The organism is Amycolatopsis methanolica 239 (assembly GCF_000739085.1).
Taxonomy (GTDB): domain Bacteria; phylum Actinomycetota; class Actinomycetes; order Mycobacteriales; family Pseudonocardiaceae; genus Amycolatopsis_E; species Amycolatopsis_E methanolica.
In genome coordinates this window covers 2,077,604-2,308,289 of the sequence record NZ_CP009110.1, presented here as the reverse complement: position 1 = coordinate 2,308,289, position 230,686 = coordinate 2,077,604, and the positions used below count along the sequence as shown (strand labels likewise).

Here is a 230,686-nt window from a genome sequence, read left to right as displayed (position 1 = left end):
GCGCGGCGAGCGCGCCGCAGAGCCCGGCTACGCCCCGCAGCACCTGCCGCATCCGCCACGGGTCGACGGTCTCGCCGACCGCCGGGATGTCGGTGGCGAGCGTCTCGCCCGGACCGCCGAGGCTCCGCGACGACGGCCAGCGGGTGGCGAGTGTCGCGAGGTGACCGTCGCGGAAGAAACCCAGAGGCCGCGGCAGTTCCGGCGCCCGGCCGTCCAGCGCGGTCAGGATTTCGTGCTCCCGGGCCAGTGCGGCGACGGCCGCGTCCGCCGCTCCCGTCGGCTGCCGCACCTCCACCTGCCGGAGCCAGGCGCTGCCGTCGTCCGGCGGCAACGCCGAGGCCCGTGCCTGGCGGCAGACGGCCGCGTGGTCCCGGTTCGGGTGTTCCGACCAGTGCTGCCCGTCCACGAGCCGTCGAACCCCGCCGAGGTCGACGACCGCTCCCACGGCCAGGACCCGGTCGGTCGGCGGAGCCGCGGCGCGGTGCACCACGACGACCGGGTCGACACCGGGCATGGGAGGGGTGAACGTCCCGAGCGGGGGCTTCTCGTGCAGCGGCGCGCCGCTCAGGACGCGCAGGAGGTCCTCGGCTGCGTCGCGGGTGAATCGCGGGATCGTGTAGTAGCCCTGGGACGACGGGCACAGGCAGTCCGGGATGTCCTCGGGACGGCCGCCCGGCAGGACGACAGGCAGCACTCGCCGGGTCGACTCCGGGATGTTGCGGGCGAGGTTGTCGCGGAGCATCGCCGCTTCGAGCTCACGCGTGCGCCCCTCGGTGCGCTGCCGCCCGCCGTCGGCCACGCGCTTGTACTCCGGCGAGGCGATGGCCAGCACGAACTCGGCTGTCCGCAACTGGTCGACGGTCCACGCGATCCAGTCGCGGCGCTCGGTGGCGTGCCACTCGTCGTGTTCGGCATCCACACCCAGCCCGGTGCGCAGGAATGCCGCGAACTCCCGCACCGACCTGACGTGTTCCGGCGAATCCCGCGTGTAGGAGACGTACACCCGCGGTGAAATACCGACGGTACCCGGATTCCGCACGTTGGCCATCCTTTCCCGGATCCCGACCGCCCGTACGTTCTCACGGGAAACGCCGCCCGCGCAGGCGAATGGGCAAGCTGTCCACTATTTGTCCAGCGCGACTTCCGGACCGCCCCGGGAACGGTGCTCTATCGTTTCCCGGTGGGTTCGACCGTGACCGTCTTCATTTCCTACGCGCATGACGACGAACAGCACCGCGCGACGGTGCGCGAATTCGCTGCCTCCTTGCGCGCACAGGGCATCGACGCGGACATCGACAGCTGGGCGGACACCGACCGCCGCGACTGGCAGGCCTGGGCCACGGAGCACATCCTGAGCGCCGACTTCGTGCTCGTCGTGGCGTCCAAGGTCTACCGCGAGATGGGCGACGGCCTCGGGCCCGCCGACCGCCACCGCGGCGTCCAGGCCGAAGCGGCGCTGCTGCGGGACCTGCTCTCGGAGGACCGGGAAAAATGGACCAGGAAGGTCCTGCCCGTGATCCTGCCCGGGCACCGCATCGACGAGATCCCGCTCTTCCTGCAGCCGTACAACGTGGACCGCTACGACGTCAGCTCCCCCGGAGGCGTGGAGTACCTCCTCCGCACGCTGACCAGGCAACCCGAACACGTCCGCCCGCCCCTTGGCCCGCCTGTTGTCCTGCCACCGAAATCGGGTCCCGGCGCGGTTCCGGCCGGTCGGTCACCACAGTGGCGGCGGCTCGCCCGGCCCGCAACGGTGGTCTGGGTAGCGGATCTCCTCGGCCGCTACCGCCCGCAGCGGGCCACGGTCGAACTGCACCTCGCTCCCGTCGAAGACGGCGACCGGCTCAGGATCCGACGGCTCCAGCAGCTCGCCGATGAGCTGGCCGGCACCGGTCGCGCCCGGGACCTGTTCACGCACGCCCAGGCTCTGGACACCGGCTTCTCGGACGAACTCGCCTGGGCCTGCACCCGTGACGGCGACGCAGGGCTGGCCGTGCACCGGGACGGTCAGCGGTCGTGCTGGTTCGGCTTGCCGGCGAGGTCGATCGGCTCGGTGCTCGACGAGAACGACCTGACCGGCCGGCTCGCGGACATCCTCGACCTACTCCTCCGCGTCGACGTCCCGCTGCCGCGCGACCTGGCTCCGGCGATCGGACTCGACCACGCCATGTTGGTCTACCTCGGACGGCTGGACGAACCCTCGCGCAACTCGGTCACCGTGCACGGGCACGACCGGGTTCGCGTGGATGCGGAGGAGGCGCTGGCCGTTGCGGACCTGCGCTCGTCGGCTCACGACATCGCCGACGAGCTGGTCGCCCGGCTCGTTCACCGGCTCCGCTCCTGACCGGACTCCTCCGCGATCATCCGCCGCAACCTCGTCAGCGCGCGGTGCTGGCTGATCCGGACGTTGCCGGGCGTGATGCCCATCGACTGGGCGGTCTCGGCCGTGGACAACCCGGCGACGACGCGCAGGCCCAGGACCTCCCGCTGCGCCGGCGGGAGTTGCGCCAGCAGGCCGTTCAGACGTCGTCCGAGGTCGAGGGTGAGCACGTGCTCCTCGGGGTCGCGCCAGACCGTCCCGTCTTCCGGCAGCTGCGCCACCGGCTCCGAACGGTCGCGCGACACCAGGCGGTAGGCGTCGGCCACCTTGTTCGCCGCGATCGCCCGCACCAGGAACAGGAACGAGCCGCCCCGGTCCTCGTAGCCGGGCAGCGCTTTCACGACGGCCAGGCACACCTCCTGCGCGACGTCGTCGGCGGAGAGGTAGGACAGGTCACGGCCGCCCATCCGCGCCCGGCAGTACCGGGCCACCACCGGTTTGACGAGTGTCATCAACGTGTGAACCGCGCGTTCGTCGCCCCGCCGGGCGGCCGCGACTACCGGGTCGAGCACGTCCTTTTCGAGCCGCCCCTCCGGCCTCGGGAGATCCGCGAGAACCGCGTACTCCCCGGTGGGGCCGGACGGCGGCGGATCGACGGCGGTCACCGGCGGCGAAACACTGGCGGTCACGGCTCGGCCCACCACGACGCCACGGCGAGTCCGCTTCCCGGGCCAGCCGCGGTACCACTGGCGATGTCCATCTCTGTCTCCCTGGTAACGAGGACGGGTACCCGGTTGATCGGGGTGGCGCGGTTCGCCGTTGCGGTGGCGCGGTTGTTGTCCTGGATTTGTCCGTTCGGCGGCTGACCGGCCGCGGCGGGACAGGTCAATTACCGGACACTTCCGGAAAGGTGTAGCGGACGGGCCGCGGATGCCGATCCCAGCGCCGTGGTTCTCCCGGATAAGTCAGTGCGGCGCCCGAGGGTCCCGCCCCGCTGCGACGTCTTCCTGACCTTCCCCCACGCCGTCGCCGGGGCGGGCGGGCTCGAGCGCGAGTTGCGCGAGCACGGGTTGACCGTGCGGTTCGACGACGATCCGGACGGTCCCGACGTCGTCACCGCCGCGACCGCGGAAGCGCTGGCGGGCGCTCACCTGTTGCTCGCCGTGCATTCGCGGTCGCGGCCGTTGAGCGGGCCCCGCCAGTGGGCGCTGATCACGACCTTCCTGGCCGCGTCCGGTGGCGGCTCGAGCCGGGTGCTGGCGCTGTCGGCGGATCGGGACGTCGCGCACCTGGTTCCGGCGGAACTCGCCCAGTGCGTCGTCCCCATGCCCGGGAGCGCGGCCGAACTGGCCGAGATGGTGCGGGAACGATGGCCCGTGGAAAGCCCCGTGACCGATCAGTTCGCAGGCCGCCACGAGGTGTTCTGGAGCATCCACAAAGCCCTCTGCGGCGCCAGGTTCGCCGTCGGCGGGGCGCCGGCCGCACCGGCCGCGGTGATCTGCGGGGCGCCCGGATCAGGCAAGACCGCAACGGCCGGGCGGTACGCGACGCTCTTCCGGGGCGCCTACCCCGGTGGGACCGTCCGCACCGGACCGTTCGGTCACCTCGATCCGGCGGACTTCCTGTCGCTGTTCCACCTCACCCTGTCGGCCGCGCTGTCCCGGCGGCTCGCGGTGGACACGACCGGGCTCACGCTCCCCCAGCTGCGACGGCTCGCCGCCGAACGGATCGACGAGCCCACTTTGGTGCTCGTCGACGACGTCCCCGCCGGGTTGCCGCCCGCCGTCCTGGACCAGATCGTGCTGCCCACAGCGCAGGTGGCGACCCTGGTGACGGCACGCGTGGCGCAGCCGGCCTGGCCCGCCCCGGCGATCGGCCTCGCCGGCCTGCCGCCATCGGACGGACTCCGCCTGTTCGACGGCATCCGCCCGCTGCGCGAGGACGAGCGTGATGCCGTCCGCGGTCTGGTCGAACGCTGCGACGGGCACCCCTTCGCGATCCGCGCCAACGCCCACCTCCTCCGCAGCAGGCCGGACACGCTCGACGCGGAAGTGCTGGCGGCACGGCCGAGCACCGCTCCGCAGGCGATCCTCGACCTGATCAGCGAGCTTCCGGCGGTCGCGCGGAAGCTCGTGCTGCTGGGCACCGTGCTCGCTCCGGTCCCGATCCCCACCGGCTTCGCCGCCGAAGCGCTCGGACTGTCCACTGACGCCGTGACCGCGGCGGCCGGTGAACTCGTGGCACGCGGCCTCGCCCGGCCCGCCCCCGGCTGCATCCGGCTGCACACACTGGTTCTCGAAGTCGCCCGCAGCGCGTTCCCGCACGCCGAACCTGACGCCAGAGTCACCGGCACCACACTTCGCCTGCTGGCGGACGACCCCCGGCATCGGGTACTGCTGCTCCAGCACGCCAGGGCACTCGCGGAGCGGGCGACCGGGCCCAGGGCGGCCCTGTTGCGTCCCGTCGCAGCCGCCTACTCCACCCTCGGAGATCACGCGGCGGCGGGCGAAGTGCGGGCCGCCATCCTGGCAGGCAACGCCACCGCCGCCGACTACGCCGACGCCGCCCGCGTGGAGATCGACTGCGGCCTGTACGCCCAGGCGGTCCGGCACGCTCGGCACGCGGTGGCGGCCGCCACCGACGAGACGGTCCGGTACGAAGCCGGCCTGACCGCCGCCGAGGCCCTGGACTGCCAGGGTGACTACGCCGCGGCGGACGAGGTGTTCTGGCGGCACGACGCGATCCGGTGGCCGCGCCGGCCGGAGCTGCGGCTCCGCGCGATCACGGCGCTCGCCAGGGCCCGGCGGTTCCGGGGCCGCCCGGACCGCGCCCTGCCGTTGTTCGACGGGGCGCACGGGCTCCCCGCGGACGCCGACCGCACGGCGGCGATGGAACTCGAGCACGCGCGGAACCTGCTCCTGATGGGCAGCTTCCGTCCCGCCCGTGACCTGGCGGCCGACGTGGCCGGCGCGTACCGACGACGGGGCCGCCACCACCACAGCGGTCACGCCGAAGCGATGCTGCTGTGGGCGGACGCGGCGCTGGCGCTGGACATGGAGCACCTGCACACACCGGACGAGCCGGCCGTGCTGTGGGACCTCACGGCGAAGTACCGCGAGCAGGAGGGCGCCCGCAGCCCGCTGACCCTGGCCGCGTCGGTGCCGGTGGCTCGCGCGCTGACCGCCGCCGGGCGCGTGCAGGAGGCGCTCGAAGTCCTGTCCGGAACCGAAACGGTCCTCCTCGGCGAGTTCGGTGACGACAACCCGCTGCGGTACCGGGTTCGCCACGCGATCGCCTCGAGCCACGGGCGGCTGGGCGACTTCGGCCGTCAGGCCCGGGTTCTGGACGACATCGTCGCCGGACAGGCGAGGGTTCTCGGCTTGCGGCACCCCGAGACCCTGGCGACCCGCCTCGACCTCGGCATGGCACTTGCCTTGGCGGACCCCGCGTCGCGGAACCGCGCCACCAGGATCGTCGACGAGGCGGCCGCCGACGTGCGCCGCACCTTCCGAGCGCCTCGCGCACTGTCCGCAAAGGCCAGTGCGGCGCGGGCCACGGTACGGACACCGTGAACCCGGTCAGCCCCCGGCGGCGGGGCGCCAGCGCACGCCGTAGGCGAACCCGGGTACCAGGTGGCGGAACTGCTCGTGGACCTCGCCGGCCTCGTCGGGCTCGATCGGCGTGCCGCGAGCGGAGTGGTCGCGGGCGTCGTCCTGGAACGCCTTGTCCAGTCGCACGACCTCGGCCGGCAACGGCCGGGCGAAGCGGATGTGCAGGTCGAACAGGTCGCAGGGGTGCCGCGGCACGCACACGTAGTGGGGCTGGCGCAAGCCCGCGCGGAACCGCAGCGCGATGTCGTGCCGATCGCCGCGCCGGAGGCGGCCGGGCGGCCGGAGCGCGAGACCGATCCGGTCGCTCGACTCCATGCGCCGCCCGGTCAGCACACCACCGTAGAACACGTCGACCTGCAGGTCCGTCTCCTGCAGTGGCGTGCTGTTCGGCCCCGCCGAGGTCAGGGTCAGCGCCAGGTCCAGCTCGTCGATCTCGTCCGCGTCGACGACCACTCGCCGGAACTCGAACGCCTCCGGCACCGGCTGGTCGAGCGCGAGCGCCACGCGGAGCTCCTCGGTGTGCCAGCTCCGGCTGGGTGCCGGCGCCTCCGCGGGCTCGGCGCCGGCCACCGCGAGTTCGGCGAGCCGGTCGATGCCCTCGTCGATGCGCCGCCGGACCGTGCGGGCGTCCCGGTCCAGCGTCTGCGCGGCCCAGTGCACGCGTTCCTGGTAGAAGGGGTGCTGCGCCTGCTCGTGCAACCCGAACGCGGCCAGCAGCGACGTCCGCAGGTCGTCCGGCAGCGCCTCGATGAGCGCCCCCAACCGGTCTGACACCTTCTGCCGGATGACCGCGGCATTGTCCGCGGCGGAAATGCCGCACACCGCGTGCAATGCCGGTCCGACGCGTTCCACCAGCCGGTTCGCGGACACCCCTCGCCCCTTTCGCAGAATCTTCAGCTCCGCAGCCACGTCCGTCGTGCTGACGCTCACCCGTCCTCCCGCAGTTTCCGGCGCGATTCCACATCCTGGCCACCCCTGCGCGCCTTGTCCAGCAGCGGCGCGACGGACCGCGCGATCGTCACCGCCCGGTTTCCGTTTCCCACCGGAGCCGGAAACAGGAAACTCCTTGTCGGGCGCACCCCGGGAATCGCATTCTTGGTGAGCCGCCGGAAATCCGCGGAAAACCCTTCGAACCACGGAATTCCCGTGTTCTCGAGTGCCGCCCCGGCACGTCCCGCAAAAGGAGACGAAAATGAAAGTCGTCTGCTCGTTTTCGCTGCTCCTGCGAATCGCCTTCTGGTTGACGGTGCTGGCCGTCGTGCTGGGCGTCTCGCTGGGACACCGGCCCGCGGCGGCGCCCGTGAGCCACCCGGTCTCCGTGGTCGGCGAGGCCGGGGAGGAGGTACCGCAATGCAGACCCACGCCGTCGAACTGATCGTGACCCTGCTGACCATCGTCTTCGGCTGAGGCCCCGATGTGGCGTGAAGACCGGCTGTGCGCGCAGCTGCCGGCCGGGTCCGCGGACCCGGCCGGCCACCCGGGCGGACGCTGTGCGCGGCGCCTCCGCCGGGCCATACTGATCGTCCGACAAGGGTGGAGCCTGATGACCGAGCGAGCGACATTCGGCGCCGAATTGCGCAGGCTCCGCCGAGCGGCGGGAATCTCGCTGACCGAACTCGCGGACCGCGTGCATTACAGCAAGGGCTACCTCAGCAAGGTCGAAACCGGCCGGACCGCCCCGAATCCCTCGCTCGCCGCGCTGTGCGAGGCCGAACTCGGCGCGCCGGGAGCGCTGACCCCGCTGCTGCCCGGTGCGGCGGCCCCTCGGCGCCGCACCCGGCCCGAGCCTCGTCCCTCGGGCCTGCCGCCTGCGGTGAGCACCTTCGTCGGCCGGGACGAGGAACTTTCCAGGGTGCGCGAGGCGCTGGAGGCCGACGGCGGCGTGTGCGTGATCTCGGGCCTGGCCGGTGTCGGCAAGACGGAACTCGCGGTGCGGTGCGCGCACCGGTTCGAGGCCTCGTTCGCCGACGGCTGCCTGTTCGTCGACCTCCGCGGGCCCGGCGGAAGGGCGGCGGAGCCCCCCGAGGTGCACGACCGCCTGCTCCGGGCCCTCGGTGTGCCGCCCGAAACGATCCCGGCCGCCCCGGACGACCGCGCCACCCTGTACCGCGCCGGGCTGCGGGGCCGCAGTGTCCTCCTCGTCCTGGACAACGCGGTGAGCTCTGCTCAGGTCAGGCCCCTGCTGCCGGCCGAGCCGAAATGCCGGGTGCTGATCACCAGCCGGTCCCGGCTCGCCCCGCTGGACGAGGCGGCGCAGGTTCCGCTGGACGTGTTGTCCCCCGCCGCCGCGGCAGAGCTCTTCTCCTCGCTCGCCCGCTGCGGGCCCGGTGACGCGGTGACGCGGATCGTGAGCCGCTGCGGACATCTGCCGCTGGCCGTGCGCATCGCCGCCGCGCGGCTGCGTACGCGTCCGGCGTGGGACGTGCGGGAACTGGATCGCAGGCTCGCCGACGCGAACGCCCGCCTGCGCGAGCTCGACGACGGCGAACGCAGTGTGCGCGCGGTGTTCGAACTGTCGGCACAGCACCTTCCCGCCGACGAAGCCCGGCTGCTCGGCCTGCTGGCCCTGCACCCCGGACTCGAATTCGACCTCGGATCGGCGAGCGCGCTCGGCGGCCACGAGGACCACGAGACCGACCGGCTGCTCGATCGCCTCTACGACGCCCACCTCCTCAGCCAGCCGTCCGCGGGCCGCTACGCGTTCCACGACCTGGTGAAGTCCTTCGCCCGAGAGCACATCCTCGCCACTCTCGACCGGCCGGACGTGGCACAGGCTCAGCGGCGCTTGCTCGACTTCGCGGTCCGGACCGCGCAACTCGCCGATCGCCTCATCGCGCCGCTGCGGTTCCGGCCCACCGTCGAGATGGCCGGTGACGCACCCGCGCCCGCGGATCCGGCGACGGAACAACAGGCGCTGGACTGGTTTCGGCTCGAATGGCGCGCCCTCGCCACGCTGTGCCGCGCGGCCGGGGAAGACGGTCACCACGCGCGGTGCTGGCAGCTCGCGTACTTCCTGCGAAACTACTTCTTCCGGATCAAGGCCTGGGACACCTGGTGCGACACGCACCGCGCCGCCCGCGCCGCCGCGGAGGCGGCCGGTGACCAATGGGCCCAGGCTGCCACCACCGCGAACCTCGGGGTCGGCCTGATCGACCGCGGTGACATCCGGGGCGCGTCGGAGTGCTACCGGGAGGCGCTGGCGCTCTACCGCGAGATCGGCGACGAACACGGGGAGAGCACCGTGCTCGCCCACCAGGCGTGGGCCAGGCACTACCTGGGAGATCACCGGGGAGCACTCGCGGACCTGCGCGAGGCCCTGAAGTTCTACGAACGGGTGGGCAACTCACGCAATGCCGCTATCACCCGCCGCGGCATGGCGCTGGTCCTGACCGCGCTGGGGCGGGCCGCCGAAGCGGCCGAGCTCGCCGCCGCCACGCTCGACGTGTTCGACCGGCTCGACCTCGGCTTCGACGCCGCGATGACCCTGAACTGCCTGGGGTGGGCGTACTTCCACCTCGCCGACCACACGCGCGCCGGTGCCGCCTACCAGGAAGCGGTCGCGCGGGCGGAGGCCTGCGGAAGTCCCCACGAGGCCGCGCGCGCCTACACCGGTCTCGGCAACATCGCCATGGCACGCGGTGACGAGGAGCAGGCAGTCGCATGGTGGGAACTGGCCGACGAAGCACATCCGGCCCTCGACCCGCTCATCCTCGGCGAGGCGCGGGTGCGTGGGGCGTGACCTCCGCGCCGTTACAGGAAGAGGGGTGCGGCGCGTCGCGGCGCACCCCTCTTGCTGGGGCGTTCGTCAGTTCTCGGCTGCCGCGGCGGCGGCTTTTTCCTGCTTCGCCTGGCGGCGGGCCTTCGCCGCGAGGATCGCGGGGCTGATCTTGCCCGTTTCGGCCGGCTTACGGGGCTCCGGCGCGTCCGGGATCTCGTCCGCGGGGGTCTCGTCCACATCGGACTCCGGTGCCTCGACAGGCTCAGCTTCCACGATCCCCGCGACGGGAGCGTCCTCATCGGACACCGTGGTCGACGCTTCGTCGTCCGCTCCGGTCGACAGCAACGGCATCGCGGGCGGTTGGAGCTCCGGGGTGCGTGCGGCCTGCTCGGCCGCCGAATCGATGATCTCGCCGATCCGCACCAGCTGCGCGAGCAGCGTCTTCCGGGTGCCGCGCAGGCATTCGACCTCCTGCTCGGCCCGGTGGATCATCGCCAGCGCCTCCTCGTTCGCCTGCTTCGCCAGGTCTTCACGCTGACGGCGGGCCTCGTCGGCCTGGTCCTCGTACGCCTTGCGGATCTCCGCGGCGTCCTTTTCGGCCTGTTCGCGGATCTCCCGCGCTTCCAGCTCGGCCTGGGCGATGATCCGCTCGACCCGGGCGCCGATGTTGCCGGAGCCCACCACCTGCAGCGGGACCAACGTGTCACCGCCCAGTTCGGACAGGCGCCGCTCCTTCTCCTCCAGCTCGCTCGCCAGGTGCCCGGCCCGCGCGCGCAGCCGGCGGATGTAGGCGTCGACCTCCCGGCGGTCGTAACCACGCAGAGCCGCCGAGAAGTTGATCTCGCGCTCGGCCAGGATGTCATTGCCACCGCTGTTGACCATGTCCCCGAGTCTCGATCGCGCCACCCGGCCCCGCAAACGGCTGTTCCCCGTTCGGCTGAAGATCGACGAGTGCCGGCTACCCTCGCGGCGCCGCCACCGGCCATCGCACCGTGACGACCGGGCGTTCCGCGCACTCCGTTCGTGCGGACGGCGGCCTGAAACGCCCGGAAGCGACTGCCCGCCGTGAGCAGCAGGTCCGCGTCGGTCACCGGTACGGGTGGTATCACGCTTCCGGCGAGACCGGGGCCGGCCGGCCGGGCACCGCTCGCCCCCCGGCCCTACCGCGCCGGCGCGAGCCGGAGGACAGTGGGGCCAGGTCTCGTCATTGCCCGGGCAGCGACGCCGACCAGGTCCCCGGTGGTTCAACCCGAGTGCCCCGGGGCCGCCGGCCCGGCTCGCCACGGCCACTGGGACGCCGCCCAGCCACGTGCACCACGTTGAACTTGCCACGCGGCGCACGATCATGCACACAAGATTGTTGACAATTTTGGCCGCAAAAAGCATGCTGACTTGAGCACGACCCGAAGCGAGGAGAGGAAGCCATGCCACAGCCGGCCACCGGCGCCGAGGAGGTCCCCGCGTGAACAAGGTGATCGTCACCGACCCGCCCCGCGCCGACGGCGACGACGTCGCCGCACTCGCGGAGTTCGGCGTCGCGACCGTGCACGAGGCGCTGGGCCGCACCGGCCTGCTCGGCCCGGACCTGCGGCCGATCCAGGACGGCGCCCGCATCGGCGGCACCGCCGTGACGGCCCTGTGCTGGCCGGGCGACAACCTGATGATCCACGCCGCCGTCGAGCAGTGCCGCCCCGGCGACGTCCTGGTCGTCACGACCACGTCGCCCTCGCGGGACGGGCTGTTCGGCGAGCTGTTCGCCACCGCCCTGCAGCACCGCGGGGTGCGCGGGCTCGTGATCAACACCGGGGTGCGGGACGTCGCGGACCTGCGCGCGATGGGGTTCCCGGTGTGGTCGGCCGCGGTGAGCGCGCAGGGCACCGTCAAGGCGACCGCGGGCTCGGTCAACATGCCGGTCGTGATCGGCGGGCAGGCCATCCGCCCTGGCGACGCGATCCTGGCCGACGACGACGGCGTGCTGTGCGTGCCACGTGAACTCGTCGGCGAGGGGCTGCGCGCGTCGCGGGCCCGCGCGGACAAGGAAGAGGCCACGCGGCAGGCGTTCCGCGCCGGCGAGCTGGGCCTGGACCGCTACGGGCTGCGCGAGAAGCTCGCCGACCTCGGCGTCCGGTACCTGACGGCCGAGGAGTACACGAAGCTGGAGCGCGAATGAGCGTGCGGTGCATGCTGATGCGGGGCGGCACGTCCAAGGGCGCGTACTTCGTGGCCTCGGACCTGCCCGCGAACCCCGCCGAGCGCGACGACCTGCTGCTGCGGATCATGGGCACGCCCGACCCGCGGCAGCTCGACGGGCTCGGCGGCGCGCAGCCGGTCACCAGCAAGGTCGCGATCGTCTCCCCCGCCGAGGGCGACCGGGACGTCGACTACCTGTTCCTGCAGGTCGGCATCGAGGATGCGACGGTTTCGGACCGGCAGACTTGCGGCAACCTGCTCGCCGGCGTCGGCCAGTTCGCCGTCGAGCGCGGCCTGGTGCCCGCCCGTGGCGAGCGCACCACCGTGCGCGTGCGGATGGTCAACACCGACTCGATCGCGGTGGCCACGTTCGCCACCCCCGGCGGCCGGGTCGACTACCACGGCACGACGGCGATCTCCGGCGTGCCCGGCACCGCCGCGCCGGTCGAGCTGGAGTTCACCGGCACCGAGGGATCGGTGTGCGGCAGCCTGCTGCCCACCGGGAACGTCGTCGACGAGATCGGCGGCATCCCGGTGACCTGCGTGGACAACGGGATGCCCGTCGTCGTGGCGCGCGCCGCCGACTTCGGGATCACCGGCTACGAGCCGGCGGAGGAGCTGACCGGCCTGGCCGGCCGGATCCAGGACCTGCGGCTGGAAGCCGGGAAGCTGATGGGGCTCGGCGACGTCAGCGGCGCGTCGGTGCCGAAGACCACGCTGGTGGCCGCGCCGCGGGACGGCGGCGCCATCAGCACCCGGACGTTCATCCCGCTGCGCCCGCACCCGTCGATCGGTGTGCTGGGCGCGGTGAGCGTGGTGACCGCGCTGATGCTGGAGGGCGCGGCCGGTCACGAGCTGTTCGCCGCGCCGCCGCCCGGTTCGCCGGTCGGCGTCGAGCACCCGAGCGGCACGCTGGAGGTCGGGGTCGAACTGGCCCCCGGGCCCCGTGTGGCGCGCTCCACCGTCATCCGCACCGCGCGGAAGTTGTTCGACGGCACCGTTTTCCCCCGTCCCTGACCATCCGGAAGGCGCCGATGCCCCACCTCGAACCCTCGCCCCGGCACGAGATCGCGCACCTCGGTCACGTCGAGCTGCTCACCCCGGAACCGGAGAAGAGCCTGGAGTTCTTCGTCGACGTCCTCGGCCTGACCGAGAACGGCTCGCGGGGCGATTCCGTCTACCTGCGCACGTGGGACGACCACGAGCACCACAGCGTCAAGCTGACCGCCGCGAAGACCTCGGGCATGGGGCGGACCGCGCTGCGCGCGTCGAGCGAGGACGCGCTGAAGCGGCGCGTCGCGGCGATCGAGGCGCGCGGGCTGGGCATCGGCTGGGAGGACGGCGACACCGGGATCGGGCCGACGTACGTGTTCCGGGACCCGGACGGGCACGAGATGGAGATCTACTGGGAGACCCAGAAGTACGACCCGCCCAAGCACCTGCCGCCGTCGCTGAAGAACCAGGCCCAGGCGTACCCGGCGCGCGGGGTGTGCGTGCGGCGGCTCGCCACGTCAACTACCTGGCCCAGGACGCGGCGGCGAACGGCGGCTTCATCTGCGACGCGCTCGGCGGGCGGGTGACCGAGCAGATCCGGCTGGACAACGGCGTGATCTCCGGGCAGTGGACGCACTTCGCGCAGAAGTCCTACGATTTGGTCTACACCAATGACTGGACGCGCTCGTCCGGGCGGCTGCACCACATCGCGTTCGCGACGGATACGCGGGAGGACATCCTGCGGGCCGCGGACATCGCGCTGGACAAGGGCGTGTTCATCGAGACGGGGCCGCACAAGCACGCGATCCAGCAGACGTTCTTCCTGTACGTCTACGAGCCCGGCGGCAACCGGATCGAGCGGTGCAACCCGACCGCGCGGCTGCCCATAGCCGGCGCACAGGTTGTTCTGCGGGTGCTCTCAGGCCGGCCGGTCACGATGTGAGCCCGGACAGGAGGACGCCCCGTGCACGACGACGAGAAGCCCCGCGACGAACCGGCGGCCAGGCCATCGGCCGACGACGTGACCACGCACGCGCAGACGCCGCACGCGGCTGCGGCCGGCGATGCTGCGGCGGCTCCTGCCGCACCCGCTGGCGGGGCCGCGCCGACGCAGGCACCCCACGCCACCCCAGCCGGGAACGCGGCCGCAGCGGCGCTTCCCGCCGGGGCGGCCGCCGTTCCCGGCGTGCCGTCCGGCGCTCCCCCGCGGCCCGCCAAGCCGGGGCGGCGGCTGGGGATCGGCGTCGTGGCCGGGATTGCCGCGGCTGTGCTCGCCGTCGGGGGCGTGGGTGGCTTCGCGATCGGACGGGCGACCGCGGGTTCCAATGACGGCGGGCGCCCCGGCTACGGGCAGTTCGACCGGATGCCCCGCGGCTACGGCCAGCCGCCGGGCTTCGGGGAGCGCGGGCAGTACGGGCGCGGGTCGGACAACGGCGGGTCCAGCACTCGATCGGGTACGGGCTCAACATCGTGTTGATGGGCGAGGTCTGGCAGCTGCTGATCGCCTCGTGCGTCATCGGCGCCGGGATCGGCCTGTCCTACGGCGCCATGCCCTCGCTGATCATGTCCGCGGTGCCGGTGTCGGAAACCGCGTCGGCGAACAGCCTGAACACGCTGATGCGCTCGATCGGCACGTCCACCTCCAGCGCGGTGGCGGGTGTGGTGCTGGCGCAGATGACCGTCTCGCTGGGCCCGGTCACCGTGCCGTCGCAGGACGGGTTCCGGGTGGTGCTGGCGATCGGCGCGGGCGCGGCGCTGGTGGCATTGTTCGTCGCCGCGTTCCTGCCCGCGCGGCGGCGGGCCGCGGCCGGGCGGAGCGTGTCGGGCACTGTGCGTGGCGCGCGTGGCGCGGCGGTGGTCACGGTGACCGCGCACCGCGCCGACGGGAGCGTCGCGGCGAGCACGGCGGCCGGTTCGGACGGCGGGTTCGCGCTGGCGGCGCTGCCCGCGGAGCCGCTGACGCTGGTGGCGGTGGAGCACCCGGCTGTGCACGAGACGGTTTCGGTCGGCGCCGGGGTCACGCAGCGGCACGACATCGACTTGGTAGTGCGAGAGGAGCGGGCATGACCACGACGGCAGAGGTGACGCTCAGCGGACGGGTGCGCAGCGGGCGGCGCGCGCTGCCGGACGTGACCCTGACGTTGACCGACCGGGTCGGCGCGCAGGTGTCCCGCGCTCGCACCGGCGCGGACGGGTCGTTCCGGCTCGGCGGGCTCGCGCCCGGCAACTACGTGCTGATCGTGTCGCGCGCGGGGTTCCAGCCGCAGGCGACGGTCGTCACGCTCGAGGCCGGGGCCGTGCCGTTGGACGTGACGCTCGAACCCGCGACCAGCGTGCGCGGCGTGGTGCGGGACCGGCACAGCGGGCGGCCGATCGCGACGGCGGCGGTGACGGCCGTCGGGGCGGGCGGGGAGGTCATCGCCAGCACGGTGTCCGATCCGGACGGTGGCTACCGGATCACCGGTATCGACGCCGGTGAGATCACGCTGGTGGCGGCCGCGCCGGGCGCCGATCCGGTGGCCACGGTGGTGCCGCTGGGCGGCGGGCGGGAGCACGAGGTCGACCTGGAGCTGGACACGCACAGCACCCTGACCGGCACGGTGACCGCAGGCGGCCGCCCGGTCGCCGGACTGGCGCTGGAGCTGCGGGACGCGTCCGGCCGCGCGGTGGCCACGGCGGTGACGGACGCGGACGGAACCTACCGGTTCGAGCGGGTGCATGCCGGGCAGTACACGCTGACGAGCGCGGCGGGGCGCCCGGTGGTGACGACGATCCCGCCCGATGCGGTGACCGCGGAGCTGGTGCTGGAACGTGCTTAGTGGCGGGCCGCGACCGGGCTCGCGTAGCCGGATCGCGGCGTTTGGCGCCTTTTGGTAACAGCGATGGCGCAAGGTGGGCGGCCACCGACCGGTGACCGCCCCCGCTGTCAGTGCCACGTCGTGCTGCACGAGGTCACCGCGGGCGGCGTCGAGCGCCCCGCCGGTCCGTGGCTCTGGTGGTGCAGCACGACGCGGTGCCGGCGCTGCTGCCGGTCACCGTGCGGGAGATGATTTCCCGAAAACCGTCCTCAGCCGGGACAATCTGCTCGACGCGTGGCACTGACGACCAGGATGGAGCAGCCATGAATCCGGAGACGGCGGCCGGGGTGTTCACCGCGGCCAGATCGGAGTTCGCCGCCTGGTCGGGCCGCCTGTGGCGGCCGCTCGGCGAGATCCTCACCTCGGTGGCGCGGCCGCGGCCGCGCGAGCGCGTCCTCGACGCCTGCTGCGGCACCGGCGCCTCCGCCATCCCGGCCGCCCGCGCGGTGGGGCCGGACGGCGCGGTCGACGCGATCGACGTGGCCGAGGGACTGCTCGACGAGGGGCGCCGGGAGGCGGCCGCACTCGGGCTGGGCAACCTGCGCTTCGCGGCCGCCGACGTCCTCACCTGGCCGCACGACGGCTACGACGTCGTGCAGAGCTCGTTCGGGGTGTTCTTCTTCCCGGACATGGACGCGGGCAGCCGACGCCTCGCCGGGCTGCTGAAGCCCGGCGGCCGGTTCGCGGTGAGCACCTGGCGGGGCGACGGCATGTCCCGCATCGTCCCGATCGGACGCGCCGCCGCGCTGCCCGACCGCCCGGAACTGGAGGACGCGCCGCCGCGGCCCAACCACAGCGCCCGCGTCGACACGGCGGGCAAGCTCGCGGACTGGCTGTCGTGGATCGGCCTGCGGGACGTCGAGGTGCGGGAGGTCGCCTACGTGCAGCCGCTGCACCTGGAGGACGCCTGGACGTTCTACCTCGGCTCGTCGATGCGCGGCTTCGTCGGCGGCCTGTCCGCCGACGCGCTCGACCGGGTCCGCGCCCGCTTCTTCGACGGGCTGCGCGAGGCCGGGCTCGACACGCTCGACGCAGGCGCTCTGATCGGTGTCGGACGACGGCCCTGAAACCACTTCGCCGTCACCCCATCCGGTGAATCCGCGCCGAGACACCTCCCCGGAGGTTGAACCCTGTTCAGACTGTCCGCGGAGGTGATGGCGTGGCGGACCGGGCTGAGGTGGACATCCGGACGGCGGTGGTGGACGACGAGGTCGTGCGCGTGCACGTCGCCGGGGAGGTGGACCTGCTGACCGTCCCGTCGCTGGCCGAGGCGCTCGCCGCGGCCGGGCGGCTCTCGCCCCGGCTCATCCAGGTCGACCTGTCCGCTGTTGACTTCCTGTCGGTGTCCGGCGCCGCCGAGCTGGCCGAGGCGGCAGCGCGGATCCCGGTCCAGGTCGGACCGGCCAGCCACGCGTCCAGGGTGGCGCTCGCCGCCGCGGGACTGGACCACCTGCTCGCCTGACCGGACAGTGCCGGCCCTCCGAAGAGAGCCGGCACTCGACGTGTGGTCCGGATCAGTACCAGTGTGCCCTGCCGCCGACCTTCCGGCCGGTGCCACCGAGGATCGCCAGTGCCGCACCCACGACCAGGAGCACGATCCCGATCGTGCAGATGATGTTGATGCCGGTCAGCAGACCGACGATGAGCAGGATGACGCCAAGAACGATCATGGCAACTCTTTCTGCCTGCAGGACGGGCCGCGCCGCCGGTCGTGCTCCGATGGGGACCGGCCAGCGATACCCGGACGGGTGATCGGGCAACCCGGTACGTCCCGGTACGAGGCGAAGTTGCTGCGTCGCGATCACAACGTTGCGCCACGTAGACCAAGAGCGTTTGCGAACCGGTCAGTACCCTTCCGCTCCGCCGTTGCGGCGGGGGTCCGCACAGGACCGCAGCAACCCGCCGTGCAACGTGATGCCCTCGAAGTTGCCGGTCAGCGAATGCCACGGCCCGAGATCATGCAGCCACAACCCGCGTTCGGCGCAGCGCCGGCGGAACTCGCGGTCCACGCCCGGAGCGAACCCGTGCTCCAGCGTGACGCCCGGCAACCACCCGGCGGCCGGTTCGTGCGGCCGCACCCCGAAGCGCGGCGCCGCCACCGACTCCTCGATGGACATCCCGAAGTCCACAAGGTTCACCAGGTTCTGCAGCACGCACGCCACCAGCGACACCGACGGCGACCCGGACGCGATGACCGGCACGCCGTCACGCAGCACCAGGTTGGGCGCCAGGTAGACGGTGGCCCGCTCCCCCGGCCACGGCACGCAGCGCTGGAAGAACGACCCGCCACCGGAGAGCTGGAACCCCTCCGCGAACAGCCCGTTCACCCACGGCGAGGCCATGTGGGAGTGCGTGACCGAGGCGATGTCGCGCCGCTCGTCCACCACGGTGATGTGGATCGTGCCGGGCACCGGCGTCGGCACGGCGCGCGGCAGCGCGCCGAGCCGGTCCATCCGCCGGGCCGCGAAGTCCTTGGACAGCAGCGTTTCCAGGTCGGCGGCGGCCGTGCGCGGTGGCGCGTAGTACACCTCGTTGTGCACGGCGACCAGCAGGTCCAGCGTGTCCACGCAATCGTGCGCCGGGCCCGGCAGGTCCACCAGCTCCAGCATGTTGAGCGCCTCGATGAGCTGGCACCCGCCGTCGTCCGGTGGCGCGGAGGCCACGACCTCCACGTCCCGGTAGGTGCCACGCAGCGGCTCGGACCACTGCGCCTCGTACGCGGCGAAGTCCTCGGTCGTGATGACCCCGCCGACGCGGGCGCACTCGGCGGCGAACGCCCGCGCGAAGTCGCCCAGGTAGTAGTCCAGGTCCTCGTCCCGCAGCCGTTCCAGCGTGCGCGCCACCCGGTCCTGCCGCAGGGTGCCGCCCGGCGCGACCAGGGTGCCGCCCGGCAGGAACGCCTCCCGGGCCTGCTCGTGGCACCCGAGTTCGGCCCGGTGCGCGTACATCTCGCCGAACAGGTAGGGGTTGACCGCGAACCCGTCCCGCGCGACCTGGATCGCGTCCCGCAGCAACCGGTCGCGGGACAGCCTGCCGAACCGTTCGTGCGCGGCGCGGAAGGCCGGCCACCAGCCGGGGACGGGGACGCCCCGGCCGGTGGTCAGGTCGGCCCCGGTGAACCCGGGCAGCGGCGCGAGCGGGGCGGCGACGTTGCCGTTGAGGTAGCTCGCCTCGCCGCTCGCGCCGTCCCAGTGCAGCATCTCCAGTCCGCCGGTCAGCGCCGTCATGTGTGGTTCGACCACCAGCTGGGCCGCCGCTGCCGCGAGCGCCGCGTCGGCGGCCGTGCCGCCGTCGCGGAGCACGTCGAGCCCGGCCCGCACCGCGAGCGGGTGCGAGGTGACCACCATGCCGCGCTCGGCCTCGACCGGCTCCTTCGGGCCGTAGGCGGCCGAGCGGGCCAGCTCGTCCGCGGTGCGGGCGTCCATCAGGACTCCGCCAGCGACTTGCGGCGCTGCTCGTCGACCGCGGCGGGCATCGCGAACAGGGCGACCAGGATCGAAACGGCGCAGATCGCCGTCATGTACCAGCCGAACGCGGCGTTGGTGCCGGTGAGGTCGAACAGCCACACCGCGATGAGGCCCGCGGTCGAGCCCAGCGCGGTGGTGCCGATGTTGTAGTTCAGCGCCGACGCGCTGGCGCGCACCTCGGCCGGGAAGCTCATCACGTAGGCCGTGGTCAGCGGCGCACCGACGAAGTTGTTGATGAAGGTGAACGCGACCACCGCGACGACCGCCAGCCACAGCGAGCCGGACCCGATGGCGAGGAACGTCGGCACGGTCAGCACGACGAACAGGCCGTAGCCGACCACGAGCGGGATCCGCGCGCCGTGCTTGTCGGCGAGCTTGCCACCCCAGATCGCTGGGATCGGACCGATCGCGTAGGTCAGCAGGGAGGCGAGCAGCGCGTTGTTCTCGGCGAACCCCGCCTTGACCATCGCGGTGACGAAGTAGGCCTGGATGACGAACGAGCCGACGCGCTGCCCGGCGCCGAGGCCGATCGCGCGCAGCATCGCGCCCCAGTGCTCGCGCACGGCGGTGCGGAACGGGGTCTGCTTGACCTTGCTGCGCTCGGCCAGTTCGGCCATTTCCTTGAACTGCGGGGTTTCCTCGACGTGACGGCGGATGTAGATGCCGACCAGCGCCATCGGGATCGACAGCAGGAACGGGATGCGCCAGCCCCAGTCGTTGAACGCCTGCGCCGGCATCACGGAGATCACCAGGTAGGACACCAGGGTGGCGAGCAGCGGACCGACCGAAGTGGACGCCACGGACAGCCCGGCGAGGTAGTTGCGCCGGTTGCCGCGCTCGTGCTCGAAGATGAAGTTGGCGGCCGTGGTGTACTCCACGCTGGCCCCGATGCCCTGCAGGACCCGGCAGAACAACAGGATCATCGGCGCCGCGATCCCGATCGCCGCGTAGGTCGGCAGCAGCCCGATGCCGGCGGTGCCGACGCTCATCACCGCGATCGTCAGCAGCAGCACGAACCGGCGGCCCTTGAGGTCGGCCAGCGGTCCCAGCACGATCGCCGCCAGCGGCCGCAGCGCGTAGGACAGCACCACGCCCGCGTAGGTCGACAGCAGCGCGGCGGTCGCGTTGCCCTCCGGGAAGAACTGCCGGGAGATGATCACGGCCAGAGTGCCGTAGAGGCCGAAGTCGTAGTACTCGACGACGTTGCCGAGCATCGCGGACATGAGCACTTTGCGCCGCGAGCGCAGGTCCGTCGAGGCGGGCGCGGACGCCCGCGTGTCGTGGTCGGTCAACGGATCTCCTTGCGGGTTTCAGGGCCGGAAGCGGTCCGGCCGGAAGGGCTCCAGCATCGGGTGGGGCTCGCCGGTGCGGATCTCGCCTGCCAGCAGCTCGCCGGCGATCAGGCCGAGCGTCGCGCCGGAGTGGGTGAAGGCGACGTGGCACCGCTGCACGGCGGACAGCTCGCCGAACACCGGCTCGCCGTCGCCGGGAATGGGCTTGCGGCCGAGCTTCCAGGACGCGGCGGTCAGCGTGACCCCGCCGTCCAGCAGCGCGGAGGCCTCGGCGGCGAGCTCCTTGACCACCGACTCGTCGATCGAGCACGTGCCGTCGGCCGCCTCGGTGATCCGGTCCTCGTACCAGTGGTGGTCCAGCGCGAACGTGCCACCCGGGTTGGGCCGCAGCGCAACGCGCGGAGTGTTCAGCACAGCCTTGACGCCGGCCTCGGCGGGTTGGGTGAGCACGAGCATCGACAGCGGGGACGCGTCCGGGATGGTCACGCCCAGCTCCGCGACGACGCCCGGGGTGGCGGCGCCGCAGGCCACCACGACGGCGTCGCCCTCGAACCGCTGTCCGCCCTCGGTGGTCACCCCGGTGGCCACTCCCCCGGCGGTCGTGACGCTCGCGCGCCCGGTCCCGGTGACGATCTCACCGCCGAGCGCGGTGAACTCCGCGGCCAGGTGCTCGATCAGGTGCGGCAGGGACACCCAGCCCTCGCCCGGGTTGTGCACGGCCACCTCGGGGAACGCGGCCGGGTCGAGACCGGGGTGGTCCGAGACCAGCTTCGAGTCGTAGCCGTGCGCGACCTCGGCGCGGTGCCGCTCCCGCATCGAGTCCTCGTCGAGGCTCCAGTGCAGGGCGCCGTCGAAGCGGAGCCACTCGCGGCCGGGGTCCTGCGCGAAGAGGGTGCGGTAGCGATCGATGCCTGCCATCCGCAGCGCGTGGTAGGCCGCCGAGCGGGTCCCGGCGGAGTTGAGCCAGGACAGCGACCGGCCGGAGGCGCCGTCGGCCAGCTCGCCCTCGGTCACCAGTGTCACCGCCACGCCGTCGCGCTGCAGATGCGTGGCCGTGGAGACGCCGAGAACGCCCCCGCCCACCACGACGACGTACTTGCCTGCGGTCATCGGGAAAGATCCCCCTTCTGGGCGTGTGCCCGTTCGATGATGCGAAGGACGTCCACCGCGTCGCGCGGATCGACCGGCGGTGCGCCGCCGGTGGCGATCGCGGTGGCGAGCAGCCGGTAGAACTCGCCGTAATCCCCGGGTTCCGGCTCGACGCGGCGGGTGTCGCCGGGGACGCCGAGCGTGCCCCAGTTGTCCCGCGGTTCGTGACCGAACCCGTCGTCGCCGGGCCGGGCGCCGTTCTTCAGCGCGTCCTCCTGCGGGTCCAGGCCGTGTTTCGTGTAGCCGGCCCGGTCGCCGAGAACGTGGAACCGCGGGCCGGGCAGCGCGGCGAGACCGGTCATGAACAGCCGGGACCGGGTGCCGTTTTCGTGGGCCAGCACGAGGAACGTGTCGTCGTCGCCGTCACCCGCGCCGCGGCGGAGGACGTCGGCGTGCACGTGCGCGACCGGGCCGAACAGCTGGATCGCCTGGTCGATCAGGTGGGTGCCGAGGTCGTACAGGATGCCGCCGCCGTCGGCCGCGCCCGCGCGCGCCTTCCAGTCACGTGGCCCCTGTGGCTTCCACCACTCGAACCGGGACTCGAAGGTGTGCACCCGTCCCAGCTCACCGTCGTCGAGCAGGCGCCGCAGGGTCCGGAAGTCGCCGTCCCAGCGCCGGTTCTGGAACACCGTGAGCATGCGGCCGGCGAGGTCGGCCTGCTCGATCAGCGCCTCAGCCTGCGCGCTGGTCACCGCGAACGGCTTGTCCACCACCACGTGCAGGCCGTGGTGGAGCGCCTCCGCGGCGAGGCCCGCGTGCGTGGGCGGCGGCGTGCCGATGACGGCCAGATCGAGTTCGCGGGCGAACAGCTCGTCGGGGGTCGCCACGACCGTCGCGTGTGGATACTCGGCACGGGCTTGCGCTGCCCGCTCCGCGTTCCCGGTGACGATGTAGTCGAGCGAGTAGTTCTCGTCGGCGGCGAGGAACGGGGCGTGGAAGATCCGCCCGGCCACCCCGAAACCGATCACCGCGGTGCGGATCACGACTCCACCCCATACACGGTCCGGGCGCGCTCGGCGGAGATCCGACCTTCGGCGACGTCCCGGCGCACCTGGTCCGGGTCACGGTCGGACGGCGGCCCGTAGCCGCCCGCCCCGGCGGTCCGGATCGACACCCGGTCGCCGGGCTGCAGGCGCGTGTAGCCGTGCTCGACCGGTTGCGCCCCTTCGGCAAGCTCGACGCTGGCGCTCGCGCCGGGCCCGCCGCCGAACAGCCCCCACGGCTGCGAGCGCTGCCGCGAGGTGTCCAGCCAGAAGTGCACGTCGGACTCCTCGACGCGGACCGTGCGCAAGATGCCCATGCCGCCGCGGGTGCGGCCGTCGCCGCCGGAGTCGTCGACGAGCGCGTACTCCTCGACCACCAGCGGGTACTCGGTCTCCAGCGCCTCGACCGGCAGGTTGCTGGTGTTGGTCATGTGCACCTGCACGCCGTCCATGCCGTCCTTGCCCAGCCGCGCGCCGCAGCCGCCGCCGATCGTCTCCAGGTAGACGAAGTAGCGGCCGGTGCGGCTGTCCACACCGGAGAAGTGCACGCCGGTGTTGGCGCCGTTGCTCGCCGCGGTCACGGTTTCCGGCACCGCGGTGGCGAGGGCACCGTGGATCAGGTCGACCACGCGCTGGCAGGTCTCGCTGCGGCCGTTGACCGCGGCGGGTTCGGCGCAGTTGAGCACCGACCCGCGCGGGGCGTTGATCGTGACCGGCCGGTGCAGGCCCGCGTTCGGGATGATGTCCGGGTCCACCAGGGTCTTGAGCGAGTAGTAGACCGCCGCGTGCAGCGCGGTCCACACGACGTTGACGCTGGCGCGGACCTGCGGCGGCGCGGTGAAGTCGAACGTGACCTCGTCGCCGTGCACGGTGACGGTGACGCCGAGGTCGAGTTCGTCGTCCAGCTCGGGGCAGTCGAAGCGGTCCGCGAAGGTGTACGTGCCGTTGGGGACCTTCGCGATGGCCGCGCGGGTGCGCCGCTCGGTGTAGTCGAGCAGCGCCGCGGCCGCCGCCACCAGCGTGTCGCGGCCGTACCGCGAGGCCAGCTCGGTGTAGCGGGTGACGGCGAGCCGGTTCGCCGCGATCTGGGCACGCAGGTCCGCGCGGCGCTCGTGCGGCACCTGGCAGTTGAGCAGGATCAGCTCGAACAGGTCGGTCTGCAGCTCGCCCCGGCGCATCAGCCGCACCGGCGGGATGCGCAGGCCCTCCTGGAAGATGTGCGCGTGGCCGCGGTCCCCGAAGTCGGCGTGGTGGGCCAGGTTCGCCACCCACGCGGTGATCTCGCCGTCCAGGAACACCGGCGACACCAGCACGATGTCCGGCAGGTGCGAACCGCCGCCGGTGAACGGGTCGTTGCCGATGAACGTGTCGCCGTCCTCGATGGTCCCGGCCGGGTAGCGGCGGGTGATCTCGTCGACGATGCCCATCAGCGAGCCCAGGTGCAGCGGCGAGCCGCCCTCGTCCTGGGCGAGCATCCGGCCCGCGGCGTCGAACAGCGACGCGGTGCAGTCGCGGCGTTCCTTGATGTTGGTCGAGTAGGCCGCGCGCACCAGCGTCTCGCCCATCTCCTCCACGATGGACGACAGCGCGGAGCCGATCACCTCGACCAGCACGGGGTCCTGCATGGTCTTCCCTTCCGTGTGGGTCATCGGCCCACCGTCACGACGAGGTTGCGCAGCTCGTCGACGACGGCGACGTCGCCGGGGAGCAGCAGCGTGGTGGTGTCCATCTGCTCGACGACCGCGGGGCCGTCGACGCGGTGGCCGGGTTCCAGGAGCCTGCGGTCGTACACCGGGCATTCGGTGAACCCGCCGCTTTCGGGCAGGTAGACCTCACGGGTGGCGCGGATCGCGGCGCTCGCGTCGGCGTCGCCGAGCGGGGCGCGGTGCAACTCGGCGCGGGCCACCTCGCCGATCGCGCGCAGGCGGAAGGTGACCACCTGGACCTCGTCCTCGGCCGAGGAGTACCCGTACATCCGCTCGTGCTCGGCGGCGAACCGCTTGGTCAGCTGGGCGACGGTGTCCGCCGTGATCCCGCCCTCCGGGACCGCCACCGGCAGCTCGTGGTTCTGGCCCGCGTACCGCATTTCGGCGAACCGCTCGACACGGCGGCGCTCGGCCGGGACGTTCTCCTCCACCAGCCACGCCGTCGCTTCGGCCTCCAGCTCCGCGAACACGCCGGCGACGGTGGTTTCGTCGGGCGGCGAGATGTGGGTGCGCAGGAAGTCGGCGCGGATGTCGGTCATCAGCAGGCCCGCGGCGCACTGAGCGCCCGGTGTCTCCGGCACCAGCACGGTGCGCATGCCCAGCTCGCGCGCCAGGCGCACCGCGTGCAGCGGGCCGGCGCCGCCGAAGGGCACCAGGACGTAGTCGCGGGGGTCGTAGCCGCGCTGGACCGAGATGACGCGGATGGCGCGTGCCATGTTGGCGGTGATGACCCGCACGATCCCCTGCGCAGCGTCGAGCACGTCCATCCCCAGTGGACCGGCCACTGTGGACACCGCCCGGCGGGCCGCCTCGGCGTCGATCTTCATCTGCCCGTCCAGCAGGTACTCCGGGTTGAGGACGCGCAGCACCACGTTGGCGTCGGTGACCGTCGGTTCCGTGCCGCGTCCGTAACACGCCGGGCCCGGATCGGCGCCCGCGCTGCCCGGGCCGACCTTCAGCGCGCCGCCCGCGTCGATCCACGCGATCGAACCACCACCGGCGCCGACGGTATGAATGTCCAGCATCGGCGCGCGCACCGGCCTGCCGTCGATCTCGGTGCCGCTGGAGGACTTGGGCACGCCGTCCTGGACGAGCGAGACGTCGGAGGACGTGCCGCCCACATCGAAGGTGATGATGTCCGGGTAGCCGGCCGCGCGCGCGATCTCGGCCGCGCCGACCACGCCGGTGCTGGGTCCGGAGAGGACCATGCGGGAGGGCATCCGCTCGGCCGTCTCGAACGGGATGATGCCGCCGTTGGACTGGGTGACATGCGGGGTCGCCCGCAGGCCGAGCTCGCCCAGCCTGGTGCGCAGTTTCGCGAGGTAGCGCGCGACCACCGGGCCGAGGTAGGCGTTGACGACCACTGTGGACAGACGCTCGTACTCGCGGAACTCCGGCAGCACGGCCGAGGACACCGAGACGTGCACGCCGGGCAGTTCCTCGGCGAGGATGCGTTCCGCGGTCCGCTCGTGGGCGGGGTCGACGAAGCTGTAGAGGAAGCAGACGGCGACGGCTTCGACATTCTGCTCGCGCAGCTCGCGGGCGAGCGCGCGGACCTGGTCCTGGTCGAGGGCGCGCTCCACCCGGCCGTCGTGGCGGACCCGCTCGTCCACCTCGAGCCGCTGGTCGCGCGGCACCAGGGCGGCGGGCTTGTCGGCCTGCAGGTCGTAGAGCGACGGGCGGCGGCCGCGCCCCAGTTCGAGCAGGTCGCGGAAGCCGGCGGTGGTGAGCAGGCCGGTGCGCCCGCCGCGTTCGGTGAGCAGCGCGTTGGTGCCGACCGTGGTGCCGTGGGCGAAGTAGCCGACGTCGCCGAGGTCGCGTCCGCCGATCTCGGCGAGCAGCTGGGACACGCCCGTCACGATCGCCCGGCCGGGGTCGTCCGGGGTGCTGGACACCTTGCGCACGTAGAGGCGCCCGGTCTGCTCGTCGAAGGCGCAGACGTCGGTGAACGTGCCACCGGTGTCGACGCCGATCCTAAGTGTCATGTGCTGGGCCTCGCTTGAGTGAGAACCTTCTCAGTACCTGTTGGGTGAGAACCTTCTCAGTCGGTAGTAGTCTCAGTCAAGACTTGGTTTGCAAACGGCTTGTTACCGGGGGAGGCACGCAGGTGACCACGCACGGAGCCTCGCTGATCGACGTGGCCCGCGCGGCCGGGGTCTCGACGGCGACCGCGGGGCGCGCGCTCGGCGGGTACGGACAGGTCAGCGAACGGACCAGGGAGCGGGTGCTGGCCGCGGCGGCCGAGCTGGGGTACCGGCCGAACGGGCTGGCGCGCAGCATGGTCACCGGCAGCACGCAGACGATCGGCGTGGTGGTGACGGACGTGGCGAACCCGTTCTTCGCCACCGCGTTGCGCGGGATCACCGACGTGACGTCGCCTGCCGGGTTCGAGGTGCTGCTGGCCAACACCGGCGGCGTGCTGGAAGCCGAGCAGCGGGCGGTCAGCGTGATGTCGGAGAAGCGGGTGGACGGTGTCATCGTCGCGGCGGCGCGCCCGGGCGAGGGGGCGCACCTGCGGCGGGCGATGGACGCCGGGGTGCCGGTCGTGCTCATCGACCGGCAGGTCAGCGGGGTGCCGGAGGCCGACAGCATCACCGTGGACAACGACCACGCGGCGGCGGAGGCCGTCGGCCACCTGACGGAGCTGGGACACCGGCGGATCGGGGTGATCACGGAGGCCGGTGACCAGCTGGCGCGCGTGCGCACGGGCAACCGGCGGCGCGGGCTTTTCCCGAGCGCGGTGCGGCTGCGGGGGTACGTGAGCGCGCTGGAGGCGGCGGGGTTGCCGGTCGACGCCGGGCTGGTGGCGTCGGCGCGGTACGACCGCGAATCGGCCTACGACGCGATGAACCGGCTGCTGGACCTCCCGGAACCGCCGACGGCCGTGCTGTGCACCGACAACGTGCTCGCGTCGGGCGCCTACCGGGCGGCGCAGGACCGCGGCCTGCGGATGCCGACGCAGCTGTCGCTGATCGGCTTCGACGACGAGCCGTGGACGACGCTCGTGCGGCCCGAGCTGACGATCGTGGAGCAGCCGACCTACGACCTGGGCGCCCGCGCCGGACGGCAACTGCTGGACCGCATCGCGGACGGCGCCGCGCCCCGGCGGCCGCAGCACATCCAGCTCCGGGCGAAGCTGGTCGCGCGGGGCTCGACCGTGCCGCGGTAGCCTTTCGCCGATGCGGCGCCCCCGGGACCGCGCACAGCTCCCGCGCGGGCGTCGCCCAGCAACGCGGGGGCCGGCCTCGATCAGGCTTCCTCGCCGGGGCCGCTGGGCGTGCGGTCCTCGGGCAGGGAGTTGTCCTCCTCACCGAGGCCCTCGTCCTGTTCGGTGGCCGGGCGGGCTTCCTCGTCCAGGTCTTCGCGGCGGGGGTCGGTCATCGTGGTCTCCTAGCGGCTAGCCGACCGCAAACCCGCGCGACCGGCGCCGGTCACCCTCTGGAGAAAACTGCGTGGGCTGGTCAGTTGCGGTCCCGGCCGTGTCCGCGGCCGGGCTTGTGGTCGTCGCGGTCGTCGCGGTCGTCGCGGTCTCCCGTGTCGCCGCCGCGTGGTGGTTCGGCGGCGGTTGCCGGGGTGGGTGACGGCGGTGGGGGCGGCGGTGTGCTCGTCTCGCTGGTCAACACGGCGTCGCTGTCGATCAGGGGGGCCGGGGCGGCCGGGATCAGCCCCAGGTGGTGCGTCTCGGTGACCACGCGGCCGTCCTCGAAGGTGTACGCGATGGTCACCGACACGGTGTTGTCGGCGACGACGGCGGGCGGGGTGGTGACCGTCAGTGCCGTGATGCCCGCCCACTGGGCGCGGTAGGCGTCCTGGCCCTGCGCCTGCATCTTCGGGCCGAGGTGGGTCCACGCGTTGTCCGGCCGCGCGGGCAAGAGGGCGTAGTACTCGCGCACCGTCCCGGTGATCGCGGCGGCGTCGAGCGCCACGGGCGGCGGGGCCGGAGCCGGGGCCGGCGGATCGGGCGTGAGCTGGGTGAACAGGATGACGACCGCCAGCACGGCGAGCACGGCGCCCGCGATGGGCAGCAAGAACCGGCGCTTCGACGCGACGAGCCCGGCGACCCGCTTGTCCAGCCGCGTCCCGGCACCGCCCGGCTCGGCCACCGGAGTGTTCAGCCGCGTCGCAGCGCCAACCGGCTCGGCCACCGGCATGTCCAGGCGCGTCCCAGCTCCGACCGGCGCGTTCACCCGCGTCCCGGCACCGCCCAGCCCAGCAGCCGGCGCGTTCACCCGCGTCCCACTGTCAACCGGCCCGGCGACCGGCGCGACGGGCACGGTCGGTGAGGCCGGTGTCACAACGGGTTGCGTCCGGGCGCGCGCGGGGTTCAGCGTGCGCGGCGGCACCGGCTGCCCGTCGGCGACCGCCTGCAGCGCGGTCACCACCTGCACGGTGCTGGGCCGCTGGGCGGGGTCGGGCCGCAGCATCGCCATCAGGACCGGGGCGAGCGGGCCCGCGTGCTCCGGTTCCGGGACCTCCCCGGCGGCGACGCGGTGCAGCAGCGCGATCGGGTTCTCGTCGTCGCCGAACGGCGGCGCGCCCTCGACCGCGTCGTAAAGCGTGGCGCCGAGCGAGAACACGTCGGAGTCGGGCGTCGGCTCTTCGCCGCGCGCGATCTCCGGCGCGAGGAACATGGGTGTCCCGGAGACCAGGCCACCCTGCGTCAACGCCGAATCACCGGTCGCGCGGGAGATGCCGAAGTCCGCGATCTTCACCGTGCCGTCGTCGGCGACAAGCAGGTTACCCGGTTTGACGTCGCGGTGCACGATCCCGGCCGCATGTGCGGCGGCCAGCGCGGCGGCGGCCTGCAGCCCGATCCGCGCGACGGCCTCTGGTGTGAGCAGCCCCTGCTCGGCGACGACTTCGGCGAGGCTGCGGGACGGCACGTATTCCATCACCAGCACGGGCTGGCCGTTGTGCTCGGCGACGTCGTGCACGGTGACCACGTTCGGGTGGCGCAGCCGGGCAGCGTTGCGCCCTTCGCGCAGGATCCGCTGCCGCGCCTGCTCGCTCTGCGCCGGGCCCGGCCACAGCTGCTTGACCGCGACCTGGCGCTCCAGACGCTCGTCGCGGGCCAGCCAGACGACGCCCGTGCCGCCGGCTCCGACGCGGCTCTCCAGCCGGTACCGCCCGGCGAGGAGGTTGCCGGCGCCGTCCACGGTCAGTCCGTCCGTAGTCGTCACCCGATCAGGTTACGGACCGGCCTTCTCCGGGACGAGAGCGGGCAGCCGCCACACCATCAACGCAGACCACACCACGTGCGTGACCACCGGCGCCAGCACCCCGCCACCCGACCGCCGCTGCCACGCGAACACCGTCCCCATCACGGCGGACGCGGCAACCAGCGCGGGATTGCGGGTGGCCGTGGTGGTCAGGACGTACACGGCAGTCGACCCGGTCGCGCCCAGCGTGTTGTAGACCGGGCCGCGGAAGAAGAGCTCCTCTGCCGCGCCGTTGGCCAGCGTGGTGAGCAGCACGGCGCCACCGTTGCCCGCGGTCGCGTAGCGGAGCACGCCCTGCAGCGCCCGGCGCAGCACCGGGATCCGCCGGGCCACCCCGGCACCGGCACGGAACACCGCAAACGCGCCGACGCCGGCGGCCACCGGGCCCGCGCCGATCCGGCCTGCCGGCGTCCGGTCGAGCAGGCTCCCGGCGGCCCACACCCCCGCCACCGCCGCCGTCGAGCCCACGAATTCGGTCGAACCCGGCTTCCGCGACAGGGAGTACCCCAGCAGCCCGGCCCCTGCCGCGGTGACCAGCCCCAGCGCGGTCTTCACGACCCGGCTCGCTCCCGCAACGCGGCCACCACCGCGGCATCGAAGCCCATCGGCTCGAACGGCACGACCTCGCGCAGGCTGTGGTCCCGCACGACGACCTCGTTGGTCATGGAGTCGACCAGCGACCGGCCGGTGCGGGCGTCCACGTCGGTGACCAGCGCCAACCACAGCGACGACAGCTTCGGCGACAGCAGCGGCACCGGCACGATGACCCGGAACCGGCCCTCGATCCGGGCCACACGCTTCAGCATGTCGCCGTAGGCCAGGACGTCCGGGCCGCCTGCCTCGAACACCCGCCCCGGCGGCACGTCCAGCAGCGCGACCAGGTACCGGACGACGTCGGCCAGCGCGATCGGCTGGGTGCGGGTGCTGACCCACCGCGGGGTGACCATCGCGGGCAGGTGCTCGACCAGCTGGCGCGTGATCTCCCAGGAGATCCCGCCGTGGCCGATGACGATCCCGGCGCGCAGCACGGTCACCGGCACGCCCGCCTCTCCCAGCAGGCCCTCCACCTGACGGCGGCTGCGCAGATGCGGGGACAGGTCGTCGGCGTCGTCGCCGAGCCCGCCGAGGTAGACGATGCGGGACAGGCCGGCGTCCGCGGCGGCGCGGGCGAAGTTGCGCGCGGCACGGGCGTCGCGGCGTTCGAAGTCCGGCTCGCCCAGCGAGTGGACCAGGTAGTAGGCCGCGTCGGCGCCGGTCAGCGCCTCACTCAGGGATCCAGCGTCGTGCACATCCCCGTGGACGGGTTCACCCGCGCCGGCGTAGTCGTCCGGGCGCCGGGTCATCGCGACGACGTCGTGACCGGCCTCGGCGAGCGCCGGGCACAGGCGCCGCCCCACGAATCCGGACGAACCCGCGACCACGACCCGCACCAGGACGGGAGAACCGTTGCAAAATCGCGGCATGATGCGACGGTAGTCCACGGTGGCCCCGCCCGCAGCGGGGAGCGGGAACCGCCCGGGCCCGCGGCGAGTCGGAACCGGGAACGATCATCCTCCCCGGAAGGCTGCCTGATGACCGACCCCGTGCCGAACCTCGGCAACGACGCCACGGCGACCCTGTTCGACGCGATCGACTTCGCGGTCGAAAACGCGGAAACGACCGAGTCCGGGTTCGTGCCCTTCGTGCTCGCCGTCCTGCCCGACGGCGAGAAGGTCGCGACGCGCTACGTCGACTCCGAGGAGAATTTCACCGTCGAGGGCAGCGTCGCGCTGGCCCGGCAGGACCTCGCCGCGGCCGACCCGCTGCCGCGTCACGTCGCGCTGGCCTGGGACGGCTTCCTGACCCTGGACGAGGACCGGACCGAGGCCGTGTTCGTCGACGCCTACGAGCAGGGCAGGCCGGAAGGCGTGCGGTTCGCGCAGCGCTACTACCGCACGAGCGACGGCCTGGAGATGATCGGGAACCCGTTGCTGCTCAGTCACCGCCCCGAGCCGATGCTGCCGCGACCCGCCGGGCCCGGAGGTACCGGGCGCATGGCCGCCTTCGCCCGGATCCAGGAGATGGTCGACCGGCGGCGGCAGGAGGAGCCGCACTGATCCTGCTCCCCTGGCTCCGATGGCGTGCCGGGTTAGCCCGGCACCCCGCCGCGGCGCGGATTTCACGCTAGGTTCGGCCCATGGCCAAGGGCGAGGCGGTGGAGCTGGAGGTCGGGAACCACACGGTGCGGATCTCGAACCCGCAGCGGGTCTACTTCCCGGCGCGGGGCGAGACGAAGCTGGACCTGGCGCGGTACTACCTGTCCGTCGGCGACGGCATTGTGCGGGCGCTGCGGGAGCGGCCGTGCATGCTGCACCGGTTCCCGTCCGGGGTGAGCGGCGACAAGGTGCACCAGAAGCGCGTGCCCGCCGGGGCGCCGCCGTGGCTGGAGACGGTGCGCGTGCATTTCCCGCGCTACAACCGGCATGCCGACGAGCTGTGCGTGACCGAGCTGGCGCACGTGATCTGGGCGGTGCAGATGAGCACCGTGGAGTTCCACCCGTGGAACTCGCGGCGGGCGGACACCGAGAAGCCCGATGAGTGGCGCATCGACCTCGATCCCGGCCCGGAGGCCCACTTCGCCCGGGTGCGGCGGGTGGCGCACGTCGCGCACGAGGTGCTCGACGAGCTGGGCGCGCCGGGGTGGCCCAAGACGTCCGGTGGCAGCGGCCTGCACATCTACGTGCGGATCGAGCCGCGGTGGGGGTTCAGCGAGGTGCGGCGGGCGGCGCTGGCGTTCGCGCACGAGCTGGAGCGCCGCGCCCCGGACGACGTCACCACGACGTGGTGGCGCAAGGACCGCGACCCGGCGCTGGTGTTCGTCGACTACAACCAGAACGCGCGCGACCACACGATCGCGAGCGCGTACTCGGTGCGGGGCGTGCCCGAGGCGACGGTATCGACGCCGATCGCGTGGGACGAGGTGGACAACGTCGAACCAGGCGACTGCACGATCGCGACGGTCCCCGCCCGGTTCGCGAAGCTCGGCGACCTGCACGCGGGCATCGACGACACGGTCTACTCGCTGGAGACGCTGCTGGAGTGGGCGGACCGCGACGGGCTGGATTGACCCGCGGCGCGGAACTCGCGGTCTCGCGACGGCCGCGGGATGCCTCACCCTTGTCCTCGCCACGCACCTGACTTCCCCGATGGCCGTCGAATAAGGACCATCCGGCCGGGTAATCCCAAGGCTCACCGACCGGAAGGACCGGAGATGAGCACCGACGACAAGGCCCAGAACAAGGCCGAAGAACTCAAGGGCAAGGCGAAGGAAGGCCTCGGCAAGGCCACCGGCAACGAGCAGTGGGAGGCCGAGGGCAAGGGCGACCAGGGCAAGGCCGACGTCAAGCAGGCGGGCGAGAAGATCAAGGACGCGGCGAAGGACGTGTTCGACCGCTGACCCCGGTGGCACACGCCACAACAGGGTGTACGCATGGCGTTCGGTAAGTTCAGCATGCGTACATGAGAGTCGACGAGGAGATCAGCGCGCCGCGGTTCGAGCGTCCGCCGGCACCGGTCGCCGGGCCGCGGCGGGTGCGCCGGGACCTCACCGGCGCCACCCTGACCAACGGCGTGATCGGCCTGGTGTTCTCCGCGACCGGGCCGATCGCGGTCATCCTCGCCGTCGGGGTGCAGGGCGGCCTGAGCCCGGCGCAGCTCGCGTCGTGGATCTTCGGGGTCTTCTTCCTCAACGGCATCCTCACGGTGCTCGCGTCGTGGCTGTACCGGCGGCCGCTGGCGTTCTTCTGGACGATCCCCGGCACGGTCGTCGTCGGCGGGTCGCTGACCCACCTGACCTGGCCCGAGGTGCTGGGCGCGTTCGTGGTCACCGCGCTGCTGATCCTGCTGATCGGCCTTACCGGCTGGGTGCGCGCGGTGATGGCCGCGCTGCCGATGCCGATCGTCATGGCCATGGTCGCCGGGGTGTTCCTGAAGTTCGGGCTGGACCTGGTGACCGCGCTCGGCGCGGACCCGGGCGTCGCGGTCCCGATGGTGGTGGTGTTCGTGCTGCTCAGCGCCCTGCCAGCGGCCGGGAGACGGCTGCCGCCGATCCTCGGCGCGCTGCTGGCCGGCGCGGTCGCCGTGGCGGTTTCCGGCCGTTTCTCCCCTGCCGGTTCCGGCTGGCTCGCCGAGCCGTTGCTGCAGGCACCCCGGTTCACCTGGCCCGCGTTGCTGGAACTGGTCGTGCCGCTGGCCGTGACCGTGCTGGTGGTGCAGAACGGCCAGGGCGTCGCCGTCCTGAAACAGGCCGGGCACGAGCCGCCCACGAACGTCGTGACCATCCTGTGCGGACTGTGGTCGCTGCCAGCCGCGGCGGTGGGCGCGGTCTCCACGTGCCTGACCGGGCCGACGAACGCGCTGCTGGTCGCCTCGGGCGAGCGGGACCGCCAGTACACGGCGGCCGTCGTGTGCGGGGCCGGCGCGGTGGTGGCCGGCCTGTTCGCGCCGGCATTCGTGCGCCTGATGCTCGCGACGCCGCCCGCGTTCATCGCGGTCCTGGGCGGGCTGGCGATGCTGCGGGCGCTGCAGAGCGCCTTCGCCACCGCCTTCCGCACCCGCTTCACCCTCGGCGCGCTGGTGGCGTTCCTGGTGACCGTGTCCGGCGTGCAGCCGTTGCACATCAGCTCCGCGTTCTGGGGCCTGGTCGCGGGGCTGGCGGTGTCGTTCTTGCTGGAGCGCGGCGACTTCCGCTCATGACCGCCGCCGGGCGGCCAGCTCCGCGCGCGAGCGGATGCCGAGCTTGGCGTAGATCCGGGTCAGGTGGTACTGCACCGTCTTGGTGGACAGGAACAGCTCCGCCGCCACCTCCCGGTTGGACAGTCCACTCGCGACCAGCTGGGACACCGCCTCCTCCTGCGGGGTGAGCTCGCCGAACCCGCGGCCCCGCGGGACGTGCACGCCGCCCGCCTTCAGCTCGCGGTCGCAGCGCGCGACGTACGTCGCGGCGCCCAGCGCGGCGAACACGTCCCGCGCGGCGCTGATCACCGCGTCGGCCTCGCGGCGCTTGCCTGCCCGGCGCAGGATCTGCCCGTAGGCGAAGTTCACCCGCGCCAGGTCGTACCGCAACGGCAGGTCCTCCAGCAGTTCCAGCGCCTCGTCGAACGCCGCCCGCGCCCCGTCGACGTCGCCCTGCGTGCCGAGCAGCCGTCCCCGCGCCGCGCCCAGCCTGGCCCGCGCCGAGACGCGCCCGCGCCGCGCGGCGAGGCGTTCGTGCGGCGCCAGGAACGCGTCGGCGTCCGCGGTCTTGCCCTCCAGCACCAGCGCGTGCGCGTACATGTCCGCCCACGGCCACAACCCCGGCTCGTCGATGCTGCCGCCCGCCCACGGCATCGTCAGCGGCCGCAACGCCCGCAGCACCCCGGCGGCGTCCGCGCGCGCCTCCGCGACCTGCGCCCGCGCCAGGCACGACGGGACCCGCATGATCTCGTAGTCCTGCGGCCCGGCGTCGGCGCGGCGCAAGGCCTCCTCGGCACGCTCCCAGTCGCCCCGGAGCGCGTGCACCGCCACCGCCGTCCACGCCAGCAGCGGCCCGGCCAGCACGATCCCCGAGCGGTCCAGCAACGGCTCCGCCTCCGCGACGGTGCGCAGCGCGCCGTCCCACTCCCCCGCCAGGAACTGCGCCCGCGCCAGCCAGCCGCGTGCCCACAAGGAAATCCGGGTCGAACCGCCGAGGAACGTCGTGGGCACCGCGATCTCCAGGTCCACTCGCGCCTCGTCGATCGCGTCGACCATCAGGTTCAGCCAGCCGCGGCCCATCTGGATCCGTTGCGCCTGCGCGCCGTGCTGCACCCGTTCGGCCAGCTCCGCGTACCCGGCGAGTGCCTCGTCCGGACGGCCGCTGCCGGCCAGGCCCAGCCCGCGGATCGCTGCCGCCTCCACCGCCGCCGGGGCGTCGGCGGGCACCAGCGAGATCGCCCGGTCCGCCCACCGCACCAGGTCCTCGGCGCGGCACCGCGACAGCGAATGCAGCACATAGCGCTGGCAGATCAACGCCGCGACGTCCGGCTCCCGGCCGGTGTTGACCAGCCCCCAGGCGCGGCCCAGCCGGGTTTCCGCTTCGGCGGCGCGACCACGCACGATCGCCAGGTAGCCCAGCACGGCGTTGCGCAGCGGTGTTTCCCGCAGGCTCTCCACCTCCGGCACCAGCGCCGCGGCGGCGAACGCGTCCCCGGCGCCGATCAACGCGTCCACCGCGCGGGTCAGGCGGCTTTCCCGCTTCAGCCGGTCGTCGGTGAGACGGCTGGCGTCGGACAGCAGTGACGCCGCCACACCCCACGCGCCCTCCGCGGCCCGTTCCGCGGCCAGCTCGTCGAGCCGGTCGGCGACGGCCGCGTCCGGCACCGGGGAGGCGGCGACCAGCAGGTGCATGCGGCGCACCGGGTCCTCGATGAGGTCCGCGGCCCGGCGGTGGGCGTCCGCGGCGGCGGCCGGGCCCATCGCGGCGAGCACCGCGGCCCGCACCATCGCGTCCGGGGGCCCGGCTTCGGTGAGGCCGTGCGGGGCGAACTCGGCGAGCCCCGCGGCGCAGGCCTCGTCGAGCAGGGGCAGCACGTCGCCGTCGACCCCGGCCAGCGACGCCGCGTCCCGCACAGCGGTGCCCGGGCCGAGCACTGCGACGGCCTCGACGAGCCGGCGCGCCTCGGGCGAGCAGGACGCCAGGCCCTCGCGCACGCGCGCGGCGACGGCGGCGGGCGCGGGCAGGTCCGGGTCGAACCGCGCCCACGTCGACCGCGGCACCTCGGCGAGCAACTGCACGACGTGGCGCGGGATGCCGCCGGTGTGCCGCCAGAGCCGCTCGGCCATCGACGGGTGCAGCAGGACGCCGTGCGCGGCGGCCAGTTCGCCGGTCTCCGGCGCGGTGAGCGGTTCCAGGCGCACCGTGGTAGTGGCGGCCCGGTGCAGCAGTTCGAGCGCGGCCGCGGGCACCCGGTGGTCGCCGCTCACGCAGGTGGCGACGACGAGCGACCGGGCGTCGCGGTCGTGCCGGACCGTGGACACCAGAGTGCGCAACGACTCCAGGTCCGCCCACTGCGCATCGTCCACAATGACCACACCGTCGGCACCGCCGAGCTGGGCGAGCACACCACCGGCGCGGCCGGTCTCCCACGGCGCCCCGGCCGCGCGCCGCGCGCCCTCGCAGCGGGCGGCGAACTCGTCGGCCAGCGCCGTCCTTCCCACCCCGGCCGGGCCGGTGACGAGCACGAACGCCGGCGCCGCCACGCTCTCCAATGCGGCGAGCGCGGCGGCGCGGGCGATCAGCTGCGGGCGACGGTGGACCACATGGTCACTCTAGGCGGGCTCCGGCGCGACGGCGGGCACCGGAACGTCGGCGTGCTGTGCCCGCGGCACCAGCGCGGTGACCAGCGCCGCGGCGAGCGCCACCCCGGCGAAGATGTAGAACGCCGTGGTGCCGCCCAGGCCGGCGCCGACCAGCAGGCCGCCGATCACCGGCCCCACGATCCCGCCGAGCCTGCCGAAGCCCGCGCACCACGCCACACCCGCGGCCCGCGCCCGCGTCGGGTAGTAGTTGGACACCAGCCCGTAGATCAGCACCTGGGTGCCGATCGTGCCGACCCCGGCCACGGCTACCGCGAGCAGCAGCGCGGCCAGCGGCAGGTCCAGCGGCAGCAGCGCGAGCGTGAGCGCGGCGAGCATGAACGTGGTGACCACGACCCGCTTCGCGCCGGCCCGGTCCGCCCACAGCGACGCGAGCATGCCACCGACGATCGCGCCGAGGTTGAGGACCAGCAGGAAGGTCAGCGAGTAGCTCTTGCCGTACCCGTTGTCCGCCATGATCTTCGGCAGCCACGTGTTCAGCCCGTAGGTCAGCAGCAGCCCGGCGAAGCTCATCAGCCCGAGCAGCGCGGTCGGCCAGGCCAGTGCGCGGGTCGCCAGCGCCGGGAAGCCCAGGCGGTCGGTCACCGGCGGCTCGGCGACCAGCGGCACGCCGGTCCGCTCCGACACCGCGCGCGCCTCGTCCACCCGGCCGCGGGCGGCGAGCCACTTCGCCGACTCCGGCAGCTTGACGACCGCCAGCGGCAGGACCAGCACGATCGGCAGCGCGCCCACCCAGAACAGCCCGCGCCACCCGACGGCGTCGGCGAGCGCGATCGCCAGCAGCGACGCGAGCACGCCACCGGCGGGGACTCCGCTGTAGACGATCGCGTTGAGCCGGTTGCGCCGCCCCGCGGGCGCGAATTCGGCCACCAGGGCGCCGACCGTCGCGACGAGTGCGCCGACGCCGATGCCGGTGAAGAACCGGCCGAAGCCGAACGCCGTGACGTTCTGGGTCAGGGCGGTCAGCCCCATGCCGGCCGAGAACCAGGCCAGGTTGACCAGCATGATCTTGCGGCGGCCGATCCAGTCACCGAGGCTGCCGGCGGCCAGCGCCCCGACGAGCACGCCGATCAGGGCGTAGCTGCCCAGCGCCCCGGCCTGGCCCGCGCTGATGTGGCCGAGATGCGCGGGATCGGCGAGCAGGGTGGGCAGGACGGTGCCGTAGACGACCAGGTCGTACCCGTCGAAGACGAGGGCGATCGTCGACAGGGCGACCACCCAGGACACGGTGCGCCGCGCAACGTTCGCGTCGGTGTCGGACATGATGGCTCCCGGTGTGGGGTGGGGAGGGGAGGGGAGGGGAACGGCGGCCCCGGGCGGGGCGGCCGGGTTCAGCCGAGGTCGCCCCCGGCCACCGGCAGGACGGTGCCGGTGATGTAGGAGGCCTCGTCGGAGGCCAGGAACGTGATCGCGGCGGCCTGCTCGTCGAGCGTGCCGTAGCGCTTCATCAGCGAGGAGTTCACGGTCTGGTCGATGTGCGCCTGGAACCAGGCGCGCTCCTGCTCGGTCTCCAGTGCCGATCCGCCGCGGCTGATGCGGCGGGGCGGCGCCTCGGTGCCGCCGGGCGCGGTCGCGACCACCCGGATCCCGGTGTCGGCGTACTCCAGCGCGAGCGACGCCGTGATGGCGTTGATGCCGCCCTTCGCCGCCGAGTACGGGATGCGGTGGATGCCGCGGGTGGCGGCCGAGGAGACGTTGACGATCACGCCCCGCCCCCGCGCGGCCATCGACGGCAGCGCGGCGCGGCACGAGTACAGCGTGGTCATCAGCGACCGGCGGATCTCGGCGTCGATCTGGTCCGGGGTGAACTCGGTGAACGGCTTGAACCAGATCGCGCCGCCGACGTTGTTGACCAGCACGTCGATGCGGCCGTACCGGGCCAGCGCCGCCTCGGCCACCGCCTGCGCGCCGGCCCAGGTCTCCAGGTCGGCCAGCACCGGCAGGGCCTCGCCGGTCAGCTCGTCCGCCACGTCCTTGACCAGGGCGGCGCGGTCGGCGAGGACGACCGTGCCGCCCTCCGCGCTGATCCGCCGCGCCACCCGCTCGCCGATGCCCTGCGCGGCGCCGGTGACCACGACGACCTTGCCGTCGAACCGGCCGGGGCTGATGAACCGCGGCCGCCGCGCGGCCTTCTTATCGTCCATCGCCCGGCGCATGGTGGTCTTCGAGCGTTCGGCGTGCTCGGCGACCAGGCGGCGCGCGGCCGCCCGGTCCCCCGCCTCGAACGCGGCCACGATGTCCAGGTGGTCCTGCGTGCAGCGGGGGTGGCACCAGGTGGCGTCGCGGAGCGTTTCGGTCATGTGGCCCTTCACACCGAGCGCGTGGTAGGCCTGCAGGAGGTGCTCGTTGCCGGTCAGGGTGAACAGGTAGTCGTGGAAGGCCGCGTTGGTTTCGGTGTAGGCGGCCGCGTCGAGGAACCTGTCACCGTCCACATAGGGCAGAGTGGCCTCGGCGAGCAAGCGGTACCCGGCCAGCTGCTGGGAGGACAGCCGGCCGATCGTGATCTCCACCGCGCCCAGCTCCAGGGCCTGGCGTGCCTCGAACACGGCGTCCGACTCGTGCACCGACGGGTGCTCCTCGCCGATCTCGTACCGCCCGGGCTCGGTGAGCGGGGCGATTTCGGCTCGGGGCAACATCTCCTGCCCCGCGATGGCGCGTGCCTGCGCGGGAAGCGGGGTGTCACCTGGATCGAGGGCGCCGCCGGCGCCGCCCGGCCAGATGAGCTGCCCGGCGATGGCGCGCCTGGTCTGGCCTTCGTCGGGGACCGCCCCGCCGCGCAGCGGCGCGAGCTCGGCGGGCGGGAAGATCGCCTGCCCGGCGACGGTCCGGCTCGCCCCCGCGCGCTCCGGCGAAGGGGACGCGGAAACCGGAGCGGCGGGGGCCTCCGGCGCCGGGGGCGCCGGAGTCTGGACGGCCGGAGCGGATTCGGGTTCGGCCTTCGTCTCCACCACCGTGGGTTCGGCCGTCGTGGCGGCGAGCGCGAACTTCTCGTAGTAGAAGCCCGTCGGCTGCAGGCCGGCGTCGGTGAAGTGCTTGCGCACCGCCTCGACCATCGGCGGCGGGCCGCACAGGTACACGGCCACGTCGCCGCCGTGCAGGTGCTCGTCGCGGATCAGGCTGGTCACGTAGCCCTTGTTGGGGGCGCTGGAGTCCGGGGCGGCGACGCAGTAGTCCCACGTCAGCCCGTCCACCTCGGCGGCCAGCGAGGCGAGCGTGTCCAGTTCGACCAGGTCGTCGTCGGTGCTGACGCCGTAGACGAGGTGCGCCGGGCGCGACGCCCCGCAGGCCCGCATCGCGCGCAGGATCGACAGGATCGGCGCCAGCCCGGTCCCGCCGGCCAGCAGCAGCACCGGATGGTCGGTCTCGCGCAGGAAGAAGCTGCCGTTCGGGCCAGTGAAGCGCAGCTCGTCGCCGGGCGCGGCCCGCTCGGTCAGGTAGTCCGACATGACGCCGCCCGGCGTGAGCTTCACCAGGAACGTCAGTTCCTTGTCGTCCGGCGCGTTGCTGAACGAGTAGGAGCGGGTCTGCCCGGTGCCGGGGACCTCGATGTTGACGTACTGGCCGGGCAGGAACGCGAGCTTGTCGCGGTCCGGCGTCTCCAGCGTGAGGGCGAACGTGGTGGGCGACAGCCGGTCCAACCCGGTCAGCGTGGCCGAATAGGTCGCCGCCTGGGTCTTCGCGACGGCCGAGGTGCTGGCGATCTGCAGCACCAGGTCGGAGCGCGGCTTCATGCTGCACGGCAGCACGTAACCCCGGGACGCCTCGTCCGGGGACAACGCGTCGTCGATGTAGGTGCCGCCGTCGTAGTCGCCGGACTCGCAGAACGCCTTGCACGTCCCGCACGCCCCGTCGCGGCAGTCCAGCGGGATGTTGATGCGCTGCCGGTAGGACGCGTCGGCGACCGTCTGGTCCGGCTCGCACTTGATGAAGCGGGTGACACCGTCCTCGAAGGACAGTGCGACCTGGAAAGCCATGACGCCTCCCTCAGATGTGGTAGACGTCGACGACGTGGTGGATGTAGTCGTTCTTCAAGATGACGGTCTTGCGGCGGATCAGCGGTGACTCGCCGGAGAAGTCGATCGTGTAGAACGACGTGCCGTAGTACGGGTCGACGGTCTTGTAGCGGAAGTACATGGTGTGCCAGTTGAACCGCACGTCCACGATGTCGCCGCGGCGCTCGATCAGCTCCACGTTCGTGATGTTGTGGCTGGTGCGCGGCTCCGGGATCGACGTGGCGCTGGAGCGCTCGGTGCGGATCCGGAACACCCGGTCCTCCAGCCCGCCCTTGTTCGGGTAGTAAATGAGCGAGACCTGGCTCTGCGGGTCCTCGGTCAGCAGGTCGTCGTCGCCCCAGGAGGGCATCCAGAACACCACGTCGTCGGCGTAGCAGTCGAGCCACTTCTCGAACTCGCGGTCGTCGAGGTAACGCGCCTCGCGGTAGAGGAACTGCTCGATGTCGGTCTGCGTGATGGTCTTGGTCGCGCTGGTCATTCCGCCGCTCCGATCGCCTTGCGGAGGGTGTCCCGCCAGTAGCCGTGCTGCACCGGGTACAGGCCCTCGTCCTCGTTCTTCTGTCCCGCCGAGATGACGCCCTTCATGTCCAGCGCCAGCGCGACCTCGTCCGGGCCGGTGAGCCAGTGCTCGGCGCCGCGGCTCATGTCGTTCCACGGCGCGGCGGTGGCGCGGAAGGTGAGCTGGCAGGAGCGGAACTCCTCCAGGTCGTCCGGGGTGGCCATGCCGGAGGCGTTGAAGAAGTCCTCGTACTGCCGGATGCGCCAGGCGCGGGCCTCGGCGCTCTCCCCCTTCGGCGCGATGCAGTAGATCGTCACCTCGGTTTTGTCCGGCGCGATCGGCCGGAAGTGCCGGATCTGGGTGGAGAACTGGTCCATCAGGTACACGTTGGGGTACAGGCACAGGTTGCGCGACCCCTTGACCATGAACTCGCCCTTGGCGTCGCCGAACTGTTCCTTCAGCTCGTCCATTCGGTTCCACAGTGGACGGTCCTGCGGGTTGGCGGCCCACGTCCACAGGCACAGGTGCCCGTGCGGGAACGACCAATAGCCGCCGCCGGACTTGCCCCAGCTGCCCGCGTCGAGGGTCTTGGTGTCGTTCTTGGACTCGCCGGTGTTGCGCCGTGCGGTGGTGGCCGCGTAGTTCCAGTGCGTCGCGGTGACGTGGTAGCCGTCCGCGCCGTTTTCGGCCTGCACCTTCCAGTTGCCGTCGTAGGTGTAGGTGGACGAGCCGCGCAGCACCTCCAGCCCCTCCGGGGACTGGTCCACCAGCATATCGATGATCTTGGTGGTGTCGCCGAGGTGCTCCTCCAGCGGCAGCACGTCGGCGTTGAGGCTGCCGAACAGGAACCCGCGGTAGCTGTCGAACCGGGCGACGCGGGTCATGTCGTGCGAGCCACCGGTGTTGAACGAGGGCGGGTAGCCGGCGCCGTCGGGATCCTTGACCTTGAGCAGCTTGCCGTCGTTGCGGAAGGTCCAGCCGTGGAACGGGCAGGTCAGGGTCATCCGGTTGTCGGTCTTGCGGCGGCAGACCATCGCGCCCCGGTGCGCGCACGCGTTGATCAGGCAGTGCAGCTCGCCGCCGGAGTCACGTGTGATCACCACCGGCTGGCGTCCGATGTAGGTGGTGAAGTAGTCGCCCGGGTTCGGGACCTGGCTCTCGTGGGCGAGGTAGATCCAGTTGCCCTCGAAGATGTGCTTCATCTCGAGTTCGAAGATCTCCTCGTCGGTGAAGATCCGGCGGTTCGCCCGGTAGATCCCGGCGTCGCGGTCCTCCACGACGGCGTCGGCGAGGACCTCCGACACGTGGTCCAGGGTCTCGGTCATGGAAACCTCCAACGGCCTCAGCGGCACTGCTCGGCTTCGGTGTTCCCCTGACCTTGACAAGTGGTGGCCCCAGTCACACCGGGCGATTACCTAGTCCTGACCCAGGGTGCTATTAATCGACAGCATCGATCAATCGAGACTGAATCGCTCCTTGTCTTGACTCAATATCCGTACCTACGGTGAATGAATCCACGACGAGGAGCGGGAAGGAGGCCGGCGATGGAGTTGCGTCACCTGCGGTACTTCACCGCTGTGGCCGACACCTGCCACTTCGGGAAAGCCGCCGAGCGCCTGCACATGGCGCAGCCTGCCCTGTCGCACGCGATCCGGCAGCTGGAGGCCGAACTGGGCGCGCCCCTGTTCACGCGCACGACCCGGCAGGTCCGGCTCACCCCGGCGGGTGAGTTCCTGCTGGGCGAGGCGCAGCGGGTGCTGGACACGGTCGAGGACAGCGTCCGCGGGGTGCGCCGCATCGCCGACGGCCGCCTCGGCCTGGTGCGGGTGGGGTTCACCGGCACCTCGGCGTTCTCGCACCTGCCGCGTATCGCCCGCGCGGTCAAGCGGGACCTGCCCGGCGTCGCCGTCGAGGTGCACGCCGACCTGCTCACCCCGGCCCAGTGCGACGGGCTGCGCAACGGCGACCTCGACTTGGCCGTGCTGCGCCCGCCCGCACGGGGCGAGGACATCGATCTGCACACGCTGGAGGTCGAGCCCCTGATCCTCGCCGTGCCCGCCGACCACCGGCTCGCGGTCGAGCCCGTCGTGTCGATGGCCGACCTGCGCACCGAGGGGTTCATCAGCTACGCCGCCAAGGACTCCGTGGTCAACGACGCCGTCATGCGCAGCTGCCAGGCCGCCGGGTTCAGCCCGCACCGCGAGCACGAAGCGGCTGGCACGGCGGTGCTGCTCGCGCTGGTCGCCGGCGGGCTCGGCATCGCGGTGCTGCCCGCGTCGGCCCGGGCACTGCCGCTGGCCGGGGTCGTGTTCCGCGACCTCGCCGACGCCGGCGCCGTCGAGCTCGCGCTCGCCTGGCGCCGCGACAACGACTCCCCGCTCGTCCGGTCGGTCCTCGAGGTGCTCGAGGCCGCACTCGCCCCGCAACCACACGAGGTCACTCGATGAAGATCACGCGCGTGGAGGCGATCCCGTTCGCCATCCCGTACCGCAAACCGCTCAAGTTCGCCTCTGGCGAGGTGCACGTGGCCGAGCACGTGCTGGTGCGAGTGCACACCGACGACGGGGTCGTGGGTGTGGCGGAGGCGCCGCCGCGGCCGTTCACCTACGGCGAGACGCAGGCCGGGATCATCGCGGTGATCGAGAAGATCTTCGCGCCGCAGGTGGTCGGCCTGACCCTGCTCGAACGCGAGACGATGGCGTCCCGGCTGGGCCGCACCGTGGGCAACCCGGCCGCGAAGGCCGCCATCGACATGGCCGTGTGGGACGCGCTGGGCCGCACGCTGGACGTGCAGGTCACCGAGCTGCTCGGCGGCTACACCGACCGGATGCGCGTGTCGCACATGCTCGGGTTCGACGAGCCGGCGGCGATGGTCGCCGAGGCGCAGCGCATGCGTGATGTGCACGGCATCACCACGTTCAAGGTCAAGGTGGGGCGCCGCCCGGTCTCGCTGGACACCGCCGTCGTGCGGGCCCTGCGCGAGGGCATGGGCGACGACGTCGAGTTGTACGTCGACGGCAACCGGGGCTGGACAGCCTCGGAGTCGGCGGTCGCGATGAAGGAGATGTCCGACCTCGGCCTGCTGTTCGCCGAGGAGCTGTGCCCCGCCGACGACGTGCTGGGCAGGCGCTGGCTGGTGTCGCAGCTGGATGTGCCGTTCATCGCCGACGAGTCGGCCGTCACCCCGGCCGATGTGACGCGCGAGATCCTGGCCGGCTCGGCGACCGCGATCAGCATCAAGACCGCGCGGACCGGCTTCACCCACTCGCAGCGCGTGCACCACCTCGCCGAGGGGCTCGGGCTGGAAGTCGTGATGGGCAACCAGATCGACGGCCAGATCGGTTCCGCGTGCACTGTCGCGTTCGGAGCGTCCTACGCGCTCACCTCGCGGCGGGCCGGGGAGCTGTCGAACTTCCTCGACATGAGCGACGACCTGCTCACCGAACCCCTGGAGATCCACGACGGCGAGCTGCACATCCGTCCCGGCGCCGGGCTCGGCATCGAGATCGACCCGGCCAAGCTCGACCGATACCGCCAGGACCACTGAACTCCCCCGGATATCAAGGAATCAAGGAGGATCCCATGACCGCCACCCACCACGCTCCCGCCGCGGCGGAGTCCGGCGCGAGCGCCACGGCCCGGTTCAAGAGCGACAAGTTCGCCGCCGTCGCCGACACCCCGAAGGAGCGGGTGTCGCTGCTGGCCCGCGAGGTGCTCTCGGCCGTGCACGAGACCATCCGCAAGCACAAGGTCACCTACGACGAGTACAACGCGCTGAAGGCGTGGCTGATCCAGGTCGGCGAGGACGGCGAGTGGCCGCTGTTCCTGGACGTGTGGGTCGAGCACGTGGTCGAGGAGGTCGCCACCTCGCACCGCAAGGGCAACAAGGGCACCATCGAGGGCCCGTACTACGTGCCCGGCGCGCCCGAGCAGGGCTCGCGCGGCTCGGTGCCGATGCGTGAGGGCGAGGGCGGCACGCCGCTGGTGTGGACGGGCCGTGTCACGTCCGTCGACGGCACGCCGCTGAAGGACGCGAAGGTCGAGCTGTGGCACGCCGACGCCGACGGCCTGTACTCGCAGTTCGCGCCCGGCATCCCGGAGTGGAACCTGCGCGGCACCTTCTCCGTCGAGGAGGACGGCTCGTTCGAGATCCACACCGTGCGGCCCGCGCCGTACCAGATCCCGACCGACGGCGCGTGCGGCAAGCTGATCGCGGCGGCGGGCTGGCACGCGTGGCGCCCGGCGCACCTGCACGTCAAGGTGTCCGCCCCGGGCCACGAGCTGCTCACCGCGCAGCTGTACTTCCCCGGCGACGAGCACAACGACGACGACATCGCCTCGGCGGTCAAGCCGGAGCTGCTGCTGGACCCGAAGCCGGCCGAGCGCGGCGAGACGGTGACCTACGACTTCGTGCTCGACCCGGCTTGATACTTTCTGGAGGACTCACCCATGTTGTTCCACGTCCGGATGGATGTGCGGCTGCCGTCCGATATGGACCCGTCGGTGCGGGCCGACATCGTGGCCCGGGAGAAGGCGTACAGCCAGAAGCTGCAGCGGGAAGGGAAGTGGCCGCACCTGTGGCGCATCGTGGGTGAGTACTCGAACATTTCGATCTTCGACGTGTCGTCGAACGATGAGCTGCACGAGTTGCTATCGGGGTTGCCGTTGTTCCCATACATGGACATTCGGGTGATGCCGTTGGCTACGCATCCTTCGAAGGTTTCCTGACCGGTTCCAAGCAGCCGGCCGGCCACCGCCGGCCGGCAACGAGAGCAGCAACCCCACTGACCAGTCCCCTCCCGCAACCCGATCCCCAGCCAGATCGGTTGCCGAGCAGTCGGGTCAAGGTACTCTTTCCCGCCTTGACGCGACTTCTCGGCGACCGAACACTGAGAGATCGGGTTCGGGAGGGGCTTCTTTGCATCCGGGCGTGGCGAAGCGAAGCCCGGCGCCCTAGAACCCGCCTAGCGCCCCAGCCACCTGGGAAGCCGCCGCGAGCACCGCACCGTATTGGGTCGCCACCAGCTGCCGGATCGGAATCGTCCGGTACTCGCCGATCAGCGCGTCCCCGGCGATCCACTCCGCGTGCCGCGCCGCGACCCGCTCCCTGGCCGCCCGCACGACCGGCCGCGTGTTGCCCACCGCCAGCTCACCGTCCAGGGCCCGCAACAAAACCCCGCCGTAGCGCAACCGGAAACTGTGCGTCGCCTCCGTCAAGGACGACACCTCGGCCACCGTGGCCGGCCGGTCGGCCTCCGGGGACGTGCTGCGCGACCGGGCACTACGCGCCCCCGACGCCATCATCGTCGCGAAGGACCGGCTCGCCCGCCAGAACGGCGAGTCCGGCACCATCAGCGCCCCGGACACCGCCTCGATCGTGTCCGCCATCAGCGACGACAGGTCCGCCAGCGCCCGGGCGTGCGCGGCCAGCGCCGACGCGTACCCGGTGCCCGCCGGGCCGTCGTCGTCCGCCGTGTCCGACGTCCAGTACGGCAGCTCGGTGACCAGCGTGAGCGCGCCGTACCGGCCGGCGTACGACGCCGTGTTGTCGCCCGCCGAGTTCGTCCACGGTTCGCCCAGCCCGGTCAGGTAGTCGTAGGCCCGGCTGATCGACGTGCCCTGGAAGATCGCGTCGTCGAGCCGCGTGATGTAGGGCGCCTCCGGCTCGCCGCGGTCCAGCGGCAACCCGACGTGCCCGGGCAGCGCCTGCAGCGCCCGGTGCAGCGGGGGCTCGGCGCGGCTGAGGTAGTAGTAGACGCCGCCCAGCTCGCTGTTGTGCAGCGAGCACACCAGGTCCGGCCGGTCGGAGTCGATGAGCCGCATCAGCGCCTGCGTCTCCGGCAACGCCGCGTCGAAGTAAGCGTCCTTGTAGTCCAGCGGGAACGTCCACTCCACCTGGTCCGGCCCGGCCGGGCGGTAGAAGTGCCGCGCGTAGTGCTCCCGCGTGAACGGGCCGGCCAGCCAGCCCTCGTTGAGCCGCAGCCCGTCCGGGTCGATGCACGCGATGATCCGCCACCGGTGCCGCAACCGCCCCCGCAGCCCCGGGTCGGCGCATAGCCGCGCGGCCAGGTGCAGCGCGGTGAGGCCGCCGATGGGCTCGTTGGGGTGCGACAGCCCGAACACCAGCGCAGTCGGATCACCGGGCTCGCCGTCGATCGTCAGGCACAGCAACGGCTCGCCGTGCCGGGACGTGCCGACGCGCTGCAGCGCCGTGATCTCCGGGTAGCCCGCCGCGAGTGTGCGCAACCCGCGTTCCAGTTCGTCGACGCCCGCGAACGCCGAGTGGTCCCCGACCCCGTCGATCTCCTTGACCAGCCACTCCGGCAGCGTCACGGGTCTCTCCTCGTCCTCGGTCCGCCTGCTCGGTCCAGTTCACCCACGAAGGTGCTGCCGCAGGCGAGGGCCGAGCAGGCGAACGTTCCCCTCGTCCGGCCCCGCCGAGGACCGTAACAGGGGCCGGGCGGGTCACCGGGGCAGGTCGCCGGCCGCGCGCATCACCGGCAGCACGGCGCGCTTCCGCCGGACGCGCCCGTGATCAGCCAGGTCTTCGCCGTCCGGCGACAGGGCGATGCCCACCGGCGCGGCCTGCGCGGGCACGGCGCTAACCCCGCTCCGCCTCCGCGATGCGACGCGCGGCGGCCGCCTGCTCGAACGGCGTGTCGCCGTGCGCATGGCGGTCCCTGAGGGTGGCGAACAGCTCCGCGACCGTCGCCGAGTCGTGGTGCGACGCGTGCTCGGCCAGTTCCGGCGCCACCGACCCGAGGATCTGCCGGAACCGGATCTCCGCGAGCGGGCCGAGCCGGTCGTAGATCTGCACGAACACCCGATGCGCCCGCGCCCGGTCCCAGCCCGCGCGCAGCAGTTCGGCGGGCAGGTCCGGGTCCGTCTCCGGGAAGTGCCGCCAGTCCACGCGCAGCTCGGTCCGCATCCGCAGCGCCTGCTTCGGCCCGATGAGCCCGTCGTCGAGGCTCTGCAACATCGGCTCGTACCGGTCGGCGAACTCGCGGTACTCCCGCGCCAGCGGGTCCAGGTCGAACGCGGCGACCGGGCTGACCGGCCCGCCCGGCACCTCGGTCGACCGCAGCACGGTCGCCGTCGTGATGCCCAGCTCGCCCAGCAGCTCCAAGGCCTCCTCGCCCAGGTCGTGCGGCGACACCCACACCCCGTCGTACAACGCGGCGAAACGCAGGACCCGCAGCCGGGACCGCAGGTTGTTGCGCAGCGTCCGGTCCTGTTCGGGGACGGAGAACGCGACGACCGTCCAGCGGCCGTCCCATTTCGGGGCGGTCGAGCCGAACGTCAGCATGCGGTGCGTGCGCTCGACGATCACCTCCGACGTGCGCGGCGGGATCCCGTACGCCGTCGTCCGGCCCTGGCGGGACACCGTCGGCAGCCAACCAGCGTGCAGAACGTGATGCCGAAGTTCGCGTTCACCGGGCGGCGCCCGCCACTGCACCTCGACCCGCCCGAGCACACCGACTACCGCCGCGTGGTCAACCGGTTCTTCACCCGCGGGAAGATGGCCGAGCTGGAACCGCCGTGCGGGCGCACGCCCGGAAGCCGCTGACCGGGCTGGTCGCGCGTGGCGAAGCAGAAGTGGCGGCCGAGTACGCACGCGTCGTCCCGGCGCACGTGTTCGCCGAGTTCTTCCACCTGCCCGTTGAGCTGGCCGAGCGGATCGAGCAGATCAGCGCCGAGTACGTGCGCGCGATCCAGGTGGTGGACGACGAGGAGGTCAAGCGCGGCAGCCGGGTGCTCCACGGCATCGCGGCGGAGGTCATCGAGCAGCGCCGGGCGGAGAGCCGTTCCCGGACGAGATGGTGCTCGGCTGCGTGCGGCAGCTGCTGGTCACCCGGATGGTGGCGCCGAGCGTGTTCATCGGCACGATGCTGGCGCACCTGGCGTCGGACAAGGACCTGCGGACGATGGTGCGGGCGGCGCCGTCGCGGATCCCGGCCGCCGCCGAGGAGTACCTCCGGCTCTACACCCCCTACCGCGGCATGTCGCGCACGCCGACGCGGGACGTGGTCATCGGCGGGCGGCTCATCCGCAAGGACGAGCCGCCCGCGCTCGTCTACACCTCCGCGAACCGGGACGAGAGAGTGTTCCCGGACGGCGAGAACTTCGTGCTGGACCGCCCGAACCTGCGCGAGGCGATCCAGTTCGGGGCCGGGATCCACGCCTGTCCCGGCGCGCCGCTGGCCCGCATGATGCTGGTGCTCACGCTCGAGGAACTCCTCGCGGCCACCACAAACTTCTCGGTCGCCGGGGAGATCCTGACGGCCCGTTGGGCGGAGTGGGGCACCCGGTCGGTGCCGCTGGCGTTCACCGGGCGGGAGTGATCCGGGTCACGCGTTGTCACACTCCCGGGAGCCGCTTTGTCAGATGGTCGACCCTCTGCGAAGGAGACACCATGAGCGGCAACACCGATGTGATCGTGATCGGCGGCGGTTACGCCGGAGTCATGGCGGCGAACCGGCTGACGCAGCGCGGCGACGTGACCGTCACCCTGGTCAACTCGCGCCCGGAGTTCGTCGACCGGATCCGCCTGCACCAGCTGGCCGGCGGCACCGGCCCGGCGGTCGTGGACTACCGGAAAGTGCTGGCCCCGGGCGTCCGGCTGGTCGTGGACACCGCGACCCGGATCGACGCGGCCACGCGGCGCGTGACGCTGGCCGGCGGCGACACCCTCGGCTACGACTACCTGGTCTACGCCGTCGGCAGCGGCAGCGCCGACCCGGGTGTGCCCGGCGCGGCCGAATTCGCGCACCCGATCGCCTCCCTGGAAGAAGCCGAGCGCGTGCGGCCGCTGCTCGACGCTGCGTCGACCGTGACCGTCGTGGGAGGCGGGCCGACCGGCATCGAGACCGCCGCCGAGCTGGCCGGGCAGGGTCGCGCCGTGACGCTGGTCTGCGGTGGCGAGCTCGGCCCGTACCTGCACCCGAAGGGGCGGCGCTCGGTCGCCCGGCGCCTGGAAAAGCTGGGGGTGACCGTGCTCGAAGGGCTCGCGGTGACGGCCGTGACGCGCGACGCCGTCGAGCTCAGCGACGGCCGCGCGCTGCTGTCGGGGGTGACCATCTGGACCGCCGGGTTCGGCGTGCCCGACCTCGCCGCCCGCAGCGGCCTGACCACCGACGCGCTGGGCCGCCTGCTCACCGGCGAGACCCTGACCAGCGTGGACGACGAGCGCATCGTCGCGGCCGGGGACTCGGCGGCGCCGTCGGGGCTGCCGGTGCGGATGAGCTGCCAGGCCGCGGTCCAGGTCGGTCCGCAGGCCGCGCGGACGGTACTGGCCCGGATCGCGGGCGAGGAGCCCGCGCCGGTCGACGTCGGGTTCGCCGGGATGTGCATCAGCCTGGGCCGCCGCCACGGCATCTTCCAGTTCTCGACGAAGGACGACACCGCGAAGTCGAACTTCATCTGCGGCTGGTTCGGCGCGCTGGTGAAGGAGGTCATCTGCCGGAGCATCGTGTGGCAGCTGGGCTACGAGGCGCGCCACCCGGGCAAGCGGCAATGGTGGGCCAAGGACGAGAAGCGCCGCGAACTGGTGCGGAACCACGCGCCGGCCGTCACGGACCAGGCGGCTTGACGCGGGAAGTGGTGCCCGGCTCAGGCGACGCGGACGACGTCCCGTCCCACGGCCGGGTACCGCTCCAGTACCGCCGGGTCGTGGCCGGGCAGCACGATGCCGCCCAGCTCGCGGATGCGGTCGAACGCGCCGTAGACGCCGGGCATCGAGTGCGGCAGCGGCGACGGGCGGTCGTCGTCGAGGTTCTCGTAGAAGTGGCTGGCGTCCGAGGCCACCACGACCGGCCCCGCGGCGGTCGCGACGCGGACGATCTGCGTCCCGGCCGTGTGCCCGCCCACGAGGTGGACGCTCAGCCCGGGCAGAACCTCCGCATCGCCGTCCACTTCGGACAGCCGGTCGCCGCGGACGTGGGCGAGCGCGTCCTCGTCGAGCAGCCAGTGCTCGCGCCGGATGCGCTTCGCCCACGACCCCGTCCAGTAGGCCAGTTCCCCGCGCTGCACGAGGTAGCGGGCGCCGGGGAAGTCGGCGACCGTGCCGGCGTGGTCGTAGTGCAGGTGCGTGAGCACCACGAGGTCCACGTCCCCGGCCGCGACGCCGATCGAGTCCAGCAGCTCGGCGGGCCGCCGGTACTCCAGCCCGGCCGGCACCCGCGACGGGTGGATCCCGGCGTCGATCAGGACGGTGTGCTGGGCCGATCGCGCCAGCCACACGTAGTACGCGGTCGGGTGCGGCTGGTCGGCCTCACCCGCGGCGCACCCGAGGAAGTGCTGTCCCCGGGTGCCCTCGCGGCGGCCGTAGCAGAGGGCGTGGACCTCGTACCGGCTCACCGCGCGGCGCCCACCGGTTCCGGTGCGGCGGTTTCCTTGAGGCCGAGCCGCGCGGTCGGCACGCGGTAGGTCTCGCGTGCGGTGGCCACGGCGATCACGTTGACCAGGCACAGCGCCGCGGTGAAGATCGACACGCCGAGCCACGCGCCTGCCCCGTCGCCGGCGACCGCGGCGGCGACCGTCGGCAGGAACCCGCTGATGGCGAAGCCGATCTGGGTGCCGATCGCGGTGCCGGACAGCCGCACCCGGGCCGGGAACATCTCGCCGTAGAAGGCGGGCCAGACGGCGCTGGTGGCGGTGTAGACGACGCCGAACAGGACGACGCCGACGGCGAAGATCAGCACCCAGCTGCCCGCCGCGATCGCGCCGAGGTAGGCGAAGATCAGCACCGCGCAGCCGAGCGACCCGGCGATGAACAGCGGTTTGCGCCCGACGCGGTCGGCGAGCTTGGCCCACAGCGGGATCGAGACGACGGCGGCGATGTTGGCGAGGACCCCCACCCACAGCATCGGCGTCTTGCTCAGGCCGACGGTGTTGACCGCGTAGGAGAGGGCGTAGACGGTGAAAATGGTGCTGACGGAGGCGATCAGCGCGGCGACGATCACCCGGAGCACGTCGGCCCAGTGTTCGCGGAGCAGCACGACCAGCGGCAGCTTGGTGACCTCGCCGGTGCGGACCTCCTGCTCGAACACCGGGGTCTCCTCGACCGTGCGGCGCACCAGGTAGCCGACGAGGACCATCAGCGCGCTGCCCCAGAACGGCACGCGCCAGCCCCAGGACAGGAGTGCGTCCTGCGGCAGCGCGGCGACCGGGAGGAACACGGCGGTGGCGACGATCTGCCCGGCCTGGGTGCCGCTGAGGGTGAAGCTGGTGTAGTAGGCGCGCTGGTTCTCCGGCGCGTGCTCCAGCGACATCGAGTTGGCGCTCGCCTGCTCCCCGCCCGCGGACAACCCCTGCAGCAACCGGAGCGCGACGAGCATGACCGGCGCGGCGACCCCCGCGGTCTGGTAGCTGGGCAGACAGCCGACGAGCACTGTCGAGACGCCCATCATGAGCAGGGTGAGGACGAGCACCCGCTTGCGCCCGAACCGGTCGCCGAGGTGGCCGAGCAGGACGGCGCCGAGCGGCCGCGACACGTAGCCGACGCCGAACGTGGACAGGGCCAGCAGCGTGCCGGTCGCTGGGTCCGAGGCGGGGAAGAAGATCTTGCCGAACACCAGCGCAGCCGCCGTGCCGTAGATGAAGAAGTCGTAGTACTCGAGGGCGCTGCCGACCCAGGCGGCGAGCGCCGCCTTCCTCGAGCGCGCCCTGTCGGCACCCGGCTGAGCCACCACGTCGTGCTCCTTCTCAATGGACCAGATGGTTAATTGCAGATACTCAGCCAGCCGCAGCGAGCTTGTCAAAGTGGCTCCGGTCACAGATGCGCGCCCGCAACTTCAGATCCGACGACCGAGGTGACCTACCGCGCGTGCGGTGCTCCAACAGTTCCTGCGCGTCGCGCGATTGCCTGTTCGATTGGACGACATCTACGTCCCGCGGCCGGCCGGGCTCGCCGGAACCCCGCTGGCCGTGTTCGCCAACTGGGCGGCGCCTGGGTGGCTGCGCTGTTCCCGCGCGACGGTGGGAAGCACCCGTACGCCGTCCCGGCACGGGCGGACACCTCACTCGACAACGCCGATTCACCCGAAGGAACTAGCGAACTGCTGTATCAGGTGGCGCTCCGTGCGCGTCCTGTAAGCAAGAACTCCCTCCTGGAGGGTGAACCATGCGGAGGTACTACGCAGCGTTGCTGATCGGCGCGGCCCTCACGGGGTGCGCGGGCGGTTCGCCGATCCCCGGCGAGCAGACCGGGGACAGCCCGGCCGACACCGCCGCCACCACCACGGCGACCGGTGAGACCACGGGCACGACGCCCACGAGCGGGCACACGCGCACGTCGAAGAACGAACCGCCCGGGGTGCCGGGCAGCCCCATCAACTACGACAGCACGGTCCGCGCGGCGGGACCGACCAGCGCGCAGGGCGCGATCCTCCGCGAGCTCGCGGAGTTCTGCGGCCCGGACCGTTGTGGCGTGCGGGTGCGGATCGTCGGCTCCGGCGAGTGCGTGCCGGACATCTCGCCGGACCCGGTGTACCCGGGCGGGACGATCACCATCACGGCTGCCCCGTGCGAGACCACGGACGAGACGACCACGGAAGAGTCCACATCGGAGGAATCCACTTCCGTCACCACCGGGTCCGGTGGCTAGGACCCGGCTGTCGCCACCCCGGCCCCGGACGCCGCCGCAGACCGGACCGGCCAGAGCGCTGCGGGTGGTCGGCACCCTGGCCGCGAACGCGACGCTGCTTACCGGCCTGCTGTACTACTTCGGTTTCCTGACCACGCAAGTGTTCTTCAGCTACTTCCGCGTGCACTACACGCTGCTCGGCCAGACCACGCCGGAGATACTGGCGCGCGGGGTGGACGGGCTGCTGCTACCGATCGCCGAGATCTCCGCGGCGGTGTTCCTGGTGCTCGGGGTGATCCGCTTCCTGCGTTTCCGGCTGTCGCGGCGGGCCTGGCAGACCCTCCTGCGCCGGGCGACGCCGGTGGCGGCGGTGCTGGGGGCGGCGCTGCTCGCGGTGACGTTCGCGATCGCGCTGAACCCGGTGCCCTACCGGCGGTTCACCGCATTGCCCGGCCTGGGTTTCGCGCTCGCCGTGGTGCTGCTGATCTTCGCGTGGCGCCGGTGGACCGCGCCCGCCGGCAGCGCACTCGGGGTGGCGGAGTGGCTGGTGGCGTACGCGCTGGTGACGTTCGGCCTGTTCTGGGCGGTCGCCGACTACGCGGGCCAGGTCGGCGTCCGGCGCGCGTTCGAGACGGAGCAGGCGTTGCCCGCCCGCCCCGCGGTGGTCCTCTACAGCACCCAGAAGCTCAACCTCCCGGGCGAGGTGCACTGCCCGGCCCCGGACGGCGCGTTCCAGTACCGCTACCCCGGGCTGAAGCTGCTGCTCCAGTCGGGCGGCCAGTACGTCCTGGTCCCGGACGGCTGGCGCCGCCCCGAGGACGCCACGTACCTACTCCCCCGCACGAACACGATCTGGCTGGAGTTCAGCCCGCCGGGCACCCCCGCCGCCGGGTGCTGACGGAACCGCGCTGAGGTGACGGCCATGTTCTACGGCACCAAGCGCCTCGAACTGGAACACCGCGACTCGACGTCGATGATGCGCGAGGAGGACGCCCAGGGCGCTCCCCGGCCCTCGACCTCGAGCGGGGCGGGGCGTCATCCGCCTGCGGCGGGAGTAGGGCGCGCGAGGTCACGCCTCGGCCAGGGCCTCCTCGCGCGTGGTGCACAGGCGCACGACCTCGCCGGCCCCGGCGATCTCCAGCGGCCGCCGCATGAAGCCGGATCCGACCACCACGTGCACTTTCCCCGGCGCCTCGGCCCCCGCGGCCAGCACGACCGCGATCCCGGCCGACGCCAGGAAACTCACCTCGGTCAGGTCGATCACCAGCCGCTGCGGGTAGGCACGCGCCGCGGGCAGTGCGACGGCCTCGAACGCGGGCGCGGTCAGGTGGTCGAGTTCGCCCGCAACCCGCACGAGCGTCGCGCCGGGCAGGTGCTCCACGTGCACGTCCACGTGCGCGACGGGCTCGTTCGGCTGGAAGGTGGACACCGTTCGATCTAACCGCGAGGAGCTGACCGCGGAAAGCCCGGTCTTGCGTCCGGCGAACCCGTGTGGCCTAATATGGCATCAAGTGCCAAAATGGTGTCCCTCATCGGCGAGGCGGAGTGGCGAGATGTCCAACGGTTGGTTCGAGACGGTGGCCGAAGCTCAGCGGCGGGCCAGGAAACGGCTGCCGAAGTCGGTCTACGGCGCATTGGTGGCGGGTTCCGAACGCGGGATCACGGTCGACGACAACATCGCCGCGTTCGCCGAACTCGGCTTCGCCCCGCACGTCGCCGGGCTGTCCGACAAGCGTGAGCTGGGCACGACCGTGATGGGCCAGCCGATTTCGCTGCCGGTCGTCATCTCCCCCACCGGCGTCCAGGCCGTGCACCCCGACGGCGAGGTGGCCGTGGCCCGCGCCGCAGCCGCGCGCGGCACCGCAATGGGGCTGAGCTCGTTCGCCAGCAAGTCCATCGAGGAGGTCGCGGCAGCCAACCCGCAGACCTTCTTCCAGATGTACTGGGTCGGCAGCCGGGACGTGCTCGTGCAGCGCATGGAGCGCGCCAGGGCCGCCGGCGCGGTCGGGCTGATCATGACGCTGGACTGGTCGTTCTCCACCGGCCGCGACTGGGGCAGCCCGGTCATCCCGGAGAAGCTGGACCTGAAGGCGATGGCGCGGTTCGCGCCGGAGGGCATCACGCGGCCGAAGTGGCTGTGGGACTTCGCGAAGACGCGCAAGCTGCCCGACCTGACGACCCCGAACCTGACCCCGCCCGGCGGCACGGCCCCGACGTTCTTCGGCGCGTACGGCGAGTGGATGCAGACGCCGCTGCCGACGTGGGAGGACGTCGCGTGGCTGCGGGAGCAGTGGGGCGGGCCGTTCATGCTCAAGGGCGTCATGCGGGTGGACGACGCCAAGCGGGCCGTGGACGCCGGCGTCACCGCGATCTCGGTGTCCAACCACGGCGGCAACAACCTGGACGGCACACCGGCCCCGATCCGCGCGCTGCCCGCGATCGCGGACGCGGTCGGTGGCGATGTCGAGGTGCTGCTGGACGGCGGCATCCGGCGCGGCAGCGACGTCGTCAAGGCGATCGCCCTCGGCGCGAAGGCCGTGCTCATCGGCCGCGCGTACCTGTGGGGCCTGGCGGCCAACGGGCAGGCCGGGGTGGAGAACGTGCTGGACATCCTCCGCGGCGGCATCGACTCGGCCGTACTGGGCCTCGGCAAGACCTCGATCCACGAGCTCACCCGCGACGACGTGGTGATCCCGCCTGGCTTCGAACGCGCCCTCGGGGTGCCGAAGAGCTGAGCCACCCCGGCGGCGGGCTTCGAGCGGACGAGCCCGCCGCCGGGGTTTCCAACGGTGCCGGCCGGCGCCGGAACGGGTGCGCCCGCGACTACCGGACGTACCCATTCAACCGCATCGCCCGGAAGAACCCCGGGCTTAGCCCGGATCCGCGACACACCGCCGGGCCACTCGCGGTTCCCCGACGCGTTGCCGGTACCTCCACCGGCCAGCACCGCCAGTCACTTCTTCCACCGGTCCCGCGGGCTGTTCGGCCCGAACCGCAGGTGCACCACACCGTTGCAGAAGCTCGGACGCGAGGAGTATCCGGTCCAGAGCGCGTTCGAGCTCGGCGTGATCCTTCCGCTGGGCCTGCACGGTCGGCTCACCGGCGCCGTTGCGCGTAGATGAGGTCGTCACAGGGCCCGCCTCCGTCCGGAGGTAGTCCACCTCGTCGAGCACGATGTCTGCGGTGATCCGCGCTCGCAGGATCACGCCGTGCACGTGCGCGACAGGCAGGGCGCCGCGGATCTCGTCGGGTCGGACCGCTCGCCCAGCTCCCCGAAGAGGAGCCTGGCCAGGCTGCTCCAGCTGTGGCCGGCTCTCGGTGATCGTTACACCGCGTCCGAACGCAGTGAGCTTCGGGACAACTCACTCGGCACGGGACGTTCCGGAAGGTACTTTCACAAGGCAACCATCCGTGCACGAACTCCGGAGCCGCATGTCCTCGTCTCCCGGCCGCCTCACGGCGGTTCTCGCGCTGGCCGGTGTCGTCGTCGCCGTCATGCAGACCCTCATGGTGCCGCTGCTGGCCGACCTGCCGTCGCTGCTGCACAGCGACAGCTCCGACACCGCCTGGGTCATCACGATCACCCTGCTCACCGGCGCGGTCGCCACCCCGGTGCTGGGCCGCCTCGGCGACATGTACGGCAAGCGCCGCATGATGCTCGTCGCGCTGACGTTGCAGGTCGTGGGCTCCCTGGTGTGCGGCCTGACGACCGCGCTGCTGCCCATGATGATCGGCCGCGGGCTGCAGGGCTTCGCCATCGGCGCGATCCCGCTGGGCATCAGCATCATGCGCGACGAGCTGCCGCCGGAACGCCTCGGCGGCGCGGTCGGCCTGATGAGCTCGTCGCTGGGCATCGGCGGCGCCTTCGCGCTCCCGGTCGCCGCGCTGGTGGCCGAGCACTTCAACTGGCACATCCTGTTCCTCGGCGCGGCCGCGCTCGGGCTCGTCAGCCTGGTGCTGATCGTGCTCGTGGTGCCGGAGTCCGCGGTCCGCTCCCCCGGCCGCTTCGACCTGCCCGGCGCGATCGGGCTGTCCGCGGCGCTGGTGTGCCTGCTGCTGGCGATCTCGAAGGGCGGCGACTGGGGCTGGGGCAGCACCCGCACCCTCGGCTTCGGCGGCGCGGCGGTGGTGCTGTTCGTGGCGTGGGGGTTCCGGCAGCTGCGCACCGCCGAACCGCTGGTCGACCTGCGCACCACCGCGCGACGGCCGGTCCTGCTCACCAACCTGACCTCGATCATGGTCGGCTTCGCGCTGTACGCGACGCAGCTGGTGCCGCCGCAGCTGCTGCAGCTGCCGTCCGCGACCGGCTACGGGCTGGGGCTGTCGATGGTCGTCGCCGGGTTGTGCGTCGCGCCGTCGGGCCTGCTGATGATGGCGATGTCGCCGCTCGCGGCCCGGCTGATCGCCGCGCGCGGCCCGAAGGTTTCGCTGCTGTGCGGCATCACCGTGCTCGGCGCCGGCTACGGGCTCGGCCTGACGCTGATGGGCGCGGGCTGGCAGATGGCGATCTTCTCGGCGATGGCGGGCGCGGGCGTCGGACTCGCCTACGCCGCCATGCCCAGCCTGATCATGAGCGCGGTCCCGGCCACCGAGACCGCCACGGCCAACGGTCTCAACACGCTGATGCGCTCGATCGGCACGTCGTCGTCGAGCGCCGTGGTCGGCATGGTGCTCGCCGGCATGACGATCGACTTCGGCGGCACGCCGGTGCCCAGCCTCGACGGGTTCCGCACGACGTTCCTGATCGGCTGCGCCGCGTGCGTGGCCGCGCTGCTGATCGCGTTCTTGATCCCCGGCCGCGCCCGCCCGGCGGAGACGCTGCTGCTGGGCGTCGTGCGCTCGCCGCGCGGTGTCCTCGAAGGCGCGGCGGTGACCCTGATCAGCAAGGGCGGGCAACAGACCGGCACCACCGCGACCGACCCGAGCGGCCGGTACTCGCTGAATATCCCGGACGGCGAGCACGTCCTCGTCTGCTCGGCCGACGGCTTCCAGCCGGAGGCGGCGCCGGTGAGCGGACCGGGCGAGGTGGACTTCACGCTGTCGGCCACCGGCGCCATCACCGGCACCGTCGGGGTGGGCGGCGCGCTGCTGATCGCCACCGACGAGCGCGGCGAGGTCGCCGGAAGCGTCACCTCCCGCGCGGACGGCTCGTTCCAGCTGCCCGGCCTGCTGCCCGGCCGCTACGCGCTCGCCGTGGCCAGGCGCGGGTACCGGACCGCCGCCGTTCCGGTGCGGGTCGGCGACGACCCGGTGCGCTGCGAGCTCGTCCTCGTGCCCGAGGACGTAACGGTCACGAACTGACCGGGAAGCCATGCCGCCGTGCGCCGAGCACGACGGCCAGCACCGGCACGAGCAGCACCAGCACGGTCCACGGGAACACGCCGGGCCTGAACGCGTCGAGCAGAATCCCGCCGACCACGCCGCCGCCCGCCATCGCCGCGTTCCACAACGTCACCAGCGCGGCCTGCGCGGTGTCCGCCGCCTCGCCGCCCGCGTTCCCGGCGGCCGTCTGCAGCAGCGTCGGCACCCCGCCCCAGCCGAGCCCCCACAGCGCGGCCCCGGCGTAGACGAGCACCGCGTTGCCGGACAGCACGGCCAGGATCACCGCGGCGACGGCGACCAGCAGGGTCGCGGCGACGGTCAGCGCCCGCAGCTGCCGGTCGATGCGCGCGCCGACGATCGCGATGCTCAGCACCGACGCCACGCCGAACACCAGCAGCACCACGTCGATCCGGACGCCGTGCAGGAACGTCGCCAGGTAGGTGTAGAGGATATTGTGGGCCAGCACGAACACGAGCGTGACGACCAGGACCGGCGCGACGCCCGGGACAGCGACCGCGCGCCGCACCGGGATCCGGCCGCCGTCACGCTGCCCCGGCTGGTCCGGCACGGTCGCGACAGTCCAGGCGATCAGCACGACGGCGATCACCGACATCACGCCGAACGTCACGCGCCATCCGACGACCTCGCCGAGGAACGTGCCCGCCGGAACGCCAAGCGACAACGCGAGCGGGATCCCGGCCATCACGACCGCGATCGCCTTGCCCTGCAGGTGTTCCGGCGCCAGCCGCCGCGCGTATCCGGCGAGCAGCGCCCACACCACGCCGGCGGCCACCCCGGCGGCGAACCGGCCCGCCATGGTCAGCACGTAGGCGCCGGACACCGCGGTGACGGTGTTGGCGACGGCGAACCCGGCCACCCCGGCGAGCAGCAGTCGCTTGCGGCGCCAGCCCGCCGTCGCCGCGGACAGCGGGATCGCCGCGAGCGCGGTGCCGATCGCGTAGATCGTGACGGCCTGCCCCATCGCGGACTCGCCGACGCGCAGGTCCGCGCTCATCGCGGGCAGCACGCCGGCGGGCAGGGCTTCGGTGAGGACGGTGATGAACGCCGCGGTCGTCAACGCGAGCAGGGACCGCAGCCGGAGTCGGGAAGGGGTCAGCACATCGATCACGGCGTTATGCTGAAACCATCACACAGATGTGAAGGTCAAATCGCTGTGAGGGGGACCACATGCGCATCGGGGAGCTGTCGGAACGCACCGAAACGCCCCGCCGCCTGCTGCGTTACTACGAGGAGCAGGGGCTCATCGTGTCCCGGCGCCTGCCCAACGGCTACCGCGACTACGACGAGTACAACGTCGACCGGGTGCTGCAGATCCGCGGCCTGCTCGACGCCGGCCTGCCCACGCGCATCATCAAGCAGATTCTGCCGTGCCTGGACAAGCCGCGCACGATCTACTTCCCGGACGCCACTCCGGAGATGCTGGCGACGCTGGAACAGGAGCGGGACCGGATGACGCGGCGCATCGAGTGCCTCACCCGCAACCGGGACGCCATCAGCGAGTACCTGGACATCGTGCGGAAGGGCCTTCAGCCCGACGTGGCCTGAGCCGCCCGCGGCAGGCGCAGCTGCCCGATCTCGGCGGCGTTCTTCATCAGCTCCGCGTTCACCCACGCGGCCTGGTGCGCCACGGTGAGCCCGGCGTCGGCGGGCCATGGGAAGGCTGCGGGGGCGTCCGGATCGGACAGTCGGTCGAGGACACCGCCCCAGCCGGCGGCCAGCTCGCGCAGCCAGGCCACGGTGTTCTCGTCGCCGGGCCAGCCGACCGACTCGCGTTCGCGGGGCGGGCGGCCGTGCGCGTGGTCCAGCGCGATGCTCCACCACCAGCCCACGTGCCAGGTGATCCAGGCGATGGTAGGCACCGGGTCCGGTTCGGTGTCCGCCCAGTCGATCGTCCAGCCGTCCCCGGCCCGCCGGACGTGCCAGGTCAGCGGCCCTGGCTCCCAGCGGAAGTCCGCCGGGGTGAGGGCGCTCAGGTGGAGGTCGGCCAGCGACCAGGTCGGGTCGAACTGCCAGCGCAGGAGGGACACGGCCGGATGATCGCAGCGCCCGGGCCCGGCGGCCAACCGGATTTCCGCACGTACACTCGTGTGGTGCGGACGCGACCGACCCTGAGCTGGACGCCGGCCGGTGAGCCGCTGCCCCGCACGACCAGCCTGGACGAACTAGTCCGCATCGCCGGCGCCGGCGGCGTGGTCGTGCTGAGCGGCGCCGGGCTGTCGACCGAGTCCGGGATCCCGGACTACCGCGGCGTGACAGGCAGCCTGCGGCGCCACACGCCGATGACGTACCAGGAGTTCGTGGCGGCCGAGCACGCGCGGCGCCGCTACTGGGCGCGCAGCCACCTCGGCTGGCGCACGATCGCACGTGCGCACCCCAACGACGGCCACCGGGCAGTGGCGGCGCTGCGGTCCGCGGGCGTGGTCGGCGGTGTGATCACGCAGAACGTCGACGGGTTGCACCAGGCGGCCGGCACGCCGGACGTGGTCGAGTTGCACGGCAGCCTGGACCGGGTCGTGTGCCTGTCCTGCCGTGCGTTGTCGCCCCGCGAGGAGTTGGACCGGCGCCTGCGCGAGGCGAACCCGGACTTCACGGCGACCGCGACCCGCGTCAACCCGGACGGCGACGTGGACCTGGCCGACGACGACGTGCGTGGCTTCCGCGTCGTGCCGTGCACCGTGTGCGCGGGCGTGCTGAAGCCGGACGTCGTGTTCTTCGGCGAGAACGTCGATCCGTCCCGTGTGGACCAGTGTTTCCGGCTGGTGGACGAGGCGTCCGCGCTGCTGGTGCTCGGCTCATCCCTGACGGTCATGTCCGGGCTGCGGTTCGTCCGCCGCGCCGCCGAGGCGGGCAAGCCGGTGGCGATCATCAACCAGGGCCCCACCCGCGGCGACAAGTACGCGGACGTGCGGGTGGACCTGCCGCTGGGCCGCGCGCTCACCGACCTGGTCACGCGCCTGGCCGCCTGAACGCGCCTGACCGTCTGATCAGGGCGCGACGGCGACGCCGACCGACTGCGCGCCGAACGGCCGCGGCGAGCGGGCCTCGTAAAACGCGTCGAGTTCCCGGATGACGAACCCGGCCCCGGTCAGCAGGTCCGCGACGGGGTTGGTGAGGCGGCAGCCGAACACCGCGCGCTGCAGCGGGTTCAGCCAGCGCTGCCACCGCCGGACGCCCGCGTCCGGGGCGAGGCCGTGTTCGGCGAAGTGCAGTGTGCCGCCGGGTTTGAGGACCCGCCGGATCTCCCGCACCGCGGCGGCGGGGTCCGGGATGGCGCACAGCGTCCAGGTTGTCAGCGCGGTGTCGCAGCTGTGCGCGGGCAAGGGCAGCGACTGCCCGTCCAGGCCGGCCCGCTCGACCGGCGCGGCGGACGCGGCGAGCCGTCCGCTCGCCAGCCGCCAGGCCGCGTCCGACGGCTCGATGGCGACGACCTCCGCGACCGCCGCCGGGTAGAAGGGCACGTTCAGGCCGGAGCCGAAGCCGATCTCCAGCACCCGGCCGCGCAGCCCGGCGCAGGCGCGTTCCCGGTGCGGGTGCGCCTGCGTGGCCCCGCAGGTAACGTCGATGAGCCGTGGCCGGATCCGGTTCGCGTAGACGCTCATGGACGCCATTGTCCGCGACGCACGGCCGTGGCGGCTAACCTGCTGGTATGCGTCGAGACGGCAATCCGGACTTCATCGAGGCCCTGGCCCGCGGCCTGGACGTCCTGTGCGCCTTCCGGCCCGGCCATCCGGTGATGACGTTGTCCGAGGTCGCCACGGCGACCGGGCTGGCCCGCCCCACCGCGCGGCGCATCCTCATCACCCTCGAACAGCTCGGTTACGTGCGCGGTGGCGAGCGCGGCTTCTCGCTCACCCCGCGTGTGCTCGACCTCGGCATGGCTTACATCGGTTCGGCGAACCTGTGGGACCTGGCCCGCCCGCACCTGGAGGACCTGGTCGCGCGGACGAACGAGTCGTGCTCGATCGCGCAGCTCGACGGGTCGGACATCGTGTACGTGGCGCGCGTGGCGGTGCCGAAGCTGGTCGCGCTGGCCGTCACCATCGGCACGCGGTTCCCGGCCGTGCAGACCTCGCTGGGCAAGGTCCTGCTCGCCGCGCTGACGCCGGAGGAGCTGGACCGGGTGCTGGCCGAGCCGAGCCGCTCCGGCGTCGAACCCCGCTGGCAGCCGGGGCGCGACGAGATCGACGCCCTGCTGCGCGACGTGCGCACGAGGGGCTGGGCGGCCACCGATCAGCAGCTGGCGCTGGGCATCCGCTCGGTGGCGGCCCCCATCCGGGACGGGGACGGCCGGGTGGTGGCCGCGGTCAACGTCAACGCCCACGCCGCCGAGACGACGATGGACACGCTCATCGGCCACCACCTGCCGCTGCTGCTGAAGACCGCGGGCGCGATCGGCTCCGACTGGGACGCCTGGCACGCCCGCCCCATCAAGACGGTGTCCTGACTACAGGTAGGGTCGGGTGATCACCTCGATCGCGTGCCCGGCGGGGTCCTTGAAGTAGACACCGCGCCCGCCGTGCTCGTGGTTGATCTCCCCGGGCCTGGTCGTCTGCGGATCCGCCCAGTGCTCGATCCCCCGCTCCACGAGCCGCGCGTAGGCGCGGTCGAACAGCTCGTCGTCGACGAGGAAGGCGTAGTGCCGCATCTGGATCTCGACCGGCGGTTCGGCGAACTGCAGCAGCGCACCCCCGTCGAGCATGACGTTGACGAACGGCCCCCACGACGGGGCTTCGGGGACTTCCAGCAGTTCGCGGAAGAAGCGGGCCGACTCGTGGCGGTCCTTGGCGGCGATGATGGTGTGGTTGAAGGTGACGGTCAAGGAAGTCCTTTCGATCGGTTGGGCGGACGGCGCGGAAGCGGAAGCTCCCGGCGGTCCACGCGAGCCGATCAGGCCGTCACCGGATCGCCTTCCCGTGTGTGGCGCGAGGCCGTTCCGGTGATCACGCCGTCAGCCTACGTCGCGATGTCCGGGTATGGCAACGAGAAATGCGCCAGCCGCCGCGCGTATTCCCTCTGGAACTCCAGCGGCCCGTGGTCCCGCTCGAACATCCCGATGAACAGGGTCAGCGTCAGGAACGGGTGCGCGCCCAGCTCGAAGAGCTTCACGTAGTCGTGCGCGGCCAACGCCGCGCGCTCCTCCTCCTCGAACGCCAGCCACGTCGAGGATTCGGCGCCCACGCAGTTCAGGATCCGGTTCGCCTGCGTCTCCTCCCACCACGCGACCGTCCCGGCCGGGTCCTCGCGGTAGCGCTCGACCAGCCCCGGGTCGCGGTCGACGGTGAACAGGAACTTGTCCAGCAGGTACTTGCTCACCGCGGACCTCCCGGGTACCAGGTGAAGTAGGCCTCCATCGTGTGGAACAGGTCGTAGGTGTCCACGTAGTCGACCCGCTGCCCCTCCCCCGCCACACCCATCATCAGCATGAAATCCATGAACCCGTGCGTCGCGTTGCCGGGCAGGTGCAGGCTCTCCAGCGTGACCTCGCCCAGGCACTTCTCGATGTCCCCGTTGGCGATCCAGTCGACGGCCTTGCGGTCGAACTCCGGATCCGGCCCGTGCGGCCCGAACTGGCGCGGACCGCCGAGTTCGAGCGAGAGGTGCCCGGTGCCGATGACGGCGACCCGCTGGTCCGACGGCCACGACTCGATCAGCTGCCGGATCGTCCGTCCCAGTTGGACGAACCGCTTCGGCTGCGGCAGCGGCGGCGCGAAGATGTTGGTGTAGATAGGGACGATAGGCAGGTCGTTCTCCGGGCGCAGCGTGATGATCGGGCACGTGATCGAGTGGTCAATGCGCAGTTCGTTGGAGAACGCGAGGTCGAAACCGGCGTCGAGGCCTTCCCGCAGCACGTACGCGGACAGGTACTCCTGGCCCTTCAGCAGCATCCGCGGCAAGCCGAACTCGCGTTCCTCGTTGTAGAAGTTCGCGTCGTAGAAGGGCGCCTTGCCGACCAGGAACTGCGGCATGTTGTCCAGCCACAGCTGATGGAAGTGGTCCGAGCCGACCATCACGAGCACGTCCGGGCGGGCCCGGGTCAGGGTCTCGCGGAACGCCTCGACCTTGCGGACCCACTCGTCCGCGAAGTCCGGGCGGTCCGCGCCGGTGGCGGTGCTGGCCCGGTAGTAGAACGGGTGGTGCGTGGACGCGATCACCGCGACCAGTTCAGCCATGGCTGTCTCCTGCCGGTGGGACGGGCCGGTTGTCGAGGTCGACGGACAGGAAGATCTCGTTCGCGACGGGGGTGCGCAGTTCCTCGGCGAGTTGCCCGATCAGCCCTGCGGCGCGGGCCAGCAGCGCGAACCCGCGCAGCAGTTCCAGCGGCAACCCGAGATCGGCCAGCGCCGCACCGCAGGCGCCGGCTCCGTTGAGCGGCAACGTCTTCCCCAGCACCTGCGGGTGCACGCGGCCGATGGCCTCGAACAACGCGAGGTGCGGCCCGAACTTGCCCTCCTCGCGGGCGATCTCGAACAGCCGCGGGGTGCGGGGATCGCCGTTCTTGTGCACGTGGTGACCGAGCCCCGGGATGAACCGGCCCGCCGCGCGCTCGGCCCGCACGATCTCCAGCGCCAGCTCGTCGTCGACCGGACGATCCTTTGTGGACAGTGCGTGGTGCAGGAACCGGCCGCAGTCCTCGGTCACGCCGAGAAACCGGGAACCACCGCCGAGCAGTCCGGCGGCCAGCGCGCCCTGGATCGAATCGGGCGCCGACAGGTACGTGAGCCTCGTGACGATCGCGGTCGGGGTGAACCCGTGGTCGGCCAGCGCGGCGAGCACGGCCTCGAACACCCGCGTCTCGCCCTTGCCCGGCCGCCGCTGGGTGGCCAGCCAGAACGCCAGCTCGCCGAAGCCGACCTCGCCCATCACGTCGCGCGCCAGGTCCTGGCCGAGCAGGGTGATCTTCTCCAGCGACGACGCACCCAGTGCTGTCGGGTACTCAGGCACTTTCCTCCTCCAGCCACTTGCGGATCTCCGCGCCGTGCTCGTCCAGCTCCGGCGGCGGCAGCCGGTAGGACACCGGGGTCGCCGAGAACCGGATCGGATGCCGTGTCGTCGGGATGCCGCCGACCGTCACGACCGGATCCAGCTCGAACCGTTCGGCCATCGCGAACCCGCCGTCGATGGTGTTGATCGGCCCGCACGGCACCCCGGCGGCCACCAGCAGGTCGAACCACTCGACCGCGCCACGGCGCTTGAGCCGGTCTACTAGGATCGGCCGCAACTCCTCGCGGTTCTCGGTCCGGTCGGCGTTGCGGGCGAACCGCGGGTCCTCCGCGACCTCCGTAATCCCGAGCACCTGGCACAGCTTGACGAACTGCGCGTCGTTGCCCGCCGCGACGATCAGGTCGTTGTCGGCCGTCGGCAGCGGCTCGTACGGGAACACGCTCGGATGCGCGTTTCCCATCCGGTACGGCACGGTGCCGCCCGCCACGTACGCGGAACTGTGGTTGACCAGCCCGGTCAGCGCCGAGGACAACAGGTTCACCTCGACGTGCTGCCCCTGCCCGGTCGCCTCCCGGTGCCGCAACGCGGCCAGGATCCCGATCACCGCGTGGTTGCCCGCCATCACGTCGAACACCGAGATACCGGCGCGGTACGGCGGCCCGTCCGGATCGCCGGTGAGCGACATCAGTCCGGAGATCGCCTGCACCATCAGGTCGTAGCCCGGCACGTCCCGGCCCGCGCCGGAGCCGAAGCCACTGATCGAGGCGTAGACGATGCCCGGGTTGCCCTCCCGCACGGCCTCGAAGTCCAGGGCGTACTTGCCCAGCCCGCCCGGCTTGAAGTTCTCGATCAGCACGTCCGCCCGCCGCGCCAGCTCCCGCGCCACGCCGGCGTCGGCCTCGTCGCGGAGGTCGAGCGCGATGGAGCGCTTGCCCCGGTTGATGCCCAGGTAATAAGTCGACACCCCGTCGCGCACCGGCGGCATCCACGAGCGCGTGTCGTCCCCGGCCGGGCCTTCCACCTTGACCACGTCGGCGCCCAGGTCGGCGAGCAGCATCGTGGCGTACGGGCCCGCCAGGATCCGGGAGAAGTCCGCGATCAGGACACCCGACAGCGGGCCGTTCTTCGGACTCATGTCCGTCATGCGTCCGCGTGCTGCACGGCGACTCCGTCGCCCGTGTAGTCGGTGTAGGTGTAGGGGTTGGGGATCACCTCGGTCGCCGGGATCTCCGGCTCGCGGGCCTGCTGCCAGGCCTCCTCGCCCATCGTGGACCGCGCGTAGGACACGGTCGCCTCGACCGCGGCCCTGGCCCGGTCCAGGCCCGGCACGACGAGCTGGTGGTCGCGTTTTACCACAGCCCCGTTGACCAGCACGGTGTGCACGTCGCCGCGGCCGGCCTGGTAGACGACATGCCCGTACCGGTGCAGGACCGGGAACATCACCGGCGAGCGGTCGTTCTTGATGAGCACGACGTCGGCCTTCTTGCCCGGGGTGAGCGAGCCGATCCGGTCGTCCAGGCCAAGGGCGCGTGCGCCGCCGATGGTGGCCCACTCGACGACGTCGCGGGCGCGCAGCTTGTTGTGCACCACGGTCTCGCCCGCCGCGTGGGCTTCGAGGTGCTCGCGCGACCGGTCCGCGGACAGCGTCGCGCGCATGGCGGAGAACAGGTCGCCGCTCCACCACACGCTGGTGTCCATCGACAGGGAGACCGGGATGCCGTGCCTGCGCAGCTGCCAGGTGGGCGGGTAGCCCTGGCCGGCGCTCTGCTCGCTCTCCGTGGAGACCGACGCGGTGCCGCCGGAGGCGGCGATGCGCTGGTAGGAGTCCTCACTCAGGGTCGCCGCGTGCACGTAGGTGACGCCGGGCGTGCAGAAACCGTTGTCCCACATGAGCCGGATGCCGTCGTCGCCGGTGGCGCCCCACACGCCGGCGTGCGTGGTGACGCGCAGGTCCAGTTCGCGGGCGGCCTCGAAGGCGCCCTTCTCGGGGAACGCCGCGTCGCCGGTGACGTCGAAGGCCAGCTGCAGGCCGAGCATGTCGTCGCGCGAAGTGAAGTGCCGGTCGACGAACGCGCGGAACTCCTGGGAGTTGGCCCATTCCCAGGGAGCGCCGAGGAGGTTGCCGTAGGCCAGGACGAAGCGGCCGGGCACCGCGCGCAGGGCCTCGACGGCGGCGTCGCCGTGCTCGGGGGTCTGCAGGCCGTGGGACCAGTCCACGGTGGTGGTGACGCCGGCGTCGAGGGCCTCGATCGCGGACAGCAGGTTGCCGGCGTGGATGTCCTCGGGGCGGAAGATCTTGCCCCAGTTCAGGTAGTAGAAGACGAAGTACTGGGACAGGGTCCAGTCGGCGCCGAGGCCGCGCAGGGCGGTCTGCCACATGTGCCGGTGGGTGTCGACCATGCCGGGCATGAGGATGCCGCCTCGTGCGTCGACGACTGTGGCATCCGGTGGCGTGTCGAGGTTCCGGCCGACCTGCTCGATGCGGTCGCCGCGGACGAGGAGGTCGCCGCCGTCGAGGTCGCCGATCGCCGGGTCCATGGACAGGATCGTGGCGTCGCGGAACAGGATGGGGCCGGTCATGGGTCACCTCGTGGTGGTCGTGGCCCGTGCGCGCAGCACGCGGGCGCGGGCAGTGAGGGGGACGGCGGCGGCGAGCAGCCCGAGCGCGAGCGCGCCGAGGCCCCACCACGGGCCGAAGGTCAGGTTCAGGGCGTGGTCCACGGACCAGGCGCCGGGCCCGGTGAACGCGAGCACGAGGGCGAGCGCGCCGTAGCAGAAGGGCACCTCGCAGCCGCCCCGCTGCGCCCAGAAGCCGTTGGGAGCGGTGGCAACCGCGGCGACGGCCATCGTGCCGATGATCACCGCCGAGCCGCCGGGGGTGAGCAGCCCCAGCGCGAGGCTCGCGGCGCCGGCGAGCTCAGCCACCCCCGCGACGACGACGAGCCTGAGCCCCGGAACGAAGCCCCACTGTTCGAAAACCTGGGCGGTGCCAGTGCGGCCGGCGCCGTGGAACCAGCCCAGCAGTTTCTGCGTGCTGTGGCCGAACAGCAACGCGGCGAGCAGGAGCCGCAGCAGCGCCAGACCGAGGTCCATCACCGCACCTCTTCACTTTCGGACCAGTGTCCGTCTGACGGACAGCTTGGTCCCGCGTGGCGCGGAAGTCAAGGGCGCGGGGGTTCGAGGGCGTGGACGTGCACGCGCACCGGTGCGTCCGGGCGACTGCGTGCGTGAAGGGAGCAGCTCGCCGACTCCGCCCAGCGGGCCGGGCGAGCTGTCACTCAGGCTTGCAGGGGAACCGGACTGGCGCCGGCGTTCGGTTCCACAGCCGCCGCAGCGCGACCCAGATGCCGGCGCACGGCCGTCCGCAAGTGGTCAGCGTGCTGGTAGATGTCCTCGGTCGATTGGATGGGGATGCGTGTCTCGACCTTGTTCTCGTCGAACACGCCGAGGTACTTCTGGCTGCGGTTGAACCAGAGCCGCGCGATGGGCTTCCGGTTGTTGTCGTCGAGCAGGACGCCGAAGTACGTCTTCGTGTCACGTCCCACGACACGTGCAGCCGGAACTTCGCTGCAGACGACCGCACGGACGATCCGGTAACCGTCCAGCTCCTCCTCCGTCGTCGTCACATCCCGCGGCGCTTCACCGGCAGGCGCAGCCGGAGCGGGCTGGGCGGCCGAGAGGTCGGGCGCGTCCGCCGACACGCTGACGTACGCGTCCGGGCCACCCAGCGCGTTCTTCAACCTGTCGTTGACCTGCTCGTTGAGGAACTGCCGCATGGCCTTGTCGACCAAGGGCACGAACTGGTCGCGGACCCGCTGGGTGAAGGAGCCGTCGTAGACCCGGGTGGTCAGGAACCGCACCCATTCGTCCTCCGGCTGCTTGAACTGAGCCGCCAACACGCGCTTCAACTGGCCGATGTACTTCAGTTCACCGGCGGCGCTGATGACCGACTCCAGGTTGAAGGAATCCTTCGCCAGCTTGGCGAGTTCCGGCAGGAGAGTCTCGTCGACGTCCGAGAAGTTCAGCACCAGGAAGGGCTTGGAGTCCATGCGGTTGGGCGCGTCGAGGTCGGTGTAGAACTCGTAGACCTCACCGTTCGTCAGGATCGCGATGCGCGCGTTCGTGACCGCGAAATACCGGAAGAGCTGCGATGCGTGCTCGATGCGCAAGGGATCATTGATCTTCTTGACCTCGATGAGCACCTGGACCTGACCATCGTGCACGATGGCGTAGTCGATCTTCTCACCCTTCTTGGTGCCGACATCCGCGGTGAATTCGGGGATCACCTCGGCCGGGTTGAAGACGTCGTATCCGAGAACGGTGCTGATGAACGGCATCACGAACGCGTTCTTAGTGGCTTCCTCTGTTTCGATGCCCGCCTTGTGCTTCCGAATCTTGAGTGCCAGCGCCTGGGCGCGCTCCGCGATCTCCATGCCGTGCCTTTCTCGGTCCCGTTCTGGCTCGCAGATCGCGCTTTCCCCCGCCACCGTTACAACGAATTCAGATTCCCTCGGAATTTGTGGCAGGTTTTCACCAGCACTCCGATGGCCCGGTTTGCCAGTGTCCGCGCCAGTCGGCGGGACCGGATCTCCGCGAGGTCCAAACCGGACCGTCAGCGCACGCTCGACGTCTCCAGTGGTACCTCGTCCGAGCGGACCAGCCCCAGCTGCACCGTCTGGCGGCCGATCGCCGCGTCGAGGGTCCAGTCCACCGCGGTCCTGATGCGGTTCCCCGGCATCGCCAGCAGGTGGTAGCCGCGGGTCACCGCCTTCGCCGGCAGGCCCGACAGCGGGATGTGCAACGGGTTGGCGGCCGCCTGCGCGCCGCCCAGGTCGACCACGAAACCGAGGTCGTGGTGCTTGTACCGGCGCACCTCGCCGTACCCCAGGCTCGCCGCCACGTTGAGCCCGGCCAGCGTGCCCTGCCGCGTGGCGTGCTGGGCCGTCATCGCCGTCACCTCGCCCGGCCGGGTCAGGTCCGGGACGGCCGCGGCGTCCCCGCAGGCGAACACCTCCGGGTGCCCGGGCACGACCAGTGTGGGCTCGACGCAGAGCCGCCCACGCTGCGTCGCCACACCCGCGGCCTCCACGAGCGGGTCGGGGCGCACGCCGACGCACCACGCGAGCGTCCGGGTCGGCACGAAATCCCCGGTCGTCAACAGCACGCCGTCGGTCGTCGCCTCCTTCACCGACGTCTCCGTCATGATCTCCACGCCCCGCCGCCGCAGCACGCGGTCCGCCGCGCGGGACAGCCTGCGGTCCAGCTCGGGCAGCACCTTCGGCGCCAGGTCCAGCAGCAGCCACCGCATCCGCTGCCCGTCCAGCTCGCGGTGGTGCCGCGCGATGGCGCTGGTGAACAGCGGCCCCTGCGCGGCCACCTCGGTCCCGGTGTAGCCGGCGCCGACCACAACGAACGTGCAGTGCGCGTCCCGCTCCGCCGGGTCGTCCGCGTCCGCCGCCAGCTCGACCTGCCGGATCACGTGATCACGCAGGAACAACGCCTCCGACACGCTGCGGAACCCGTGCGCGTGCTCGGCGATGCCCGGAATCGGCAGCAGCTTGTTGACGCTGCCGACCGCGATGATCAGGCGGTCGTAGTCGAGCCCGCGCGACGTGCCCTCCGGGTCCACGTACGTCAGCTTGCGGTCCTCCAGCGCCAGCGCCGTCACCTCGCCGAGCGCGAGCCGGATCCCGGGCAGCGCGGCGGGCAGCGACACGGTGACACGCCGCGGGTCGATCACCGCGGCCGCCACCTCGGGCAGCAACGGCAGGTACAGGAAGTAGTCGGTGCGGTTGACCAGCACGATCTCCGTGCCGGAATCCGGCGGGAGGGTCTTGAGCAGTGCATGGGCCGCCGAAAAGCCGGCGAAACCGCCCCCGACGATCACGATGCGCTTGGTCACGACGCCTCCCAGGGGCGGTCAGGGCACGATCGAATCCACGTATCCGCCGTCCACGCGCACCGCCGCCCCGGTCGTCGCCGAGGCCTGCGGCGAGCTGAGGTAGACCACCATGTTCGCGATCTCCTCCGGCTCGATCAGACGCTGCAGCAACGACTGCGGCCGGTGCTTACGCATGAACTCCTTCTGCGCCTCGTCCCACGGCAGGTTCCGGTCGACGAGCTGGTACACGAAGTCCCGCACGCCGCCGGTGTGCGTCGGCCCGGCGATGACCGCGTTCACGGTCACCCCGGTGCCCGCGGCGGCCTTCGCGAACCCACGGGAAACGCCCAGCAGCGCCGTTTTCGACATGCCATAGTGGATCATCTCGGCGGGGATGACGATCGCCGAGTCGCTCGCGATGTACTGGACGCGGCCCCAGCCCCGCTCGGTCATGCCGGGCAGGTAGGCGCGGGTGAGCCGCACCGCGGCGAGCACGTTCACCTCGAAGTACCGGCGCCACTCGTCGTCGCTGATCTCCAGCGGATCGGCCGAGTCGAAGATGCCCAGGTTGTTGACCAGGATGTCGGCGCGCGGCAGCTGGTCCACCGCGTCACGGGCGCCCTGCTCGCTCGCGAGGTCGGCGACCACCGGCACCACCTGGGCGTCGGGCACCTCGGCGGTCAGCTGCTCGATCGCCTTCGTCACCTTGTCCGCGCCGCGGCCGTTCACGGCGACCCGGGCGCCCGCCCGCGCCAGCCCGAGCGCGATCGCCGCGCCGATGCCCTGCGTGGAACCGGTGACCAGGGCCGTCTTCCCGCTCAGATCGAGACGCATGCAGCGATGGTATGGGCGCCGGGCCGGAGCCGCAGGCCTTCACCCGATCGATTCCGTCGAACCGGAGGGAACGACCAGGCCGGCGGTTTCCGGACGTCGCGTCAGCTGCCCGTGGCCACCTCCCGGACGTCGGCGGCGGGCACCTCCCGGCCGTACAGCCGGAAGTCCGCGACCGCGCCGTCCAGGTAGGGGTGCTTGATTCGATGGTGAATCGTTTCAAACCCGAGGGAACGTTACGGGACTTCACGTCCGGAACAAGATCGGTGTCCGATTCCGGTCAACCCGATCGCCGCCGGAACGCCCGCGCGGGGGGCGTACGCCGCAGAACTCACGTCTGCGAACGCAGGACTCACGGCCGCGAACGTGGGACTCGCGGAGGCTCGCGCGAGTCCCACGCATCAGGCGTGCGAGTTCTGCGGGTGGGGTGCGGGCGGGGTCAGAGGAGGCCGCGCCGGGCGGCCCATACCACGGCCTGGATCGGTGCGGCGAAGCCGAGCCGGTCGCAGATCGCCCGCAACCGCCGCCGCGCCGTGCGCTCCGACAGGTCCAGGCGCCGGGCGATGGCGTCCAGCGGGAGGCCGTCCGCGAGCAGTTCCAGCAGCTCCAGGTCAGCCTGTGGCAAGGTGTCCGGGCGCTGCGCGCTCGTCACGACGACACCAGCAGCACGTGCAGCGTGCGCGGCCCGTGCACGCCCTCGACCCGGTTCAGCTCGATGTCGCTCGTCGCGCTGGGGCCGCTGATCCACGTCTGCGGCCGGTCCGGGGACAGCGCCGCCACGGCCTGGGGCACGCCGGGCACGATCTGGTCCGTCCGCAGCACGCACACGTGCCGGTCCGGCACCAGGCTCACCACCCGGCGCCCCTGCCCCCGCCCGTGGTCCAGCACTATCGTGCCCGTCGTCGCGATCGCCAGCGCCGCCAGGGTCACCACCGCGTCCAGCCGGTCCAGCTCCGCCGCGGACTGCCCGGTGTCCGGGACGCCACCCGGCACCTCCCAGGGGAAACCGTCCGGCACCAGGACGGACTCGGCGGTGCCCAGCGCGTCGGCGAGCGCCGCGGGGAGGGTGTCCGCCGTGCACCGGGTCAGCTCGGCCCGGTAGTCGACCAGCCGCTCGGCGAACAGCTCCACCACATCACCCGCCGGCACCACCGAACGGTAGCCGCGCGGCACCGGGGCCTCCGACGGGTCCGTCGCGGCCAGCGCGGAACGCACCCGGCCGAGGATCTCCTCGCGCGCGCTCATCGCCGTCCCTCCCGGCGCCACCACGCGCGGAACGACTCCACCGGCGGCGCCGGCACGTCCCGCGCGTTGCTCCACAACGAACCCGGCCACGGCAACCGGCCCAGCGCGCGCCGCCCGCCGGGCATCACCTTGCGCCCGAACCGCCCGAGCAACCGGCCCGCGAGACCCAGGCCGCGCTCGGCCAGGCCCAGGCGCTTCGAGTCCGCCAGCACCCAGGACGCCGACTTCATCGCCACCGCCTCGGCCTTCGGCGCCGACCGGTGCGCATCGACCACTTTGGACCGCAGGTGCACCAGCACCTCCGGGATGTCGATCCGCACCGGGCACGCCTCGAAGCACGCGCCGCACAGGCTGGACGCGTACGGCAGCGAGTCCACCTGGTCGTCGACGCCGGTGCCGCGCAGCAGCGGGTTCAGGATCGCCCCGATCGGACCCGGGTACACCGAGCCGTATGCGTGCCCGCCGGTGCGCTCGTACACCGGGCACACGTTCAGGCAGGCCGAGCACCGGATGCAGCGCAGCGCCTGCCGCCCCACTTCGTCGGCCAGCGCGCGGGTGCGGCCGTTGTCCAGCAGCACTACGTGCGCCTCCTGGCCCTCGGTCGCGCCCGACCACGTCGAGGTGTACGGGTTCATCCGCTCCCCCGTGCTGGAGCGGGGCAGCAGCTGCAGGAACACGTCCAGATCGGACCAGGTGGGCACGATCTTCTCGATGCCCACCACCGACACCACCACCTCGGGCAGCGTCAGGCACATCCGCCCGTTGCCCTCGGACTCGACCACGACCAGCGTCCCGGTCTCGGCGACCGCGAAGTTCGCCCCGGACACCGCCATGCGCGCCCGTAGGAACTTCTCCCGCAGGTGCAGCCGCGCCGCGCCCGCCAGCTCCGCCGGCCGGTCGGACAGGTCGTCGGGCGCCGGGCGTCCCGCGGCGGCCATCTTGTCGCGGAAGATCTCCCGGATCTCCGCGCGGTTGCGGTGGATCGCGGGCACCAGGATGTGCGAGGGCAGGTCGTCGCCGAGCTGCACGATCAGCTCGGCCAGGTCGGTCTCCCACGCGGTGATGCCCTGCGCGGCGAGCGCCTCGTTGAGCCCGATCTCCTGCGTCGCCATCGACTTGACCTTGACGACCTCGTCGACGGCGTGCTGCTTCGCGATCGACGCGACGATTTCGCACGCCTCGGCGGCATCCCGCGCCCAGTGCACGGTCGCGCCCCGGTCGGTCAGGGACTCCTCCAGCCGCAGCAGGTGCTCGTCGAGGTGGCGCAGCGTGTTGTCCTTGATCGCCGCACCGGCCAGGCGCAGCTCCTCCCACTCGTCGACCTCGCCGACGACCGCGGCGCGCTTGGCGCGGATGGTGCCGGTCGCGTGCGCCAGGTTGCGCCGCAGTTGCGTGTCCGACAACGCCTCCCGCGCCGCCGCCGGAAAGGCAGGCATACCAACGAAAGTGGCGCTCATGAGCTCTCCGTCCCCGCGAGCACTTCGGCCAGATGCATCACACGCACCCCGGTGCGCTGCCGCGACAGCAGCCCGCCGATGTGCAGCAGGCACGAGTTGTCCCCGGCCACCAGCACCTCGGCGCCGGTGTCCAGCACGTGCCGCGCCTTGTCCGCGCCCATTGCGGTCGAGGTCTCCGCGTTCTTCACCGCGAACGTGCCGCCGAAGCCGCAGCACTCGTCCGCGGCGGGCAGCTCCACCAAGTCCAGCCCGCGCACCTCGCGCAGCAGCCGCAGCGGCCGGTCGCCGACCCCGAGCATCCGCAATGAGTGGCAGGTCGGGTGGTAGGTGACGCGGTGCGGGAAGTACGCACCGACGTCCGTAACACCGAGCACGTCGACCAGGAACTCGGTCAGCTCGTACACCTTCGGCGAGGTCTCGGCGACGGTCGCGGCCAGCCGGTCGTCCCCGCTGCGCCGGGCGACGATCGAGTGCTGGTGCCGCACCGATCCCGCGCACGAACCGGACGGGGTCACGATCGCGTCGTACCCGGCGAACGCGTCCACGAAGTTGCGCACCACCGGCACGGCCTCGTCGAGGTAGCCGGTGTTGACCATCGGCTGCGCGCAGCACGTCTGCGCGGCCGGGAAGTCCGCCTCCACGCCGAGCCGCCGCAGCAGCGTGAACACCGCCTTGCCGGTGTCCGGGAACATCGCGTCGTTGATGCAGGTGACCTGCACGGCGACCTTCATGCCACCACCTTCGGATCGATCCGCGCGGCCGCCCGCGCCCAGTCGGCCTCACGGCCGGACGGTTCGTAGCGGCGCAGCTCGTGCGTGTCCCGGATCAGCGCCCGCATCGCGGCCAGGTCCGGCAGGCCCGCGCCCAGCGCGCGGGCCTGCACGAGCACGTTGCCCAGTGCCGCGGCCTCGACCGGCCCAGCCAGCACCGGCACGCCGCAGGCGTCCGCGGTGAGCTGGCACAGCAGTTCGTTGCGGACCCCGCCACCGACCACGTGGACGACGTCGACCGGCCGTCCGGTCAGCTCCGATGCCTGGCGCACGGTCCGACGATAGGCCAGCGCGAGGCTGTCCAGCACGCACCGGACGATCTCTCCCGGCGTCGCCGGGACCCGCTGGCCGGTCTCGGCACAAGCCCGCCGGATCCGGGACGGCATGTCGCCCGGCGGCAGGAACACCGGCGCGTCGATGTCCACGACGGCCGACAACGCCGGCACCTCCGCGGCCTGCGCCAGCACCGACGGCAACGCGACCGGCGTGCCCCGCGCCTCCCACGTGCGCAGCGACTCGGACAGCACCCACAGGCCCATCACGTTGCGCAGGAACCGGATCGTGCCGTCGACGCCGCCCTCGTTCGTGAAGTTGGCTGCCAGCGCGGCGTCGCCCAGCTCCGGCTCGTCGAGCTCCAGGCCGACCAGCGACCAGGTGCCCGAGGAGATGTAGGCGGAGTTCGTGCCCGGCTCGGCGGGCACCCCCACCACGGCGGAGGCCGTGTCGTGCGAGCCGACCGCGACCACCGGCAGCTCCGGCAGCGCCAGCTCGGCGGCCAGGTCCGGCAGCAGCGTGCCGACCACCGTGCCCGGATCCCGCAACGGGGGCAGCAACCGCGGCGGGATGCCGACGCGCGTAGCCAGCTCCACCGCCCACTCCCGCGACCGCACGTCGTAGAGCTGCGTGGTGGAGGCGTTGGTGCGCTCGGCTCCGCGCACCCCGGTCAGCCAATAGTTGAGCAGGTCCGGGATCAGCAGCATGGTCTCGGCCGCGCTCAGGTCACGCTCGGCCAGCAGCTGGTAGAGCGTGTTGAACGGCAGCTGCTGCAGCCCGGTGACGTCGAACAGCTCCCGCGCCGGCACGGACTCCAGGACCCGCTCGGCCACGCCTTCGGTGCGCGCGTCGCGGTAGTTGACCGGGTTGCCCAGCAGCGCCCCGGAGGCGTCGAGCAACCCGTAGTCCACGGCCCAGGAGTCTATGCCGAGACCGTCCAGCGCACCGGCCTTGTGCGCCGCCTGCACCCCGGTCAGCAGCTCGCGGTAGAGGCCGAGGATGTCCCAGTGCAGGGTCGATCCACCCGCGTGGGCGACCCGGACACCGCCGTTGGGGAACCGGTGCACCTCCGCCACCGACAGCACACCGGGCCCCACCGTCCCGGCCATGACGCGCCCGCTGGAGGCGCCCAGGTCGACCGCCGCCAGTCGCATCACACCCGCACCACGCGCAGTTCGAGACCGAGCAGGTCGGCCACCGCCTCCAGCTCCGCGACGCGGTGCCCGGTGCCCAGCGCCCAGTGGTGGTTGACGCCGGCGGCCGACCACGCGTCGGTCCACTCGCCCGGGTTGCCGCCGAAGTCCACCCGGGACGTGGTGTTGCCGATCTCCAGCAGCGGGCCGGGCACGACCTCGCCCTCGGACGCGACGAGCGTGAACCGCCCGTCACGTTCCTGGCCGAGGCCGAGCAGCGTGACCGGGCCGTGCTTGACGTCGAACTCGACGGACACGCCCCAGCCGCGCTTGCCGTGGTAGACGCCGAGCCCGCGCAGCAACGGCCGCCGCGCGCTGATCGCCAGGTGCGCAGGCCCGTCGTGGCCCATTTCGACCACGTTGTCCCGGAAGTTCAGCGCCTGCAGCTCGGTGAACGAGCCGCCCGCGCCGAGCCGGTCCATCACCAGCATGGCCAGCGAGTTGCGCAGCTCGAACTCCCCCGCCGCCGGGATGCCACGCGCGGTGAGCAGCGACGCGCCGAGGATGAACCCGGCGCCGACCCGCTCGTGGGTCTCGCCGTCCAGGCCGCGGTGGTAGTAGGCCAGCGTGTCCAGGGAGAAGTCCTCGACCAGCCGGTCCAGCGCCACCGAGACGCGGGCGCCCCACGCGAAGTCCTCCTCGACGACCGAGTCGTCCAGGTCGAACACCTTCCGCGCGAGATCCATCCGGGCGGCGGTCTCGTCGTCGGTGACCTTCTCGACCCGCACCCGCAGGTCGTCGATCTCCAGGATCTCCACGTGCCCGCCGAGCTGCGCGGTCACCAGCGTCGGATCGGTCGAGACGTCCATCATGCCCGGGTAGAGGTGGCCGAGCAGGCCGTGCCGCCCGTGCCGGAACGCGGCGCGCACCCCGGCGGCCTTGATCCAGCGCTCGATGCGGGTCCAGGCCCGCTCGTCCTCCAGGTACCCGGACACCGACCGGAACTCGACGCCGACGCGGCGGAAGGCGTTGGCCATCTCCGGCAACGGGCACGCGCCGCAGTATGCGAGCCAGGCGCCCGTGTCGAAGTTCGCGTGGTCCATCGCCTCGGTGGGCTGCAGGTTGAGCAGCAGCACCGGCGCGCCGCTGCGCTGCGCGACCGGCGCGAGCATGCTGGACGTGAGGTAGGTGGTGAGGAAGCCGATGATCAGGTCGCAGTCGGCGACCCGCAGCTTCTCCGCGGCGGCCGTGCCCTCCCGCTCGTCCGAGACGAACCCGGCGTCCACCACCTCGCAGTCCATTCCGGACAGTCGCTCGGCCACCCGCCGGGCGGAGGCCTGGAGTTGCGGCAGCAGCTCCGGGAACTGTGGCCAATACGCCCCGAGCCCGCCTGCGACGAGGCCGACGCGGGTGCGCCTCGGGGTGATCCGCTCCAGGTTCATCACTCGAGTCCTTCCTACATCAACGGAGGAAAGCGGCCGCGACACCCGCGTCCACGGGCACGTGCAGGCCGGTCGTGTGCGTCAGGTCGCCGCCGGTGAGCGCGAACACCGCCGCGGCCACGTGCTCGGGCAGCACCTCGCGCTTGAGGATGGTGCGCTGGGCGTAGAACTTGCCCAGGTCCTCCTCCGGCACACCGTAGACCGCGGCGCGCTGCGCGCCCCAGCCGCCGGCGAAGATGCCGGAACCTCGCACGACGCCGTCCGGGTTGACGCCGTTGACCCGGATGCCGTGCTCGCCGAGTTCGGCGGCCAGCAGCCGGACCTGATGCGCCTGGTCGGCCTTGGCCGCCCCGTAGGCGACGTTGTTGGGGCCGGCGAACACCGAGTTCTTCGACGAGATGTAGACGATGTCGCCGCCGAGGCCCTGCGCGATCATCGCCTTCGCCGCGGCCTGCGAGACCAGGAACGAGCCCTTGGCCATCACGTCGTGCTGGAGGTCCCAGTCCTTCTCGGTGGTCTCCAGCAGCGGCTTGGAAATCGACAGGCCGGCGTTGTTGACCACCAGGTCGATGCCGCCGAACGCCAGCACCGTCGCGTCCACCGCGGCGGCGACCGCATCGGCGTCGACGACGTTCGCGACCACCGAAACAGCCTTGTCGGTGTTCCCGATGGAGCGCGCGACCTCCTCGGCGGCATCGCCGTTCAGGTCCGCGATCGCCACGCACGCGCCCTCGGCGGCGAGCCGTTCGGCGATGGCGCGGCCGATGCCCGAACCGGCGCCGGTGACCAGCGCGACGCGCCCGGCCAGCGGCTTCGGCTTGGGCATGCGCTGGAGCTTGGCCTCCTCCAGCGCCCAGTACTCGATGCGGAACTTCTCGCTCTCCGGGATCGGCGCGTAGCGGGAGACCGCCTCGGCGCCGCGCATCACGTTGATCGCGTTGACGTAGAACTCGCCGGCCACGCGCGCGGTCTGCTTGTCCTTGCCGAAGGAGAACATGCCGACACCGGGCACGAGCACGATCGCCGGGTCCGCGCCGCGCATCGCCGGGCTGTCCGGGGTCGCGTGCCGCTCGTAGTAGGCGCGGTAGTCCGCGCGGTATGCCTCGTGCAGTCCTTTCAGGCGCGCGACGACGTCCTCCAGCGGCGCGGTCGCGGGCAGGTCGACCACGAGCGGGCGGACCTTGGTGCGCAGGAAGTGGTCCGGGCACGAGGTGCCGAGCGCGGCGAGCGGCTGCAGCTTCTCCCGGGACAGGAACTCCAGCACCACGTCGCTGTCGTTGTAGTGGCCCACCTGGCGCTGGTCGGTCGACGCCAGCCCGCGGATCACCGGCGCCAGCGCGGCGGCCCGCTTCCGCCGCTCCTCCTCGGGCAGCGGCTCGAAGCCGGGCACGACCGCCCCGAACGGCTCCGCGGAGCCCCGCTCGGCGAGGAACTTCTCCGCGGTCCGGATGATCTCCAGCGAGTTCCGCTGACACTCCTCCGAAGTCTCGCCCCACGCGGTGATGCCGTGCCCGCCCAGGATCACGCCGATCGCCTGCGGGTTGGCCTTCTTCACCGCGGCGATGTCCAGGCCCAGCTGGAACCCGGGGCGGCGCCAGTCGACCCACACCACGCGGTCGCCGAAGCACTCCTTGGTCAGCGCCGGACCGTCGGCGGCCGTGGCGAGCGCGATGCCCGAGTCCGGGTGCAGGTGGTCCACGTGCGTGGCCTCGACCAGACCGTGCATCGCGGTGTCGATCGACGGCGCGGCGCCGCCGCGGCCGTGCAGGCAGTAGTCGAACGCGGCGACCATCTCGTCCTCGCGCTCGACGCCCGGGTAGACGTCGACCAGGGCACGCAGGCGGTCCAGCCGCAGCACGGCCAGCCCCGCCTCGGTCAGTGTGCCCAGGTCACCCCCGGATCCCTTGACCCACAGCAGTTCCGTGGGCTGCCCGGTGACCGGGTCGGTCTCGCTGCCCTTGGCCGAGGTGTTGCCACCGGCGTAGTTGGTGTTGCGCGGGTCGGCGCCGAGGGCGTTGCTGCGCTGGATGAGTTCGGCGGCGGGATTGTTCGTCATGGTGGTTCAGGCTCCCCAACCGGCCTGCCGGCCGTCGGCTCGTTCGGCGACGATCTTTTCCTGGTAACCGCTGCGGTGGTAGGCGGCGATCGGGTCCGGGTCCAGCCCGGCCTCCTCGCGCAGCTCGGCCAGCAGCGGCCGCACGTCGGTGTTGTAGGCGTCCATCAGCACGGCGTTCGCGCCGAGCACGTCCCCGTTCTGCTGCGCGGCGAACAGGGCCTCCTTGTCGACCAGCAGGGCCTTCGCGGTGGCCTCCTGCACGTTGAGCACCGAGCGGATGATCGCGGGTATCTTCGCCTCGATGTTGTGGCACTGGTCGAGCATGAAGTTGATGCCGTAGGACGGGTCCAGCGCGTCGGCGCGCACGATCTCCCACATGATGCGGAACAGCTGGAACGGGTCGGCGGCGCCGGCCATCAGGTCGTCGTCGGCGTAGAAGCGCGAGTTGAAGTCGAACGCGCCGAGCTTGCCCTGGCGCAGCAGGAACGCGACGATGAACTCGATGTTGGTACCCGGCGCGTGGTGGCCGGTGTCGATGCACACCGTCGCTTTCGGACCGAGTTCGACGCAGTGCGCGTACGAGGTGCCCCAGTCCGGCACGTCGGTGGCGTAGAAGGCGGGCTCGAACAGCTTGTACTCCAGCAGGATCCGCTGGTCGTCGCCGAGCCGGTCGTAGGCCTCGCGCAGCGCGGCGGCCAGCCGGTCCTGCCGGGAGCGCAGGTCGTCCTGGCCCGGGTAGTTGATGCCGTCGGAGAACCAGAACTTCAGGTCCTTGCTGCCCGTGGCGTCCATGATGTCGATCGCCTCGAGCAGGTGGTCGGTGGCCTTGCGGCGGATCCGCGGGGCGGGGTTGGTGACCGAGCCGAGCTTGTAGTCCTCGTCCTGGAAGACGTTGGTGTTGATGGCGCCGATCTCGATGCCGAGGTCGTGCGCGTACTTGGTGAGGGCGCCGTAGTCGTCGACCCGGTCCCACGGGATGTGCAGCGCCACGCTCGGCGCGATGCCGGTCAGCTCGTGCACCTTCGCCGCGTCGGCGATCTTCTCCTCCGGCGTGCGGGGAACCCCGGGCTGCGGGAACACCTTGAAGCGGGTGCCGGAGTTGGCGTAGGCCCACGAAGGCGTCTCGATCCGCTGAGCGCGCAGGGCTGCTTTCACGGCGGTCAGGTCGGACAACAGGATCACTTTCCTTCCAGGTGGAAGACCTCGGTGAGCAACTGGAACCCCTCGTCGGGGCCGCGCCCGTCCAGGCCCGTGAAGAATTCGGCCATCTCGGCCTGCCAGCGGGCGTTGACCTCGGTGCGGGCCATAGCCGCCTGCGCGGCTTCGAGGTCGTCGGCCTCGACGTAGCCGATCAGCAGGCCGTCGTCCCGGAGGAACAGCGAGTAGTTGCGCCATCCGGTGTCGGTCAGCGCCTGCCGCATCTCCGGCCACACGGCACGGTGCCGCTCGGCGTACTCGGCCATCCGGTCAGGCTTCACCTGCAGGCAGAAGCAGTATCGGGCCACGATCCGTCCTCGGTGGAGCCCCGGCCGGGCCGCCGGTGCGGCCCGGCCGGGAGACTGTCAGAAGTTGTACTGGTCGATGTTGCTCGCGTCGAACACCGTCGGCGGGCCGAGGACGATCTCGCCGTCCTTGCCGATCGTGTACTCGCCGAGCTTGCCGGCCTTGAACTTCTGGCCCTCGACGCCGGTGATCTGGCCGGAGGCCAGTGCCACACCCGCGTAGGCGGCCAGGTAGCCGATGTCGGCCGGGTTCCACAGCGCGAACTTGGTGACCGTGCCGTCCTTGATGTACTCGCGCATCTGGTTCGGCGTGCCGAGACCGGTCACCGCGACCTTGCCCTTGTAGCTGGAGGAGCTGATGTAGCGGGCGGCCGCGGCGATGCCGACGGTGGTCGGCGCGACGATGGCCTTCAGGTTCGGGTAGGACTGCAGCAGGCCCTGGGCCTCCTGGAACGACTTCTGGTCGTCGTCGTTGCCGTAGGCGACCTTCACCAGCTTCAGGTTCGCGTACTCGGGCTTGGTCAGCTGCTGCTTGAACACCTCGATCCAGGCGTTCTGGTTGGTGGCGTTCGGGGTCGCCGACAGGATCGCGATCTCACCCGAGCCGCCCGCCAGCTCGCTGGCCATCTTCGCCAGCTGCTCGCCGATGCCCTCGGTAGTGGCCTGGTTGATGAACACGTCGCGGCAGTCCTTGGCCGCGTCGGAGTCGAACGCCACGACCTTGATGCCGGAGCTGCGCGCCTGGTTCAGCGACGGGCACACCGCGTTCGGGTCGTTCGCGGCGATGCCGATGACGTCCTGCTGCTGCTGGATCAACGTGTTGATGTAGCTGACCTGCGAGGACGCGCTGGCATCGTTCGGGCCGACCAGCTTGTAGTCGCCCTTGAGCTCGTCCAGCGCGGTCTTGCCGCCACCCACCTCGATGTCCGAGTACGGGTTGTTGAGCTGCTTGGGCAGGAAGGCCATCTTGACGCCTTCCTTGGTGGCGGCGTTGGCGTCGGCCTGCGCGGTCGACTGGGCGCCACCGCCGCCGGACGAGCTGCTGTCGTTCTTCGTGGTGCCACCGCACGCGGACACCGTCAGCACGAGTGCTGCCGACACCGCACCGGCGAGGAGTCGTCTCTTCATGGGCGTTTCGCCTTTCTATGTGGTCGCCCGGCGCCGCAGCGCAGCCCGGAACCTGATCACGACGTTGGGCAGGAGCACCGAGATGATCAGCAGCACCCCGGTGACGATGTTGAGCGCCTCGTTCGACACGTCCTGCAGCCGCAGCGCGTTCTGCAGCGTGGCCAGCAGGACCACCCCGGCGAGCACACCGGGCAGGGTGCCCTTGCCGCCGAAGATCGAGACACCGCCGAGCAGGACCGCCGCCACGACGGCGAGTTCCATGCCAAGGCCGTTGTCGGCGCGGGCGCTGGAGTAGCGCAGCGTCCACAGCACCCCGGCCAGGCCGGCGACGAGACCGCTGACGACGTAGAGCCAGAACTTCAGCCGCGCCACCCGGATCCCGGCGAAGCGCGCGGCCTGCTCGCTGGCGCCGGCCGCGAACACCGACCGGCCGATCGGGGTCGCATGCAGCACGAGACCGAACACCACGGCCAGCACCACCAGCGGGATCAGCATGTTCGGGATCGGGCCGTCGCCGATCGTGCCGGTCACCCACGAGGTGTAGGCACGCGGGAAGTCGGCCACCGCGCCGTCGCCGAGCACCACGAACGCCAGGCCGCGGTAGAGCGCGAGCGTGCCGATGGTGACCGCCAGCGACGGCAGCTTCAGCACGGTCACGAAGAACCCGTTGAGGGCGCCGAGGACGGCGCCGAGCACCAGGCACAGCGGGATGATCGTCTCGATGGGCAGGCCGCGGTTCCACAGGTCGCCCATCACGGCCGAGGTGAGGCCGAGCGTGCTGGCCACCGACAGGTCGATCTCGCCGGTCACGATCACGAACGTCATCGGCAGCGCGATCAGCGCGATCGGCAACAGGTCCAGCAGCAGGAAGGTGAAGTTGCGGCTGCTGCCGAAGTTCTCCACCACGCCGGAGGCGATGAGCAGCACCAGCACCGTGATCACGATGACGGCGGCGTCCCAGCTCGCCAGGCGGGACAGCCAGGCCGGCCGCTTGTCAGACATGGGAATCCCTCTTCTTCAGTGACTTGGCCACCCGCACCGCGACGACGCGGTCGGCCCCGATCGCGAGCAGGATCAGCGCGCCGACGATGGCCTGCTGCCAGAACTGGTTGATGTCGAGGACCGCCAGGGAGCTGCCGATGACGGTGAGCAGCAGGGCGCCGAGGCCCGCGCCCCACACCGTGCCGCTGCCGCCGAACACCGCGACCCCGCCGACCACCGCGGCGGCGACCACGTTCAGCTCGTAACCGTTGCCCGCGGCGGCGTCGATCGTGCCGAACCGCGCGGCGAACAGGACACCGGCGACACCGGCCAGCGCGCCGCTGACCAGGAACGCGGCGATCGTGTTGCGGCCCACCTTGATACCGGCCAGCTCGGCCGCCTGCGGGCTCGACCCCATCGCGTACAGCTCCCGGCCGGCGCGGTAGTTGCGCAGCACGATCCCAGCCGCGACCAGCACGATCACCACGATCAGCACCAGCCACGGGATGCCCAGGATCGAGGAGTTGCCGAACTTGAGGAAGTGCCCGGGCAGCTCGTCGGCGTTGATCTGCTCGCCGCCCGCCCAGAAGTAGGCCGCGCCGCGGAACGCGTAGAGCGTGCCGAGGGTGACCACCAGCGCGGGCACCTGGCCGAACCGGACCAGGACGCCGTTGACGACACCGCACGCGGCGCCGACCGCGACGCCGACGACCAGCGCGACGATCACCGGCATGCCCTGGTTGGCCTGCAGCAGCGAGCCGACCGCGAACGCGGACAGGCCGAGCACCGAGCCGACCGACAGGTCGATGTTGCGGGTGATCATCACCGTCGCCTGGCCGACCGCGAGCACGGCCAGGATCGCGGTGCCGAGCAGGATGTCGCGGATGCTCTGCGCGGACAGGAACCGCGAGTTCTGCGTCGCGGTGAACGCCACCAGGGCGATCAACGCGAGGACGATGCCCGCCTCACGCGCCTTGAAGAGGCCGCCGAGGGAGAACTTCCGGGACACGGACCGGCTCGTCGTCGTGGGAACCACCACCTTCGTCGCGCTCACGCCGCCGCTCCCTGGCCCATCGCTGCGAACATCACCGAGTCCTCACTCGCGTCCTCGCGGCCGATCTCCGCGACGATCCGTCCCTCGCGCATCACCAGCACGCGGTCGGCCATGCCGAGCACCTCGGGCAGCTCGGACGACACCATGATCACGGCGACGCCCTCCGCGGCCAGCGACGACATCAGTCGGTGCACCTCGGCCTTCGTGCCGACGTCGATGCCGCGCGTCGGCTCGTCGACGATCAGCACGCTCGGCGCCATCGACAGCCACTTGGCCAGCACGACCTTCTGCTGGTTCCCGCCGGACAGCGTGCCGACGGCGTCGCTGAGCCGGCCGTACTTGGTCTGCAGCCGTTCGGTCCAGCGCAGCGCTTCCCGGCGCTCGCCGCCGCCGAACAGGAAACCCAGCTTCGCCAGCGCGCCCGAGCGCGGCAGGGTCACGTTCCGCTCGATGGACAGGTCCATGACCAGGCCCTGCTGGCGGCGGTCCTCCGGCACCAGGGCCATGCCCGCGGCCATCGCGGCGCGCGGCGAGCCCGGCTCGAGCTTCTTCCCGCGCAGCTTCACGGTTCCCGCGTCGCGTTCGTCCACTCCGAACACCGCCTGGACCACTTCGGACCGTCCACTGCCGACCAGACCGGCGAACGCGACGATCTCGCCCGCCCGGACCTGGAACGAGACGTCCCGGAAGACGCCCTCACGGGACAGGCCTTCGACCTCGAGCACGACCTCGCCCGGGGTGACGTCCTGCTTGGGGAACAACGCGTCCAGCTCGCGCCCGACCATGCGGCGGACCATCTCGTCGACGGTCAGCTCGTCCATCGGGTCGGTGGAGACGTGCTTGCCGTCGCGCATGATCGTCACGCGCTGGCACAGCTCGGTGATCTCCTCGAAGCGGTGCGAGATGAACATGATCGCCGCGCCCTCGTCACGCAGGTTGCGCGCGACCGAGAACAGGCGCTCGACCTCGACCAGCGACAGCGCCGCGGTCGGCTCGTCCATGATCAGCACGCGGGCGTCGGCGGACAGCGCCTTGGCGATCTCGACGATCTGCTGGTCGGCGATCGACAGGCCGCGGGCCGGGCGGCCCGGGTCGATTCGCACGCCAAGGCGGGCGAACAGCTTCTCCGCTTCGGCCCGGATCGCGCCGCGGTCGATCATGCCCAGCCGCTTGCGCGGGTGGCGGCCCATCACGATGTTCTCCTCGACCGTGAGGTCGGGGAACAGCGTGGGTTCCTGGTAGATCACCGCGATCCCGGCGGCCTTGGCGTCGGCCGGGGAGGAGAACTCGACGGGCTGCCCGTCGACCAGCAGCGTTCCGGTGTCCGGGCGGTGGACCCCGGCGAGCATCTTGACGATGGTCGACTTGCCCGCGCCGTTCTCACCCACCAGCGCGTGGGCCTCGCCGGAGTAGAGGGGGAACGACACCCCCTGCACGGCGGCCACCGCGCCGAACGACTTCGTGACGCCGCAGACCTCCAGCAAGGGCACCGCGCCCTGGTCCTGCCGCACCATCGCGACCTCCGAAATGAAAGGTTTCACAAACCTGGCGCGCTGACGCTACTATGCGCTGGATCACGAAGTCAACGACAAGTTTCCAGCCCAGTTCAGGCGCGTTTTCTCGGTCGCGATCCGATAACATCGGTGCTTGTTACACGTTTCAACGGAAGGGTCACATGGCGCGCACGACCACGGATGGGGCTGCTGTTCCGGAGCCCCGGGCGGCGGGGATCAAGGACGTCGCGGCGGCGGCAGGCGTGTCACTGGGGACCGTGTCGAACGTGCTCAACCGGCCGGACCGCGTCAGCCCGCGCACGCGCGCGAAGGTCGAGGCGGCGATGGCCGAGCTGAAGTTCGTGCGCAACGAAACGGCTCGGCAGCTGCGGGCCGGGCGCAGCCGGATCCTGGCGTACGTGATGCTCGACGGGAGCAACCCGTTCTTCACCGACGTGGCCGAGGGCGTGGAGGACGCGGCCGACGAAGCCGAGCTGTCGTTGTTCCTGTGCAACAGCGCGAACCGCGCCGAGCGCGAGCGCGACTACCTGAGCCGGCTGGAGCAGCAGCGGGTGCAGGGCATCCTGATCACGCCGGTCGACCCGGACGCCCCGGTGCTCGCGGAGACGGCGGCGCACGGGATCCCGCTGGTGATCGTGGACCGGACCGGGCAGTCGGGCGATCACTGCTCGGTGGCCGTGGACGATGTGCTGGGCGGGCGGCTCGCGGTGCAGCACCTGCTGGAGCTGGGTCACCGGCGGGTGGCGTTCATCGGCGGCCCCGATTCGCTCGGGCAAGTGCGCGACCGACGGGAGGGCGCGCTGCGGGCGATGAAGGAGGCCGGGCTGGGCCCGGCGGACCTGGTCGACCTGACGACGTCGGCGTTGACGGTGGCGGAGGGCCGGACCGCCGGGCAGCGCCTGGCCGGGCTGCCGTCGTCACTGCGGCCGACGGCTGCGTTCTGCGCCAATGATCTGCTGGCCTTGGGGTTGCTGCAGACGTGTGTCAGCCTGCGGCTGCGGGTGCCGGACGACCTGGCGATCGTGGGGTACGACGACATCGACTTCGCCGCGGCGGCCGCCGTGCCGCTCACCTCGGTGCGGCAGCCCCGCAGGCAGCTCGGCCGGACGGCGGCGGAGCTGCTGCTGCTGGAGACAAGCGACCCCGGCCACGAGCACCAGCAGGTCGTGTTCACACCCGAACTGGTGGTACGAGCCTCCACCCGCCACGGTGCCTGACGCCGGGGGCGGCCTCAGAACCGGTGCTCGCTCAGCACATCGGCCACCAGCGCCTGCGCCTCCGCCGACCGGGCGGGCTCCGCGAGCAGCAGGCTCACGAACAACGCGTCCAGCACCACCAGGTGCGCCAGCCTGCTCGTCATCGCCTCGACGCGGCACCTCGTCTCCAGTCCCCCGGCGACCAGGGCGGCGTCGGCGACCTCCGTCAGCGGCGTCGTCGCGAAGCTGGTCACCGCGACCACCGCCGCGCCGGACTCCGTCGCCCGCCGGTCCGCGCTCACCGTCTCCCGGGTCGCTCCGGTGTGGCTCACCGCCACCACCACGTCCCCCGGCCGCGGCAATCCGGCGCGCACGTGCTGGACGTGCACATCGGCTGGGGCCTCGGCCGCGATGCCCAGCGTCAGCAGCCAGTAGGCGGCGTCCTGCGCGAGCGGCGCGCTCGTCCCGACCCCGAGCACCAGCACCCGCGTCGCCGCGGCCAGCATCCCGGCCGCCCGCTTCAGCGCCGCCGCGTCCACGCTCGACCGGGCCCGCTGCAGCGCGTCAGCACTGCTCGCGGCCAGCTTCGCGAGCACGTCGGCGGGAGAATCGCCGCGGTCGATGACCAGCGGCGCGAGGTTCTGCGCGAGCGCGATCTTCGCGTCCTGGACGCCCTTGAACCCCAGGCTCTGGCACGTCCGCACCACGGTCCCGACCCCGGTGCCCGCGGCGGCGGCGATCTCGCTGACCGACATCCGCACCACGTCGGACCCGCGTGCCAGCAGCACCTGCGCGGCCCGCGCCCGCTCGGCCACCGAGCCGGGCACCCACGACGCCTCGTCGATTCCGCCGGTCACGGGCGCAGGAAGCGGGACGGTTCGGGTACCCTGCGCGTATGAAACGCCACGTTCAGGGGCCGGAACCCCAGACGGGCGTCGGCATCGTCGCGCCCTACGACTTCGCCCGTGACCGCGAGCTGTGGCGGTGGGTGCCGCCGACCGTGAGCCTGTTCATCGCCCGCACCGGCGGCTCGCCCGAGGGCGACGACCTCGACTCGGCGTCGGCGCTCAACCGGCCCGCAACCGTCCGCCGCCCGACGCGCGAGGTGTGCGCGGTCGGCGCCGAGGTCGTGATCTACGCCTGCACCGCGTGCAGTTTCGTCGGCGGCACGCTCGGCGAGGCCGCGCTGCGCCAGGCCATGCTGGACGCCGGCGCGCCCCGCGCGCTGACCACGTCGGGGGCGGCGGTGTCCGCGCTGCGCACCGTCAAGGCGCAGCGGGTCGCGGTCGTGCACCCCTACGAGCGCCTGTTGGGGAACCGCCTGCGCGACTTCCTGTGCACCGCCGGGTTCGACGTCGTCGCGTGCACGCCGCTGGGCCTCCCGGTGCGCGAGGTGCTGACCGCCGGCTACGCCGAGGTGGCGGAGCTCATCCGCGCCGGCGACCGCCCGGACGCGGACGCGATCTTCGTCAGCTGCACCGCACTGCCGACCTACGACCTCATCGCGCCCCTGGAAGCCGAGCTCGGCAAGCCGATCGTGACCGCCAACCAGGCGACCGTCTGGGCGGCGCTGCGTGCGCTGGACCTGAACGCGACCGGGCCGGACCAGACGCTGCTCAACCTCTAAGGCAGCCGCTGCACCGCCCACGCGCGGGTCACGTACGTCGTCTCCACGACGTCGTGCTCGGCCAGCGCCTCGCGTACGTGGCCGAGGAACTTCGCGAACACCGCGGGGGCGAGCTGTGCCTGGACGTCGTTCGCCGAGCGCCACACGCCGAGGTAGTGCTCCACCGTCTGCCGCACCACGTGGCGGGCCTCCAGGTAGAGCGGCGGGCCGTAGCCGGGCTCGGCCGCCAGCCGCGCGGTCAACGTGGCGGTGATGCCGGACCGGCCCGAGGACACCCGCCGCAGGTCGGGCCTGAGTCGCCGGATCTCGCCTTCGATCTCGGCGAGCAGCGGGTTCGCCTCGACCTCGCGCGGGTTCCACAGCGCGGCGAACCACCCGCCCCCCGCTGCCCGCGTGCCACGTGATCCGCAGCCCGTAGCTGTCCTCAACACCCTGCTCCCGCATCGCGTCGTTGGGCTCGACGGCGGTCAGCGACGCGGGCAGCCGCGCGGCCAGCATCCGGCTCCAGATGCCGGTGCCCGCGCCGACGTCGGCCACGTCGAGGCTGCACACCGGGCGCGCGCACAGGCCGAGGATCGCGTCCCGCACCGCGGGCGAGTAGCCCTCGCGGTAGCGCGAGTAGCTTTCCGCGAGCGTGGTGAAGTCACCCCTGCGCCAGGGTCATGACCGTGCCCTTTCTCCGAGGTGGTAACCGAACCGGCGGGCGAGCGCGGCGACGTGCGCCCGTCCGAAGAGGTCCGCGGTGGACGGGCTCATCCACGTCCGCCATTCCTCCGGCTGTCCCTGGCGGAGGATGCCGGGACCGTCGCCGCCCCGGTCGCGTTCGCGGCGGCGCACGGTCTGGAAGTCGCTGCTCAGCACCGCCGCGGCGATGTTTGAGTCCGGAATGGACAGTCCGAACGCGCGCAGCCCGGCCCGCAACGTCGGCAGCGGGTCGCGTTTGAGGTCTTCGAACGTGGTGATCGCCGACCGGGCCAGGCGGCCGGCACCGCCGAGCCAGCGGCGGTGGAAGTCCGCCCAGTCGTCGAGCCGGTCGAGACCGGTCGGCACAGCCAGTCCTCGAACGAGGTGGCCAGCCGGTCGAGCTGGTCCCGCACGAACTCGGTGCGGAAGCGGTACCACGAGTACAGTGCGTCGCGGGGATCGCGGACCAGGATCCACACGCCGAGCAGCGGGCGGCCGGTGAAGAACCGTGGCGTGAGGTGGGTCTTGACGAACCGGGGCCAAGGCCGTCGCGGCGCGTCCGGCGTAGCCAGGCGCTCGCGGTAGTCGTCGTAGGCGGCGACGGGTTCGCTGGCGCCGTCCTCCCGCAGGGCCTCGGTGTAGGCGTCGGCGTAGTTGAGGCCGAGTTCGACGAGGATGCCGCCCAGGTAGGACTGGCCGGAGCTGACGATGCTGGCGACGAGCACGTCCCGCGGGCCGAGCCGGGCGATGTTGTCCTGGTACAGCGCGCTGTAGCGGTCCTGCAGGCCGTGCAGCAGGTAGAACACCTTGTCGGTCATGTCGCCCGCCGCCCCAGCGCGCATCCGGCGAGCCCGCCGAGCACCGCGACCCGCGGCGGCGAGCAGGGAGGCGACCGGACAGCACCTCGTCCAGCTCCCGCAGCACCGGCTCCCCCACCAGGCAGTCCCGCGCGGAGTCGAACTCGTGCCACGGGCCCGGCACCGGGACGGCCCGCACGGCGAACTCCCGCGCGATCAACCGCCGCAGCAGTCCGGTCGTGTCCCGGCGGGTGTCCGAACGCGACAGTTCCGCGGACAACGCGGCTTACCCCGCCGGCTCCAGCTTGAGCAGCCCGAGGTACTGGCCCGCCACCTCCTCCAGAGTGGACGGCTCGGAAAGTTGTTCCAGCCACGGGAAGGGTCAGGTGCCCATGTCCGCGATCCGCCGTGCCGTGGTCTTCGACTGTGACGGTCTGCCGCTGGACACGGCGGCGGCCCGGTACACCGCGTTCCGGACCGGGGCGCAGGCCTTGGAGCTGGAGCTGAGCGACCGGCAGTTCGCCACGCTGGCCGGGGCGTCGGTGGGTGCGGCGGCCGCGCGGATCGCCCTGTGGGCCGGCCAGTCCGGGGAGACCGGCCGGGTCGCGAAGATGCTGGACGAGGCCCTGCGGACCGCGGTCGAACTCCGGCCGCCCGCCGCGCTGCCGGGGGCGCTGGAACTCGTTTCCACGCTGGCCGGGCGCGTTCCGGCGGTGGCGTCGAACGCGCCGTCCGGGGTGCTGTCGGAGGTGCTGAGCGGGGCCGGTCTGCGTCCGGCGTTCCGGGCGGTCGTCAGCACCGACGAGGTGGCGGCGCCCAAACCGGCGCCGGACGTCTACCGGGCCGCGTGCCGCAGGCTCGGGGCCGACCCGCCGGGCTCCGTGGCGCTGGAGGACTCAGCGGCGGGCGCGACGGCGGCGCAGGCGGCCGGGCTGTCGCTGGTCGTGGTCACGGACAGCGCGTAGCCCGCCCGTACACCATTGCGGTGGCCGGGTTCCGGCAGGCCGGCGCTCTACGTGACAGCGCTGGACGACCCCGCCGTCCTGCCGCACCTCCTGCACGCGTGAGCAGCGCCTACAACGGCCGCATCCGGTCCAGCTCGGCGACCACCGGCCGGTGGTCGGAGGCCGTCGTCGCCATGGCGCGGGCGGCCCGGATCCCGAAGTGCGGGGACGCGGTCACGAAGTCGATGCGCGTCACGGGTTCCGCGGCCGGGTAGGTGCCCGCGCGCGGGTTCGCGTCGGCCAGATCGGTCCACAGTGGAGCGAGCTCGGGGGCGGCTGGTTCGGCGTTGAAATCGCCGGTGAGGATCTCCGGCCCGGGCAGCCGTCCGAGGACGGCGAGCATGTCGGCGACCTGCGCCTGCCGCACGGACGGGTCGGCGCGGTAGTCCAGGTGGGTGGTGTAGACGCGGACCGGTCCGCCGTCGGCGGCGACGGTGACCTCCGCGAACCCCGGTGCGGGGGCGGGGGTGGCGTCCGGGGTGAGCGTGGACAACCGGGTGATCTCGAGGTTCCGCGCGGCGACGATCGGGAAGCGGCTCAGCACGGCGACGCCGTACTGGCGGCGCGGCGCACCGGGCGCGGGCGGGTCGAGGTCGTAGATCGGCGCGAAGAACACGTGCATCTTCAGGGCGCGCGCGAGTTCGGCGGCCTCATCGCGGTAGTCGCTGCGCGCGTCCCAGTGGACGTCGACCTCCTGGAGCCCCACGACGTCCGCGTGCAGGTCGCGGATCGCGGCGGCGGTGCGGGCGAGGTCGAAGACGCCGTCCTGCCCGGCGCCCGCATGGATATTGTAACTGGCGACGGTGAGCGGCCTGGGCGCGGCGTCCGCCGGAGCCGCGCCGAAGGCCAGAACCGCCGCGATGATCGCCACTGCGAGCCGCATGATGATCACCTTAGCGGCCGAGGCAACCGGGCGGGCGGTTCGCGCGTGGGAGTTGTCGAGGAGGGGGAGCGCGATGGCGGCGCAGGGTGTGATGAGCGCGCGGCTGCCCGGCGCGGACCTGGTGGCGGCCGCCGCCGGTGGCGAGACGGGGGCGATCGGGGAACTGGTCGCCGCGGTGACGCCGGTCGTCGTGCGGTACTGCCGGGCGCGGCTGAGCCGGGGCGCGGACGAGGTGGCGCAGGAGGCGTGCCTGGCGATCCTGCACGCGCTGCCCGGCTGGAGGGGCTCCTTCCCCGCGCTTGCGTACGAACTGACGGCGCAGACCGTGGCCGGGGCCCGCTTCCCCGAGGCCGATTCACCGGTGCTGGCGCTGCCCGGCGTGGAGCGGGAGATCGTGCTGCTGCGCGTGGCGGCGGGCCTGACGGCTGAGGAGACCGCCGCCGCGCTGGGGCTGTCGGTGAACCAGGTGCGCGTGGTGCAGCACCGAGCGCTCGACCGCCTCAGAGCGACGCTCGGGTGATCCCGCCTCAGTTGGAGGGCGTGCTCGACCGCATGCCCGCCAGCAGACCGAGGCCCGCCATCACACCGGCCAGGAAGTACCACGCGTCGCCGAGGGCAGCGGACGCGATGATCGCCAGGATGAGGACGCCACCGGCCGCGGCCCACCCCATCACGTTCGGCTCCGCCATGAACCCCACGATCCTCCTCGACGGCGCGCGCCGCACCACGGAGAGGAGGAATCACCCGCGAAGTGCGACCGGCGGATGACTGGCCCGCGCGTCGCACCCGCAGAGGGGCCGGCACGATGGCCGCATCAGCCAACACGCCGCCCGCAACGGCCAACACACCGCCCGCAACGGCCAACACACCGCCCCCGACAGCGGACGCACTGCCCGGAACGGCCAACACTCGGCCGGAATGATTTCGCCGCCTGTGGTGGTGCCGCCGGAGGCGCAGCCTCGGCAACCCCGCCAGAGGCGACACAACCCTCAGCGGACCCGCCGCCCCAGCGGCCCCAGCGGGCCCGGCGGGCCCGGCGGCCGCAGCGGCATGCCCGGGCGGCGATGGCAGGCCCGACCCCTCCGGGCCACCTCCCCGCCGCCGGCGGAGCGGCCGCCGGCGGAGCGGCGGGCGGCGGAGGGGCGGGCGGCGGGCCGAGGCCGGCAGCAGCGAGGGCCGCGGGGCCGGGGCCGGCCCTCGCTGGGGGAATCGAATCAGCCGGCCATCGAGCGCATTCGCGTCACCTCATCGCTCTGCGAGGCGATCACGTCGGTCGCCATCTCCTCCACGAACACGTCCGACCCGGCGGCCAGCACCTCCGTCGCCATGGTGATCGCGCCCTCGTGGTGCGCCGTCATCAGCTGCAGGAACATCCGGTCGAACTCCGGGCCCGTCGCGGCCGCCAGCGCGGCCAGCTGCTCCTCGGTCGCCATCCCCGGCATCTCCCCCGCTATGCCGGTCGTCGCGCCGTGGGAGCCGTGGTGGCCGGCGTGCTCCCCCGGCACCTCGAGCCCCCGCTGCCGCAGCCACGCCGTCATCGACGTGATCTCCGGCGCCTGCGTCGCGGTGATGCGGGCCGCCAGGCCCTTCACGTCCTCCCGCGCGGCCCGCGCCGGCGCCAGCTCGCCCATCCGGATCGCCTGCTGGTGGTGCATGATCATCCGCTGCGCGTACGACACGTCGGCGTCGTTGTGCCGGTTGGCAGGCACCGCCGAGCTCGCCTCGTCCGCGGGCAGCGTGCGGGCCGGCTCCCCCGGCGCGCCAGGCACCACGACCGGCGGCGCCTCCGGCTCGGCCGAGCACGCCGACGCCAGCACCGCCGCGGCCAGCAGCGTTCCCAGGACGAACCCCCGCACCCAGGCCTCCTCGCACTCGTCCGTCCCCGCGACCGTACCCCAGGAAAAAGCCTACTTTCGGCCGTGTCCGCCCAGCGACGAATCCGGGCATACTTCGTATTTCTTCCGAACGAAAGGGGTTGGCCACGTGGCTCCGGGGACGCAACGCAGACGCCGGCTCTTCGCGCTCACCGGCGCGATCGCCCTGTCGCTGACCACGCTCGGCGCCGCGCCGGCGTCGGCCGCTCCCGGCATCCCGGGGGTCGACGAGGTCAGCCAGTCCCGCAACATCCAGCACCTGGCGAACATCCCGAAGCAGGCCCCGTTCGACAACGTGGACGCCTTCGGCACCGACATCGCGTTCACCGACGACCACGCGATCGTCGGCAACTACAACGGCTTCACGATCTACGACATCACCAAGCCCAGCAAACCGAAGATCGTCAGCCAGGTCCTCTGCCCCGGCTCGCAGAACGACGTGTCGGTGTCCGGCGACCTGCTGTTCCTGTCCACCGACTCCTCACGCAGCGACAACTCCTGCGCCAGCACCAGCCAGCCCGCGACGAACCAGAACTCGTGGGAGGGCATCAAGATCTTCGACATCAGCGATCTGGCCAGCCCGAAGTACGTGGCCGCGGTCGAGACGAAGTGCGGTTCGCACACCCACACGCTGGTGCCGGGCAAGAACGGCAAGGACGTCTACCTCTACGTCTCCTCCTACAGCCCGCGCGCGGACTTCCCGGACTGCCAGCCCCCGCACGACCTGATCTCCGTGGTCAAGGTCCCGGTGCGCAACCCGGCCGCCGCGGCCGTCGTCAACGAGCCGGTGGTCTTCGGCCCCGCGGGCGGCAACCCGGGCATCCCCGGAACCTTCCCGCACCACTACGTCACCGCCACCTCCGGCTGCCACGACATCACCGCCTACCCGGACAAGGACCTGGCCGCGGGCGCGTGCATGGGCGACGGGGTGCTGTTCGACATCTCCGACCGCGAGCACCCGCGCATCATCGAGCAGGTCCAGGACGACACCAACTTCGCGTTCTGGCACTCGGCGACGTTCAACAACGACGGCACCAAGGTCGTCTTCACCGACGAGCTGGGCGGCGGCAGCCAGCCGGCGTGCACCGCGGCGATCGGCGCGGTCCGCGGCGCGGACGCGATCTACGACATCACCGGCCGCGGCGACGACCGCAGCCTGCGCTTCGCGAGCTACTTCAAGATCCCGCGCGAGCAGGCGGCCACCGAGAACTGCGTGGCGCACAACGGCTCGCTGATCCCGGTCAAGGGCCGCGACATCATGGTGCAGGCCTGGTACCAGGGCGGGATCTCGGTGTGGGACTTCACCGACTCCGCCCACCCGAAGGAGCTGGCGTACTGGGAGCGCGGGCCGCTGTCCACCGAGCAGCTGATCGTCGGCGGGTCGTGGTCGGCCTACTACTACAACGGCCACATCTACTCCTCAGACATCCAGAAGGGGCTGGACGTGTTCACGCTGCACGACCCGCGCACGGCGAGCGCGAAGTCGGTCCGGATGGACGAGCTGAACGTTCAGACACAGGGCCGTTACCGCAGGTGATCCACTAGCACAACCGGACGTTCGAAGGCAAATCCATCCTGCCGACGATCACCATGCGGGACAGCTGTCCCCCATCCCGGTGATCGTCGGCAGGATGGCGCCATGTCCGAAAACACCCCTGACGACGCCATCCTCCCCGAGAAGCCGCGCCGGAAGCGCGGCCCGCTGATCGGCGTCATCCTCGCCGTGGTCGTCGTCCTCGTCGCCGTGGTCCTGATCGTCGTCAACACGACGTCGGACTCCGGCACCACCGCCGGTCACACCACCGTGAAGATCGGCGTGACCGACGCGAGCTCCGACTATTGGAAGACCTTCCGGCAGATCGCCGCCGACAACGGCATCGACCTGGAGCTGGTCAACTTCTCCGACTACACCCAGGCCAACCCGGCGCTCGCGCAGGGCCAGCTGGACGTGAACCTGTTCCAGCACCTGCTGTTCCTCGCCAACTACAACGTCAGCGCGAACCAGGACCTCACCCCGATCGGCTCGACCTACGTGGTGCCGCTGAGCCTCTACTCGCGCAAGCACGCCACCGTCGCCGACATCCCGCAGGGCGGTCAGATCGCGATCCCGAACGACCCGACCAACCAGGCGCGCGCCCTGCTCGTGCTCCAGTCGGCCGGCCTGATCTCGCTGCGCGGCGGCGGGAACGTGCTGTCCACGCCTGCCGAGATCGACCAGGCCGCGTCGAAGGTGACCGTGACCCCGGTGGACGCCTCGCAGACCGTGGCCGCGCTCCCCTCGGTCGACGGTGCGATCGTCAACAACAACTTCGCGCTGGACGCCAACCTCGACCCGTCGAAGGCGCTGTTCAACGACGACCCGGCCAACCCGTCCGCCGAGCCCTACATCAACACCTTCGTCACCCGCGCACAGGACAAGGACAACCCGACCTACCTCAAGCTGGCCCAGCTCTACCGCGATCCGCGGGTGGCCGGCGAGGTGAAGGCCGAGTCGAAGAACACCGCCGTGCTGGTCGAGCGTCCCAACACCGACCTGCAGGCGATCCTGGACCGCCTCGAGCAGACCGTGCGGGCCGCGAAGAAGTGAGCGCGCTCATCGAGTTCCAGGGCGTCACCAAGCGGTTCGGTGACGTCACCGCGCTGGCGGATGTCGACCTGACCATCGGCGCGGGTGAGGTCTTCGGCATCATCGGCTACTCCGGCGCGGGCAAGAGCACGCTCGTCCGGCTGATCAACGCGCTCGAACCGGTCACCTCCGGGCGGGTCCTCGTCGACGGCGTGGACCTGACCGCGCTGCGCGAGCGGGAGCTGCGTGAAGTGCGAGCCGGGATCGGCATGATCTTCCAGCAGTTCAACCTGTTCCGCTCGCGCACGGTGTTCGGCAACGTCGCCTACCCGCTGAAGATCGCCGGGTGGGACAAGGCGCGCCGCAAGGCGCGGGTGGCGGAGCTGCTGAAGTTCGTCGGCATCACCGACAAGGCCTGGCACTACCCGGACCAGCTCTCCGGCGGGCAGAAGCAGCGCGTGGGGATCGCCCGCGCGCTGGCCACGAACCCGAAGATCCTGCTCGCCGACGAGTCCACCAGCGCGCTGGACCCGGAGACCACCGGCGAGGTGCTGCGGCTGCTCAAGCGCGTCAACACCGAACTGGGTGTGACGATCGTGGTGATCACCCACGAGATGGAGGTGGTGCGCGAGATCGCCGACCGGGTCGCGGTGCTGGACTCCGGCCGGGTGATCGAGCAGGGCAGCGTGTTCGAGGTGTTCTCGTCGCCGAAGACGCGCACGGCGCAGCGGTTCGTCGGGTCGGTCGTGCGGGACACCCCGGACGGCGCGGACCTGGACCGCATCCGGGCGCGGCACGGCGGGCGGCTGGTGTCGGCGAAGGTGCACGACGACGGCAGGCTGGGCGCGGTGCTGTCCGACGCGGTCGGCAAGCACAACGTGCGGTTCGAGATCGTCTACGGCGGCATCACGGCGTTGTCCGGCCGGTCGTTCGGCGGTCTGACGCTCGAATTGATCGGCGCCGACGCCGACGTGGACGCGCTCATCGCGGACCTGCGCGCCACCACCGAGATCGAGGAGATCGCGGCATGAGCCTGGACTGGGAGACCCTGGGCCCGGTGTTCTGGGAGGCGATCGCGCAGACGCTAGGCATGGCCGTGGTGACGCTGGTCGTCGGCGGCGTGCTCGGGCTGGTGCTGGGCATCCTGCTCTACACCACGCGCGCGGGCGGGCTGCTGGCGAACCGGTTCGTGTTCACCGTGCTCAACGTGCTGGTCAACATCATCCGGCCGATCCCGTTCATCATCTTCATCACCGCGATCGGGCCGGTGACGATCTTCGTCGTCGGCACGCAGCTGGGCACCGCGGCGGCGACGTTCGCGCTGGTGTTCGCGGCGACGTTCGGGATATCCCGGATCGTCGAGCAGAACCTCGTCACCATCGACCCCGGCGTGATCGAGGCGGCGCGGGCGATGGGGGCGAGCCCGCTGCGGATCATCCTCACGCTGCTGGTGCCGGAGGCGCTCGGGCCGCTGGTGCTGGGCTACACGTTCGTGTTCGTCGCGATCGTCGACATGACGGCGGTGGCGGGCGCGGTCGGCGGCGGCGGGCTCGGCGACTTCGCCATCACCTACGGCTACCACCGGTTCGACTGGGTGGTGACGTGGCTGGCGGTGGTGACGATCATCGTGCTGGTGCAGGGCGCGCAGTTCCTCGGCAACTGGCTGGCGCGCAAGGCGCTGCGTCGTTGACTCGACGTCCGGCGGGGCGGACAGTGGGGCGATGGCGCTGCAGCTGAGCCTTCGTCAGGCGCGGGAGCTGCCCGAACTGCGGTTCGAGCCGACGCGCAAGCGGGTGCGGGCGGTCGCCGGCGGGAAGGTGTTCGCCGACTCCCGCCGGGCGGCCCTGGTGTGGGAGCCGCGGCGGGTGGTGCCGCAGTACGCCTTCCCGGCGGCCGACGTCCACGCCTCGCTCACGCCCGCCCCGCCGTCCGACGTCGAGTGGCACCCGGTGTCGCTCGGGCCCAACACGGGGGTGCTGGACCCGAGCACCGGGTTTGCCGCGCACACCACCGCGGGCACGCCGCTCACGCTGAGCCTGGACGGCGTGGTCCTGGCGGGCGCCGGGTTCCGGCCGGACGACCCGGACCTCGCGGAGTACGTGATCGCCGACTTCGACGCGTTCGACGAGTGGCTCGAAGAGGACGAGACGATCGTGTCCCACCCGCGCGACCCGTTCCACCGCGTGGACGTGCGGCGCAGCTCGCGGCACGTGCGGGTGGAGGTCGACGGGGTGCCGCTGGCGGACACGAAGTGGCCGCTGCTGGTGTTCGAGACGTCCCTGCCGCCGCGACTGTACCTGCCACCGTCCGATGTGGACTTCACCCGGCTGCGGGAGTCCGCCCGCGAGACCGCGTGCGCCTACAAGGGGCGGGCGCGGTACTGGTCGGCCGAGGTCGGCGGCCGGACGCACCCGGACCTCGCGTGGGCGTACGAGAAGCCGCTCCCGGACGCCGGGCAGCTCGCCGGGCACGTGGCCTTCTTCGACGAGCGGGTGGACGTGACGCTGGACGGGGAGCGGGTGCCGCGACCGGTCACGCCCTGGTCCTGAATCGATACCCTGACGCCATGCACGATCACCCCGGCTGACGTCCGGTCAGCGGCGGCGAATCGGGCGCCGCGGTGTTCCACAGCGCCGACGGCGACCGCTACGCCAAGCACGTGCCGCCCGCGGACGCGCCCGATCCCCGGCACGAACGCGACCGGATCACCTGGCTCGCCGGGCAGGGCGTGCCGGGACCACGCGTGCTCGACTGGCACTCCGGCGAAACCGGCGCCTGCCTGGTGACCAGCACCGTTCCCGGTGTGCCCGGCGACCTGCTGTCCGCCGAAGACCTCGGCCGCGCCTGGCCGAACATCGCGGACGCGGTGCGGTGAACCCGGAGTTCCTGCCCGTCGAGCAGCAGGACACCCCGCCCGCGGAGCTGCTGGCGCGTCTCGTGCCCCAGGTCGAGCAGCGCCGCGCCGAGAAGGCCACCGACGCCGTGGTCTGCCACGGCGACCTCTGCCTGCCCAACATCGTCGTCGACCCCGCGACGCACGAGGTGTCGGGCTTCGTCGACCTAGGGCGCCCAGGGAGACCTGGCCGGACGAGGAACGCGCGAGGGCCGCGGACGCGGAGTTCGCCGAGCGGTACGGCGCCGCGCCCGATCCCGCCCGGTTGCGGTTCTACCTCCACCTCGACCCGCTCACCTGGGGCTGACCTGCTCCGCCCAGAAGTGCGTCACCAGGTCGTGGAACTCCGCGGCCCGCTCGATCTGCGGCATGTGCCCGGTGTCGGTGAACAGCCGCGTCTGCGCGTGCGGCAACGCGCGCCGGGCGGCGTCGAGGTGCAGGGCGGGCAGGATGAGGTCGCGGTCGCCCCACACGACGAGCGTCGGCAGGGCCCGCGCGGCCACCGCCTGGACCAGCTCGGCCCGCCAGTCCTCCCGCACGCCGCGGAAACCGCCGAGCCCGCGCGCCGTCTCCAGCATCACCCGCGCCGCGTGCGGCTGCCGGGCGATCTCCAGCGCGTGCTCGACCCGCTCCCGCGTCGCGAACGTGCGGTCGTGGAACAACGCGCGCTCGGTCCGTACGGCCCCGGCCACACTCGGGCGCAGCAGCAGCTTCCCCAGCGGCCGCAACGCCAGCAGCCGCAGCGCGATCGTCACCTCGCGGCCGAACCCCGCGCTGTTCACCAGCACCAGGCTGCGCACCCGCTCCGGTGCGTCGACCGACAACCGCATCGCGACCGCGCCGCCGAGCGAGTTCCCGGCCACGTGCACCGGCCGCGTCTCCCCCACCGCGTCCAGGAAGTCCGCCGCGAACCCGGCCAGCGCGGCGAGCGTGTGCTTGCCCGGCAACGGTTCCGACATCCCGAAGCCGGCGAGGTCGACGCTGTAGGTCCGGTGCGCGGCGGCGAGCAGGTCCTGCTGCTCGGACCAGTCCCGCAGGCTCCGGCCGATCCCGTGCAACAGCAGGACCGGCGGCCCGTCTCCGTCCACGCGGTAGCGGGCCCGCCGCCCGCGCACGTCCACGAAGTCCACGGTCAGCGCAACCTGCCCAGCAGCCGGCTGTGCGCGCCGGGCAGCAGCCGCACCAGCAGGTCGGGGATCTTCGCGTCCCAGCCGATCAGCACGCGCGGCTTGCGGTGCTCGATCGCGTCCACGATGACCACCGCGGCCTTCGCCGGGTCCATCCGCAGCACGCGTTCCCACTGCCGCGTGTCCATCCCGCCGGGCACGCCGCTGCCCACGCGCGCGGACTCCGCGATCCGGGTGCGGATGCCGCCCGGGTGCACCGACGTGACCCCGACCTGGCCGGCCAGCTCGTGCCGGATCGCCTCGGTGAACCCGCGGATCGCGAACTTGCTCGCCGCGTACGCCGACTGGCCGGGCGGCGCGATCAGCCCGAACAGACTGGACACGTTGGCGATGTGCGAGCCGGGTGCGGCCTTGAGCGCGGGCAGCAGCGCGTGCGTCAGCTGGACCGGGGCGCGGAAGTTGACGTCCACGACCCAGCCGAACTCCTCCAGCGTCAGCTGGTCGAAGCGGCCGCCCAGCGCGACACCGGCGTTGTTGATCAGCAACGTCAGCCGCGGGTTCTCGGCCAGCACCCGCTCGGCGGCCGCGGCCGTCTCCTCCGCGGAGGCCAGGTCGGCCACGTGGGTGGAGACGTCCACTCCCGCCCCCACGGCCTTGGCCACCGCGGCCAGCCGGTCGGCGTCGCGGTCCAGCAGCACCAGGTTCGAGCCCCGCGCGGCCAGCGCATGCGCCAGCGCCTCGCCGATGCCGCTGGCCGCCCCGGTCACCACGGCCGTGCCGCCGTCGAACACGTAGTCGCGCATCAGGCCACCCGTTCCTTCGCCTGCTTGGCGGTGCGGGCGAACCGCATGGCGTCGTCCGTCAGCGACCCGTGCCGCATCAACAGCACGTCGCGCGGGTAGTTCTGGAACAGCCGCCACGGCGCGGCCGGGCCCTGCTTGGGCAGCTTGTCGATGCTGCGCAGCACGTACCCGGACCTGAGGTCGATGAGCGGCTCGGTCGCGGTGACCGACGGCGGCGCCACCGGGGTGCAGGTGGTGTAGCCGTGCTCGTCGAGGTGGTTGAGCAGGCGGCACACGTACCCGGCGACGAGGTCGGCCTTCAGCGTCCACGAAGCGTTCGTGTAGCCGATGGTGAACGCGTAGTTCGGCACGCCGGAGAGCATCATGCCCTTGTACGCCAGGCGTTCGCCGATCTCCACCGGCTCGCCGTCGACCACCAGGTCCATCCCGCCGAACGGCAGCAGGTTCAGGCCGGTGGCCGTGACGATGATGTCGGCCTCCAGCACCCGGCCCGAGGTCAGCCGGACGCCCTCCGCGGTGAACCGCTCGATGGTGTCGGTGACGATGTCGGCCTTGCCGCTGCGGACGGCCTTGAACAGGTCCCCGTCCGGCACGAAGCACACCCGCTGGTCCCACGGGTCGTAGCTGGGGTTGAAGTGCCGGTCCACCTCGAACCCGCGCGGCAGCTGCGCGGACGCCGCCTTGCGCAGGAACTTCCGCACGAACGCCGGCGTGCGGCGGCTGAGCTGGAAGAACAGCATGGCGGACAGCACGTTCTTCCACCGCACGATCGGATAGGCCACCTTGGGCGGCAGCACGCCGCGCAGCTTGTCGGCGACCGGATCGGTGCCCGGCAGCGACAGCACGTAACTGGGCGAGCGCTGCAACATCGTCACGTGCGCCGCGTCGCCCGCCATCGCGGGCAGCAGGGTCACGGCCGTAGCGCCGCTGCCGATCACGACGACGCGCTTGCCGGTGTGGTCCAGGTCCTCCGGCCAGTGCTGCGGATGCACGACGGTGCCGGCGAACTCGTCCTGGCCGGGGAACTCCGGCGCGTACCCCTGGTCGTAGCGGTAGTACCCGGAGTTGACGAACAGGAAGTCGCAGGTGATCCGCACGCGTTCGCCGGTGTCGGTGCGCTCCGCCTCGACCGTCCACAGGGCCTGGTCCGACGACCACTCCGCCCGCACCACGCGGTGGTGGAACCGGATCCTGCGGTCGATCCCCCGCTTCCGCGCGGTGGTCCGCACGTACTCGCGGATGGACGGGCCGTCCGCGATCGCCTTCGCGTCGGTCCACGGCTCGAACGAGTAGCCCAGGGTGAACATGTCCGAGTCGGAGCGGACGCCCGGGTAGCGGAACAGGTCCCAGGTGCCGCCGATCGCACCGCGCGACTCGAAGATCGCGTACGTCCGGCCGGGGCACTCGGCCTGCAGGTGGCTGGCGGCGCCGATCCCGGACAGCCCGGCACCGACGATCAGAACGTCGACGTGTTCCAGCGTCATCGCTTCCCCGTTCCTCAGGCGTCTGCCACCGCAACGTACCAACGGTATGTCGATATGGTCAACACTCTGTCGAGATCGCCGACAAGAGGTTGACCACCTGATACGGTGGCCGCATGGCCACCGAACCCGCCGTCCGCAACCGCCCGGCACGCGGCCGACGCGCGCCCCGGCCCAGCGGTGACGAGCGGGAACTGGCGATCCTGGCCACCGCCGAGCGCCTGCTGGCCGACCGTCCGCTGAGCGACATCTCGATCGACGACCTCGCGCGCGGCGCGGGCATTTCCCGGCCGACGTTCTACTTCTACTTCCGCTCCAAGGACGCGGTGCTGCTCACGCTGCTGGACCGGGTCACCGAGGAGGCCGACCGGGCATCCTCGGCGGTGTTCGACAACCCCGGCCCGACCCCCGCGGAGCGCTGGCGGCAGTGCCTGGACGCCATCTACACCACCTTCCGCGCCCACCGCTCGGTCGCGCTCGCCGCGGCGGAGGCCCGGCACACCAACGCCGAGGTGCGGGAGCTGTGGGCGGGGATGATGGGCACCTGGGTCAGCCGCACCGCGGAGGCCATCGAGGCCGAACGGGCGCGCGGCGCGGCCCCGGCGGGCCGGCCGGCGCGGGAGCTGGCGATCGCGCTGAACCTGATGAACGAACGCGTCCTGTACGCGACCTTCGCGGGCGACGACCCGGCCGTGCTGGAGGCGAACGTGGTCGACGTGCTGCTCGACGTGTGGCTGACCACCATCTACCGCACCACCGAACCACCGGCCTGACCCGTTTCGGCCCGCTGCCGCCGGGTAGCCCGGGCGCACGGAACGCAAGCACGACGACGCCCGCGAGGACCCGCCCGGCGCCGAGGACTCCTCCGCGGAGGAGCAGGAGGTGCTGCGGGGCGAGCAGGGCACGTCCTCGGGTGACGAGCACGACGACTTCGATCCGCAGCAGGGCCGGTAACTGGCATCCTGGGAGGCGTGGACCCTCTCGCCCGTTTCGAAGCCAACCGCCCGCGCCTGCTCGGCCTGGCCTACCGCCTGCTGGGCGAGGCGTCCGAGGCCGAGGACGTCGTGCAGGAGGCCTACCTCCGCTGGGACGCCGGCGACGGCATCGAGGTGCCGGAGGCGTGGCTGACGAAGGTCGTCACGAATCTGTGCCTGACCCGGCTCACCTCCGCGCGGGCGCGGCGCGAGGTCTACACCGGGCCGTGGCTGCCGGAGCCGGTGTTCACCGGCGGCGGTGAGCTGGGCCCGCTGGAGACCGCCGAGCAGCGCGACTCGCTGTCGATGGGGCTGCTCTTCCTGCTGGAACGGCTGACCCCGCCGGAACGCGCGGCGTTCGTGCTGCGCGAGGCGTTCGGCCACAGCCACCGCGAGATCGGCGAGATCCTCGACCTCGGCGAATCCCACGTCCGCCAGCTCTACCGCCGCGCGCGTCAGCACGTCGGCGACGGGCGGCGGCGCTTCACCGCGACCACCGAGCAGCGGCGCGCGATCGTGGAGCGGTTCCTCGACGCCACCGTGAAGGGCGATGTGGCCGCCCTGGAACGGATGTTCGCCGACGAGGTCGTGTCCTGGGCGGACGGTGGTGGCAAGGTCACCGCGGCCCGCCGCCCGATCCTCGGCCGCGACCACGTCGCCCGGTACGTCGCCGGTCTGCACCGCGACCCGCGCGCGGGCGACATCGAGCTCTCGGTGCGCTCGATCAACGGCGCGCCCGGCCTCGCGCTGCACCTGCGCGGCGAGCTGTTCGGGGTCGTGCTGCTCGAACCGGGCGCGGACGGGGTGATCGCGCTGCACACGGTCGTCAACCCGGACAAGCTCGCGTACGCCGCGGCCCAGAAGTCAGCGTGAGTAGACGTTGACGTCGCCGCCGAGGCCGAGCGCGGCCGGGGCGTGCCTGCCGGAGGCGGTGAGCACGAGCTCCAGCGCGTCGGCCTCGACGGTGTCTCCCCCGCTGTCGATGTCGACCGGACCGAAGCCTCGGAGTTCCAGGCGCGCGGGTCCCCAGCCCTTCTGGCGCAGGGATTCCGCTACCCAGTGCACGGCGGCAGTCAGTCGGCTGTCCCGTTCGGGCTCGCGGCCGAGCGCGGCGCGGATGTCGTCGCCGTGGACGTAGGCGTCGTACCACAGGGTCAGGACGCCGTTGCCGACCGTCCGGCCCTGCACGCCGCTCGGCTTCGCCCACCGGTGATCGTCGAGTGTGGACAGTGCGGTGCGGTCCGGAGTTTCGCGTTGGCTCCGCGGAGCATCGCGGCGAGCTCGGCGGGCTCGTGGTGCGCGAGTGCGGCGGCCCGCTCGTCGGGCGTGCGCCTGCCGATGGTGCCCGCCGCGGTGTCCACGGCGTTGCCTGCCGCCGCGTCAGCACGACAGCTCCGCGGCGAGCCTGCGGACGGTTTCGGTGACGACGATCGCGTGGCCGCGGGCGTTGACGTGCAAGCGGTCGGCGCTGTAGATCCCCGCGTCCGCGGAGGCCGGGTGGTCGCCGAGGTCGATGTACCAGGCACCGTGGCGGTCGGCGACGCGGCGGGTGAGCCGCGCGAGCCGGCCCAGTCGCTCGCGGAGCCCGACGCGCCGGTCATCGTCGGCGAGTGGGGACCGCGAGATGTCGAACAGACCCATGACCACCACGGCGGCGCCGGCCGCGCGCAGGGCGGAGACGATCTCGGAAAGCGTTTCCTCGACCGCGACGGGGTCGAACGAACGGCGCAGCATGTCGTTGCCACCCGCCGCGACCACGGCCAGGTCCGGCCGGAAGTCCAGGGCCGCGGCGAGCTGGGTGTCCCGGACCTGGGCGGCGCGCAGGTCACGCACGCCGAGGTTGGCGTAGGCCAGGCCAGGCTGCTGTTCGCGCAGCAGGTCGGCGAGCCGGTCGGCCCACGGCGGCGGCGGGTAGCCGTCGACCGGGTCGCCCAGCCCCTCGGCGACGCTGTCGCCCAGCACGGCGAGCCGCCGCCAGGGCGCGCCGCGCAGTGATCCGGTGAGCACGTCGGTCGTCATGGTCGCCCCTGTCGCCACACTTTGTGGACGATCGTACTTTAAGTTTGCGAGGGAGATCCAGTCAAGGTGGTATTTGCATGGGTTTTGGGGCGGACGACTGTCCGGTCAGTTCCGGCGCTGGTTCGGGATCGACCCGGCACCGGCCCGGCGGGCCGCGACGACCAGACAGCGCTCACACGGCATGCCCACCGGGCGGTCCAGCAGGTCCAGCTCGCCGCGGCGGCCCTCGAAGCCGCAGTAGGCGACCAGTACGCCGGGCCGCTCGGCGGGCAACGGGAAGACGTGGGCCACACGCTGGGTCTCGCCCACGGTGCCGGGCCGTGGCCGGGCGAGGACGAACGTCCCGTTCAGCCCTTCTGACTCGTCGCGCACCTCGGGCACCCTCACCCATCCACTCACGGTGAGCCTCCTCTCGGGTGCACCCCGGGGGTCCACTCCGGATACTCGTGGCGGTGGTTCCCTGGTGCGGGCACGCGGCAAACGCCGTTGCGGGGTTTTCACCCGACAGTGCCGTGTTCGTCCACAGTGGGCAGCCGCGCGGCGAGCAGCCCGATCTGCTCGGGCTCGCCCGTGCAGGGCAGCAGCACGAGGTCGTCGGCGCCGGCCTCGGCGAGGCGGGTGATCTCCTGGTGCAGGTGACCGCGGTCGGTGAGCACTTCCGGCCGCACCTGGTCGGCGTAGGCGGGCCCGTAGTAGTGGGCGATGTAGTCGTCCGCGCGGCGCTCAGCGTCCGGCCCGAAGCAGAAGTACCGCTCCACGACGATCCGCGCCCGCGGCGAGACAGCGCGGACGGCCGCCACGCCCTCCTGGAGGACCGGCAGGCCGAAGGAGGGCGCCACCAGCCGTCGGACATTGCGGCGGCGCGGGCGAAGCCGGCCGGGGTGAGCCCGCCAGCAGGAGCCCTGGACGCCCGTCCGGCAATGCGGGGACGTGTGTCTCCCCACGCCAGACCGCGCGCATGGTCGAAAGGGTGTCCTCGAACGCGGCACCGCGACCGGTCATGGGGGCCCCGCTGGCGGCGTAGTCCTCCGGCCAGCCGCCCATCCCGAGCCCGACGGTGAGCCGGCCGCCGGAAAGCCGTTCCAGGGAGCCGATCTGCTTGGCGAGGAGCACGGGATTGCGGCGGTAACCGGCGTTGAGCACGGTGGTCAGCAGCTCGATCCGGGTGGTGCGCGCGGCCGCGGCCGCCAGCGCGACGAGCGGATCGAGGTTGTCGTAGACGAGCCGGTCGATCGCACTTAGCGAGGCGAACCCGAGGCGTTCGCACTCCGCGGCCCACTCCCCGATCGAGGTGAAGTCCGCCCCAGGCGCAGCGGCGGGAAGTCCGATTCCGATACGCATGCCGTGGACGCTAAGGTCCGCCCGGGGCGGCGGTCTTGAACGGAACGACCCTCAGGCGCGGCGCGCCAGGTCCACCCACCCGCCGGCGTCAAACGAAACGCACACCCGCATCAAACCCGCGCCGCGTCGAGCATCGGCCCCAGCTCGGCCACGACCGCATCCAACGGCGCCACATCCTCCTGCGCCCGCGCCATCACGATCGCCCCTTCGAGCGCGCTGATCATCACCATCGCGAGCGACCGGCAGCGCGCCTCCGGCACACCCATCTCCCGCAGGCTGTCCGCCACCGGCCGCAGCCACGTCTCGAACCCGGCGCACACGGCCTGCCGCAGGTTCTCGTTGCCCGCCGCCACGTCCGCCGTCGCCGCGACGAGCGGACAGCCCGCCGCGAAACCCTCCTCGCGGAACTGGTCCCGCCACTGCGCCGCCATCCCGGCGAACAGCCCGGCGGGAGTCGGCGCAGCCTCGGCGTACCGCTTGACCCGCCGCGCCGCGAAGTCGCCGGACCACGCCAGCGCCTCGCGCACCAGCTGGTCCTTGCCGCCCGGGAAGTAGTGCTGCAGGGAACCCCGCGGCGCCGACGCGTGCCGCACCACCTCCCGCATCCCGGTGCCGCTCACCCCCTGCGTCCGGATCAGCTGCGCTGCGCTGTAGACCATCCGCTCCCGCGGCCCGCGCGTCACCTCGCCACCTCCCACACCGGTCCCGGCATCGTCAACTCGTAGTGGTACTCGCCGCGATCGGCCCCGCCGAGCAGCCGGAAACCCTGACCCCGCAACAAAGCCTTCGCCGCCACATTGTCCGCGTGCGTCACCGCCCGCACCGTCCACCCCTCCCACCGGCCCGCGGCCCGCAACCACGAAGCCAGCCCCGTCGCGATCCCCTGCCGCTGCCACGGGTCGGCGACCACGATGCCGAGTTCCGCGATCCGCGCCTCGCCCGCCACCAGGTTCAGCAGCCCGGCAGGCGACCGCCCGCTGAACGCGACCAGCGCGACCCCGTGCGGCGGCCCGGCGAGGAGGTAGCGCCGGTAGCGGACGAGGACGTCCCGCGGATCCGGCTGCCCCGGCATGAGGAATCGGTTCCGGAGAGTCACCGCGGAGCAGGCCAGGACGAGTTCGGCGACCTCCGCCGAGGACGTGCCGTCCAGCTCGGTCACCGTCATGACAGCTGTCATAGAACTGGTGTACTACTCGCCGTGGCCGGAAGCAAGCCCGGAGCGCGCCTAGACTGCCGGGATGCGGCGATGGGTGTCCCGGGTGGATCGGCAGGTGTTCGCGCGGGTGGCGGCGACCGATTCCGCGCTTCTGGACCGGGTGCTGCCCCGCCTCGGCCGCGCGGCCAACTACGGCGGCCTGTGGTGGGCGGTCAGCGGCACGCTCGCCGCGACGCGCAACCGCCGCGCGCGCCGCGCCGCCCTGCGCGGGATGCTGGCGCTGGGCATCGCGAGCGCGACGGCCAACGGTTTGAGCAAGCGGGTCATCCGCCGCACCCGCCCGTCGACGGTCGCCATCCCGCCGGTCCGGCAGTTGCGGCGCGCGCCGTGGACGACGTCCTTCCCGTCCGGGCACTCCGCGTCGGCGGCTGCTTTCGCCACCGGGGCCGCCCTGGAGTGGCCCGCGCTCGGCGTGCCGATCGGGGCGCTCGCCGCCGGGGTCGCCACTTCCCGCGTGGTCACTGGCGCCCATTACCCGTCCGACGTGCTCGCCGGGGTCGGTATCGGCCTGACCGCGGGCCTGGTCACGTTGTCGTGGTGGCCACGCACCCCGGCCGGCCCGTCGGATGCCGAATCGTGCCCGGCGCCCGCCCTGCCCACGGGCGAGGGGTTGGTCCTGGTGGCCAACTCGTCCGCGGGCAGCGCCGGCGCGACGATCCTGGACCGGGTCGCGGCGGAACTGCCGCAGGCCAAGATCGTCGAGCCTGCGGATGGCGACGACCTGACCGACGTGATCACCGAGGCCGCCCGGACCTGCCGGGTGCTGGGCGTCGCGGGCGGGGACGGCACGATCAACGTCGCCGCGCGGGTCGCCGCCGAGCACGACGTCCCGCTGCTCGTCGTTCCGGCGGGCACCCTCAACCACTTCGCGCGCGATCTCGGCGTGGAGACCCCGGACGACGCGATCACCGCGCTGCGGGCCGGTTCCGCGGTGCGGATCGACCTCGGGGTGGCGGACAGCCAGGTGTTCGTCAACACCTGCAGCACCGGTCTCTACACCGATCTCGTGCGGTACCGGGAGAAATGGGAGAAGCGGATCGGGAAGTGGCCTGCGGTGCTGGTCGGGCTGGTGCACGTCCTGCGCCGGGCGAAGCCGCAAGAGCTGGTGGTGAACGACGAGCGGCGCCGGGTGTGGATGATCTTCGCGGGCAACGGGGCGTACCGGCCGCGCGGGTTCGCGCCCACGTACCGCCCCAGCCTGCACGACGGGCTGCTCGACATCCGCGTGGTGTACGCGGAAAGCCCGTTCGCGCGCACGCGCGTCGTGCTGGCGGCGCTGACCGGAACGCTGCGCTGGTGCACGCCGTACCAGGACCGGCCCGCGGCGCCGCAACTGAAGATCAGCGCCCCGGAAGGCCGCCTGCGCCTGGCGGTGGACGGCGAGCTGACGCAGGTCCCGCCCGACGTGACGCTACACAAGAACCGGGGCGCGCTGGTGGTCTACCGCTGAGCGCGCCGCTCCGCACGGACGGCTCTCCGGTTCGGCCAACTCGCCAACTGGCCAATCCAGTCGCCCGGCTTCCCTCTGGCCAGCTGGCTCAGCCACCCGCCCGGGATCTCCCGTTAGCCAGGTGGCCCAGGCACCCGCCCGAGTTTCCGCTCCCAACTGGCTCAGCCACGCATCCAGATCCCCGGCCGCCGACAGGCCGAGCACCCCCACCCCGATTCCCGCTGCGGCTCAGCCACTCGCGATCTCTGGCACCCCAACTGGTCCAGCCACTCGCCCCGGACTCCCGCTGGCTAACTGGCTCAGCCACTGATCCTCGGCAGTCAGGCGACGAAACCAAGCCCGGCGCCTCGGCGCGGATCCACCGGCTCAGGGGTGTTCGGCGCGGGTCTTCAGGCGCTGGAGCGTCGCGGCGATGTTGGCGCGGTTCTTGTCCTCGCGCTGCCACACGCCGGTCACCAGTGAACTCGGCGCGCGGAACCAGCCCGGCCGCTTGTCCCACGTGCTTTCGGTCACCACGCAGCCGTCGCCGGCGGGCTCGATGTCGTACTGCCACCGGGAAACCGGGATGCCCAGCGAACGCACCTCGAAGGCGAAGCGCTTCCCCGCGTCCGCGTCGGTGATCGTGCTGACGGTGCTCCACAACCGCACACCACGGCGGTTGATCCCGCGGAACCGCGCACCGACCCGGGCGCCGTTCACCCCGCGCAGCCATCGGAACCCGCTGTACTCCTCGGCCAGCTCGGCGAGCACGCCGGGATCGCTCACGAGGTCGTACACCCGCGCCGGTTCGGCCGCGATCTCGATCCGGCCCGTGGCACTCGGCCCCGACTGCCCCATGGACACCTCGCTACGTCGCGAACAGTTACATACCTACAGTATGTATCTTCGCTGCGCTCGTCAACAGCGCGGTCACGCGATCGGCAAGACGGGTGTCGTCGGTGGGGGTGACGGTGATGCCGTCGCTGTCGCGGGACACGAGGTACCGGCCGCGCGACGAGTCGAACCAGGTGACCACAGTGGACGATCGCACGCCGGCGTGCACACCGATCTGCCCACCGCTGGAACGGCTTCCGGCCAGAGCGTCCACTGCGAACGGATCCACTGGCGCGCCGGGGGCGCCGGGCGGGAACACCGCGACGATCTCCGGAACCAGCGCGGTGGGCGGGATCTCGGTCAACCAGATCTCGCCGCCGGCGAGCACCGCCAACAGCCCGGTCCGGCCCGCGGCCGCGGCGATGGCGCGGACCGGGTAGCCGATGTGCCCGACGGCGTCGACCGACACTTCCGGCACGGCCAGCATGGCGAGCAGCGCCGCCAGCCGGGGATCGAGCCGACGACCGGATGCCAGGCCGCGTTCCGCGCACGACCGGTACACCTCGTCGGTGAGCCGGGCCCGGACGGCGAACGTGCGGCCGACGCTGGGCACCCGCAGCGGGTACGGCACGGGTGGCAGGTCGAGGTCGCCCCAGAGCAGGTCGAACTCGGGTGCGGACAGGACGAAGTCGGGTCTTCGGGGGGTCATGCCGACCACGCGGCGGGGACCCGGCCGCCTGCGCCGGGCCCCGCCGCCTCGCCGAACCGGACGGCGAACGCGCCGCCACCGCCACCCGGGCTCCCGGCGCCGCCGAAACCGGCGGCGCCGGGGCACAACGAGCCAACACCGCCGGAACCCGGGATCGCCGGGCCGGTGGTGCGCGTGCCGGGCGGCCGGGGCGAGTTCGTCGCACCCGGCCGATGGGTGGCGCCACCCGCGGCGCCGCTGATCGCGGACGCGGGCGGAACCGGCGGATCACTCCGCCGGAAGTCATTACCTCGCAACGCCGATGGCGCCGCGGAGGAAGCAGAAGCAGCTGGCATGGGCAGATCACCGGGCCGGAGATCATTGCGCCGCAAGGGCGATGCCGCACCGGCCGAAGCAGACGCGGAGGAAACCAGTGGATCACTCCGCCGGAAACCATCCGTCAGGGCCGACGCCGCGCCAGGCGAAGCGGGCGGAACAACCTGCCGGAAGTCACTGTCCCACAACGCCGAAGCCACTGCCGGAGAACCGGACGCGGGCGAAGTCGACAAGTCGCCCCGTCGGAACTGATTGTCCGCCGACCCCGAGACCGCGCCGGGTGGCGCGGACGATTCCAACGAAACACTCCGCCAGGAATCTATGTCCCGCAACCCTGATACCGCTTCAGGCGAAGCAGGCCCGGGCGTAACCGGCGAATCGCTCCGCCAGGAGTCGTTGTCCCGCAACGCCGCGGCCGCCCCGGGGGAAGCCGACAGAACCGGCGGATCCTTCCGGTGGGAGTCGTTGCCCGGCAACACCGCGGCCGCTGCAGAGGGAGCAGACCCTCGCGGCACCTGATCCTCTACACCGCCATCCATCGGGGGCAATGCCCCAGAACCACCGTCACTCGTGGGCGCTTCGGTCTGTCGTGGAAGCGACGCACCAACCTCCGCCGCCTCGGCAGTGAACGCGACCATCACCGCCACCGCCTCGTCGTGCGCCCGCCACGCACCCTCGGCCGCCGGGCGCAGGTCACCGGCGGCTTCGTACAGCGTGGCGATCCCGCCGCGGGCGAACAGGCGCTCCAGGGTCTCGTCCAGATCGAACGGATCCGGTTCCGGCATCGCGGCGCGGGCGGCCTCCGCGGCGGGGCCGGCGGCGTGCACAGCCTCATACAGTTCGCGATGGCTGCGCGCGGCCCAGTTCTGAGCGTCCTGTTCGCCCACGTCCGCGCTCCCTGTACTGATCGTTCCCGCCAAGATCACGCTCAGTGAAACCCGAAGGCGGTCGGCTGCGCCAGCGACCGAACACCGCTATGCCCTATCGGACGGTCAACCCTGCCCGCCCACACCCACGGCGCCGGCTCACCCCTGCCCGGACAACAAGCGCTTCGCCAGATCCGCGGCAGCCTCAGTACCCAGGTCCTCGCACAGGGCGAGCGCCTCCCGACGATGTTCCGCCGCCAACTGGCCTCGTCCGGTCGCGTCCAGCACCAGCGCCAGCTCCGCGAGCGCCTGCGCCCGCTGCCAGCGCGTCAGCACCTGCGTGAACACCTGGAGCGCCGCCTGCAGGCAGCCTTCCGCCAGGCTCAGCCGCCCGGCTTTCCGCCATGCCGCGCCCTCCTGGACCGCGCATTCGCCGCCCGGCACGGGAAAACCGCCCTCGTCGAACAACCTCCGCGCGGTCCGGAACGCCTCGGCGCCACCCGGCCAATCACCGGTCTCCGTCAGCGCCCTGCCGAGCAACTGGAACGTCAGCGCGCGGAAGAACCGGTACGTGAACGGGTTCGCGTCGTCACGGTAGCGTTCAGTGTCGGCCAGCACCTCGCGGTGCACCAGCAGCGCCTCGCCGGGACGGCCGACCGCGCACAGCACCTTCCCCAGTACGTTGCGGATCGACCCCTGCCCCATCCAGAAGTCCATGTCCGCCAAGCCGACCGACCGCTCGACGTGGTCCAGCGCCTCCTCCGGCCGCCCCAGCCGCAGCAACACCGAACCGAGGTACCCGAGCGCCCACGTCTGCTCGCGCCGGTCGCCGATCTCGGTCGCGATCGCCAGCGCCTCCTCGTGCGCGGCGCGGCCGCCTTCGTTGTCACCGAGGCAGTAGTACCTCGCCCAGCCGAGGAAGTTCAGCAACACCGCCTCGTCCGCCCGGCTGCCCAGCGCCCGCGCCGCGTCCACGCCGAGCGCGAACACCTCGTCCCACGGCAGCTGCTGGATCCGGCCGTCGGAGAACCAGTGCAGCGCCCTGGCCAGGTCCACCACCTGCCGGTGCTTGCCGTGCGCGAGCGCGGCCCGCTGCGCGGCGAGCCAGTTCGCCGCCTCCGCGTCGAGCCACGCCGCGGCCTCCTCACGCGTCGCGAACCGGCTCGCCTCCAGCGAATCCCGCAGCGCGTCCGGGTAGAACAGCCGCCCGGCCTCGATCCCGGTGTCCAGCAGGTGGTCCAGCACCGAGCACGTCGCGGCCGACGTCTCGCCGGCGTCCTCCTCGACGGCCAGCCGCTCCCGCGCGAACAGGCGGATCAGGTCGTGGAAGGTGTAGCGGCCGGGCACGCTGCCCGCCTGCAGGAGGTTCGCGTCGACCAGCTCGTCGATGTGGGCTCGCACATCCGGGGTCGCCATGCCGGTGGCGACAGTCGCCAGGTCGGCGTCGAAGTCCGGGCCCGGGATCACCGCCAGGCGGCGGAACACCAGCCGCGCCGCGGGGGACAGCCGGCGGTGCGACATCTCGAACGCCGACCGCACCCGCAGGTCCCCCGCCGACAGCGCGGCCAGCCGTGTGCTCTCGTCACGCAACTCGTCGACCAGGTAGGCGATCGTCCAGTGCGGCCTGGTCGCCAGCCGGTTCCCCGCGATACGCACGGCGAGCGGCAGGTTCCCGCACAACTCGGCCAGTTCCCCCGCCGCGGACGGCTCGGCGCGCACCCGGTCCGGCCCCGCGATCGCCGCGACCAGCGCCGAGGCCTCCGCGGTCTCCAGCGGCCGCAGCCACAGCCAGCGCGCCGACTCCAGCCCGGCCAGCGCGCGGCGGCAGGTGATGAGCGTCAGGCATCCGGTCGCGGTCGCCATCAGCGGGCGGACCTGGGCCTCGTCGGCCGCGTTGTCCAGCAGCACCAGGACCCGGCGGCCGGCCAGCAGCGACCGGAACAACGCCGACTGCTCGGCGACCGCGGCCGGGATCTCCGCCGCAGGCACGTGCAGACCACGCAACAGGACGTCCAGTGCGGCGCGCGGGGTGACCGGCTGGTCGTCCATACCGCGCAGGTCGACCGACAGGAAACCGTCCGGGAACTCGGCCGCCAGCAGGTGCGCGGCCGTGCGGGCCAGTGCCGTCTTGCCGACGCCCGGGTGCCCGACGAGCGACACGACCACGCCGCTCGGGACGGTGAGCGCGTCGGCCGCGGCGCGGCGCAACATGTCGATCTCGTGACCGCGGCCTACCAGGTCCGGCACCGCGGCGGGCGGCGGCCCCGCGAACGGCACGACTGGTCTGGACCTGCGGCGACGGCCATCGCGGGCCGCGGCCAGGAAGTCTTCGCGGTTGCCGCCGGTCAGCCCGAGCGCGTCGGCGAGGGCTTCGGTGGAGCGGCGCTGCGCGGCGCGGGCGCGGCCGCGTTCCAGGTCGGACAGGGCACGCACGCTGACCCCGGAGGCCTGCGCGAGGTCGGCCTGGGTGAGCCGGGCCGAGCGGCGATGGCGTAGCAGCAGTTCACCGAAGGTCGGCTCCTCCCCCGGCGACCCCATGTCCACTGTCTCGCTCACCGCCACCCATTAAACCGGCAGAACTGCGGGCGCCGAAACCTGCCGGTGCTTCCGCCTGGTTCCGCCTGTATCGGTACGGTTAGGTGGCCCTATGCCGTACAGCACCGCTATGCGGGATGTCCCCGGCGGCCGGCCCGCCGCCCGCCTGCACGCCGTCCCGGCGGCCGACCGCGCGGTGGTCCGCGTCGTGGTGCTGGCCGACGACGTGTTCCTGCGCGCCGGCCTGCTCAGCGAGATCCAGGGCAAACCCGGTATCCACGTGGTCAACGGGACGCCCGCGTCGGCGGACGTCGTGGTCGCGATGACCGAGTCGGTGGCCGGCCTGCCCGAGCTGGTGGCCGACGCCCCGACGAACGCGCGGCTGGTGCTGATCACCGACGCGCCCCGCCCGGCGGAACTGTGGACCGCGATCGAGAACGGCCTGGTGGTGCTGATCCCGCGCGCGGAGGTCACGACGGCCCGCCTGCTGCGCGCGATCGCCGACGCGCACCAGGGCCACGGCCACCTTCCTGCCGAGCAGCTGGGCCAGGTGCTGCACGGGCTGGCCCGCCTGCAGCGCGAGGTGCTGGCGCCGCGCGAGCTGATGCTGAACGGGTTGTCCCGTCGCGAGACCGAGGTGCTGCGCCGCCTCGCCGACGGCCAGGACACCGCCGAAATCGCCGCGGAAATGTCCTATTCGGAGCGCACGGTCAAGAACATCCTGCACAGCCTCACCAGCAGGCTGGGGCTGCGCAACCGTACGCACGCCGTGTCCTACGCGCTGCGCAACGGGCTCATCTGAGCGCTGGGTGGCGGACACGCCGAGGCGAGGCGGCGCCTCGGCGTGTCCGCTGGTCCCGGGCCAGGCGATGGCCGGCCCGGGAGTTCGGGGTCAGGCCACGGACGTCACGGGCCAGCGGTCTCCGGTGAAGTCGCGCAGCTCGGCCGCTTCGGGCGCGCCCAGCTCGTCGAACAGGCCGTAGGCGCGGCGCCAGTAGTCCTGCGCCAGGCCGGCTCGCGCGGCGCAGCGGTGCAGTTCGGCCAGTTCGTTGAGCGCCCGCGCCTGCTGGTAGCGCTCGCCCCGGTTGATCGCCGCCCGCAACCCGGCCTCGATCAGGTCCGCGGCGGTGAGCAGGTCGCCGATGTCGCGGTGCACCCCGCCGAAGTCGATGAGCACTTCGCTTTCGGTCGCGGGGCCGCTGACCGTGCGGACGATCCGCAGCGCCTCGTTGAGGTTGCCGAGCGCGTCGTCGAACCGGCCGGTCTGCCGGTAGGTGTTGCCGAGGCGGTGCCGCGCGTAGGCGATCCGCGGCTCCAGGCCGTGCGCCTCGGCCAGGTCGGCGGCTTCCTTCAGGTGCTCGATCGCCTCGCGGTGCCTGCCCAGCCGCCGCCACGCGTCGCCGAGGTCGGCCAGCGCACCGCTCTCCCCGTCCGGGTCGCCGGCCTGCCGGGACAGCACCAGCGCGTGCCGGTACTGGTCGACGGCCTCGTCGAGCCGGCCGAGCGTGGCCAGCGTGGCGCCGAGGTTCGCGGCGACAGCGCTTTCCAGCCGGGAGTCCCCGGCGCAGCGGACGCCCGCCGTGCGGAACAGCCGCAAGGCCTCGGGGAACTCCCCGATGCGGTGGCAGAGCACGGCCAGCGCGGTCAGCGAGGTGGCTTCCAGTTCGCGCTCGCCGTTCTCGCGGTGCAGGTCGATGGCGCGCAGGAACTGCTCACGCGCGTCGGCGGCGCGGCCGTGGTGCAGGTACGCGGCCGCCAGGTCGGAGCGGGTGTGCGCCTCGCCGACCCGGTCCTGCGCCGCGGTCGCGGCCGCCAGCGCGGCTTCGTGCGTGTGCACCCAGTCGTGGTCGTGGCTGTAGCCGTAGAGGTACAGGTACGCGCGCAGGCAGCGGGTCAGCTGCCAGGCGTGCGTCGGCCAGCCCTGCTCGGCGGCCAGGCTGACGGCGGCGATCAGGCAGGGGCGCTCGGCCTCCAGCCACCGCTTCGCCGCCTCGCGGTCGGGCAGCACCGGGCCGTGCGCGGGAGCGGCGCCGGTCAGCGGGATGTGCTTGGCCGGGTAGATCAGCTGCGTGGCGCGGGCCGCGGTGTGCAGGTAGAAGTCGAGCACGCGGGTGATCGCGGCGCGCCGGGCCGGCTCCGGCTCGTTGTCGCGGGCGAGGCCGCGCGCGTACTCGGCGAGCAGGTTGTGCAGCCGGTACCGGTCGCGGGTGACGACGGTGACCAGGTTCTCGTCCACGAGACGGTCGAGCAGCCACCGCGCCCGCGACGGGGTGAGCCCGGCGAGCGCGCCGACCGACTCGGGGGTGAAGTCCGCGCCGGGGTGCAGGCCGAGCAGGCGGAACAGGCGCTGTTCCGCGGCCGCCAGCGCCTGGTAGGACAGTTCGAACACCGCACGCAGCCGTCGGCTGCCCGCGGCCAGTTCGTCGATGCGGTCACCGGTTTCGGCCAGCCGGGCGGCGAGGTCGGCGACTGTCCACGTCGGACGGGACTGGAGGCGACGGGCGGCGAGCGCGACGGCCATCGGCAGCCAGCCGCACAGTTCGCCGACCCGGCGGGCGGCGTCGGGTTCGCTTTCCACCCGCTTGGCGCCGACGACGCGGACGAGCAGTTCGCGGGCCTCGGCCGGGGTGAAGACGCCCAGCGGCAGGGTGCGGGCGCCGTCGAGGGCGAGCGCGCGGCGGCTGGTGACCAGGACGAGGTTGGTCGGCCCGGCGGGCAGCAGCGGCAGGATCTGGTCCTCGCTGGCCGCGTTGTCCAGCAGCACCAGCACATCCCGGCCGTAGACGCGGTCGCGGTAGAGGGAGGCGCGCTCGTCGAGGCTCGGCGGGATCTGGTCGCCGGGGACGCCGAGCAGGCGCAGGAACGACGCGAGCACCGCGGCCGGGTCGGCGGGCGGCTGGTCGGAGTGGCCGCGCAGGTCGACGTAGAGCTGGCAGTCGCCGTAACGGCCCTCGGCGAGCAGCTGGTGCGCGACGTGCACGGCGAGGCGGGTCTTGCCGACGCCGGCCATGCCCTCGATGAGCGCGATGCCGACCGCGGTGCCGCCATCGATGGCGCGTAGCCCGTCGCGCAGGGTAGTGAGCTCCGCTTCGCGGCCGCTGAAGTCGGCGGTATCGAGCGGCAGCTGGCGGTGGGCGCTGACCGGGGCGAACTCCGGCCGCGCGACCTCCTGACGCAGGACGCGCTGGTAGGCGGTGGCCAGTTCCGGCCCGGGGTCCGCGCCGAGTTCGCCCGCGAGGCGGCGGCGCAGGGTGTCGAACACGTCCAGCGCGGCGGCCTGCTGCCCGCTGCCGGCGAGGGCGATCATGAGGCGCGCGTGGACGGCCTCGTGGAGCGGATCGGCCTCGGCGACGCGCTGCAGGAGCGGCAGAACCTCCTGGTAGCGCCCGAGATCCGAGGCGGCGCCCGCGTATTCGACGACGACGGCCCGGTACTCGCGCACGAGCGCGACGACGATCGGGTGGGAGTCCAGTGCGCTCAGCCCTTCGAGCGGTTCGCCCCGCCAGAGGCCGACGGCTTCGGCGAAGAGACCGCACGCTTCGGCGAGTTCGCCCTCCTCGCGGACATGTCGTGCACGGGCGACGAGCTGGCGGAAGAGGAGCAGGTCGTGCTGGCCTTCGGCGACCTTGAGCTGGTAGCCGCCGCGCGCGGAAACGATGAAGCCGTTCTCCGGGTCGCCCTGGAGGCGGCGGCGCAGGCGGGAGATGCGGGACTGGAGGAGGTCGACGGTGCCGTGCTCGGGCTGGTCGCCCCAGACGGCTTCGACGAGCGCGTCCCGGCTGACGGGGGCGTTCGGGGACAGCGCGAGGAGCGCGAGGAGGGTGCGCTGGGTTTCCGAGCCCGGCTCGACCGGCTCGCCGTCCGCGATGACCCGCAGCGGCCCGAGAACCTCGACCCGCAGGCCGCCGCCGGTGGCCTGTTCGCCGCCCGCCTCGCGGAGCAGCTCGCCCAGCTCCACACGGGACAGACCGAGCACGTCGCCCAGCTTGCGCAGAGTGGACACGCGCGGCCGGGTGACACGTCCCTGCTCGACGTCACGCAGGCCCGCCACGCTGAGCCCCGCCAGGTCGGCGACCTCACGCTGGGTGAGGCCCGCGCGCCGGCGGAAGCCCTGGACCAGCGCGCCTAAGCGGCTCCGCGAACCGTCGCTCATTCGTTCACCGCCCGATCTCGTCGTTCGCAGCCTGGGACGCAGTGACGCGCCAAGCCGTTCCCGCGTTGCTCCGACAGAGTTACAAACTCCGCTTCGAAAATGCTTCGAAGGGCGTAGTGGATGCGTTGGTCGCTTGGAGTTAACGCAGGTGTTGCCTGGTGGGTGCGGGCGGTGAGGGGTGGTTGCGGAGGGTGATCATGAGTTGGGGCGGGGTCGGGTGGGGTGGGGCGGCGTGGTCGGGTGGCTCGGTGGTGCGGCGTGGCTGGGTGGTGGCCGAATTGGGCCGCTGGGTCGGGACGGCGAGTTGGGTGGCCGGGCCGCGGGTGCTTGTGCGGCGATGGAGCGGCTCGCGCAGTGATGAACGGACCAATCATCGGAGCGAGCATCCGCCCCGCCTCGCCAGCCGCCCAGCCACCGAAACCACCACCGCAGCAGCTACGCCGACCACTCCGAAACGCCATCCAGCTTCGCGCGGATCTGGCCTCCGTCCGGCGACCCCAGCTCCTCCAACAACTCCAGCGCGGCCCGCCAAGCACGCTGCGCCGCGGCCGAATCGCCGCGTGCCAGGTGCGCGTCGCCGAGGCGGGTCAGTGTTCGGCCTTCGTAGTAGCGGCTTCCGTGGCGCCGGTAGAGCCCCACGGCGGTCTCGTAGCAGCGCACCGCCTCGTCCAGGTTTCCCAGCGACTGCTGCGCATACCCGACGCTGTCCCACGCGTTGGCCTCACCGACCAGGTTCCCCAGCTCGGCCTGCACCGCGATCGACTCCTTGCAGTGCGCCAGCGCCTGCTCGTAGTCCCCCAGCCGGGCACAGCTCCAGCCCATGTTGTTCAGCGCGCTGGCCACCCCGTACCGGTTCCCCGCGGCCTGGAACAACTCCAGCGCCCGCCGCGCGTGGTGGAACCCCCCGGCGTAATCCCCGAGGCGATCACACACCCACGTCAGCCCCTGCCGCACATCGGCCTGGTACCCGAGGTCCCCCAGCTCCTCGAACAGGTCCAGCGCCCGGTCCAGCTGCGCCCGCGCCTCCTCGTCCCGCCCCAGCGCCGTCAGGATGACCGCGAGCCCCCGGTGGCTGTGCGCCAGCGCGACCGGGTCCCCGAGCCGCGCGGCCGCCTCCAGCGCCACCTCGTACGTCCGCGGCTCCCCCAGCCAGTGCCTGCCCTGCCGGACGAACGTGTGGCTCAACGCGCACGCCAGCTGCCACGCGTGGGTGTCGAACCCGGCCGCCGCCGCGCGGTCGATCCCCGCCACCAGCACCGGGTGCTCGGCGGCGAACCAGGCGCCGGCGTCCGCGGGCGGCTCGACCACCACCCCCGGCGACGGCGGGTCCAGCGCCAGCCGCTCGCGTTGCGGGCTCAGCGTCGCCGCGCCCGCGTGCGCCGTGTGCACGTAGTGGTCGAACATCCGCCGCACCGCCGCGGTCCGCTCCGCCTCCGCGTCCTCCTCCTGCGTCAGCTCGATCGCGTAGGCGCGCAGCAGGTCGTGGAACGCGTACCGCCCGGGGGCGCGCTCGGCGACCAGGTGCGCGCGCGTCAGCTCAGCCAGCAGCGGCCGCACCCGGGACACCCCCAACAGGCTCGCCGCCGCCGCGACGGTCACGTGCGGTCCGGGGTGCAGGCCGAGGAACCGGAACAGCCGGGCCGCGTCCGCGCTGATCGCGTGGTACGACCACGAAAACACGGCCCGCACGTCGGAACTGGCGTCGTCGCCCTCGAAAGCGTCCAGCCCGCCCCGCGCGGCGCACAACTCGGCGGCCAGCTCGCCCAGCGTGAACCCCGGGTTCGTCGCTGCCCGCGCGGCCACGATCGCCAGCGCCAGCGGCAGCCGCGCGCACAACGTGTTGATCGAGGCGACCGCCTCCGGCTCCGCCGCCACCCGATCCGCCCCGAGCCGCCGTGCGAGCAGTTCGCACGCCTCCGCGTCGGACAGCAGGTCCAGGCTCACCGGCGCCGCGCCCTCGACCGCGACCAGCCCGGCCAGCTGGTTCCGGCTCGTCACCAGCGTGAAACTGCCGGGCGCGCCGGGCAGCAGCGGGCGCACCTGGTCGGCGTCGCGCGCGTTGTCCAGCACCACCAGCACCCGCTTGTCCGCCAGCAGACTGCGGTAGAGGCTCACCTGCGCCTCCACGCTCACCGGGATCCGTTGCGCCGGAACGGCGAGCGCGTCGAGGAACCGCCGCACGGCCTCCGCCGGGCTCATCGCGCACGCGCCGGGATCGAAGCCGCGCAGGTTGACGTACAGTTGCCCGTCCGGGAACCGCTCCCGCACCCGGTGTGCCCAGTGCACCGCGAACGCCGACTTGCCGACACCGGCGCCACCACTGACGACCGCCACCGACACCGACGGCCGGTCACCGCTGCCCTCCAGCGGCAGCAACGCGTCCAGCCGCGCGAGGTCGCGCATCCGGCCGGCGAACTGCGGCACGTCACCGGGCAGCTGCCGCGGCACCGGCCCCTCCTCGGGCTCGTCGCGCAGCAGCCGCACCTGCGTGTCCCGCAGCAGCGGCCCCGGCTCGACGCCGAGTTCGTCGATGAGCCGCGACCGGACGGCGGTGTAGACCTCCAGCGCCTCGGGCGTGCGGCCGCAGCGGTGCAACGCGAGCATCAGCAGGGCCTGCAGTCGTTCCCGGAACGGGTTGTCCTCGGCCTCCTGCCGCAGCCCGGTGACCACCGACCGGTGCCGCCCCGCGGCGAGCTCGGCGTCGAAGTAGTCCTCCAGTGCGCTCAGCCGCTTCTCCGCGAGCGGCGGGCCTTCCCGGTCGAGCAGCGACTGAGTGACCCCGCCCAGCACCGGCCCGTGCCACAGGTCGAGCGCCGCGCGCAGCCGCCGGGCCGCCTCCCCGACGCGGCCGGCCTCGAGGTCCGCGCGCGCCCTGGCGACGGCGTCGTCGAACTCGTGCAGGTCCAGCTCACCCGGCCCGACCTCGATCACGTACCCCGGCGCACGCCTGCTGATCACGTCGGCGCCGATCAGCTTGCGCAGCTCGGAGACGTACACCTGGACCTGGCCACGCACCGTCGCCGGCGGCGCGGCACCCCAGACCAGGGCGAACAGCTGCTCGTCCGGCACCACGCGCCCGGCGTTGAGCAGCAGCGCCGCGAGCACCGACCGCTGCTTCGGCCCGCCCAGCCGAACCGGCCCGTCCGGCCCCGACACCTCGATCGGGCCCAGCAGCCGGTACCGCACCGGGCGGGACGGGGTCTCGGGCACAGTTCGTTCTCACCTTTCCGCGTGCGGGACGGCAACCGGGACGGGCGTTATGAGTCGGCGGCAAGGTCCGCCGCGATGAGGTCGGTGATCTCCAGCACCGCCTGCCCGGACAGCACCAGCTGGGTGTCGGCGCCCGGGTTGAAGCACAGGACGTGCCGCTCGTCTGGCCACCGGGCGAACACGTTGAACAGCAGGTCCGTCGTGTGGTGCTGCTGCTTGCCCGCGACCGCTTCGAGCATCGCCACCGACGAGAACACCGTGATCACCGGGATCTCGTCGGTGCCGGCTAGGCGCCACGGCAGCGGCGGGATGCCCGGCAGGTCGTTGACCGGCACCGGCCCCGTGGTTGGGACCACCACCTCACCGCTCACCAGAGCCTGCATGTACGCGTCCTCGTTCCGCTCCGCCAGCGCCACTGCCAGCGCGTTCTCCAGAGCGTTGGACGGCGGCAGGTCGGTGCGCGGTTCCCGGTCGCCCGCGAATTCCGCAAGCGACAGCAACGGGACGATGCGGCGCACCTCGTCGCGGACGATGTCGCGCAGCTCCGACACCGGTGCGGTCTCCTGCCGCCCTTCGGCCAGCTCGGGCACCACGGCGGGCGGCAGGACGGCGGTGATGGGCAGGCCCGGATCGATGATCAAGCGGGCCCCCTCCGCCGCCCCGGCGGTCAGCTCCGCGAAGGTCGCCGTGGTGCGCCCGCGCGCGACCGGGCCGGCGAAACGTTCGAGCTCGGCGGGCGAGGTGAAGACCAGGATGTCGTGCTCGGCCAGGCCGAGTTGACGTGTCACCTCTTCCCGTTCGGGGGTGCCGGGATCGGGGAACACCGGCACGTGGAAGGTGGCGTCCAGCACCACCCGCGCGTACCGCTGGGGGTCCCCCTCCTCGATCGCCGCCATCAACGCGTGTTCGAGGTCATTGCCCGGCTGCCAGGAAGGTTCCACGCGTGCTTGCCTCTCTGCGGTACCTTTTGTCCTGCAAACCCTAGTCGGCCGAACCACGGAAGCCATGCCACGCACCCTCTTCGTCGCCCCGGACCAGCGCGGCGCCCTGCCCACCATCCGCGACGCGCTCGAAGCGGCCGACGACGGCGCGGTCATCTCGATCGCGCCCGGTGACTACCCCGAGCCGATCTCGATCACACGCCAGCACGTCACGCTGTCCGCGCGCGAGTCCGGCAGCGTCACGATCAGCTCGCCGTTCCCGGACCAGCCGGTGGTGTCCGTGACCGACGCACGGGTCGAGCTGATCGGGCTGAAGCTCACATGCGAGGAGCACTCCGCCGTCCGCGTGCGCGGCGGCCAGGTGAAGATCGTCGAGTGCACCGCGACAGCGCGGTTCGCGCCGGGCATCGACGTCGCGGGCGCCGACCGCATCGAGATCCGCAACAGCCACGTCACCGGCTCGCAGTACGGGATCGTGGTGGAGGAGTCCGACGGCACCATCGACCGCTGCGAGATCCGCGAAATCGCCGACGACGGGGTGATCGTGCGGCTCGGCGCGCGCATCAAGGTGCAGCACACGACGATCGCCGGGTGCGGGTTCCGCGGCGTGTACATGTACCAGGCTGGTGACTCCAGTCTGGACCGCTGCGACATCTCGCAGACCGGGGACGCCGGGATCGCCGTGGCGGACCAGAGTTCGCCGGTCATCAGCACCTGCTGGGTGCACGACACGCAGGGCGTCGGGATCAGCGTGGGCCGCGGCTGTGGCGGCGTGATCGAAGACTGTCGCGTGGAGAACACCGCGGTGCCGGGCATCCACCTCGCCGACGGCGCGCGCACCGAGATCCGCGAGGGCGACCCGTCGCGCGGCAAGGTCCCGGTCGGCGCGGTCGCGACCACGGGCAACCACCAGGACCTGGAGACCGTCGACAAGCTGCTCGGCGAGCTCGACGGGATGATCGGCCTGGCGAGCGTCAAGGCCGAGGTGCGCGGGCTGATCGACGAGATCCAGGTCAACGAGTGGCGCCGCAGCGAGGGCCTCTCCGTCGGCACGGTCAGCAACCACCTCGTGTTCGCCGGCGCGCCCGGCACCGGCAAGACCACCGTCGCGCGCATCTACGGCCAGCTGCTCAAGGCGCTGGGGATCCTGCCGAACGGGCGGTTCAAGGAAGTGTCGCGGCGGGACCTGGTGGGCCAGTACATCGGGCACACCGCGGAGAAGGCGGCATCGGCGTTCGAGGAGGCGCGCGGTGGCGTGCTGTTCATCGACGAGGCGTACACGCTGTCCCGCTCCAGCGGCAGCGGCGCCGACTTCGGCCAGGAAGCCATCGACACGCTGGTGAAGCTGATGGAAGACCACCGCGACGAGGTCGCCGTGATCGTCGCCGGGTACACCAACGAGATGGCGAAGTTCATGGACGCCAACCCCGGTCTGGCGTCGCGGTTCAACAAGACGCTGGTCTTCGAGAACTACAGCCCCGAGGAACTGGTGTCGATCAGCCTGCACATGGCCCGCGGCGACGACTACCTGCTGGGCGAGGACCTGGACGTGGCGCTGCTGGAGTGGTTCTCGCAGATGGAGCGCGACCAGAACTTCGGCAACGCCCGCGAGGCGCGCAAACTGCTGGAACGGATGCGCAAGTCCCAATCGACGCGCCTGCGTTCGCTGGGGCAGCGCCCCACCAGGGACGACCTGCGGACGTTGTCGCTGGACGACCTGCTGGAGGCCGTGCGCGGCACGGGCTGAGTGTCCGGACGGCCGGGCCGCCCGGCCGGGAACTGGGGCGTGTCCGACAAAGCCTTGGTCCAGGTGATCACGGCTCGATCCCGAAGGTCTCCACCAGCTGATCGAGCGCCCGCGGATCCGCCAGGACGTAAGCGTCCTCGCCGAGCGGGACGAAGCGCCGCGGGCCGGGCGGGCTCAGGGTGCCGGCGATCTCGTCGACCGTGAGCAGGTCGAAGTACTTGCCCTGGTCGTCGGGGGTGAACTCGTACCGCTGTCCATTGTGGACGTAGGACAGCTCGAAGTCGTCGGTCAGTTCGAGGTTCTCGAAGCTCACGCCGGCCACCGCGGCGAAGCGGTCGGCCAGGTCGCCGTAGGCGGGCGGGATCGTGTAGCCCTTCGGGTCGAACTCCACCAGCACACCCTCGGCCTCGAACAGGCCCCGCACGAGTCGTGCTGGCACGCTCTCGCCGGGGCCGTTCCCGAGGTACTCCTCTGCGGTCGCACGGGAGATCAGTCCGAGTGCGACCATCTCGGCGGCGATCTGCCCGGGCCCCGCGGTCGCGTCGATCCGGGCCACGGCATCGTCGCGGTAACTCGCCGCCCAGGGGAAACGGTCCTGGATGCGGTCGACGAACGCGACCACCTCCGCGTTCCGCGTCCCCTGGTACAGCTCCCCCAGCACCTCGATCGCGGCCGACGGGAACCGCAGCCACTCCTCGACCGCGTACCGGTGCGCCTCCACCGGCTCGACCGCGGCGAGCGCCTTGAGCGCGACGCCCGCGCCCGCCCGGAACGGCGACTGGTCCACGACCCACCCGAGCAGCGACGCGCCGTCCGGCCCGCGTGCCGCCAGTGCCTCCACGAACAGGAACGTGTGCGTGTTTTCCTCGTGGCTCTCCAGCAGCTTTTCGGCGCACCACCGCAGCGCCCACTCGGCGACCTCCGGTTCGCCACGCGCGGCGAGCGCCCCGATGGCTTCGACGACGTGGCTGTCGGAGTCGTCCGGGTTGGGCCCGAACCGGTCCGTGATCTCCTCGGAGACCTCGGCCACGGGCCACGCCTTCGCCGCCGCGGCGAGGAAGAGCACGCTGTCCAGCGGCCACGCCTCCCGGTAGGCCGGCTCGTCCGCGGCCCGCGAGATCCGCAGCAGGACCGGGCCCGCGTCGGCGATTCGCAGCTCTCCGCAGGCCGCCGCCAGCCCGCGCAACTCCAGGGACACACTGTCGCGCAGGGGAAGTTCGATCGCGCCGAGCACCCGCACCGCCCACGGCGCCACGACGTCGGCGTACTCGGGGTAGCTCTCGCCGAGCGCCCCGATCCCGTCGGCGAGCAGGCCGGTGCACGCGTCGTCGGCCAGTGTCGCGGCCAGCACCTCGCGGGCGCCTCCGAGCCGCGCCAGCGCGAGCGTCGCCGGGACCCGGGACTCCGGTGCCCCGTCACGCGCCACCTCGCGGAGCCGGTCGCGTTCGGACTCGCTCGCGCGCCGCAGCAACCGGAGGTCGTCGTCAGAGTACCGCAGGTCGATCTCGGCCGGATCCGCGAGGATCCGCGTCAACCGGTTGCCCACGCTCAGGTCGCGGGCGTGTTGCCGTTGCCCGGCTGCCCCTCCACCGGGCCGCCCGCCGCGGCCGCTTCCGCGATGGCCGACACCAGTTCGGGCACGCTGCTGCCGGGCAGCGTCAGCTCCATGCTCGTGCCGGGGTTGAAGCACAGCACGTGGTCGTCACCGGGCCAGTTCACCAGCACGTCCAAAAAGGACACCACGGTGCGCGGGCCGCCGCCGGGAGCGACGACGTCCAGGACTCCCTCGGAGCTGAACACCGGCACCACGGGCGTTTCGTCGTCGCCGAGGACGCGCCACGGGAACTCGCCGTTCTCGATCAGCGACGGGTCCGCGACCGGCGCCGCGGTGGGCACCACGACATCGGAACCGATGAGCGCGAGCAGGAAGGCGTCGAAGTCCAGTTCCGCCACCGCGTCGCGGAGCCGTTCCTCCAGCTGGTTGGACGGCTGCAGCGCCGCCGCGACCTCCTCGTCGCCGCCCAGCTCCGCCAGCGCCAGCCGCCGCACCTCGGCGAGCACCTCGTCGACCATCGCGTTCTGCACGTCCTCGACCGGAACCAGCTCCTGCCGCCCCTCGGCCAGATCGTCGACCTCACCGAGGACGAGGTACACGCCGATCGGGACGCCCGGGTTGACGACGAGCTGGGCGTGGTCAGGGTGGATCTCCCGCAGGCCCGCGATGTCGGTCCGCCGCCAGCTGTCGACGACACCGCCGAGCGCCCAGTCCAGCGACTCCTCGGAGGTGAACACGATGACGTGGTTGCCTTCGGGCATCGGCAGGCTCATCGGCCACGGATCACCCGGTTCCGGCGTGGCCGGCACGTACAGCGGGGCCGAGCGCAGCAACTGCGCGAAGCTCCGGCTGTCGCTCTCCTGCAGCGCGGCCAGCATGTCGCTCTCGACCTCGTTGGACGGGCGCCACTGAAAGTCCACTCCAGACACTTCCTCTTCGTCGATCCCGGGTCAGAACCGGACTTCTTCGATGTCGTCGTCGTTCGCGCCGTCCGGCGGGTGCACGAGCGTGAAGTCTGGCAGCCGGTCCCGCAGTAGCGGGGCCGGGGTCGAGATCGGCTCGAACCCGACCCCCTCGGGCACCCAGGTGCGCGAGATGTGGATGCCGAAGCGGCAGAAGCCGCAGGAGAACTGGGCGTACCCGGTCCGGTCGTCCTCGTCGGCCACGAACACCAGCCGCAGCTCGTGGTGCCCGCAGTTCGGGCACGCCAGGTCGAGCCGCTCGGGCAGCGCCTCGTAGTAGTCACCATAGGCGCGCTGCCAGTCGGCGTAGGAAGCACGCTGCTCGCCCGCCATCAGCCGTTCCGTTCCTGGTTGAGGGGGTGGTCCTGCCACCACCGCTTGTCGGCGGCGTGCGCCTCGTCCTCCCACGCCTGCCATTCCGCGGCCGTCTCCTGGCGATGCCAGCCCTTGCGTTCCATCTGCGCCACGTGGACGAGCTCATGGTACAGAGTGCGGGCCAGGATCTCCTCGTTGACGAACGCCTGCGGTGTGATCTCGACCCGCGCCCCGCGGCCGGCCGGCAGTGTCTCGCCGTACATGCCGCGCTTGGCCTTGTTGACGACGACCTTGGCCTTCGGGTGCACCTGGATCCCGTACTTCTCGGCGACGAGGCGGATGTTGTCGGCCGTCACCTTGAGCTTGCCGCTCTCCCAGTAGTCGAACCGCGGGTCGAGCCGCTCGGCGGGCCAGGGTCGCGGCTTGGCGCCGCCGTCTTCGAGCCGGAGCAGCCGGTCCGCCGCACCCGGCCCGCTCAGGTCCAGCTCGTGGCGGGTGTACCCGGTGAACAGGTCGTCGGCGCCGAGGCGGTCCAGCTCGTCGGGGGTCAGGCGGGACAGCCCGGTGACGTCCAGCTCGGCCGTGACCCGGAAGTACCGCAGCTCGCCGCTGCCCAGCTGGGCGCGGATCGCGGGCAGGTGGGGGGCCTTGGGGCCGCCCTCGGCGGCCATCGCGTCGAGTGCGGCGAGCACGTGCCGCCGGGGGTCGCCGACGGTGGATTCGACCGCGGCCACCGGGCCCGCCCCCTCGACCACCACGTAGCGCCCGTCGCGGTCGCGGTGGATCTGGGTCAGAGTCCCCGCCGTTTCCGGCACGTCCACCCGCGTGAGCGGGCCCCGGCCTGCGGTCGCGTACTCGCCGCGCAGCTGGCCCGCGGCGCGCCGGAGGGCGAGTACGCCGAGCTGGTCGTCGAGCTCGGCGACCCCGTCCGCCGGGGACGCGGGCGGTTCGCCGTGGATCAGCGGCGAACCGCGCTCGAGCAGGGCGTGCGCGAACACCGGGATGGTCGGTTCCACGGTCAGGCCGGGGATCCGCAGCCGGATCTCGCCGTTCTCGGCGCGGACCGGCGTCACGGCGCGGTAGACCCCGGACTGGATCTCCGGCATCGAAGCCAGCAGCGGCATCCCGGCGTCCGCGAGCCGGGGAAGCAGGTCCTCGAGGAACGCGGTGGCGTCCGCCTCGCCTGCGACCGGCTGCCGGACGCGGAGACCGGTCACCCCCGCCAGCACCGCCGCGACCTCGCCCGGCTCCGCCAGGTACCTGGTGTGCACGAGATCTTCCGCGATCAGGGCACTCTCCACCGCGAGCATCCACCGCGGGCTCCGCTGCGCCCCGGGGCGGGTGGGCAGCAGGAACTCGTTCGGCACGACCAGTTCGCGGACCCCGGAGGGCGAGGACAGCCGGACCAGGTGGTCGCCGGTGGGCAGCTCGGTCACCAGGTTCGAAACCAGTCCGGGCTGCGCCGCCGCCACCGCGCGCAGCACCTCGAAGGCTGTCGGGGACCGCATCTGGCCGGAGCTCAGCTGCTGCGGGTCCAGCGTCTCGAACACGGGCCGGTCGACCGGGGCCCACGCCCGGTCGCCGGTGTCCTCGCCCCAGGCCTCGCGCCGGTGCACCACCGGGTACGGGTTGGCGGGGTGCCGCGGGTCCTCGCGCGGGAGGACCGAGTCGGCCAGCTCGGCGAAGGCGCGGTGCACGAGCACCATGCCGGTCCGGTCGGTCTGGTAGAAGAACTCGTGGTCGGCCAGCAGGGCCGTCATCGCGGGGTCGTCGCCGTGTTCCCGCAAGAACACGGCCCTGGCCTCGGCGCGGTCGGCGGCCAGCCGCGTGGCCGGGTCACCCCGCACGAGCAGGTCGACCGCCGGGACCCGGCCCCGCGCCGCGAGCGGCTCGTACCGGGAGAGGTCGACGACGCCGCCGGAAGTGCGTGGCAGGCCGTGCGCGCGGACCAGGCGGGCCAGGACGGGAGCCTGCGCGTCGAGCGCGGCCAGCACGTCCTCCGCGGGGCGCAGCGGCTCACCCGCCGGCCACGGGGACGTGACGTCCAGCTCGGGTTCGGGGCGGGCGTCCGCGACGAACGCGCCCAGGCCGCGGTCCCAGTCCGCCGCGAGTGCGCGCTCGAGCGCGGCCGCCGGCTCCAGGTCCGGGTGCTCCTGGACGGCGAGGGCTTCGCGGTTGGCCAGCCCGCGCCGCAGCAGCGCCTCGTCACCGCGGTTCACGAAGTGCGAGGCGAGGAGTTGCCGCCTCGCGCGCGGATCGGTCATCGCGTCGTAGGTGCTCCGCACAGCGGCGGGCAACGCCGACGGGTCCGCCCCAGTAGTGGCGAGCGACCGGGCGAGCTCGATCCACTCGTGCGCCTCGTCGTCGGCGGCGGCGCGGACGTACTCGGCGGTCGGCGGCAGCTGGCTCAGCGGGCTCGGCTTCGTCCCGGGCAGCGGCACCGGCCTGCCCTCCCCGTCGAGCACCAGGACGTCGATCCCGTGCGGCGCGGGCAGGCCGGGCCCCGGCGTCCGGTCCTTCGTCCAGAACAGCACCTTCTCCACGAGGGCGGGGCGCGTGTAGGGCAGCAGGTAGTACCCCAGGGTGAGGTCGTCGACGAGGTTCACCGCGTCCACGACCCCGTCGCCGATCCGGCCGGCGATCTCGCCCGCGGTCAGCCGCCGGATCCGGGGCTGCCTGCCGCTGATCACCTCGTCGGTGAGCCAGTGGATGGTCCCGCGGTGGTTGACCGCGACGACCGCGGCGTGCGGACCATCCGGGTCGTCGTCGTGCCGGTGGACGATGTGCGCGATCGCGCCGGGCCGGTCCTGCAACGCGGCCTCCACGAGTGTGTAGCCGCGCGCGGCCGTGTCCAAGGTGTAGGCCCGGAACCGCGCCCCGGTGACCAGTTCCTCGCGCCCGGCCGCGCCGAGCTCCGAGCCGAACGGTTCGCCGTCCCGGATCCCGCGGAAGGTCACGAGCGCGGGGAGTTTCGGGATGCCGAGCTGGAAGATCGAGCGCACCGCGAGGAACACCTCGAACGACGAGGTGCCCGGCCGCCACAGGAACTTCTGCCACACCTTGGGCGCCTGCTGCCTGGCCGGGGCCTCGCCCCTGCCGAGCATGGCCTTCTCCAGGTCGGCGAGGTCGGCGGAGGCGGGCCTGCGCAGACCGTCGGGCTGGTCGTAGGGCGCGACCTCGCCAGGGGTGCCCGCCGGGTCATGGACCGAGTTCAGCAGCGAGGCCAGCAGCGGCTGGGTCTCGGTGAGGCGGCTCCGCTGCCCGGGCGTGAGGTTCTTCTTGTCGATCTCCTTGAGCACGCGCCGGATCCAGTCGTAGTCCGACATCGTCGCGTCGTCGTAGTGCCGGGGCGCGGCCGGATCGATGGTCGTGGGCAGCGTGCCGAGGCCGGTTTCCCACCGCTGCGTGAGCAGCGCGCCGAGGGAGCGGTGCTCCCACTTCTCCGCCAGGTTCCGCAGGTGCTGGATCGCCCGCACGAACACCTCGGGGTGCTCGGCCGCGTCGATCACGTCGGCCATCGCCCGCAGTTCGAGCCGGGCCGGGCGGTCGGCCGCGAGCGAGTAGTAGACCGCGGCGGCCTCCGGCGGGAAGGACGCCGGCGGGTCGAGCACGTTCCGGCCGTCCAGCTCCGCCTGCCGGTAGCGGTCGGCGCGAGCGGCCCACTCCCCGCGCTCCTCAGCGGACATCGCGTCGAGGTAGGGCCCCGCGGGAGTCCGCGTGTTGACCGGCGACAGCGGCCGGCCGTCGATCACCACCGCGGGCGCCTCCATCGTCCCGCCATTGTGGACGATGACGTCGATGGCGTACACGCCGTCCGCGTGGCGGTACAGCGGTTCGGATGCGGTTTCGCCGCGCGCCGGGTCGAGGTGGACCAGCGGCCCGGCGTTCTCGCTCGCGACGGCGGTGACGTAGGGGTCACGCCCTTCCCGGTGCAGCACGACGTAGGCGAACGCCCTGCCCGTGGTGTGCGCCAGCGTGGTCGCCAGGTCGCGGTACGCGCGGTCGATCGCGGCGGCCGCGTCCTCGGGCCGCTCGCCGCGGGTGTCGACGAGGCGCTGGAACCGCCCGCCGCGGTCGGCGATGCGCCCCAGGCCGTCGCGTTCACCGCCACGGGGCCGGGAGAGGTCGCCGTCGGTGAAACCGTCGACCGTGCGCCGGGCCGCGGCGTCGACCTGCATGACGTGCGAGCGGTCGCGGATCCAGTAGTCGTGCAGGACCATCGCCGCGTCGGCGTCGGCGAGCGCTCCCGCCGGGTCGGCGTGCCACGGCGCGAGCAGCCGGGCGGCGCGGACGAGGTCGTCCACGCCCTGCAGCGGCGCTGTGCGCAGAGCCTCCGCCGCCACGGCGAACTGCGACTCGGGAGCGGTCACCAGGCCCCCGCGCTCACCCAGCACGCGGGTGACGCGGGCGGGCGCGAAGGGTTGCTCCCCCGTCGGCGCCGCGGGCCGGACCGCGCCGGTGACCATGTTGTTGGCGCGCCACTGCTCCTCGGGGAGTTCCTGCCGCTGGTCGGCGGGCAGCTCGCCCAGCAGGACCTCGCGGGCCGCGAGGTCGCGGCGGTGGTGGCCCTCGGCGATCATCGCTCGGGTCAGCGGTCGCAGGTGCGCTTCCGCGATGCGGTCGAAGTCCCGGCCCGCGGGCAGGTCGATCTCGAGGGCGCGGGCCTCGGCCACCACGCCGCCGGCGAGTGCCGCGTTCCCCTCGATGAGGCCGGCGGCCTCCTGAGCGGCGATGACGTCGAGGGTGAGCAGGCGACCGGCCAGCTCGGCGTCGACGGCGGTCGCGGGGTCCGGGCCGCGCAGCTGACCGCGCCGCAGGCGCTGCAGCCGTGACTCCTGGTTCCGCTCGTGCCGGGCACGGCCGAGCTGGCCGGCGAGTTCACGCGCGGCCTGCTCGCGCGGGGTGCCCAGGTGCAGCTCGAGCTTGATCACCGGGCCTTGTCCGGGGGCGGCGAACGCGACCACCGGGCGGAGGCCGGCGTGCTGCGCGCGGTCGGTGTAGTCGACGGTGACCGGGGCGCCCGCGAGGTCCACCTGCGGTGTGCCGTCCACCGTCCGGATGGTCAGCTCGGGCACAACGTCGGCGAGGGTGCGCAACGCGGCGAGCACTTCCGCACGGTCCGTTTCGAATGCCGACGTGGCCTCCCCGTCCGTGGCGGCGAGGAGCGCGTCGAATTCGGCGGCGGCGTCGGCCACCACCCCGTGCACGAGGGGGTCACCCGGGTTGAGCAGCGCCGCGAACTCGGTGATCGACAGCGGGCCCCCGGGGCCGGGGACGTCGACCCTGATCTCGCCGTCGACCCGCACCGGTGTGGCCGGCACGTACTCGCCGCCGCGCACCGAGGCCATCACCGGGACTCGCGCGTCGGCGAGCCGCGGCAGCAACTGCTCCAGTACCTCGGCCACGCGGGCCGGCCCGGGCAGCCGCCGGACCGTCACCGGCAGGTTCCCGGCCGCCGCGAGGACGCGCGCGACGTGCTCGGCGCTGCCCACCGCGTCGACGTCCATCAGGCCCCGGGCGATGAACGCGCCTTCCGCGGCGAGCATCCAGCGCGGGCTCTCCGGTGTGCCGGGCGCGAACGGCACCAGGAACTCGTTCGGCACCACGTGAGTCACCTCGGCGCCCGGCACGACCGCGCCGCGGTCGCGCGACACCTGCCGCGAGCGGACGACGTGGTCGCCGGTGCCGGGGATCTCGCTGACCAGACCGCCGCGCACGTGCTCCGGCCGCACCGCGGCGACCGCCCGCAACACCTGGTAGGCGACCCGGCTGCGCATCTGGTCCGGCCTGGCCGCGTGCGGGTCCACGTCGTCGAAGGCCGGGCGGGTGCTCGCGGCCCAGGTCCGCGCCGACGTGTCCTCGCCCCGCAGCGCCGGTCGGTGCACGAGCCGTGCCAGGCTGGCCGGGTGGCGCGGGTCCGCACGGGAGACCCCGGCGGCGTCGAGCACGTCCGCGAACGCCTGGTGCACCAGCGCGACCCCGGTCTTGTCCGCGTTGTGGACGAACGCGTGGTCGTCGAGCAGGTCCAGCAGGACCGGGTTCGCCGGGTTTTTCCGGACGAACTCCTCCCGCGCAGCGGCGGGTTCGGTGGCGGTCAGCGCCGCGACGGCGTCACGGGCCACACGCGGCTGGTACACCCCGAGTTCGACCACGCCACTGGCGGTGCGCGGCAGGCCCTGGTCGCGGACCAGCTCGGCGAGCGCCGGGTGCGCCTCGGCGAGGGGGCGCAACTGCTCCTGCGTCGGCCACAACGTCCTGCCCTCGTCCGCGGGCCGCGCGAACGGGTCGTACAGGCGCCCGATCTCGAGGGCGCCCAGCTCGGCCTCCCACTGGTCGGCAAGCACGTCGTCCAGGGTGAGGCCACGGTGGTCGGCCGCGGCCTGGAAACCCCGCACCGCGCGCTCCAACGCGGGCCCATCGGTGCCGAGCACGTCGGCGAGCGCGTGCATCTGCAGCATCGCCCGCCCGTCGAACAGCCGGGCGTAGGGCAGGCGGACCGCCTCGGAGGGCGCCGAGCCGAGCTGCCTCTCCAGCCGCAGCCGGCGGGCGAGCCAGGCGTCGTACGCGCGCTGCGGCAGTTCGTCGAGGTAGCGCTGGGTCGGCGGCCGGGTGCTGATCTCCGACGTCGGGTACCCGTTGACCGGCAGTGGGCCGCTCGCGCTGTAGACGACGACGTCGATCGCCACCACGCCGTCCTCGTCGCCGTAGGCGGGCGGCCTGTCGTCCGAACGCCCCCGAACCGGGTCGAGGAACCGCACTCGGTCGTCCTCGTTCGCGATCGCGGTGACGTAGGGGGCGCCGGACTCGCGGTGCAGGACCAGGTAGGCGAACCCGCGTCCGCCTTCCCGGCGGAGCATGTCCGCCAGGATCCGGTGCTGCAGGTCGATCGCCGAGGTGCGTCTGCTCCCGGACATCCCCTCCACGTTGAGCACGCGCTGGAAACGCCCGCCCCGGTCCTCGATCCGGCCCACGTCGACGGTGCCGGGTGTGGCTGTCCGCGCCGCGACGTCGATCCCGGCGCCGGCCCAGTAGTCGTGCAGCACCATCGCGGCCTCGGCGAGGTCCGCCCGGCCGGGGGCCGAACCGGCGAGCAGCAGCACGGCCCGGTCCAGGTTGAAGAGCCCGGCCGGTTCGTCACGGCCGTCCACGGAGCCGCCCCTGCTCAGGGCGGCGCGGGCGATCGCGACGTCCGCGTCGGTGGCGGGCGTCAGTTCGGCGGGGCGGGTCCGGTGCGCCGGGACGAGATCGACACCCGCGACCTCGACGGGGGCCAAACGCCGTGGCAGCCCGGGGTGGCGCTCCTGTCCGGGCCCGGTGAGCAACGCCTGGGTCAGCGGGTGCAGGTGGGCCTGCGCGATGAGGTTCCAGTCGCGGCCGGGCGGCAGTGCGGCCGCGATCTCGGTCGCCAGGTCCGCGACCGCGGTGGTCCGGAACTCGTACCCTGCCCGGCCTGCCGCCTCGGCCTGCTGCCGTGCGACCGCGTCGAGGGCGAGCAGACGCCCGGCGAGCGGCGCGTCGATCGCGGCCGGGTCCTCCCGTCTGCCGCGCAGCGGGCGCCACGGCCGGTTCGCCTCGGTCAGTTCGTGCCGGGCGCGGCCGAGCTGCTCGGCCAGGAGCCGCACGGCCGTGTCGCGTGGAGTAGCCGAGGGCAGGCGCACCAGGATGCTCGGGTTCTTCTTCGGGTTCCCGGCGACCGGGCTGTTCAGCGGCGGTTGGCCGGTGAACTCGATCTTGACGGGCACCTCGCCGAGGTGGGTGTCGTACTGCCCGTGGTTGCCCCAGGGCCGGACGCCGAGGCCGGGAACCACGTTGCGGAGCGTCTCGAGTGCGAGGAACGCCTCGCGCCGGTCGGTCAGGCGGTGCTCAGCGTCGCGCCGATGGGCGGAGCCGGTTCCCCAGTCCGCCGGACCAGGAGCACCGACCACCCCTCCCGGCGCGCCAAGGGGGACGGGAACTCCACCGTCAGCACCTCCCAGGCGCGCCCAGTTCCCGAGTCGGTCAGGGTCGTCCCCGGTTCGATCGGCTCCCCGTCCTCCCGGCCCATCACCCGGATTCCCGGGAAGGCCACCAGGTCGTCCACTTTGGTCACCCGGAACGTCGTCATTCACGCCTCCTTCGGTGTGGAAGAGGTACTCGACGGCCTCTTCGTCGGGGTCGGTGTCCGGGAGCTGGTCCGGTTCCACGACCGGCGGGCGCGAGCCGCGGCCGTGCAGGCGGTCCACCGCCGCGTCGCCGTGGGCTTCGGCGTTCGCTTCGAGCTGGTCGACGATGGAGCGGACCGGGCGGATGCCCAGCTTCAGCTGACCGGAGTGCGCGAGCTCGTGGCCCAGCACGCGGACGAGGGTGTCGATCGACTCGAACGCTTCGGGGGCCAGCCAGATCTCACGACCTCCCAGGTGGGTGGGCGTCAGTCCCTTGTGGCCCTCCTCCCGCATCATCCGGAGCACCTCGGTGTCGGTGACGACGTGGATCATCACGCCGGTCGCGTCCAGGCCGGCCTGCGCCGCCGCCCAGCGGGCGGTGTCGGCCGACGGTTCGAGCGGGCCGGCCGGCAGAGCGGGAGCCGCGGTGCCGGGATCGGTCCCCTCGCCGAGGTGTTCCTCGATCGCGGCGCGAACCTCACGCTGCGACAGGGTGCGGCCGGTGCCCCACAGTTCGTGGGCCCGGTTCAGCTTGGCCGTCAACTCGGCGACCAGCGCCGCGCGGCGCTGCTCCGGGACCGACGGATCGGCGTAGGCCTCAGTGAACCGCACGGCGTCCACCAGCGCGGACTTGATCTGGAAGAACTCGCGGTACCGCGGCAGGTCCGCTTCCCAGCCCGCGATCGCGTCGGCGGGCATCTCGGCGGCCCAGCGCCGGACGAGCCGCGCCTCCTCGGCCTCGGTGTAGTGCATGAGGTGCAGGTGGGCGGCGAGGTCGGCGACCGGGTCACCGTAGAGCGCCAGCTCCCAGTCCAGGAAGGCGGTGTCACGCTCGCGCACGAGGAGCTTGCCGCGGTGCAAGTCCATGTGCAGCAGGCCGAACGGGCGGCGGCTCAGCTCGTGCCAGCTGTCCCTCACCCCGTACAGCGGATCATCCGGCACGGCGAACGCGCGCAGCAGATCGCCGTGCTCCTCGGCCGCCTGCGCGTGCACGGTCTCGGTCAGGTCTGACAACCGCCGCGCGAAGGTGGTCGTGTCCCCGTTGGCGGCCCAGCCTTCGGGTATCCCCGGGAGTTCCGCGGCCGCCAGATCCGCCGCTTCCGAGAACAGGTGCACGATGTCCTCGATCACGCGGTCCGGCACGGCCTCGCCCTCGGCCAGCAACCGCCCGCTCTCGAAGGCCTGCACCTGGTTGCCGCCGAGCGACTGCCACATCGCGGGTACGCCCGGCAGCACCGTGCCGAACCCGGGCCGGTTCGGGCGCAGCATCGCGAGCAGGTCCGCCTCGTGCCAGATGCGCATGTCCACGTAGGACGCGCCAGGGATCGGGATGCGCACGTTGACGCGGCCGAACCCGGTGTCGACGAGCACGTTGCGGTTGTATTGCCCCTCGGCGCCCGGCTGGTTGTGCGCGAGCGCGATCACTGCCTGGCCCCACAGCTCGCGCAGTTCCTGGTGCTCGGCGTCGCGGTCGGACGGGTGGACGCCCTGCTCGCGCATCTGCGCTTCGAGCCGGGCCAGGAGGTCCGCGGCCTCGGCCCTGGCCAGCGCCGGTGGCTGGTTCTCGCGCACGTGCCGGTCGAGGTCGTCCCACGTCCACTTGTCCGGCAGCTGGTCGGCACGGACGCCGTGGTGCACGAACACCTCGGTGGCCGACTTCGTCTCCGGGGCCAGCACCTCGCGCAGGATCTCGACCGTCTTGGGGTCGTACCACTGCGCCGCCTCGGCGAACTCCAGCAGGTCGAGCATCTGCCCGCGGCTGTAGTCGGCGGCCTTGCGCGCGAAGAACTGGGCCAGCTGGTCGCGGTCCTCCGACATGACCGCGCCGTCGTAGGAGTAGCGCCAGCGGAACTGCTCGCTCTTGAGGAAGTCGCCGCGCCGGAACCAGCTCGCCGAGATCACGTTGACCAGCGTCGACACCACGCCCGAGGCGACCTGCATGACCATGTTGCGCACGCTCGGGTCGGGCGGCGGCGGATCACCGGGCTTCGCCGGTTCCGGCGGCGGCCGCAGCACCTCGGTGACGCCGCGGTTGACCAGGCTGCCGACGTTGCCCGGCCCCAGCTCGTTGAGCATGAGGTCCATCGCGCCGGGGACACCGGTCGGGCCGTGGTGGTAGACCGCCACGACGCGGGCGATGCGGTCCAGCGCCTCCTCGGCGTTCTCGCCGACGACGAGGAAGTGCGAGTCGATGGCACTGGCCAGCACCCGGGTCGGCTCGCCGGGGATCCCGCTCACGAACCGGAAGATCAGCTGCTGCCGGTGCATGCCGCGGAGCTTGGCCCACAGCTCCTTGGGCCCGGGGCGGCGGACCTTGTCGATGTGCAGCACGAGTTCGCCGTTGCCGTAGCGCAGGACCTTGGCCAGGTGCTTGACGCGCTGGACCATCTCGCCGCTTTCGCGCATGCGGTCCAGGTCTGCGAACAGCGTCCCGGGCTCCGGCAGCTCCGGGCCACGCCGGTCGAGGATCTCGCGCGCCTTCGCACCCAGGACGGGGTCGTCCGCGTACTCGGCGAGTTTCTCGCGCAGCAGGCCGTCCACGCGGCGGATGTCGGTGGCGAGCGCGAAGGCCCAGTCGTCCATGGCCCGCGCGGTCGCCGCCTGGGTGCTCAGTTCCTTCTGCAGGCGCGCGGAAAGCCGTTCGATGCCGTTGCGCGCGGTGACCATCCGCATCGCGCCGTCCAGCGTCCGCTGGCTCGCTTCGGTCGCGGACTGGCCGGCCGCGGCCGTGTTGCCCTGCTGGAGGCTGACGGCCGCGCTCACGGCGCCGCTGCCGACCGCCTTGCCGAACGCCGCGATCGCCAGCTGGCGGATCTCCCGGCGGTGCATGAACTGCTCTCGCTCGATGACGTCGTCGACGTGCCGGTGCATCCACATCTTGAGGTCGTCGATCGAGACCCGCGCGTCGTCGGTGGCCCACTGGGACGGCAGCAGGGTGACGAACTCGCGGACGTCGGTGTTGCCGCGCTTGTACACCGCGAGGTGGGTCGTCATCGGGGAGATCGCGCCGGGCAGCTCGTCGGCGAGGCCGAGCTTGATCCGCAGCTCGCCCGGGATCTTCGGGGTGCGCAGCCGCGGCTCGGCCCGGATGCGCACGGTCAGGCCGTTGCCCTCGTCGATCGCCCTGGCGATCTCGTCGACGGTGAGCTCCTCGCCGTCGTCCTTGCGCTTGGCGACCGGCTTCGCGACGGCCTCGGCCTCGTCGGCCTTCCGCTTCGCGGCGGGCACGGCTTCCTCGGCGGTCCGGACGTCGGCGCGGGCCTGCGTGACTTCGTTGGTCAGCGCGGCGATCTCGTCCGCGGGCGCGCCCTTCTTGCGGGCCTTGGTCAGCTCCTCAACCGCCTTGGTGGCCTTCTTCTTCGCCGCCACGACGGCCCTCTTCTTGGCTTCGTAGTCGGCCTTCGCCGCGTCGGCGGCGACCTCCTCGGCCGTGAGCAGGCGGGCCGCCTTCACGCCGGGGAAGACCTCCGCCCTGGCCACCATCTCGTCGGCGGCGCGCACCAGCATCTCGGCCGGGTCGTCCGGCGCCATCTCGCGGTCGGGGCGGGCGGGCAGGTGCCGCTCGATCTCGGCCGCGACCCCCTTGCTCACCGCGTCCGCGGCGCCCATGAGCCGCAGGGACGTGCCGGCCATGCCGATCCGGGCGGTCGCGCCGATCAGGGCCTGGAAACCCTGGCGCTCCCGGACCGCGTCCTCCCACAGCTTGCGGGCCAGCGCGTTGTACCTGAAGTTCAGGTAGCGCGAGGACATGAACCCGAAGCGCGAGCCGGCGCTGCCCACCACCAGCGGGCCAATCAGTTCCAGGCTTCCCGCGCTGACGTTGAACGCGGTGGTGATCACGCCCTCGACCGGCAGCGTGGTGAAGTTCTCCCGCGCCAGCGAGCCGAGCGTGGGCTGGATCCACAGCTGCGTGCCCTTGGTGACGACGTCGACCAACTGCTCCGAGATCGCCGCGCGGATCGCGTCGTCGCCGCCGTGGAAGGTGTTCGGCGAGACGCCGATCCAGTACCGCTGCTCGCTGGTCGGCACGTGGCCGCCCTTGAGGACCTGGTAGGACCGCGGCAGTCCGCCGGTCACCAGCGACACCTTGAGCGTCTCCCCGGTGGGCAGCTTGAGCGACAGGGTGCCGGCGTCACGCACCTTCCGGGCGCCCGCGTCGTTCGCGGCGATGCCCTCGTCGGACCAGCTCACCTCCGTCATCTCACGGAACGTCTTGCGCAGGCCGTCGTTGTGCAGCAACGACTCCGGGAACGCCTTGGCGGCCAGCTGCTCGGCCAGCTCGGCGCCGATCCGCGTCATCCGCTGCTGCAGGTCGTTCACCTCGTCGCCGGAGAGCACGGTCAGCGGCTCGGGCGCGGCCGCCTCCGGCACCGTGTTGTGCGTCAGTTCCGCCAGCGGCTGCAGGGTCTGGGCGGTGTCGTGCGCGCCCTGCTGCAGCGACACCGCGGTCGGCCCGATTCCGCCGCGCATGATGAACGCCCGCAGGCGCCGCATCTCGTTGGCTGCCTCGGTCTGTTTGCCCATCGACGTGTAGTAGGCGGCCGGCGCGATCAGACCGGTCCAGGCGAAGTAGGCCCCGCGCGCGATGAGGTAGGTGCTGCTGATCCCGGCGCCGAGGCCCAGCGACGCGAGGGTGCCCACCGCGACACCGGCGGCGCTGCCCATCTGCACCAGCAACGTGGTGCGGGCCTCGACCCCGAGCGTCGGCAGCTGCGACCGGTACCCGGCCACCTGCTCCACCAGCAGCTTCTCGAGATCGGCCCGGACATCGGCCCGGTCGGCGTCCGGCCGCACGGCGACGACGAGCTGACCGCCGTCCACCCACTCGAGCGGCACCATCGCCGGCATCCGCAGATCGACGCCCTCGGTCGGGTCGCTGCCGTGTTCGGCGATGAACGCGTCCAGGTCCGCCTGGGTCCCGATAGCCGTGCCGTGGTGCTCCTCGATCCAGTCGGCCTTGGCGCGCAGGCGGAATTCCGCCGCGAGCGGGTGGTCGCCCGACTCGATCTGCGCCAGCGACGGGCCGACCCTGCCCTGCAGCGTGAAGCCGGACCGGAACACCCGGCCACCCGGCACCTTGTCCGTGCCGGACATCCAGGTGATCTTGACGACGTTGTGGAACGTCGGCTCGGCCGCGGCGACCGCGTCCGGCGGTTCCTGCTCGTCGACCGGCGTGTACAGCGACTCGATCGCGAACTCGGTCGACTGGCGGGCCCGGATGCTGTAGAGCCGGTCGTCCAGCACACCCTTGCGGTTCCGGTCGCCGAACCCGCCCTCGGTGAGTTCCTCGAAGAGGTAGGCGAGACCGCGCGCGGGGTGCTCGTCCGCCGTCCGCAGAGCGCCCAGCAGCATGAGGCTGCGCGGGTCGCGCACCCGGCCGCGGAAGTCCTTGTGCGTCAGGATGACGTCCTCGAGCAGCTTCGCCCGCTGGTGGCTGCGCTGGATGGCGGCGTTGAGCCCCAGGCCGTGGTCCTTGCCGTCGGCAGTGCCGTTGAGCAGGCGCCGCAGCTCCTCCTCGATCGCGCTCAGCTCCGCGACGGCCTGCCGCACGACCGGGTCCGCCGAGTCGGCCAGGTCCGCGAAGTCGCTCGCGCGCCAGCCCTCCCGGCCGGCTCCCGGCAGGGTGGCCACGACGCGCTCACGATCTTCGAGCAGGCCCACCAGCTGCTCCACCGTGGCCTTGTCGCGCTCGGTCAGGTTCGCCGCTGTCAGCTTGTCCCCGCGTAACGGGTTGGCGCGGAACAGGCGCTGACCGTCGTCGGCGGCGTCGATGCCCTCGCCCGGCGCGGCGAGCCGCTGGAACTGCCCGTGGACCTCGTCCAGGGACGCCGCTTCGCGCGTCAGCTCGGCCAGCGCGCGCTCGAACGGCCTGCGCAGTTCGTCGGCGCGCCGCAGTGCCTGGCCGAGGTCGGCGCGGGCGGTTTCGACGTAGGTTTCGGCGGTGGCGGAGGTGATCGCCTCGCCGTCCAGTTCGGGCAGGCGCGGCGACGTGCCGTTCTCGCGGGCCTCGGCCTCGGCGGCGCGGGCCTGTTCGGCCGTCTCCGCCCACAACGCGAGCCGGGTCATCCGGAAGTTGACCTCGGCCAGCTGGACCTGGTGGTCCTCCCAACGCGACCGCACCAGTTCCAGCACACCGGCGAGGCGGCGGTACCGGTGCGTCAGCACGGTTTCGAGCTGGGGCTCCCCGGTCTCGTGCCGCGGCAGGAGTTCGGCGACCTGGTTCGCCAGCCCGGCGACCCGCGGCCCGATCACCTCGATCATCCCGGCGAGGGCTTCGGCCAGCTCCTCGGCCTGCTCGGTCGCCGCCGGGTCGCCGTCGAGGCGCTGCTGGACCTCGGCCAGCGCCGCCCAGCCGCGCTGCTGCGCGCCTACGAGCTTGGCCAGCTCCGCGAGTCCGGTGTGGACGGCGCGATCGGCGGCGAAGTCGCCTTCCGGCACGTGGTCCGCGGCGTCCGGGTCGTGCTGCGGCGTGCCGAGCGCGACCAGCTCGGCGGCGACCTCAGCGAAGCGCTCCATGAGCGCGGCATCCGAGGTCCGCCCAGCCCGCCACTCGGTGAGGTCCGGGCCGAGCGCAGGCAGCGCGGCGGCGATGTTCTCGGCCACGCGCGCCGGCATCCGCCCGGCGCCGTTCCCGCCGTCGGCGTACCGGTCGAGCAGTGCCCGGACGTCCTCGACGAGCTGGGCCCGCCGGTCCGGCGGCAGCAGGGCGCCCGCGGTCCGCCCGACGAGCTCGGCGGTGATGTCCAGCCGCGCGAAGCCCTCGGTCACGGCGGCGCCCGGGATCTGCCCGGTCAGCCACGCGGCGAAGTCCGGGCCGTGGGTGTGCAGTGCGGCGCCGATCCGCTCGGCCGCGCCTGCCGGCGCCCGCCCGTCGCCGTCCTCGCCGTGGAAGAACCGGTCGAGCAGGGCCTCGACGTCCTGGCGGAGCCGGGTCTGCTCGGCCTGCGGCAGCCGGGCGATCTCCGCCCGCGCGGCCGTGGTGAAGTCGGTTTCGGCCCCGGGCAGGAGCGCGGCCGCGCGCAGACCGTCGGGCATGCTGTGGAACGCGTCGCCGATCACGGCCGGGTGCGCCTCGGCGAACTCGCGCCGCTGCGGCCCGGTCACCAGGTGGTCGCCCAGCACCAGGAGCGCGGCGACCTCGCGCAGGCGCAGCAGGTCCGTTGTGGACAGATCGGCCGGGATTCCGGCACGCCGCAACCAGGCCTGGAACTCGTCCTCGGTGCCAGAGCGGAACCCGAACCACGGCATCGCGTCCGCGAGCGACCGCGGAGCGGGGCTGCTGACGGGCAGCGCGCCCGCCACCCGCAGCGCGGCCTCCTCGTCGCCGGTGCTCCACCGCTCGACGATCTGTTCGAGGTAGTCGGCGCCGTGCGCCAGCGCGACCTGGAGCGCCTGGGGCAGGTTGTCCCCGAACCGCGCGTGCAGCGCAGGCAGATCGACCGTCTGGGTGAGCAGGCCGTAGGCGTTGTCCCCGGCGGCCACGGCGGCGCGCACCAGGTCGATGGGCACCGCCGGGGCGGGCCGCGCCGTGACCGGCGCCGTCTGCGTGCCCTGCCAGACCGGATCCAGGTAGTTGAAGGTGAACGCGTCCACGACGCCACCGCGGCTCCGCGGCGAGACCTGGTGGTGCCCGGTGTCGGGCGGCGGCACCGGCGAGGGCCGCGTGGCGAGGACCTCCCGCGTGCGCGTGCTCAGGCGCCCGGCCTTGACCTCTTCGAAATCGAGTCCCGGCGGCAGGTCCCGCTGGAGCTCCCGCTCCAGCTGCAGCATCTCGCTCAACGCCGTCGTCGGGGCCTGGCTCTGCTCCCGCTGGTGGGCCATCACCTCCAGCATCGCCAGCCGCCCGGCGAGATCGGCGGGCAACGGCACGCGATCGCGCCCCCGCAGGCCGGAGAACAACCGGGAGCGCTCGGCCTGCACCTCCTGCCAGGCACGGGCCGCGTGGTAGGCGATCTCCCTGGCGGCGTCCACCGGGGACCCGTCGGCGATCCTGATCCGGGCCGTGGGCCGTCCGTCCACTTCGGTCACTTCGCCCGACGTGGTCCACCCGGCGACGCGGGTGACCACGACCGGCAGGTCCCCGGCCACCAGCCGCACCTCGCCCGCGGTCGCGTCCTCGACCCGGACGCCCGGCAGCACGGCGCCGGCGATCTGGGCAGGCGGGGTCAGGTCCTTCCCGTGCTGCTTGACACCGGTCACCAGCACCTGCCCGGTTTCGGGCTCGGCCCCAGCGTCGTAGCCGTGCCGGCGCAGGACCTCCGCGATGCGCTCGCCGTCCGCGTCGCGTCCGGTCACGATGTCGATGAACGAGCCGGACGGCAGCGCGTCGGCGATCCGGCCCAGCGTGTTGTCGTCGAGTTCGCTCGGCCGCCAATGCAGGAGCCGGACCTCGGCCTGCGCGTGCGGCTCGCGGTGGGTGGTGCCGGAGTGCGCGGCCAGGCGCTCCCGCGCGTGAGCGAGCTTGGCCGGATCGGCGTCCGCAGACTGCTCGAGGCGTCGGATGGCCTCCGTGTAGACCGCGGCGTGCCCGGCGGCGTCGGTGTTCTCCTTGATCGCGCGCACGATGACCCGGTTCGTGCCGTCGACGGTGATGCCCGAGGCGCCGAGGGTGACGAGGGTTTCCACGAGGTCCGCCAGGTGCGGTTTGCCCTTCCTGCCATCGGTGACGATGGTCAGCCACCCGCCATCGCGCAGCGACTCGAAGGCGTTCGCGAGCGCGCCGATGGAATCCCCGGTGAACGCGGGTGCGTCCAAGTTCTCGAAGAGCACCTCCGAGTAGTGGCCGGCAGGCAGCGTGACGGTGGCGAGATCGCCGAGCACATGGGGCCGGGCGCCGGGGTCGATGTTGACCGAGATGTCGTCCGGTCCGAGCGCCGGCATGCCGTCCGCCCGGCCGCCGCCGACCACCAGCCGCGGGCCCGGCTCCGCGGGGAACGTCACCGCGTGCCGGCGCTGGTGGGTGGCCACCAGCCGCGTCCCGCCGGCGTCACTCGTGACGACCACGTCGGCGAACCACTCGCGCAACGCGGACTCGGTCTCCTCGGCCAGCGAGCCGTCCCCGGGCGGTACCTCGATCACGGCGCGGCCGTCGGCGTAGAGCAGGTTCGCCAGGCGGCGAACCGTCGAGGTGACGCCGCCGTTGTCCGCGTCGCGCACCATCTCGCGAAGGACGACCTCGTCGAACCGGCCTGCGTCCCGCGCCAGCGGCAGACCGTCCGGGCTGGCCGCGGCGAGGGTGCGTGGCGCCTCGGCACGCCACGGGAGCACCGGTCCCGGCGCGGGGGACGTGGTCACCTCGTAGCGCCCGCCGGCGGCGGTGGCGAGAGCGTCGAGGCCGGCCGCGCCGACGGCCGCGATGTCGCTGACGGTGGGGAACCCGGCAGCGCCGAACCCGGTGCCGGCCGCCCGCAGCACCGCACCGGCCCGGTCGATCTCCGCGTCCAGCGCGTCGGCGAACGCGCCGACGTCGCTCATGTGGTGCTGCTGCGCCAGCGCCTGCGGGACCTCCTCGTCGCCCTCGGCCAGTGCCGCCCGGAGCTGTCCGCGCGTCTCCGCCAGGATCGCGTGGCGGGTGGCGAGCACCCGCAGGACGTCCTCGGCGTCGGCCCGGCCGGTGCGGTCCTCCCACGGCCGCGCGGCAGGATCGGACAGGTTGACCGCCGTGACGGACGAGGCCATCAGCCGGTTCACGGCGAACCCGGCCGCGCGCAGCGACCGGGCGAGCGCGGCGGTGTCGGCGCCGGGCCCGGTCCGGATCTCCAGCGACGAGCCCGTCGGCAGGGCTTCCCCGAGCTGTCGTGCCACGTCCGCGGTGAGCGACTCGTGGTCCCAGCGCTCCAGCCGCAGCCGGACCGGGCCCGGCGAGGGGGCACGCCCGCGGGCCTCGGCGGCGTGCCGGGTGTGCGCGGTGCGGGCGTGCTCGAGCATGTCACGCAACCGCGCGTCGTCGCCCCGCTCCAGTGCCGCCTCGATGCGGGCGATCGCCTCCGCGTACACCTGGGCATAGCCGGCCGCATCGTAGGGGCCCTTGACCATGTCGGCCGCGACGGTGTCGAGCCAGAGCCCGGAGAACGTCAGCTCGGTCGCGCCGAGCGCCACGGCGTTCGCGACCAGATCACCGAGGTGGGCTGCCAGATCCGCGCCGGATTCGATCGTGACGTGGCCGCCTTCGGGCAGGGCGTCCATGGCGTCGGCCAGCGCGCCGATCGCCGGGCCGGTGACGGCGCCGGCCCGCACGCCGTCGAAGTGGACGAACGTGAACTCGCCGCGCGGCAGATCGGTGACCGTCACGTCGGTGCCGACCGCCACGTCACCCGCGCCGAGCGCGGTCCGGCCGCCGCCGATCACCACGCGCGGGCCATCCGGGCGGACGGGGTCGACGGGGCGGGGGCGCTTGGCCCAGCCGACGACCCGGCCGCGGCCCCACTCCCTGTCGTACTCGACGCCGACCTCGCCGAAGTACCAGTGCACGGCCTGCCGGACGGTGTCGCGGTCGACGTCACCCCCGATGTCGACGACGACGCGCCCGTCGTGGCGCACCGCGCGCCACGCGGCGTGCAGGGCCTCCGCGACACCGCCGTCGTGCGGGTCCCGCGCGAGTTCACGCAGCAGCACCTCGGGGGCGGGCCCGGCCTGCGGGTCGAGGGCCGTCGCGTCCAGCACGAGCTGCTCCGGGTTGGGCGGCACGGGCTCGACCGCGGCCGGACGGCCGGTGATGGTCAGGTCGCGGTACGCGGTCCAATCGCCGATGGCGCGCAGGACGTCCTCGCCCGGCACCACGTCGACGCCGTGGCCCAACCGCGCACCGGGCGCTGCGACGTCCACGATCTGGCGCGGTGTTGGGTAGCCGGTGGTACCGAACTCACGCTCCGCGCCGGCGAGGAGGAGGGCGTCGGCCTCGTCGACGATGCGCCGCAACTGCCTCGCGGAAACCGGGCCGTTGCGGATCTCGCGGTCGAGCGGCCCCCCGTACCGGAGCGCGGCGACCGCCGCGTCACGCAGGGCGCGCAGTTCGGCCAGCGCGCGAGCCGCGGACTCGCGGCCGCTCACCGGGTGCCAGTCGTACCCGGCCACGGCCAGGTCCACACCCCGGTCCCCGGACACCTCGTGCGTCACGTGGGTCAGCCCGTCCCGGCGGTAGACCTCGTGCTCCAGGAACGCGGCCCGGGCGGAGGCCGCGCCCCGGTACGGGTCGCCGGCGGCGCCGGGATAGGCGTGCTCCGCCCACCGAGTACCGTGGGGCTCGCGGTGCAGCCGGATCTCGAAGACGCTCTCCGGCGCGGATCCGGCGCGCACCGTGAAGGTCAGCGTGACCGTGTCCCGGCCGTCGCCGTGCGCCGTCGCGACGTCCCGCAGTTCGACACCCCGGCTGAGGTGGTTGACGGGAGGGAACCAGCGGCGCGCGGTCTCCGCGATGTCCGGCGCCCACTGCCCCCGGTGCGGGAAGAACCCGGCGATGCCCGGGGGCCGCTCGCCCGGCGGCGGGGGCGGCGGCACCTCCGGTTCGCGCGGGCCGGGCGGGTCGTCGCGTTTGGTGCCGCCCAGCACGATCTGGTCCGTGCCGATCGCCTCCGTCACGTTCACCCCGGCCGTTTCGAGGTACAGGGCGATCTCGGACATCGACGCGGCGATCGAAGTGCTGACGCGGATCTTCGACCGCGGCGGCAGCGCGTCGGCGAGCCCGCTGATCGTCTCGCCGGTCAGGTCGGTGTTGCGCCAGTGGACGAGCTCCAGCGTCGTCGGGATCCGCCAGGACAGCCCGGGTTCGCCGGCGAGCGCGTCGACGCGCTCGCGCGCGTGGGCCAGCGCCCTGCTCAGTTCCGGCGGAGCGCCGGCGTCCGCCGCGCCCGCTCCTTCCAGGCGGCGCACCGCTTCGGCGTAGACGCGGGCGAGCGCGGCGGGGTCGTCCTCCCCCTTGCGCGCCGTGATGACGACGCCGTCGTCCCCGTTCGCGGTGATCCGGACGGCCCCCGCCGCGGTGAACGCGCGCACCAGGTCCGGCAGGTGCCGCGCGGTGGAGACGCTGCTCGTGATCGTCAGCGTGCCACCGTCGGGCAGTGCGCTCATCGCGTTGGCCACGGCCGCGATCGCCGGGCCGGTGAACGCGCTGGGCGGCAGGCCGTCGAAATGGATGTGGCCGAAGCTGCCCGCGGGCACCGTGGCCGCGATGTCGTCCCCGGCCACCAGCACGGCGCCGGTCGGCGGTTCGGGCGGCGCCGGCCGTCCACGCGGCATACGGGCGACGAGGTGCGGCGTGCCGCCGGGCGGGGTCACCAGTTCGACGCGGGCGAACCAGGTGCGCAGGCTCGCGCTCAACTCGGTCACGTGCTCCGCCGCGTCGGCAGGCACCTGGACGACGAGCCTGCCGTCGGCGGTGAGCAGGTCCCTGGCCTCGCGCACGTGGCGTCCGAAGCCGCCGGTCCGCTCGTGCCGGGGCATCCGGCCGAGGGTGATCTCGCCGTAGGCGGTGTCGCGCCGCTGCAGCGGCAGGTCCTCCGCCGAGGCCAGGGTGAGGCCGGTGACCGCCTCGGGACGCCACGCCACCTCGGTCACCGGGGCCGTGAGGTCCCGGCGCAGGTGGAGGGTGCCGGGTTCGGTCAGCGCGGCGTGCCCCGGCGCTCCGAGCGCGGCGATCTCCCGCGGGGTCGGGTAGTCGCTGCTCGCGTACTCGTTCGCCCGCGCGCGGTCGACGATGTCCTGGACGGCCGCCGCCTGGTCCTCGAGCAGGGTCCGCAGGGCCTCGGCGTCCGTGGCGCCGTAGCGGCGGACCAGCCCCTCGACGGCTCCGCGCGCGCCGAGTGCCGTCGACCGGTCCAGGCGGGCGAGATCGTCCTGCAGGGCTTCGGCTTTCGCGGCGAGGTAGCCGATCACGGCCCGCGCCTGGTCCTTGCCGCTGCGCGGCGCCCACCCGTCCCCGCCGAGCGCCCGGCGCACCCGGTCGTCGCCGGTCGCTTCGTCGTCCACCGCGGACACGCCCCAGCCGGCGTAGCGCGCGCGCAGGAACTCGTCGAGGGCGGCGCCGGACGGTCCGCGGGACATGTGGCGCTGTGCCGTCAGGACGTCGCCTTCGCGCCGGAAGCCGTACACCACCGAGCCGCCGTCGGAGGTCTCGAAACGCACGACGGCGAAGTCCCCGTTGGACATGGCCGCCACCGCGGAGGCGCCGGCACCTGCGAAGTCCACACCGGACAGCACATCGTTGAACCCGGCGATGAGCCGTTCCCTGGTCGCGTCCTCGTCCACCGCGGTGCGCAGCACACCCAGTGGCGAACTGTCCGCAGTGGACCCTGGCATCACCTCGGGAAGGTGCTGCTGCGCCAGCCGGAGCGCGATGCCGACGCGCAGCGACCGCTGGTTCGGCTCCTCCGGCATCGGGGGCAGGTTCACCGTCGGCACGCCCTGGGCGTCCGGACCGAACAGGCGCGGGGTCGTCGATCCGGGCACGACGCTCACCCGCAGAGTCACGGTGGCACCATCGGCACCGGTGAACGACCACACCCCGTCGGCGATTTCGGTCCCCTGGCGGTTGCCGTCGCCCATCCAGGCGGCGACGGTGTCGTGGAACCCGGCCCGCGGGTCGGCGACCTGCTGGGTGTTCCACGCCGAACCGAGCGCGACCGAGCGTCGCTGTCCGGGCTCGCCGCCCGGGGTGGATCCAGGCGCCGTGTGGTAGGCGGTCCCCTGCCCCAGCTGGCCACCAGGGTCCCGGGCGGTCCGCGGCGCCGGGATCGGCTCGCCAGCCGGGTCGCCGGTGACCGGCGGAGCGGCCTCGCGGGTCGCGGTCCGGGCGGCAGCGCGCGCCTCGGCGGCGGGCTCCGGCGCCCGGCCGGTGTGTGCTGCGAGCTTCTCCCGGTCGCCTTCCCGCAGGTTCTCGGCGACCCTGGTGGCCAGGCTGGTCCGCTCGGCCGGGGAGGCGAGTTCGGGCTGGCGAGCGACGCGGTCGAGGGCGTCCAGCCCGCGCCGGACGCGGCCCCACTCAAGCTGGGTGCCGTCGCCGTAGCCGGTCGACGCGATCTCCGTGCGCTGCGCCCGCTGCGGCGCGCCGCCCTCGTACCGGCTGTGCCGCGGCGCCGCGAACCGGTCGAGGGAACGCAACCTCGCCCACGCCCCGCGCGCCAGGTAGATGGTGGGGCCGGCGAGCGCGAACACGCCGGTGGCCGCGAGCACCACCGGGTTGGTGGTGATCATCGACGCGCCGATCGCCGTCAGCGCGCTCTGCGCGAAGAACATCGCGCCGGGGCCGAGCTTCGCGCCGACGCGGCCTTCCTTGCGCTCGATGCGGAACCCGAACCGGGACAACGCCGCGGTCGCGGCTGTGAGGCTCGTCCCGACGACGGCGTTGAGCCACTGGCCCTCGGCGATGTACTGCACGGTGAGCCCGGCGTTCGCGATCGTCAGCAACGGGAACGCGAGCAGGTTCTGCAGCTTCCGCATGCCCGGACGGGCGACCGGGTCGTACTGCGCCCAGATGCCGGGCACCGCGGTGATCGCGAACAGGATCGACGAGGGCAGGTAGGCCCACGACACCCACGCGGCCAGGCCGACGCCGACGATGCCCTGGTACAGCTGGTTCAAGGCGTTCACGATCCAGGTCGCCGCCGTCGCCACGTGCGTCCCGCGGCCGAACCAGCCCGCCGTCGGGTTCATCCGGTTGATCGAGTCGGCGGTGCCGCCCACGATCCGGTTCACGTAGTCCTTCAGACGCGAGAACAGCATGTTCGCCCACACGCGGCGGCTCTGCGCGGTGACGCCCTCCGGGAGCCGGAAGTAGGCCGTCACGACGTAGTCGTGCAGCATCTGCCGGACGTGGTCCTCGAACGCCGCCGTGACGCGGTCCACGATGTGGGCGAACCGCTCGCGGAACTTCTTCCCGCCGGGGCTGATGTCGTTGACCATCAGCTGGCGCGTCATCCGCGTGAGCCGGTCGACGGCTTCCACGTCGATCCGCTCACGCTCCATCATGGACTCGGTGGTGACCCGGATCTCCTGCGTGTGCGCGACCTTCAGGCTGGAGATCACCGAGCGCGTGACGAACGCGGCGCCGGCGATGATGGTCGCCCCGCCGCCCGCGATCACCGCGGGCACCGCGCCGAACGTGACGGCGGTGGCCGCGCCGGCGGTGATGGCGGCGGTGGTGGTCCAGCCGACCACGCCCCGCTTACGCCAGTAGCTGCGCAGCTCCTTCTTCGTCCGCTCGGTTTCCAGGCGCTGCTCCTCCGTCACGGTGACGTCCTCGAGCACCTTCGAGACGAGCTCCTGCTGCTCCTCCCGGGTCAGCCCGTCGGCGGCCTGTACCGCGTAGTGCGCGGCGATCAGCGCTTCGACCGGCGCGCCGAGCGCGAGACCGTCCTCCTCCGCGGGCTGGAGCCCCTTGCGGTTGCGGAACTTCTCGAACCGCTCGGACACGCTTCGCCGGATCTGCGCGCTGAGGTCGCGCACGACCTGCTTCGCCGATTCCGGGTCCTTGAAGTCACCGTAGGCGATCTTGTACGCGGTGATCGACGACTGGATCTGCTGGTTCTCGCGCCAGATCCCGTCCCGCGTGCCCGCCGGCCCGACGGCCGCGCCCTCCCGCGGCCGGAAGCCCCGGTCCCACAGCTCCTGCGCGCGGTCGTGGAAGGCCTGGATCACTTCGGCGGGCGAGCCGTCCATCTGGGCGAGCCACGCGTCGCGGTGGTCGGAGTAGTACTCGTCGACGAACCGCTGGCTGCGGTCGTCCGCGGTCTCGGCCTGGCGGGCCACCGCGTCGTCGCCGGTGCCCACACCGGGACCGACCGCCTGGTCGGGGTGCGGCACGAAACCCTTCTCCACCAACGACTTCGCCTTGGCGTGGAAGCCGTCCAGCACGTGCTTCGGGTAGTTCGACAGCACCTCGACCCAGGTGTTGTGGTGCCGCGAGAAGTACTCGTCGACGAACCGCTGGCTCGCGTCCCGCTCGGCGTCGTTCATGACCCGGACGTAGTTGCCGCCGCGCATCTTCGCGACGATCGCCTCGCCCTGGTCGGGGTAGCGGTCCATGATCGCGCGGTAGACCGGCTCCATCTCCGTGGAGTGCCGGTCGAGCTGGGTGCTGGGCATCATGCTGATGCCGTCGGAACCGAACAGCAGGCGGTCCTGGTGCTTCACCGCGAACTCGACGAAGCGCTCGAACACGGCCGGGTCGTCGCGCAGGTACTGGCCCAGCGGCGTCCACGAGAAGTCGTAGTTCAGGCCCGGCACCAGCTCCAGCATCCGCTCGAGCATGTCCAGGTGCTCGGCGGTGAGCGTCGTCCAGTTGCCAACGCCGAGGTGCGCCCAGATGATGCGGTTGCCGCGGAACTCGGGGAAGTGCCGCATCAGCGCCATCATCGGCATCAGGTTGCGCTCGTCCGGCGACCCGGACCGGAACAGCCCGTTCAGGTCGACGGTGGCGAACCCGTTGTCCTTGTGCAGCAGGAAGGTCTGGCCGGTCATCCGGTTGGCCCGCAGCTTCGCCACGAGGTGCGGGTTGAACGGGTCCGGCACCTCGGCGGGCAGGCTCGCCGCCATCTCCGGATGTCCCGCCGACCGGAGCAGGTACCGCAGCGTCTCGCCGTTCTCGACGAGCCGTTCCAGGTACGCGGTCTGCTCCATGGCGGACATGCTGTCCGGGTCGCCGAGGAGGGCGCGGGCCTCCTCGGCCGCGGTCCCGGTGAGCCTTCCTTCGGCGAGGTCGGTCTTGACCTGCACCGCGGCGGCGACGGACAGCTTGAGCTGGTTGATCCACCGCGGGTTGTAGGTGGTGTTGGCCTCGTCACCGAGGAGCTGCTTGATCGCTTCCTTGTCGTCGGTCTGTTCCGCGCCGAGGAAAGCGAACTCGGCCATCAGCATCGTCAGGTCGTAGCCCTCGGCGCCGGCGATGTCCCAGCGAGTCCCGACGAGACCGACGTCGGCGCGCCACTTCACGTCGTCGGAGAGCTCGTTGTACATCTTGTACATCAGCGCGTCGGCGAGCTTGCCCTGCAGCTCCAGCACGCTCTTCTCGTCGATCAGGCCGGCGCGCAGCGAGTGGATGAGGCCGTAGTAGGTGGCGCCACTGGCCGCGGCGAGACCGAACGCGCGTTCGCGGATCGCCGAGTACAGGATCCGGCCGAGGTCGCCGCGCGCGGCGCGGTACCGCAGCTGCCGCTCGGCGAGGCTCGCCTTCGGCTCGTTCTTCAGCCAGGCCAGCACCTGCTTGACCTGGGTCTTGAGCCGGCTGACCTCCTCCTCGCTCGCGGGCGCCTCCCGGCCGGCGCCGAGGTACTGGTTGTCCAGCGCGTAGCTGAGCAGGTGGTGGTGGACGTCGCTGATGTCGCGGGTGGACAGCCGGTTGGTGAACATCGCGAGCGCGGTGTCCAGCGACGTGCCGAGGTCCAGCAGCTGCTGCAGCGCGTCCGGCGCGTTGGGGTCGATCGCCTCGACCTTCTCCCGGAGGTCGTCGACGTCGATCAGCGCCTGGACGCCGAGGCGGCGGCCGAGCTTGCTCAGCATGCCGCGGCCTTCGATGTAGCGGTCGACGAACGGCAGGCTGTAGCGCGATTCGGTCTCGGCCCGGCCGGAGGCGACCACACGGCGCGTGATCTCGGTGATCTCGGTGTCGGTGAGCCCGGTGCGGTGCGCGATCTCGACGAGTTTGATGCCGTCGTCGGCGGCCGCGGTGACCGCGTCGCGCAGGCCGTCGACATAGGTCTCGTGCGCTTCGTCCCGGGCCTGCTCGGCGGCCAGGTACGCGTCGATCGCCGCGTCCAGCTGGGCCTGCGCGGCGCGGACGCGGGACGCGGCCTGGCGCAGGAGCTCGGTCCGGTTGCCCTGGAACGGCAGCGCGGCTTCCGCGGCCCGGCTCGCGCTGACGTAGCTCACCGGCAGGTTCAGCGCGTTGGCGACGGTCTGTACGGCGGTGGCGTCGCCGCCCTCGCTCCGCACGAGCGCGCCCACCCAGCCGCGACGGGCGTTGAGGTTCGACCGCGCCTGCCGCAGGTCCGCGGCAGCCACCCGGTACCGCTTCTCCGCGGCGCGACGGGCGGGTTCGTGCTCGCGCACCGCGCGGACGAGGCCCCGGCGGGCGCCGGCGACATCGCGCAGGTCGTGCCCGCGCGCGCCGTAGGTGGCGCGGTCGAGGTCGTCGGTGAACTCGCGGACCTTGAAGTCGGGGCGCCTGCCCTCGTCGAGGATCTGGCCCAGCGCGCGGGAGGTCACGTCGCGCGCGGTCCGTTCGGGGAGGCCGTCGTCGATCGCGTCCTGGCGCGCCCGCTCCAGCTCGCGGACCGCGCTGTCGTGGGACTGGGTCCACCGCTGCTCGGCTTCGGCCAGCCGGTTCGCGGCGTTCTCGGCGGCGACCGTGAGGCGGTCGCGGTGCTCGGCCACGAGCCGGATGGTGGTCTCGGCGTTCTGGCCGATGATCTCGAGCGCGATCTCCGGCGGCGGCTCGACCACGAACGAGCCCTGCAACGCCGCGGCCGGCTCGATGATTCGGGCTTCGACCTCGATGCGGCTCAGGTCGTAGGCGGACGCCAGCGCGTCCAGGACCAGGCTGTCGTTGGTCGGCACGCCGAGCAGCTCACCCAGCCGCTGCGCGACCCAGGGCAGGTAGACCTCGTCGTTCTCGAGGGCGTCCAGCGCCGCCGCGTACTCCCGCTGCGCCCGGGTGCGGGCGGCCCGCTGCTCGGCGACGCCCTCGGCGATCCCGTCCGCCGTGGTACGCAGCGGCTCCACCTGCGGGAACAGCGTGGCGAGATCGGTGGAGTAGGCGGTGAACCCGAGCGCCGGGACCGTGACCGCCGGGAGCGCGGGCAGGTCGGCCTGGGAATCCGGCGTGACCGGCCCGCGGGCGGGCGGCGGGTCGCCGAGGCCGAGGACGGCGTGCCGGAAGCCGACGACGCCGCGGAGCCCGTCGGCGACCATCCTCACCTGGGTGGCTTGCGCGGTGCCCGGCGGGACCTCGACCACGTACGGGCGGTGGTCCCCGACGGCGGAGCGCAGCCGCGGCGCGTCGATCCCCTGCACCGCGCGGAATTCGACCCGGTACGGGTTGCCGTGGGCGTCGGTCGCGCGGACGGTGACGGCGCCGTCGTCCGGGCCCGGCGTGACGGTGACGTCCCGGGCCATGTCACCGAGGGCGGCGCGGGCGACACCGCGCGTGGCCACGCCGGTCGTGATGGCCGCGCCCGGTTCGTGGGAGAACCGGCTGGCGTCCGGGGTGTTGAGCTGGTGGCGGAAACGCGACAGCGTGATCTGCAGGACGGCTTCCGCGACCACGGTCGGCAGCGTGTCGCCCAGTGCCGCGACGGGCAGCTGGATGTCGTAGGTGTTGCCGTTCTCGCCGAAGGTGTCGTCACGCGGGGGCACGCCGTCGCGGAGGTCGTGGAAGTACGGCCAGACGTCGGCGCCCTCGCGGACGGTCACGGTGAACGGCCGCTGGTCACTGTAGGCGACCTCGATCCGGATCGGACCGGCGCCGGCCCGGTTCGCGGTGACGCGCACCGGGTGCCCAGCCATGCGGGCCACGGCGGCCTCGGCGACTGTCCGCATCGGACGGTCGCTGCCCTCCCCGGCGCGGACCCGCTGCGGTGCCACGGGCTCCACGGTGGGGGCGGGCCGCGGCCGGACGGCGACCGGCTCGGGAGCCTGCACCTGCTGCGGGCCGGACGGCCGCGGCTCGGCGGAGTCGAGGGCCCACTTCGCGGCGAGCACACGCAGCCTGCCCGCGATGAGCTGGGTGCGGATGGTGTCCGGCATTTGGGCAGGCACGGCGAACCGGTCGACGCCGGCCACCTCATCCTCCACCACCAGGAGGCCGTCGGTGTCCCGCACCTCGGCCCGGTGCTGGTGGTCAGCCCGGTCCAGCACGGTGATCACGACACCGTCGTCGGTCGCGGTCACGGCGATCTGCTTGACGCGGCCCTTCAGGCCGGCGTCGTCGACCGCGGTGCTGACGAGGCCGCGCAGGTGCCCGACAGCGGCGGGATTCGGAGCGGGCGCGGTCCGGACGTCCGGGGACGACGCCGGCGCGGCCGGCACCCGGACCGGAGCGGTCGCCTCCGGGGCGACGGGAACCGGAGGCGCGCCTGTGTCGGGTTCCGCCGGTGCCGGAGCCGCAGGCGTTTCGCCGGTTCCAGCGGCCGGTTGCACCGCCTCCGGCGGCCTTGATCCGAAGACCGGTCGCAGTACGGAGGTGAGCTGACCCAGCCGGGTGTTCTCGTCGGTGCGCGCGGCGATTTCCGCCCGGACGGCACCGTCTTCGCCCGCCTGAACCCGGATGTCAGCGTGCTCCGCCGTCCGGATCTCGACCTGCCGAGCCGCGCCGTCCCCGCCGGGCACGGTCACCGTCGGCGCGTCGGACCGCTGCGACACCGTGAACTCGTCGCGCGACCAGCCCATCCGGGTCATCGCGGCGGAGACCTCGTCCGCGGTCACGTTCTCCGGCGCGGCCGTGTACCCCAGCGGCAGCTCGGAACCGAACCGCTCCGCGATGAGCCGGACCTGCTCGGCCACCTCCTCCGGGGCGGCTCGCGGGTTCAGCGATACCGTGGCGGCCTCGGTCATCCCGGCGTAGTAGAGCTGCAGCGAAACCTCGCCCGAACTGCTCTGGTACGCGACCACGTGCAGGGGCAGGCCCCGTCCGCGGGGCAGATCGTCCCGTGCCTCGCGCAAGAGCCAGAGATCGTCCTGGATCCCTGCCTCGTGCTGGTAAAGGGGCAGCGGCCGGCCGAGGTTCTCACTCACGAGAACGCGGCGCAGCACCTCGGCGAGGTGCTGGTAACGCGTGCCCTCGTCCACACTCGACGGAAGGAAGACCATCCGGGCGCCGGAGGCGTAGTTGTGGCGGCTGATCTGCGGTTCGCGGCACGCCTCGGTTTGGAACTCGAGGTGCAGCCGGCCGCCCGAGGGATACCTGCCCCGCAGGATCGCGTTTTGACCGCCGACCATGGTGAGGGTGACGTCGTCGATGCGACCGCGGAAATCCACCGCGTCGATGGCCGCTTCGAACTGCTCCACGGTCAGGTCGAGAGGCGGGGCGGAATCGGGATCGCTCCCGTCCTCGCGGCCCAGGCTCGGCTCCACCGCCGGCCGTCCGGTGCGCAGCGCGGTGGTGAACCGGTCGACGTGGTCCACACTGGACGGATACCGCCAGCCGAGCACCTCGTCCAGCAGTTCCGGCGTCCAGCCGCGCACCTCTTCGAGTTCCCCGGGCAGCGGGCCCTCGAAGGTCTGCACCGCCGCCAGCAGGATCCGGTGGTCCCTGCGCTCGCGATCCAGCATCAGCTTCGCGAAGTCGCCGTCGGACGCGGCGGCGGCGACGGCCGGGTCGTCGCTGAACGAGGTGATGACCTCCTTCAGCAGCCCGGTGCCCGCCACCGCCAGTGGCTGCCCCGGCCGCACGCCGGCCCGGCCGGTTGCCCAGTCGTAGACCGCGGACACCGAGCGGTACGGGGACAACCGGTCGCGCGCGGCCTCGTCGCCGGGGAACGCCTCGGCGAGGCCACGCCGGCTCAGTTCGAACGCCGTGCGTGCCTTCTCCTCGATCCGCTGCCGCACGAGGTCCGGGGATACGCCCAGCTCCGCGGCCACGACGTCCGCGAACGGCAGGGCCCATTCGGCCAGGTCGGCGCGCGTGGTGTCGTCGATCCGGTCGACGATCACCTCGGCGGGCGCCCGCCTCGGCCGGAAGTCCGGGTTGTCGTGCCAGGCGCTGTCGACGACCCGGCCGTCCGGGCCGACCTCGTGGCTCCACCAGCCCGTCACGTCCTGCCATGCGATGCCCGTCTGCAGGACACCGGCCGTGCCCGCGCCGCGCAGGCCGCTCGTGTCGATGTCGGCGCCGCCGGGCGTGTGGTGCTCGTAGACGTAGACCGTGCCGGAGTGGTCGCGCATCCGTCCGGCGGCGGCGCGCAGGTCCTCGGACGAGAGCGTCCCCTGCTCGCCGGAACCGTCCTGGTACGCCCGCACCACGTCCGCGCCCGGGCCCGACTCGCCGAGCGTGCCGATCCCGCCGGCTTCCCGCGCGGCCTCGGGCGCGGTCGTGGTGGTGTGGAACAACGGCGGCTGCTGGTGCGCGCGACTCCGGTACACGACACGGGTTTCCGTCCCGTCCGGGTTCGCGACCGCGCCCTCCCGCAGGCGCGACGGCAGTGGTGCGCCGGCGGTCTCCCGTGGCCGCGGCAGACCGCGCTCGCTGTCGAGCAGGGCTTCGGCCATGCGCCACTGCCGCACCGCGGCCGCGTCCGCGTCGGTGATCCCGTCGGGCGCCAGCCGGCCCAGCGCGGCATCCGGCGCCAGGAACGACCTCGTCATGCTCCGGACCGTGCCGGGCAGGACATCGGCCGCCTGCCGCAAGGCGAGTTCCAGCGCCTGCTCCCGCGCCTGGGCGTCGGCCGGGACGGCAGGCACGACCAGTTCGATCGCCGCCGTCTGCCGGACGTCCCCGCCCTGGATCCGTAGCGGGGCGACGTGCAACCAGGCCCGGCGGAACGCGTCGTCGGCGCGGACGCGCAGCACGGTCTCGGTGCCGTCGGCCAGCCGGACCTGGAAGAGCGTCCCCGTCCCGGCCGGGTCCGGCATCCGGCCGAGCAGGGTCGCTCCGGCCACGCCCGCCGCGAGCAGGTCCCCGGCCGTCGCCTCGACGGCGCCGGTCGTGGTCTCGCCGGTCACGGTCCATTCGGTGGAGAGCGCGACGTCCCGGCCGGGCACGATCGTCGGCTGGTTCTGCCGGAACCGGGCCAGCGCCTGGCGGGCGGCATCGCCCAGCTCCCGTTCCTCCGCGACACGCGCCGGGTGCTCCCCGGTCTCGCCCGCGCCCGGGGTGAGGATCCCGCCGAAGGCCAGGCTCTCGGGCGCGCCATCGGCTCGCGTGATCCGCACGGCGTCCGGGACGCCCTGGGTGTCCGGCACCAGCTCGACGCGAACGCCGTCACCGGCGTAGGCGCCCTGCTCGGCGTCGAAGCTCAGCTCGCTGTCCCCGTCCGGCGTGCTTAGCACAAGACCGGCACGCGCCGGCGCGAACTGGATCCAGACGTCACCGCCGTCCTCACCGGCGGTGTAGTAGAGCCACTGGTCCGCCAGCCGGTGCGCGGCCTCCGGCGAGGGCAGCCGGTCGAACCCAGTGAGCCCGTCGACGAGGCGACTGCCCCGGGAACCGGGTTCCAGCGGGACTTCCAGGTCGTAGAGCGACGACAGCGGGCCGGTGTGCGTCTTGCGCCCGGTGGAGCCGACGATGTCGAACTCCTGCGCCAGCCCCGACCGGTGCAGCGTCTGCCAGATCGAGTGGTTGATCGTCACCGGCGCCTGCCACACCGTGGTCATCCCGGTGTGCGGGTTGACCTGGGTGATCGGGATGATCTTCGGCCCGAAGAAGGTCATCATCCCGTGGTGCCAGTTGTAGCGGTCGTGCACGTGTACCTGGTAGTCGACCGACACCTGGGGCCTGCCGCCCGGCGTGGTAGGCGGCGAGACGGTGACGACACCGCTGACGGCGTAGTAGAACGTGCCGACGGCGTTGAACCAGTCGTTGCTCTGTTCCTTGACGCGGTACTTGTGGAACCGCTGCCAGCGGCTGGAGAACTCGAACCGGCCCGTCTCACCGCGGGCTTCGGCCGCCTGCGCGGCGCGCAGCGCCTCGTGCCGCACCTGCCGCGTGGCGTCGGCGTGGAAGCCGGGGATGTCCCGCATCATGCGGTCGGTGTCGACGACGAAGTCCTCGCCGGTGTTGCCGAGGAAGTGCTTGAGCAGCGCGGCGGCGGTGGTCTTGCCGGTCGCGTAGCCGCCGACGAGGAAGCCGTAGCCGAACAGGTGCTGGGTGCGGTTCCACACCGTCGGCCGCTCGCTGCCCCAGGCCCCGGAGCCGCCGCCCATGAGGTCCTCGCCCACCCGCGGTTTGGCCGGGCGCCCGGGGAGGACGGGGCCGTCGCCGGGCTGCACGGTGGCCGCGGTGCCCCACCGCGGTGCGGAGACGTCGATCCCGTGGCGCTGCTTGAGCTCGGTGAGCGCCTGGCGCAACCCCGCCAGCGCTTCGGCCACCGGCCGCACCTCGCCGTCACGCGTGCTGTCGGCCAGTTCCCGGGCGCGATCGGCGACGTCGTCCAGCGACTGCCGGGCGTCGTCGGTCAGGCCGGGCAGCGACAGCGTGTCTTCCACCGCGGCCACGACGCGGGTGACCAGCCCGAGGCCCTGCCCCGTCTGGGTGACCTCGGCCACCAGCTCGGTCAAGTCCCACAGCGTGACGCCGTCGTCGAACACGGCCGCGTCGTCCCCGGCGGGCAGGAGCTCCGCCGCCACCGGCGCCCACCGGTAGGCGTCCTCGGGGCCCACCTGCCTGCCGAGGGCCGCCGCGAGGTGCGCCTGCGCCCGTTCGCCGTTCGCGAAGACCCGGTCGAGGAACCGGCGGTCGAGCGGCGCGCCCGTCGTGTCCATCCACGCGACCAGCGCGCGCTGCTGCCGGAGGTGCTCCAGCATCGACGACCCCGGCGGCGTGGGCCGGCCCGCCGTGAGTTCCGGCTCCCACCGGTGGAACCACTCCGCCACCCGCACGACCGAGTCGTGGAGCCGCCGGACGACCACCGCGCGGCCCGCGTCGAAGTCCGCTTCCTCCAGATCGCGCTGGTAGTTCCGCATGCGCTGGAGCGCCTTGCGGACCATGTGGACCTCGTCGTCGGTGAGGATCCCGTCGGTCCGGCCGAGCATCCGCTCGCCGACCCGCGTGGCGAACTCCCACGAGGTCTCGATGGTGTCGACGGCGTCGGACAGCAGGCGGGTGAAGTCCTCCTGCATGATCCAGCCGGCCGCGTCCGGGCTCGCTTGCGCGTCAGCGGTCGCGGTGGCCGGACCGGGCGTCGCCGCGGGAACGCCGGTGACCAGGTTGCCGATCCGCGGCAGTGTGACGGCTTCCCAGCCGGCCCACTCGCCCCGCAGATCGTTCACCGCCTGGTCGAGCGCGGCCGGCGCGTACAGCCCGAGGTCGAGGGCGATCTCGACGAGTGCCCGGCTCCGCTCCGCCGGATCGGACGGCAGCGGTGGCACGACGACGTCCGCCGGGGCGGTCTGCACCCAGCGCCCGCCCGCCAGCCGCGTTCCCGGTTCGGCGTCGCGGGCGGCGACCACGTCCGCGCGTAGTTCGAGGCTGGGCAGGACCACCTTCGCGGTGCCCGCCGCGTCCGGGTCGACACGCACGCGGAAGCGCAGCACCGGGCCGTCGCCGCGCGCGGCCAACAGCCACGTGGTGCCGTCACCGGCCGGGTCGGGCCGGATGTCGCCGGCCCACGACTCGCTCGCCAGCATCCCGCGCAGCGTGTCCGCGATGGTGCCGGCGTTGCTGGTGAGGTCCGCGTCCGGCGCGATGCGGATGTGCCGGGTGCGCATCTCCGGGCCGTCGAGCACGACCACCGTGCGCTCGCCCGACGGCAGCCCGGTGATCTCCAGGTCGTCCCCGGCGGGCAGGTCCGCCGCGACCTCGCGCACCGGCGGCAGCTCCGAGTGCAGCTGCTGCTCCAGCTCCCGGGTGGCCTCGGCGAAGTGCGAGCCGGTCTCCGCCCCGGCACCGAGCAGCGCGGTCCGGACCACTTCGGCCCGCCAGTGCGGGTCCACGGGCAGCGCGGGCAGCGTGACCTCGACCGGCCGGGACTGCGTCCAGTGACCGTCCCGCGCGTGCTCGGTCCCGCCGTCGGCCAGCCGCAGGGCGGGCGCGTTCACCCGGGCGCCGGTGACCGTCGCGTCGACACGCACCGCGACGGGGAAGTCGCCCAGTACGGCCGACACCGTCGTCCCGTCGAATGAGAGCTCGCGCGCATCGAGGTCCCGCAGCACGCGGGTGACCGCGTCGGCGGCCAGCGCCGGGTCCGCGGTCGTGGCCAGGCCGGGCGGAACGGGCCAGAGGTCGAGCCGGATCTCGCGGCCCGGGACCTCGAGTACCGCGGCCGGCTGCGGCGCGGGCGCCGTCCCGGTATCCGCCGCCACCGGCGCCGGGACGACCACGGCCCCGGTCTCGGCAGCCAGGGCCTGGACCGTCAGCGGGACCGTGGCCAGCAACCGCACGCCGAGCGCCTCGGCGACCTGCACCCGCCACTCCGGCCCGGCCGGCACCGCGGGCAGCACGACCCGCACCGGGTCCTGCACCCAGCGGCCGCCCTGCTGGCGGGGCCGCGGAACCGTGACCCCGGGTTCGGGGGCGTTCGCGTCAACGCGGACGGTGAGCTGCCACTTGGCGCCGCGGTCGGTGACCGTCCACGTGGTCTCGGCGCCGTCCGCGATCCGCTCGGCGCCGACACCCGCGCGGGCGAACACGCCCGCCAGCGAGTCGGCGAACCCGGCCTGGTCGGCCACCGTGACCACGGCGGCGGGGAACGAGGGCAGGGCGAGGGACGGAGCGGCGGCCTGCCCGGTGCCGGCGCCGGTGAACGCCAGAGCGGTGAGCACGTTCTCCTCGGCCTGGCGCACACCGTCGAGCAGGCCGCGGCCGTCACCGTCCACAGCGGACATCCAGGCACGCAGGACGTTGCGGTCGCCGATCTCCCGCGCCCGCACCAGGTCGTGGATCAGCTCCGTGAGGCGGCTCGGGTCGCTCGTGCGCAACCCGGTGACCGCTTCGGTGAGCGTCACCGGGTTGAGGACGCCGATCGCTTCCCGGACGAAGGCGGTCGCCAGCACCGCGAGCGGTTCACCCGTGCGCAACCCGATCCGGCCCGCGTAACCCGGGAGGTTCGCGTTCATCTCACCGGCGAGAGCGAACGCGCCCTCGGCGAGCGCGTCGAGGCGGCTCTCCACTTCGGACACCGGCAGGCGCAGAGCATCGGCGATCGCCTGCGCACCGGCCTTGCCGAAGGCCGCCAGCTCACGCCGGGTGACGTCGTCGAGCGCGGTGACGACCCGGGCCGCGCTCTCCGGTGTCAGGACTGCGGAATCTCCGCCAGTCCCTGTTTCGGCAGATCCATCGCGTCCAGCAGCTGCCACAGCGTCCGGCGTTCGTCCGCCGTCACCGGGATCCGGTGCCGTCGCAGCAGCGCCACCGTCGCCTGCGTCAGATCCAGCCAGTCCCGCTCGTCCTCGGCGTCCGCCATCTCCCAGCGGTCCGTCTCCGGGATCCGCTGCTCGAACGTCGGCCGCAGCGTCCTCGCCGTCGGCTCGATCTGCGCTTCCGGCAGGCTGGTCACCTCGGTCAGCGCCGACAGCTCCCTCGTCACGCGATCCAGCAGCGTCCCCACGCCGGTCGCCCTCGCCGCGTCCGCGAACGTCTCCAGTAGCGTCTGAAGTTCGGCCCGTTCCCGTGTCGACACCGGGCTCGCCAGCCGGCTCAGCGACCCGATCAGCGCCTGCACCGTCAGGAACCACTCCCCCGCGTCCCGGTTGCGGCGCACCGCTTTCAGATCCGCCGGATCCAGCCGGTCCGCGAACCGTTCCGGCAGCCGCGCCATCCGTGCCGCCACTTGTTCCTCGGACAGCGCCACTGCCACCGCCACCTCCGCGTTCCGGGTTGACCACCACGCCGGGCCCGCCGGGGCGGGGCGAGGCGTCCTCGATCTTGTTCTGCTTGGTGACGAAGATGTCGACCTCGGCCCCAGCGTAGGCCGCGCGCAGCAGATCGTGCTTGGCCCGCTCCGGGACCTCCTCGATCCGCCCGGCGCGGATCGCTTCGTCCGCCGACTCGGTCAGGATCCTGCCGAGCCCGCCCGATTCGTTGAACCAGCTTTCCGGGAACTTCGCGACCCCGGGCGCCCGGCTGTTCGGGCCGTGCTTGTTCTCCAGCCGCTTGAGCACCTCGTCGCTGATGGTCGCGGGCGTGTCCGAACGCGACGGCGCGGCGGGCGGCGGGTTGCGCACGACACCGCGGCCGCCCTCCGGATGTGCGGTGAGGATGCCGATGCCGTGCCCCGGCAGGACCACCACGGCCATTTCGACACCGTCGCGCACCGCGGTGAGCCGCCAGGTCTTCGGACCCTCCTCCCACAGGACGCGGTCGGGGTGCCGGGCGATGCGCTCGATGATGTCGCGCACCGCGGCGTCGTCGCCCCACCGCTCAGGGAACTCGTCCTTGTTCGGCTTGCCCAGTCCGTGGCGGTGTCCGCCGCCGGTCGAGTCGCTGTCGAGGATGTGCCGTGCCCTGGCGTCGTTGAGCAGCAGCTCGTTCGGCGCCGGGAAGTCGGGGTGCCCGGCGACGGCGTCCCACCCGTTCGGCCGCGCGCCGTCGGCGAAGGCCTCGATCACCTCGGCGACGGTCCGGGTCGGGTCACCGGCGTCGTTGGTCAGCGGCGCCAGGGTCATGGCGGGCAGGCCGGGCTGGTCGACGATGGTCGCAGGCAGGGCGGGGCCCAGCACGTCCCGCTCGGCGCGTGCCGCATCCGCGTTGTCGTGCACGCGCACGACGGCGATGTCGGAACCGTCGCCGCCGCGCACCACGAAGTGCGCCGGCAGGCGGCCGGTGATCTCCCCCTCGGCGCGGGTCAGCGTCACCGCGGGCTCCCCGAGCCGGCCCGCGACCGCATCGGCGACATCCGCGTCTGCCATCCGCGTCAGGCGCGGATCGTTCTCGCGCCCCAGGCTGGGCTCCACACCCGGTTCGCCGCGCTCGATCGACACGGTGAACCGGTCCACGTGGTCCACAGTGGACCCGTACCGGTACCGCAGTACCTCTTCGAGCGTCCGCTCCGACCAGCTGCGTGCCTGGGCGAGTTCAGCGGGCAGCTGGTCGCGGAGCCCGCGCAGCCACTCCCGCAGCAACACGTGGTCGTCGATCTCCCGCTGCACCATCAGGTCGGCGGGCGGGCCGTCGAAGGCCGCGGCCGCCAGGTGCGGCGGGGTGCGGAAGGAGGTGATGACCTCCTTCACCAGCGCGGTCGCGACGATGCCCAGCGGCTCGCCGGGACGCAGGCCCACCCGGCCGGTCGCCCAGTCGTACACGCCGGACGAGCCGACGTACCACACCAGCCGGTCGTGGGCCGCGGCGTCGTCGGCGAACGCCTCCGCCAGGCCGGCGTCGGTGAGTTCGAACGCGTCGGCCATCCGGTCCTGCAGCCGGCGGCGCACCTCGTCCACCGTCACGTCCAGGCCGCGCGCGACCACCTCGAGCCGGTGGTCGGCGAAGCGCACGACCCGCTCGCGCGTCGCGTCGTCCAGCCGGTCGACGACCGTGCGTGCGTCCGGCCGCGCTACCGGACGGGGATCGCCGTCAGTCCCTGCCTGGTCAGATCCATCGCGTCCAGCAGCTGCCGCAGCATCCGATGTTCCTCCGGAGTCACCGGAATCGCGTGCCGTTCCAGCAGTTCGACCGTCGCCAGCGTCAGATCCGGCCAGTTCTCCAGTTCGTTCTCCTGGATCAGTTCCCCGCGATCGGGCTCCGGGATCCGCGGCGCGAACGTCGCCGTCAGCGTTTTCGCCAGCGCGGTCGCTTCCGTCGCGTCGAGACTCGGCTGTTCCCTCAGCGACGCGAGGTCCTGCTTCACCTGTTCCGCCCGCCGCCTCAGCGGTTCCGGATCGTCCGGGCTGTCGAACATCTCCAGGTAGCTCGCCAGTTCGGCCCGTTCCCGCGTCGACACCGGCCTGTCCAGCCTCCGCAGTGCCCGGATCAGCGCCTGCACGCTCATCGGCCACTCGCCCACGTCCAGCGTCCGGCGCACCGACGTCAGCGCCTGCTCGTCCAGCCGGTCCGCGAACCGGTCGGGCAGATCCGCCATCCGCTGCGCGATCTCCGCCTCGGAGAGCTGCACCGTCCCGGCTCCTTCCCTCTTGCTGGTCATCCGCGGATTCCACGACCGGTTCGGCCCTGTGGATGACGTTGTTCCGGTCGATGGCGACCCGCACACGCACGCCGTCGTGTTCACCGTAGACCCAGTCCTGCTTCTTGCGCCCCAGCGGTTCGAGCGGGGTCTCGGCGAGCGCGTCCGGCTGCAAGCCGTCGGCCACGATCCGCGTCAGGATGGTCTCGAGCTGCCCGGGTTCGAACCACTCGGCGGGAAACTTGGGCAGCCGCGCGGGGCGGTCCGGGTGCCGGAGGTTCTCCAGCTGGGCGAGCACGGCCTCGGGCAGGGTGGGCGCGATCTCGTGCCGTTCCGGCGTCACCGGCCGGGGGTTGGTGACGACCCCACGGCCCTCCTCCGGGTAACTCGTGGCGATCCAGCCGTCGGGCAGCACGACCACCGCGACGACGACCCCGTCGTGCTCCCTGGTCACGATCCAGGAGTTGTGGTCCTCGTCCCACTGGCCGGCGGTCGGGTGTGCCGCGGTCTGCCGGATGACCGCCTCGATCCGGTCGTCGCTCCACCGGGCGGGGAACTCGGTCTTGCCGGGGACCCCGGTGCCGTGGCGGTGCCCGCCGCCGCGGGTGCCATCCAGGATGTGGTCGTGCAGCACGTCCTGGTCGAGCCGGATCCGGTCCTCGGCGGGGCGGTCCGTGCGGAAGGCGACGTCCGGGTGGTGCCAGCCGTTCGGCCGGGCGGTGTCGGCGAAGGCGGCGGCCACCTCGGCGACCGTGCCTCCCTCGGTCAGCGGCACGACGGCGAAGCCGGCGCCGGTGTCGCCCAGCTCGCCGACGTGGGCGGGCTCCAGCGTCACGCTGAGGCCGGCCAGCTCGCGGCGGAGCGCGCCGAGGTCGGCGTGCGTCCGGACCACCGCGACCTCGGTGCCGTCCGGGGTGCGTGCGACCAGGTGGCCCGGCAGGTCCCCCTCGGGCCTGCTCAACGTCACCCGCGGGACGTTCAGCTCGGCGGCGACCTGGCGCGCCAGACGGCCGCTGGTCAGCGCGCGCCGGACCTCCGGGGTCAGTGCGGCGTCGGCGGGCACCGGCGGGTTGTCGGTGAGGCGCCGCAACTGCGAGTCCAACCAGAACCGGCGGGGGTCGCCGCGGCGCAGCTGGTCGCGCTGCCGCGCGATCTCGGCCACCTGCGCGGCGTGCTGCCTGCCCTCTTCGGTGGTCAGGTGGATCTCGACGGTCCGGCCGTCGGCGGTGGTCCAGGTGGTGTGCCAGCCGTGCCACTGGCGGCCACCGAACTGGGTCGCCGACCGGCGGCCGAACGCGCCGTCGACGTCGGTCAGCGTCAGGCCGTTGGCGTCCAGCTGATCGGCCACGCTGAGGCCCGCGACGAGGTAGTCGTCCGCGGGAACGGTGATGGTGAACCGCGACTCCCCGTCCTCGGTCAGGGCCGCGCCGCGCACCTCGCCGACCGCGTCGGCGATCGGGTCCGGCCGGGTTTCCGGGTCCGGCGTGGTGCCGGGTGCGGGATCGGGAGCCGTGGTGGTGCCGGTGGTGGTCGCGGGGGTGCGCAGCCGCACCTGCACGGGCTGGCCGGTCTCGGCGTGCCGCAGGTCCACCCGGTCGCCGGTGGCGCCGGTGACGTCGAAGCCCCGGTCCGCCAGCTCGGTCAGCAGCGCGTCGCGCGAGGTCGCGTCGGCCAGGTCCACGGCGTAGCGGACCGGCCCGGTCCCGCCCAGGTCGTCGAGCGTCGTCGGCCGGACCTGCGCGCCGTCGGTGGCGGCGACCGCGGCCTGGAACTGCCCGAGCACGCGCCCGGCTTCGGCCGCGGACAGCCGCCCGGCTTCGGTGTTCGGTCCCGGCAGCGGCTCGGCCTGGACGGTGTGGCCCTCCGCGTCGACCACCGCGGCGATGGTCAGCCCGTTGCGCTCACCGCGGACCGCCCAGAGCCCGGACTCCTCGTCGTAGGTCGCGACATCGGGCCGCCGGACGACATCGCGCACCACTTCGCCGAGCACCAGCCGCGGGTTCGCGCCCTCATCGAACCAGCGGCGGGCGACGCGGATCTGCGTGGGGTCAGTTGCCTCGGGACCGTGCCGCTGCACGAGACGGTCGAGCACGTCGCCGGACACTTCGAGGTCGGCGATCGGCGGCCGGTGTTCGTGGTCGGCCACACCCGCCAGGTCCCAGGCGTTGTGGCGCTGCGCCGACAGCAGCTCGATCGTGCTCAGGTCCGGTTCGAGCACGCCGCGCAGGATCTCGGTGCGCTGCCCGGAGTCCGGGTCGAGTTGCGCGGCGTGGGCGCGGGCCGCGACCGAGTCGGGTGTGCCGAACCGCAGCACGAACCGCTCACCGGTGACGGGGTTGGTCCAGCGCGTGGGGACGCCGGATCCCGCGTGGTCCCACTGCAGTTCGGTGGTGTCGGGGCGCAGGCCTGCCTTCGCGAGCGCCTCCATCACCCGGCCCGTGTCCTGGCCGAACGAGGCGGCGTCGGGCATCCGCACCGCGAGGTGGCGCGGCCCGCCCTCCGCGGTCTGCGGCGCGAGCGCGTCCGGCACCAGCCGCGCCCCGCGGACGGTCGTCATGACCGTCCTGGCGAGCGGGACGACGCTGCGGTCCCGGTAGAGCGCGACCGTACCGTCGGTGAGGGTGCCCATTCCCTGCAACGTGGTCCCGACCTCGCCGAGGACGTGGCGCCACTTCACCCGCTCGGAGATCGTGCGCTGGAAGCCGTCGCTCAGCGTCTGGTCCGACACCCGCAGCTGCAGGGGTTCGGCCTGGACCCCGTCGGCGGTGAACCGGGGGTAGACGACCTGGTACTCGCCGGCCGCGAGCTCGGAATCGACCGCCAGCACGGCGTCGACCGTGACGTCGTCGTAGACCAGCCGCACGACGTCGTCGTGGAACTCCACCCGCTGCGGCAGCCGAGCGCCCGATTCGGGGAGGCGCTGCAGCGGGATCGCGTCGCCGAGGGACGGCGCCGACGGGGTGGTCACGGTCTGCGGTGCCGTGGTCCGGCCCAGGCCGCGCACGAAGGAGTCGAACTCGCGCACGACCGCGTCGCTGTCGGCGGTGGTGTCACGCGTGACGGTGACCGAACCGCTGACCGGCTCGCGCGGCACCCGCGACAGCTCGCGGTGGTTGACCGCCCGGTGCGGCTGGTCGCGTCCCGGCACGCCGTCGGCGACCGTGCGCAGCCCCTCTTCCAGCAGCGCGTCGAGGTCACCGCGGCCGATCCGGATCGTGGCCTCACCGGTCTGCCGGGCGGAGCCGTCGGGCCGCACCTGCCAGGTGCCCGCGTCGACCTGCACGTGGTTGTCGGGCACCCGGTCGTCCAGCAGGACCTGCACGAGGACGCGGTTGCCGTTGCCGTACTGGACGACCAACGGCCCCTCGCCCGGCGTGCCATGCAGGGCGGTGGCGATGCGGTGGCTCGCGAGGTCGTTGTCCGGAGTGGACTGCTGGCGGCGGGTGATCGCGTCGGTGAGGTCCTGGGCGCTCGGCGTCGAGGGCATTCGGTCGGGGCCGGCCTGCACGGTGCGGGGCAGCGCGTGCCACCTCGTGCCCGGCTGGGGTGTCGTCGCGCCCGCGACCGTGCCCGCGTGGGTGAACACCAGGGACGGCGTGAGCCCGTCGGGCAGCGGGCTGCGGGCGTAGAGGTGCTCCAGGACCCGGTCCATCATGGCCCGGTTCTGCTGCATGACCTCGGCCAGGTCCTCGGAGACCAGGCTCGAGACGTGGACCTCGTCACCGCGCACCTGCATCGCGCCTGCGGACAGCTCGTCGTTGAGGGTGAGGAAGAACTCCGCGGCCTGGTTGTCCGGCGAGATCACGCTGAACATGCCCGTTTCCCGGTCCACCTGCACGGTGTAACCCGCCTCGTTCAGGGCGTCGAGGGTGCGGGCGGTGACGGCCGTCGCGGTCTCCGGCCCGCGCTCGGCCCTCTCCGGCGGCGTGTCCGGGGTGAACTGCTGCCGGTGCTCACGGTTGTCGGTAGTGCGGACGGCGTCGTCGGGGTTCCCGTCGCGGGTGCCGGAATCCGGGTTCTGGGAGGTGTCGCTCTCCTGGCGGCCCGTGGCGTCGGGGTTCCGGCTGTCACCCTCCTGACGCCCCGTCGCGTCCGGATTCCGCGCATCACCCTCCCCACGCCCCGCGGCATCCGGATTCCGCGCATCACCCTCCTGACGTCCGGGTGCGTCCGGGTTCTGAGTGGTGCCGCCTTCCTGATGTGCCGGCGCATCCGGGTTCCGGGTCGCACCGTCGCGGGTGGACGTTCCGGCGGAATCACCTTCGGCGCGCCCGGAGTACGCCGCGTGGCCGGCGTCGCGTGTGGACTGTTCGGGGTCGGGCGTCGTGGTGCGGCTCGGCTGCGTGCCGGTGTCGCGGGTGCTCGTGGCCGGGTCGCCGCCCGCGGTGGCCACCCGGCGCTGCTCCTCCGGCGCCGGGGTGGCCTCGCTGTCCGGGGTCTCCGCTCGCTGCGGCTCGGTGTCGGGCGTCGTCTGGCGTTCCCCGTCGGACGGTGCGGTCCGGCCGTTGCGCGACGACGCGTCCCCCGCGCCCGAGCCGGAACCCGAACCGCCAGACCCGTGCGAACCCCCCGCACCGGACGGCGTGCCGCCCCGGCCCGCCGAGCCCGCACCACTGCTCGACCCGCCTCCGGAACCCGACGACGACCCACCGGTCCCACCACCGGTCCCACCGCCGGTCGCGGTCTGCGTCCCGCCGCCGCCGAAATGCCCGGCGGCGGGCGCGGCACCGTCATCACTCCACGTGACACCGGCAGGCGCCTGCCCGGGCGACTGCCCGATGAAGTTCGAGAAGTCGTTGCCCGCGTGGAAGTTCGTCAGCAGCCTGCGGTCGGCCAGGTTCGCCTGGAAGTGCTCGCCCAGCTCGAACTGGAAGCTCATGGAAGACCGGTCGAACTTGAAGAGCTGCGTGCCGCCCGCGTAGAGCTCCTGCACACCGCCGACCGCGCCACCGAGCGCGGCCTTCTTGAGGTTGTCCCAGCTGAGCGGGTCCTCCCCCGCCTGCTGGCCACCGCGGGCGCTGCGCGCGGTGGTGTCGTGCGGCGTGCCCTCCGCGTTCATCAGCTTGTCCATGCCCGCGGTGAACCCCACGGACCCGACCTGGCCGATGACACCGCCCGCGGCGCCCAGGATGACGTGCGCGGGCAGCCCCGCCGCCAGCGCCAGCGGACCACCACCCAGCGAAGCACCGACGAAACCCGCGGCGACGTTGGTGAAGTTGACCCGGTACTTGTCCCCCATCTCGATGTCGGTCAAGACCTCGCCGGCGAGGGAGCCGCCCGCGCCGTACATCGCACCGCTGCGCACGCCGTAGCCGAACAGCCGCTGGCCGATGACCTTGCCCGCGCCGCCCTGCGCCACGTGCGTGGCCACGACCTCCGCGATCCGCCGCTCCATCTCGGGCGTCATCGCACCCCGCCGCGCGACCTGGCCTTCGCGCAGGAGCCACTTGGGCCCGCCCCGCCGGGCCGTCTCGGTGATCGCGCGGTTGAGGGCCCGCCCGCCGTAGGCCTTCCCGAGCTGCTGGGCGATTTCCCGCCGGATGTAGGAGTTCTTGATCTGCGGCATGATCCGCATCAGGGTGCGCTCGACCTCACGCGCCCCGATCCGGCCCGCCGTGTGCGCGAGGTAGATCCGCCAGCCGCGGGCGATCGCGTGGCCTGCCCCCTTGATGGTGAACTGGCGCGTCACCGTCTTGATGATGATCTCGCCGATCTCCTGGAGCGCCTTGCGCAGAACGGCACGCAGCGCCAGCCCAGTCGCGGTGATCGAGGCGGGAATGCCGGCCAGGCTCTCACCGACGCTCGCCACCGCGGCGGCCAGGGAGACGGCGATCTCGGTCACGGTCATGACCAGCATGACCTCGTAGCTGTTCTTCGCCAGCGCGAGGCTGGTCTGGAACTGCCCGACTCCCATGCCCATTTCCATGGCGTTCTGGGCCGCGCCGAGGATGACCTTGCTGAACTGCGTGGACGCGGCGGCGAACTGCGCGGGCGCGGCGCCCTGGTAGCCCTGCGTCACCATCTCGGTGAGCGTGCCGAGCTGCCCCTGCAGGTCGGCCAGGTCCAGCCCCTTGGCACTCCAGAAGTCGACGAGCGGCTGGACGTCGTCCGGGTGCGCCTCCGGGTACTCGCCGAGCCACCCGTCGATCGCCGCGCGGACGATCGGCGGGAGCACCGGGAACGGGAGCCAGTCGTTGACGTCGCGGATGAAGTTGTCGGCCGCGTCCCCGAAATCCGCCAACAGCTGAGCGAAGTACGCGAAACCATCATCGATGGTTCTGTGCACTCCCATTGGCGGACCTCTCGAACGGACGGATGCGGCGGATCAGGCGGGCGGGGTGATCTTGTTGATAGCGGCGAGGTTGTCGAGCTCGGTGCCCATCTGTCCGTCGATGGCGGACCGCAGACCGCCGCCGAGGTCCCCCAGCTCGTCGCCGATCTGTTTCATCGACGCGAAGAACTGCCCGGCGTTGGACGCGTCGAAGCCCGGCACGCCGGTCGACCCCGGCGTGCCGTGGTAGGTCGGCTTGAACTGCTTGCCCAGGTCGTCGTTGCCGAACACGGCCAGGTCGGGGCCGCCGGCCTTCTGCTCGTGCTCGCCGTTGGCCGCGCTCGCCAGGTTCGCCAGATCGCTGCCGTTCAACGCGATCTGCTCGCCGAGCGAACGGATCTCCGCCGGGCTGGTGTTGATCTCGAGGTAGCTCACCGGTCTTCCTTCCCTTCCGCGTAGATGTCGGCGTCCAGTCGGTTCATCAGCTTGCCGATGGTGTCGCTCTCGTTGGAGCGCATCTCGTGCTGCAGCGAGCCCATGTCGGCCGGGAACTGGCCGGCCATGATCTCCTCGCGCTGCTGATTGATGTCGATGACGGCTTCCCGCGACGCGGCGAGGATCGCCGCCTGCAGCGCCGCCGCGTCCGGCTTGCGGAACACGCGCGGGTCGATGTCGATGTCGGCCAGCTGGCCCCGCGGACCCACCACGACCTTGACCAGCTTGTCCGGCGACCAGCCGACACCGGTCAGCTTCATCATCCGCTGACTGGCCTTCGGCAGCTCCTCGGTGGCCTTCTTGATCTGCTCGAGCATGCCGATCAGCGCGGGATTCACGCGCCCCGAAGGGGAACTCATGACTACCTCCGTCCATCCGGCACAGTGGCGACATTGCCATGATCACCGGTCACTCCGCTAGCATCGCCGCCGTGAACGCGAAGCGCCTCCGCACGGCACTGGTCACCGCGGCCGCCGGCCTCGCCGCCGTCACGGTGGCGCCGCCGGCCGCACAGGCCCAGCAGAACTGTGTCGTATCCGGGAGCCTCGTGGTTCCCGTTCCGTGGTCCCAGCAGCTCCTGGCACCCGATCGGGTGTGGCCGCTGAGCACCGGCGCGGGCCAGCGCGTCGCCGTGGTCAGCACCGGCGCCGCGGACAACCCGCAGCTCACCGGCCGTCTGGCCGAACGGGCGGCGTTCGCGCCCCCGGACACCGGCCAGTCCAGCGGCAGCCCGGACTGCCTCGGCACCGGCACCGGCGTGAGCGGCATCATCGCCGCGTTGCCGACCACCGTGGTGGGGTTCCACGGCATGGCACCCGGTGCGCAGATCCTGTCGGCGAAGGTCGTGGGCGACCAGTACCCGTCGGGCCGCGAACCGCGGCAGAGCGTGGCGCCGCAGAACCTGGCCGCGGGCATCAACTGGGCCGTCGACCGCGAGGCGACCGTGATCGCCGTCCCCACGATCACCTACGAGGACAACCCGGCCCTGCGCGCCGCCGTGCAGCGGGCGCTGTCCCGCGACATCGTCGTGGTGGCCGCGGTCGGCGAACGCCAGACGAACGAGCCCGGCGGCCTGATCCCCTACCCCGCGGCCTACGACGGTGTCGTGGGCGTGGGCTCGCTCGCCGAGAACGGGCTGGTGGCCGACGATTCCCGGGCGCAGGCGGTCGACCTGGTGGCCCCGGGTGCCAACGTTGTCACGACGTACCCGAACAGCGGCCTCGGCGCCGTGGCCGGCACCGAGTACGCCACCGCCTACGTCGCGGGCACCGTCGCCCTGGTCCGCTCCTACCGGCCGCAGCTGTCCAATCAGGACATCGCGAAACGGCTGTACGCCACCGCGACCCCGGCGCCGGAGGGCACCGGCAGCGCGTCCTACGGCTACGGCGTGGTCAACCCGTACCAGGCGGTGTCCGACGACGTCGTGGCGGGCAACCCGGTGGCGCTGCCCCCGCTCACCCCGGTCACCGTCGATCCGGAGGTCGCGGCGCGGCAGGCCGCCGAGAACCGCAGTGACGAATGGGCCCTCGGCCTGGCCGCGGGCGGCTTCGCCCTCGTGGTGCTGGTGACCGCGATCGTCGTGTTCGGACCGCTCGGCCGGCGGCGTCGCTGGCGCAACGGCCTCGCCCCCGTTCCCCAGGACCGGCCGGACGACGAGCGTCCCGAGCCGCCGGTGGAACTGTTCAGCGACCGCCCCAAGCGGTCCTGACCTGGTCTCGCACAACCGGTTCCTCCCCTGGTCTTTTCCGAGCGTGAGACAAGCCGGTCCCGGAGCGCGGACACGCTCCGGGACCGGCGGTGACGAGAGAGGTCAGACGAAGAAGCCCCTCGCCTGCTGGTCCTTCGCGAACGCCTCCTCGGCGGTGCGCATCACCGTCTGGCCCACCTGGTTGTGCGTGTCCGAGTAGCTCAGCAGCTTCTGGTTCCACTCGGCGTGCGCCTGCTCGAAGGCGGTCGAGGCCTGGCCTTCCCAGTCGGTGCCGAGGATTCCCTTGGCCTGGGCCATGAAGTCGTTGAACAGGTCCGCCAGGTCGGTCGACTTGGTGACGTTCGTCGACCCGGTCTGGCCCACCATGTCGTCATAGCGAATAACCATGCCGTTACCCCTTTCCGGTGTGGTCGACGAGTCAGGCCAGGCGGCTGAAGTTGCCCATGCCCGGCGTGATGGCGTTGATCTTGCTCTGGCCGTCGCTTTCGTGGTCGGCCATCAGGTTCTGGGTACCGACGATGCCGGTCATCAGCTTGTCCAGGATCGGCGCGAGCTGGCTGTTCCAGAACTGCAGCATCTCGTCCGACTTGCCGAGGGCGGCCATCGAGGCGATGCCCTTCCAGTTCGCGCCGACCACGTTCGCGTAGTCGGCCTGCATGCTCCGGCAAAGCTCCTCGCCGCGGTCCTTGGCGTCACGCAGCAGTGTGTTCAACCGGGTCACTTGGTCTTCATCGAGATTCAGGGCCACGCCTGTCACCCCCCGTTTCGGAGACGTTCTACCACCACAGTGCGGACATCTATCAGCAGAGTAGGCGCGGCGGCTGACATCCCCCCGTCGCCCCGTACCACCCTCGCACGGACGAAAACCGCTGGTCAAGGCTTTTGGTCAGATCTTCACCGACGCCAGGTGCGGGCCGACTACGGGACGGCCGACACCATCGCCGCCGACGGGTTCAGCGTCGGGCCCTCCGGGATGCGCTGCACCAGCGCGGCCGGCATGTCGACCGCCGACGAGGCGGCGTACCCCAGCTGACCGAGCACGCCCTCGGACGGCACCGGGTAGCGCAGGCCGGTGTCGGTGACCAGCGTGTACGCCCCCGTGGTCGCCGTGGCCGACGGCAGCACCCGCACGACGGCGACGCTGCCCGGCGGGACCAGCACGCGGTCGGCCAGCTTCGTGCCGGTGCCGCTCTCCACGCTGGTCGTGATGGCCGCGGCCATGGCGTTCGGGTCACCGCCGATCGAGATCACCGGGTCGGTGCGGGCGTCGTGCGTCTCCGCGCACAGGGCCGCGCGGCCCTCGTCGGGAACGGTGGCCAGCTCCGGCGGCAGCGAGGGCGGAGCCGCCTCGCCCTCGGCAGGCACCAGCGCGTTGCTGGTCGGCGCGGCGTTCGCGGCCGCGGCGGGGATCTCCTTGGGCTGCACGGAGTACTGGCCGGAGATGATCCGCACCTGCAGCTCCGTCAGCGGGGCCAGCCCGTCCTGCCGGACCAGGTAGTACTGCACGCCGCGGGACAGCGGGTAGTAGACCACGTCGCCGACCTGGAAACCACTGAGCACAGAGGACGGTGCGCCCTGGCCGGGCACGTCGATGCGGCCGAGGTCCTGCCCCACCGGAAGCCCGTTCAGCCAGGCGGTGCCCGCTTCGACGGGGCTGGCCTGAGCGCCGAACACCGAGCGGATCACGGCGGCGTCGGTGATCCGGTAGCGGTGGTTGTTCCACACCAGGTAGACGGTGCCGTCAGTGGAGTCGCGGGCCAGGATCGCGCGCTGCCCGAGCGGCGCGCCACCCGGCATCGACTGCCCGACCATCAGCGTGGTCGTGGTCAGCGGGGCGCCGGCCAGGTTCTGCCCCAGCACCGAGCACATCGTCCACGGCGTCGCGGTCGCGCGGTTCGCGGGCGGCAGCGAAGCAGGCGCGCCGGGGATGCCCACGGCGGGCTTGCGCGGCAGCCCGGCGAGGTCCTTGCCGGCCACGCGATACGGCCCGGCCTTGTCCGCGCTGGTCAGCAGCCGCGCGGAGGCGTAGTTCAGGGTCGGCCGCAGTTCCCCGGACTGGTACACGAACGTCGCGCCCGTCTCGCGTTCGATCACCACCGCGCCGTCGGCTTTCCAGGACGTGCCACCGACTCCGGTGAACACCCCGTAAACGCCAAAGCCCGCGGCGACCAGCACCGTGATCATCACCCCGGCGAACACCGCGCCCACACCGCGCCGCAACGGGGTCAGCTCCGGATCGGTCTCGTGCACGATGAGCGCGGAGGTGACCCGCTGCATCATGAACTGGTAGGCCTGCAGCTGGTCGCGACGAGTGGGCACGCCTATCCCTCAGCCGATCGAGGCCATCAGGCCCTGGACGTATGCGAAGAATCCGGTGATGAACCCCGCGAACGGGATCAGGGCCACGATAGCCATAACGTCCACGATGTCCGCGATGCGGCCGAACCACGGTGACGGGTTCTTGCGGCTGTAGACCAGCCCGGCCGCCGCGACCAGCAGCGCGATCACCACCAGCGCCAGCAGGAACAGCCCGATCCCGCCGTTGCCGGACGCGGTGCCGAAGCACCAGTCGGCCAGCAGCGCGAACACCCACAGCCCAGCGACCAGCAGCGGGATCCGCTGGCGCGGCACCGGGAACAGCCGGGCCCGCAGCAGCAGCGCCGCGCACGCCAGGATCAGCATGATCAGCCGCGAGCCGCCGCCGTGCGCGGCGAGGAAGATCGATGCCAAAGCGCTGATCAGCGCGGCGCCGGTGAGGAAACCGGTGAGGAGTTCGTCGGCGCGCGCGGCCGCGTCGAACACGGCCGGGGTGGCCGGGTGCGGTTCGTCCTTGAGCAGGTCGGCGGAGCGCTGCGGCAGCGCGGGCAGCGGGACCCGGCCCAGCCGCAGCGACAGCCACGGGTAGCCGGGAAGCAGGCCGATCGCGATGGTCAGGACCAGTGCGCCCGCCGCGTCCGGGTCCATCCAGCCGGCGAAGAGGGCCCCGAGCGCGCCGAGGAACCCGGTGCTGATCGCGGCGACGAACACCCTGCTCATCGCGCCGACGCCGAGGTAGCCGACGATGCCGAACACCAGCAGCGCGATCGTGCCGAGCAGCACCTGCGACGAGCCGAACCCGAAGAGCCCCTGGTGGTCGGCCGCGGTCGGCAGGTACCCGCCGAGGAACGCGTAGGGCAGGGCCGATCCGGCGAACACCGCCCCCGCGTACGCGTCCGGCACCGCGCGCGCGACAACGATGCCCAGCGCGGTCAGGACCACCGCGGCGGACAGCATGATCAGCCCGGCGTCGAGCCACGGTGGTTCGAACAACAGCGAGACCAGACTGCCGCCGCTCAACAGCACCGCGGCGACGACCAGCCCCGCGCGCCGGGTGGCCGCGCGGCCCCAGCTGCGGCCGTACCGCCGGGCGCCGCTGGCGATGGCCTCGACCAGGTCGTCGTACTCGATCTCGGGCCAGTCGACCGGGCCGGGGACGAGGTGCAGGATCTCGCCGTCGCGCACCTGCTGCGCGGCGAGCGTCTGCCTGCCTTCGAGCAGTTCGCCGGTGGGGCGCCGCAGCGACCAGCCGCCGTGCTGCTCGCCGGTGTCCGGCGCGTCCTCGCCCGCGTGCCGCAGGATGTAGGGCAGCAGTTCCGCGACCGGCACGTTCTCCGGGAGCGCGACGTCGATCCCGCGTTTCGGGGTCGTGATGCTCACCTTCGCGAGGGTCGTGCCCATCGCCGACGTCATGCTGCCCCTACCTCCAAATTGGACCCCGAGACCGGCTGGGAGAGTATCAATTAAAGCGCGACACTAGGCTGGCGGAAAGCTCTATGCTGGCGCACCCGGGCGCTCGGGAGGTTTTCGGTCTTGGGAACGATCATAGTCAAGCGGCCACTCCGGCGGCCCGCGCCTGACCTGCCATCAGGCGACGTGGTGCTCGACCCGCCACCGGAGAACCCGCCGCCCGCGGGCAAGAGCTGGTCGCGGGTGCTGATGATCCTGCCCATGCTCGCCGGCACCGGCGGTATGGCCCTGCTGATCGGCGCGGGGCGGTCCGGTCCGCTGATGTACGTCGCCGGTGGTCTCTACGGCGTCGCGGTGCTCGGCATGATCCTGTTCCAGATCATCAGCCAGGGCGGGCAGGGCGCGAGCAAGCAGGAGATGATCGCCAACCGCCGCCGGTACATGCGACGGCTCTCGCAACTGCGCGCGCAGGTGCGGGACACGATCGACCAGCAACGCAAGGCGATGTTCTACCGCCACCCGGACCCGTCGCGGCTGTGGTCGACGGCGCAGAGCGCGCGCGTGTGGGAACGCCGTCCCGGCGACTGGGACTTCACCGTCATCCGGATCGGTCTCGGCTCGCAGGAGCTGGCCACGCCGCTGGTGCCGCCGGAGACCAAACCGATCGACGAGCTGGAACCGCTGTGCGCGATGGCGCTGCGGAAGTTCGTCACCACCTATTCGACGGTGCCGGACCTGCCGGTCGCGGTCGCGCTGCGCGGGTTCTCGCGCATCTACCTGACCGGCGACGACGACCGCAAACGCGCGATGGCCCGCGCGCTGGTCGCGCAGCTGGGCACCTTCCACGCCCCCGGCGACGTGCTGACCGCGTTCTGCGTGCGCGAGCGGGAGCTGTGGGACTGGGCCAAGTGGCTGCCGCACGCGCTGCACCCGACCAAGACCGACGCGGTCGGCCAGATCCGGCTCGTCGCGCCGAGCGTCACCGCGCTGGAGGCCATGCTCGACGACGTGCTCGCCAATCGGCCGCGCTTCAACCCGGGCACGCAGCCGATCGAGGGCTCCACTCACGTGGTGGTGTTCGTCGACGGCGGCGACACCGGCGGGTCCGAGCACCTGATGATCGAGGGTGGCGTCGAGGGTGTCACGGTCATCGACCTCTCCGGTGAGCCGCCGCGCTTGCTCGACTCGGCCACGCTGGTCCTCGACGTCTCGCCCGAAGGCAACCTCACCAGCCGCACCATGGACGGCGCGGGCAACATCGGCACCGCCGACGGCCTGGACGTCGAGGAGATGCGCGGTCTCGTGCGCACCCTCGCGCCGCTGCGGTTGTCCGCGCTGACCGCGAGCGAGCAGCCGCTGTCCGGTTCGCTGGAGCTGACCGACCTGCTCGGGCTGGGCGACCCGTACGAGTTCGACCTCGCGAAGAGCTGGGAGGCGCGGTCCAACCGGGACCGGCTGCGCGTCCCGATCGGGATCACCGCCGACGGCCGCCCGATGGAGCTGGACCTCAAGGAGTCCGCGCAGGACGGCATGGGCCCGCACGGCCTGCTCGTCGGCGCCACCGGCTCGGGCAAGTCGGAGCTGTTGCGGACGCTGGTGCTGGCGCTGGCCGTCACGCACGACTCGGAGATCCTCAACTTCGTGCTGGTGGACTTCAAGGGTGGCGCCACCTTCACCAAGCTGGACCGGCTGCCGCACACCAGCGCGGTGATCACCAACCTGGCCGACGAGCTGCATTTGGTGGACCGCATGCTCGACGCGATCGGCGGCGAGCTGGTGCGCAGGCAGGAGCTGCTGCGCAAGGCGGGCAACTACGGTTCGCAGCGCGACTACGAGAAGGCCCGCACCGCCGGCGCCCCGCTCGACCCGCTGCCCGCGCTGCTGATCGTGGTCGACGAGTTCTCCGAGTTGCTGACCGCGCGGCCGGACTTCATCGACATGTTCGTCCAGATCGGACGCGTCGGCCGTTCGCTCGGCGTTCACCTGCTCCTCGCTTCGCAGCGACTGGAGGAGGGGAGGCTGCGCGGGCTGGACTCGCACCTGTCCTACCGCATCGCGCTGCGGACGTTCTCCGCGATGGAGAGCCGGGTCGTGCTCGGCACGCCGGACGCGTTCCAGCTGCCCCGCTCCCCCGGCAACGGCTTCCTCAAGACCGGTGTCGACGAGCTGACCCGGTTCAAGGCCGCGTACGTGTCGGGCGTGCACCGGCGCGGCACGATCCAGCGCACCGACGACGAGGGCCGCCAGATCGACCCGGTCCAGGACTACTCGACGGCCTACCTGCGCCCGCGGCTGGCGGAGAAGCCGCTGGAGCAGCCGAAGCCGTCCGAGGCCGACGACCTCGGCGAGACGCTGATGGACGTGCTGGTCGAGCGCCTGGAAGGCCAGGGCGTGCCGGCGCACCAGGTGTGGCTGCCGCCGCTGCAGGAACCGCCCACGATGGACCAGCTGCTCGCCCCACTGGTCACCGACCCGGAACGCGGGCTGACCACCGGGATCCGGGAGCACCGCGGGGCGCTGCGCACCGCCGCCGGCATCATCGACCGCCCCGCCGACCAGCGCCGCGACGTGTGCTGGCTGGACCTGTCCGGCGCGGGCGGCAACGTCGCGATCGTCGGTGGCCCGCACAGCGGTAAGAGCACTGCCGTCCGCGCGGTGATGGCGAGCCTCGCGCTCACCCACACCCCGGCCGAGGTGCAGTTCTTCTGCCTCGACTTCGGCGGTGGCGGTCTCGCCGCGCTGCGGGACCTCGCGCACGTCGGCGGGGTCGCGACCCGGCGGGAAATCGACCGGGTGCGCCGCAGCGTGGCCGAGGCGCGCACGCTGATCGCCGAGCGCGAGCAGCGCTTCGCCGAGCACGGCATCGACAGCATGACGACCTACCGCAAGCTGCTGCGCGAGGGCCGCTTCCCGGAGGACCGCTTCGGCGACCTGTTCCTGGTCGTGGACGGCTGGGGCACGCTGCGGGCCGAGTTCGAGGACCTCGAGGCCGACGTCGCCGAGGTGGTCAACCGCGGGCTGGCCTTCGGCGTGCATGTGGTGGCCGCGGCCAACCGCTGGATGGACATGCGCATGAACCTGCGCGACATGTTCGGCAGCAAGCTCGAACTGCGCCTGGGCGATCCGGTGGACTCGGTGATCGGCCGGCGCCAGGCGGCCGGTGTCCCGGAACAGACCCCTGGCCGCGGTCTCGCACCGGACGGGATGCACTTCCTGTCGGCGGTCCCGCGGGTGGACGGCAAGGAGACCGCGGACGAGCTGGCCGAGGGCATCGCGCACCTGGTGACGTCGGTCAACAGCGCCTGGCCCGGCGAGCCCGCGCCGCGGGTCCGGCTGCTGCCGCCGATGCTGCCCTACACCGCGCTGCCCGCCCCGGACGAGCACGGCATCCCGATCGGCATCTCGGAGGCCGACCTGCAGCCGGTCAGCCTGGACTTCGCGGCCGAACCACACCTGGTGCTGTTCGGTGACGTCGAGTCCGGCAAGAGCACCTTCCTGCGCGCGCTGGCCACCAGCCTGATGGCGCGGTACACGCCCGACCAGGCGCAGATCGCCCTGATCGACTTCCGGCGCAGCCTGCTCGGCCTGATCCCGGACGAGTACTTGATCGGTTATGCGACCTCCAGCGGAACCGTTCAGGAAATGGTGCGTCTGACCGTTGACGCCATGGTCAAGCGACTGCCGGGAGGTGACATCACCCCGGAGCAACTCCGCTCGCGCAGCTGGTGGAGCGGCCCCGAACTGTTCATCCTGGTCGACGACTACGACCTGGTCGCGCCGAACCCGCACGACAACCCGCTCGCGCCGCTGCTGGAATACATGACGCAGGGCCGCGACATCGGCCTGCACCTGGTGGTGACGCGCCGCAGCGGTGGTGCCGCGCGGGCGATGTTCGACCCGGTCATCGCCCGGATCCGGGACCTCGCCTCGCCGGGGATCCTGATGTCGGGCAACCGCGAGGAGGGTCCGCTGCTGGGCAACATCCGGCCGCAGAAGCTGCCCGCGGGCCGCGGCTGGCTGATCACCCGCAGCGGGGGCGCCCGCCTGGTGCAGCTCGCCGAGCTGCCACCGCAGGCTTGAGGAAAGTGATTCACCGGGGTTGACTCGAGGTGGTTGGCTAGGGAAGCGGGGGTCCGCCGACCCCTACCCCCGGTGGGCCCCCGCCACCTGAGCTGGGCTTCACGACGTTTGGGAGGGACATCGTGGCACCGATACCGGACGAACCAGGCAGCGTTCCCACCCCGGACTGGGCTGCCAACGGAGCCGAGCTCGAGCTGGACCCGACGAACTTCCGCAACTACGGCAAGAACATCGCCCAGGTCGGCAAGGAGCTGAGCAGCGACACGATGTCCGCCCAGTCGGCGCTGCAGGGCCCCGGCGGCAAGGACATGCTGATGTCCTCGATGTTCGAGCCGGGCCTGGACATGCAGGCCTTCGCCGACCGCAACGCGCAGGAGATGGGGATGTTCATCCCCGACCTGTACAAGAACGTCACCGCGATCGCGTCCGTCGCGCTGATCATGGGCGAGGTCTTCGAGAAGATGGACGGCAACAACGCGTCGATGGTCGACGCGATCGAGTGGGCCTTCCAGATGGACGGCGCCAAGAAGCCGGGCGACGTCCCGTCCTGGCTGACCGACAAGCACACCATCGCCAAGGACCTCACCCCGCCGCCCGGGACCGGCGTCACCCGGACCGGCAACGACACGATGATCAACCAGATCGTCGTGGGCAACATGACGATCACGACCTACCGCACCGCGGACGGCGGCACCCGCACGGTGCAGGCCAACGGCGGGGTGACCACCGAGTACCTGGACGACAAGAACGGCGTCCGGCAGTACATGATCACCTCGACGAAGGGCGAGGACGAGGACACGACGGTCACGACGCTCTACAGCAACGGCGCCCCGGTCGGCGAGACGCGCCGCACCACGAAGCACGACGTCGACTCCAACCCCAACGTCGTCCACCAGGTCACGACGTCGCAGACCTACGACAAGGACGGGAAGCCGGTCAAATCCGACACCCCGGCGCCGAGTCAGCACGTGGTCACATACAACTTCCAGGACGGCTCACACGCCCGCGACTACTACAGCGAGTCGGTGCAGAAGGACGTCAACGACGTCGACCACGACGGCAACACCGAGGAGAAGGTGCCCGTCAAGACCGACGAGCGGTCGGTCAGCACCCAGCACGACCTGCCGAGCGGCGCCGACTACCGGCAGAACTACGACGAGCTCGAGCAGGCACGACGCGCGGCGGCAGGGGGGTAGACGAGCATGGGCGACGACTACTTCGGGTACGACCTGAGCAAGATCGGCACGGGCGTCGGCGGGGCATACTACGACACCGGGCAGGACGCGCCCCCCGCGGTCTGCAAGAACTACGACTTCTCCGGTGACGGCATCGAATCGCTCTTCCTCGCGGTGGTGAAGGGTGAGCAGCCCGGCACCACGGCCGACCGCGCCCGCCAGTGGGGCAACGTCGAGCTGATGATCCAGACCGTCGCGGACAACCTGCGCGAGCAGACGCAGACGCTGGCCGACCACTGGAAGTCGCCCGGCGCCAAGGACGTCTTCCTCAGCAAGGTCGGTATGACCCTGGGGTACCTGCGGCAGTGGCAGGACGCCGCGCTGCACAACAGCACCGCACTCTACGGCCTGTCGAACACGATGTACGAGGCGCAGGCCCAGATGCAGGCCCTGTACGACGAGTACAAGGCCGAGAAGAAGGACGCGATCGACAACGCGACCCACGACATGGGCGCGTTCTACGAGGCGAAGGTCGGCACCAAGCCGGGCAACGCGCAGGACAAGCTCGAGGCGGGCAACAAGGTCACCAAGCATTACGACCGGGAGGCGCGCAAGCTCGCGGAGAAGATCGCCGGCCAGTACGCGCCCTACATCTACAAGCTGCAGGGCGCGCACGCGCCGAAGCTCGAGGTCCTCAACGCGATCCTGCACCCGGAGGCGACCGGGATGCCGCGCCCACCGGAGCTCAACGCGCCCGGTGCGCCCGGCACTCCGCCCGGCGGGTCGCCGGGTGTTCCCCCGGGAACCGCTCCGGGTGCACCTGACAACGCCCCCACCGCACCCCAGAACGCGCCGAAGCCGCCGGGCGATTCTCCCGCGTTCAACGCGAAGAACGCACCCACGGACACCCCGGCGTTCAACGCCACCGAGACGCCGACAGCGCCTCCCGGGCCGGCGCCGGTCGCGCCGACGCCGCCCGGTCCGCCGCCGACAGCGCCGGCCCCGCCCGGCGGACTGAACACGCCACCGGGGAACGCGCCCGGCATCAACCCGGCTCTGCTGGGCCTCGCCGGCGGTGCGGCTCCGATGCTGAACGCGTTCACCGGCGGCAAGGCGCCGGCCGCGCCCTCGTTCGGTGGCAACGGCACGGCGCCCACCCTGTTCTCCGGCAAGGCGCCGAACAACGTCCCGTCGACGCTTGGCCTGAACACCACGTCGACGCCGAGCCCGGGCGCCGGTCCGGGTACCCCGCCGTCGTTCAAGCAGGGCAACAGCCTCTACCCACCGGGCACGATCACACCGCCACCGGGCGGTCAGATGCCGCAGCAACCGCAGGCGAAGGAGCCGGGCGGCAACCAGCCCGGCGCGCCCACGTTCACCACCTCGCTGCCCTTCGACGAGCACCTGAGCCTCGAAGCGAGTTCGGAGTTCCGGCAGGCCATGCAGTCGGCGCCGTCGGTGCCGCCGGGCGGGCAGTCGCCGAACGGCCAGGCCGTGCAGGCGGGGCGACGTCCCGGTGCGCCGCTGAAGAGCGACCTGACCGAGCAGCCGCCCGCCTTCCAGCCGCCGCCGTCGACCGCGCCGGTGCTGAACAACGACCCGAAGCGCGCCAACCGCGGTGGCAGCGCGAAGGAAGCGCCCACCGGAACGCGCGAAGGCCTGCCGCCGGGTGTCGGTGCGCCGCCGGTGCTGTCCAACCCGCACCGCAAGGCGCCGAGCAAGACGTTCAGCGAGTGGATGGCCGAGCGCAAACGCCGGAAGACGCAGGGCGGCAGCCGGAAGCAGTCGGAGTTCGTCGCGAACCTGCCGATGAGCACGACGTCGGTGTTCGACGGGCGGTACTCCGCGCAGGAGTACGTCGCCGGGCCGTCCGGAGAGGTTCCGAACGTGCTGCGGGCACCCACGCCCGTGGTCGCGGCTCCGGACCGGCACGCGAAGCCGGTCGTGCAGGCGGACCGCGCGAAGCGCGTCGTCCGCAAGGACGAGAAGGCTCCGGTCACCGACCAGACGGCGTTCGAGGTCGAGACGCAGGGTGGTTCGGTCGTCACCGGCGGGCAGCAGGAACCGCAGGGCTACCGCAGGCCGGAACCATCCGCATTGGACGGACGGAACTGATCCGCTTTCCGGCGCGTCGGATCCACAGATAACGCGTTCACGTTCGAAGTGGACAGACACCGGAAAGCGAGTGGTACCTCCCCATGAAGAAAACCCGTCTCATCGTGCTCCCGATCCTGGCTTCCGCGGCGCTGGCGCTGTCGGCCTGCGGTGGGGGCGAGGAGCCGAGCAGCCCGGCCACCACCACCGCGGCCTCGTCGTCGTCGGCGGCGCCGAGCTCGTCGGCGCAGGCGGCGCCCGCCGGCGCGGTCGAGAAGACCGCCCCGGGCACCAAGCTCAAAGTCGGCGACCGCGCGGTCATCTCGTGGGACAAGGGCGCCGCGGCGGTCACCGTCACCGCGGTCGAAGCCGGTGACAAGGCCGCGATGGAGCAGCAGTACGGCGACCGCGCCAAGGGGCTGACGCCGTACTACATCCGGTACACCGTCGAGAACGTCGACGGCGCGGACCACGCCTTCGCCTCGTCGCCGAACTTCGGCCTCGCCATGGCCGACGGCGGCCCGACCGGCGTGGTGATCACCGGCGAGCTGGGCAGCTGCACCGACGACGGCGCCCCGAAGGACTTCACGACGGCGGGCGCCAAGTACGAGGCCTGCGATCTGTCCGCCACGCAGGACGGCGCACAGATCGCCGGAGCCGAATTCGACGACGACGAATACAGCGACGCCCCTCTGGTCTGGACCAAGTAGCAAGGTCCCCGCAGCGCGGCTCGCACTCTCCTGGGGTGGAGTGCGGCCGCACTGCATTGCCCGGGGAGTTCGGCCCGGCCGCGACCCGGCGACGAAACAGCAGCGACCACCCAACCAGACCTCCCCCGCCCCCGACCCACAGCAGATCTTTAGTCGCCGACCGGGGTTGTCAAGGCACGCTTCCCCGCCTTGACAACCCCGGTCGGCGACTGAAACACAATCGGGGGCGGGGGCGGTCGGCACCCAGACACAAGGGGCCGGGCGGGGAAGGCCGCACTTGGCCACAAGGGACCGGGCGGGGAAGACCGGCAGGCGGGTCGGCCTTCCCCGCCCGGAGTCAGTACCGCCCGGGCCGTCCCAGGCGCGCTCGCTCGGCAGGCGCCGGGTCCACCCACACGTAGTGGTTGGTCTCCCCCGCCAGCACGGCCAGCATGTCGTCGCGCAACATCTGCAACTGCTGGGTCGTCCGCTGGGCCAGCCGGAGCGCCGGCGCGAGCAGCGACGCCTCGTTGGGCGTGAGCCGCTGCATGAGCACCAGGTCCGAGCCCGGCACGGCCCCCACCCGGTCGGGCGTGAGCCGCCGGTGCAGCAGCACCCGCGTCTGCCACGCCTCCGGCTCGCTCTGCGACTGGGGCGCGTCGTGCAGGCACAGCACGGGCGCGTCGGCGCTGGCGGTGACCGCGGGCGGCGAACCCGGCGCCACCACGGCGACCCGGTCGGTGCGGCCGGTCGCCGACTGTCCGAGCTGGACCCAGTCCGCCGGGTGCTGCGAGAACACCAGCAGCCGCGCGCCGGCCCGCAACGCGCGGTACGCCATCAGCCGCGCCGCCCAGGCGCCGCCGATCAGGCTCACCGACACCGGCTCCGGGCGGAACAATGTCAGCGCCACCGGAAACCCGTTCTGGTCCCGCCCGAGCGGCAGCCCCACCGAGGACGCGGACACCTGGAGCAACTCCAGTGCGGAGTCGGACGCGTGGTGCGCGCCGATGCGCAGCCGCGGGATCGAGCGGTGCCGCCGGGTGCGCCAGTCGCGGTGCTCGCGCGCCGCGCCCGCGGCGGGGCCGGGACCGGGCGGTTGCGGCGGCATCGGCGTCGGCACGCCGACGGCCAGCGCGGGGCGGGCGACCTCGACCGTCGTCGCGGCAGCCGCCTCGGCCGAGCCGGCCTGCTGGGTCTGCGGCGCCGGGGCAGCCACGTTGACGACGGCGGGCGCCTGCGGCATCGCGGGCGCCCCGAGCACCGCCTGACCGGGCGGCATGTGCTGGTGCTGTTGTTGCTGCTGCTGCGCGGGCGGCGGCCCCGGCTGGGCCTGCGCCGGCGGCATGGGCCGCGGCATCGCCTGTGCCGGCGGCTGCGGCCGCGACGGTGGGTACTGTCCGGCGTTCATCGTGCACCTCCCCCGCTCGGTGCCGAAGCATACACGGCCGGGCCGTGCTGACCGTCCAAACGCGACACCCGGGCGCCGTTGCGCCCGGCCAGCGTCTTCACCAGGTCGCACACCTGCGGATACCGCTGCGCCGTCGCGGCGACCCGGACCAGGCAGCGCAGCGTGGTCCCGTCGAACGACGGCTCCAGCAGCAGCGCGATGCTGACCAGATCCGCGGGCAGCTCGGCCAGCGCGGCGAGCAGCCCGGTGCCGCGGTCGGGGTCCGGCCAGGACTGGATCCAGAAGCACCCGTGGGTCAGGCGCGTGGAGTGCCACGACTCCCAGGCCTCGTGCACCCGCGCCGGGCCACCGCCGGGCAGCAGGTCGCAGGAGCGGGCGAGCGCGTCGACGACCTCGTCCGCGGTCAGCATCCGCGCCCGCAGCCCGCGCCGGCGCAGCACGCGCTCGGCACGGCGGGTGATCTCGGCCAGCACGGCGGGCACGTCTAGGCGCCCGCCCGGCGAATCGATCATCGACTCGGCGACGGCCCGCGCGTCCAGGCGCACCGCGACCCACAGGGCACGGTCACGCGTCCCGGGCTCGCGGCCGGGCACGGAGTGCGTGACGACCTGCATCACCACGCCGGCCTGCTCGGCCTCGGCGGCGGTGCGGGCCAGCGCGGCCAGCGGCACCGGCGGGGTCGCCACGTCCGCGCCGCCGGACACCTCGAGCACGGCGAACCAGCCCGCCTCGTCACTGCCCATGCCGAGCCTGGTCTCCCCCGGCCCGTCGATGTCCTCGACGACGAGGTCCGGCGCCAGCTCGCACAGCGCGGTCAGCCGCGGGTCGTCCCGCTTCTCCCCCGAAGTGCCGCGGCGCGACCGGAAACCCATCCACAGCATCAGGCTCTCGGTCCACCAGCGGCCCTTCGAGCGGCCGAACATCCCGACGATCACCGCGAGCCCGATCACGCCCGCGGCGACCAGCGCCCACAGTTCCTGCACGCCGACCGCGGCGACGACCACGAGCACGATCTCGAACGCCAGCAGCCGGGCGAGGCTCACCACACCGAGCCGCCCGCGGCCGCGCACGGGCCGGAACCACGCCTGCCCTCTGGCCTGGGCGCGCAGCTCGGCGGAGCCGCCGCCGCGCGCGTCGAACTGCGCGGCTGCGTGCGGCTGCTGGCCAGTCGTGATCACCTGCGGAGCCCCTTCCACCAGCCAACGATATCCCCGGACCCGGCCGTGATCACCCGGCGAAAATCCGCGGTGCGCACGGCGGTCCCGTAGCCGACCCGCACCGTACCGCACTCCGGCGCGACCGGGTTTCCCATGACCTGGCCTTTTCCGCTTCGACGCACGTCGCCCGGCTGTCGGTTCCGTGCCAGCGCGTTCGGCCACTCTGTCAGGCGTAGCAGACTCCCCTGGCTTGTCGGAGGCAACGGCAGGTGACCCCACCGCTCTTCGAGCCGGCCGATCCGGTCCGCGCGTACCTCACCGGCATCAGCCGCGCCGGCCTCCTGACCATCGAGGAGGAGGTCACGCTCGCCAAACGGATCGAGGCCGGGCTCTACGCCCAGCACCTGCTCGCGACCACGCGGGTGCTCGATCCGCAGCGGCGCGCCGACCTGCTCACGATCGCCGAGGAAGGCCGGGAGGCGAAGAACCGGCTGCTGGAGGCGAACCTGCGGCTGGTGGTGAGCATCGCGAAGCGCTACACCGGCCGCGGCATGTCGCTGCTGGACCTCATCCAGGAGGGCAACCTCGGGCTGATCCGCGCCGTGGAGAAGTACGACTACACGCCCGGCTTCAAGTTCTCCACCTACGCGACGTGGTGGATCCGGCAGGCGATCAGCCGCGCGCTGGCCGACCAGTCCCGCACCATCCGCATCCCGGTGCACCTGGCCGAACAGGTCAACCGCGTGCTCGCCGCGCGCCGCGAACTGGCCGCGCGACTGGGCCGGGAGCCGGGCCACGAGGACATCGCCGCCGAGCTGAGCCTGACGCCGTTCCAGGTGATCGAGCTGCTCTCCTACAACGAAGAGCCGATCAGCCTCGACCAGACGGTCGGCACGGACGGCAGCAGCGTGCTCGCGGACCTGTTGTGCCACCCGGACCGGCCCGGCGTGCCCGCGTCCTACCACGTGCTGCGCCGGGAGATCGACGAGCTGCTGTCCACGCTGAAACCACGGGAGCAGCAGGTGATCCGGCTGCGCTGCGGTCTGGACGACGGCCGTCAGCGCACGCTCGAGGAGGTCGGCCGCGAGCTGGGCGTGACGCGCGAGCGGATCCGCCAGATCGAGCGGCGGACGCTGGGCAAGCTGCGGGAGGAATCGCGCACCGCGCGGCTGCATGCCTACGTCTCCTGAGTCCCTCGTGGACAACCGCAGCCCCGCCGTGGTCGCGCCGTACCGGACCTTCTGACCTGCGGTTTCGATCTTCGCGGGCGGTCAGGCGGGTGCGCTCGATCCGCCAGCGCCGCGGCGCACACTCGATTGGGTAACGACCATCGAGGGGGAAGATGGGCAGGCTGACCATGGCTGAGACGAGCACCCTCTGCCGGACATGCGGGGACTCGGGTGGCTGGATCCTGGAGACCGACGTCGATCCCGTGACCGGTCTGATCACTTCGCGCGAGGTGCCGTGCCCCCGGTGCAGGCCGGCCTCACGGAGGCAGGACGACCTCTTCGGTTTTTGACGTTTCGGGTTCATCTGTCACAGATTCCTCTTGCAGGATCGTTCAACAATCTGTACGGTCACGGCACCCGAAACGAATCGGAGTTGTCATGGCCGCCGTGCTCGAGGTCGTCGACAGCGGTCCGTTGTCGACCGTGCAGGACCTGGGCCGGCCCGGGTACGCCGACATCGGCGTGACGGAGTCCGGCGCCGCTGACCGGGCCTCGCTGCGGTTGGCGAACCGCTTGGCGGGCAACGACGAAGGCGCCGCCGGGATCGAGGTGACCTTCGGCGGCTTCGCGGCGCGCGCGACCACCGAGGTGACGATCGCGGTGGCCGGCGCGCCGTGCCCGATCACGATCGACCGCATGGGGGCGCCGATGAACGCGGCGCTGCGGGTCCCGGTTGGGTCCGAGTTCCGGCTGGGCTGGCCGGCCACCGGGTTGCGCAGTTACGTGGCCGTGCGGGGTGGCATCGCGGTGGAGCCGGTGCTCGGCTCCCGGGCGACCGACCTGTTGTCCGGCTTGGGCCCGGACCCGTTGCGGCGCGGGGTGTTGCTGCCGATCGGGGCGGCTGCCGCGCCGCCGCTGCCGCGGCGCTTCACGCCGGTCGCGGCGCCCCCGTCGGACGAACTGGCGCTGCGGATCCTGCCCGGGCCGCGGGACGACTGGTTCACGGAGTCGGCGTTGCGGACGCTGCTGGCCCAGCCGTACGCGGTGACGTCGGAGAGCAACCGGATCGGAATTCGGCTGGAGGGCCCGGCGCTGCCGCGGGCGCGGCACGGCGAGCTGGTGACCGAGGGCATGGTGACCGGGGCGCTGCAGGTGCCGCCGTCCGGGAAGCCGACGCTCTTTCTGGCGGACCACCCGGTGACCGGCGGCTACCCGGTGATCGCGGTGGTGGTCACGGAGGACGTCGACAAGGCGGCACAAGCGCGGCCGGGGTTGCAGGTGCGGTTCGACCTGGCGGAGCCGGCGCGGGTTTGAGCGGCCGGTGGCCGGGGGTGGGCTTTGTAGCCAGGTGGGTTTGCGCCGTGGCCGGCACGGGTTCGCGCGGTCGGCAGCCGGGGTCGACTCTTGCCAGGCGGGCTCGGTTGGCGCCATGCCCAGCGCGGGTTCACGCGCGCGGCTGCCGGCGCGGGCCGGGTGCGTAGGCGCGGGTTCGTCTTTGCTGCCGGTTCGCACGGTCGGCAGCCGGGGTCGGCTCTTGCCAGGCGGGCTCGGTTGGCGCCATGCCCAGCGCGGGTTCACGCGCGCGGCTGCCGGCACGGTGCGCGACTGTGGGCGCGGGGCGGGTGCGTAGGCGCGGGCCGGGTGCGTAGGCGCGGGTTCGTCTTCGCCAGCGCCGGTTTGCGAGACCGCCGCGCGGGACGCGCGGCTCTGGGCACCGGTTCGTCCGTGCGGCGCCGGGTTGCACGGCCGCCCGCGCCGGTTCACGCCGCTGCCGTCCCAGTCCACGCCCTTACGGGTCGCCTTCGCGTGTGCGGGTTTGCGCGGCCCCGGCGCGGGCGCGCGGTAGGCACAGGCTCACCCTTGCCAGCGCCGGTTTGCACAGTCGCTCACGCCGGTTCGTCACCGCTGGGACACTCGTCCCTTCGCGACAGGACCATCCGCACGACCATCAGTGGGCCACCGGCCTTGCGCCTCGACCGAGCGCCGGGGCACGCACACGTGGCAAGCCGCCAGCACCGGAAGTGAAACCCCTGCAACGACTCGTAGACGCGCGTACACCTGCGAAACCCGCAAGGCGATGGTGTTTTAATTCACCATTCCGGGTGTATACCGTTTCGTGACCGGAGCCCTGGGAATTCGGTCGCTGGTTCTGCCCCCGGCCGGTGGGTCAGTTCCGGAAAGAAGAACCGAAATGCCTTCAACGACTGAAGGAGGGGTTCATACCGTGCCCACTCGAATACGCAGGATGATCGCCATTCCGATCACCTGCGCCATCGCGACCGCCGCCCTGCTGGGGTTCACCGCGCCGGTCGGCGCGACCCAGCTGTCCACCGGCGATCGCATCGTGAACGCGGCCGCTGCGCAGGCCGGGACGCCCTACCGATCGGGCGGCGAGACACCCGGCGGCTTCGACTGCTCCGGCCTGACGCAGTACGCCCACAAGCAGGTCGGGATCGATCTGCCGCGCACCGCCCGCGACCAGCGAGCCGCCGTGCGCAGCGTGTCCAAGTCGGACGTGCGACCCGGTGACCTGGTGTTCTTCTCCACCGGTGGCAGCGTGTACCACGTGGGGATCTACGCCGGGAACAACAAGATCTGGGCCGCCCCCGAATCCGGCGACACGGTCCGGCTGCAGAACATCTGGACCAGTTCCTACTCCGTCGGACGGGCCTGGTAACCGGGCCCACCGATAACCGGCAAAGCCGAGCAGGCCGCGTCCCGCGCGGCCTGCTCGGCCATTTCCACCCGCGGCGGTTCACCCATCAGGACGAGCCGGTGGTAAAGCGGCGCCGTCGCGGCCACCAGCAACCGGTGCGCCTCCACCTCACCCGCGATTTCGCCACGCCGCTGAGCACGCGAGACGACAACCTCGCACCGCCGGTACCGGTCCCGCCAGAACCCTGGCAACGCCTCCGCTGCCTGAGCGGACCGGAACGACGCCGCGATCAGCGCCCGCGTCACCGACGTCTCGTCCCGCAACGACTCGAAAACCTCCTGGTTGAGCGCGATGAGGTCGCCGACGAGCGAACCCGTGTCGGCCGGGACCCACTCGTCCCCCGCGGCCGCGTCGAACACGTCCAACAGCAATCCGCCCACGTCCCGCCACCGCCGGTAGACCGTGGCCCGGTGCACACCCGAACGCTCCGCCACCGCGTCGATGCTCAGCCCGTCGTACCCGGCCTCCACCAGCAGGGACGTCACGGCGTCGAGCACAAGCGCGCGGGTGCGGGCAGTGCGACCGCCGGGCCGGACGGCGCCGTGTGGGTCACCCTCATCCACAGTGGACAGATCGCGCGGATCTCCGGCGGCACCAGGGTTTTCGACCTCGGCCCCGGCTGCGCGCCCGCGGTCATCACCTCGGGCCCGGACGGCGCGCTCTGGTCAGCCACCTGCACGACCACCGCATCGGCCGGATCGCCACCGACGGCACGGCGACCTCCGTCGCACTGCCGCCGGAGTGCGGGCCGTACGGGATCACCGCGGGCCCGGACGGCGCGATGTGGTTCACCGAGATGAACACCGACCGCGTGGGCCGCCTCGACGACGGCGCCATCGAGGAATTCCCCCTTGGCGTCAAGGGTTCCCATCCATCCACAATAGTCTCCGGACCGGACGGCGCGCTGTGGGTGACGCTCAACCAGGCGAACACGATCACGCGTGTCACCACCGGAGGGCGCGGTCACCCACTTCGCCCTGCCCACCGAGAAGGCCGCGCCGGTCGGCATCACCGCGGACGACCAGGCGGTGTGGTTCGTCGAGATCGGCGCCGGGCAGGTCGGCCGCGTCACGCCGGACGGCGAGGTCACCGAATTCCCGCTGCCGACAGCGGGCTCCGAACCCCACGGCCTGGCCGTCCCGGACGACGAGGTGTGGGTCGCGCTCGAGACCGGCAAGGTGGCCACTCTGCGCCCGTAGCACCTCACATACGCGGCCGCCGCGTCGCCGGACTTCCAGCAACCATCGAGAAAGGAAGCCGATGACGACTCTTCGCTCGCGCCTGCCCGACCCCGCCCGCTACATCCCCGAAGTGGGCACGATCGCCGGCGCCACCCAGCAGGCCATCCACAACGGGGCCGTCCCGGACACCACCATCCACCTGGTGCAACTGCGCGCCGGCCAGCTCGGCGGCAGCACCTACCAAACCGTCCGGCAAACCGCCGAGCTGCGCAAAGCCGGGGAAACCGAGGAGCGCATCACCGCTGTGGCGTCGTGGCGGAACGCGCCGTACTTCACCGACGCGGAGCGGGTCGCGCTGGAGCTGACCGTGGCCGTGCTCACCCCGAACCCGTCCGGGTAGCGCGTTCCCGACGAACTGTTCGCCAGGGCGGCCGCCCACTACGACGAGCGGGAACTGTGAACGCTCACCCTGGTGATCGCCCAGATCTGCTTCTTCGTCCCGGTCGCGCTCATCGCCAAACCGATTCCCGGCGCCGCACCAGACGAGAACTACAGCTGAACACGAGGGAGGGCGGCCGCCCCGCGGCCGCCCTCCCTTGAACTCACACGTTCACCGGTTCGCGGCGGCGCACCAGCTTCCGCACCAGCGGCCACGCCAGCAGCACCGCGACCAGCACGTACACGCCGATCGCGAGCGGCGAGTTCACCAGCCCGGTCAGGTCGCCGTCGCTGATCTGCAGCGCCCGCCGCATCTGCTGCTCCGCGGCGGGGCCGAGGATGACCCCGATGATCGCCGGCAGCACGGGCAACCCGAAGCGCCGCATGGCGAACCCGATCACGCCGATCACGTACAGCAGGACCAGGTCGATCACCGAGCCGCTGACCGCGTAGGCCCCGACGCTGGCGAAGAACAGGATCCCGGCGTACAGGTAGGGCCGCGGGATCCGCAGCAGCTTCGCCCACACCGGCGCCATCGGCAGGTTGATCAGCAGCAACAGCACCAGCCCGATGAACAGGCTCGCGATCAGCGTCCACACCAGCGCGGATTCGCGCTGGAACAGCAGCGGCCCCGGCTGGATGCCGTACTGCTGGAACGCCGCCAGCATCACCGCGGCGACCGCCGTGGTCGGCAGGCCCAGCGTCAGCATCGACACCAGCGTGCCCGCCGCCGACGCGCTCGCCGTCGACTCCGGCCCGGCGACGCCCTCGATGGCGCCCTTGCCGAACTCGTCCTGCCTGCGGGACAAGCGCTTCTCGGTCACGTACGACAGGAACGTCGGGATCTCCGCGCCACCGGCGGGGATCGCGCCGAACGGGAACCCGATCACCGGCCCGCGCAGCCACGGCTTCCACGTCCGCCGCAGGTCCGACCGGGACAGCCAGGGCCGCCCGACCGGGATCGCCTCGGCCTGGTTGCGCCGCAGGTGCGCGGCCACCCACAGCGACTCGCCGACGGCGAACAGGCCGACCGCGACGATCACCACGTCGATGCCGTCCGCCAGGTGCAGCGCGCCGAACGTCAGCCGCGACTGGCCGGTCATCTCGTCGAGCCCGACCAGGCCGATCGTCAGCCCGATCAGCAGCGAGGCGTACCCGCGGACGCGAGACTTGCCCAGCACCGAGGTCACCGCGACGAACGACAACACCATGATCGCGAAGTAGTCCGGCGCCCCGATGTCCACGGCGAGATCGGCGATCACCGGCGCGAGAAGCACCAGCGCGACCGTGCCGATGATGCCGCCGGTGAAGTGCCCGATCGCCGCCGCGGCCAGCGCCTGCGGGCCGCGGCCCCGCCGTGCCATGGGATTGCCCTCGATCGCGGTAACCACCGCCGCGCTCTCCCCCGGCGTGTTCAGCAGGATCGACGTCGTCGAGCCGCCGAACATGCCGCCGTAGTAGATGCCGGCGAACATGATGAACGCCGCGGTCGGGTCGAGGCCGTAGGTCACCGGCAGCAGCAGCGCCACCGCCATCGCCGGGCCGATGCCCGGCAGCACGCCGATCGCGGTGCCCAGCAGGACACCGGTCGCGGCGAACATCAGGTGCGACGGGGTCAGCGCGGTGGCGAAGCCCGCCCACAGGTTGGACAGGTCCATGAGCTACAGCACCCCCATCAGCGGGCCGCCGGGCAGCGGAACGCCCAGCAGCACCGTGAAGACGAACCAGGTGACCAGCGAGACGCCGGCCGCGATCAGCGGATCCCGCACCAGATGCCTGCTGCCCAGCGCGTAGGCCGCGCCCCAGAACATGATCGCCGACGACAGCGGGAACCCGAGCGTGTCGATCAGCGCCGCGTTCGCCAGGAACGCGCCCGACAACAGCAGCACCGTGCGCCAGTCCGCGGGGGCGTCCAGGTCGACGTCCTCCCCCGCCTCCGCCTCGCCCCGGCCGCCGCGCAGCACGTCGCGCGCCAGCAGCAGCGACACCAGCAGCAGCAGCGAGCCGACGAGGATCGGCACCGCCTTCGGGCCGACCGGTCCGCGCTGCGTGAAGTCGGTCGGGATGCTCAGGGCGTCGACGAGCACGAGCACGCCGACAGCGAACAGGAAGACGCAGACACCCAGCTCGGAGTGCGTGCGCCACCAGGACTTCGGCGCGGCGGCCGTCTTCTCCTCGATCACGCTCATGCGAGCCCCAGCTCCTTCAGCACCGCGGCCACCCGGTCGTTCTCCGTCTTGAGGAACGCCGCGAAGTCGTCACCCGGCTGGAAAGCCGGCGTCCACCCGTTGCGCTGCAACGCTTCCCGCCACTGGGGCGTGTCCTGCAGGCGCGTGAACAGCCCGATGAGCCGTTCCCGGTCGCTGTCGGACAGCCCCGGCGGCGCGACGATGCCGCGCCAGTTGGTGAACGAGACGTCCACACCGGACTCCTGGAGCGTCGGCGCGTCGATGCCCGGCACGCGTTGCGGGCTGGTCACCGCCAACGCTCGCAGGGCGCCGGACGCGATCTGGTCGCGGGTCTCGCCGATGCCGGAGACGCCGAACCCGACCTTGCCGCCCAGCACGGACGCCATCAGCTCGCCACCGCCGTCGAACGGGATGTAGTTGACCCGTGTGGGCGGGATCCCGGCCGCCTGCGCCATCAGCATCGGCGCCAGGTGGTCCGGCCCGCCGGGCGCCGAGCCGCCGCCGACCGGGACGCTGCCCGGATCGGCGCGCCACGCCTCGACCAGCTGCTGGATCGTCTGGTACGGCGAGTCCTTGCTGACCACGACGATGTCGGCCTCTTCGGTCAGCTTCGCGATCGCGGTGGTGTCCTGCAGCGACGACGGCGACTTGTTGGTGTAGACCGAGCCGACCACGCCGAGCCCCATGGACATGGCGAGCTTGCCGTTGCCGCGCTCGTTGACCAGACGGCCGAGGCCGACGGTGCCGCCCGCACCGGGCAGGTTGAACACTTCGATGTTGCCGTTGAGCCCGGCGTCCTCGACTGCCTTCACGGCCGTGCGGGCCGTGATGTCGTAGCCGCCGCCGGGTGAGTTGGGGACCATCATCCGCAGGCCCCTGATCTGGGGCCCGGTCTCCTCGCCGCCCGCCGACACCAGCGGGGGGACGAGGAGGAGAGCCACGGCCGCGCCGAGAACGGCGAGCCAGGCCTTGCGATTCTTCATCAGCGCACCTCGTTGTGGAGCTTCGTTGCCCGGCATCGTGCACCGGGGCCGCGCCGCTGTCACCCGTTAGGCACCTATCGGTCGTTGTGGTCATTGTGGTCACGGCACGATCGGGCGGCGTGGATGCGATAGTGAGGGCGTGGGTGCGCAAGGATCGCTGGCCCGCCAGCTGCTGGGCTGGCAGCTGATCATCGTGTTCGCCCTGCTCGCGTGCGTGTTCGGCTACTCCGCCGTGCAGTCCGACCGGACGTTCACCGACACGCAGGGCCGCAAGCTGCTCGCCGTCGCCGAACAGGTCGCGGCGACCGCCGGGGTGCGGGCGAGCCTGGCCGATCCGATCCGGCGGGACGCGCTGCCCGCCTTCGCCGAGTCCGCGCGGACCCTGTCCGGGGCGGACTCGGTGATCATCGCCGCGCCCGACCGGATCGTGCTCACCTCCCCGGACCCGAACCAGCTGCGCACCGAGCTGCCGCTGGGCGCGAGCACCGTGCTGCAGGGGCGTGCGTGGGTCGGCGAGATCTCCGGGCAGCTGGTCGCGCACGTGCCGGTGATCGGGGACGCCGGGCAGATCGTCGGGATCGTCGCGGCGGGCACCGAGACGCCCGGCTTGTTCGAGGGTGTGGCGAACTCGCCCAGCGCGGCGCTGACGATGCTGGGGCTCGCGACCGTGGTCGGGGTCGCCGGGTCGCTGCTGCTCACCTGGCGCGTGAAACGGCAGACGCTGGGCATGGAGCCGCGGGAGATCACCGCGCTGGCCGAACACCGGGAAGCGCTGCTGCACGGCATCAAGGAGGGTGTGCTCGGCCTGGACTCCCAGCACCGCGTCACGCTCGTCAACGACCACGCCCGCGACCTGCTGGCGCTGCCCGCGGACTGCGTCGGGCGGCCGGTCGCGGAACTGGGGCTCAACGAGCGCCTCACCGACGTGCTCACCGGACGCGCGCACGGCGTCGACCAGATCGGCCTGCGGGCGGGGCGGGTGCTGGCGCTCAACCGGATGCCGATCGCGCGCGGCGCCGTCGTGACGCTGCGGGACCGCACCGAGCTGGCCGCGCTGCGCGAGGAGCTGGAGGCGACGTCGCGGGCCACGGACACGCTGCGGGCACAGGCCCACGAGTTCAGCAACCGCCTGCACACCATCGCCGGGCTGATCGAGCTGGGCGAGTACGACGAGGTTCGGCACTACGTCGACCTGGTCAGCCAGGCCCAGACGAAGTGGCAGGAGGAGGTCACCGCGCACATCGCCGACTCGGCGGTCGCGGCGCTGCTCATCGCGAAGGCCAGTCTCGCCGCCGAGCGGGGCGTCGGACTGCGGCTCGCGCCGGGCACCGGACTGGACGATGTGGACGACCGGTTGTCGGCGGACCTGGTGACCGTGGTCGGCAACCTCGTCGACAACGCCCTGGACGCGCTGGCCGGGCGGGACGGCGACTGGATCGAGGTCGAGATCCGGCAGGCCGCGGACGCGGTTTCGGTGGTGGTGCGGGACTCCGGGCCGGGGGTGGCTCCGGAGATCGCGACCGAGGTGTTCACGCACGGGTTCACCACGAAGGCGGCCGAGCACGGCGGCAGGCGCGGGCTCGGTTTGGCGCTGACCCGCCAGACGTGCCTGCGCCGCGGCGGTTCGGTGGCCGTGCACAACGCCGACGGTGCGGTGTTCACCGCCGTCCTGCCGACCCGAGCGGAGGTGCCCCGGTGATGCGGGTCCTGGTGGTGGACGACGACTTCATGGTCGCGAAGGTCCACAGTGGATACGTGTCGCGCGCGCCCGGGTTCACCGTCGCCGGGGTAGCGCACACCGGCGCGGAGGCGCTGCGCGCGGCGCGGGAGCTGCACCCGGACCTGGTGCTGCTGGACATCTACCTGCCCGACGTGGACGGCCTGTCGGTGCTGCGGCAGCTGCGGTCCGGCCCGGCGACGCAGGACATCGACGTCCTGATCATCACGGCCGCGCGGGACGTGGAGACGGTGCGCGGCGCCCTGCGTGGCGGCGCGCTGCATTACCTGATCAAGCCGTTCTCGTCGTCGGCGCTGCAGGCGCAGCTGGAGGAGTTCGCCACGCTGCGGCGGAAACTGCACCGGCTGGCGCAGCGCAGCACGGCCGGGCAGGAGGACGTGGACGCGGTCTTCGGCGCCCGTACACCGAAAGCGCTGCCGAAGGGGCTGACCGAGCAGACGGCCGAACTGGTGCGGCAGGCGTTGCAGGCGCATCCGGACGGCCTGTCGGCGAGCGAGTGCGCCGGGGTGACGGACCTGTCGCGGCCGAGCGCGCGGCGGTACCTGGAGCACTTCGTGGCCGCCGGCCGGGCCGAGGTGCGGCTGCGCTACGGCGGAACCGGGCGGCCGGAGCGGCAGTACCACTGGCGCGGTTGAGCACGCCCTCCCCGTCGGCCGGCGGAGCCCCGCCTGCTCAACCACGCCACGCAGGCGGCGGCCGCCCCGCAACCGCGTGGACCAGCCGGCGGGGCGACACTGCCCCTGGCGTGGCCGGGTGCGCACCTCGCAAGCAGCGCCATCCCGGCAACCCCGCACCCACCACGGCGGGCGCGCCGGAGCGGCGATCCCACTGGCACGGCCGGGTGCGCGCTAGGGTGTCGCGCGGTGAGCACTTCCGAGGCGATTCCCGTGGTCCTGGTCGCCGGTTACCTGGGCTCGGGCAAGACGACACTGGTCAACCACCTCCTGACGCACGCCCACGACCACCGCATCGGCGTGATCGTCAACGACTTCGGCCGCGTCAACGTGGACGCGCTGGCCGTCGCCGGGCAGGTCGACGCCATGCTGCCGATGGGCAACGGCTGCCTGTGCTGCGCGGTCGACACCGCGGGCCTGGACCGGATGCTGGAGCGGCTCGCCGAGCCGGAGCTGGGCATCGACGCGATCGTCATCGAAGCCAGCGGCCTCGCCGAGCCACGCGACCTGGTCCGGATGCTGCTGTCCAGCGAGAACCCCCGCGTCGCCTACGGCGGGCTCGTCGAGGTGGTGGACGCGGTCGAGTTCGAAGCCAACCGGGTGCGCCACCCCGAGCTGGACGAGCACCTGCGCTTCGCCGACCTGGTGGTGCTGAACAAGACCGACCGGCGCGACGATCCCGGCCTGGTCGAGCTGGTGCGCAAGGTGAGCGACGGGCGGCCGGTGGTGCGGTCGGCGTTCGGCGCGATCGACCCCGGGCTGCTGTTCGACGCGCGCGAGCGAACGCCGGTGGCGCGGCAGCTGTCGTTCGACGACCTGCGGCACTCCGACGGCGAGGTCCACGAACACCTGCACGACGCCTACCGCAGCGTCGAGTTCTCGTGCGACACGCCGCTCCACCCGCGGCGGCTGCTGGCGTTCCTGACGGAACGGCCTGCCGGGCTGTACCGGATGAAGGGGCCGGTGCGGTTCGCCGTGCCCGGCTACGACGACCGGTTCCTGCTGCAGACCGTCGGCCCGTACCTGCGGTTCCACCGGTCGCCGTGGGGCGCGGAGGCCCCGGCCACGCGCCTGGTGCTGATCGGGACCGGTCTCGACGAGGACGACCTGCTGGCGCGGCTGGCGGCATGCGCCGAACCGGCGGAGCTGCCGGAACGGGCGATCCTGCCGCTGCTCAAGTACTGCGAATAGCAACGCAGGTAACCCCGCACCGCCGGGGCGCGATAGGCGACGCAACCCGGCAAGGAGTGGTTCCCATGCGCGCATCCGCCATCCGGTGGTTCTGGCTGCTCGTGGCGCTCGCGTTCGCGGGCACCGCCGCGGCCGAGGTCTACCTGGCCATCACGATGGGCGCGGCCTGGGCGTGGGCGCTGGCCGGGCTGCTCGGGCTCGTTTCCGCGGCCTGAGTCGCGGCGGCCTTCCGTCGGGACCGCGTCAGCCCGCCGAGGGACCCTGGGATCTGAAACCGGGGGCAGCAGCCCCTGTCGCCGCCGGGGGCCATGCACGAGACTGTCCAGGTGACGGACGAACTCATCAAGCCGGCCGACCTCGAGCTCGCGGACGCGCTCAGTGCGGTGGTGCGCACTCTCGAACCGGAACCGGACGTCGAGCAGACGGTCGCGCACATCGTGCAGGCCGTCGCGGCGACGGTCCCCGGCACCGAGGACGCCGGCATCTCCCTGCTGCAGTCGGGCAGCCTGAAGTCCGTCGCACCGTCCAGCGAGCGGGTCTCGCGCCTCGACCAGCTGCAGCACAAGCTGGGCGAGGGCCCCTGCGTGGACGCGGTGTTCACCGACATCGTCTACCGCACGTCCGACATCGCCGCGGACGAGCGCTGGCCGAAATTCGGGTACGCCGCCGCCGAGCTGGGGATCAACTCCATGCTCGCGGTGCGCCTGTTCACCGGCAAGACGCTGCTCGGCGCGCTCAACCTGTACTCGACCCAACGGCGCGCGTTCGACGACTCCGCCGAGCATGTAGCCGGCCTGTTCGCCGCGCACGCGGCCGTCGCGCTGGCCGGGTCGCGCGCGCAGGCGCAGCTGCGCAACGCGCTGGAGTCGCGCGACGTCATCTCGATGGCCAAGGGCATCCTGATGGAGCGCCACCAGGTGACCGACGACCAGGCGTTCGACCTGCTGGTCCGCGCCTCGCAGAACACGAACCGCAAGCTGCACGAGGTCGCGCGCTGGCTCGTGACCGGCACGAACAACGCGATCAACGAGAACAGCTGACCGCCCGAGCCGCCGGTGGTGCTCCACCCGGCTGGGCCGATGCGGCGGCGCGCTGGGTGGCCCACCACGCCGCGGGGCGATCGCCTCCTGTCTAGCGCTCCACGCGGCAGGGCCGGCTCGATCCCGCGCGCCGCCAGTTGACGGGCCATCGCGCCGCGAGCCCGCCACCCCTGGTGGTGGTCCGCGCGGCGGCTCGAACCCCGCGGCAGCGCCGGTCGGCGGCCCACCGTCCCGGCGGGAAGCGAGGCACGAACCGCCGCGAGCCGGTCACCCCTGGGTGGTGCTCCGCGCCGCAGACGCGCTCCGCGCGACCGGGCCGCCGCGAACGCACGGCAGCGCAGCTCGGCGGCCCACCGCCGCCGCGGGGGAACGCGGCACGAACGCCGCGGCGCGCCGCCGCTGCTCTGTCGGTGCTCCGCGCCCGGCAGCGCTAGTCGAACGAACCCCCGCGGCCTGCGCCCGCCGCGAAGCGTTGTGCGCCGCGCACCGCGTCGGCGGCCATCGAGACCATGCCGTGCCGCCATTCGTTCGCCATCGCGGCCTGCTCGTCCATCCCGTCCTGCTCCAGCAGCGACAGCCGGTCCTCCCGCAGGCACGTCTGAGGGAACCCGGCGATCGCCGCGGCGAGCTCCTCCGCCGCGGCGCGCTCGGTGCCCGCCGGCACGACCCGGTTCGCCAGGCCCATCCGCAGCGCCTCCTCGGCCGCCACCGGGCGACCGGTCAGCACCAGGTCCATCGCCTGGCTCACCCCGATCAGCCGGGGCAGCCGCACGGTGCCGCCGTCGATCAGCGGCACCCCCCAGCGCCGGCAGAACACCCCGAACACCGCGTCCTCGGCGGCGACCCGCAAATCGCACCACAGCGCGAGTTCCAGCCCGCCCGCGACGGCGTGCCCGGCGATCGCCGCGATCACCGGCTTGCCCAGCCGCAGCCGCGTCGGTCCCATCGGGCCGGGGCCGTCCTCGCCCAGCCGGTTGCCGCGCTCGGTGCCGATCGCCTTGAGGTCGGCGCCCGCGCAGAACGTGCCGCCCTCGCCCCACAGCACGGCGACCGCGGCGGAGTCGTCGGCGCCGAACGCCTCGAAGGCCTCCAGCAGCGCCTGCGCGGTCGGCCCGTCGACGGCGTTGCGCGCGTGCGGGCGCGACAGGATCACGGTGTGGACGGGGCCGCTGCGCTCGACCCGGACGGCAGGTTCCACCATGCCGCCACGTTGTCACAACCCCCCGTGCTTGTCACTCAGCCGAGTGTCACGCCCGCGGGCCGGCCGGGCGTCGCTTGGAACGGCTGCTCAGGACCTGGCCCGCAGTTCCACGCAGCACTCCCCCGGGCGCGGTTCCAGGGCCGCCTCCACGCTCGCCGCGTCGAGGCCGGAGAGCACGCCACCGAGGAAGGAGTGGTTGATCCCGCACACCACGGCCGGTTCGCGCGCGGCCAGCGGGTGGAACGGGCAGTTCCGCAGCCGCACGCACACCGGGGACTCGCGGCTGGGTTCGAAGCCGTGCCGTTCCACGACCTCCGTGGCGACGGTCAGCGCCCGCTCGGCGCCGAGGCGCCCCGGCCGCGTCCGCTCGCGCTCGGCGGTCCCGATCGCGCGGCCCCGCTCCCGCGCGACGCGCAGCGCGGCGTCGCGGGCGTTCTCGCGTTCGCCTTCGTCCAGCACCGCGCCGAGCAGGATGTCCGCGAGCAGGTCGTGGTGGCGGGGTGGGATGCTGACCCGCACCTCTTCGCCGGAGGGCTCGTAGACCTTCGGGGTGCGGCCCGCGCCCCGGCGTTCGCCGACGAACTCGTAGCGCGCCCGCAGCAACCCGGCCGCCACGAGCTTGTCGAGGTGGAACGCGGCGAGCTTGCGCGAGATGCCGGCGGAGGCGGCGGCCTCGTCCCGCGTGACCGGGCGCCGGGCCTGGCGGATGAAGGCGTACATGTTGCGCCGCAGCTCGTCGTCGAGCGCGGCCAGCGCCCGGATCGACCCCTCGCTCATCGGGTCACGATATCACCCAATCTCACCTGCGCAATCGCGCGCTCTTGACGTTCACGAGCAATAAGACCAAACTTCATTGGCGAAAACTGAGTAGCCGGAGGTCGTCATGGCAGACGCGAAACGGCCGGCGAGCGCCACGCTCGCCGGGCCATACGGGCACCCGTTCCACCCGATCCTGGTGACGGTGCCGATCGGGGCGTGGGTGAGCAGCCTGGTGTTCGACATCGGGTCCCGGATCGTCGCCGGGCCGGGGTTCCTGACACGGGGATCGGTCTGGCTCATCGCCATCGGGATCATCGGCGCGCTGCTGGCCGCGGCCACCGGCGCGCTCGACCTGCTGGCGGTGCCGCGCGGCACCCGGGCCTTCCGGACCGGCCTCACGCACATGGGGCTCAACCTCGCCGTCACCGGCGCGTTCGCCGCCGGTTTCTTCTGGCGGCAGGGCGAGCTCGACGGGCGAGTCGGCATCGGCCCGCTGGTGCTGTCCGCGGCCGCGCTGGCGGCCTTGGCGGTGTCCGGCTACCTCGGCGGCAAGCTCGCCTACCGCTTCGGCGTCCGCGTCGCCGCCGAGGACGTGCAGGCCGAGGGGTACCGCCCACGACCGGCCCACCGCACCCGCCCCGCCCACTGACCCACCCGACCGAAAGGCACGTCCGTGCAGTCCGAAACCGCCCTGCGAGTCGTCCACGAGCCCGCCGAGGGAGTCGACCTCGCCACCGCCGAGCTCCACGCCGCCCAGTTCCTCGAAGCCCTGGGCGTGTCGCTGGAGTCGGAGAGCCTCCGCGGTACGCCCGGCCGGATGGCCCGCGCCTACGCCGAGCTGTTCTCGCCGCGGCCGTTCGACCTGACCACGTTCCCCAACGACGAGGGGTACGACGAGCTGGTGCTGGCGCGGGGGATCCCGGTGCGGTCGGTGTGCGAGCACCACCTGCTGCCGTTCGTCGGCGTCGCGCACGTCGGGTACCTGCCCGGCGAGCGCATCCTCGGCCTGTCCAAGCTGGCCCGGATCGTCGAGCACTTCGCGCGGCGCCCGCAGGTGCAGGAACGGCTCACCAAGCAGGTGGCGGACTGGCTCGCCGAGCACGTGCATCCGAAGGGCGTCGGGGTGGTGATCGAGGCCGAGCACACCTGCATGACGCTGCGGGGCGTGCAGGCCGTCGGTTCGAGCACCGTCACCTCGACGCTACTCGGCACGCTGCGCGAGGACGCTCGGTCCCGCCAGGAGTTCTTCGCGCTGACCGGCGTCAACCCCTGACGCTCAGGCCAGAGCCTCGACCGCCTCGGCCAGGTTGCGCAGGTGCCGCGTCCCGTCCGGGAGGGCGAGGCCGTCCCAGCCGGGGCCGGCCACGAAGAGCCGCGTGCCGGTCAGCTCGTCCGCCGGGACCTGGCGGGCCAGCTCGGTCGTGTGCGCCCACACGACCGTCGCGGCCGGCTTGCGCACCGTCACGGTCGTGAGCAGGGACCGCGGCGGCACCCGCGCGCCGAGCGAGATCGCGCCGCGGCCGCGTTCGGCGAGCGCGTGCCGCAGGACCTCCAGCGGCAGCGAGTGCTGTTCGTCCGGCGCGCACGCCAGCAGCACCGACGCCGAACCGGTGCCGCCCAGCGAGACCGCGTGCAGCGCCGCGATGATCCCGTCAGTGGCGAGGTGCTCGACCTCGACGGGCCCGCCCGGTTCGGCGCACCGCTCGCCCAGCTCCTGCAGGAACGGGACGAGCAGCTTCTGCCAGGTGTCGACGGTGCCGTGCCGGTCGAGGAAGCCGACCACGATGCGGCGGAACGCGTCCGGGTCGAGCTTCTCGGCGGCTCCGCGCAGTGACCGCCGCCGGCGGCTCGCCACCCGGTCGGGCACCTGACCGGGCGGGCCGATCGGCGGCACCGCACCCGCGCTCACGCTCGCGGCCGCGCTCGCCACCGGCACGCCCTGGCGCACCAGGTGCACCACGCGCTCCAGGCGTCGCAGGTCGCCGACCGTGTACCTGCGGTGCCGGCCCGGTTCGCGGGAGCTCGGCCCCAGCCCGTGCCTGCGGTCCCAGCTGCGCAGCGTCGCGACCGCGACACCGAGCCTGCTCGCCACCGCGGCAGGGGTCAGCACCGCTTCGGGCGGTACCGCTTCACGCGCGGCCCGCCCCGTGCGGCTCATCAGTTCACGCCTCCCGATGACTTCCGGTCACCGCCCCACCGGGCGGATCCATCATTCGATTGTGCAACATTCGCGCCTCTCTTGGTTGACGATCAACTCGGTAAGCGGACAGCAGGGGCACAGGCAGACCAGGGTTACTGGAACGATCGGTTGGCAATACGCTACGCCGCCGATCATGGCGAGGACCAAGGAGTTCGATCCCGACGTCCCGTTGCGCGCGGCGCTGGAGCTGTTCTGACGCCGGGGCTACGAAGCCACCTCGATGCAGGACCTGGCCGACCACGTCGGCCTCAACCGCGCCAGCCTGTACGCCACCTACGGCAGCAAGCACGACCTCTACCTGCGCGCCCTGGACCGCTATTGCGAACTGCGCGGCATCGAGACGATGACCTCACTGAACCGACCCGGCCCGGCGCTCGACACGGTCCGCGACTTCATCCGCTCCTACGTCACCGAATGCCGTGAGGACGCAGAGCGCAAGGGTTGCCTGGTCACCAACACCGCGACCGAGCTGCTGCCCCGGGACGCGAAGGCGGCCCGCCGGGTGGACATCGCCTTCGGGGAGCTGGAGGCCGCGCTGGCAGGCACTCTCTCCCGCGCCCAGCAGGAGGGCGACCTCGCGCCGGACAAGGACCCGCGGGCGCTGGCCCGGTTCCTCGTCACGTTCATCCAGGGCATCCGCGTGGTCGGCAAGACCGACGACGCCCGCCGCCTGCACGAGACCGTCGACCAGGCCTTGTCGCTGCTCGCCTGAAAGCCCTTGCGGCTTGACCTAATGCTGGAACGTACGGTTGTCTATGAAGTGCGTGCGCATGCCGCGCGCGATCTGCGTGCTGAGCCTCGGCGTGTTCGCGATGGTCACGAGCGAGTTCGTCGTCGCCGGGCTGATGCGCCAGCTAGCGGACGGGCTCGGCGTCACGGTGCCGCAGATCGGCTACCTGATCACCGCGTTCGCGGTCGCGATGGCGGCAGGCGGTCCGGTCCTCACCGCCGCCCTGATGCGGCTCGCGCCGAAGACCGCGCTGATGCTGTTGTTCGCGGTCTTCCTGGCGGGCAACGTGCTGGCCGCGACCGCGACCGCGACCGGCTACGGCACGATGCTGGTCACCGCGTCGTCACCGGCGTCGCCGCGCAGGCGTTCTTCGGCATCGGCATCTCGCTGACCGCCCAGCTCACCCGCTCGGAGGTCCGCGGGCGCGCGATCGCCGTGGTGATGAACGGCCTGATGCTCGGCACCCTGCTCGGCCTGCCGCTCGCCACGGTCGTCGGCGAGAACCTCGGCTGGCGCGCGGCGTTCTGGGCGATCGGGGTGCTGGCCGTGGTCGCGGCGCTCGCCGGGGTGCCCGCGCTCGCCCGCGTCGGCCGACGGCGGCACCGTCCGCGAGGAACTGGGCGTGTTCCGCGCCCCGCGGCTGTGGCTGGCGCTGTCGACCAGCACGCTCATCATCGGCGCCACGTTCTCCGCGTTCAGCTACTTCACGCCGAGGTCACCGGGTTCGACGGCGGCACCGTGCCGCTGCTGCTCGTCGCCTACGGCGCGGCCACCGTCTGGGCAACGTCGTCGTCGGACGCCTCGCCGACCGGCATACCCTGCCCGTCCTGGTGGCCGGCCTCGCGCTGAACCTGGTCTTCCTCGCCGCGTTCGCGGTGCTCGCCGACCTGCCCGCGCCCGCGCTGGTGGCGATGCTCGGCATCGGGCTGGTCGGCGTGACGATGAACCCGGCGATGGTGACTCGCGTGCAGCGCGCCGGCAACGCCCGGCCGCTGGTCAACACCGTGCACTCGTCGTTCATCACGCTCGGCGTCATCCTCGGGTCGTCGCTCGGCGGGCTGGTGATCGACACGTCCGGGCTGCGCACGCCGCCGTGGCTCGGCGCCGGCCTCGCGGCGCTCTAGGTGCTGCGCCGTGAACCGCGGGCCGCGGGGGACGGGCGGTGAGCCGGCGGGGCGAGCACCTGCACTACGTCGACCTGGTGCGCGTCCTGACCGTCGGGCTGGTGATCGGCCTGCACGTGCTGGCGCTGGCGCCGTTCGCGCCGGGGGTGCCGATCGGCGGTCTGATCATCGTCTTCCACGTCAGCCGCGAGGTGTTCTTCCTGCTGACCGCGTTCGTGCTCACCTACAGCACGGCGCGCAAGCCGCGGTGGCGTGCTCGTGTCGATGCAGATCTACCTGGTCTGGCCGGCGGTCCGGGCGCTCATCGCGGTGACCCGGCGGTACCACTGGGCGCTGCTGGCCTTCGCGGTGGCGTTCCAGCTGGTGTTCTCGCTCGCCGTGCAGCAGCAGTGGAACCTCGGCGGGCTGTCCGGGTGGGTGCACGCGCCGGAGGCCTGGCTGCCCAGCTACCTCGGCTACGTGCTGGTCGGCGCGCTGGCCGGGACGCACCGGGAACGGCTCGTGGCGTGGACCCGTGCGCACGTGCGGGCGGTCCTCGGCGGGTGCGCGGCGGCGCTGGCGCTCGGCGTGGCTGTCTACCGGGGACAGGTCTACCTGGCCGGGCAACCGCCGCTGGTGGCCGGCATCGTGTTCCAGCCCGTCGTCGCGGTGGAGAGTTTCGCCGTGGCCTGGACGTTCCTCGCGCTCGGTCTGGTGTGGACGGAGCGCGGGACGCCGTGGCGCGGTCTGGTCCGCGCGGCCTCCGACGCGTCGTTCGGCGTGTACCTGATCCACCCGCTGCTGCTGCAGGGCCTGCTCCTCGCGGTCGCCGCCGCCGGCCCCGCGCAGCCGCCGGACGCGGTCCTGCTGCCCGTGCTGGTGCTGGCGGTCGTCCCGCTCGTCTACTCCGTGTCCGGCCTGGTCACCGCACTGGCGCGGCGCACCCCGGCCAGCCTCGCCCTCACCGGGCGGGCCCGGGTGCGCGCACGCGTGCCCGCACCCGCCCTCGTCCCCACAGGAGGAACCCGATGAACACCGGTGTGACCATGGTGATCGACCCCGGTCTGCCGACCGGCGCTTTCACCGACCTGGTGACCAGCCACGGCGACCACATCGACCTGCTCAAGTTCGGCTGGGGCACCGCCTTGGTGACCAGGGACCTGCACCGCAAGGTCGCCGTGCTGCGCGAAGCCGGGATCGGCTGCTTCTTCGGCGGCACGCTGTTCGAGCACTACCTGGTGCGCGACCGGCTGGACGACTACCTCGCGTTCGTCGACGACGCCGGCGCCACCCACATCGAGGTGTCCCACGGCACGATCCCGTTGTCCCAGCACGACAAGGCGTCCTACGTCGAGCGGATGACCGGTACCGGCCGGTGCTCGCCGAGGTCGGCTACAAGGACGCGGGCCGTTCGGCCTGCCTCGGGCCGGGCGACTGGGTCGCCGCGATCACCGAGGACCTCGCCGCGGGCGCGGACTTCGTGATCACCGAGACGCGCGAGAGCGGCCGCAGCGGCCTGGCCAGGCCGGACGGGCACGTGCGTGAGGACGTGCTGCACGCGGTGATCTCCGCCGTCGACCACCGGCGCCTGCTGTTCGAGGCGCCGACCAAGGACCTGCAGGTCGAACTGATCCAGGCGCTCGGGCCGTCGGTGAACCTCGGCAACATCGCCACCACCGACGTGCTCGGCGTGGAAACCCTGCGGCGCGGGCTGCGCGCCGACACCCTCATCCAGCTCACCCCGACTCCGAAGGGAACCGTCCATGCGTGACCCTCGCGATGCCTGCCACGTCGCCATCCCGGCCCGCGACCTCGACGAGGCCGCCGAGTTCTACGTCTTCGGCCTCGGCGCGAAGCTGGCCCGCCGCTACGACGACCGAGTCACGTTCGACTTCTTCGGCGACCAGCTCGTGTGCCACCTGTCGGAGAACGTGCCCGCCGAGGCGGTGGCCTACCCGCGGCACTTCGGCGTGAGCTTCGCGCGGGCCGAGGACTTCGACCGGCTGGTGCGGGTCGTCGAGCACCGGAAGCTGAGGGTGCTGTCCGGGCCGTCGCTGCGGTTCGAGGGGACGGCCGAGCAGCACCGGACGTTGTTCCTGGTGGACCCGTCGAACAACGTGCTGGAGTTCAAGAACTACGACGACCCGCGGTTGCAGTACTGATGGCCGTGCACCTGGTGCGGCACGGGCAGAGCGCGTGGAACGTCGCCGGCCGCGTGCAGGGGCAGTCGCCGCGGGCGGGTTCGCTCACCGCGGCGGGGCGGGCGCAGGCGGCCGCGCTGGACGTGGCCGGGACGGTGCTCGTGTCGAGCGATCTGCCCAGGGCTCGGGAAACGGCGGAGATCATCGCGGCCCGGCTGGGGTTGCCGGTGCTGGTCGACGCCGGTTGCGGGAGCAGCGGCTGGGCGCGCTGGAGGGCAGGCGGTTCCCCGGAGTGCAGCCGGTGATCGACAGCCTCTGGGCGCACCCGCGGCGGCTGCCGCCCGGTGGCGGGGAGAGCGTGGCCGACCTGCACCTGCGGGTGCGGCGGACGCTGGGCAGGCTGGCGGCGCGGCACGCCGGGGAGGAGCTGGTCGTGGTAACGCACGGCGGCCCGATCCGCGTGGCGACGACCGGGGTGGACCGGTGTCGGGGTCCGCGGTGCCGCGGGTGGCGGTCGGGAATGCGGCGGTGATCACTGTGCGTCCGGGCGCGGCCGTCTAGTCTGCGGCCTTGTGACTGTGCGCCTGGACCTCGAGCCCACCGGACTGGCCGTGCTGACGATCGACGCCGGGCCGCTCAACCTGTACACGCTGGAGCTGCACGCGGACTTCGACGCCGCGCTGGACCGCCTCGGGGATGCGCGGGCGCTGCTGATCCGCGCCGAGGGCAAGATCGTCAGCGGCGGGGTCGACGTGTCGCTGTTCGCCGCGCAGGAGACGCCCGGGCAGGCGAAGGAGCTGTTCGACCGGATGCTGGCGTTGCCGGACCGGATCGCGGCGCTGGAGATCCCGACGGTGTTCGCGGCGCACGGCTTGTGCCTGACGTGGGCTTTTGAGGTCGCGGTGGCGTGCGACTTGATCCTCGCGGCGGAGCGGGCGTCGTTCGGGCTGGTGGAGAAGGTCGTCGGCCTGACCCCGGCGATGGGCGGCACGCAGCGCCTGGCCGCGCGGGCGGGCGTCGGGCGGGCCGCGGAGTTCGTGATGACGGGCGACCGCTACCCGGCGGCCGAGCTGGAGCGGTGGGGCGTGGTGAACCGGGTGCTGCCGGACGCCGGGTTCGACGAGGCCGCCCGGTCCTTCGCGGCATCGTTGGCGGAGGGCCCGACGCGCGCCCACGTGGCGACGAAGAAGGTGCTGTCGCACTTCGCGAACGGCGGCGTCGCCGAGGCGAACGCCGCGATTACCTCGATCGCGGCGGACCTGTACCGGACGGAGGACCTGCGCAACGCGGTGCGGTCCTTCCTCGAAGAGGGGCCGGGGAAGGCCACGTTCACGGGCCGGTAGGGGCCCTGCGACTGTTACTGAACAGCACTCGAAGGCAGTAACGGACGCGAAAGATTCGGCCTTACTCTCTGGTATGTATGCCGTTCAACGGCGGCTCGTGGCTCTCCGGCGCAGAGGGGGCGAGGGTGTGTTCAAGAGTTTCGTAGCCTGGCTCGACTCGTACATCACCGAGGAAGGTCTTCCTGCTGCACTGAAAGCCGTGGTCGGCTTGCTGGGCTTCGCGGGCCTGCTCGGCACCCTGTTCGGCAGCCTCCCCATCCGGGCCGGCGCCCGTGCCGCCGTGGCCCTGTCCGTCCTGGGGGCCGTCACCGCCATCTGGCGGGACCGGCGCGAACCGCTGCGTGAACACGAGGAAGACCGGAAGCTTGCTCGCGCGCTACACCGACCTCATCCTGCGGGAGCCTGAATCCCAGGTCGTGATCAAAGTGGCAGCAGGTGACCCACATCGAGTGCAACGGCGACGTCCACGAGTCGAGCATGATGCTCGCGGAGGCCGTGAAGGACGAGCCGCACCTGATCCGCCTTCACGTCGGCAGCGCCTGGAACCAACCCGAGAAACGACGTCGCAAGGTGCGGATCCGGGCGCGGAGCTTGACCGTCGGCGGCACGCCGGGGCCGGAGCCGCACGTCACCCGCACCTGGGGAGTGCACCACCAGGTAGTCCTTCCGCGCGGTGTGCACGCGGTATACAAACCCGTCGGGACCGTCGCGACCCGGATCGAGGCGGGCCATGACGCGTTGGGCCGCTCGACGTTCACGTGCTCGATCGCCGACCTGCCGCACCACGAGACGGTGGGCATGCGGCTGCAGCTGAGCTGAGGCACCCCCGGCGGACAGCTTGCCGGGAGTGCCTTCGGCTCAGCGCTTCGCCTCCGTGGCCGGCAGGATCCTCCCCCGCACCTCGCCGAAACCGATGCGGCCTTCCGAGCCCGGGGCGGTCGCCGTGATGGCCACCTCGTCGCCGTCGAGGAGGAACGTTCGAGACTCGCCGTTGACCTCGATCGGCTCCTTGCCGCCCCAGGTCAGCTCGATGAACGCGCCGCGCTGGTTCTTCTCCGGGCCGGAGATCGTGCCGGACGCGTACAGGTCGCCTGTCCGCGACGACGCGCCGTTGACCGTCATGTGTGCCAGCATCTGCGCCGGCGACCAGTACATCTCCCGGTACGGGGGGCGGCTGACCTCCTGCCCGTTCCACAAAACCGACAACTCGATGTCCAGCCCCCACGGCGACGACTCCCGCAGGTACGGCAACGGCTCCGGCGACTGCTCCGGCGTCGGGACCCGTGCGGCCTCCAGCGCCAGCAGCGGCACCACCCACGGCGAGATCGACGTCGCGAAGCTCTTGCCGAGGTTCGGGCCCAGCGGGACGTATTCCCAGGCCTGGATGTCCCGCGCCGACCAGTCGTTCACCAGCACCGCGCCGAACACGTGCCGCGCGAAGTCCTCCGTCCGGACACCCGAACCGAGCGCCGACGGGACCCCGACGATGAACCCCAGCTCCGCCTCGATGTCCAGCCGCCGCGACTCGCCGAACGACGGCGCGGCCTCGTCCGGCGCCTTGCGCTGCCCGCACGGCCGCACGATGTCCGTGCCGGACACCACGACCGTCCCGGAGCGCCCGTGGTAGCCCACCGGCAGGTACTTCCAGTTCGGCATCAGCGGCTCGGCGTCCGGCCGGAACAGCCGCCCCAGGTTGGACGCGTGGTGCTCGGACGCGTAGAAGTCCACGTAGTCCGCGACCTCGACGGGCAGGTGCAGTTCCACTTCGGACACCGGGAAGACCGCCTCAGCGGGCACTTCACCCCGCACGAGCTCCGAAATACGCGCCCGCACCGAGACCCACCGGTCGTAGCCCTGCGCCATGAACGCGTTCAACGACGGCCGCGCGAACACGTCGTCGCCCAGCGCCACCGCCAGGTCGACCACCGAGTCGCCCACCCGCACGCCGACCCGCGGCTGCGTCCCCGGCGTGGAGAACACGCCGTAGGGCAAGTTGTCCAGCCCGAACAGCGACCCCTCGGGGATGTCAATCGTGGTCACGCCGTCACTCCTCCTCCCAGCGCCGAAGCCGGGACCAGTCCGAGGTCCACCAGCTCGGCCACCGGTTCGTCGATGCTGCAGGTCCCGAACGACCGGAACGACTCACGCGCCGCGGGGTCCACTTCGGACACCAGTTCGGCCACCCGCGCGCCGTCCCGCTCCGCGAGCAACGCGACGAGCTCGTCCTCGCCCGCGCCGGAGCGGGCGGCCGCCGTCGCCAGCAGCAGGTTCAGGAACCCATGCTGCTCGAACCCGGTCGACGGGTCCGTGTTCCGCACCGCGTGGTGCAGCCCGGCGGTCGCCTTGAACGGCACTCCCGCCCGCACCACGGCATGCACCGCCGCGGCCAGCTCCGCCTCGTCCGGGTACAGCTCCGCCTTCACCCCACCGGTCCGGAACTTCGCGGCGTGCCCGGTCTTCGCGCAGGTCGCGATCACCTCGGCGCGGCGGGAATCCCGTGGCACCTCGACGAACACCGGCACATCACCGGCGGCCTCCAGCGCGCGGAAGAACTCCGGCACCGACGACTCCGCGGGCACCGCGACCTCGAACCCGGCCAGCCGCACCGGCAGGTCGGCGGCCCGGCCCAGAGCGTCCGGCAGCTGGGCCGGGCCGCCCGGCGCGGTCACCGACAGATCGAGCGGCTCGGCAGCGACCGCGCCGAGCTCCGCGAGCGCGGGCGCGGCCAGGACCAGCGGGCCGACCAGCTCGCCGTAGCCCGACGCGAGGTGCGCGGCGTGGTCCGGCACCGCCCGCGGCAGGGGCTTCAGACCGGGCGGGAACACCGCCGCGTCGTCGAGGAAGCCGGCGAACACACTCACTTCGGCCCCCGCCCGGCCCAGGTCCACGCGTAGTTCGGGTCCTCGGCCGCGCGGCCGCCCTCACCCAGCTCCAGCGGGCGGAACGTGTCGACCATGACGGCCAGCTCGTCGAAGAACTCCGCGCCGATGCTGCGCTCGTAGGCGCCCGGCTGCGGGCCGTGCGAGTGGCCGCCCGGGTGCAGCGAGATCGAGCCCTGCCCGATGCCCGAGCCCTTGCGCGCCTCGTAGTCACCGCCGCAGTAGAACATGACCTCGTCGGAGTCCACATTGGAGTGGTAGTACGGCACCGGGATGGACAGCGGGTGGTAGTCCACCTTGCGCGGGACGAAGTTGCAGACGACGAAGTTGTCGCCCTCGAACACCTGGTGCACCGGCGGCGGCTGGTGCACGCGGCCGGTGATCGGCTCGAAGTCGCTCACGTTGAACGTGTACGGGTACAGGCAGCCGTCCCAGCCGACCACGTCGAACGGGTGCTGCGGGTACACGAACCGGGTGCCGACGATCCCGGTGCTGCCGCGGTGCTTGATCAGCACCTCGACGTCGGTGCCCTCGACCAGCAGCGGCTCGGTGGGCCCGTGCAGGTCGCGCTCGCAGTACGGCGCGTGCTCCAGCAGCTGGCCGTACTTGGACAGGTACCGCTTCGGCGGCGTGATGTGCGAGTTCGCCTCGATGGCGTACGCCCGCACCGGGCCGTCCGGCACCCAGCGGTGGGTGGTGGCGCGCGGCAGGATCACGTAGTCGCCCTGACGGAACGGCAGCACGCCGAACACGGTCTCGACGACGCCCTCACCGGACTCGATGTAGACGCACTCGTCGCCGATCGAGTTGCGGTACAGCGGGGACACCTCGCCCGCCACGACGTAGGAGATGCGCACGTCGCCGTTGCCGAGCACGAGCCGCCGCCCGGTGACGACGTCGTTGGACTTCCACTCCTCGCCGGGGAACAGCTCGTGCAGCTTGAGGTGCCACGGCCGGAGCGGGTGGTTGGCCTCGGTGGTCAGGTCCGGGAGCTCCCAGACCGTCGAGTCGACGATCGCCGACGGGATGTTGCGGTGGTAGAGCAGCGACGAGTCGCTGGAGAAGCCCTCCTCCCCCATCAGCTCCTCGTAGTACAGGCCACCCTCGGGGGTGCGGTGCTGCGTGTGCCGCTTCGGCGGAACCGCACCGACCTGCCGGTAGTACGCCATGACCTCGCCTCCTTGCCGGTCCGATGTAGTAAATGTATGTACTACTTCGCTCGTGCGCAAGGGTCAGTTGCGGCCACGCACGTCGAACTGGTCGCGGTTGGTGATCAGCTTGTCCAGCAGCATCACCAGGATCCGCTGCTCAGCCTCGGTGAGGACGCTGGTCCACTCGTGCTCGCGCTCGTTGTGCTCGCGGAACACCTCGACCATCTCGGCGCGGCCGCGTTCGGACAGCGACAGCAGCACCGAGCGGCCGTCGTGCTCGCCGGGCGTGCGCTCCAGCAGCCCGTCGGCCACCAGGGTCTTCGACAGGTTGGACACCGCCGCGCGGCTCATGCCGGTCAGCTCGGCGGCCTTCTTCGCCTCCAGCGGGCCGGCCAGCCAGGTAACGAACAGCAGCCGGAAGCCGGACCAGGACTGGCCGCGCGGCCGGTGGACGCTGGCCTCCAGGTCGTAGGTGACGATGCTGGAGGCCCGGTTCAGCGTCAGCAGCACCTCGGTGGCGAGCTGGTGCCGGAAGCCGAACTCCTCGGCGAGCCTGCGGTTGGCGAGCTCGACGAAGGACCAGAAGTCGAGCTCGCCATCCGCCATGACCGCAACCCTATCGCCGGAGGAAGTAGTTAATATCTAAACTACCTCGTGAGTCGCCACGGCGCCAGGCCGTTCCTTCGTCACCTTGAGGAAGGACAGCATCACCGCGCAGATGACCAGGCACGCGATCGGGAAGTACAGGCCCACCGACACGTTGTCGGCGGTGGCGTTCTTTCCGATCACGTACGGCCCGAAGAACCCGCCCAGCGCGGCGATCGAGTTGATCGCGGCCAGCCCGACCGCGGTGTGCTCCTTGGACAGCACCCGCGAGGCCAGCGCCCAGTACGGCGCGAGGTAGCCGAGCACACCGATCGCGACCAGCGACAGGCAGATCAACGCCGCCACCGGGGTGTGCCGGAACTGGATGGTGCCGAACAGGCCGATCGCGGCCAGCAGCATCATCGCGACGACGTGCCCGCGCCGCTCCCCCGTCCGGTCGCAGTTGCGCGCCACCAGCAGCATGCCCACCGCGCCGACGAGCCACGCGATCACGCCGAGGAAGCCGATGTTGGTCGCCGAGTAGGACGGATCCGTCTGCTTGACGATCTGCGGCAGGAAGAAGGTGAACCCGTACAGGCCGCACGCGGCGAACAGGTTCGCGAAGGCCATGTAGAGCACCTTGCGGTCCTTCATGACCCGCAGCTGGCCGAGGTAGGTCTCCTTCTGCTCCGGCGCGTAGTCCTTGTTGATCTCGGTTTCCAGCCACTCGCTCGCCTCGCGCGAGAGGAAGCGCGCCTGGCTGGGCTTGTTCGGCAGATACGCGAGCACGACCAGGCCGACCAGGCCCTGCAGGATGAACACCCACCGCCAGCCGGACAGGCCGAACCAGTTGATGTGGTCGAGGATCAGGCCGCCGGTGAGGCTGCCGAGGATCATCGCGACCGGCTGGGCGATCGCCCCAGCCGTCACCGGTGACGCCCGCCCCGACCTGCTCGCCGAAGCGCAGGTGGTCGCCGCGGCTGCCGTCGGCGGCGACGACGAACAGGTCCTCGCCCGCCCGCAGCGCCGCCGGGTTAGGTCGCGGTCCGGTTCGTCGTCAAGGGGGTGCCCGCGTGTCCGAAGTCGACTCGGGGATGTCGAAAACGCTGCACAACGGGTTGCAGATCCTCGACCTGCTCGTCGCGCACCCGCAGGGGATGACGCTGACCGAGATCGCCGAAGGGGTGGGCGTGCACCCGACGGTGGCGCACCGGCTCGTGCGCACGCTGGAGGCGCACCGGTTGTGCCGGCGGGACCGGTTCAAGCGGATCCCGCTCGGGACGGGCCTGGTGCGGCTGGCCGAGCCGGTGGAGCAGGACCTGCGGACGCTCGCGCGGCCCGTGCTGGAGGAGCTGACGGACCTCACCCAGGCGACGGCGCACCTGGTGGTGCGGGAGGGCGCGGACGAGGTGCGGATGCTGATGATCGTCGAGCCGCGGCAGGCGCGGATGCACGTGAGCTTCCGGCCCGGCCAGGTCGACCCGATCGACCGCGGTTCGGCAGGCCTGGCACTGCTGTCCGCGGCCCCGGCTGTGGAGGACGAGCGCGAGGAGGTCTCGCTGGCCCGCAAGCGCGGCTTCGCCGTGTCCTACGGGGAAATCGCGCCGTCGATCATCGGGGTCTCCGCGGTGGTGCCCGGACGGGACGTCAGCATCGGCCTGTCACTGTTCTCCGCACCCGACGAGGAGTCGCTGGGCCGCACGGTGGTCGACGCGGCCCAGCGACTGGGTTCCTTGCTGCGGTAGCTAGTTCACCTTGGTGAAGGTGCAGCGACTGACCGACACGAACTCGCCCTTCCTGGCGGTGAACTGCATCGTGGACGACCCTTCGGTGAGGTCATTGGCGATGATGTCGTTGCCGGAATCGTCGGCGTAGCGGGCCCAACAGCCACCGTTGGGGCAGTTTCCCTTGTACTTGCCCGCTTCGATGTCCACCCCGACTTCGAACGTGCCCTCCGAAATGGATTTCTTGGGCTTGGGTTTGTCGCCGGGGTGCCAGCCCACCCAGTAGCGGCGCAGATCCCAGGGCACTGCGTCGTAGGTGACCTTCGAGCTGTTCGCGGGACAGTGCAGCGCCGCCGAACTCCGGCTTCTCGGAGAGTGACTGGCAGGCGTTCATGGCGCCGCGGCCGTCACCGTGGACGAAAAGACTGGCGACCGCGACGTGGTGGTCGCCGGCGAGCCGGCCGAGCGAGGAGCGTCCGTCCCGTCGAGGGCAGCCGTCACGCCGACCGTCACACCGGCGACCACCAGCGCACCGACCACCGCGACGCCGATTTCCCAGCGAGTTCTCGATTTCACCGACTGCCCTAACCTGCGTGCCGTGGAGACGTCAGTTGGATCGGAAGTCACCGGCTCGGTGCAACACTGTTCAACGTCGCGATTGGATTACACCTAGGCCGCCGGGCGGACGATGATTTCGTTCACGTCCACCTCGGCGGACTGCTCGATCGCGAAAGTGATCGCGCGGGCGATCGCCGCAGCGGGGATCGTCTTCGCGCGGTAGCTCCGCATTCCCTCGGCGGCCTCCTCGTCCGTGATGCTGTCCGCCAGCTCCGACTCGGTCACGCCGGGCGAGATCGTCGTCACCCGGATGTCCGGGCCCGTCTCCTGGCGCAACCCCTCCGACAGCGCCCACACCGCGTACTTGGTCGCGCAGTAGACCGCCGCCGTCGGCACCACCTCGTGCGCACCGATCGACGCCATGTTCACGAAGCGCCCGCCGCCCTGCCGGCGCATCACCGGCAGCCCCGCGGCGATTCCGTGCAGCACGCCCCGGATGTTCACGTCGATCATCCGGTTCCACTCGTCCAGCTTCAGCCGGTCCAAAGTGGACAGTGGCATCACTCCGGCGTTGTTGACGATCACGTCGACCCGGCCGTGCTCGGCCACCGCCCAGTCCACGAAGGACTGCACGTCCTCCGCGTCCGTCACGTCCAGCCTCCGGTACGAGCCCCCGATGCGCGCGGCCAGCTCCTTCAGCCGCTGTTCCCGGCGCGCGCCCAGCACGACCCGGTGCCCCGCCTTGGCCAGCTCTATTGCGGTGGCCCGCCCGATTCCGCTGCTCGCTCCCGTGATGACGATGACCGGCATTTCCGTTCTCCTTTCCGTCGGAATCCAGTTTCGACGGAGAGAACGACGCCAGCCAGGGCGCGCTGCACCCACTCAGGCCTGCCCCTTGCGCGGCACCAGCTTGACCAGCGCCACTCCGGCGAGCAACAGCATCAGCCCCGCCAGGATCATCCACCCCGCGCCGAACCCGGTGTAGGCCAGCGCGGCCGAACCGGAACCGGCGGCGGTGAAACCCTTTCCGTACATGTCTTTCACCCCCTCACAGCCGTCAGGTGGTGCCATCCGGCCGTACGCCGCAGCACCGCGTCTCGCCACCCGGCCAGGTACACGGCCAGGCGGAAGAAGTCGTAGTACATCTCGGGCAGGAACAGCAGCGTCAGCACAATCCCGCGCCAGCCCGCCTTCCGCACCGTCACCACCCGGTCGACCAGGCACACCGCGCCCACCGCGAGCCAGAACGGGTGCAGCACCAACGGCATCCCGGCCGCCAGCGACAGGCCCAGCAGCAGCGGGTAGCCCACGATCACCAGAAACCCCAGCACCGCCCACAGCTGCTGCCCCAGGTACGGCAACGTGACGCGGTTGACGCCGTGTGAGCGCAGGTTGTCGATCGCGCCGCGCTGCCAGCGCACACGCTGCCGCCACAGGTCCCGCCACGTCGGCATCAGTTCGGTCGTCGTCGCGCACCGCGCCGGCGACACACACCGGTAGCCGAGCCTGAGGCACGCCAGCGTGATCTCCATGTCCTCGGTCAGCGCACGCCGGTCGTAGAACTCCCCAGCCCGCCCCGGCAACACCGCACCACGCGCCGCGGCGATCTCGCGCAGCACCGACACCCGGAACAACGTGGAGGTGCCGGTCAACACCCAGACACCCTTGCCACGCCGCAGCACGTCCCGGGCGTAGCGGACGTACTCGTTGCGCTGCAACTGTTCGATCAACCCCTCGCGCCCCTCGCCGTAGAAGATGCCGCCGACCGCACCCACCCCCGGCCGCTCCATCACGCCGAGCGCGGTTTCGATCCACTCCGGAGCGAGCAGCGAGTCCGCGTCGATGACCAGGACGCGGTCGTCCCCGTCGAGCTGGGGCAGGACGACCTCGAGGGCCTGGTTCAGCGCGCCGGCCTTCTTGTCGGTGTTGCCGACGGTTTCCAGAACCCGCGCGCCGTGCGCCACCGCGATCGCGGCCGTGTCGTCGGAGCAGTTGTCGGCGACGACGAAGATCGCGTCCGGCGGGACCGTCTGCGCCAGCGCGGAGTCGATCGTCGCGCCGACGCTCGCGGCTTCGTCGTGCGCCGGGATCACGACGACCACGCGGTCCCGGCCCGCCGAATGACGAGGAGTCACCAACATGACCGGCATATAGGAAGTTCGGAGCAGGTCATTAGCCCGAGAAGATAGTGACACACGTCACACTTCACCGTGCTGTGTGATCGACACGAAGAGTCGACAACCGGGACGCAGAACGTGCCGAACGGCCCTGCAGGCTGGGGTCTTTCGCCTCTGTCGGCGGGCCGGAACGCAAGATCCTAAGCTCTGGGGATGGCGAAGTACTTCGACGTGCACCCGGACAACCCCCAGCGCCGGTCGATCGGCCAGATCGTCGACCTGCTGCGGCAGGACGGCCTGATCGTCTACCCGACCGACTCCGCCTACGCCCTCGGCTGCCAGCTCGGCAACCGTGACGGGCTGGACCGCATCCGCGCCATCCGGCACCTCGACGACCGGCACCACTTCACGCTCGTCTGCCGCGACTTCGCCCAGCTCGGGCAGTTCGCGCACGTCGAAAACACCGTCTTCCGCGCGATCAAGGCCGCCACGCCGGGCAGCTACACGTTCATCCTCCCGGCCACGAAAGAAGTGCCGCGGCGGCTGCTGCACCCGAAGAAGAAGACCGTCGGCGTGCGCATCCCGGACCACGTCGTCGCGCAGGCGCTGCTCGACGAGCTGGGCGAGCCGCTGGTCTCCAGCACGCTGCTGCTGCCCGACCACGAGGAGCCGCTCACCCAGGGCTGGGAGATCAAGGACGAGCTGGACCACGTGGTCGACGCGGTGGTCGACTCCGGCGACTGCGGCACCGAGCCCACCACCGTGATCGACTTCTCCAGCGGCGAGCCGGAGATCGTCCGAAAGGGTGCTGGGGACACCGCGCGTTTCGAATAGCTCTGGACATCGCCGCGTTCACGGGTCACGCTGGGAAAACGCACCCGTGATCCGCGAGGAGGCTGCGATGAGACTGGGCCGGAAACTTGCCGTGGGCGTGGTCGAAGAATCCAAGGCCGAAGAGGTCACGCCGGTCGAGGAGCCGCGCGAAACCGCCGAAACCCCCGAACCGGAGCGCCCCGCCCCCGTCACCGCCGACCGCTGAGCCATGGCGGGCAGGCTGTCGTTGCGCCGCACGCCCCAGGAACGGCGCGATGTCCCGCTGCGCGGCTACAAGCTCGCCTACCCGATGCTCTCCGCCGACGGCACCGAAGCCGGGTTCACCGGCGTTTCGCTCGGCCGCACGCACGCCTACCGGGTGACAGCCGAGGCGAAGTGCGCGCAGAGCAGCCGTCACCAGAGCCCGTCCCGCCTGTGCGACTGCGGGTTCTACTGCTTCCACGAACTCGCCGACGCCCGCGCGCTTGCCTGCGACCCGCAGTACCAGCAGAGCGTGCTGCTGGAGGTGGACGCCGCGGGGCGCTACTTCCTGTACGAGCGGGGCGTGCGGTACTCGAAGCAGACGGTGACGGCCGTGCACGCGGGGTTGTGCGCGTGCGGCTGGCCGGCTCAGGTGTTCGTGGCCACCGGCACCGGGGTCGTGGGGTGGCGCAAGCTGCTGCCGGTGTGTTCGACCTGCGCGGGCAACCGCCCGCCGCTCACGCTGGAGCATTTCAGCAGGCTGGCCGGGGTGCCGGTGCACCGGGACGACCGTGCGGTCGCCTTCACCACCGGCTCGACCACCTCGGCGCCGGAGCTGGTGCCGCTGCTGTCGGCCGAGGTCGCGCTGCTGCACGCGCGGCTCGACGAGCTGCAGACCCAGCTGGACAAGCTCACAAAGGGCAGTTGAGGCGCGGCCCGGTCAGGTGTGAAGGCCACCCCCGGGCGAGGGCGCGCGCACCATCCCAGGCCGCCACGGCCAGCGCCGGGCTTGCCGCTCAAGTACGCGGGCGCCGCGCCGCGGTGATGGCTTCGGGACGGTGAGCAAGCCACTCGTCCGCGCCGTCCGGCCCGATCGCCGCGCCGTTCGGCCCGCCGCCGCAGTCGGCGACCACTATGACCGACGCGTCCGGCCACACCCGCGACAACGTCACGCGCTCGATCTCCACCACGAGCACCGAGCCGTCGTCCAGCGCGACCGGCCCCTCCGGGAACCGCAGCCGCTCGCGATCTCCTTCACGCCGTCTCCAGGCACTTCGGGTTCGCCACCAGCAACCGGTCCGTCACGTCCGCCCGCACGGCGGCGATCACGTCCGGCACGGCCACGGCGCCCGACCGCACCGCCCGCGCCAGCTCCGCGTGCGTCGCGAACCCCAGCGCCGCGAGCCGGTCCACGTGCCGCCGCTCCTGCGCAGCGCCCAGGCGCAGCTCGCGTGAGACGATGCCCAGCACGTTCGCCGCCACCCGCGCCTGGAACGACACCCGTCCCTCGTGCCCGGCATGACGTCGGCCCGCAGGAACTCCGCCACCGCCTCCACCAGCTCGGCCGCGGTCGGCCTGCCGTGCAGGTCCGGCGCCGGATCCGGCGCCGCGTCCACCGGGACGGCGGGCGTGCCGAGCGCCGTCAGCAGGTCGTGCTCCTGCTCGCACACCCGCCGACCGACCGCCGCCAGCTCGACCGACCGGATCCGCCCGCTCAGGTGCCGGTCGGCCTGCCGCAGGCAGAGCACCGCCCACCGGAACGTGCCGAACACCTCCCACCAGCGCACGGCCGCGGGGCCCGGGCGGAACCCGGCGGCCTCGGCGTACCCGTCGAGCAGCTCCTCCCGGGTGCCGAACCCGCCCGCGGGCAGCGGCGAGGAGAACCGCCACGCCTTCACGCACAACCAGCCGAGGTCCTCCAGCGGATCGCCGCGGTGCGCCAGCTCCCAGTCCAGTACCGCGGCGAGCCCGTCCGGGCCGATGATCAGGTTGCCGGTGCGGAAGTCGCCGTGCACCACGGTGTTCCCCGCCAGTTCCGGGCGGTGTGCACGCAACCAGCGCAACCCGATCTCCAGCGACGGCAACGGCTGGGCCAGCTCGTCGTACAGCTCCACCAGCGACTCCAGCCGGTCCGCCGAGGCCAGCCCGGGCACGTCCGGCATGGCGTGGATGCGCGCCGCGACCCGCCCCAGTTCGGCCGCGAGCTTCGGCCGCACATCCGCGAACTCCGGGTCCCGCAGCAACCGCCACGGGATCGTCTCGCCGTCGACGTGCTCGGTGATCAGGTACGGCGAGCCGAGCACGTCCGGCGCGTGGTCCACCAGCCGCGGCACCGGCACCCCGGCCTCGCGCGCGGCCCGGATCAACGCCGCCTCCCGGGCCATTTCCGCCGGGCGGCACTCCCCCGGCGGATCCCGGCGCAGCACCAGCCGCCCGCCGGGCTCGGCGGTGAACGCCCCAGGTTTCCCGGCTCGCGCCGCCGCTCAGCCGCCGCAGCCCGGTGATCTCCGCGCCCAGCCGCCGTCCGAGCGCCTCCGCCAGCCCGGTCATCGCTTGTTCGGCCCCGCGAACCCGAACAGGTAGCCGGCGATCTTGCGCATCTGGATCTCCTCGGCGCCCTCGGTGATCCGGTAGCGGCGGTGGTGCCGGTAGATGTGCTCGAACGGGGTGTGCCGCGTGTAGCCGAGCCCGCCGTGCACCTGCATCGCGCGGTCGGCGGCGTCGCACACCAGCCGGTTGGCGCGGTAGTTGCACATCGACACCTTGTCGCTGATCAGCATGTGGTCGGTGCGGTCGAGCTCCCACGCCGTCTTGCGCACGAGGGTGCGCACCAGCTCGGCCTCGGTCTGCAACTCGACCAGGGGCCACTGGATGGCCTGCAGTTCGGCGAGCGGGCGGCCGAACGTCCGGCGTTCCCGCGCGTACGCCACGCTCCGGTCGATGCAGTACTGCGCCGCGCCGACGCCGGAGGCGGCCTGGCGGATCCGGTTCTCGTGCACGAAGTGCTGCGCCAGCGCGAGCCCCTTGCCCACCTCGCCGAACACCGCGGTGGCGGGCACGCGGACGTCGGTCAGCGTGACCTCGGCGTGATCGGTGGGCATGTTGAATGTCCACCAGTGGAAGTCGACGGAGAACCCCGGCGTGTCGGTGGGCACGATGAACGCGGTGATGCCACGCGGATCGCCGCCGTCGCCGGAGGTGCGGGCGAAGATCACGTCGTGGGTCGCCGAGTGCAGGCCGGAGTTGAACCGCTTGGCGCCGTTGAGAATCCAGCCGTCGCCGTCCAGCACGGCGGTCGTCTCCAGCCAGGTCGCGTCGCTGCCGTGGTCCGGTTCGGTCAGTCCGAACGCGACCCGCTTCCGCCCGGTGATCATGTCCTCGACGAACTCACTCTGCTGCTCCGGGGTGCCCGCGGCGAGGAACATGTGCACGAACGGGAAGTTGCCGACGACCGAGGACTCGTTCTGCAGGTCGTTGTGCAGGCCGAGGCCCTTCGCGGCGAGGTGCTCGCGGATCACCGCCATGTCGAGGTTTCTGCCGTCGCTGCCGCCCACGGACTTCGGCAGCCCGTACCGCAGCCAGCCCGCGCGATCGGCGCGCCGGAACATCTCCCTCAGCAGCTCCTCCCTTTCGCGGCGCGGGGTGCCGCCCGCCTCGAAGTCGGTGCGGGCGAACTCGCGGCGGTGGTCGAAGAAGCGCTGGGGCACTATCCGCGGATGACCAACCCGTTCGACCTCACCGGGCACGGATCCGTCATCACCGGCGGCAATTCGGGGATCGGCCTCGCGATGGCCGGCGCGCTCGCCACCGCCGGCGCCGACGTCGCGATCTGGGGCACCAACCCCGAACGCAACGACGAAGCCGTCGCCGAGCTGTCCCGGCACGGCACCAAGGTCCTCGCCGTGCGCTGCGACGTCGGCGACGAGGACCAGGTGGAGTCCGCGATGGCGCGCAGCGTGGAAGCGTTGGGGAGCTTGGATTCCTGCTTCGTCAACGCCGGTGTGGGCGGGATGGGCAGCCGGTTCACCGAGACGTCGCTGGCGGAGTTCCGCCGCGTCACCCGGGTCGACCTGGACGGCGCGTTCCTGACCCTGCGGGCCGCGGCGACGGTGATGCTGGCGCAGGGCACCGGCGGGAGCCTGGTCGGCACGTCGAGCGTGGCGTCGGTGCAGGGCCAGCCGCGCGGGCAGGCGTACGCGGCGAGCAAGGCCGGGCTCACCGCGATGATCAAGTCGATCGCCGTCGAGCTGGCCCGGCACGGCATCCGCGCCAACGCGGTCCTGCCCGGCTGGGTGCACACGCCGCTGGCGGCCCCGGCGCTGGACTCCGAAGGGTTCCAGCGCCGGGTGCTGCCGCGGATGCCGGTCGGCCGCGGGGGCAGGCCGGACGACTTCGGCGCGCTCGCCGTGTACCTGGCGAGCGCGGCGAGCGCGTTCCACACCGCCGACACGATCACGGTCGACGGCGGTTACCTCAGCTTCTGACCGGGCCACCGGCTCGCGGGGTCCCGGGGAAGGGCGGGACCCCGTCCGGGTAGTCCACGGAGACACGGCCCGGGAAGGCCGGCGCCCGCTTCTCCAGGAACGCCATCACGCCTTCCATCGCGTCCTTGCCCGCGCCGAGCTGCAGCAAAGCGCTGGAGTCCGCGCGGTGGGCGTCCCACGGCGTCGGCGAGCCGAGCATGCCCCACAGCAGCTGCCGGGACACCGCGACCGACACCGCCGACGTGTTGTCCGCGACCTCGCGGGCGATCGCCGTCGCCGCCGGGATCAGCTCGTCCGGCGGCACGACCCGCGACACCAGCCCGCCCGCGCGGGCCTCGGCGGCGTCGAACACACGCCCGGTCGCCACCCACTCCATCGCCTGCGAGATGCCGACGATCCGGGGCAGGAACCACGACGAGGCGGCCTCCAGCAGGATCCCGCGCCGCGCGAACACGAAGCCGAACTTGGCGTTCTCGCTGGCGATCCGGACGTCCATCGGCAGCGACATCGTCACGCCGACCCCGACCGCGGGCCCGTTGAACGCGCCGATGACGACCTTCTTGCACGCCGCGATCCGCAGCGCCACCGCGCCACCGGCGTCCCGCGGCACGCCGTCGATCTCCCCGAACCCCTTCACCTCGCCGATGGCGTTCTTGTCGAACGTGCCCGCGCCGCGTTCGAGGTCCGCGCCCGCGCAGAACCCGCGCCCGGCGCCGGTCACCACGACCACCCGCACCGAGTCGTCGGCGTCCACCTCGTCGAACGCCGCGACCAGCTCGTGCGCCATCTCCAAGGTGAACGCGTTGAGCCGCGCCGGCCGGTTCAGCGTGATCGTGGCGATCCCGTCGGAGACCTCGTAGGTGATTTCGTCGTTGCTCACCGCACCGCCCATCGTCCCGTGTATTTCGCTTCCGTCTTGGTGAGGAACGCCTCGAACGCGGCGGGCGCGTCCTCGGTCGCGAAGTTCACCGTCTGCGCCCGCGCCTCGCCCTCCAGGGCCTCGCGTAGCGTCCGGCTCGCGCCCTCTTCGAGCAGCCGCTTGCTCAGCGCCAGCGCGACCGGCGGCAGCTCGGCCAGTTCTGCGGCAATCGAGTCCACAAAGGAATCCAGCTCGTCGACGGGCCGCACCCAGGTGACCAGGCCGAGGTCGCGCGCCTCGGCCGCGTCGATCATCTCGGCCCGCAGCGCGAGCCGTTTCGCCTGCTGCAACCCGACGTGCCGGGGCAGCAGCCACGAGCCCCCTAAGTCCAGCGACAGCCCGCGGCGGGCGAAGATCTGGCTGAACCGCGCCCGCTCGGTAGCCACCACGAGGTCACAGCCGAGCGCGAGGTTCCAGCCCGCGCCGACCGCGACGCCGTCGACCTTCGCGATCGTCGGCTTGGAGATCTCGTTCAGCGCCAGCGCGACATCGTTGACCCGGTGCATCCGGGTCAACGGGTGGTCCTTCCGGTCCGCGGACAGGTCGGCGCCGGCGCAAAAGTCGCCGCCCGCGCCGGTGACCACGACCACGCGCACGTCGTCGTCCCGTTCAGCGTCGTGGAACGCGTCGTACAACCCGTCCCACATCGGCAGGTCGATCGCGTTCTTGCGGTGCGGCCGGTTCAGGGTCACGGTGAGCACCGCGCCCGTCCGGTCGAGCAGCACCGGCTGGTCCGTCACGAAACACCGTCCAGTCGTCCGGCGAGCCGGGCCAGCTGCGCGTCATGGCCGCCGAACAGCAGCTCGCAGCTCTTGGCGCGCTTGTAGTACAGGTGCGCGTCGTGCTCCCACGTATAGCCGATGCCGCCGTGGAGTTGCAGGCCGGACGCCGCCGCCGCGAAGTAGGCGGGCCCGGTGAACGCCTGCGTGCTGGCCGCGGCCAGCGGCAGCGCCTCCCGGTCGTGGTCCGCGGCCCAGGCGGCGTGCCGCAGCAGGGATTCCGCGCGTTCGCTGGTGCTGTAGAGGTCCGCGCAGGCATGCTTGACCGCCTGGTACGAGCCGACGGCGCGGCCGAACTGCACCCGCATCTTCGCGTACTCGACGGTGGTCTCCAGCACCTTCCCGATCCCGCCGACCTGTTCCGCGGCCAGCGCCACGGACGCGAGGTCGCGCACCTCCTCCAGCACCGCGGCCGGGTCCGCGGTGTCCAGCCTGCGCGCCGGGGACGCGGCGAACTCCAGCTTCGCCTGGCCACGCGTCGGGTCCAAAGTGGTCAGTGGCATCCGCCGCGCGTCCTCGGCCACGAACCACCCGTCGGCCGTGTAGATGACGAAGACCTCGGCGACGTCACCGGAGATGACGAACGGCGCGTGCCCGTCGAGCACCCAGCCGCCATCGCGTTCGGTGGCACTCACCGGGGCCGGCCCCCACCCCGGTGAAACCGCCAGCGCGCCGATCTTCTCACCGGCCGCCAGCGCGGGCAGCACCTCGGTGTCCCCCAGCGCCGCCAGCGCGTCGGCCGCCAGCACCGCGGAGGCGAAGAACGGCACCGGCGCGAGCGCGCGGCCCAGCTCTTCGAGCACCACGGCCCGCTCCACATGTCCCGCGCCCGCGCCGCCGAGCTCCTCGGGCACCACGAGTCCGGTCAGGCCGAGCTCGGCCAGGTGCCGCCACAGCACGGCGTCGTAGGCGCCGTCACCGTCCACGACGGACCGGACGTTGTTGTGGTCGGCGAGCAGTTTGCGCACCGTCGACCGCAGTTGCTGCTGTTCGGTGTCGAGCACCAGCTGCACGATCCCTCTCCTCTCAGGCGGATCGCTGCGTGCCCACCCGCAGCTCGCGGAAGGGCACGTCGCGGTCGACGACGGGTTCGCGGGGCAGTCCGAGGATCCGGTCCCCGATGATGGTGCGCTGGATCTGGTCGGTGCCGCCGGCGATGCTCGACGACGGCGTCTGGTTGATCGCCAGCGCCAGTTCCTCCCCGGCCGCGTCGCCCGGTTCCCACGCCGTCGCGCGCGGCCCGGCGATCAGCCCGGCGACCGCGACGGCCTGCTGCTGCAGCTGGGCGCCGGCGAGTTTGGCCACCGACCCGCGTGCGCCCGGCGGCGACCCGGCCTCGGCCTCCTGCCGCAGCCGCACGTTGAACAGGGCCAGCGCCCGTTCCGCCGCGTAGAGCTTCGCCAGTTCGGCGCGCACCACGGGATCGGCGTCACGGCCGTACCGCCGGGCGGTCTCGGCGAGGTTCGCGTGCGCCAGGGGGTCGTGCCGCTTGCGCACGAACCCGCCGATCGACACGCGCTCGTGGCCGAGCATGGTGACCGCGGCGAGCCAGCCCTGGCCGACCTGGCCGAGCACCGCGTCCGCGGGCAGGCGCAGGTTCTCGAAGTACACCTCGTTGAACGGCGCCCGCCCGGTCATGTCCTTCAGCGGCCGCACGGTGACCGCCGCGTCGTGCA

188 protein-coding genes and 8 pseudogenes (2 of these 196 cut by a window edge) are annotated in these 230,686 nt (G+C 72.4%); 82 read left to right on the top strand and 114 right to left on the bottom strand.

The genetic code is table 11. The features are described 5' to 3' along the window. Positions 1–1,039: the 5' portion of an SEFIR domain-containing protein gene (locus tag AMETH_RS11045; RefSeq protein ID WP_167345516.1), read on the bottom strand. The gene continues 398 nt to the left of window position 1, outside the view; 1,039 of the gene's 1,437 nt are visible here — the first part of the coding sequence; its start codon is at positions 1,037–1,039; its stop codon lies off the left edge, out of view. A gap of 141 nt (positions 1,040–1,180) precedes the next feature. Between AMETH_RS11045 and AMETH_RS35680 the strand changes: the two genes are divergently transcribed. Further along, positions 1,181–2,344, top strand: coding sequence for a toll/interleukin-1 receptor domain-containing protein (locus tag AMETH_RS35680; RefSeq protein WP_017981521.1), 1,164 nt, complete (start codon positions 1,181–1,183; stop codon positions 2,342–2,344). On the opposite strand, the gene shbA is transcribed toward AMETH_RS35680, so the two are convergent. Next, complete coding sequence (gene shbA / locus AMETH_RS11035; RefSeq protein ID WP_051079521.1) at positions 2,326–2,985, bottom strand: RNA polymerase sigma factor ShbA; 660 nt, start codon at positions 2,983–2,985, stop codon at positions 2,326–2,328. The genes AMETH_RS35680 and shbA overlap by 19 nt on opposite strands. Before the next feature lie 303 nt (positions 2,986–3,288). On the opposite strand from shbA, the gene AMETH_RS11030 reads away from it, so the two are divergent. After that, on the top strand, positions 3,289–5,892 hold the full coding sequence (locus AMETH_RS11030; protein ID WP_017981519.1) for a hypothetical protein: 2,604 nt from the start codon (positions 3,289–3,291) through the stop codon (positions 5,890–5,892). Between the two features lie 6 nt (positions 5,893–5,898). Here AMETH_RS11030 and AMETH_RS11025 read toward each other — a convergent pair whose 3' ends face one another. After that, a complete protein-coding gene (locus AMETH_RS11025) occupies positions 5,899–6,801 on the bottom strand; it encodes a hypothetical protein (RefSeq protein WP_223843112.1) in 903 nt (300 codons plus the stop codon). 322 nt (positions 6,802–7,123) lie between these two features. Here AMETH_RS11025 and AMETH_RS11020 point away from each other — a divergent pair, with 322 nt between their 5' ends. Further along, positions 7,124–7,306: a hypothetical protein gene (locus tag AMETH_RS11020; RefSeq protein WP_017981516.1), complete on the top strand. Its 183-nt coding sequence runs from the start codon at positions 7,124–7,126 to the stop codon at positions 7,304–7,306. A gap of 168 nt (positions 7,307–7,474) precedes the next feature. Then, the gene (locus tag AMETH_RS11015) at positions 7,475–9,670 is read left to right on the top strand and encodes an ATP-binding protein (protein WP_017981515.1); all 2,196 of its coding nucleotides are present in this window, start codon (positions 7,475–7,477) and stop codon (positions 9,668–9,670) included. 66 nt (positions 9,671–9,736) lie between these two features. Here AMETH_RS11015 and AMETH_RS11010 read toward each other — a convergent pair whose 3' ends face one another. Further along, complete coding sequence (locus AMETH_RS11010) at positions 9,737–10,531, bottom strand: DivIVA domain-containing protein (protein ID WP_017981514.1); 795 nt, start codon at positions 10,529–10,531, stop codon at positions 9,737–9,739. Between the two features lie 580 nt (positions 10,532–11,111). Here AMETH_RS11010 and AMETH_RS11005 point away from each other — a divergent pair. From AMETH_RS11005 to AMETH_RS10970, 9 genes are all read left to right on the top strand, one after another. After that, positions 11,112–11,819: a 4-carboxy-4-hydroxy-2-oxoadipate aldolase/oxaloacetate decarboxylase gene (locus AMETH_RS11005; RefSeq protein WP_017981513.1), complete on the top strand. Its 708-nt coding sequence runs from the start codon at positions 11,112–11,114 to the stop codon at positions 11,817–11,819. Then, a complete protein-coding gene (locus AMETH_RS11000; protein ID WP_017981512.1) occupies positions 11,816–12,856 on the top strand; it encodes a 4-oxalomesaconate tautomerase in 1,041 nt (346 codons plus the stop codon). The genes AMETH_RS11005 and AMETH_RS11000 overlap by 4 nt, the downstream gene beginning before the upstream one ends. 17 nt (positions 12,857–12,873) lie before the next feature. Beyond that, entirely contained in the window at positions 12,874–13,419 is a 546-nt protein-coding gene (locus tag AMETH_RS39895) for a VOC family protein (RefSeq protein ID WP_223843111.1), read from the top strand. After that, a complete protein-coding gene (locus tag AMETH_RS39890) occupies positions 13,329–13,775 on the top strand; it encodes a VOC family protein (RefSeq protein WP_223843110.1) in 447 nt (148 codons plus the stop codon). Before AMETH_RS39895 ends, AMETH_RS39890 begins: the two co-directional genes overlap by 91 nt. 21 nt (positions 13,776–13,796) lie before the next feature. Then, positions 13,797–14,309, top strand: coding sequence for a hypothetical protein (locus AMETH_RS37895; RefSeq protein ID WP_017981511.1), 513 nt, complete (start codon positions 13,797–13,799; stop codon positions 14,307–14,309). Further along, entirely contained in the window at positions 14,309–14,899 is a 591-nt protein-coding gene (locus AMETH_RS39110) for an MFS transporter (protein WP_017981510.1), read from the top strand. Before AMETH_RS37895 ends, AMETH_RS39110 begins: the two co-directional genes overlap by 1 nt. Continuing rightward, the gene (locus AMETH_RS10980; protein WP_017981509.1) at positions 14,896–15,651 is read left to right on the top strand and encodes an MSCRAMM family protein; all 756 of its coding nucleotides are present in this window, start codon (positions 14,896–14,898) and stop codon (positions 15,649–15,651) included. The genes AMETH_RS39110 and AMETH_RS10980 overlap by 4 nt, the downstream gene beginning before the upstream one ends. A gap of 302 nt (positions 15,652–15,953) precedes the next feature. After that, complete coding sequence (locus tag AMETH_RS10975) at positions 15,954–16,757, top strand: class I SAM-dependent methyltransferase (protein ID WP_017981508.1); 804 nt, start codon at positions 15,954–15,956, stop codon at positions 16,755–16,757. A 92-nt stretch (positions 16,758–16,849) separates the two neighbouring features. Next, positions 16,850–17,152, top strand: coding sequence for an STAS domain-containing protein (locus tag AMETH_RS10970; protein ID WP_017981507.1), 303 nt, complete (start codon positions 16,850–16,852; stop codon positions 17,150–17,152). Between the two features lie 52 nt (positions 17,153–17,204). Here the strand turns inward: AMETH_RS10970 and AMETH_RS38670 are convergent, their stop codons facing one another. From AMETH_RS38670 to AMETH_RS10940, 7 genes are all read right to left on the bottom strand, one after another. Then, the gene (locus AMETH_RS38670; RefSeq protein WP_017981506.1) at positions 17,205–17,360 is read right to left on the bottom strand and encodes a DUF6131 family protein; all 156 of its coding nucleotides are present in this window, start codon (positions 17,358–17,360) and stop codon (positions 17,205–17,207) included. Between the two features lie 174 nt (positions 17,361–17,534). Next, the gene (locus tag AMETH_RS10965) at positions 17,535–19,115 is read right to left on the bottom strand and encodes a gamma-glutamyltransferase (protein WP_017981505.1); all 1,581 of its coding nucleotides are present in this window, start codon (positions 19,113–19,115) and stop codon (positions 17,535–17,537) included. Further along, positions 19,115–20,449 (bottom strand): MFS transporter, encoded by a 1,335-nt coding sequence (locus AMETH_RS10960; RefSeq protein ID WP_017981504.1) that lies wholly within the window; start codon positions 20,447–20,449, stop codon positions 19,115–19,117. Before AMETH_RS10960 ends, AMETH_RS10965 begins: the two co-directional genes overlap by 1 nt. An 18-nt stretch (positions 20,450–20,467) precedes the next feature. Next, the gene (locus tag AMETH_RS10955; protein ID WP_017981503.1) at positions 20,468–21,559 is read right to left on the bottom strand and encodes an NAD(P)/FAD-dependent oxidoreductase; all 1,092 of its coding nucleotides are present in this window, start codon (positions 21,557–21,559) and stop codon (positions 20,468–20,470) included. Next, positions 21,556–22,581: a Gfo/Idh/MocA family protein gene (locus tag AMETH_RS10950; RefSeq protein ID WP_017981502.1), complete on the bottom strand. Its 1,026-nt coding sequence runs from the start codon at positions 22,579–22,581 to the stop codon at positions 21,556–21,558. The genes AMETH_RS10955 and AMETH_RS10950 overlap by 4 nt, the downstream gene beginning before the upstream one ends. Next, a complete protein-coding gene (locus AMETH_RS10945) occupies positions 22,578–24,230 on the bottom strand; it encodes a hydantoinase B/oxoprolinase family protein (protein ID WP_017981501.1) in 1,653 nt (550 codons plus the stop codon). Before AMETH_RS10945 ends, AMETH_RS10950 begins: the two co-directional genes overlap by 4 nt. Next, on the bottom strand, positions 24,227–26,272 hold the full coding sequence (locus AMETH_RS10940) for a hydantoinase/oxoprolinase family protein (protein WP_017981500.1): 2,046 nt from the start codon (positions 26,270–26,272) through the stop codon (positions 24,227–24,229). The genes AMETH_RS10945 and AMETH_RS10940 overlap by 4 nt, the downstream gene beginning before the upstream one ends. A gap of 122 nt (positions 26,273–26,394) precedes the next feature. On the opposite strand from AMETH_RS10940, the gene AMETH_RS10935 reads away from it, so the two are divergent. After that, on the top strand, positions 26,395–27,456 hold the full coding sequence (locus AMETH_RS10935; protein ID WP_017981499.1) for a LacI family DNA-binding transcriptional regulator: 1,062 nt from the start codon (positions 26,395–26,397) through the stop codon (positions 27,454–27,456). A gap of 80 nt (positions 27,457–27,536) precedes the next feature. On the opposite strand, the gene AMETH_RS41395 is transcribed toward AMETH_RS10935, so the two are convergent. The 4 genes from AMETH_RS41395 to AMETH_RS10920 all read right to left on the bottom strand — a co-directional run bounded on the left by AMETH_RS41395 (position 27,537) and on the right by AMETH_RS10920 (position 30,936). After that, positions 27,537–27,668, bottom strand: coding sequence for a hypothetical protein (locus tag AMETH_RS41395; RefSeq protein ID WP_017981498.1), 132 nt, complete (start codon positions 27,666–27,668; stop codon positions 27,537–27,539). A gap of 80 nt (positions 27,669–27,748) precedes the next feature. Further along, complete coding sequence (locus AMETH_RS10930; protein WP_017981497.1) at positions 27,749–29,467, bottom strand: serine/threonine-protein kinase; 1,719 nt, start codon at positions 29,465–29,467, stop codon at positions 27,749–27,751. 9 nt (positions 29,468–29,476) lie between these two features. Next, positions 29,477–30,061: a CPBP family intramembrane glutamic endopeptidase gene (locus tag AMETH_RS10925; protein WP_017981496.1), complete on the bottom strand. Its 585-nt coding sequence runs from the start codon at positions 30,059–30,061 to the stop codon at positions 29,477–29,479. Further along, positions 30,058–30,936 carry an NAD(P)H-binding protein gene (locus AMETH_RS10920; RefSeq protein ID WP_017981495.1) on the bottom strand — a complete coding sequence of 293 codons (879 nt, stop codon included), beginning with the start codon at positions 30,934–30,936 and terminating at the stop codon, positions 30,058–30,060. Before AMETH_RS10920 ends, AMETH_RS10925 begins: the two co-directional genes overlap by 4 nt. Before the next feature lie 141 nt (positions 30,937–31,077). On the opposite strand from AMETH_RS10920, the gene AMETH_RS10915 reads away from it, so the two are divergent. From AMETH_RS10915 to AMETH_RS10900, 4 genes are all read left to right on the top strand, one after another. Beyond that, the gene (locus AMETH_RS10915) at positions 31,078–31,602 is read left to right on the top strand and encodes a hypothetical protein (protein ID WP_017981494.1); all 525 of its coding nucleotides are present in this window, start codon (positions 31,078–31,080) and stop codon (positions 31,600–31,602) included. A gap of 80 nt (positions 31,603–31,682) precedes the next feature. Further along, positions 31,683–32,612, top strand: a complete 930-nt coding sequence (gene ligD, locus AMETH_RS10910; RefSeq protein WP_017981493.1) for a non-homologous end-joining DNA ligase — start codon at positions 31,683–31,685, stop codon at positions 32,610–32,612. A gap of 144 nt (positions 32,613–32,756) precedes the next feature. Next, positions 32,757–32,942 (top strand): CsbD family protein, encoded by a 186-nt coding sequence (locus AMETH_RS10905; RefSeq protein ID WP_017981492.1) that lies wholly within the window; start codon positions 32,757–32,759, stop codon positions 32,940–32,942. 62 nt (positions 32,943–33,004) lie between these two features. Continuing rightward, positions 33,005–34,240 carry a benzoate/H(+) symporter BenE family transporter gene (locus tag AMETH_RS10900; protein WP_017981491.1) on the top strand — a complete coding sequence of 412 codons (1,236 nt, stop codon included), beginning with the start codon at positions 33,005–33,007 and terminating at the stop codon, positions 34,238–34,240. Here the strand turns inward: AMETH_RS10900 and AMETH_RS10895 are convergent. The 5 genes from AMETH_RS10895 to benA all read right to left on the bottom strand — a co-directional run bounded on the left by AMETH_RS10895 (position 34,235) and on the right by benA (position 42,717). Beyond that, positions 34,235–36,823 carry a LuxR family transcriptional regulator gene (locus AMETH_RS10895; protein ID WP_017981490.1) on the bottom strand — a complete coding sequence of 863 codons (2,589 nt, stop codon included), beginning with the start codon at positions 36,821–36,823 and terminating at the stop codon, positions 34,235–34,237. The two genes, AMETH_RS10900 and AMETH_RS10895, sit on opposite strands and share 6 nt — an antisense overlap. A gap of 9 nt (positions 36,824–36,832) precedes the next feature. Further along, complete coding sequence (locus AMETH_RS10890) at positions 36,833–38,143, bottom strand: MFS transporter (RefSeq protein ID WP_017981489.1); 1,311 nt, start codon at positions 38,141–38,143, stop codon at positions 36,833–36,835. Between the two features lie 68 nt (positions 38,144–38,211). Next, positions 38,212–40,854 (bottom strand): benzoate 1,2-dioxygenase electron transfer component BenC, encoded by a 2,643-nt coding sequence (gene benC, locus AMETH_RS10885; RefSeq protein WP_017981488.1) that lies wholly within the window; start codon positions 40,852–40,854, stop codon positions 38,212–38,214. A 10-nt stretch (positions 40,855–40,864) separates the two neighbouring features. Continuing rightward, the gene (gene benB, locus AMETH_RS10880; RefSeq protein ID WP_017981487.1) at positions 40,865–41,371 is read right to left on the bottom strand and encodes a benzoate 1,2-dioxygenase small subunit; all 507 of its coding nucleotides are present in this window, start codon (positions 41,369–41,371) and stop codon (positions 40,865–40,867) included. After that, complete coding sequence (gene benA / locus AMETH_RS10875) at positions 41,368–42,717, bottom strand: benzoate 1,2-dioxygenase large subunit (protein ID WP_017981486.1); 1,350 nt, start codon at positions 42,715–42,717, stop codon at positions 41,368–41,370. Before benA ends, benB begins: the two co-directional genes overlap by 4 nt. 219 nt (positions 42,718–42,936) lie before the next feature. Here benA and AMETH_RS10870 point away from each other — a divergent pair, with 219 nt between their 5' ends. Genes AMETH_RS10870 through catC form a run of 4 tightly spaced genes read left to right on the top strand, consistent with a single transcriptional unit; the run spans position 42,937 to position 46,120 of the window. Beyond that, entirely contained in the window at positions 42,937–43,839 is a 903-nt protein-coding gene (locus AMETH_RS10870) for a LysR substrate-binding domain-containing protein (RefSeq protein ID WP_017981485.1), read from the top strand. Further along, on the top strand, positions 43,836–44,939 hold the full coding sequence (locus AMETH_RS10865; RefSeq protein ID WP_017981484.1) for a mandelate racemase/muconate lactonizing enzyme family protein: 1,104 nt from the start codon (positions 43,836–43,838) through the stop codon (positions 44,937–44,939). The genes AMETH_RS10870 and AMETH_RS10865 overlap by 4 nt, the downstream gene beginning before the upstream one ends. A gap of 35 nt (positions 44,940–44,974) precedes the next feature. Next, complete coding sequence (gene catA / locus AMETH_RS10860; protein ID WP_017981483.1) at positions 44,975–45,820, top strand: catechol 1,2-dioxygenase; 846 nt, start codon at positions 44,975–44,977, stop codon at positions 45,818–45,820. Positions 45,821–45,841: 21 nt separating this feature from the next. Then, on the top strand, positions 45,842–46,120 hold the full coding sequence (catC, locus tag AMETH_RS10855; RefSeq protein WP_017981482.1) for a muconolactone Delta-isomerase: 279 nt from the start codon (positions 45,842–45,844) through the stop codon (positions 46,118–46,120). 225 nt (positions 46,121–46,345) lie between these two features. Here catC and AMETH_RS10850 read toward each other — a convergent pair whose 3' ends face one another. The 4 genes from AMETH_RS10850 to AMETH_RS39880 all read right to left on the bottom strand — a co-directional run bounded on the left by AMETH_RS10850 (position 46,346) and on the right by AMETH_RS39880 (position 49,153). After that, the gene (locus tag AMETH_RS10850) at positions 46,346–47,725 is read right to left on the bottom strand and encodes a M14 family zinc carboxypeptidase (protein ID WP_017981481.1); all 1,380 of its coding nucleotides are present in this window, start codon (positions 47,723–47,725) and stop codon (positions 46,346–46,348) included. A 132-nt stretch (positions 47,726–47,857) separates the two neighbouring features. Further along, a complete protein-coding gene (locus AMETH_RS41390) occupies positions 47,858–47,989 on the bottom strand; it encodes a hypothetical protein (protein ID WP_017981480.1) in 132 nt (43 codons plus the stop codon). 4 nt (positions 47,990–47,993) lie between these two features. Then, entirely contained in the window at positions 47,994–48,776 is a 783-nt protein-coding gene (locus AMETH_RS10845; RefSeq protein ID WP_223843109.1) for a PaaX family transcriptional regulator, read from the bottom strand. 95 nt (positions 48,777–48,871) lie between these two features. Further along, positions 48,872–49,153, bottom strand: coding sequence for a hypothetical protein (locus tag AMETH_RS39880; RefSeq protein ID WP_017981478.1), 282 nt, complete (start codon positions 49,151–49,153; stop codon positions 48,872–48,874). Between the two features lie 71 nt (positions 49,154–49,224). Here AMETH_RS39880 and AMETH_RS39875 point away from each other — a divergent pair, with 71 nt between their 5' ends. Together AMETH_RS39875 and AMETH_RS10835 are read left to right on the top strand one after the other, a co-directional pair. Beyond that, positions 49,225–49,734 (top strand): cytochrome P450, encoded by a 510-nt coding sequence (locus AMETH_RS39875; protein ID WP_157628484.1) that lies wholly within the window; start codon positions 49,225–49,227, stop codon positions 49,732–49,734. 71 nt (positions 49,735–49,805) lie between these two features. Then, positions 49,806–50,981: an NAD(P)/FAD-dependent oxidoreductase gene (locus AMETH_RS10835; RefSeq protein WP_017981476.1), complete on the top strand. Its 1,176-nt coding sequence runs from the start codon at positions 49,806–49,808 to the stop codon at positions 50,979–50,981. Positions 50,982–51,001: 20 nt separating this feature from the next. On the opposite strand, the gene AMETH_RS10830 is transcribed toward AMETH_RS10835, so the two are convergent. Next, on the bottom strand, positions 51,002–51,748 hold the full coding sequence (locus AMETH_RS10830) for an N-acyl homoserine lactonase family protein (RefSeq protein WP_017981475.1): 747 nt from the start codon (positions 51,746–51,748) through the stop codon (positions 51,002–51,004). Continuing rightward, a complete protein-coding gene (locus tag AMETH_RS10825) occupies positions 51,745–53,082 on the bottom strand; it encodes an MFS transporter (RefSeq protein ID WP_017981474.1) in 1,338 nt (445 codons plus the stop codon). Before AMETH_RS10825 ends, AMETH_RS10830 begins: the two co-directional genes overlap by 4 nt. A gap of 431 nt (positions 53,083–53,513) precedes the next feature. Here AMETH_RS10825 and AMETH_RS10820 point away from each other — a divergent pair, with 431 nt between their 5' ends. From AMETH_RS10820 to AMETH_RS42515, 3 genes and pseudogenes are all read left to right on the top strand, one after another. Beyond that, positions 53,514–53,996, top strand: a complete 483-nt coding sequence (locus AMETH_RS10820; protein WP_017981473.1) for a hypothetical protein — start codon at positions 53,514–53,516, stop codon at positions 53,994–53,996. Between the two features lie 64 nt (positions 53,997–54,060). Further along, positions 54,061–54,873 carry a hypothetical protein gene (locus AMETH_RS10815; RefSeq protein ID WP_017981472.1) on the top strand — a complete coding sequence of 271 codons (813 nt, stop codon included), beginning with the start codon at positions 54,061–54,063 and terminating at the stop codon, positions 54,871–54,873. Positions 54,874–54,897: 24 nt separating this feature from the next. Beyond that, positions 54,898–54,945: pseudogene (locus AMETH_RS42515) on the top strand (DUF6191 domain-containing protein); the annotation flags it as partial. Between the two features lie 99 nt (positions 54,946–55,044). Here AMETH_RS42515 and AMETH_RS10810 read toward each other — a convergent pair. Then, positions 55,045–55,404, bottom strand: coding sequence for an STAS domain-containing protein (locus tag AMETH_RS10810; RefSeq protein WP_017981471.1), 360 nt, complete (start codon positions 55,402–55,404; stop codon positions 55,045–55,047). A 124-nt stretch (positions 55,405–55,528) separates the two neighbouring features. Here AMETH_RS10810 and mftD point away from each other — a divergent pair, with 124 nt between their 5' ends. Continuing rightward, a complete protein-coding gene (gene mftD / locus AMETH_RS10805) occupies positions 55,529–56,710 on the top strand; it encodes a pre-mycofactocin synthase MftD (protein WP_017981470.1) in 1,182 nt (393 codons plus the stop codon). 697 nt (positions 56,711–57,407) lie between these two features. Next, positions 57,408–59,276, top strand: coding sequence for an MFS transporter (locus tag AMETH_RS10795; RefSeq protein WP_038532038.1), 1,869 nt, complete (start codon positions 57,408–57,410; stop codon positions 59,274–59,276). On the opposite strand, the gene AMETH_RS10790 is transcribed toward AMETH_RS10795, so the two are convergent. Next, entirely contained in the window at positions 59,266–60,426 is a 1,161-nt protein-coding gene (locus AMETH_RS10790; protein ID WP_017981467.1) for an MFS transporter, read from the bottom strand. The genes AMETH_RS10795 and AMETH_RS10790 overlap by 11 nt on opposite strands. 59 nt (positions 60,427–60,485) lie before the next feature. Between AMETH_RS10790 and AMETH_RS10785 the strand changes: the two genes are divergently transcribed. Continuing rightward, positions 60,486–60,863: a MerR family transcriptional regulator gene (locus AMETH_RS10785; RefSeq protein WP_017981466.1), complete on the top strand. Its 378-nt coding sequence runs from the start codon at positions 60,486–60,488 to the stop codon at positions 60,861–60,863. Here the strand turns inward: AMETH_RS10785 and AMETH_RS10780 are convergent. Beyond that, positions 60,845–61,345 (bottom strand): DinB family protein, encoded by a 501-nt coding sequence (locus tag AMETH_RS10780; RefSeq protein ID WP_017981465.1) that lies wholly within the window; start codon positions 61,343–61,345, stop codon positions 60,845–60,847. The two genes, AMETH_RS10785 and AMETH_RS10780, sit on opposite strands and share 19 nt — an antisense overlap. Before the next feature lie 63 nt (positions 61,346–61,408). Between AMETH_RS10780 and AMETH_RS10775 the strand changes: the two genes are divergently transcribed. After that, positions 61,409–62,284, top strand: a complete 876-nt coding sequence (locus tag AMETH_RS10775; protein WP_026153003.1) for an NAD-dependent protein deacetylase — start codon at positions 61,409–61,411, stop codon at positions 62,282–62,284. Between the two features lie 18 nt (positions 62,285–62,302). On the opposite strand, the gene AMETH_RS10770 is transcribed toward AMETH_RS10775, so the two are convergent. Beyond that, positions 62,303–62,917, bottom strand: coding sequence for a class I SAM-dependent methyltransferase (locus AMETH_RS10770; RefSeq protein ID WP_017981463.1), 615 nt, complete (start codon positions 62,915–62,917; stop codon positions 62,303–62,305). Positions 62,918–62,964: 47 nt separating this feature from the next. Between AMETH_RS10770 and AMETH_RS10765 the strand changes: the two genes are divergently transcribed. Next, entirely contained in the window at positions 62,965–63,762 is a 798-nt protein-coding gene (locus AMETH_RS10765) for an IclR family transcriptional regulator domain-containing protein (protein WP_017981462.1), read from the top strand. On the opposite strand, the gene AMETH_RS10760 is transcribed toward AMETH_RS10765, so the two are convergent. The 23 genes from AMETH_RS10760 to AMETH_RS10650 form a co-directional block, all read right to left on the bottom strand. Beyond that, positions 63,763–64,137, bottom strand: a complete 375-nt coding sequence (locus AMETH_RS10760) for a VOC family protein (protein ID WP_017981461.1) — start codon at positions 64,135–64,137, stop codon at positions 63,763–63,765. It lies immediately after the preceding gene. A gap of 134 nt (positions 64,138–64,271) precedes the next feature. Continuing rightward, on the bottom strand, positions 64,272–64,631 hold the full coding sequence (locus AMETH_RS10755) for a hypothetical protein (protein WP_017981460.1): 360 nt from the start codon (positions 64,629–64,631) through the stop codon (positions 64,272–64,274). Continuing rightward, the gene (locus AMETH_RS10750; protein ID WP_017981459.1) at positions 64,628–65,488 is read right to left on the bottom strand and encodes a DODA-type extradiol aromatic ring-opening family dioxygenase; all 861 of its coding nucleotides are present in this window, start codon (positions 65,486–65,488) and stop codon (positions 64,628–64,630) included. The genes AMETH_RS10755 and AMETH_RS10750 overlap by 4 nt, the downstream gene beginning before the upstream one ends. Then, positions 65,481–66,260: a citryl-CoA lyase gene (locus AMETH_RS10745; protein ID WP_017981458.1), complete on the bottom strand. Its 780-nt coding sequence runs from the start codon at positions 66,258–66,260 to the stop codon at positions 65,481–65,483. The genes AMETH_RS10750 and AMETH_RS10745 overlap by 8 nt, the downstream gene beginning before the upstream one ends. Beyond that, complete coding sequence (locus tag AMETH_RS10740) at positions 66,253–67,395, bottom strand: CaiB/BaiF CoA transferase family protein (RefSeq protein ID WP_038532928.1); 1,143 nt, start codon at positions 67,393–67,395, stop codon at positions 66,253–66,255. Before AMETH_RS10740 ends, AMETH_RS10745 begins: the two co-directional genes overlap by 8 nt. 5 nt (positions 67,396–67,400) lie before the next feature. Continuing rightward, the gene (locus AMETH_RS10735; protein ID WP_017981456.1) at positions 67,401–68,840 is read right to left on the bottom strand and encodes an amidohydrolase family protein; all 1,440 of its coding nucleotides are present in this window, start codon (positions 68,838–68,840) and stop codon (positions 67,401–67,403) included. Between the two features lie 3 nt (positions 68,841–68,843). Beyond that, complete coding sequence (locus AMETH_RS10730; RefSeq protein ID WP_017981455.1) at positions 68,844–69,353, bottom strand: DoxX family protein; 510 nt, start codon at positions 69,351–69,353, stop codon at positions 68,844–68,846. Between the two features lie 185 nt (positions 69,354–69,538). Beyond that, positions 69,539–70,693, bottom strand: coding sequence for a type I restriction endonuclease (locus tag AMETH_RS10725; protein ID WP_017981454.1), 1,155 nt, complete (start codon positions 70,691–70,693; stop codon positions 69,539–69,541). A 179-nt stretch (positions 70,694–70,872) separates the two neighbouring features. Next, entirely contained in the window at positions 70,873–72,162 is a 1,290-nt protein-coding gene (locus AMETH_RS10720) for an NAD(P)/FAD-dependent oxidoreductase (RefSeq protein ID WP_017981453.1), read from the bottom strand. Between the two features lie 18 nt (positions 72,163–72,180). Further along, positions 72,181–72,975 (bottom strand): SDR family NAD(P)-dependent oxidoreductase, encoded by a 795-nt coding sequence (locus tag AMETH_RS10715; protein ID WP_017981452.1) that lies wholly within the window; start codon positions 72,973–72,975, stop codon positions 72,181–72,183. A gap of 436 nt (positions 72,976–73,411) precedes the next feature. Beyond that, positions 73,412–73,624, bottom strand: coding sequence for a helix-turn-helix domain-containing protein (locus AMETH_RS10710; protein ID WP_017981451.1), 213 nt, complete (start codon positions 73,622–73,624; stop codon positions 73,412–73,414). Beyond that, positions 73,621–74,217: a LutC/YkgG family protein gene (locus tag AMETH_RS10705; RefSeq protein ID WP_026153002.1), complete on the bottom strand. Its 597-nt coding sequence runs from the start codon at positions 74,215–74,217 to the stop codon at positions 73,621–73,623. The genes AMETH_RS10710 and AMETH_RS10705 overlap by 4 nt, the downstream gene beginning before the upstream one ends. Further along, on the bottom strand, positions 74,214–75,674 hold the full coding sequence (locus AMETH_RS10700; RefSeq protein ID WP_026153001.1) for a lactate utilization protein B: 1,461 nt from the start codon (positions 75,672–75,674) through the stop codon (positions 74,214–74,216). The genes AMETH_RS10705 and AMETH_RS10700 overlap by 4 nt, the downstream gene beginning before the upstream one ends. Further along, a complete protein-coding gene (locus AMETH_RS10695) occupies positions 75,671–76,405 on the bottom strand; it encodes a (Fe-S)-binding protein (RefSeq protein ID WP_017981448.1) in 735 nt (244 codons plus the stop codon). Before AMETH_RS10695 ends, AMETH_RS10700 begins: the two co-directional genes overlap by 4 nt. Beyond that, positions 76,402–77,871: a rhamnulokinase gene (locus tag AMETH_RS10690; RefSeq protein ID WP_017981447.1), complete on the bottom strand. Its 1,470-nt coding sequence runs from the start codon at positions 77,869–77,871 to the stop codon at positions 76,402–76,404. Before AMETH_RS10690 ends, AMETH_RS10695 begins: the two co-directional genes overlap by 4 nt. Beyond that, the gene (locus tag AMETH_RS10685; RefSeq protein WP_017981446.1) at positions 77,871–79,292 is read right to left on the bottom strand and encodes an L-fucose/L-arabinose isomerase family protein; all 1,422 of its coding nucleotides are present in this window, start codon (positions 79,290–79,292) and stop codon (positions 77,871–77,873) included. Before AMETH_RS10685 ends, AMETH_RS10690 begins: the two co-directional genes overlap by 1 nt. Before the next feature lie 19 nt (positions 79,293–79,311). Beyond that, positions 79,312–81,348: a bifunctional rhamnulose-1-phosphate aldolase/short-chain dehydrogenase gene (locus tag AMETH_RS10680; RefSeq protein ID WP_017981445.1), complete on the bottom strand. Its 2,037-nt coding sequence runs from the start codon at positions 81,346–81,348 to the stop codon at positions 79,312–79,314. A 6-nt stretch (positions 81,349–81,354) separates the two neighbouring features. After that, positions 81,355–82,530: an L-rhamnose isomerase gene (gene rhaI / locus AMETH_RS10675; protein WP_017981444.1), complete on the bottom strand. Its 1,176-nt coding sequence runs from the start codon at positions 82,528–82,530 to the stop codon at positions 81,355–81,357. Then, on the bottom strand, positions 82,527–82,853 hold the full coding sequence (locus AMETH_RS10670) for an L-rhamnose mutarotase (RefSeq protein ID WP_026152999.1): 327 nt from the start codon (positions 82,851–82,853) through the stop codon (positions 82,527–82,529). The genes rhaI and AMETH_RS10670 overlap by 4 nt, the downstream gene beginning before the upstream one ends. 57 nt (positions 82,854–82,910) lie before the next feature. Further along, positions 82,911–83,978 carry a rhamnose ABC transporter substrate-binding protein gene (gene rhaS, locus AMETH_RS10665; RefSeq protein WP_017981442.1) on the bottom strand — a complete coding sequence of 356 codons (1,068 nt, stop codon included), beginning with the start codon at positions 83,976–83,978 and terminating at the stop codon, positions 82,911–82,913. Between the two features lie 15 nt (positions 83,979–83,993). Next, positions 83,994–84,980 (bottom strand): ABC transporter permease, encoded by a 987-nt coding sequence (locus tag AMETH_RS10660; protein WP_017981441.1) that lies wholly within the window; start codon positions 84,978–84,980, stop codon positions 83,994–83,996. Beyond that, positions 84,973–86,013, bottom strand: coding sequence for an ABC transporter permease (locus tag AMETH_RS10655; protein WP_017981440.1), 1,041 nt, complete (start codon positions 86,011–86,013; stop codon positions 84,973–84,975). The genes AMETH_RS10660 and AMETH_RS10655 overlap by 8 nt, the downstream gene beginning before the upstream one ends. Further along, entirely contained in the window at positions 86,010–87,527 is a 1,518-nt protein-coding gene (locus tag AMETH_RS10650; protein ID WP_017981439.1) for a sugar ABC transporter ATP-binding protein, read from the bottom strand. The genes AMETH_RS10655 and AMETH_RS10650 overlap by 4 nt, the downstream gene beginning before the upstream one ends. A gap of 161 nt (positions 87,528–87,688) precedes the next feature. Between AMETH_RS10650 and AMETH_RS10645 the strand changes: the two genes are divergently transcribed. Next, a complete protein-coding gene (locus tag AMETH_RS10645; protein WP_017981438.1) occupies positions 87,689–88,744 on the top strand; it encodes a LacI family DNA-binding transcriptional regulator in 1,056 nt (351 codons plus the stop codon). A 14-nt stretch (positions 88,745–88,758) separates the two neighbouring features. Here the strand turns inward: AMETH_RS10645 and AMETH_RS10640 are convergent, their stop codons facing one another. Continuing rightward, positions 88,759–89,580, bottom strand: coding sequence for a MurR/RpiR family transcriptional regulator (locus AMETH_RS10640; protein ID WP_017981437.1), 822 nt, complete (start codon positions 89,578–89,580; stop codon positions 88,759–88,761). Positions 89,581–89,618: 38 nt separating this feature from the next. Between AMETH_RS10640 and AMETH_RS10635 the strand changes: the two genes are divergently transcribed. Continuing rightward, on the top strand, positions 89,619–90,350 hold the full coding sequence (locus AMETH_RS10635) for a maleate cis-trans isomerase family protein (protein ID WP_017981436.1): 732 nt from the start codon (positions 89,619–89,621) through the stop codon (positions 90,348–90,350). Here the strand turns inward: AMETH_RS10635 and AMETH_RS10630 are convergent. The 3 genes from AMETH_RS10630 to AMETH_RS10620 all read right to left on the bottom strand — a co-directional run bounded on the left by AMETH_RS10630 (position 90,347) and on the right by AMETH_RS10620 (position 91,852). Then, complete coding sequence (locus AMETH_RS10630) at positions 90,347–90,778, bottom strand: hypothetical protein (RefSeq protein ID WP_017981435.1); 432 nt, start codon at positions 90,776–90,778, stop codon at positions 90,347–90,349. The genes AMETH_RS10635 and AMETH_RS10630 overlap by 4 nt on opposite strands. Before the next feature lie 232 nt (positions 90,779–91,010). Then, complete coding sequence (locus AMETH_RS10625) at positions 91,011–91,211, bottom strand: hypothetical protein (protein ID WP_017981433.1); 201 nt, start codon at positions 91,209–91,211, stop codon at positions 91,011–91,013. Then, on the bottom strand, positions 91,205–91,852 hold the full coding sequence (locus tag AMETH_RS10620) for a sulfotransferase domain-containing protein (RefSeq protein ID WP_017981432.1): 648 nt from the start codon (positions 91,850–91,852) through the stop codon (positions 91,205–91,207). Before AMETH_RS10620 ends, AMETH_RS10625 begins: the two co-directional genes overlap by 7 nt. Positions 91,853–92,223: 371 nt before the next feature. On the opposite strand from AMETH_RS10620, the gene AMETH_RS10615 reads away from it, so the two are divergent. Then, on the top strand, positions 92,224–92,796 hold the full coding sequence (locus tag AMETH_RS10615) for an HAD family hydrolase (RefSeq protein WP_017981431.1): 573 nt from the start codon (positions 92,224–92,226) through the stop codon (positions 92,794–92,796). Between the two features lie 109 nt (positions 92,797–92,905). Here the strand turns inward: AMETH_RS10615 and AMETH_RS10610 are convergent, their stop codons facing one another. Further along, complete coding sequence (locus tag AMETH_RS10610) at positions 92,906–93,718, bottom strand: endonuclease/exonuclease/phosphatase family protein (RefSeq protein ID WP_051079519.1); 813 nt, start codon at positions 93,716–93,718, stop codon at positions 92,906–92,908. 73 nt (positions 93,719–93,791) lie between these two features. Between AMETH_RS10610 and AMETH_RS10605 the strand changes: the two genes are divergently transcribed. Next, complete coding sequence (locus AMETH_RS10605) at positions 93,792–94,238, top strand: sigma factor-like helix-turn-helix DNA-binding protein (RefSeq protein WP_017981429.1); 447 nt, start codon at positions 93,792–93,794, stop codon at positions 94,236–94,238. 7 nt (positions 94,239–94,245) lie between these two features. Here the strand turns inward: AMETH_RS10605 and AMETH_RS38665 are convergent, their stop codons facing one another. Then, a complete protein-coding gene (locus tag AMETH_RS38665) occupies positions 94,246–94,407 on the bottom strand; it encodes a hypothetical protein (RefSeq protein WP_167345515.1) in 162 nt (53 codons plus the stop codon). A gap of 525 nt (positions 94,408–94,932) precedes the next feature. Then, positions 94,933–95,574 carry a DUF305 domain-containing protein gene (locus AMETH_RS10600; RefSeq protein WP_017981427.1) on the bottom strand — a complete coding sequence of 214 codons (642 nt, stop codon included), beginning with the start codon at positions 95,572–95,574 and terminating at the stop codon, positions 94,933–94,935. A gap of 127 nt (positions 95,575–95,701) precedes the next feature. On the opposite strand from AMETH_RS10600, the gene AMETH_RS10595 reads away from it, so the two are divergent. The 6 genes and pseudogenes from AMETH_RS10595 to AMETH_RS42510 form a co-directional block, all read left to right on the top strand. After that, positions 95,702–97,129, top strand: a complete 1,428-nt coding sequence (locus tag AMETH_RS10595; protein ID WP_017981426.1) for an LVIVD repeat-containing protein — start codon at positions 95,702–95,704, stop codon at positions 97,127–97,129. A 102-nt stretch (positions 97,130–97,231) separates the two neighbouring features. Further along, positions 97,232–98,179: a MetQ/NlpA family ABC transporter substrate-binding protein gene (locus AMETH_RS10590; protein WP_017981425.1), complete on the top strand. Its 948-nt coding sequence runs from the start codon at positions 97,232–97,234 to the stop codon at positions 98,177–98,179. Beyond that, positions 98,176–99,189: a methionine ABC transporter ATP-binding protein gene (locus AMETH_RS10585; protein ID WP_017981424.1), complete on the top strand. Its 1,014-nt coding sequence runs from the start codon at positions 98,176–98,178 to the stop codon at positions 99,187–99,189. Before AMETH_RS10590 ends, AMETH_RS10585 begins: the two co-directional genes overlap by 4 nt. Beyond that, positions 99,186–99,848, top strand: coding sequence for a methionine ABC transporter permease (locus AMETH_RS10580; RefSeq protein ID WP_017981423.1), 663 nt, complete (start codon positions 99,186–99,188; stop codon positions 99,846–99,848). Before AMETH_RS10585 ends, AMETH_RS10580 begins: the two co-directional genes overlap by 4 nt. A 31-nt stretch (positions 99,849–99,879) precedes the next feature. Beyond that, on the top strand, positions 99,880–100,707 hold the full coding sequence (locus AMETH_RS10575; protein ID WP_017981422.1) for a DUF427 domain-containing protein: 828 nt from the start codon (positions 99,880–99,882) through the stop codon (positions 100,705–100,707). Between the two features lie 44 nt (positions 100,708–100,751). Then, positions 100,752–101,358 (top strand): annotated as a pseudogene (locus tag AMETH_RS42510) (phosphotransferase); the annotation flags it as partial. On the opposite strand, the gene AMETH_RS10565 reads toward AMETH_RS42510, so the two are convergent. The 3 genes from AMETH_RS10565 to AMETH_RS10555 are packed head-to-tail and all read right to left on the bottom strand — an operon-like array spanning position 101,345 to position 104,465. Next, positions 101,345–102,181 carry an alpha/beta fold hydrolase gene (locus tag AMETH_RS10565; protein WP_017981420.1) on the bottom strand — a complete coding sequence of 279 codons (837 nt, stop codon included), beginning with the start codon at positions 102,179–102,181 and terminating at the stop codon, positions 101,345–101,347. The pseudogene AMETH_RS42510 and the gene AMETH_RS10565 sit on opposite strands and share 14 nt — an antisense overlap. A gap of 2 nt (positions 102,182–102,183) precedes the next feature. Next, positions 102,184–102,981, bottom strand: a complete 798-nt coding sequence (locus AMETH_RS10560; RefSeq protein ID WP_017981419.1) for an SDR family NAD(P)-dependent oxidoreductase — start codon at positions 102,979–102,981, stop codon at positions 102,184–102,186. Continuing rightward, entirely contained in the window at positions 102,981–104,465 is a 1,485-nt protein-coding gene (locus AMETH_RS10555) for a flavin-containing monooxygenase (RefSeq protein ID WP_017981418.1), read from the bottom strand. Before AMETH_RS10555 ends, AMETH_RS10560 begins: the two co-directional genes overlap by 1 nt. A 113-nt stretch (positions 104,466–104,578) precedes the next feature. On the opposite strand from AMETH_RS10555, the gene AMETH_RS10550 reads away from it, so the two are divergent. Beyond that, positions 104,579–105,235 carry a TetR/AcrR family transcriptional regulator gene (locus AMETH_RS10550; protein WP_017981417.1) on the top strand — a complete coding sequence of 219 codons (657 nt, stop codon included), beginning with the start codon at positions 104,579–104,581 and terminating at the stop codon, positions 105,233–105,235. A 198-nt stretch (positions 105,236–105,433) separates the two neighbouring features. Then, the gene (gene sigJ, locus AMETH_RS10545) at positions 105,434–106,309 is read left to right on the top strand and encodes an RNA polymerase sigma factor SigJ (protein WP_017981416.1); all 876 of its coding nucleotides are present in this window, start codon (positions 105,434–105,436) and stop codon (positions 106,307–106,309) included. On the opposite strand, the gene AMETH_RS35660 is transcribed toward sigJ, so the two are convergent. The 7 genes from AMETH_RS35660 to AMETH_RS10510 form a co-directional block, all read right to left on the bottom strand. Next, positions 106,301–106,624, bottom strand: coding sequence for a hypothetical protein (locus AMETH_RS35660; protein WP_017981415.1), 324 nt, complete (start codon positions 106,622–106,624; stop codon positions 106,301–106,303). The two genes, sigJ and AMETH_RS35660, sit on opposite strands and share 9 nt — an antisense overlap. Positions 106,625–106,816: 192 nt before the next feature. Continuing rightward, positions 106,817–107,455 carry an SGNH/GDSL hydrolase family protein gene (locus AMETH_RS10535; protein ID WP_017981414.1) on the bottom strand — a complete coding sequence of 213 codons (639 nt, stop codon included), beginning with the start codon at positions 107,453–107,455 and terminating at the stop codon, positions 106,817–106,819. Positions 107,456–107,560: 105 nt separating this feature from the next. Continuing rightward, positions 107,561–107,827 (bottom strand): hypothetical protein, encoded by a 267-nt coding sequence (locus AMETH_RS10530; protein ID WP_156131649.1) that lies wholly within the window; start codon positions 107,825–107,827, stop codon positions 107,561–107,563. A 125-nt stretch (positions 107,828–107,952) separates the two neighbouring features. Continuing rightward, positions 107,953–108,213, bottom strand: a complete 261-nt coding sequence (locus AMETH_RS10525; RefSeq protein ID WP_038532033.1) for a hypothetical protein — start codon at positions 108,211–108,213, stop codon at positions 107,953–107,955. Next, positions 108,179–108,796: an LLM class flavin-dependent oxidoreductase gene (locus AMETH_RS36585; protein WP_081617536.1), complete on the bottom strand. Its 618-nt coding sequence runs from the start codon at positions 108,794–108,796 to the stop codon at positions 108,179–108,181. Before AMETH_RS36585 ends, AMETH_RS10525 begins: the two co-directional genes overlap by 35 nt. A gap of 110 nt (positions 108,797–108,906) precedes the next feature. Then, positions 108,907–109,479, bottom strand: a complete 573-nt coding sequence (locus tag AMETH_RS10515) for an LmrA/YxaF family transcription factor (RefSeq protein ID WP_209436860.1) — start codon at positions 109,477–109,479, stop codon at positions 108,907–108,909. Continuing rightward, positions 109,476–109,973: a GNAT family N-acetyltransferase gene (locus AMETH_RS10510; RefSeq protein ID WP_223843108.1), complete on the bottom strand. Its 498-nt coding sequence runs from the start codon at positions 109,971–109,973 to the stop codon at positions 109,476–109,478. Before AMETH_RS10510 ends, AMETH_RS10515 begins: the two co-directional genes overlap by 4 nt. Positions 109,974–110,034: 61 nt before the next feature. Here AMETH_RS10510 and AMETH_RS10505 point away from each other — a divergent pair, with 61 nt between their 5' ends. After that, positions 110,035–111,462 (top strand): bifunctional phosphatase PAP2/diacylglycerol kinase family protein, encoded by a 1,428-nt coding sequence (locus tag AMETH_RS10505; protein ID WP_017981409.1) that lies wholly within the window; start codon positions 110,035–110,037, stop codon positions 111,460–111,462. A 366-nt stretch (positions 111,463–111,828) separates the two neighbouring features. Here AMETH_RS10505 and AMETH_RS10500 read toward each other — a convergent pair whose 3' ends face one another. From AMETH_RS10500 to AMETH_RS10485, 4 genes are all read right to left on the bottom strand, one after another. Continuing rightward, positions 111,829–112,299, bottom strand: a complete 471-nt coding sequence (locus AMETH_RS10500; RefSeq protein ID WP_017981408.1) for an SRPBCC family protein — start codon at positions 112,297–112,299, stop codon at positions 111,829–111,831. Positions 112,300–112,324: 25 nt separating this feature from the next. Further along, positions 112,325–112,984 carry an ESX secretion-associated protein EspG gene (locus AMETH_RS10495; RefSeq protein WP_017981407.1) on the bottom strand — a complete coding sequence of 220 codons (660 nt, stop codon included), beginning with the start codon at positions 112,982–112,984 and terminating at the stop codon, positions 112,325–112,327. Then, positions 112,981–114,186, bottom strand: coding sequence for a hypothetical protein (locus tag AMETH_RS37880; RefSeq protein ID WP_156131648.1), 1,206 nt, complete (start codon positions 114,184–114,186; stop codon positions 112,981–112,983). The genes AMETH_RS10495 and AMETH_RS37880 overlap by 4 nt, the downstream gene beginning before the upstream one ends. A 138-nt stretch (positions 114,187–114,324) precedes the next feature. Further along, positions 114,325–116,703, bottom strand: coding sequence for an ATP-binding protein (locus tag AMETH_RS10485; RefSeq protein WP_017981405.1), 2,379 nt, complete (start codon positions 116,701–116,703; stop codon positions 114,325–114,327). A 109-nt stretch (positions 116,704–116,812) separates the two neighbouring features. Between AMETH_RS10485 and AMETH_RS10480 the strand changes: the two genes are divergently transcribed. Then, complete coding sequence (locus AMETH_RS10480; RefSeq protein WP_223843106.1) at positions 116,813–117,502, top strand: helix-turn-helix transcriptional regulator; 690 nt, start codon at positions 116,813–116,815, stop codon at positions 117,500–117,502. A gap of 90 nt (positions 117,503–117,592) precedes the next feature. Here AMETH_RS10480 and AMETH_RS10475 read toward each other — a convergent pair whose 3' ends face one another. From AMETH_RS10475 to AMETH_RS37875, 3 genes are all read right to left on the bottom strand, one after another. Continuing rightward, positions 117,593–120,853: a BTAD domain-containing putative transcriptional regulator gene (locus AMETH_RS10475; RefSeq protein ID WP_017981403.1), complete on the bottom strand. Its 3,261-nt coding sequence runs from the start codon at positions 120,851–120,853 to the stop codon at positions 117,593–117,595. A gap of 435 nt (positions 120,854–121,288) precedes the next feature. Continuing rightward, positions 121,289–124,063 carry an AfsR/SARP family transcriptional regulator gene (locus AMETH_RS10470; protein ID WP_017981402.1) on the bottom strand — a complete coding sequence of 925 codons (2,775 nt, stop codon included), beginning with the start codon at positions 124,061–124,063 and terminating at the stop codon, positions 121,289–121,291. Between the two features lie 47 nt (positions 124,064–124,110). Next, a complete protein-coding gene (locus AMETH_RS37875) occupies positions 124,111–125,004 on the bottom strand; it encodes an SseB family protein (RefSeq protein ID WP_017981401.1) in 894 nt (297 codons plus the stop codon). A 64-nt stretch (positions 125,005–125,068) separates the two neighbouring features. Between AMETH_RS37875 and AMETH_RS10460 the strand changes: the two genes are divergently transcribed. Beyond that, a complete protein-coding gene (locus AMETH_RS10460; protein ID WP_017981400.1) occupies positions 125,069–126,751 on the top strand; it encodes a right-handed parallel beta-helix repeat-containing protein in 1,683 nt (560 codons plus the stop codon). A 67-nt stretch (positions 126,752–126,818) separates the two neighbouring features. Here the strand turns inward: AMETH_RS10460 and AMETH_RS10455 are convergent, their stop codons facing one another. The 6 genes from AMETH_RS10455 to AMETH_RS10430 all read right to left on the bottom strand — a co-directional run bounded on the left by AMETH_RS10455 (position 126,819) and on the right by AMETH_RS10430 (position 174,545). Beyond that, on the bottom strand, positions 126,819–128,297 hold the full coding sequence (locus tag AMETH_RS10455; RefSeq protein ID WP_017981399.1) for a hypothetical protein: 1,479 nt from the start codon (positions 128,295–128,297) through the stop codon (positions 126,819–126,821). 2 nt (positions 128,298–128,299) lie between these two features. Further along, a complete protein-coding gene (locus AMETH_RS10450) occupies positions 128,300–129,226 on the bottom strand; it encodes an SseB family protein (RefSeq protein WP_017981398.1) in 927 nt (308 codons plus the stop codon). A gap of 30 nt (positions 129,227–129,256) precedes the next feature. Further along, positions 129,257–129,601 carry a hypothetical protein gene (locus tag AMETH_RS10445; protein ID WP_017981397.1) on the bottom strand — a complete coding sequence of 115 codons (345 nt, stop codon included), beginning with the start codon at positions 129,599–129,601 and terminating at the stop codon, positions 129,257–129,259. Continuing rightward, on the bottom strand, positions 129,601–173,661 hold the full coding sequence (locus tag AMETH_RS10440; RefSeq protein WP_156131646.1) for an EndoU domain-containing protein: 44,061 nt from the start codon (positions 173,659–173,661) through the stop codon (positions 129,601–129,603). The genes AMETH_RS10445 and AMETH_RS10440 overlap by 1 nt, the downstream gene beginning before the upstream one ends. A gap of 84 nt (positions 173,662–173,745) precedes the next feature. Continuing rightward, positions 173,746–174,126, bottom strand: coding sequence for a hypothetical protein (locus AMETH_RS10435; RefSeq protein WP_017981395.1), 381 nt, complete (start codon positions 174,124–174,126; stop codon positions 173,746–173,748). Then, on the bottom strand, positions 174,123–174,545 hold the full coding sequence (locus tag AMETH_RS10430; protein ID WP_156131645.1) for a YbaB/EbfC family nucleoid-associated protein: 423 nt from the start codon (positions 174,543–174,545) through the stop codon (positions 174,123–174,125). The genes AMETH_RS10435 and AMETH_RS10430 overlap by 4 nt, the downstream gene beginning before the upstream one ends. Before the next feature lie 71 nt (positions 174,546–174,616). Between AMETH_RS10430 and AMETH_RS10425 the strand changes: the two genes are divergently transcribed. After that, the gene (locus AMETH_RS10425; protein ID WP_223843105.1) at positions 174,617–175,894 is read left to right on the top strand and encodes a S8 family serine peptidase; all 1,278 of its coding nucleotides are present in this window, start codon (positions 174,617–174,619) and stop codon (positions 175,892–175,894) included. Positions 175,895–175,996: 102 nt separating this feature from the next. Here AMETH_RS10425 and AMETH_RS10420 read toward each other — a convergent pair whose 3' ends face one another. The 4 genes from AMETH_RS10420 to eccD all read right to left on the bottom strand — a co-directional run bounded on the left by AMETH_RS10420 (position 175,997) and on the right by eccD (position 179,623). After that, positions 175,997–176,281, bottom strand: a complete 285-nt coding sequence (locus AMETH_RS10420; protein ID WP_156131644.1) for a WXG100 family type VII secretion target — start codon at positions 176,279–176,281, stop codon at positions 175,997–175,999. Between the two features lie 31 nt (positions 176,282–176,312). Then, entirely contained in the window at positions 176,313–176,642 is a 330-nt protein-coding gene (locus tag AMETH_RS10415; protein ID WP_156131643.1) for a hypothetical protein, read from the bottom strand. A gap of 170 nt (positions 176,643–176,812) precedes the next feature. After that, entirely contained in the window at positions 176,813–178,213 is a 1,401-nt protein-coding gene (eccB, locus tag AMETH_RS10410) for a type VII secretion protein EccB (RefSeq protein WP_017981390.1), read from the bottom strand. A 9-nt stretch (positions 178,214–178,222) separates the two neighbouring features. Further along, complete coding sequence (eccD, locus tag AMETH_RS10405; protein WP_017981389.1) at positions 178,223–179,623, bottom strand: type VII secretion integral membrane protein EccD; 1,401 nt, start codon at positions 179,621–179,623, stop codon at positions 178,223–178,225. A 120-nt stretch (positions 179,624–179,743) separates the two neighbouring features. Here eccD and AMETH_RS10400 point away from each other — a divergent pair, with 120 nt between their 5' ends. The 4 genes from AMETH_RS10400 (at position 179,744) to AMETH_RS10385 (ending at position 187,679) form a co-directional block, all read left to right on the top strand. Next, on the top strand, positions 179,744–183,700 hold the full coding sequence (locus AMETH_RS10400) for a type VII secretion protein EccC (protein ID WP_026152993.1): 3,957 nt from the start codon (positions 179,744–179,746) through the stop codon (positions 183,698–183,700). A 122-nt stretch (positions 183,701–183,822) separates the two neighbouring features. Next, positions 183,823–184,896: a hypothetical protein gene (locus AMETH_RS10395; protein WP_017981387.1), complete on the top strand. Its 1,074-nt coding sequence runs from the start codon at positions 183,823–183,825 to the stop codon at positions 184,894–184,896. Positions 184,897–184,902: 6 nt separating this feature from the next. Next, positions 184,903–186,990: a hypothetical protein gene (locus AMETH_RS10390; protein ID WP_026152992.1), complete on the top strand. Its 2,088-nt coding sequence runs from the start codon at positions 184,903–184,905 to the stop codon at positions 186,988–186,990. Between the two features lie 83 nt (positions 186,991–187,073). After that, positions 187,074–187,679: a hypothetical protein gene (locus AMETH_RS10385; protein WP_017981386.1), complete on the top strand. Its 606-nt coding sequence runs from the start codon at positions 187,074–187,076 to the stop codon at positions 187,677–187,679. A gap of 337 nt (positions 187,680–188,016) precedes the next feature. On the opposite strand, the gene AMETH_RS10380 is transcribed toward AMETH_RS10385, so the two are convergent. Beyond that, positions 188,017–189,066, bottom strand: coding sequence for a hypothetical protein (locus AMETH_RS10380; protein ID WP_017981385.1), 1,050 nt, complete (start codon positions 189,064–189,066; stop codon positions 188,017–188,019). Next, entirely contained in the window at positions 189,063–190,262 is a 1,200-nt protein-coding gene (locus AMETH_RS10375) for a type VII secretion protein EccE (RefSeq protein ID WP_223843104.1), read from the bottom strand. Before AMETH_RS10375 ends, AMETH_RS10380 begins: the two co-directional genes overlap by 4 nt. Before the next feature lie 230 nt (positions 190,263–190,492). On the opposite strand from AMETH_RS10375, the gene AMETH_RS10370 reads away from it, so the two are divergent. The 3 genes from AMETH_RS10370 (at position 190,493) to AMETH_RS10360 (ending at position 194,069) form a co-directional block, all read left to right on the top strand. After that, positions 190,493–191,413 carry a sigma-70 family RNA polymerase sigma factor gene (locus AMETH_RS10370; protein WP_017981382.1) on the top strand — a complete coding sequence of 307 codons (921 nt, stop codon included), beginning with the start codon at positions 190,493–190,495 and terminating at the stop codon, positions 191,411–191,413. Between the two features lie 417 nt (positions 191,414–191,830). Next, a complete protein-coding gene (locus AMETH_RS10365) occupies positions 191,831–192,706 on the top strand; it encodes a 5-oxoprolinase subunit C family protein (RefSeq protein ID WP_017981380.1) in 876 nt (291 codons plus the stop codon). Between the two features lie 931 nt (positions 192,707–193,637). Further along, entirely contained in the window at positions 193,638–194,069 is a 432-nt protein-coding gene (locus tag AMETH_RS10360) for a C40 family peptidase (protein WP_051079391.1), read from the top strand. Here AMETH_RS10360 and AMETH_RS10355 read toward each other — a convergent pair. Continuing rightward, complete coding sequence (locus AMETH_RS10355; protein ID WP_223843103.1) at positions 194,045–194,593, bottom strand: TetR/AcrR family transcriptional regulator; 549 nt, start codon at positions 194,591–194,593, stop codon at positions 194,045–194,047. The two genes, AMETH_RS10360 and AMETH_RS10355, sit on opposite strands and share 25 nt — an antisense overlap. After that, the gene (locus AMETH_RS39100) at positions 194,590–194,781 is read right to left on the bottom strand and encodes a hypothetical protein (protein WP_209436952.1); all 192 of its coding nucleotides are present in this window, start codon (positions 194,779–194,781) and stop codon (positions 194,590–194,592) included. Before AMETH_RS39100 ends, AMETH_RS10355 begins: the two co-directional genes overlap by 4 nt. Between AMETH_RS39100 and AMETH_RS42505 the strand changes: the two are divergent. The 3 genes and pseudogenes from AMETH_RS42505 to AMETH_RS10345 all read left to right on the top strand — a co-directional run. Next, positions 194,728–195,009: pseudogene (locus AMETH_RS42505) on the top strand (Vgb family protein); the annotation flags it as partial. The gene AMETH_RS39100 and the pseudogene AMETH_RS42505 overlap by 54 nt on opposite strands. Positions 195,010–195,049: 40 nt before the next feature. After that, positions 195,050–195,307 carry a virginiamycin B lyase family protein gene (locus AMETH_RS39095; RefSeq protein ID WP_017981377.1) on the top strand — a complete coding sequence of 86 codons (258 nt, stop codon included), beginning with the start codon at positions 195,050–195,052 and terminating at the stop codon, positions 195,305–195,307. 61 nt (positions 195,308–195,368) lie between these two features. Continuing rightward, positions 195,369–195,689, top strand: a complete 321-nt coding sequence (locus AMETH_RS10345; protein WP_017981376.1) for a carboxymuconolactone decarboxylase family protein — start codon at positions 195,369–195,371, stop codon at positions 195,687–195,689. A 202-nt stretch (positions 195,690–195,891) separates the two neighbouring features. Here AMETH_RS10345 and AMETH_RS10340 read toward each other — a convergent pair whose 3' ends face one another. The 3 genes from AMETH_RS10340 to AMETH_RS10330 are packed head-to-tail and all read right to left on the bottom strand — an operon-like array spanning position 195,892 to position 198,899. Beyond that, positions 195,892–197,385 (bottom strand): tripartite tricarboxylate transporter permease, encoded by a 1,494-nt coding sequence (locus tag AMETH_RS10340; RefSeq protein WP_017981375.1) that lies wholly within the window; start codon positions 197,383–197,385, stop codon positions 195,892–195,894. Between the two features lie 3 nt (positions 197,386–197,388). Next, a complete protein-coding gene (locus AMETH_RS10335) occupies positions 197,389–197,916 on the bottom strand; it encodes a tripartite tricarboxylate transporter TctB family protein (RefSeq protein WP_017981374.1) in 528 nt (175 codons plus the stop codon). Continuing rightward, positions 197,913–198,899, bottom strand: coding sequence for a Bug family tripartite tricarboxylate transporter substrate binding protein (locus tag AMETH_RS10330; RefSeq protein WP_017981373.1), 987 nt, complete (start codon positions 198,897–198,899; stop codon positions 197,913–197,915). Before AMETH_RS10330 ends, AMETH_RS10335 begins: the two co-directional genes overlap by 4 nt. Before the next feature lie 139 nt (positions 198,900–199,038). Here AMETH_RS10330 and AMETH_RS10325 point away from each other — a divergent pair, with 139 nt between their 5' ends. The 5 genes from AMETH_RS10325 to AMETH_RS10310 all read left to right on the top strand — a co-directional run bounded on the left by AMETH_RS10325 (position 199,039) and on the right by AMETH_RS10310 (position 203,542). Further along, positions 199,039–200,598, top strand: a complete 1,560-nt coding sequence (locus AMETH_RS10325; RefSeq protein ID WP_017981372.1) for a sensor histidine kinase — start codon at positions 199,039–199,041, stop codon at positions 200,596–200,598. Then, entirely contained in the window at positions 200,595–201,272 is a 678-nt protein-coding gene (locus AMETH_RS10320) for a response regulator (protein ID WP_026152991.1), read from the top strand. The genes AMETH_RS10325 and AMETH_RS10320 overlap by 4 nt, the downstream gene beginning before the upstream one ends. A gap of 228 nt (positions 201,273–201,500) precedes the next feature. After that, positions 201,501–202,502, top strand: a complete 1,002-nt coding sequence (locus AMETH_RS10315; protein WP_476692321.1) for a CobW family GTP-binding protein — start codon at positions 201,501–201,503, stop codon at positions 202,500–202,502. Positions 202,503–202,567: 65 nt separating this feature from the next. Continuing rightward, a complete protein-coding gene (locus AMETH_RS38660) occupies positions 202,568–202,717 on the top strand; it encodes a hypothetical protein (protein ID WP_017981369.1) in 150 nt (49 codons plus the stop codon). A 111-nt stretch (positions 202,718–202,828) separates the two neighbouring features. Next, the gene (locus tag AMETH_RS10310) at positions 202,829–203,542 is read left to right on the top strand and encodes a GAF and ANTAR domain-containing protein (RefSeq protein ID WP_017981368.1); all 714 of its coding nucleotides are present in this window, start codon (positions 202,829–202,831) and stop codon (positions 203,540–203,542) included. A gap of 430 nt (positions 203,543–203,972) precedes the next feature. Here the strand turns inward: AMETH_RS10310 and AMETH_RS10305 are convergent, their stop codons facing one another. Both AMETH_RS10305 and AMETH_RS10300 read right to left on the bottom strand, forming a co-directional pair. Further along, positions 203,973–204,743, bottom strand: coding sequence for a crotonase/enoyl-CoA hydratase family protein (locus AMETH_RS10305; RefSeq protein WP_017981367.1), 771 nt, complete (start codon positions 204,741–204,743; stop codon positions 203,973–203,975). Positions 204,744–204,830: 87 nt separating this feature from the next. Beyond that, positions 204,831–205,520: a helix-turn-helix transcriptional regulator gene (locus tag AMETH_RS10300; RefSeq protein WP_017981366.1), complete on the bottom strand. Its 690-nt coding sequence runs from the start codon at positions 205,518–205,520 to the stop codon at positions 204,831–204,833. Between the two features lie 106 nt (positions 205,521–205,626). Between AMETH_RS10300 and AMETH_RS10295 the strand changes: the two genes are divergently transcribed. Continuing rightward, positions 205,627–206,151: a DUF2231 domain-containing protein gene (locus AMETH_RS10295; protein ID WP_017981365.1), complete on the top strand. Its 525-nt coding sequence runs from the start codon at positions 205,627–205,629 to the stop codon at positions 206,149–206,151. 24 nt (positions 206,152–206,175) lie between these two features. Then, positions 206,176–206,775, top strand: a complete 600-nt coding sequence (folE, locus tag AMETH_RS10290; RefSeq protein WP_017981364.1) for a GTP cyclohydrolase I FolE — start codon at positions 206,176–206,178, stop codon at positions 206,773–206,775. Between the two features lie 3 nt (positions 206,776–206,778). On the opposite strand, the gene AMETH_RS10285 is transcribed toward folE, so the two are convergent. Beyond that, a complete protein-coding gene (locus AMETH_RS10285) occupies positions 206,779–207,660 on the bottom strand; it encodes a MerR family transcriptional regulator (protein ID WP_017981363.1) in 882 nt (293 codons plus the stop codon). 253 nt (positions 207,661–207,913) lie between these two features. On the opposite strand from AMETH_RS10285, the pseudogene AMETH_RS41385 reads away from it, so the two are divergent. From AMETH_RS41385 to AMETH_RS10240, 12 genes and pseudogenes are all read left to right on the top strand, one after another. Next, a pseudogene (locus AMETH_RS41385) lies at positions 207,914–207,994 on the top strand (TetR family transcriptional regulator); the annotation flags it as partial. A 51-nt stretch (positions 207,995–208,045) separates the two neighbouring features. Further along, entirely contained in the window at positions 208,046–208,414 is a 369-nt protein-coding gene (locus tag AMETH_RS10280) for a TetR family transcriptional regulator C-terminal domain-containing protein (RefSeq protein WP_267283477.1), read from the top strand. A 58-nt stretch (positions 208,415–208,472) separates the two neighbouring features. Next, positions 208,473–208,823, top strand: a complete 351-nt coding sequence (locus AMETH_RS39860; RefSeq protein WP_223843304.1) for an MFS transporter — start codon at positions 208,473–208,475, stop codon at positions 208,821–208,823. Beyond that, entirely contained in the window at positions 208,808–209,281 is a 474-nt protein-coding gene (locus AMETH_RS39855) for an MFS transporter (protein WP_223843193.1), read from the top strand. The genes AMETH_RS39860 and AMETH_RS39855 overlap by 16 nt, the downstream gene beginning before the upstream one ends. Further along, a complete protein-coding gene (locus AMETH_RS38655; RefSeq protein WP_026152986.1) occupies positions 209,263–209,556 on the top strand; it encodes an MFS transporter in 294 nt (97 codons plus the stop codon). The genes AMETH_RS39855 and AMETH_RS38655 overlap by 19 nt, the downstream gene beginning before the upstream one ends. 264 nt (positions 209,557–209,820) lie before the next feature. After that, positions 209,821–210,567 carry an acyltransferase family protein gene (locus AMETH_RS10270; RefSeq protein WP_223843192.1) on the top strand — a complete coding sequence of 249 codons (747 nt, stop codon included), beginning with the start codon at positions 209,821–209,823 and terminating at the stop codon, positions 210,565–210,567. After that, positions 210,564–211,306: pseudogene (locus tag AMETH_RS42500) on the top strand (phosphosulfolactate synthase). The gene AMETH_RS10270 and the pseudogene AMETH_RS42500 overlap by 4 nt, the downstream one beginning before the upstream one ends. After that, the gene (locus tag AMETH_RS10260; RefSeq protein ID WP_017981358.1) at positions 211,299–211,697 is read left to right on the top strand and encodes a VOC family protein; all 399 of its coding nucleotides are present in this window, start codon (positions 211,299–211,301) and stop codon (positions 211,695–211,697) included. The pseudogene AMETH_RS42500 and the gene AMETH_RS10260 overlap by 8 nt, the downstream one beginning before the upstream one ends. Next, positions 211,697–212,208, top strand: a pseudogene (locus AMETH_RS42495) (histidine phosphatase family protein). The gene AMETH_RS10260 and the pseudogene AMETH_RS42495 overlap by 1 nt, the downstream one beginning before the upstream one ends. Positions 212,209–212,254: 46 nt before the next feature. After that, the gene (locus AMETH_RS10250) at positions 212,255–213,019 is read left to right on the top strand and encodes an enoyl-CoA hydratase/isomerase family protein (protein ID WP_017981356.1); all 765 of its coding nucleotides are present in this window, start codon (positions 212,255–212,257) and stop codon (positions 213,017–213,019) included. A gap of 127 nt (positions 213,020–213,146) precedes the next feature. Then, on the top strand, positions 213,147–213,425 hold the full coding sequence (locus AMETH_RS10245) for a hypothetical protein (RefSeq protein ID WP_156131641.1): 279 nt from the start codon (positions 213,147–213,149) through the stop codon (positions 213,423–213,425). 29 nt (positions 213,426–213,454) lie between these two features. Beyond that, positions 213,455–213,838 (top strand): hypothetical protein, encoded by a 384-nt coding sequence (locus tag AMETH_RS10240; RefSeq protein WP_017981354.1) that lies wholly within the window; start codon positions 213,455–213,457, stop codon positions 213,836–213,838. A gap of 39 nt (positions 213,839–213,877) precedes the next feature. Here the strand turns inward: AMETH_RS10240 and fahA are convergent, their stop codons facing one another. The 5 genes and pseudogenes from fahA to AMETH_RS10215 all read right to left on the bottom strand — a co-directional run. Further along, a complete protein-coding gene (gene fahA, locus AMETH_RS10235; RefSeq protein WP_017981353.1) occupies positions 213,878–215,059 on the bottom strand; it encodes a fumarylacetoacetase in 1,182 nt (393 codons plus the stop codon). After that, positions 215,056–215,907 carry a hypothetical protein gene (locus AMETH_RS10230; RefSeq protein ID WP_017981352.1) on the bottom strand — a complete coding sequence of 284 codons (852 nt, stop codon included), beginning with the start codon at positions 215,905–215,907 and terminating at the stop codon, positions 215,056–215,058. Before AMETH_RS10230 ends, fahA begins: the two co-directional genes overlap by 4 nt. Further along, complete coding sequence (locus tag AMETH_RS10225) at positions 215,877–217,067, bottom strand: homogentisate 1,2-dioxygenase (protein ID WP_017981351.1); 1,191 nt, start codon at positions 217,065–217,067, stop codon at positions 215,877–215,879. Before AMETH_RS10225 ends, AMETH_RS10230 begins: the two co-directional genes overlap by 31 nt. A gap of 63 nt (positions 217,068–217,130) precedes the next feature. Continuing rightward, the gene (locus AMETH_RS10220; RefSeq protein ID WP_017981350.1) at positions 217,131–217,655 is read right to left on the bottom strand and encodes a MarR family winged helix-turn-helix transcriptional regulator; all 525 of its coding nucleotides are present in this window, start codon (positions 217,653–217,655) and stop codon (positions 217,131–217,133) included. A 36-nt stretch (positions 217,656–217,691) separates the two neighbouring features. Further along, positions 217,692–218,567, bottom strand: a pseudogene (locus tag AMETH_RS10215) (MFS transporter); the annotation flags it as partial. A gap of 140 nt (positions 218,568–218,707) precedes the next feature. Here AMETH_RS10215 and AMETH_RS10210 point away from each other — a divergent pair. Continuing rightward, positions 218,708–219,379, top strand: coding sequence for an IclR family transcriptional regulator (locus AMETH_RS10210; RefSeq protein ID WP_026152985.1), 672 nt, complete (start codon positions 218,708–218,710; stop codon positions 219,377–219,379). On the opposite strand, the gene AMETH_RS10205 is transcribed toward AMETH_RS10210, so the two are convergent. The 4 genes from AMETH_RS10205 to AMETH_RS10195 all read right to left on the bottom strand — a co-directional run bounded on the left by AMETH_RS10205 (position 219,380) and on the right by AMETH_RS10195 (position 222,066). Further along, positions 219,380–219,664, bottom strand: coding sequence for a hypothetical protein (locus AMETH_RS10205; protein WP_017981347.1), 285 nt, complete (start codon positions 219,662–219,664; stop codon positions 219,380–219,382). It abuts the gene before it with no gap. Between the two features lie 363 nt (positions 219,665–220,027). Next, positions 220,028–220,726, bottom strand: coding sequence for an SDR family oxidoreductase (locus AMETH_RS10200; protein WP_017981346.1), 699 nt, complete (start codon positions 220,724–220,726; stop codon positions 220,028–220,030). A gap of 72 nt (positions 220,727–220,798) precedes the next feature. Continuing rightward, positions 220,799–220,951 carry a hypothetical protein gene (locus AMETH_RS37870; RefSeq protein ID WP_017981345.1) on the bottom strand — a complete coding sequence of 51 codons (153 nt, stop codon included), beginning with the start codon at positions 220,949–220,951 and terminating at the stop codon, positions 220,799–220,801. Between the two features lie 5 nt (positions 220,952–220,956). Further along, the gene (locus AMETH_RS10195) at positions 220,957–222,066 is read right to left on the bottom strand and encodes a glycosyltransferase family 2 protein (RefSeq protein WP_156131640.1); all 1,110 of its coding nucleotides are present in this window, start codon (positions 222,064–222,066) and stop codon (positions 220,957–220,959) included. Positions 222,067–222,246: 180 nt separating this feature from the next. Here AMETH_RS10195 and AMETH_RS10190 point away from each other — a divergent pair, with 180 nt between their 5' ends. Genes AMETH_RS10190 through AMETH_RS10185 form a run of 3 tightly spaced genes read left to right on the top strand, consistent with a single transcriptional unit; the run spans position 222,247 to position 223,756 of the window. Then, complete coding sequence (locus AMETH_RS10190; RefSeq protein WP_017981343.1) at positions 222,247–222,867, top strand: L-threonylcarbamoyladenylate synthase; 621 nt, start codon at positions 222,247–222,249, stop codon at positions 222,865–222,867. Between the two features lie 46 nt (positions 222,868–222,913). Continuing rightward, positions 222,914–223,072 carry a hypothetical protein gene (locus tag AMETH_RS37865; protein ID WP_156131639.1) on the top strand — a complete coding sequence of 53 codons (159 nt, stop codon included), beginning with the start codon at positions 222,914–222,916 and terminating at the stop codon, positions 223,070–223,072. Between the two features lie 3 nt (positions 223,073–223,075). Next, entirely contained in the window at positions 223,076–223,756 is a 681-nt protein-coding gene (locus tag AMETH_RS10185) for a hypothetical protein (RefSeq protein ID WP_017981341.1), read from the top strand. Positions 223,757–223,844: 88 nt separating this feature from the next. On the opposite strand, the gene AMETH_RS10180 is transcribed toward AMETH_RS10185, so the two are convergent. The 4 genes and pseudogenes from AMETH_RS10180 to AMETH_RS10170 all read right to left on the bottom strand — a co-directional run bounded on the left by AMETH_RS10180 (position 223,845) and on the right by AMETH_RS10170 (position 226,535). Then, positions 223,845–224,024, bottom strand: coding sequence for a hypothetical protein (locus tag AMETH_RS10180; protein ID WP_017981340.1), 180 nt, complete (start codon positions 224,022–224,024; stop codon positions 223,845–223,847). A gap of 58 nt (positions 224,025–224,082) precedes the next feature. Next, a complete protein-coding gene (locus tag AMETH_RS39845; protein WP_267283423.1) occupies positions 224,083–224,298 on the bottom strand; it encodes a DUF6285 domain-containing protein in 216 nt (71 codons plus the stop codon). A gap of 365 nt (positions 224,299–224,663) precedes the next feature. Beyond that, a pseudogene (locus AMETH_RS39840) lies at positions 224,664–225,212 on the bottom strand (phosphotransferase family protein); the annotation flags it as partial. 162 nt (positions 225,213–225,374) lie between these two features. Continuing rightward, positions 225,375–226,535 carry an acyl-CoA dehydrogenase family protein gene (locus AMETH_RS10170; RefSeq protein WP_017981338.1) on the bottom strand — a complete coding sequence of 387 codons (1,161 nt, stop codon included), beginning with the start codon at positions 226,533–226,535 and terminating at the stop codon, positions 225,375–225,377. Between the two features lie 9 nt (positions 226,536–226,544). Here AMETH_RS10170 and AMETH_RS10165 point away from each other — a divergent pair, with 9 nt between their 5' ends. Continuing rightward, positions 226,545–227,312 (top strand): SDR family NAD(P)-dependent oxidoreductase, encoded by a 768-nt coding sequence (locus AMETH_RS10165; RefSeq protein WP_026152983.1) that lies wholly within the window; start codon positions 226,545–226,547, stop codon positions 227,310–227,312. Here AMETH_RS10165 and AMETH_RS10160 read toward each other — a convergent pair. The 4 genes in view from AMETH_RS10160 to AMETH_RS10145 are tightly spaced (at most 13 nt apart) and all read right to left on the bottom strand, a layout consistent with a single transcriptional unit that may run on beyond the window. Then, positions 227,302–228,204 (bottom strand): crotonase/enoyl-CoA hydratase family protein, encoded by a 903-nt coding sequence (locus tag AMETH_RS10160; RefSeq protein WP_017981336.1) that lies wholly within the window; start codon positions 228,202–228,204, stop codon positions 227,302–227,304. The genes AMETH_RS10165 and AMETH_RS10160 overlap by 11 nt on opposite strands. Continuing rightward, positions 228,189–228,971, bottom strand: coding sequence for an enoyl-CoA hydratase/isomerase family protein (locus AMETH_RS10155; protein ID WP_017981335.1), 783 nt, complete (start codon positions 228,969–228,971; stop codon positions 228,189–228,191). Before AMETH_RS10155 ends, AMETH_RS10160 begins: the two co-directional genes overlap by 16 nt. After that, positions 228,968–230,023: an acyl-CoA dehydrogenase family protein gene (locus tag AMETH_RS10150; protein WP_017981334.1), complete on the bottom strand. Its 1,056-nt coding sequence runs from the start codon at positions 230,021–230,023 to the stop codon at positions 228,968–228,970. The genes AMETH_RS10155 and AMETH_RS10150 overlap by 4 nt, the downstream gene beginning before the upstream one ends. A 13-nt stretch (positions 230,024–230,036) precedes the next feature. Beyond that, positions 230,037–230,686, bottom strand: partial view of an acyl-CoA dehydrogenase family protein gene (locus tag AMETH_RS10145; RefSeq protein WP_017981333.1) — the 3' portion only. The gene runs 523 nt beyond the window's last position; only the last 650 of its 1,173 coding nucleotides appear in the window; the start codon falls outside the window, past its right edge — the gene reads right to left on this strand; its stop codon occupies positions 230,037–230,039.

Coding starts and splice junctions, on each gene's coding strand:
- AMETH_RS11020 (WP_017981516.1), top strand. CDS start 7,124: ATGAAAGTCGTCTGCTCGTTTTCGCTGCTCCTGCGAATCGCCTTCTGG.
- AMETH_RS11015 (WP_017981515.1), top strand. CDS start 7,475: ATGACCGAGCGAGCGACATTCGGCGCCGAATTGCGCAGGCTCCGCCGA.
- AMETH_RS11010 (WP_017981514.1), bottom strand. CDS start 10,531: ATGGTCAACAGCGGTGGCAATGACATCCTGGCCGAGCGCGAGATCAAC.
- AMETH_RS11000 (WP_017981512.1), top strand. CDS start 11,816: ATGAGCGTGCGGTGCATGCTGATGCGGGGCGGCACGTCCAAGGGCGCG.
- AMETH_RS39895 (WP_223843111.1), top strand. CDS start 12,874: ATGCCCCACCTCGAACCCTCGCCCCGGCACGAGATCGCGCACCTCGGT.
- AMETH_RS39110 (WP_017981510.1), top strand. CDS start 14,309: ATGGGCGAGGTCTGGCAGCTGCTGATCGCCTCGTGCGTCATCGGCGCC.
- AMETH_RS10980 (WP_017981509.1), top strand. CDS start 14,896: ATGACCACGACGGCAGAGGTGACGCTCAGCGGACGGGTGCGCAGCGGG.
- AMETH_RS10975 (WP_017981508.1), top strand. CDS start 15,954: ATGAATCCGGAGACGGCGGCCGGGGTGTTCACCGCGGCCAGATCGGAG.
- AMETH_RS38670 (WP_017981506.1), bottom strand. CDS start 17,360: ATGATCGTTCTTGGCGTCATCCTGCTCATCGTCGGTCTGCTGACCGGC.
- AMETH_RS10965 (WP_017981505.1), bottom strand. CDS start 19,115: ATGGACGCCCGCACCGCGGACGAGCTGGCCCGCTCGGCCGCCTACGGC.
- AMETH_RS10955 (WP_017981503.1), bottom strand. CDS start 21,559: ATGACCGCAGGCAAGTACGTCGTCGTGGTGGGCGGGGGCGTTCTCGGC.
- AMETH_RS10945 (WP_017981501.1), bottom strand. CDS start 24,230: ATGACCCACACGGAAGGGAAGACCATGCAGGACCCCGTGCTGGTCGAG.
- AMETH_RS10940 (WP_017981500.1), bottom strand. CDS start 26,272: ATGACACTTAGGATCGGCGTCGACACCGGTGGCACGTTCACCGACGTC.
- AMETH_RS41395 (WP_017981498.1), bottom strand. CDS start 27,668: ATGACCGACCCCCGCCGCGAAGACCTGGACGAGGAAGCCCGCCCGGCC.
- AMETH_RS10915 (WP_017981494.1), top strand. CDS start 31,078: ATGACCGACCCCGTGCCGAACCTCGGCAACGACGCCACGGCGACCCTG.
- ligD (WP_017981493.1), top strand. CDS start 31,683: ATGGCCAAGGGCGAGGCGGTGGAGCTGGAGGTCGGGAACCACACGGTG.
- AMETH_RS10905 (WP_017981492.1), top strand. CDS start 32,757: ATGAGCACCGACGACAAGGCCCAGAACAAGGCCGAAGAACTCAAGGGC.
- AMETH_RS10900 (WP_017981491.1), top strand. CDS start 33,005: ATGAGAGTCGACGAGGAGATCAGCGCGCCGCGGTTCGAGCGTCCGCCG.
- AMETH_RS10890 (WP_017981489.1), bottom strand. CDS start 38,143: ATGTCCGACACCGACGCGAACGTTGCGCGGCGCACCGTGTCCTGGGTG.
- benC (WP_017981488.1), bottom strand. CDS start 40,854: ATGGCTTTCCAGGTCGCACTGTCCTTCGAGGACGGTGTCACCCGCTTC.
- benB (WP_017981487.1), bottom strand. CDS start 41,371: ATGACCAGCGCGACCAAGACCATCACGCAGACCGACATCGAGCAGTTC.
- benA (WP_017981486.1), bottom strand. CDS start 42,717: ATGACCGAGACCCTGGACCACGTGTCGGAGGTCCTCGCCGACGCCGTC.
- AMETH_RS10870 (WP_017981485.1), top strand. CDS start 42,937: ATGGAGTTGCGTCACCTGCGGTACTTCACCGCTGTGGCCGACACCTGC.
- AMETH_RS10865 (WP_017981484.1), top strand. CDS start 43,836: ATGAAGATCACGCGCGTGGAGGCGATCCCGTTCGCCATCCCGTACCGC.
- catA (WP_017981483.1), top strand. CDS start 44,975: ATGACCGCCACCCACCACGCTCCCGCCGCGGCGGAGTCCGGCGCGAGC.
- catC (WP_017981482.1), top strand. CDS start 45,842: ATGTTGTTCCACGTCCGGATGGATGTGCGGCTGCCGTCCGATATGGAC.
- AMETH_RS10835 (WP_017981476.1), top strand. CDS start 49,806: ATGAGCGGCAACACCGATGTGATCGTGATCGGCGGCGGTTACGCCGGA.
- AMETH_RS10820 (WP_017981473.1), top strand. CDS start 53,514: ATGCGGAGGTACTACGCAGCGTTGCTGATCGGCGCGGCCCTCACGGGG.
- mftD (WP_017981470.1), top strand. CDS start 55,529: ATGTCCAACGGTTGGTTCGAGACGGTGGCCGAAGCTCAGCGGCGGGCC.
- AMETH_RS10795 (WP_038532038.1), top strand. CDS start 57,408: ATGTCCTCGTCTCCCGGCCGCCTCACGGCGGTTCTCGCGCTGGCCGGT.
- AMETH_RS10785 (WP_017981466.1), top strand. CDS start 60,486: ATGCGCATCGGGGAGCTGTCGGAACGCACCGAAACGCCCCGCCGCCTG.
- AMETH_RS10770 (WP_017981463.1), bottom strand. CDS start 62,917: ATGAGCGTCTACGCGAACCGGATCCGGCCACGGCTCATCGACGTTACC.
- AMETH_RS10765 (WP_017981462.1), top strand. CDS start 62,965: ATGCGTCGAGACGGCAATCCGGACTTCATCGAGGCCCTGGCCCGCGGC.
- AMETH_RS10750 (WP_017981459.1), bottom strand. CDS start 65,488: ATGGCTGAACTGGTCGCGGTGATCGCGTCCACGCACCACCCGTTCTAC.
- AMETH_RS10740 (WP_038532928.1), bottom strand. CDS start 67,395: ATGAGTCCGAAGAACGGCCCGCTGTCGGGTGTCCTGATCGCGGACTTC.
- AMETH_RS10735 (WP_017981456.1), bottom strand. CDS start 68,840: ATGACCGGCCCCATCCTGTTCCGCGACGCCACGATCCTGTCCATGGAC.
- AMETH_RS10730 (WP_017981455.1), bottom strand. CDS start 69,353: ATGGACCTCGGTCTGGCGCTGCTGCGGCTCCTGCTCGCCGCGTTGCTG.
- AMETH_RS10725 (WP_017981454.1), bottom strand. CDS start 70,693: ATGGAGATCGCGGAGCGCGCCCAGGCGCTGGCACTCAAGATTCGGAAG.
- AMETH_RS10715 (WP_017981452.1), bottom strand. CDS start 72,975: ATGCGTCTCGATCTGAGCGGGAAGACGGCCCTGGTCACCGGTTCCACG.
- AMETH_RS10705 (WP_026153002.1), bottom strand. CDS start 74,217: ATGAGCGCGCGCGAGGAGATCCTCGGCCGGGTGCGTTCCGCGCTGGCC.
- AMETH_RS10700 (WP_026153001.1), bottom strand. CDS start 75,674: ATGAGCGCCACTTTCGTTGGTATGCCTGCCTTTCCGGCGGCGGCGCGG.
- AMETH_RS10695 (WP_017981448.1), bottom strand. CDS start 76,405: ATGAAGGTCGCCGTGCAGGTCACCTGCATCAACGACGCGATGTTCCCG.
- AMETH_RS10690 (WP_017981447.1), bottom strand. CDS start 77,871: ATGCGACTGGCGGCGGTCGACCTGGGCGCCTCCAGCGGGCGCGTCATG.
- AMETH_RS10685 (WP_017981446.1), bottom strand. CDS start 79,292: ATGAACCTGGAGCGGATCACCCCGAGGCGCACCCGCGTCGGCCTCGTC.
- AMETH_RS10680 (WP_017981445.1), bottom strand. CDS start 81,348: ATGACGAACAATCCCGCCGCCGAACTCATCCAGCGCAGCAACGCCCTC.
- rhaS (WP_017981442.1), bottom strand. CDS start 83,978: ATGAAGAGACGACTCCTCGCCGGTGCGGTGTCGGCAGCACTCGTGCTG.
- AMETH_RS10660 (WP_017981441.1), bottom strand. CDS start 84,980: ATGTCTGACAAGCGGCCGGCCTGGCTGTCCCGCCTGGCGAGCTGGGAC.
- AMETH_RS10650 (WP_017981439.1), bottom strand. CDS start 87,527: ATGGTGCGGCAGGACCAGGGCGCGGTGCCCTTGCTGGAGGTCTGCGGC.
- AMETH_RS10645 (WP_017981438.1), top strand. CDS start 87,689: ATGGCGCGCACGACCACGGATGGGGCTGCTGTTCCGGAGCCCCGGGCG.
- AMETH_RS10635 (WP_017981436.1), top strand. CDS start 89,619: ATGAAACGCCACGTTCAGGGGCCGGAACCCCAGACGGGCGTCGGCATC.
- AMETH_RS10620 (WP_017981432.1), bottom strand. CDS start 91,852: ATGACCGACAAGGTGTTCTACCTGCTGCACGGCCTGCAGGACCGCTAC.
- AMETH_RS10615 (WP_017981431.1), top strand. CDS start 92,224: ATGTCCGCGATCCGCCGTGCCGTGGTCTTCGACTGTGACGGTCTGCCG.
- AMETH_RS10610 (WP_051079519.1), bottom strand. CDS start 93,718: ATGCGGCTCGCAGTGGCGATCATCGCGGCGGTTCTGGCCTTCGGCGCG.
- AMETH_RS10605 (WP_017981429.1), top strand. CDS start 93,792: ATGGCGGCGCAGGGTGTGATGAGCGCGCGGCTGCCCGGCGCGGACCTG.
- AMETH_RS38665 (WP_167345515.1), bottom strand. CDS start 94,407: ATGGCGGAGCCGAACGTGATGGGGTGGGCCGCGGCCGGTGGCGTCCTC.
- AMETH_RS10590 (WP_017981425.1), top strand. CDS start 97,232: ATGTCCGAAAACACCCCTGACGACGCCATCCTCCCCGAGAAGCCGCGC.
- AMETH_RS10580 (WP_017981423.1), top strand. CDS start 99,186: ATGAGCCTGGACTGGGAGACCCTGGGCCCGGTGTTCTGGGAGGCGATC.
- AMETH_RS10575 (WP_017981422.1), top strand. CDS start 99,880: ATGGCGCTGCAGCTGAGCCTTCGTCAGGCGCGGGAGCTGCCCGAACTG.
- AMETH_RS10560 (WP_017981419.1), bottom strand. CDS start 102,981: ATGCGCGACTACGTGTTCGACGGCGGCACGGCCGTGGTGACCGGGGCG.
- AMETH_RS10555 (WP_017981418.1), bottom strand. CDS start 104,465: ATGACGCTGGAACACGTCGACGTTCTGATCGTCGGTGCCGGGCTGTCC.
- AMETH_RS10550 (WP_017981417.1), top strand. CDS start 104,579: ATGGCCACCGAACCCGCCGTCCGCAACCGCCCGGCACGCGGCCGACGC.
- AMETH_RS10535 (WP_017981414.1), bottom strand. CDS start 107,455: ATGACGACCGACGTGCTCACCGGATCACTGCGCGGCGCGCCCTGGCGG.
- AMETH_RS36585 (WP_081617536.1), bottom strand. CDS start 108,796: ATGCGTATCGGAATCGGACTTCCCGCCGCTGCGCCTGGGGCGGACTTC.
- AMETH_RS10510 (WP_223843108.1), bottom strand. CDS start 109,973: ATGACAGCTGTCATGACGGTGACCGAGCTGGACGGCACGTCCTCGGCG.
- AMETH_RS10505 (WP_017981409.1), top strand. CDS start 110,035: ATGCGGCGATGGGTGTCCCGGGTGGATCGGCAGGTGTTCGCGCGGGTG.
- AMETH_RS10500 (WP_017981408.1), bottom strand. CDS start 112,299: ATGGGGCAGTCGGGGCCGAGTGCCACGGGCCGGATCGAGATCGCGGCC.
- AMETH_RS10495 (WP_017981407.1), bottom strand. CDS start 112,984: ATGACCCCCCGAAGACCCGACTTCGTCCTGTCCGCACCCGAGTTCGAC.
- AMETH_RS10485 (WP_017981405.1), bottom strand. CDS start 116,703: ATGGGGTCGCCGGGGGAGGAGCCGACCTTCGGTGAACTGCTGCTACGC.
- AMETH_RS10480 (WP_223843106.1), top strand. CDS start 116,813: ATGCCGTACAGCACCGCTATGCGGGATGTCCCCGGCGGCCGGCCCGCC.
- AMETH_RS10475 (WP_017981403.1), bottom strand. CDS start 120,853: ATGAGCGACGGTTCGCGGAGCCGCTTAGGCGCGCTGGTCCAGGGCTTC.
- AMETH_RS10460 (WP_017981400.1), top strand. CDS start 125,069: ATGCCACGCACCCTCTTCGTCGCCCCGGACCAGCGCGGCGCCCTGCCC.
- AMETH_RS10445 (WP_017981397.1), bottom strand. CDS start 129,601: ATGGCGGGCGAGCAGCGTGCTTCCTACGCCGACTGGCAGCGCGCCTAT.
- AMETH_RS10430 (WP_156131645.1), bottom strand. CDS start 174,545: ATGAGTTCCCCTTCGGGGCGCGTGAATCCCGCGCTGATCGGCATGCTC.
- AMETH_RS10420 (WP_156131644.1), bottom strand. CDS start 176,281: ATGGTTATTCGCTATGACGACATGGTGGGCCAGACCGGGTCGACGAAC.
- eccD (WP_017981389.1), bottom strand. CDS start 179,623: ATGACGTCGGCGATGGGCACGACCCTCGCGAAGGTGAGCATCACGACC.
- AMETH_RS10390 (WP_026152992.1), top strand. CDS start 184,903: ATGGGCGACGACTACTTCGGGTACGACCTGAGCAAGATCGGCACGGGC.
- AMETH_RS10385 (WP_017981386.1), top strand. CDS start 187,074: ATGAAGAAAACCCGTCTCATCGTGCTCCCGATCCTGGCTTCCGCGGCG.
- AMETH_RS10380 (WP_017981385.1), bottom strand. CDS start 189,066: ATGAACGCCGGACAGTACCCACCGTCGCGGCCGCAGCCGCCGGCACAG.
- AMETH_RS10365 (WP_017981380.1), top strand. CDS start 191,831: ATGGCCGCCGTGCTCGAGGTCGTCGACAGCGGTCCGTTGTCGACCGTG.
- AMETH_RS10360 (WP_051079391.1), top strand. CDS start 193,638: ATGATCGCCATTCCGATCACCTGCGCCATCGCGACCGCCGCCCTGCTG.
- AMETH_RS10345 (WP_017981376.1), top strand. CDS start 195,369: ATGACGACTCTTCGCTCGCGCCTGCCCGACCCCGCCCGCTACATCCCC.
- AMETH_RS10340 (WP_017981375.1), bottom strand. CDS start 197,385: ATGGACCTGTCCAACCTGTGGGCGGGCTTCGCCACCGCGCTGACCCCG.
- AMETH_RS10335 (WP_017981374.1), bottom strand. CDS start 197,916: ATGAGCGTGATCGAGGAGAAGACGGCCGCCGCGCCGAAGTCCTGGTGG.
- AMETH_RS10330 (WP_017981373.1), bottom strand. CDS start 198,899: ATGAAGAATCGCAAGGCCTGGCTCGCCGTTCTCGGCGCGGCCGTGGCT.
- AMETH_RS38660 (WP_017981369.1), top strand. CDS start 202,568: ATGCGCGCATCCGCCATCCGGTGGTTCTGGCTGCTCGTGGCGCTCGCG.
- AMETH_RS10305 (WP_017981367.1), bottom strand. CDS start 204,743: ATGGTGGAACCTGCCGTCCGGGTCGAGCGCAGCGGCCCCGTCCACACC.
- AMETH_RS10300 (WP_017981366.1), bottom strand. CDS start 205,520: ATGAGCGAGGGGTCGATCCGGGCGCTGGCCGCGCTCGACGACGAGCTG.
- AMETH_RS10295 (WP_017981365.1), top strand. CDS start 205,627: ATGGCAGACGCGAAACGGCCGGCGAGCGCCACGCTCGCCGGGCCATAC.
- AMETH_RS10285 (WP_017981363.1), bottom strand. CDS start 207,660: ATGAGCCGCACGGGGCGGGCCGCGCGTGAAGCGGTACCGCCCGAAGCG.
- AMETH_RS10280 (WP_267283477.1), top strand. CDS start 208,046: ATGACCTCACTGAACCGACCCGGCCCGGCGCTCGACACGGTCCGCGAC.
- AMETH_RS39860 (WP_223843304.1), top strand. CDS start 208,473: ATGCCGCGCGCGATCTGCGTGCTGAGCCTCGGCGTGTTCGCGATGGTC.
- AMETH_RS10270 (WP_223843192.1), top strand. CDS start 209,821: ATGCAGATCTACCTGGTCTGGCCGGCGGTCCGGGCGCTCATCGCGGTG.
- AMETH_RS10260 (WP_017981358.1), top strand. CDS start 211,299: ATGCGTGACCCTCGCGATGCCTGCCACGTCGCCATCCCGGCCCGCGAC.
- AMETH_RS10225 (WP_017981351.1), bottom strand. CDS start 217,067: ATGGCGTACTACCGGCAGGTCGGTGCGGTTCCGCCGAAGCGGCACACG.
- AMETH_RS10220 (WP_017981350.1), bottom strand. CDS start 217,655: ATGGCGGATGGCGAGCTCGACTTCTGGTCCTTCGTCGAGCTCGCCAAC.
- AMETH_RS10200 (WP_017981346.1), bottom strand. CDS start 220,726: ATGCCGGTCATCGTCATCACGGGAGCGAGCAGCGGAATCGGGCGGGCC.
- AMETH_RS37870 (WP_017981345.1), bottom strand. CDS start 220,951: ATGTACGGAAAGGGTTTCACCGCCGCCGGTTCCGGTTCGGCCGCGCTG.
- AMETH_RS10195 (WP_156131640.1), bottom strand. CDS start 222,066: ATGCCGGTCATGTTGGTGACTCCTCGTCATTCGGCGGGCCGGGACCGC.
- AMETH_RS10190 (WP_017981343.1), top strand. CDS start 222,247: ATGGCGAAGTACTTCGACGTGCACCCGGACAACCCCCAGCGCCGGTCG.
- AMETH_RS10185 (WP_017981341.1), top strand. CDS start 223,076: ATGGCGGGCAGGCTGTCGTTGCGCCGCACGCCCCAGGAACGGCGCGAT.
- AMETH_RS10165 (WP_026152983.1), top strand. CDS start 226,545: ATGACCAACCCGTTCGACCTCACCGGGCACGGATCCGTCATCACCGGC.
- AMETH_RS10160 (WP_017981336.1), bottom strand. CDS start 228,204: ATGGGCGGTGCGGTGAGCAACGACGAAATCACCTACGAGGTCTCCGAC.